Origin of the sequence: Flavobacterium sp. 123 (genome assembly GCF_003634825.1) — a bacterium.
In the GTDB taxonomy this organism is placed as follows: Bacteria; Bacteroidota; Bacteroidia; order Flavobacteriales; family Flavobacteriaceae; genus Flavobacterium.
The window spans coordinates 2,351,003-2,581,688 of sequence record NZ_RBXD01000001.1; the positions used below are offsets into that span (position 1 = coordinate 2,351,003).

The window sequence follows — 230,686 nt, forward strand, 5'->3', positions numbered from 1 at the left end:
AACTTGGGTTTTTGTTATAAATAATCCAAATCCTTTTGCATCTGGATTTCCATGGAATGTTTTTCTAAGACCAAATAATTTAGACGCATTATTTTTCATATCCATTCCTAAACCATTGTCAGTTATTTTTAGAAAAATACTGCCGTTTTTAAGATAAGTTTTAATATTAATAATTAATTGACGTTCGGGTGAGCGGTATTTAATAGAGTTGCTCACTAAGTTGTGCAAATAACTAAGTAAATATTTTTTTGGATAAATAATTCTGGGAGCCTCTTCAAAATCACTTATGATTTCAATATTATGATTTACTATATCTAGATTTAAAATTTCTAAAACTTTAGACAAACAATCGTTAAAAGACACATCTTCTTTTGCTATTTCAGTATCTTGTCTTACCTGAAGCGATTCAACAAGCTCGTTGAATGTTTCATTCAGAATATTCACAGGTTTACTTAGTTTACTAGCTAATATTTTTTGTTCTTCAAAGGTTTCACACTCTTCAATCATAGAAGTAAGCAATAAAAGATTGCTAAGCGGTGCTCTTAAATTATGAGAAACTATGAAACAAAAGTCTTCTAATTGTTGCGTTCGTCCTTTTAAATCAATTTCTTGTTTTTTTTGTTTTGTAATATCAAAACGAATAGCAACATATTGATATGGTTTACCATTCTCGTTGAGATACGGGACAATAGTAGTTGACACCCAATAATAAGTATTGTCTTTTGCTCTGTTTTTGATGTCACCTCGCCATACTTTTCCCTGGCTAATGGTTTTCCATAAATCTTTGAAAAAATCAGTATCATGGTATTTAGAATTTATGATACGGTGATTTTGTCCAATTAATTCTTCTTTAGAATATTTTGAAATCTCGCAAAACTTGTCGTTTACATAAATAATATCACCTTTAGTGTCTGTTATAGCGACTATAGCAGATTGATCTAAAGCTATTTTTTGCTGTTCTAAATCAGAAAAAACACTTTCAAGATATTTAAATAGTTCTAATTTATTGGGCTCTTGTTTTAACATATAACATCTGTTTTAGGGGGATATTAACTATAGTTTATGTAAAAAAGGCATGATTTTTTTAGGAATCTTCTACGTAAAGATACTTTTAATTATTTATAAAAGATGAATTTGAAAAGTTAAAATAAATGGTATCTGTCTGTTTTTTAAAGTTTTAATTATTAAAAAACGCAAAACAGGAGATTGTTATTTCAATACTAAGTATAAAAGGTTACATAATTTAATTTGGAAAAATGTATTTCTATAAAAAAACCGATTCGCTTTTACAAATCGGTTTTAAAGTTTGTTTTTGGGTGATTTTTATTCAAATAAGCCTTCAATGCTCAAATAACGTTCACCAGTATCGTAGCAAAACGTAAGTACTTTAGCATTTTCGGGTATTTCAGCTAGTTTTTTTGCAACAGCCGCTAAGGATGCACCAGAAGATATTCCTAACAATATTCCTTCTTCTTTAGCAGCTCTTTGCGTATAAGAAAAAGCTTCGTCTTTACTCACTTGAATAGCTCCATCTAGAATATCAGTATGTAAGTTGGTTGGAATAAATCCAGCTCCAATTCCTTGAATAGGGTGGGGAGAAGGGGAGCCTCCACTGATTACAGGAGAAGCTTCGGGCTCAACAGCAAAGACTTTTAAATTAGGATAATGTGCTTTTAGTATTTCAGCACAACCTGTAATATGTCCTCCAGTTCCGACGCCTGTTATCAAATAATCTAAACCATCAGGGAATGCTTTTATAATTTCCTGCGCAGTAGTTGTTTTGTGTATTTCAATATTAGCTGGATTTTCAAATTGTAATGGAGACCATGCATTAGGAATTTCTGTAGCTAATTCTTGTGCTTTTTCGAGGGCACCTTTCATGCCTTTTTCACGAGGAGTAAGTACAAATTCAGCTCCATAAATGCTCATTAATCGTCTTCTTTCAACAGACATTGATTCTGGCATAACAAGAATTAATCGGTATCCTTTTACGGCAGCAACCATTGCAAGACCAATTCCTGTGTTTCCAGAAGTTGCCTCTATAATAGTACTGTCTTTTTTTAATAAACCTTTTTGTTCCGCATCTTCAATCATTGATAGCGCAATTCTATCTTTGATACTTGCTCCAGGATTTGTTCGTTCTAACTTAACCCAAACTTGATGTTTTGCACCAAAGAGTTTGTTGATTTTTACATGAGGCGTATTGCCAATAGTTTCTAGTATAGTATTGTATAGCATTAGATTGAGTTTTAAATTGATAGTAAATATAACTCACAATTAGCAATATGCAAAACCAACACTTGTTAATAATTCCACATTTTTTAATTTTTAGGATAAAAAAATCCGATTAGTTCTACACCAATCGGATTTTTGTTTTTTATATAGCCTATTGGCTAATGCTTTTGTCTACTTATTACAAGTGAATTACTTCTCCGTAAGCATCCGCTACAGCTTCCATAACCGCTTCACTCATTGTTGGGTGAGGGTGGATTGATTTTAGGATTTCATGTCCAGTAGTTTCTAGTTTACGCGCTACAACTGCTTCAGCAATCATATCAGTAACACCAGCACCAATCATGTGACATCCTAACCATTCACCATATTTAGCATCAAAAATTACTTTTACAAAACCATCAGGAGTTCCTGCAGCTTTTGCTTTTCCTGAAGCTGAGAAAGGGAATTTACCAATTTTTAATTCGTATCCTTTTTCTTTAGCTTGTTTCTCAGTTAAACCTACAGATGCAATTTCTGGTGTAGCATACGTACAACCAGGTACATTTCCGTAATCAATAGGTTCTACATGAAGACCAGCAATTTTTTCTACACAGTTGATTCCTTCGGCAGAAGCTACGTGAGCTAATGCTTGACCAGGAGTAACATCTCCAATAGCGTAATATCCAGGAATATTAGTTGCATTGTAAGCGTTAACTAATATTTTATCTCTGTCAGTAGCAATTCCCACTTCTTCTAAACCAATATTTTCGATATTAGTTTTAATACCCACTGCCGAAAGTAAAATATCAGCTTCAAGAACTTCTTCTCCTTTTGCTGTTTTAACAAATGCTTTTACACCAGCACCAGTTGTATCAATTTTTTCTACAGAAGAATTAGTCATGATTTTAATACCTGCTTTTTTCAAAGAACGCTCAAATTGTTTTGAGATATCCTCGTCTTCAACAGGAACTACATTTGGCATAAATTCTACAATAGTAACATCAGTTCCCATTGCGTTATAAAAATGAGCAAACTCAACTCCAATAGCTCCAGAACCTACAATAATCATAGATTTAGGTTGTGTAGGCATAGTCATAGCTTGACGATATCCTATTACTTTTACACCATCTTGAGGTAAGTTAGGCAACTCACGGGAACGAGCTCCAGTAGCTATGATGATATGATCCGCACTATATTCAGTAACTTTTCCTGCTTTATCAGTAACGTCTAATTTTTTACCTGGTTTGATTTTACCAAAACCGTCAATGACATCAATTTTATTTTTTTTCATTAAGAATTGAACTCCTTTGCTCATTCCTTCTGCAACACCTCTACTACGATTTACTACCGCAGAAAAGTCTTTATCAAATTCAGAAACAGTCAATCCGTAATCAGAAGCGTGTTTTAGATAATCAAAAACTTGGGCTGATTTTAGTAATGCTTTCGTTGGGATACATCCCCAGTTCAAACAAACTCCACCTAAATTTTCTTTTTCGATTACGGCTACTTTAAACCCTAATTGCGAGGCTCTGATAGCAGTAACATATCCTCCAGGACCACTTCCTAAAACTATAATATCGTATTTCATTGGTATATGATTTTTTACTAAATTAATTGATTTTGCGAATTTAATGATTTATTCTGTTTTGAGAAAGTTTCAAAAGGAATAAAGTAATAAACTAACAAATTTTCGATAATCCCTTATTATTTTAAAAACAGAGATTGGTTTGTGAGTCGTTTATAATTTAATTTGCAACCGAAAATTGAGAATCATATAGGTTTTTATAATACCCAGTTTCTCTATTGATAAGTTCTTGATGTGTTCCTTGTTCTACAATTAAACCTTTGTCCATTACTACAATTTTATCTGCATTGACAATTGTTGCTAAACGATGCGCAATAACAATCGATGTTCTCCCTTCTGTAATAGTTTCGGTAGCACGCTGAATCAGTTCTTCAGAATAGGTGTCTATAGAAGAGGTTGCTTCATCTAGAATCAAAATACTTGGATTGCTAACAAACGCACGTAAAAAAGCAATCAATTGGCGCTGTCCGGATGACAACATAACACCACGCTCTTTTACATCAAAATCATAATTGTCGGGTAAACTCATAATAAAATCATGAACGCCAATTTTTTTGGCTGCAGCCAAAACTTGTTCCCTTGAAATTTCAGGATTATTTAAAGTAATATTATTGAAAATTGTATCTGCAAAAAGGAATACATCTTGCAGAACTACCGCAATTTGTCTGCGCAATGAACTCAAGGTATAATTTTCAATATTATGATTGTCAATATAAATAGAACCGCTATTAATTTCATAAAAACGATTCAGTAAATTGATAATTGTTGATTTTCCTGCTCCTGTAGAACCTACAATAGCAACGGTTTGACCAGCTGCAACTTCTAAATCAATTCCTTTAATCACTTCTTCATCTGGAATGTAGCTAAAACGAACCTCTTTGAAGGTTATGTCTCCTTCAAAAATTGGCGCCTCTACCATTCCAGTATCTTGAATTTGGTCTTGAGTATCTAAAATTTCAAAAACACGATTTGCCGCAATCATTCCTAGCTGCATCTCATTAAATTTATCTGCAATTTGGCGTAACGGATTAAACAACATTCCTATAAACATCGTGTAAGCTGTCAATTCTCCCAAAGTAGTAAAAGAGCTTCCACCTATAATTTCAAAACCACCATAAACCACCACAAGTCCTAATGTGATAGAAGATATAATATCAGCAATTGGAAAGAAAATGGAGTTGTAAAGAATCGTTTTTATCCAAGCTTTTTTATGTTTATCATTAATATCTTTGAATTTTTCGTACTCAATTCTTTCACGGTTAAATAGCTGAACAATCTTCATTCCCGTAACGCGTTCTTGAACGAAGGAATTCATATTAGCAATTTGAGTTCTTACTTCCTCAAAAGCAATTTGCATTTTCTTTTGAAACAATCTAGTGAAATATATTAAAATAGGCATTGCAAACACTACGATTAGCGACAATTTCCAATTCATCCAAAACATAATTCCCATACAAACCACCATTTTCATCAAGTCACTGATAATCATAAATAAACCCTGACTAAAAATACGTGCTATGGATTCAATATCCGAAACAGAGCGGGTGACAAGCTGACCTACTGGAACCAAATCAAAATATTTCATTCGGAAGCTCAACAAATGCTTGAATAATTTTTTTCGAATATCTTTTACAATATCTTGTCCAAGCCAGTTTGCCCAATACACAAAGTAAAATTGAGAAAAAACTTCACACAAAAGAACAATTCCCATAGCAGTCACATACAATAAAAGCCCCTGCTGATCATGCGGTTTTATGTAACTATCAACAGTTTGCTTTAGTAAATAAGGACGCAAAGCCGCAAAAACTGATAAGGAAATGGCAAAAGCAATCACGCCTCTAAAACGCAATTGATAAGGTTTAGTATATTGAAGAATTCTTTTGAATAATCGGGTATCGAATGCTTTTGCTTTCATTTTTTTTTTGGAGCTATTTCCTGCTATCCGTTTCAATCTTATTTATTTGCCAAAAAAAGCAAATAAATAAGGATTTCCACTTCTATCAGGGCTATTTCGTTATATAATTGTATTCTATTTCAGTTAAATATAAACCATGTGCCGGAACTGAAAAACCAGCATTGTTTCTGTTTTTGCTTTCTATAATTTCATTAAAATCAGCTAATGTGATTTTGTGTAATCCTACATTAACTAAAGTTCCTACTATGGCACGAACCATATTTCGTAAAAACCGATTCGCCGAAATAGTAAAAATCAAGCTGTTATTTTCGCGTTTCCAATACGCCTCAAAAATAGTGCAATCAAAAGTATTTACATCCGTATTTACTTTCGAAAAACATTGAAAATTAGTATGGTTAAATAATAATTTTGCAGCTTGATTCATCAAATCAAGATCGAGATCCTGATGGAAATACCAACTCAAATCTTGTAAAAAAACATCTTTGAAAGTGTTGATACGATATTCGTAAGTTCTTTTTAAAGCATCAAAACGAGTATGTGCGTCATCATGAACTGGAATAATTGAAAATACAGCAATGTCTTTTGGTAAATAGGAATTGAGTTTATGTACTAAATTTTGACAGTCAAAAGACGAATCAAAATCAAAATGAGCATACATTTCCTTAGCATGAACTCCCGTATCTGTTCGGCCAGCTCCTGTAAGAATGATTTCTGTATTTAATAATACCGAAAACGCTTTACTCATAGTTTCTTGCACAGATGAAGCATTAGGTTGGTATTGCCAGCCATGATAATGAGTTCCGTTGTATGCTAATTTTATAAAGTACCTCAAGGTTTATTTGTCGCAAAGTTTCAAGGCTACAAATGTACAAAGTTTTTATGTGGCGCAAAGGTTAAAAGTTTAGCTAGAGCTTGGTTTTATTTCAATAATTCAAAACTTTATTCGGCAACTTTGTACCTTTACAGCTTTGTACCTTAAAAAAATGAAAAAAATCCTTCTGCTTTCTGATACACACAGTCATATTGATGACACTATTTTGAAATATGTTGCTCAGGCAGATGAGGTTTGGCATGCAGGCGATATAGGCGATTTAGTGGTAACGGATACAATCAAAAAATACAAACCTTTACGAGCTGTTTATGGTAATATTGATGATGCAAAAGCCCGAATAGAATTTCCTTTAAATAATCGTTTCATGTGTGAAGGAGTAGACGTTTTGATTACACATATTGGTGGATATCCAGGTAAATATAATCCCCAAATTAAAGCTGAAATAATTGCAAATCCTCCTAAGCTGTTTATTTGTGGGCATTCACATATTCTAAAAGTAATGTACGATAAGAAGTACAATCTTTTGCACATGAATCCGGGTGCAGCTGGTAAAAGTGGTTTCCATCAGGTGCGAACCATGCTGCGTTTTGTAATTGATGGAGATAAAATTAAAGATTTAGAAATCATTGAAATCGAAAAGAAAGCTTAAATTATTTTTTGTGAAATAAGGACTTCAAAATTAATTCTAGTTCCACTACCTACCACAGAGTGAATTGAAAAATTTCCTTTCATCGCATCCACTCTTGCTTTAATTTGATTAAGTCCAAATCCTTCTATGATATCAAATTTATTAGTGTCAAAACCTTTTCCGTTGTCACGAACTTGGATTTGCAAAAAGTTATTATTCTCCTTAATAGTTAAATTTGCTACTGATGCATTACTATGCTTCATGACATTGTTAAGGAGTTCTGTAATGATGAAATAAATTTTCATTTCAAATTCTTCTTGGTAGCGTTTCTTTTTAGATATTGGACTTTTATATTGGAAACTAATAATGGAATTTGAATTTTTTTCGCATAAGTCCTTTAGTGCATAAAACAAACCAAATCGCACTAAAAGAGAAGGTAATAGTTCATGAGATAAATCACGAACTTTGTCATGAGCTTCTCCTAAAATAGCTATTGTTTTTGAAATTTCTTCACTTTGCGTTTTGTTCTTCATTGTATGTACATTCAAATGCAACCCTGCCGAGGATAATAATGCACTGATGTTATCATGTAAGAAAGCCGCAATTTTTTTTCGTTCCATTTCCTGTCCAGTAATGGAAGCATTTATTACATTTTGTTGAATTTTACTTCGGATGCTGTTGATTCGGTTTTTCTGTGCCAGTTTTGTATTCTGAAAGAAAAAGTAAAAAAGAACTATACCAACAATGAATAGTGAGAATATCACAATAACAATTTTTTTATTTAGAGATTGCTCTCTTAATAGAATATCTTCTTTGGTCTTATATTCAGATTCTATTTTTTCAATTTCTCTTTTATATTCATCGATTTCAAGATTTATTCCTGCAACTGTTGCTTTTTTTAGCCTTTCTTCATCGTTGAGTTCGGTTGTTATTTTGTTATAAAGCGCTAAGTTTTCATATGCTTTTTTATAGTCACCAGTTTTTAATAAAAATTTAGAATACTCCTGATAAGAATAGGATAAGTCTGATTTTTCACTCCCTTTTTTTCCTAAGAGTATAGCATTTTTGAAAAAAATATCCGCTTTTTCAGCATTGTTTATAGAACTATAATACATGCCGTTGAGCATATTGAGCGCTACAACAGTTGATTCGTCTCCGTGTTTTTTATGAAAACGATTAATATAATCTAAGTAAGGGTAGCCTTCCTTGAAACGGCCAATATCAAAATAGGCCCATGCTATGTTCAATTTAGTAAAAAGAATTTGTTCTAAATTCTTAATCGTTTTACTGTAGGCTAATGATTTTTTATAATAATAAATTCCTTTTTGATATTGTTTTTTATCAAAACAATAAATGTTTCCAAGATTGTTGTAAAGCCAGTTTTTAAGTTCGTTATTACTTGTTTTATTCGCATAAAGTAGTCCTTTGTTGTAGTAATAAAAAGCTTTGTCATTTTCTGACAATTCATCAAAATTTGCACCTATGGTATTGTAGGAATAAGCTATAAGATCATTGTCTTTTAGCATGATAGCAGCACGTAGAGCAAGTCTTGATTTTATTAAAGATTTTTCTAAGTTACCTGTTTTTAGAAGCTTTTTAGCTTCCATTACTTCTTTAGTAAGTTCTTTTTTTGAAGGGATTGTTTCGAGAGGAAAACTATAGGCGTTTATAGTGTTAAAAAACAGTATTAATGCTATAATAAGAAGTCTGACTTTAGGCATAAAAAATCTTTGTCTGTTAGATTTAGGATTTTATAATATTGTTTTTGATAGCATACTTAACTAAACTTATTGTGTTTTTTAAATTTAGTTTTTTCATAATATTTTTACGATGCGTTTCAACGGTATTAGTACTGATAAAAAGTTTTTCGCTAATTTCTTTTCCACTGAATTCTAATGAAATTAGTGTTATAACCTCAATCTCTCTACCTGATAAAATTGAATTTTCTACAGTTTCGTATTTATTTAGTTTTGGATTGTCTTTTACGGCAGTGTCAAATATTTTTTCTCGAACTGATTTACAAAAATAATCTTCCCCATTTAAAACAGCATATATTGCTTCTACTATATTATCACCAGCGCATTTCTTTGTCAAATAGCCATTAGAACCTAATTTCATGACTTCTTTTATCAGTTTTAATTCGTCATAACTTGATAACACAATGACCTTGCAAGGGAATCCTTTTTGTTTAAATTCTTTCAAGACTTCAATACCGTCTTTTTTGGGCATACTGATGTCAATAATTAGAATATCAGTTTCATTAGCAATTACTTCTTCAAAAAGGTTGTTGCCATCCAATGAAAAACCTACTACTTCAAAATCAGGAACGGTATTCAAAAGAAATCGCATACCATCAATTAGTACTTGGTGATCATCTGCTAAGTGTATTCTGATTTTTTTTGACATTCGGGGGTCTTATTTCTTCAAAATTATAAAAATAAAGCTATAGGAATCATCTTATGATGTTTTTATTTTCGGTAACAATGAAAATTTATTTTATTCCCACAAAAAAACCCGAATAATTACATTCGGGTTCTCTTCGCACTAATAAACTAAGTTTATAGGTTTATCTCAATCTGTCCACAGATTTTACAAGATCTTCATCCTTCTTGATGGCCTTATTAGCTAAAACTAATAATACGATAGCCAAGATAGGTAGAAACATCCCAATACCTTTCTCAGAAACAAAAACGGTTTCTCCAGATAAATTTAGCGAACGATATACAAATAATCCTAATAAAATTAAATTTAATATGATATTCAATCTGCCAATAACAAATTGATTTTGTCTTTTTTTAAAAGAAACAATACTCAATAAAGTAAGTGTTGTGCTTAAGCCTAACATTACTACATAAATTTGATCTTGCATGAAGAAAAAATCTTTACCATTATTCATTGTCCATAAAGGGAAAACAAAGGGCAAAATTCCAGTAACTACGAATGCAAGTATTAAATATATGGTTTGAATTCTTTGTATCATGATTCATAAATGTTTTACAAAAATATATTTTCTTTTTAATAAATACTATTGTATGATTAAATTTTATTCGTATTATTGCATAACAATACCGTAAGCACTTCATACTGCGGTCAATTCAGAACGAAAAAGTTACCACACTATCTTTTACATTATTTCCCAACTAATTAAATTCATAGAACATTCATGTTTGATATTTCTGCATTAAAAGAAATGAAGCTATCTGAGCTTCAAGAAATTGCTAAATCGTCCAAAACAATAAAATTCAACGGTGTTAAAAAAGAGACATTAATTAGTCAAATTTTAGAACATCAAGCTGCTTCAAGTGTTGTTTCTTCGCCAGATAAAAATGAGTCGAATAATGTTGAAGGAGAAAAACCCAAAAGAGCTCGAATAGTTCCTGCTAAAAAAAATATTATCCAAAAGTCTGCAACACCTCTTTTTTCAGAAAATGAACTTCAGGCAACTGAAGATATTCCTGCAGAAACAGCTCCAGTAATGGAAGCAACAGATGTTCCTGTAGCTGATGCTCCAGAGAAAAAAGTAGGGAAGGTTATAAAATTCAATAAATCTGCTTACGAAAAGAAAATTGCTTTGCAAAAAGACAAAGAAGCAGCTAAAGAAATTAAAAACGAAAACGAAGCAACTCCAGTTGCTGCAGATGTTGTGTCTTCAGAAAATCAAACTGTTGGTGCTCCCATAAAAAAGGTTAATCCAAACCAATTAAATAAACAGAACCAAAATCAAAATCCAAATCCAAATCAAAACACTAACGGCAATCAAAATCCAAACTATAAAAACAAAAAAAACAATTTCAGCCATTCTGATTTTGAATTTGATGGAATTATAGAAAGCGAAGGCGTTTTAGAAATGATGCCGGACGGATATGGTTTTTTGCGTTCTTCAGATTATAACTACTTGGCTTCGCCAGATGATATTTATTTATCAACATCTCAAATCAGATTATTTGGTTTAAAAACTGGAGATACCGTAAAAGGAGTGGTTCGTCCTCCAAAAGAAGGAGAGAAGTTTTTTCCTTTAGTTCGTGTTTTAAAAATAAATGGCCATGATCCGCAAGTAGTTCGTGATCGTGTGTCTTTTGAACATTTGACACCAGTTTTTCCTTCTGAAAAATTTAAATTGGCTGAAAAGCAAAGTACTATTTCAACAAGAATCATTGACTTGTTTTCTCCAATTGGAAAAGGACAACGTGGTATGATTGTGGCACAACCAAAAACGGGTAAAACCATGTTGTTGAAGGATATTGCTAATGCAATTGCTGCGAATCATCCTGAAGTTTATTTGATTGTTTTATTAATAGATGAAAGACCTGAAGAGGTTACTGACATGCAACGTAGTGTTCGGGGTGAGGTAATAGCTTCAACTTTTGATAGAGAACCACAAGAGCATGTTAAAATTGCTAATATCGTACTTGAAAAAGCAAAACGATTAGTAGAATGTGGGCATGATGTAGTAATTCTTTTGGATTCGATCACACGTTTGGCTAGAGCTTATAATACAGTGCAGCCTGCATCAGGAAAAGTATTAAGTGGAGGTGTAGATGCTAATGCATTGCAAAAACCAAAACGTTTCTTTGGTGCTGCCAGAAATGTAGAAAATGGAGGTTCTTTGAGTATTATTGCAACAGCTCTTACTGAAACAGGTTCTAAAATGGATGAGGTTATTTTTGAAGAATTCAAAGGAACTGGAAACATGGAATTACAATTGGATAGAAAAATTGCTAACAAGCGTATTTTTCCTGCAATTGACTTAACTTCTTCAAGTACAAGACGTGATGATTTATTATTAGATCAACAGACTTTGCAACGTATGTGGATTATGAGAAAATACCTTTCTGATATGAACCCAGTTGAAGCAATGGATTTCATAAATGATCGTTTCAAGAAAACTAAAAATAACGAAGAGTTTTTAATCTCTATGAATGATTAATAATTTAGTTTAAGGTTTAAAGTTAGAAAATAGTAAACCAAAAAAATATTCCTATAAAAAAAGTCCTCGATATTCGAGGACTTTTTTTATAGGAATAAATCTTAACTTATTCTATTACTTCTTTTCGTTCTAACAATGCCATATAAAACCCATCAAAACCTGACTCAGAAGCCAGTATTTTTTGGTCTTTTATAAAGTTGAATTGTTTTCCGATATCTGTTTTTAAGAATTTTTCAACTTGTTCTTGGTTTTCAGATGGTAAAACGGAGCAAGTAGCGTAAACTAATTTCCCTCCAGGTTTTACAATTTTAGAATAACTTTCTAAAACTTCCGCTTGAACTTTACGGATGTTATCTATAAACTCAGGTTGTAATTTCCACTTAGCATCAGGGTTTCTTTTTAGAACTCCTAAACCGCTACATGGAGCGTCAATCAAAACTCTGTCAGCTCTTTCGTGAAGTTTTTTGATTACTTTGGTGCTGTCTATAATGCGGTATTCAATATTGAAAGCGCCATCTCTTTTAGCTCTTAATTTTAATTGCTTCAATTTACTTTCGTATAAATCCATCGCAATTAATTGCCCTTTGTTTTCCATCAATGCGGCAATGTGCAATGTTTTTCCTCCTGCTCCTGCACAAGTATCAACTACTCGCATTCCTGGTTTTACATCAAGAAAAGCAGCTACTAATTGGGAGTTTGCATCCTGAACTTCAAAAAAACCTTGTTTGAAAGCATCTGTCAAGAAAACATTAGCTCTTTCTTTTAGTACTAAAGCATCAGGCTGATTCGTTAAATAATCTGTCTCAATGTTTAAGTCCATTAAGATGGCTCTTAGTTTTTCTTTAGTTGTTTTTAGTGTATTTACTCTCAGAATCACTTTAGCAGGTTGGTTTTGAGCCGCAATTTCTGTAGCCCAAACTTTCTCTCCTAATTCTTTAACTCCTAACTCATCCATCCAGTCTGGAATAGATTCTTTTAAAGCTCTTACTTTTGAAAGCTCGTCAAAGCGTCCTTTTATTTTTCGTTCTGGTGTTCCTTCTAATTGTCTCCAATCTGGAATTGGGTAGCCTCTTAAAACTGCCCATACAGAGAACATTCTCCAAAGATTATCTCTGTCAAAAGGTTCTTTTACTTCTGCAATTTCTGCATATAATCTTTTCCAACGTACAATTTCGTAGATTGTTTCTGCAACAAATTTTCTATCGGAACTTCCCCAGCGTTTGTCTTTTTTTAAAGATCGTGCAACCACTTTGTCTGCGTATTCACCTTCGTTAAAAATGGCGTTTAAAGCATCGATGGTAGTATAAACTAAATTTCTATGTAATCTCATTTTAAATAATTGAGGTGCAAAGGTACTATTAATTGATTTGAAAGTTAAATTTTAAATAATGAATGTTGATTTTATATTTTATGCAAAAAAAAAACACTACTCAAAAGCAGTGTTTTTATATTCATTTATTGGGTTATTTTATTTAACTCTAGTCAAACCTATGTTTTGAGGAGCATGTAAGACCATTGGGAATTTCTCTATTTTCACAGAACTACTATCTAAACCAAAGGCTCTTTCTTCAGATAAACTTAGTTTTTTGATGAAGAAATAAGAATTCATGATTATTTTTTCATGCCACAATAAGTCACTATCATTGGATAAGAATTTTTCAGACAAAACAAATTTGAAATCTCCAATAATATTATTTTTATTCAATGATTCGTATCGGCTGGTAATATCTACTTCGCCTTTTTGTACCATATCTTTAATTACTTCTTTGAACATCAAGTTTATTTTTGTAGGTTCTCTAAAGCCTAAATTGAAGTCTACTCGATACAAATCATCTTTTACGATTTCAGTAACTTTATATTCTGTTTTGTAAGGTTCTGTTAATATGTTTACGTGAACAAACCAATAGATATCAGCTCTTTTAGGTCTTTTTTGTAAAATAGAATACATTACTTTTTCTTCTATTTCATCAACTCTTCCGGCATTAGTCATGTATACTAAATGTGTAGCGTATTTTGGAATTGATAGATCTGCACTTAACTCCACAAGTACTTTTTTGTAATCTTCAATTTTAACGATTTTAGTATAACTCTTGTTGATTTTTTTAGCTAGATACCATATCGTCATAACAGACATTAACATTGAAGCAATGAAAAGTGTTACGTAACCGCCTTCAGCAAACTTTGTAATATTTGCGGCAAGAAAGCTAAATTCAATTAGTAGATAAATAGTAATAAGAGGCATGAAAAAGTAGAGTTTTACTCTTTTCATTATTAAATAATAATTGAGTAGAATGGTTGTCATAATCATACATAATATAATTGCTAAACCATAGGCATGCTCCATATTACTTGATTCTTCAAAGTGTAAAACGATACCAACACAACCAAAAAATAAGAGCCAATTGATAGATGGTATGTATAATTGTCCTTTTAATTCAGTAGGATATTTGATTTTGACTTTTGGCCAAAAATTCAATCGCATCGCCTCATTTATTAATGTAAATGATCCACTAATTAATGCTTGAGAAGCTATTACTGCGGCAAGAGTTGCAATCACAATTCCTATTGGTTGAAACCAATCGGCCATTATTAGATAGAATGGATTTCCGTTTTTCCCTCCAAGAGTTAGTAGCGATTCCCCTTCATGATGAATTAAATAAGCTGCTTGCCCAAAATAGTTCAGAACTAAAGCTGTTTTTACAAAAATCCAACTAATTCTGATGTTTTTTCGTCCGCAATGTCCCATGTCTGAATATAATGCTTCAGCTCCTGTGGTACATAAAAATACAAAACCTAGCACGAAAAAACCATCTGGATGAATGGATAATAAATGATAAGCGTAGTAAGGATTAATTGCTTTGAAAACTTCAGGATGTTGCGTAATTTGTAATACTCCTAAAATAGCCAACATACTGAACCAAATTAACATTATAGGTGCGAAAAACTTACCTACTAGTTTGGTTCCAAATTGTTGTATTGTAAAAAGTATAAATAGAATTCCTATTACGATTGGAATGGTATTTATTTCAGGTGAAAATGTTCTAATTCCCTCAACTGCAGAAGATACTGAAATGGGAGGAGTAATAATACCATCCGCGAGCAAGGCACTTCCTCCTATAATTGCGGGGACGATTAGCCATTGTATTTTTGTTTTTTTGACTAAAGCATATAGGGCGAAAATACCACCTTCACCATGGTTGTCAGCACTTAAGGTAATCAGTACATATTTGATGGTTGTTTGAAGGGTAAGTGTCCAAAATACAGCTGAGACTCCGCCTAAAACTATATCTGCATTAATTATATGTTCGCCAAGTATGGCTTTCATTACATATAGTGGTGAAGTTCCGATATCACCGTAAATTATTCCTAATGAAACTAATAAACCACCTAATGTTAACTTACTATGGAGGTCTTTGTGCGATGCGCTCATGAAAAATTTTTAAAAAACTTTTCAAAGTTAATCTTTTAAAGGATATTACAATGTAATATGAAAAAAAAGATAAAAAAAACACGGGTTATTTGTCCGTGTTTTTTATTTAAACATTATTTAAAAATTTAAGACCTTCTGTCGTTACTTCTAGAAGAATTACTACTTCTTTGTGATTCAGATCTTTGTGGTGCTGCTTCTCTAGAAGAATTCCCTCTATTTTGAGAATAATCTCTTTGTGGTGCTGCTTCTCTAGAAGAATTTCCTGTGTTTTGAGAATAATCTCTTTGTGGAGCAGTTTCTCTAGAAGAATTCCCTCTATTTTGAGAATAATCTCTTTGTGGTGCTGCTTCTCTAGAAGAATTTCCTCTATTTTGAGAATAATCTCTTTGCGGTGCTGCTTCTCTAGAAGAATTTCCTCTATTTTGAGAATAATCTCTTTGTGGCGCTCCTTCTCTAGAAGAATTTCCTCTGTTTTGAGAATAATCTCTTTGTGGCATTACTTCTCTAGAAGAGTTTCCTCTGTTTTGAGAATAACCTCTTTGCGTCTCCGTTCTTCCATTATAATAATTAGATGTATTTCTTGTTCCTCTTCTTTGGTCTAATTCATAACGGTTAGCAACACTTGAGTTTCTTCTCGAAAAAGAATAATTCGGATACTGTCTTTCGTATCCATTTGAGCGTCTTGAACTGTATAAATCCATAGCTCTGTTACTTCTTCTATAATTCACATAATTGTAAGAGTTGTTTATGTTCAAACAAAGGCTAATGTTGTTTCTGTATCTAAAAACTGGGTATGGATTCCAAGCGTAATAATAGTTCGGATAATAATTCCATGACCAAGACGAATAATAAGGGCGGTAGTTAGACAACCAAAATGATGCATAAATGTACGGAGTTGTATAATAAACGGGTTCGTATATGTAATTACGGCCGTACATATAAACGTCACCTACAACCTGAACATGAACTCGGTTATAATTATCTTTTTCGACATCTATTGTTGCAATATCTTGATAAACATCGCGATCCAAAACGGCTTGAATAATAATTACGTGCGTACGTCCATCTACGGTTTCGATAACACGTAAATAATCAACTTCATTGTCATTATTCAAATCTAAATTAGAAATTTGAATTTTAGGGTCATTTAATCTTCTTTCAAAATCCTGAAGATTTCTTGAATCTCCAAAAATTGAAGCAACTGCTCTTAAATCTAAATTATCACTAATTTCAGAATTTGTTGCGTTAACAGTTGTTCTATCTTGTGCTTGTATTTGTATTGCAAAAATAGAGGCCAGTGCGGTAAATAAAAGTAGTTTCGTTTTCATGGCAAATGTATTTAATGTTGTTATTGTCAACATTCCAATTACTGTGCCAATAAATAAATACAACTATTTAGGTTTATTTATTTAATTGTAAATTAGCTCCTAAATAATTCTAATAAAATGAATAGATTTTTTTTAATAAGTATATTTTTTTTGATTTTATTGTCTTGTAAAACAATTAATTATGATATTTCAGGTAAAAACGAAAAAGTTTTTACTTCTGTCAAAATTGACACTTTATTTCAAGATAAAATTAGTATAAGAGCACTTGTTTTTGATGCTAATAAAGTTTGGTATGCAGCTGATAAATCCAGGTTTGGTTTTTTTGATTTGGATAAAAATCAAAAAAAAGAGCAACATATTATGAAGGATAGTTTAAAATTAGAATTTAGAAGTATTGCTAAAACATCACAGGCTGTTTTTATTTTGAGTGTTTCTAATCCAGCATTGCTATATCGTGTTTCTAAAGATAATTTAGAGCCTAAATTAGTATACCAAGAAAATCATGAAAAGGTTTTTTATGATAGTATGCAATTTTGGAATGATAAAGAAGGAATTGCTATTGGAGATCCAATTGATGATACTAGTTTTTGTATAATTTTGACTTGTGACGGAGGGAATTCTTGGCAAAAAATACCGACATCAAACTTGCCAAAATTAACCGAGGGCGAATCTGCTTTTGCTGCCAGTAACACTAATATAGTTATAAAAGGAAATAATACTTGGATTGTTTCTGGAGGCAAAAAATCGAGGGTTCTTTATTCCGGAAATAAAGGGATTACCTGGTCTATATATGAAACACCTATTTCTCAAGGAGAAAAAATGACGGGAATTTTTACAGCGGATTTTTATGATGCTAAAACAGGATTTATAGCTGGGGGTAATTATGAAATTCCAAATCAAAATTTTGATAATAAAGCTAAGACTGTTGATGGAGGTAAAAGTTGGAATCTAATTGCGCAGAATCAGGGATTTGGATATGCTTCCTGTGTGCAATATGTACCTAATAGTAATGGAAAAGGCATAGTAGTTGTAGGTGCTCAAGGATTATTTTATTCATCTGATGGAGGAGTTTCTTGGAAACAATTAGCAACTGATTCGAGTCTTTTTACCTTCAGGTTTATAAATGATACAACCGCAATTGCCTCCGGTAAAAACAAAATGATTCGAATACATTTTAAATAATTAAAAACCCCTAAACAATATTTTTCATATCATTTAGGGGCTTTTGCTTTTATAAAAAAGGGGATAAATTATCTTCTGTTGCCTTTGTCTCTGTATTGTTGTAATAGTTTTCGATTAAAATCTTCTTCTGATTTTCGTAGTTTAATAATTTTTGTTGCAGGAAGAATTCCTTTTAAGGTTGTGATGAATTTTTTTCGTAACATATATAATTCATCTTCATTGCTTTCCATTTGGTTTAAGAATGAGTTGGCTTCTTTTTCTGACATTTTATCCATAGTATTATCGTCCATTCTTCCCATGAAAGCTTTCATTTTCAAATGTCTCAATTCAAATTGTTTGTCGTCAAAAGCATTGTAAACAGGCCAAAATTTCTCAGACTCACTAGATGTTAGTTCAAGTTCTGTGGTAAGAAAAGCTACTTTTAATGCCTTAATTTGTTCTTTTTTCTCTTTCATTTTTTCGCCTTGAGCGTAAAAACTAAAAGAAATGAATAGCAGTAGAATGGGTAATATTTTATTAAGTTTCATTGTTAAGTTGTTTAGTATTTAATTTCAATTATAGTGTTTAAATGCAACAGTTTTTATTCTGTCATAAGAACTTCCATATCTGAATTTGTTGTTAATATATCTTCAATAGCAGTATCTTCTAAAGTGACATTTGTTTTTATTTGATCAATATCTTCAGGTTCTAATTCACTTACTAAATCATATTGTGTTACATTAGATTGATAGGATATGTAGTTTTCTAAAGTAGCTTCATCTAGTTCTTTTGAAGTTGATGATAATGTTGTGTATATAGGAATCATTAATCCTAAAATCAAAATAGCAGCTATTGAAAAAAGGAATTTTTTTCTTTTTTGGAATAGCGAAATCACCTTCGGTTCTTTTTCAGGTAATTGTTGCATCATTTTCGCTGAAAAATTCTCAAAGTAATTTTCTGGCGTTTTAAATCCAGAAGTTATTTTAGGCTCGTTTTCTAATTTAAATGTTTTCATAACTATTCGTTAGACTTATTTTTAGCAAAAAGGTTTAAGCACTTGTAACAAAGGTTTCTATTTTTTTTACGGCATGATGATAAGATGCTTTCAAGGCACCAACCGAAGTTCCTAAAATTCCTGAAATTTCTTCATATTTTAATTCTTCAAAATATTTCATTTTAAATACTAACTGTTGTTTTTCAGGTAATTTAGCTATTGCTTTTTGTAATTTTAATTGAATTTCATTTCCATCAAAAAAAACATCAGCTTTTAAATTATCGATAGTTTTGTTTTGTAAAGCTTCTGTCGAAATTCCATTCATCTTTGCTTTTTGACTTAAAAAAGTTAATGCTTCATTAGTCGCAATTCGGTACATCCAAGAAAAAAGTTTACTGTCTCCTTTGAAGTTTTTTAAATACTGAAATATTTTTATAAATGTATTTTGCAAAACATCATCCGAATCATCGTGGTTCAGCACAATATTGCGGATATGATTGTATAAAGGTTTTTGATAGGTTGACAAGAGTTTTTGAAACGCCTCATTTTGCGTTTTAGGATTCAATAACTCAAGTATAAATTCCTGTTCTTCTTGCAAAGCTTATATTTATGTAATTAGAATGGAATTTTTGAAATTGGTTTAATTGTAATGAAAAAAAACTAAAACTCTGATGGAATTTCTTCTTCAATCTTTGGTGTAGCAACTTTGGTTTCATCGACTAATGACTTAGTGTAAGATGGTTTTGGTCTTGTAGGGAAGTAAATTTCAGTAACCCATTTAGAAGGGTTTTTAACTTCTGTTTTGCCAATAGTATAAACTTCAAGATGTGAAAATTTTGAATCGGTAGCTATACGGTTGGCATTAAGATATTGTGTTGTTTTATCTAAGGCTTTTTTTGTATGAGAATAATCTCCCGTCAATGTTGTTTTAATAGCTTCAAATGATTCTAATTTTCCAGATAAAATATCACTTCCTTCGCTAGTATGAATTTGTTGTTTGATAGGAACACAAAAAGATAATTTAGTTAATCCTTTTTCTAAATCATAGGTATGGTATATTACAAATGGTTTTCCATTCAATTCGATGTTATTTTGAGTGCAAAACTCGATAATTTTAGGGAAAATAATTTTAGTATTTTTAGTTACATCCGATATTTTGCTGGTAAAAATTTGTTTTAAATAATAGGTTTCTAGTTTTCGGACTAAACCATTTACTTTTATGGCATAGGTGTTAATTTCATAATCTAATTTTTTATCTAAATTGGTTAGGCTTTTTTCACATATGCGACCAATAATTTTTTCGGCACCACCATTAATTGCGGAATAAATTTTCATAGTAAAACTCATTTTTCCTGAGATTTTCCAAGTTACTTTAGTCCCGCCAATAGTATCTTTAAATTTCCAAAAGGCTTCAGAAGCGGTACCATCATAATCCATTTTTTGGGCAATACTATCGTTTTCTTTAACAAATATAGTTTGCATGTCTCCACTTTCTTCTTTTCCTTCCCAAGAATAGGAGCCGCCTTTTCCAATTGTTTTTTGCGGATAAACCATCTTCATCTCAGGATCTTCAACTATCCAAGAACTGAAATCTTCCCAATTTCTATAATCATTCACATAATTAAATGCAGCAGCTCTAGGAGAATTTATAACCAAGCTTCTTTCAATATTAAATTCTCCTTTTTGTGTGGCCACAAAAACTGAAAGGGCAACAAGGCTAAGTAGCATTAAAAGAAATAGGTATTTTAAAATTCTCATAACAGATAATTTAATTTGTTTTGTAAAGTTAGAAATTTTTTTTCTAAGCGAGTCAGTATTAAAAAAATTAAAATAATTCCTGTGTTTTTGAATTACTCTAAAAATTTTGGTTTTTTACCTTTAGAGAATTAAAGAAAAATACATTAAAAATAAAAAATGCCCACTATTATTGTGGGCATTTTTTATTTTTAAAAAAAAGGAATTAGCGTTTGAAAAAAATCTTGATCAAAAATAGAAGACCAATAAAAATACCGAATCCAATTAGAATTTTGTAATTTCCTTTGTAAAATAGTTTGTGCAAAGCAGCATCTTTTCGATAAGCAAAAATCATTGCAATAACAAAAGCAATAAAAAAACAGGCTGCAAACAGTAATTGTCCTTGACTAAACATAGTTTAAAATATTTGCTGCAAATTTAGTCAATCTTTCAAGAATAGTTACTAATTTTCCAGCTCATTTAATCAAATAAAAATATGCAAAAACAAATTAATGCCGTTAAGGAATTTCACGCCGCATTTAGAATCGGTCATAGTGAAACCCCAAAAGCCGATTTGGGAGAAAGTAAAAATACACTTCGGTATCATTTGATGAAAGAAGAAAACGAAGAATATCTTGAAGCCGTTCAGAATAATGATTTGGTTGAAATTGCCGATGCATTGGGGGATATGATGTATATTCTTTGTGGAACTATAATTGAACACGGATTGCAGCATAAAATTGAAGAAGTTTTTGATGAAATTCAACGAAGTAATATGAGCAAGTTAGGAGAAGATGGAAATCCAATTTATCGTGAAGACGGTAAAGTAATGAAAGGTCCAAACTATTTTAAGCCAGACTTTTCTAAAATTTTAGGTACTAAATAAGGCACTTAAAATGCCGCTCAAACAAGACATAAAAAAATCGGTTTTCATTGAAAACCGATTTTTTTTATAAAACTAAAACTTATATTTATACTTTAACAGTCCAACCAAAAGTATCTTCAGCAAGTTTGTTTTGAATATTTGTTAATTTGTCTTTTAATTCAAGTGCAACTGAATTTTCAATTTTTGGCAATTCATAATAAACATCTTTATATGAAAATCCAGAAATAGGACTTACAACTGCAGCCGTTCCAGCTCCAAAAATTTCTTTTAAACTACCGTTTTTAGAAGCTTCAACTAATTCAGATACTGTAACAGAACGAACTTCAACATTTATACCTTCGCTTTTTGCTAAATCAATTAGTGTTTTTCTAGTTACACCATCAAGGATTCTTTCACTAACTGGGGCAGTTAATAAAGTGTTATTTATTCTGAAGAAAACATTCATTGTTCCTGCTTCTTCAAGTTTTGTATGCGTTGCATCATCTGTCCAAATTACTTGTTGGAAACCTTCTTTATTAGCTAGGTTAGTCGGGTAAAACTGTCCAGCGTAGTTTCCTGCAGCTTTAGCAGCTCCAATTCCTCCATTAGCAGCTCTACTGAAATGTTCTGCAATAAGTACTTTTACTTCTCCTGAATAATAAGATTTTACAGGAGATAAAATGATCATAAATTTATATTCATCAGATGGATTTGCAATTACTCCAGTTCCGGTAGCAATCATAAATGGTCTGATATACATAGAATTTCCTTTTCCTTTTTTAACCCATTCTTGATCTAATTTCAACAATTCATTTAAACCATTCATGAAAATTTCTTCAGGAACTTCAGGCATCGCTAATCTAGCTGCAGAGCTGTTAAAACGTTTGTAGTTTTCATCAGGTCTAAAAAGCCAAATGTCATTATTGTCATCTTTATATGCTTTCATTCCTTCAAAAATAGCTTGGCCATAATGAAAAACTCTTGTAGATGGATCAACAAGAAATGGTGCATAGGGTTTAATTACCGGTTTTTGCCATTCTCCATTTTTAAAATCACATTCGAATAAATGGTCTGTAAAAACGGAACCAAATGATAATTTGTCAAAATCTACTTCATTTATTTTTGTAGTAGCTGCTTTTATAATCTCAATTTTGTTTGTTTGAGTTGCACTCATGATAATGAATTGTTTTTATGATATTTATAGTAATAAGCCTTAGCTTAAAACATTGATTTGAAATTTTCGAAAATTATAATGATTGCAAAATTAAATAAAAATCAACAAAAACCTTGCTAAAACCACATTAATTAATGCGTTTAACTGTGATTTATTTATATTTTAAAAAAACTAAAAAAATACAGTCAAATTATATGAAAAATATAAAAAATATAGATTATTTAGAACGAAACGTTTTAGTTTTGACTAATTTTGGTCTTATTAAGTGCTTATTTAAATAAAGTTTAACTCGAATAACAATTTTGGAAAGAGAAATAATTCAAACACTAGATGGGTCTACAACCATTCATCTTAAGGAATGGGACGAGTGTTATCATTCTAAGCACGGCGCTATTCAAGAAGCGCAACACGTTTTTATAAAAAATGGTCTTGCTTTATTCGAAAATAAATCTGTTTCTATTCTAGAAATTGGATTTGGAACAGGCTTAAATGCTTTTATTACTTTTTTAGAGTCAAAAAAATTACAGCAGTCTATTGATTATGTTGGAGTAGAAGCTTATCCAGTCTCTGCAGACGAAGTACTTTCTATGAATTATGTTGCGGAATTGAATGCGGAAACGGAAACTGCAATTTTCAAAAAAATGCATGAAAGTAATTGGGACGAGCAAGTAAAATTGAGCGAAAATTTTGTACTGACAAAACGGAAACAATTTTTTGATGCAATTGATGATATAGAAAAATTTGACCTTATTTATTTTGATGCTTTTGGGTATAGAGTGCAACCAGAATTGTGGAGTACGGCTATTTTTCAAAAAATGCATAATGCCTTAAAACCGCAAGGAAAGTTAGTTACCTATGCTGCTCGTGGAGTAGTAAAGCGCAGTATGATTGAGGTTGGGTTCACAGTCGAAAAACTTGCTGGCCCTCCAGGGAAAAGAGAAATGTTCCGAGCAAGCAAACTTTAATTTTTTTTTTGATATAAAATAAAAAACTTAAATCTACGTTAAAGAAATAGGTTTTACTTGTAAATAATGTATTTTTACAACACGTTAAAATGAAAATCTAACCCCCAAAATCTTAATTAATTATGTCAAAAATCATGTTTGATTACACAAAATCGATTTTAGAAAGAGTAAGTTTTGACCCTATACTTTTTTGCAAAGAATTAGAAAAGGCCATCAAAACATTGTTGCCATATGAAATGGAACAATTACGAGAATGGTTGTTAAATTTCACTTTCGAAAAGCCGGAACTAAAACAATGTCTGATTATAGTTAACCAATAAAAAAAGGAACCAGTAAATGGTTCCTTTTTTTATTTCTTCTGAATTGGACTTATGATTTCTACATTTTGAAAAACGATTGCTCCTTTTATAACGCCAGCAATTGTTGTTCTTAATGCGTCAATGATATGGATTTTTAATTCGCTTTTAGGGAAAATCAAACTAACTTCTCTAGCGGGTTTAGGTTCCTTAAAATGACGAAGTTTCAGCTTGTCAGATTCTTTCAAATCTAAGGTATGAAGGTAGGGTAGTAGTGTAGTGCCTAAACCTTCATCAGCTAGTTTTATTAATGTTTCAAAACTACCACTTTCTATTTGGAAGTGATTGATTTCGTTTCGAGGATTGTTTTTACATAAATTTATAATCCCATCTCTAAAGCAATGTCCGTCTTGAAGTAACAGTATTTCATCTAGATTTAAATCCGACACTTCAATTTCTTCTTTCTGAAAAGTATGGTGGCTTTCTGGGATATAAGCTACAAAAGGTTCAAAATACAAAACAATTTCTTTGATTTTTTCTTCCATTAATGGTGTTGCTGCAATTGCCGCATCAAGATGTCCATTATTCAGTTTTGTAATAATTTCTTCAGTATTCAACTCTTCAATAATGAGTTTTACTTTTGGATATTTTTTTATGAAATTATTCAAAAACATAGGAAGTAATGTAGGCATAATGGTAGGAATAATTCCTAATCGGAATTCACCACCTATAAACCCTTTTTGTTGTTCTACAATGTCTTGAATACGATCTGCTTCATTTACAATATTCTTAGCTTGATTGACAATTTTTTGACCAATATCTGTTAGTTGTATTGGTTTTTTTGTTCTGTCAAATATTTGGATACTTAATTCTTCTTCTATTTTTTGAATTTGCATACTCAATGTAGGTTGCGTAACAAAGCATTTATCAGCAGCAAGAGTGAAATTTTTATGTTCGGCTACGGCCAAAACATATTTTAGTTGGGTAATTGTCATGTTTATAGTAATTTCTGATGCAAATATAAAAACAATCAATTTAATTTATAGTTTCTTTCTTCGTTTTCTTACTAAATTTGATTAAAATTTAAAGTCATGAAAACAAATCTAATAGGATTACCTGTAAAAGAATCAGAATTAATTGTGGTAGAATTGAATGTTTTACTATCTAATTTTCAAGTCTATTATCAAAATTTAAGAGGAATTCATTGGAACATTAGAGGCAAACGTTTCTTTGATTTGCATGTTAAATTTGAACAGTTATACAATGATTCACAACTGAAGATAGATATGATAGCTGAGCGTGTACTTACACTTGGCGGAAGACCCTTACATACTTTTGAAGATTATATTAAGTTCAATCAATTGACGGTAGGTAAGAATGTTTCCAATGACGAAAAAGCAATTCATTTGATTGTAGATTCATTATCCAAGTTGTTGAAAATAGAAAGAGAAATTTTAGAAAAAGCATCTGAAATAAATGATGAAGGTACGAATACGATGATTAGTGATTTTGTTTCGGAACAAGAAAAAACCATTTGGATGATGTGTGCCTGGTTAGAAGAAGAATTGTAACAATCGTATTAAAATACGTTAGAAATACGTTAAAATGTAAGTTGGATTTTTTGGAATAGATATAAATCAAATAATTTAGTTTTACATTTGAAAAAAATAAAACCCAGTATTGTATGAGTAGTGATTTTTATAAAAAAATATTAGATAATAATAAAAAATGGGTTGAAACATCTTTGGCTCTTGATCCTAATTATTTTCAAGATTTAGCCAAAAAACAAACGCCCCCTTTATTATGGATTGGTTGTTCGGATAGTAGAGTTCCGGCAAATGAAATTGTTGGTGCAAAACCAGGTGATGTTTTTGTGCATAGAAATATTGCTAACATGGTCGTGCATTCAGATATGAATATGCTAAGCGTTTTAGACTATGCTGTTAATGTTTTGAAGGTTAAACATGTTATTGTTTGTGGACATTATGGTTGTGGTGGTGTACAAGCCGCTATGAATAATCAATCAATAGGAATTATTGATAACTGGATTCGCCATATTAAAGATGTTTATCGTTTGCATCAATCCTACTTAGATTCTATTAAAGATGAGACAGAGCGGTTTAATGCTTTTGTAGAGGTAAATGTAAAAGAACAAGTATTTGATTTAGCCAAAACATCAATAGTACAGTCAGCTTGGAAAAACGGGCAGGATTTAACTTTGCACGGTTGGGCTTACGGTTTGAACTCTGGATTCGTTACGGATTTAGATGTAAACATAAGTTCAGATGTTGATTTAGATGAAGTTTATCAATTAAAATTTTAATTGAAAATTAATAAAAACAAAAAAACTGCTCTTGAGCAGTTTTTTTGTTTTTATATTAATCCTCTTTTTCAAGGTTTTCATTAAATGCGGATGGTAGTAATGTAGGGATGAATTTAATTAATATCGGTAATAATAAACTTCCTCCAGGAAGCAAAAAAATAGTTAAAGAAGGAATCGTTTTGCAAATATCTAATAATTGTTTTTTTACTTTCTTCTTTTCTTTCTCATCTAAATCTCTTCTGGTTGAATAAGCAAGTAAGAGCATCAATTCTTTACTTTGAACAATTTCTTTAACTAATCTGTTTTTGTTTCGGGAAACAAGCGTTACCACACTTTGAGTGGTTTGATCGTAAAAATGTTTTACAGGATTAGAATAGTTAAAATAAGGAATATCTTTTTTATGTTCTATGATGAAATCGTTTGTGTTTTTGATACTTTGGTTTACAAAGCTATCTGAAATTCCAATTGTTTCGGCTAATTTATGTAAAAAATAAGCCTCGTTATTTTCAATTACACCATCACTCCACAAAGCCATTCCTGCTATATCAATCAAATATTTTTTTTCAAGTTCATTTGTAAAATAATCCAATTGTAGGCTTTCTAAATTTTGAACGGAGTCTTTTGAAAATTTACTGTAGCGTATAGAAGCTTCAAAAAGTTTGATTAGTAAATCATCATACTGCGTTTTATTCGATTTTATTTTTAGTGCTAATGTGACAATATTTACAATAGTTTCCTCAATTTTTTTTAGGTATTTTTCAGGAATAGCTCCGTGTATTATATATTGACGAAAGGCAAGAACATCCATAAATAATAACGCATTTGTTACTAAATGCGAAAAGTTTTTACTGATGATACTGTCATTTGTTTGAACTCGTTCGTCAATGATTTTTTCTAAAGTCAGTGAAGGATTGTTTTTAGGAAGTATTTTTTTGAATAAGTTGAAACCTTCTGGATGCATTTGATTATAAAATGCCACAGTTTCAGAAATAAAATTTTCAGTATTGGTTTCTTTTTTTGTTAAAGCATAAACTCCAAATAATGTATTGAGCAGTGCTACTTTAGAAATTTCTTCTTTAAACCAGCCTTTTGTATTGATTGGTTTTTCAATTTCAAATGAAATTATATGACCATATATAAAACCGGTGTTTCTTACTTTGTCATAGAAAGAATCGGTAGTTTCATTTATCGCTTGTTCAGAAAACTTTTGTTTATAAAAAAATTTATCTATCCAGCCGGATGTTGATGGGTTAATCATTGCTTTGATTTGAAAGTACAAAGCTATGTTTTTTTGTGGTTTTCATATTAATTTAAAATTAAAAAAAAACCATCTCGCTTTTATTGTGAGATGGTTTTTCCTAAGAAAATAATTTCTATTTAATTATAGCAGAACAAGCTACTCTTGCGCCTGAATTTCCAGATGGTTGAGTAGTAAAATCATCAGCACCTTGATGAACAATTAATCCTTTTCCAAGAATATCTTTTGAGGCATCACCACATCCTATGCACCATTCATCTGTTGTTAGCGTTATAGTTCCATTCCCTTTTTCATCTGCTGTGAAGTTTCCTATATCGCCTTTGTGATATTCTCCAACTCCCCATTTTCCATGATTTTTAAAAGTTGGATTCCAATGTCCACCAGCCGAACTTCCATCTGCGGCTGTACAGTCTGATTTTTCATGAATATGGATAGCGTGAATACCTGGTTTTAAACCAGCTAATTTAGCAACAAAAGTTACTTTTCCTTTTTTCTCTACAAAAGTTGCGGTTCCAGAAACAGTGCTATTACTTTTTGATTCAAAAGCAATATTTAATTCTTTAGTGTCAGCTGATTTTGTATTCGTTTTGCATCCAATAATAATAGCAAAAACGACAGCGGTAGTGAGGATTATTTTTTTCATAAATATGTTTGGATTGATTATTTGTATAAAATTACATATAAATAAAATGTGTTTATTTAAAGTTGTCTTAAATCTTCATTCAAATTGAATTAAAAACCGCATCTATTCCTGATGAACAGATGCGGTCTTTTAAATTTTCATTAGGATTTCCCTTAATTTTAGAAGCAATATTCGTTTTCGGCTACTAATTTAGAAGTTATAATTTCTCTTAGCGCTACGATGTTTGGCATATTCGTATATTTAGTAAAACGACGTAATCCCATTAACATCATGCGTTGTTCATCACCTTCGGCAAATGAGATAATGCTTTCTTTTCCTTTTTGAGTTACTATATCAACAGCTTTGTATAAGTATAATTTCGCCATAGCAATTTGCTCTTGTACTTTAGCTTCGCCTTCTTTTTTAGCTAATTTTTCTGTTCTCAAAAGGGTTGATTCAGCCATGTAAATTTCAATCAAAATATCTGAAGCAGCCATTAGTAATTGTTGATGTGCATCTAAATCAGGACCGTATTTTTGAACAGCGCCACCAGCAACCATAAGAAATGCTTTTTTCAATTTACCAACCATTTCTTTTTCTTCTGCAAATAATTCTGAATAATCTGGAGTATCAAATGAAGGAATTCCCATTAATTCTTCTTGAACTTTTGAAGCTGGTCCTAATAAGTCAACATGACCTTTCATTGCTTTTTTGATTAGCATACCAACAGAAAGCATTCTGTTAATTTCATTAGTTCCTTCATAAATACGAGCAATTCTTGCGTCCCTCCAAGCACTTTCCATCGGAGTATCTTCTGAAAATCCCATACCTCCAAAAATCTGAATCCCTTCATCAGCACAATTTTGAACATCTTCAGAGACTGCTACTTTCAAAATGGAGCATTCGATAGCATATTCTTCAACTCCTTTTAATTCTGCTTCCTGATGTGTTGCGCCTTCTGCTTCTCTAATTGCAATTCGATCTTCAATATCTTTTGCAGCTCTGTATGAAGCACTTTCGCCAGCATAACAACTAGTTGCCATTTCGGCTAGTTTATATCGAATAGCACCAAACTGAGCGATTGGAGTATTAAATTGCATTCTTTCATTTGCATATTTTATTCCGCCAGTAGTTACTCTACGTTGAGCGTCAAGGCAAGCAGCTGCTAACTTGATACGTCCTACGTTCAGAGCATTCATGGCTATTTTGAAACCATTTCCTCTTTCAGAAAGCATGTTTTCAACAGGAATTTTTGTTTCATTGAAGAAAACTTGACGTGTTGAAGAGGCACGAATACCCAATTTATGCTCTTCTTCTCCCATTGAAATTCCATTGTCTGTAGTATTTTCTAGAATGAAACCAGTAATATTTTTATCATCACCAATACGAGCAAAAACAATAAACAACGAACAAAAACCTGCATTCGAAATCCACATTTTCTGACCTGTAATTTTGTAATGTGTTCCATCGTCTGATAAAACAGCTTTTGTCTTTCCTGAATTGGCATCAGATCCCGCACCTGGCTCTGTCAAGCAATAAGCACCAAACCATTCCCCTGAAGCTAATTTAGGTACGTATTTTTGTTTTTGTTCTTCTGTTCCATACAATGTGATTGGCATAGTTCCAATTCCAGTATGTGCTCCAAAAGCAGTTGAGAAAGAACCGGTTGCCCCCGAAATATAATCGCAAACAAGCATTGTTGAAACAAATCCCATTCCTAATCCACCATAAGCTTCAGGAACTGCCACTCCAAGAAGTCCAAGTTCCCCTGCTTTACGCATACTTTCCTCCGTAAAAGCGTAGTCTTTGTTTTCAAAACGATTTTTGTTTGGCCAAATTTCTTTGTCCACAAACTCTTTTACAGAGTCACGCATCATTAATTGCTCATCAGAAAAATCTTCTGGGGTGAAGATATCTTCGCATTTTGTTTCTTTTACAAGGAATTGACCTCCTCTAGTTTTGTCGCTCATGACTTTGTTATTTTAAATTTTGAATTATAAATTTTAAATTATTTTGTATTGTCTTCCTGTGAAGTTTTAATAATTTTTGTTATTATATTTAATATGTGTTCAATTTCAATCAAATAATTTGACATTGAAATTGTTGTCAGGTTGGATTTGTCTAATAAACGCAACCAATATTTTGTTTCTCTGGCTTCTTTTGAGGCAATTGACATTTTATTAATGAAATCTTTTCTTGATTGTGCAGCAATTGCTTCTTCAATATTAGCTCCAATACTTGTTGCAGATCTTAGTATTTGTTTTGAAATAATGAATTCATTTTCTTTTTTTAGCTGAGTAAAAAGATTCACTATTGATAATGCAAAATCAAAAGTTTTTATAGCAATTATATTTTCTTTTACACTCATCTAAAATTTAAAATTTATCATTTAAAATAAGTCTATAACAACTCGTATATCCCCGCTGAACCTTGCCCAGTTCCCACACACATACTTACAATTCCATATTTACTTCCTCTTCTTTTCATTTCATCAAATAATTGTACAGAAAGTTTAGCACCAGTACAACCCAGCGGATGGCCTAAAGCAATTGCTCCACCATTGACATTAATGATATCAGGATTTAGATTTAATTCGCGTGTAACGGCTAATGCTTGTGATGCAAATGCTTCATTTAATTCGATTAAATCAATATCATTCAAAGTTAAACCTGCTTGTTTTAAGGCTTTTGGAATTGCTTTTACCGGTCCAATTCCCATAATTCGTGGTTCTACTCCAGCCGAAGCAAAGTTTACCAAACGAGCAATAGGAGTGAGGTTCAATTCTTTGACCATTTCTTCACTCATAATTAAAACAAATGCGGCACCATCACTCATTTGAGAAGAATTTCCTGCTGTAACACTTCCGTCAGCAGCAAAAACAGGTCTTAAACCAGCTAATGCTTCTACAGATGTTCCTGCTCTTGGACCTTCATCTTTATTTACGATATAAGATTTGGATTCTTTCTTACCGTTTTCATTAATAAATGTTTGTTCAATTGTGATTGGAACAATTTGTTTGTCAAATTTACCTTCGGCTTGTGCTTTCAGGGCTTTCATATGTGAGTTGTAAGCAAATTCATCTTGATCTGCTCTTGAGATGTTGTATTGTTTGGCAACGGCCTCAGCTGTTAGCCCCATTCCCCAATAGTAATCCTCGTTACCTGCTTTTGCAACCGCATAATCAGGAGTAGGTTTGTATCCACCCATCGGAATAAAGCTCATGCTTTCAGCACCACCTGCAATGATACAATCAGCCATTCCAGATTGGATTTTAGCGGTTGCCATCCCAATTGTTTCTAATCCTGAAGCGCAATATCTATTTACAGTAACACCCGGCACATCTTCAATTTTTAATCCCATTAAGGAAATTAATCGTCCTATGTTTAACCCTTGTTCGGCTTCTGGCATCGCATTTCCAACCATGACATCGTCAATACGCTTTTTGTCAAAATCAGGCAATTCATTCATCATAAACGCAATGGTTTCTGCTGCTAATTCATCAGGACGTTTAAATCTGAACACCCCTTTTGGGGCTTTCCCCACGGCGGTTCTGTATGCTTTAACTATATAGGCTGTTTTCATGACTATTATTTTGAATTTTGAATTATAAATTTTAAATGAAGCTCATTCATACTTTATAATTCATAATTTATAATTAAAAATTAATTTCTTAACGGTTTCCCTTTGGTTAACATATATTGAATGCGTTCCAATGTTTTCCTTTCTGTGCAAAGAGATAAAAAAGCTTCGCGTTCAATGTCTAGTAAATATTGTTCCGATACTAATGTTGGTTCAGATAAATCGCCACCAGCCATAACATAAGCCAGTTTATTGGCTATTTTTTTGTCGTGTTCTGAGATGTATTTCCCAGCCTGCATTTGGTCGGTTCCTACTAAGAACATTCCTAAAGCTTGTTTCCCTAAAACTTTCACATCATTTCTGCGAATTGGTTGTGTGTAACCTGCTTCTGCCATTAATAAAGCGTGTTTTTTAGCTTCGGCAATTTGGCGGTCTTTATTAACAACAACTATATCTTTTCCGTGTTGTAGAATTCCTAAGTCAAAAGCTTCATGCGCTGATGTAGAAACTTTTGCCATAGCTACGGTTAAGAAATATTCTTGTAAAACATTTAATTCGACATCATTTTTTCGGAATAAATCGGATGCTCTCAACGTCATTTCTTTTGATCCTCCACCACCTGGAATTACACCAACTCCAAATTCGACTAATCCAATATAGGACTCGGCTGCTGCAACTACTTTGTCTGCATGTAAACTCATTTCGCAACCACCTCCTAATGTCATTCCGTGCGGAGCAACGATTACTGGAATTCCAGAATAACGTACGCGCATCATGGTATCTTGGAACATTTTGATAGCCATATTTAATTCGTCATATTCTTGTTCAACAGCCATCATAAATATCATTCCGATGTTTGCTCCAACAGAGAAATTAGCTCCTTGATTCCCTATTACTAAACCTTGATGTTCTTTTTCGGCTAAATCAATGGCTTTGTTGATGGCTTGCAAAACATCACCACCAATGGTATTCATTTTAGATTGGAATTCTAAATTCAAAATTCCGTCTCCTAAATCTTGAATAATAGCACCACTATTTCCCCATACTTTTTTAGTTTCACGAATGTTGTTCAGAATAATAAACGCATCTTGTCCGGGAACTTTGGTTTGCGATTTTGTTGGGATATTGTAGAAAAAAGTGGCTCCTTCTTTAACAGAATAAAAACTAGAACTTCCTGAAGCTAACATATCATTCACCCAAGCGGCAGGCTCAAGACCTTCGGCTTTCATAATTTCAATTCCTTTTGCGACACCAATTGCATCCCAAATTTCGAATGGGCCATTTTCCCAGCCGAAACCTGCCTTCATCGCATCATCAATTTTGTATAATTCATCCGAAATTTCAGGTACTCTATTAGAAACATAGGCAAACATTCCGGCAAAGCTTTTTCTGTAAAATTCACCAGCTTTATCCGTTCCTTTTACTAAAACCTTAAAACGATTAATAGGTTTGTCAATGGTTTTTGTTAATTCTAAAGTAGCAAACGAAGCTTTTTTGGCAGGACGATATTCTAAAGTGTTCAAATCCAAAGACAAGATATCCTTATCTACTTTTTTATAAAAGCCTTGACCAGTTTTGCTTCCTAACCATTTATTTTCCATCATTTTTGTGATGAAATCAGGTAGTTTGAATAGCTCGTGAGCTTCGTCATTTGGACAGTTTTCGTAGATTCCGTTCGCAACATGCACTAAAGTGTCTAATCCAACAACATCAACGGTTCTGAAAGTTGCTGATTTTGGTCTTCCAATAACTGGCCCAGTCAGCTTATCTACTTCTTCAATGGTTAATCCCATTTCTTTGACCAAATGAAACAAACTTTGGATTCCAAAAATTCCAATTCTATTCCCGATAAATGCAGGAGTATCTTTTGCCACTACCGAAGTTTTACCTAAGAATTTGGAACCATAATCAGTAAGGAAATCTAGAACTTCAATTGCAGTTTGTGGTCCAGGAATGATTTCAAATAATTTCAAATAGCGTGCAGGATTAAAAAAGTGTGTCCCACAAAAATGTTTTTGAAAATCTTCAGATCTTCCTTCACTCATAAAATGAATTGGAATTCCTGAGGTGTTTGAAGTAACCAAAGTACCTGGTTTTCTGAATTTTTCTATTTGTTCAAAAACTGTTTTTTTAATATCTAAACGCTCCACAACAACTTCAATAATCCAGTCGACAGCGGCAATTTTAGCCATATCATCCGTAGTATTTCCTGTTGTTATCCTATTAGCAAACTTTTGATTGTAGATAGGTGAAGGCTTTGATTTCAATGAATTGGCTAAATGCTCATTCACTAATCGGTTTCTAACAATTTTGCTTTCTAAGGTCAATCCTTTTTTTATTTCAGCTTCAGTAAGCTCTCTAGGGGCAATATCCAAGAGTAATACTTCAACTCCAATATTAGCAAAATGGCACGCAATTCCAGAACCCATGATTCCGGATCCGATTATTGCAACTTTTTTAACTGTGCGTTTCATTTTCTGATTGATTAAATATATTTTTGTCTTGAATTAATTCATTGATGATTTCAGCTACTTCAATAAAATGCTGAAGTTTCTCATCTGTTATATGTTGTTTGACAGTTTCATTGAATTTTAAAACAGTGTTCTTTGATAATTCTCTTTTTTCTTTACCAAATTCCGTAAGGTATATAAGCACACCTCGACCATCAAAAGGATTTTTCTTTCGTAATATTAATCCTTTTTCTTCCATCGATTTTAAAGTTCTCGTAAGGCTGGTTGCTTCCATTCCCATTTTTGGTCCTAATGAAGTTGAAGGTGTTCCTTTTTCCTTATCCATGCTTAATAACGCAAACCCTGTCGCCATGGTTGCTCCGTATTTAGCGGCTTCTTCGTTATACATTCTTGAGACTGCTTGCCAAGTTGCTCTCAATATGTAATCAATTGTTTTATCTTTCATAATTAACTATATCGATTTCAAATATAATAAAAAAATACTATGCATGCATAATATTTTTTTGATTTTTAAGTAAATAAGTAAAAAAAAACTCTTCTGCTTAAGAAGAGCTTTCTGAGGAGGTTTATATTCTTTATTTTATTTTCCCACTGACTAATGCTATGGTAGAGCCAACTATTGCAGACATTACAACTGTTATTGCAGTGTCTAAAGCCATTAATTGGATGTTGAGTTCATCCATTGTTTTCATTGAATTTGCAAAAAAAGAAAAATATAAAGCTATAAATAATCCAATGATTGCACCCGAGCTTAGACCTGTTTTCCAATTTGAAATGTGTGCCCATTTTATAAAAATATAAGACAATAAAAATCCGAAAGTCATGCATCCTAGAAAGATAAGCAACATGTTTTCGGTGCCATTTGAAGGAAATGAATCTTTAAATAGGATTCCGTAAAATAACCACCCTAAAATAAATTCAATAAATCCTCCTGCAATTCCTGAAATCACAAAGTTTTTTACATTCATAATTTTATATTTTATTGGTTAACGAAATAAAAGTATAAAAAATAAATGTAAGACGCTGTTTTTTAGGCGTTTAATTTTTTTCAAGTAAATCAATTATTTTTTATTGAAAGTACCATTATCAACATCTTTTAAAAAGGTAATCAATCCTTTAAAATAGGTTTTCTGATCATCATATTGTGAAAGATGGCTTCCGTTTGGACAGAATAAGAATCGTCCGTTTTGCACTTCGTTAGCAATCCATTTCATGTGCTCTGGATCCATAGTGTCGTATTTTGAACCGATGCTAAGTGTTGGAACTGATAATGTTTTCAATCTAGCTTTTACATCCCAATTTTTTAGAGAAGCATTTCCTGTAATACCAAATTCGCTATGCCCTTGCATGAACACATATACACTAGGATTTATGTGTTTGAAACATCTATTTATTGATTCTGGCCATTCTTCAAGAGGTTTTCTAAGAATGTGTTCCGTATAATAATATTTAAAAAGTAGTTCGCTGTATTTTGGATTATCAAAATCATTATTTTTCTCAATATCCTGAAGTTGTTTTAAAATTTTTGGATTCATTTGTGGTCCAAGAACTTTTTGAGCATAGGCATTGTATTCAGGAATACTGGCCATCATATTTGAAATTATCAAGCCTTTTAAATTCTTTTGGTATTTCAATGCATATTCCATGGCAAGAATTCCTCCCCAGGATTGTCCTAGCAAATAAAAATTTGAACGATCACAACCTAAAGCGATTCGAACTTGTTCCACTTCCTCAACAAAACGTTCATTAGTCCACAAACTATTGTCATTAGGCTGGTCACTGTAATAGGAACCTAGTTGATCGTAATAGATGTATTCAATACTTTCATTAGGCAAATATCCATCGAAACATTCGTAAAGTTCGTGTGTAAGTCCTGGTCCACCATGAAGTAATAAAACTTTAATTTTAGGGTTATTCCCAACTGTTTTTGTCCAAACTTTAAAGGTTCCTTTTGGAGTTTTTATAGGAATCATTTTGATACCCCCAGTAAATTGATCATCACGTTTTGAAAAGTCTAAATACCCTTCTTTTACAGTATTATTATTTGATTTTTCTTGACAATTAGAAAATAATAAAAGGGCTACTATTGCGAAAATTAAAGTATTTAGTTTCATATCGTTTTTTTAGATGCTAGCTATAAATTTTATGGAATAAATCAATGTATTTTTCCATTATAATTTTTCGTCTAAGTTTAAGAGTAGGGGTTAGCTGTCCACCTTCAATAGACCAAATATCAGGAGTTAATTCAAAGCGTTTTATTTTTTCCCAGTTACCAAATTTATCATTTAGTTTATCGACTTCTTCCTGAATACGCTCAATTACTTTTGCATTTGAAACGATTTCCTCATTAGTTGTTCCAATTTCTATTGAATGAATTTTTGCCCATTCTTTGATAAATTCAAAACTTGGTTGAATAAAAGCGGCAGGCATTTTTTGGCCATCACCAATAACCATGATTTGTTCAATAAAACGAGATTGTTTCATGGTGTTTTCTATTAACTGAGGTGCAATATATTTTCCACCAGAGGTTTTGAACATTTCTTTTTTACGATCGGTAATTTTAAGAAAACCTTCTGCATCAATTTCGCCGATGTCCCCAGTATGGAAATAACCATTTTCAAGAACATCGTTGGTCAGTTTTTCATCTTTGAAATAGCCCATCATTACATTTGGACCTTTGCACAAAATTTCTCCGTCTTCGGCTATTTTTACTTCTACACCAGCAATAACTTTTCCGACAGTGCCAACTTTAAATCCTTTATTTCTCATGTCATTTACTGAAATCACTGGAGAAGTCTCGGTTAAACCGTATCCTTCCATTACGGGTATTTCAGCTGCAGCAAATATGCGAGCCAGTCGAGTTTGTAAGGCAGCACTTCCTGAAACCATTAAATCTAAATTGCCACCTAAACCTTCTTTCCATTTGCTGAAAATAAGTTTTCGGGCAATTTTAAGTTGGAATTCGTACCAAAAACCATTCGCGCCATAAGGTTCATATCGTAATCCTAAATCAATAGCCCAAAAGAAAAGTTTCTTTTTGATGCCAGTCAATTCACTTCCTTTGGAGTAGATTTTGTCATATACTTTCTCAAGAAGTCTTGGTACAGCAGTAATTACCGTTGGTTTTACTTCTTTTATATTATCACTTATTTTATCAATAGATTCTCCAAAATAAACCGAAACACCATAATATTGATATAAATACAATATCATTCTTTCGAAAATATGACAAATAGGAAGAAAACTCAGAGCACGACTTTTTCCTGCTTCAAAAGGAATACGTGACGCACTATTAATCACATTTGAAACAATATTACGATGCGAAAGCATTACGCCTTTTGGTTTCCCAGTTGTACCAGATGTATATATAATTGTTGCTAAATCTTCTGAATGCACCTTGTTTTTGCGTTCTTCAACTAAATGCTGATTACTTTCATCTTCTCCTAACTGTAGCAACTCATTCCAGTTTTTGCAACCTTGAATTTCGTTGAAGGAATAAACCTCTTTTAGATTAGGAACTTTATATCGAATTAGATTTACTTTTCGAAGTACTTCCTCATCAGAAACAAAGCAATAAATTGAACCAGAATGATTTAGAATATATTCATAATCATCTTCAGAAATTGTTGGGTAAATAGGAACCGTTTGAGCGCCAGTTTGCAACGCACCAATATCCATAATATTCCATTCGGTTCTATTATTAGTAGAAATGATGGCAATTTTATCGTCTTTTTCAATTCCCATTCGCAATAGCGCTCTTGACACAGCATTAGCTTTGGCTATATATTCCTCAGTTGATGTTTTAACCCAAACGTCATTTTGCTTTGTAACCAAAGCATCAGGAATTGAGACATATTTTTCCTGTTGATAATAAGGGAAATCAAAAAGGCGAGTGATATTTGTCATTGTGAAAGGTTGAATTTTATCGCAAATTAAATAAAAATTAATAATATTTTTTCTTTTTGAGAAATTAAATCAAAAAATAGAATCCTTATAATTCGAAATTTACGAAATCGTTTTCTTGAAATGTTTTTTGTAACCTATATTTTAATGAAAAAGCGCACTCAAATAGAGTGCGCTTTTATAATATTTGGATTTATTTTGCTTAGTGTTTGTCAATCCATTTTTTGGCATTTACAAAGGCTTCATGCCAAGGAGAAACTTCATCATTTCTATCTTTTGGATAATGTGCCCAGTTCCATTGGAATGTAGAACGCTCAATATGTGGCATCATAACTAAATGGCGACCTGTTTTATCGCATAGCATTGCAGTGTTATAATCAGAACCATTAGGGTTTGCAGGATATCCTTCATACCCATATTTAGATACAATGTTGTAGTTTTCTTCCGCCATTGGTAAGTTAAATTTACCTTCACCATGCGAAACCCAAACGCCTAATGTACTTCCTGCTAATGAAGATAACATTACAGATTTGTTTTCTTGAATGGTTACTGAAGTAAAAATACTTTCGTGTTTATGACTATCATTATGAAGCATTTTACCATGCACCTCATGCTCAGGATTAATCAATTCTAATTCCATGAATAATTGACATCCATTACAAATTCCAACAGATAAAGTATCTTCTCTTTTGAAGAAATTATCTAAAGCAGTTTTTGCTTTTTGGTTGTATAAAAATGCTCCAGCCCAACCTTTGGCTGAACCTAAAACATCTGAATTTGAGAATCCACCAACCGCTCCAATAAATTGAATGTCCTCTAATGTTTCGCGTCCTGAAATCAAATCAGTCATGTGAACATCTTTTACATCAAATCCTGCTAAGTACATTGCATTAGCCATTTCACGCTCAGAATTACTTCCTTTTTCACGAATAATAGCGGCTTTTGGTCTCTCGACTTCGCTCGAGATGACAGGAGCTTTTCCTGTAAAATGCGTTGGAAAAGTATAGTTTAAAACTTGGTTTTTATAGTTGTCGAAACGCGCTTTAGCGGTTCCGTTTTTAGCTTGTTTTTGATCTAACAAGAAAGAAGTTTTAAACCAGATATCTCTGTATTTGGCAATGTCTAATTGGCAAGGGCCAAAGTTCAAAGTAGCTTCGGTAGTAACTGATCCTAATTTGTAGAAAGTAACACCGTTTTGTTTCAATTTGTTTTCAACAATGCTATCCTCTTTCGCTTGGAAAACAACCGCAATATTTTCTGCAAAAAGATATTTGATAATGTCTTTTTCTTCAAATCCCGAAGCTTCGGGAGAGAAATCTATTTTAGCACCCAAATTTATATCTGCAAAACACATTTCTAATAAAGTTGTGATTAAACCACCACTTCCTATGTCATGTCCTGCAAGGATATTGTTTTCTAAAATTAATTCTTGAATGGTATTGAAGGCTTTTTTGAAGAAAGCAGCATCTTTAATAGTTGGCGTTTCATTTCCAATAGTATTCAGAATTTGTGCAAACGAAGAACCACCTAATTTAAAGTCGTCTTGTGACAAATTGATATAATAAATAGAACCACCATCTCTTTGTAAAACAGGTTCAACTACTTTTCGAATATCTGTACAGTTTCCGCCAGCAGAAATAATAACCGTTCCCGGAGCAATTACTTCGTCGTTAGGATATTTTTGTTTCATCGAAAGCGAATCTTTTCCTGTTGGGATATTGATTCCTAATTCGATAGCAAAGTCTGAACAACCTTCAACAGCAGCGTATAAACGAGCGTCTTCACCTTCGTTTTTACAAGCCCACATCCAGTTTGCTGATAATGAAATACCTTTCAATCCGTCTTTTATTGGAGCCCAAACAATGTTTGATAATGATTCGGCAATAGCATTTCTGCTTCCTGCAACTGGATCAATCAAAGCTGATATAGGAGCGTGCCCAATAGAAGTTGCAATACCTTCTTTACCTAAATAATCTAAGGCCATCACACCACAATTGTTCAATGGTAATTGCAATGGTCCAGCACATTGTTGTTTAGCAACTTTTCCGCCTACACAACGGTCCACTTTATTGGTTAACCAGTCTTTACAAGCTACAGCTTCTAATTGTAATACTTGCTCTAAGTAAGTCGAAATATTTTTTATGCTATATTCTAAACCACCATAATTGTAATTGATGGTCGTGTCAGTCATTATTGTTTTTGGTGAACTTCCAAAGAAATCTTCCAAGGCGTAATCCATTGGTTTTAATCCAGTAGATTTTGATTCGAAAGTAAAACGATGATCGCCAGTTACATCACCAACTTGGTACATTGGAGCACGTTCTCTATCCGCAATTCGTTGTAAAACGTCGATATCTTTTTTACCAATAACTAATCCCATTCTTTCTTGTGATTCGTTACCGATGATTTCTTTTGCTGAAAGCGTAGGATCGCCCACAGGTAGTTTGTCTAAATCAATTAAACCTCCTGTTTCTTCTACTAATTCCGAAAGACAATTTAGGTGTCCGCCTGCACCATGATCGTGAATAGAAACAATAGGATTGTTATCACTTTCTACTAAACCACGAATAGCATTAGCAGCACGTTTTTGCATTTCTGGGTTTGAACGTTGAACAGCGTTTAATTCAATTCCTGAACCAAAAGCTCCTGTGTCTGCTGATGAAACTGCAGCGCCGCCCATTCCAATTCTATAATTTTCACCACCTAGAATTACGATTTTATCGCCTTCTTGTGGTTTATGTTTGATGGCTTGATCTAATTTTCCGTAACCAATTCCACCCGCTTGCATGATTACTTTATCATAACCAATTTTGCGATTGTTTTCTTCGTGTTCAAAAGTAAGAAGAGAACCGGTAATCAAAGGTTGTCCAAATTTGTTTCCAAAATCAGAAGCTCCGTTTGAAGCCTTGATTAAAATATCCATCGGAGTTTGATACAACCATTTTCTTTCTTCCATTCCTTTTTCCCAAGGTTTGTCATCCGGAGCGGAGTCGAAGGACAAACGAGAATATGAAGTCATGTAAACTGCTGTTCCTGCTAAAGGCAATGAACCTTGTCCTCCTGCTAAACGGTCGCGAATTTCTCCTCCAGATCCTGTTGCAGCACCATTGAATGGCTCTACTGTTGTTGGGAAATTGTGTGTTTCTGCTTTTAATGAAATAACAGAATCAAATTCTTTTATTTCGTAAAAATCTGGTTTGTCTGCTGTTTTAGGAGCAAATTGTTGCACTTTAGGCCCTTTTACAAAAGCCACATTGTCTTTGTAAGCAGATACAATATCGTTAGGGTTTTCTTGCGAAGTTTTCTTTATTAATTTAAATAATGAAGTTTCTTTTTCTTCTCCATCAATCACAAAAGTTCCGTTGAAAATTTTGTGACGGCAGTGTTCTGAATTGGCTTGTGAAAAAGCAAAAATTTCAGAATCGGTTAATTTTCTACCTAATTTAGTAGCTAAATCATCTAAATATTTTACTTCTTCAGGACTTAATGACAATCCTTCGGTTTTATTATATGCAGCGATATCGTCAATATTCAAGATAGGTTCTGGTTGAATATTGATGGTGAAAATAGCTTGATTTAATTCACTGTATTTTTGATAAAGCATCGGATCAAAATCAGAAGCATCCCAGTCAACTCTATGGAATTCTTCGATACGAATGATTCCTGAAATCCCCATATTTTGGGTAATTTCCACCGCATTGGTACTCCATGGCGTAATCATTGTGGCGCGAGGACCAACAAAAAAATCCGTTAATACGGATTTTTCAATTTTATTTGAATTGGCAAAAAGCCAGTTAAGTTTTGAAATGTCTTGAGCCGAAATTTCTCCCGAAACTTCGGGATTATTTGTTTGAACTGCAAAAACAGTTTTGCTTTGGTTTTCAAAGAAATGAATCATTGTTATTTGGTTTGTTGTATTGCGATGCAAATTTAGTTTAAATAAATAGTTCGAGCAAGAATCGAAAGCAAAGACTTTTAAAAATTATTTCACAAAAGTTTTACTTTGATAGGCGCCCAAATCTGGAGGCAAAGATCTGGTATTTCCTAAAATGTCCAAAGGGATTAAATAGTCTGAATTTCCTTTTGCGAAAGCGGCAGAAGTATCGTCAATATTTAATTTATTAGCATTAATGTTTTGGAAACCAGGGTTTTTGTTTAAAATTATATTTTTGTAATGTGTAGCATCAGTTTCAAATTGATAATCTGAATTTGAACTGGATGAGTTAGAAGCTACATCAAATTTCAGTAAACAATTATTGAATTTGTAGTTAAATTGTGCGTCTGATTTTTTGTTCAAAACCATTTCGTTAGCATAAGAACCGTGAATAATACAGTTATTAAAAGTGGCCTCCGTTAAATTTTTAGCTTCGGGATTGGCTCCCAACATGAAGTTGCTGAGGGAAAGTGCTACCTGTGATGCGCTATTCCAATTGTTATTAAAAGTACAATGGGTAAAATTATAATTTCCACCATAGATGCAAGCTAAACTCGCTTTTCCGGCTTTATTGATTGCTAGGTTTTCTCCATTTATCAGCGCATTTTGGGCTAATATTCCATAATTAGTACAATTGTAAACTTGTGTGTTTTTTATGTTTACGATTGTCCCATCATTGTTTTCAATAAATAAACCAATAGTAGCATTTTTAATCGTAAGGTGGTTTATGCTGTTATTCGTACTTCCTTCAGTAAGCCAAATAGTTCCCCATTGTCCTGGAGCATCCGAAAAATCAGGTTCTAGTCGATCTCCTTCAAATACCACTTCGTTTTCCATTTTATCAGTCAAAGAAGTAGTTCCATTTACTTTTAAAGAAGCCGCATTGTCTACAATTATCCCAGAATCACTATGAAAATAAACTTTTGAACCAGCATCAAAAACGGCAGTTTTTCCTGAAGGAACTGCTGCGTAACCGTAAATAACATAAGGTTTTTTATTTGTAAAATGTAGTTCATTGCCGTTTATAGGATCATTTTCGTCTAAGTAAAATCCTTTAATTTCTTTTTCATCGATTGGAAGCGTTTCAGTAGTTCCGTCTTCAAATTGTTTTGGATAAAGAAAAACAGCATCTTGTATAAGTGTAACCAGTTCTACTTTTTGAAGATTCTCGCCACTATCAAACTCGATTTGGTCTGTATATAAAAAATCAGTTGGATTTGCATCGGATATACCTGCGGTAGTTTCAATAAAAATATATAAACTGTCCTTGGCTAAAAGCGTTACATCATTAAATATTTTTCCGTCTGTGCCTTGTCTTCCGTCAACGGTTATTCTATATTTTGAACTTAATCCTTTTCCTAGTTTTATAGTTGGGATATTGATGTCTTTTTTGCTACGATTATAGATTTTTAGATTATAAGTACTAGAGCTAATAGTTGTGAAAACAGTATCTAGATAAATTGTGTCTTTTGAAAACACTAAATCTCCTGTGCTTGGAAATGTTTCAAAATCAGATCGGCAAGAACCCAAAATGAGAAGTATTCCAATAAAAAAAAGTAAAGTTATGGATCGCATTTAGGTGTATTTTTGGTAAAAATAAGGAAAATCTCATTTGGTTAAGAATTGATTTTGAAAATTGAATTAGAATAACATTTGTATTTCCTGTTTTGTAACTTATCTTTTATTTAATTTTACACTTTCAAAGTAAAAAATATGACATTCGACAAAGAAAAAATCCTTAAATATTGCAATAAGGTTTCTGAAAACACTTTAATGCGAACCTTAAATATCGAATATGTAGATGCGGGCGAAGATTTTTTAGTAGCAACAATGCCTGTAAATCCATCTGTACATCAGCCTATGGGATTATTACATGGCGGAGCTTCTGTAGCTTTAGCGGAAAGTGTTGGTAGTGCTGCATCAATGTTGTATGTAAATCATGAACACAGCGAGGTTCGAGGGATAGAAATTGCAGCAAACCATTTGAAAGCAAAACGCGACGGAATTGTTACGGCAACCGCTAAAATAATTCATAAAGGCAAAAGTATTCATCTCTGGGAAATCCGAATTACAGATGAAAACGGTAGTTTAATTTCGCTTTGTAAACTTACAAATATGGTTTTACCTAAAAGAAAATCGGAAGATAAATAATGAAACAACTTTTAGATAAAGTCAAAAATCAATTTGCAGAAAGTCTTCCTTTTGTAGTGTATTGCAAACCTAATTCGGATACAATTACGGGTTTGTTTCAGTTGGATGCAAATTTATATTCTGTAGAAAATTTTAACGAAAAAGGATTTGTATTTGCCTCTTTTGATGGAAATCAAATTTGTTTAATTCCAGAAAAGCATTCCGAAAAAGTATCTTTTGGGTTTGATAAAAAGGACATTTTTTTTTCTGAAGAAGAATTTAATGCTCCTGATGAAACTGCCAAAAACAAATTTGAAACTTTAGTTTCAGAAGGAATTCAAGCCATAAAAAATGAGCAATTCAAGAAAGTAGTTTTATCAAGAAAAGAAGTAGTTAATCTATCAGATTTTGATTTGGGAACCGTTTTTGAAAAATTAGTTCAACTGTATCCAACAACTTTCGTATACTGTTTTTTTCATCCAAAGTTAGGGATGTGGATGGGAGCAACACCAGAACAATTAGTACAATCCCAAAATAAAAATATCAAAACTATAGCTTTAGCTGGAACTAAAAAAAGTACTGGTGCAGAAGTAGTTATATGGGGAAATAAAGAAGTGATAGAACAGCAATTTGTTACAGATTATATTGTAAAAAAATTAGAAAATGTTGCTGATGAAGTTTTTGTATCTAAACCATACAGCATTCAGGCAGGAAGTATTTGGCATATAAAAACAGATATTTCGGGAGTTTTAAATTCAGATTCAAACCTACAACAAGTAGTTTGTTTATTGCATCCAACTCCTGCGGTTTGTGGTTTTCCAAAAGAAAATTCTAAAGCTTTTATTTTGAAAAACGAAAAATACAATAGGAGTTTTTATACGGGATATTTAGGCGAATTGAATAGTGTTTTAGAAACCAATTCAGACTGTTCAGATTTGTTTGTAAATTTGCGTTGTATGCAAATTGAATTTGGAGAAGGACAAGTTGCAAAAGCACATTTGTATATGGGATGCGGAATTACAAAAGATAGTATTCCTGAAAAAGAATGGGAGGAAAGTGTCAATAAATCGATGACGATGAAAAAGGCTTTGTAGTCATAAATAACAAAAATTGAAATACATGAAATTAGATATATTAGCTTTTGGAGCACATCCAGATGATGTTGAATTAGGTTGCGCAGGAACTATTTTAAAAGAGATTTCTTTAGGAAAAAAAGTAGGGGTAGTAGACTTGACTAGAGGAGAATTAGGAACTAGAGGTTCTGCTGAAATTAGAGATCGAGAAGCAGATGCAGCTGGAAAAATTTTAGGGCTTTCAGTTCGAGAGAATTTGAGTTTTAGAGATAGTTTTTTTGTAAATGATGAAAAACATCAATTAGAAATCATAAAAATGATTCGTAAGTATCAACCTGAAATTGTTTTATGTAATGCTATTGATGACCGTCATATTGATCATGAAAAAGGCAGTAAATTAGTTTCGGATGCTTGTTTTTTATCTGGATTAAGGAAAATAGAAACTAGTGTTGATGGAAAAAACCAATCTGCTTGGAGACCAAAAGTGGTGTACCATTATATTCAATGGAAAAATATTGAACCTGATTTTGTCGTTGATATAACGGGGTTTACAGAAAAGAAAATAGAAGCTATTTTAGCCTATAGGTCACAATTTTATGATGCAAATTCGAATGAGCCAGAATCACCTATAACGAGTAAAAACTTCTTAGAAAGTTTAAATTATCGTGCGCAGGATTTAGGAAGACTTATTGGCACAGAATATGGAGAAGGTTTTACAGCAGAAAGATATTTGGCAGTCAATAGTTTAGGAGATTTGATATAATTTTGCTATATTTTTTTTAAAAAAATCTTTGCAGAAGTAAACAATTGTTCTATATTTGCAACCGCTAAGCAAATGGTGGTTGTAGCTCAGCTGGTTAGAGCATCGGTTTGTGGTACCGAGGGTCGCCGGTTCGAACCCGGTCATCCACCCAAAAGGCAAAAGCCTCGAAGAAATTCGAGGCTTTTTTTGTGGGCTGAACTAAACAAAAAAAGAGCCTTGAAATTTCAAGGCTCTTTTTTATAAATTTCAAATTAAGTTTATTTTTTATCGACAACAGGTCGTTCTAATCTGTTGGCTAGCTCCCAGGCTGTTGCAAAAGCAAATTGAGCTCTTTTAGCTAAGGCATCGTATTCAATTTTATCGGCGCTATCCGTTGCTTTATGATAATCAGCGTGAACACCATTGAAAAGGAAAACAGAAGGAATGCCATTTTTCGCAAAATTGTAATGGTCTGAACGCTCATAAAATCGGTTTGGATCTTTCGGATCATTGTATTTATAATCTAAATCTAGATGCGTGTATTTAGCGTTTGCTATGGTACAAATATTGTCTAAATCAGTTGACAACCGATTCGCACCAATCACATAGACATAATTATTACTTGCTGCATGCGCTTCATCTCGACGTCCAATCATATCAATATTGATGTCAGTAATAGTATTTGCAATTGGAAATAAAGGATTTTCAGAATAGAATCTAGAACCGTGCAATCCGTGTTCTTCACCAGTTACGTGAAGAAAAAGAATGGAGCGTTTAGGACCGTGACCTTCTTTTTTGGCTATTTCAAATGCTTGGGCAATTTCTAATAAGGCAACTGTACCAGAACCATCATCATCAGCACCATTATAAACTTCATTATCTTTTGTTCCTACGTGATCGTAATGTGCCGAAATAACAAGTATTTCGTTTGGTTTTTCCGAACCTTCAATGAAGGCCCAAATGTTCTCTGAATCACCTAATTTTTCTCCGTATTTTTTGTTTAAATAAGAAGCAGGAATTGGCTGATAATAAGTTGTAGCTCCTTTTGGAAAAGGAATATTATTTTTTTTGTACTGATTGATTAGATAAACGCCAGCTTTCTTTTGACCAACAGAACCCGTTTCGCGGCCTTCCATGGAATCTGCGGCAACAATATATAGGTGTGTTTTTAAATCTTCAGCAGTAATCGTGTTTAGGTATTTTAAAGGACTTACAGTTTCGGTATAGTTCTTTTGTGAAGAACAACTGATGTTTAGGATTACGAGTATGCTTAATAGTGCAATTTTTTTCATTTGAAAATTTTATAGAATGGATTTATTTTTTCAAGACTTCGTTTAGGAAAAGTTTCATGTGTTCGAATGAACGTTTAGCAGCTTTTTCATTGTAGGCAGCTCCTTTTGAATTATCATTTCCGGCATCAGGATCAGTAAAAGAGTGTACGGAGTTAGCGTAATAAATCATTTCCCAATCAGCTTTTGTGTCTCTCATTTCTTGTTGAAAAGCACTTACTTCTTCTTTTGAAACAAACGGATCATCTGCTCCATGACACGCTAGAATTTTAGCTGTAATAGGCTCCACTGGTCTAGAGGAATCCTTAGCTAATCCTCCATGAAAAGAAACTACTCCTTTTACATTTAGATGCGCTCTGGCTGCTTCAATTGCTCCAGTTCCTCCAAAACAAAAACCAATCACAGCAATATTATCTGGATTAGCACCTGATTGTATTAATTGCTCTAATGCAAGAGAGATTCTTTTATGATATTCGGCTATATTTTGTTTGTAATGTCCCGCATTTTTGCCTGCTTCGGCAGCATCTTTAGGGTAATTCCCTTCACCATAAATGTCAGCTACAAAAGCATAATAGCCTAATTTAGACAGTTTTTCTGCGGTGTTTTTGGCATGGGTGTCAATTCCTTTCCAAGCGGGAAGAACTAAAATACCAGGTTTTTCAGTAGATTTTTTATTTGGACTGATAGATAAGCCATTTAAAATTTGGCTTCCATCTTTGTATTGAACTGGTTTTAATTGTCCAAAAGACTGATTTGTAAACAATACAAATCCTAAAAGGAGGTATATAATATTTTTCATAAAATTCTATTTTTCTAACAAATATCTGAAATAAAATGGTTTTATCTATAAAATGTTAGAAAATAGAAATAATTATAACGTTACGTTTCGTTTAAAAGCACATCCCAATTCAATTAGTGAGTTTGTTTTTTCTATGCCAGGAATGTTATCAATTTTTTCATAAAGGACACGTCTCATGTGTTCATGGTCTTTGGCGATTATTTTTACATATAGCGTGTAGGAACCCGTAATATAGTAGCATTCCGTTATTTCGGGGATCTTTTTTAGTTCTTCGATGATACGGTTTGAATCCTGATCTTTTTTTAGAGAGATACCCGTAAAAGCGCCCCAATCATATCCGATTTTTTTTTCGTTTATAATAGGTTTGATTCCTGTTAGAATTCCTTGTTCGGTTAATTTATTGATACGTTGATGAACCATCGTATTTGATATCTTTAAATTAGTTGCAATAGCTGAGAATGCCATTCTACCATCTTTTTCTAATTCTTTTATTATATTTATGTCAAATTCGTCCAATCCTTCCATTTTATTTGATTTTTAAAGTTAAAATCACTTTTTTTAAGGATAAAAGTAACTGTTTTTCACTTATACTAATATAACTCAAAAAAACAAATTTGTTAAATTTTTAAAAATGACTTTTTTAAAGTCTTTTTAAGGCTTAATTTTTTTTAAATTAATATTTATTAAGTCAAAAATATAATTTTATTAGCATATAAAAATATTTTTATTATTTTTGTTTTAAATAAATAGAAAACATGGCACATACAAATCAAACCCTTTCTTCAAAATCAGAAGCATTAGTAGCTAAAGAAAATAAATATGGAGCACATAATTACCATCCGTTGCCAGTGGTTCTGGAGCGCGGAGAAGGAGTGTATGTTTGGGATGTTGACGGAAAAAAATATTATGATTTTTTATCGGCATATTCTGCTGTAAATCAAGGACATTGCCATCCTAAAATTGTTGGAGCAATGGTGAAACAAGCACAAACATTGACTTTGACGTCACGTGCTTTTTTTAACGATCAATTAGGACCTTACGAAGAATATGTCACTAAGTATTTTGGTTTCGATAAGGTTTTACCTATGAACACTGGTGCTGAAGCGGTAGAAACTGCTTTGAAATTATGTAGAAAATGGGCTTATGAAGTAAAAGGAATTCCAGAGAATGAGGCACAAATTATTGTTTGTGAAAACAATTTCCACGGAAGAACAACTACAATTATTTCGTTTTCCAATGATGAAACGGCTCGCAAAAACTTCGGACCATTTACAAACGGATTTATAAAAATACCATACGATGACGTAGAAGCTTTGGCTTCTGTTTTAAAATCATCTAAAAATATTGCAGGATTTTTAGTAGAACCTATTCAAGGGGAAGCTGGAGTTTATGTTCCAACCGAAGGATATTTGGCAAAAGCCAAAGCACTTTGTGCAGCGCATAATGTATTATTTATTGCTGATGAAGTTCAAACCGGAATTGCCAGAACCGGAAGATTATTGGCGACTTGTGGAAATTGTACTTGTGAAAATGGTTGCGAAAATAAACCTGAGGTTAAAGCGGATATTCTTATTTTAGGGAAAGCGCTTTCAGGTGGTGTTTTTCCAGTTTCGGCAGTTTTAGCTAATGATGCTATTATGAATGTTATCAAACCAGGACAACACGGTTCTACTTTTGGCGGAAATCCTATTGCTGCAGCTGTTGCAATAGCTGCTTTGGAAGTGATAAAAGAGGAGAAATTAGCCCAAAATGCAGAACGTTTAGGTGGTGTTTTGAGAAATGGTCTTAATGAAATTGCTTCTAGAAATTCATTGATAACTTTAGTTCGTGGTAAAGGTTTGCTCAATGCAATTGTAATCAATTGTGAGGAAGATTCTGATTTAGCTTGGGATATTTGTTTAAAATTCAGAGATTATGGATTGTTGGCAAAACCTACTCATGGTAACAAAATCAGATTAGCGCCACCATTAGTTATTACAGAAACTCAAATACAAGAATGCTTAAGTATTATTGAAAAAGCATTGAACGAATTTGTATAACCTAGGTTTTGTTCTTTTGTTGATCTAAACTATAATTTTTTAAATATATTTAAAATCCCAAAGTCATAAGTGATTTTGGGATTTTTATGTATTTAATGGTGTTTTATTGTTTTTTTAGGAATAGTAGTGTCTATTAATTTCTATTAATTGAATTTGTTTAAAATTAACACTATTTATTGTTTTTGCAATTATATAATTACTTACATTTGTAATAAGTATTTATACTTAGTTTTATTAAGTATGAAATTAAAAAGAGTTGATAATCATTAATACAGAAAAAATGATGCGTACAAATAAACCAAAGTTGACAATAGTTGGAGCAGGTCCTGGTGATGTTGAATTGATTACTTTGAAAGCAATCAAAGCTCTAGAAAGTGCAGATGTAGTCTTGTATGATGCTTTAGTAAATGAAGACTTATTGCAATATGCTAAACAAGCACAAATTATATTTGTAGGAAAGCGTTTTGGCTGTCATGCTTACAGTCAAGATCAGATTAATGATTTGATTGTTAGTATGGCTAAGCGTTATGGGCATGTAGTTCGATTGAAAGGTGGCGATCCATTTGTATTTGGTAGAGGAAGTGAAGAAATTGAATTTGCACAAAAATTTGATTTGGAAACCGCAATCGTTCCGGGTATTTCATCTGCTTTGGGTGTGCCCGCTTCAAATGGGATAAGTTTAACGCAGCGTAGAGTTGCCGAGAGTTTTTGGGTAATTACAGGAACTACCTCAGATCATAAATTATCAAAAGACGTAGCATTAGCTTCGCAATCATCTGCAACAGTGGTTATTTTGATGGGAATGAATAAACTGGATGAAATTATTTCGATTTATCAAAACAATAGAACGGATGATTTACCTGTTGCTATCATACAAAACGGAACCAAAAACACCCAGAAAAAAGCAATTGGTACCATTAGTTCCATTTCGGAAATGGTAAAAGAGCAACAACTTTCTTCCCCTGCGATAATAATAATTGGCGAAGTGGTTCGCAATGCTCCCCAATTAACTGCTTATATTAAAGAGGAATATTCTGAAGAGGAGTTTGTTTTTCAGAATTTAGATTTAATAGGATAATTTTAAAAAATAGCTTTTGGCTTAAGCCAAAACATAAAAAAGCCGGATTATATAATCCGGCTTTTTTATTTCCATAATCAGAAAGATAAAACGCTTATTGCAATTCTACCATAACATTATATTTATTAGTACTCAAAATGGTTTCAATCGCTCCAAAAGTTGCTATACTCTTTTGATATTCTCGTTCTTTTTTTAGAGAAATTTGTTTCAAGCCGTTTTGAAATCGGCTAACTTCTTTTAGGTTCGTAAGAATTAATCCTGGAACAGCAGCATTTTTACCCTCTTTGTCTTTAGAAACCATTGTAAAATAAGAAGAGTTACAATGTTTAACCACTCCTGTTTGAATGTTTTCTGCTTCTACACGAATTCCTACAATCATTGAGCTGTTCCCAACATAATTTACGCTTGCTTTCATCGTTACGAGTTCACCAACTTCAATAGGTTTTAAAAAATTTACAGTATCAACCGAAGCAGTTACGCAATAATTTCCTGAAAATTTTGACGCACAAGCAAAAGCAATTTGGTCAAGCAATGACAAGATATAACCTCCGTGTATTTTACCACTAAAGTTGGTGTGTGAAGGCAACATTAGTTCAGATATAGTTACGTAAGAAGAACTTACGGTTTTGAATCCGGTATTCATAGGCTTAATTATTTTGTTTTTCTCCAGTTAATGCAATAAAATTTATTTTTGGGGATTCGCATAAAGAACAGCAATATGTTTCCGGTAAATCTTTGAATAAAACCCCTTTTTCAATTCCTTGAATAACATCTCCATACTCAGAATTATATAGTGTTAGACATTCTGGACATTGATGAACTTCTTGTATTGTTTTTTCTTTTTTTGCCGCATTTGAACTTATTTCAACAGTTGAATCACCAAGGCCTTCAAAATATTTACGGCTTAATTCAATTAATATATTTGGTAATTCAAGTTTGTCAACATCTTGCGTGTGAACAATATATTCTTTAGTATTTGGATCAAAATTTTTGGCATACAAAACATTATAGGTGTCTCGTATTTTAATAGATTCCAAATCTTTTGGAGACTCATTTTTTTCAACAACTATAGAAGTGAAATAATGTCCCTCCCGATTGTACTCTGATAAACCAAAAGTGAGTCCATAAGTACTGATGTCAAATTGATCTAATGTTCGAACTAGAAAGGTTTTTAGATTCAACGCCCATTCCATAGCTACTGGTAAATGCCAGTTCAGTTCTAATAGTGAGTGTCTTACATTAATTCCTTTTTTGCCTAAGAATTTTTCCCAGTCTAATTTTCGATCTTTAGGAATTCCTTTAACGATGAATGATTTCCATGGAGTAATACAAATTTTTCCAATTTTGCAATCAAAGCATAAATCGCACATTTCCTTTAGAAAATCCAAATCATATTGATTGTTTCTCCAATATAATCCTAACCAATATTGATCAATTCCTAATTTATTCATTCCTTCATAATATGGAAAAGGGTAGAAGGGAATGTGCAATGGTTTGTCAATCGTGCGATTATTACTGTCTAAAGCATCGCTAACTAATTGAAAAATCATATCAACAGAATCAGGTTCTTCCTCTAATATTTTTTCGATAGCATAATATACTTCGGCAATATTCCAACTGTAAATTAATACCGGATACATTTCCATTTTGTCCCATTTTGGCAAACGGATATACAAAAACCAATAATCCTCGTGATGCGAAGCTATAAAATTGATATGCCCAGTAAACAAAGGAACTAATTGTTGTTTAGGATCAGTAATATTTACTTTTAACTTTGGTTGTTCCTTGAATTGTTCTAGAATATACAGGAATTTATTTCCGGTAAGCCAAGGAGTATTTCTAAAGATATCAGTTGAAACATAAGAAGATACAATGTTATTTCCACTTTTTTCATTTGGATAAATGAAATGATGTTTACCAATTTTTTCTTTGTCGTTAGACGAAAAACCTTTTGGTAAGATAATATCTTGTCTAGAACCGAAAGAGATGGAGTTAAATCCTTGTTCCAATCCCATATTCGCAATTTCCCGAAGTTCACCCGGTGAAATAACGCCTCCTTTTACTATTAATCGTGTTAATTCCATATGTGTTTTAGTGTTCAGTATTCAGTAATTAGTGTTCAGTTACGAACTGTAAACGAACCATAATCGCTAACACTATTATTTAATTTTAGCTAAAATTTCTTTTACTTCGGTTTTGCAGCTTCCACAGCCTAAACCTGCGCCAGTTGACTTACACAACTCGGTAAAATTTGTAACACCGCCTTTGATGGCTTCTTCAATGTTTCCGCTTCCTACTTGACTGCAAGAACAGACCAGTTTTCCTAAAACAGGTTTTGCGTTTGAACTTCCTCTAAGCAGTGTATTTCTTTTGTCAGACAATTCAATTTTGCTTTCAATCATTGTTTTGAATTCGGCAAATTCGTTTTTGTCACCCATCAAAATGGCGCCAACTAATAAGTCGTTTTTGACGATACATTTTTTGTAATATCTTTTACCTAAATCCGAAAATACAATTTCTTCATACGAATCATCATTTTCAGGAACTTCAATTTCGCCAATACTACATAGATTGATGTCTTCAAGTTTTAAAATGTTCATCAAAACAGAACCTTTGTAAAAACTGCTGATATCGCCCGCCATAAAGTTAGCTAAGACATCTGCTTGTTCTTCGGCAGCAGAAGTAATTCCAAATAATTTGTTGTTAAATTCCGCAATTTCTCCAATTGCATAGATGTTCGGATTAGAGGTTTGTAAGTACTGATTGACCTTTACACCTCGTCCGCAAGCAATTCCAGATTCTTTGGCAATTTCTATATTTGGAATGGTACCAATGGTATAAACAATTGCGTTAGCGGTTATAATTCGACCACTTTTCAATGCAATTTCAATTTCATTATCATTTTCAGTTTCGAATACAGTGCTGACTTCGTTATCAAAATAGATTTGGATATCACGAAGTTGAACTTCTTCGGCTAATAATTTACTTGAAATTCGGTCCAATTGACGTTCCATTAATCGGGAGGCCCTTTGGATAATAGTAATCTTTACTTTTTTATGTTTTAAGGCTGCGGCCAATTCTAATCCTAATAATCCACCACCTACAATAACAACATGTTGTTCTTCGGGGGCTAAATTAGTATTGTCCAAATATTTTTTTAATCGGTCTGCATCGTCTTTCTTTCTAATGGTAAAACGTCCTGGCAAATGAAGTTGTGCATTTTCTGGAACAAAAGGTCTGCTTCCTGTTGCTAATATTAAGGAATCAAAATGATGTGATTTCCCTTGACTGTCTATAATTATATTTTCTTTCGTATTGACAGTATCAATTGAAACACCAGATTTCATTGTGATGTTCAACTTACTTAAAGAATCTTCTTTAATTTTTAAAAGTTGCTCCCAAGAAAGTTCCGCCGTTACATATTCAGGTAATAAAACACGGTTGTAAAATGGATTTTCTTCATTCGAAAAAACAATAATTTCATCTGTTGTATTGATTTCTCTATAATTTTGAATAAATCGGAAAGCAGCTGCACCAGCACCTACAACAGCAATTTTTTCAAAAGGTTTTACGTATTTTTCTACTGCAACCGTGGTGTATTTAAAATCAGGCTCTTTTGATACCGGATCCACTATTGTATTAGTTAAATTATTGGTTCTGTTCAAATCGTTTTCCAATTGTTTCCCCCAATGCATTGGTAAGAAAACAACACCTTCCCGAATCGTATCTGAAACTTTTGCTTTTACCCGAACGGTTCCGTTTTTGCTAGTAACCACAACAATATCTCCATTTTCAATAGAGGCTTTGTAGGCATCAATCGGATTTATTTCGAGCATTGGACTTGGGATATGCGTCATCAATCGGGACACTTTTCCTGTTTTAGTCATCGTATGCCATTGGTCTCTGATGCGTCCCGTTGTTAAAATAAAAGGGAAATCTGAACTTGGTCCTTCGGAAGTATTTTCAATAGCTGTTGGGATATTAAAAATTGCTTTTTGCGAAGGCGTATAGAATTTTTTATCGGCAAATAAACGCGGTGTTCCAGGATGTCCGTAATCAGGAACAGGCCATTGAAAAGTACCTTCGTTTTTTAGTCGGTTATAATTTAAAAAGGAAATATCAATATTAGTTCCTTTGGTCATCATACAATGCTCTTTGTAAATGTCCTCGGTTGTGTTAAAATTGAAACCACTAAAGTTCATTTTCTGAGCAAAACGAGTTAGAATTTCCACATCCGATAGCGCTTCACCAGGAGGATTGATGCCTTTTGGTAAATAAGATATACGTCTTTCAGAATTAGTCATGGTTCCTTCTTTCTCTAACCAACCCGCAGCAGGCAATAATAAATCGGCAAATTTTGAAGTATCGGCATTGTGTGAAATGTCTTGAACTACAACGAATTTTGCTTTTGCCAATGCTTTTTCAACTCTTCGAGAATCAGGTAAACTTACCATTGGATTGGTGCAAATAATCCAAATGGCTTTCATTTTTCCAGATTCTAATGCCTCAAACATTTCTGTGGCAGTTAATCCTGGTTTTTCGGAAACTTCATCAACTCCCCAAAAATCAGCTACTTCTTTGCGATGTACAGGGTTATTTAGTTCCTTATGAACGGCTAATAAATTTGCCATTCCACCAACTTCGCGTCCGCCCATAGCATTAGGTTGTCCTGTTAAAGAAAATGGGCCAGAACCAGGTTTTCCAACATGACCTGTAAGTAATGAAAGGTTAAGTAAGGCGGTATTTTTATCAACTCCAATGGCGCTTTGGTTTAATCCCATAGCCCAAAGCGAAATAAATCCTTTTGCTTTTCCAATAATATCAGCAGCTAATTTGATGTCATTAACGGATATTCCACAAAGTTTTGACGCTTTTTCTAGCGAACTGGATAAAACTAAATCTTTATATGATTTGAAATTTTCAGTATTGTTTTTTATAAAATCAGTGTCAGCATATCCTTTTTCAATAAGTCTTTTGGCTAAAGCATGATATAAAACAATATCTGTCCCTGGAATAATTTGCAAATGTAAATCGGCTGCTAAAGCTGAATCTGTTTTTCGAGGATCGACAACGATGATTTTTACTTTAGGGTTTTTCTCTTTGTGTTGTTCTAATCGTCTAAAAAGAATAGGGTGACACCAAGCAGGATTTGCTCCCGTAATCAAAAAAGTATCAGCAAGTTCAATATCATCATAAGCAATTGGAACAGAATCCTCACCAAATGTTTTTTTGTAACCTGCCACCGCAGAACTCATACACAAGCGTGAGTTGGTATCGATATTGTTAGTTTTTAAAAATCCTTTTACTAACTTATTTACTAAATAATATTCTTCAGTCAGACATTGTCCTGAAATATAAAAACCAACGCTATCAGGACCATGTTTTTTTATAATAGACGAGAAAACGGCAGCGGCACGGTCTAATCCAGCATCCCAACTAACACGTTCCATAGGATGAGATTTGCTCCATCTCATTTCAGGATATAGAATTCTATCAGAAATGTCATTGACAACATAATGAAGATTCATTCCTTTTGAGCAAAGCATTCCTTTATTTACAGGATGGTTTTTGTCACCAGTTACAGAGATTCCATTTTTAGGATCATTGGTTGCTATGATTCCGCATCCTACTCCACAATAGGAACACGTAGTTTTGATTTCTGAATTTTGCATTATCGTATTTCTTTATTAATAATGAAAGCTTACTTGCTGGCTAACTAACGAAAGTGTAAAAATAAGTATTTTTACGTATAAATACGTATAAAACTAATTTTATTTTATATTTTTGTTGAAAATAATTTTGGATACCAAATCATTTCGGGAATAATTTCAAATTTTATTCATTTCATCGACATGATTCAATCCCGAAGCGTCGGGACATAAATAATTAATGATAGATAATAGCGATACCATATTGCTTTGCCCATTCGGTTCTTTTAAAAAACAAATACTGACTTCATATGAAAGGAGAATTAGCCAACTGTACCAGCTGTTTAAATGAAAATTGTTTCATTAAAAGGCATATTCATTTAGAACAAATGAAGAATTATATTGATAAAAAGCGCAGTTTTGTTTGTAAAAAAACACAACAATTTATCATTGAAGGAGCCCCAATTCAGGGTTTGTATTTTATATATAAAGGAAAAGTAAAAACGGTAAAAACTGGTATTCATGGACGAGAACAAATTGTTCGGTTGACTAAAGAAGGGGATACGGTTGGTTTCAGAGGATTTGGAACTAGTAAGCGCTATTTGATTGGAGCTTATGCGCTGGAAGACACCGTTTTGTGTAATTTTAGTAATGAAGATATGTTAGAAATTCTTCATACAATTCCGGAGTTTACCTTTGATTTAATGTTGTTTTATGCTGAAGAATTGAATAAAAGTGAAAATAACATTCGGAAAATTGCACAAATGAATGTGCGTGAAAGAGTGATTGATACCTTATTGTATATCCATAGAAAATTTGGACAGGTCAATGGCGTAATTGAGCTTGATTTGACCAGAAAAGAAATTGCCGATTTCGCCGGAACTACTGATGAACAGGTGATTCGTGTGGTTTCAAGTTTAAAAAAAGAATTACTTATTAAAACTGTTGGTAAGAAAATAGGAATATTAAATGCCGACAAATTAAAATCAGAAATCAAAGAACATAAATAGTTTTCTTCAAATTTTTTCTTCTCACTTTTCACTTCTCACTTTTTTATACGTATTTTTTACTACTTGTTTTTAAACTCTAATGGCTTGCTATGACTGGTTTAGTTTTAATTTTCTGCCAAAAAGCAGAAACAAAACCATTTTAATAACGCAAATTTTGGTATTAAAAAGTTGTTTTCGTCTGTTTTTAGTATAGTAACTAAGTATTAGTACTTACGTAAATTTGCTTCATACTAATTAAAACATATGATTATGCAAAACATTAAAACCACTTTACTAAATATTCAAGGATCTAAAAAAGGCGGTATTTCAGCTGTAAACCTTTCAAAATCTTTTTTACTAGGAATTGCTTTAACGCTATTATCTCAAAACGAAGCAAAAGCACAATTAACAGCTACAGGACAAATTAGAGAAAGAACTGAGCTTAGAGTAGGACAAGGAACTTTACAAAAAGAAGGTGATAAAGCAGGATTATTCACTTCACAAAGAGCACGATTAAATATAGGATTTACAGGATATCGATTTAAGATATATACGTCTTTACAAGATGTGCGTGTTTGGGGTCAAGATGCTTCGTCTATCAATAGAACAACTACAGAAGCTAATAATGGAATCTTATTTCATGAAGCTTGGGCAGAGGTAATGTTGAATGATACAACAAGCAAAATTCAGAATTTGTCTTTAAAAGTAGGACGTCAAGAAATCTCTTATGATGATCAAAAAGTTTTGGGAGGTTTAGACTGGTTGCAACAAGGAAGAAGACATGATGCAATTGTTTTCAAATATGCTAACAAAGGTTGGATTGCTGATGTAGGAGCTGCATTTAATCAAAATAAAGAATTGAATACAGGTACCGTTTATAACGGAGTGAATTCAGCTTATAGCGCAGGGACAAACGGAATTGGGACTATGTATAAATCCTTTCAATATGCGTATTTAGGTAAAAAATTCTTCTTTGGTGATGTGTCATTTTTATTTTTCAAAGATGATTTTAATAAATATACTAATGTAACTTCAGGATCACCTGCTGTAACAACAAAGGTTTATGGAGAAGGAGTTTGGAGTCGTAATACAACCGGTTTTTACTTTAATTCTAATATAACTAGAAAATTAAATCTGACAGGAAGTGCTTATCACCAAGGAGGTCACGATAAAGATGGTCGTTCATTGCGTGCTAATTTGGCTTCAATTACATCAACATTCCAAATAGGAAGAAAATTATTTGTAGGACCTGGGATTGATTATTTATCAGGAACTGACGGAACAAAAGCAGTTACTGCAACTTCACAAAGCAATCTTTTTGACCCATTATACGGTACGCCACATAAATTCTGGGGAAGTATGGATTACTTCTATGCTGCAAGTGGTTTTGGAAAACAAGGATTGCTAAACTATTTCTTCAAAATGAAATATAATGCAAAAGACAACTTGACTTTCTTATTAGACATTCATGGTTTTGAAGCTGCAAATACTTTATCTAATGGTGCTGGAGGAAAATTAGATTCTTATTTAGGAACCGAATTAGACTTGTTAGTAAAATATAATTTAACAAAAATGATCAATATCGAGGCGGGTTATTCTATCATGAAAGCTAAGAATTCAATGGCATCAGCAGCGGTTAAAAATATTGCAACTCCTGATTTAAGTCCACAATTTGCTTATGTGATGTTAAATATCAAACCTAACTTTTTAGCTAAAAAATAATTATCATTAAATTTTAAATCTATTCAAAATGAAAACTATAAAAAAACAAATAGCAAAGCGTTTAACATCATCGGTATTGGTTTTGTTAGTCGTATTGAGTTCTGCTTTTACAACAATAACTGCCCAAAACGATCCTGTTCGATTAGGATTTATTCCACTAACGGATTGTTCACCAATAGTTATGGCAAAAGAATTAGGACTGTTCAAAAAATATGGTGTTGAGGTTGTGGTTACTAAAGAATCCTCTTGGGCAAATGTTCGTGATAAAATCTTAACAGGCGAATTAGACGGAGCACATTGTTTGTATTCTATGCCATTCTCAGTATACACAGGAGTAGGCGGAAAGGCAGGTTCTGAAATGAAAATTGCCATGATGCTAAATGTAAATGGGCAAGCAATTACACTTTCTAATGATTTTTGTGGAAAAGTAGGCTTTAAACAAATGAACAAAGTAACTCCAGTTGTTGCAGCTAAATTGAAAGCCGAAAAAGAAGTAACTTTTGCAATGACTTTCCCCGGAGGAACACACGATTTATGGTTGCGTAACTGGATGTCAATTGCTGGTTTGAACCAAAAAGCAGTGAAAATCATCACGATTCCACCTCCACAAATGGTTGCTAATATGAAAGTAGGGAATATGGATGGATTCTGTGTAGGAGAGCCTTGGGGTGGTGTTGCTGTAAAGCAAGGTATTGGATTTACACAAGTGGCTTCACAAGATATTTGGAAAGATCATCCTGAAAAAGCGTTAGTGGTAAACAAAGATTTTAGTACAAAACGTAGAGAAGATCTTAAAAAAGTAATGAAAGCGGTAATGGAAGCTTGTATCTGGCTAGATAATCCTGGTAATCGTAAAAAAGCTGCTGCAATCATTGGAAGAGCTCCTTACGTAAATGCTCCTGCTGATGTTATTGAAAACAGATTAATGGGTAATTATGATTTAGGTTGCAACCAAGGAACTCAAGTTTACTCTAAAGATTACATGTTGTTTTACAAAGGAGGAACGGTAAATTATCCACGTAAATCATACGGAATCTGGGCAATGGCGCAATTTGTACGTTTCGGATATTTAAAAGAAGCTCCAAATTATAATGCAATAGCTGATAAATTGATTTTACAAGATTTATACGAAGAAGTTGCTAAAAGCATGAAAATTAAAATTCCTAATGATGATATGAAACCGTTTTCTCTAACTATGGATAAGACCGTTTTTGACCCTTCAAATCCTGCTGCATACTTAAAAGTTGTTAAGAGATAAAAATCAAATTACTAATTAAATACAACGTACCATGTCTGATAAAAACACATTAACAATTGATGTATTAAATTCATCCATCAATGTTTCTACAGAAAGCAATAATAGAGTAGAAGAGAACCAAAAATTAAAATTAGTACTTAATACAGTACTTGCAAAATCAAAATCGGTTTTATTAGCAACTGTTGGATTGCTGTTTTTCGGAGGATTTTGGAGTTTATTAAGCGCTTATACTCAAAATGCTTTGCCAACTCCAACAGCTACAATGACCGTTTTGAAAGAAATGCTAAGTGATCCATTTTATGATTACGGACCGAATGATAAAGGAATCGGATTGCAATTATTCAGTTCAATTAAGACTGTTCTTTCAGGATTTTTACTAGGTTCTTTAATTGCAATTCCTATTGGAATTTTGATAGGGGCAAGTACTATTTGCAAACAAATTTTTTATCCAATCGTTCAATTGCTAAAACCAGTTTCACCTTTAGCATGGTTCCCAATAGGTTTGGTTGTTTTTAAAGATACTGGAATGGCAACTATATTTATAGTATTCATAACTTCATTGTGGTCTACGCTGATTAATACTTCTTTTGGAGTAGCATCTATCCCACAAGATCATAAAAATGTTGCTAAAGCGTTTGGTTTTTCTAAAATGCGTTACCTGACAAAAATCTTAATTCCTTATAGTTTACCACATATTATAACTGGTTTACGTTTGAGTATCAGCGTGGCATGGTTGGTAATTGTTGCTGGCGAAATGCTATCAGGTGGAGCAGGAATCGGATTCTTTGTTTGGGACAGTTGGAATGCTTTAAGTCTTGAAAAAGTTATTTCAGCCATTATCATCATTGGAATCGTTGGATTACTTTTTGACAGAATCTTCACTTTTATCGAAAACAAAGTAGCTTACAAAGCTTAATAATATAAAAAATTACGACTATGAGTTATTTAGAAATAAAAAATTTAGAAATTTCGTTCCCAACACCAAAAGGGAAGTATACTGCAGTAAGAGATATTAATCTTTCTATCAACAAAGGGGAAATTATCTCCATTATTGGTCATTCGGGTTGTGGAAAATCAACCATTATGAATGCTATTGCCGGAATGTTAACGCCATCAGGAGGAACAGTTGAATTAGGCGGAAAAACTATAAAAGGACCAGGTCCAGATAGAGGAATTGTTTTTCAAAATTACTCCCTTTTGCCTTGGATGTCAGTTCATGAAAATATTTTTCAAGCAGTTGATTCTGTTATGGATTGTTCGAAGAAAGAAAAGCACGAAATCGTAGATTACAACCTTAAAATGGTTAATTTACTTTCGCACAGAGATAAATTACCGGGACAATTATCAGGAGGAATGAAACAAAGAGTAGCTATTGCAAGAGCTTTTGCAATTAATCCTGGAGTGTTATTGTTAGATGAGCCTTTTGGTGCTTTGGATGCTTTTACAAAAAGTTCGATGCAATTAGAAGTATTGAAATTATGGAATCTTAATAACAGAGATAAAACCATTATAATGATTACCCACGATATAGAAGAAGCTTTGTTTTTATCGGATAGAATTGTGGTTTTAAATGATGGTCCAGCTTCCACTATTAGAGAAGTTGTTGCCGTTCATTTGCCAAGACCAAGAAATAAAATTGAGATTGTAAAAATGCCAGAATATATTGAGTTAAGAGATAAATTATTACACCTTTTAACGGATAAATTCTCAATTGAAGATATGGGAATGGTTTATAAAAGTTAGTTTTATTTGATTTGTTTATGGATAAAACCCTGTAATGGTAATACATTACAGGGTTTTTTACTAATATGTTTGTATTAAAACTTCAGTAGGAATTTTTAGACTTGTATGTATTTGTCGAATCATTTCTAATGATAATTTTCTTTTTCTGTTGAGGATTTCGCTTGCCCGACTTTTAAATCCAATAATTTTAGCCAAATCATTTTGTGTATACCCCAATTGTTCCATTCTGAATTTGATTGCTTCAATTGGATCAGGTAAGTCAATAGGGAAATGTTCATTTTCATATTGGTCAATCAACATTCCTAAAAGTTCTAATTCATCGCTTTCCTCAGTTCCTTTTTTAGCATCAAAAATTACTTCAAGTCTTTTCAATGCTTGATTGTAATCGTTTTCTGTTTTTATAAGATTGATATTCATAGTTTTATATGCTGCTTGCGTTAATTTTGTCATATTCTGAATGAGTTCCAATAAACCGAATCCAAACCATTTCGTGTTCGTAGTTTATTTTAACTATTAATCTGTAATTATTTCCTTTGACATTAAAAACAACTCGATTTTCATTCAGAATACTTGCACTTGGGTATTCTATTTTTATTTCATTTGGATTTTTCCATTCTGCTCTACAGGTTTCTCGAAACCAAGATTTTAATTGTTGTTCACAATCAGAATGAATTTCCCAAAAGTCTCGTAATGTCTTTTTTGCAATTACTCTCAAATTTTATTTTTTACAAAGATATGATTATTTTTCCCAATACGGGAACTTTTGTTTTGTCTATTTTAAAACCAAGATTTTGATTTTACTTTAACAAAGTCCGGTGGAAATCAAAAAATATTTAAATCCAGTTTTAATACCAATGATTTTTTGATAGATTGGGTTCTGCGTATGTTATTATGTTATTCTCTTCCAGTTCTAATAGTCTTTCCCGTATTGGATTATAATCCAAAGCAGCTGGAATTTCCATTACAAAATAATCAGCATTGAATTTTTCTGATTCACAACCTAGAGCATTAAATAGATCTCGTAAATCATTTATAATAAAAGATTTATCATTGAGAATAACTTGAATTGTTGAGTTTCCAGAATGTATAATTGTTTCTTTGTAAACAAGCATGTTTTCGCTTTCGTCAAATGCTGCAAGAACAATATCCCCACAAGAAACTGACGCGTAAAAAGGAATGTTGTCTAGTTTATATAAGCCTTCTTCGGAGTTAATAACGGTTGCCCATAAAGTTTCAACTGTTGATTCGTTTAAAACAGTACTGAAAAACCTAAAAAGTATTTTTACTGAGCTGTCTTTTTCTTCCATTATTGATGCGTAAAATAAGTATATTAATTCCTGCTGTTTCTTTTATTTCAAAATCAAATATACATTTTATATCAAAACAAGAACCGCAAATTCATAGTTTAAAAACGATGAATTTGCGGTTCTTTTATCTTCTACACAAGACGTAATACGACAGCGAAAAGTATTACGTCTGTAAGAAGAAAACTTTCTAGAAGGAGTTGAAAGTTTTGGGATTCTTTTTAAAGCTGGATTCGTTTTAAAAAGTATAATTTATTTTTTACGTTCCATTTCTCTGGAAAGCGAAGGCTGTTTTTCATTCATGATTTTGGTAACGGTAACATGCATCCAAATCAAACAAATAGCGGAGAATATCAGAATAAATATCCATGAACTTGACCAGATTCCTGTACAAGTCAGTAAATAACTGAAGATGATAGGACCGAAGAATCCTCCTAATCCACCAATCATTCCAACCATCCCACCTACAACACCAACTTCTGTCGGGAAATATTCTGGGATATGTTTGTATACTGCCGCTTTACCAATTCCCCAAGAAATACCAATCAATATTACTAACACTAAATATACCCACATATTAGCATCAAAACGAATATGAGTTATTCCTTTGGCTAATAATTCTTTTTTCTTAACCTCTTGATCTTGTTTTACAACAACTTCTTGCCAAGAATTACGTGTTGGGAAGATTGAGTTTTCTTGCGGTTTTTCTGTTTTTTGAAGTATTGGAAAATTGACATCTCCTATTTTTACAGCAGCATCTGAGACCATGCTAATTGTTCCTTTTTTGGTAGCCAAAACTCCAGGACCAGTTGTGGTTATATCCATTTTTGGTACCATTAATAAAGCACTTAAGATTACAGACGATCCTAATACCCAATACATTACTTTTCGAGCGCCAAATTTATCAGATAAATACCCGCCAAATGCACGAATAACACCAGAAGGTAAGCTAAACATAGTAGCAAATAATCCACCCATAACTAAGCTGGTTTGGTATACGTTCATGAAGTTAGGTAATAACCATTGTGAATACGCAACAAAACAACCAAAAACTAAGAAGTAATAGGCTCCAAAACGCCAAACACGTACACTTTTTAAAGATTGTAACATTTGCGTAACTGTTTTGGTTTGATTTTCAATCTTTTTATTTTTTGCAAAAACCAAGAAAAATAAACCAATAACAACTAAAGCTGTAGCGTAAATTACGGGTAATAATTTCCAACCATTTTGTGGATCATCTATCGAAAAATGATTCAATAGGGAAGGAGCTAAGAATGTAGTAATTGCAGCACCTGCATTTCCCATCCCGAAGATTCCCAATGCTCTACCTTGCCATTCTTTTGGATACCAAATTGAAGTATAACCAATACCAACGGCAAAGCTTGTTCCTACCATACCAAATAAAAAGCTGAGTAAAGCAAACATGAAAAAGCTATCAGCTAATGGAAGCAGAAACAGGGGTATAGAGCAAAGGAGTAATAATAATGAAAATACGTATTTACCACCAAATTTATCCGTTAATATCCCGATAGGAAGACGCATAACAGAACCGGTTAAAATTGGAATTCCAAGTAGCCATCCTACTTGAACAACACTCCAATGAAAAATTCCATTGTCTACTAAAAAAGTTACTAAAACACCATTTAATGTCCAACATGCAAAACATACCGTGAATGCAAGTGTATTTAAAAACAAAATTTTATGGGATTGCGATAAAGAGTTTGAATTTTTCATAGTACTTATTTTTTTACAAATATAAGTATATTTACTTATTTAATACGTATAAATACGTATTAGTACTTATTTTTGTCAATTTAAAGATTTTTGTAAAAAAATATTTTTAAATCAACATAATCAAATCTGTTTACTGTGAAATCATCAAGAAAAGCCTTTTTTTAGATTGTAATAAATGTTTGTCAACTATAAAAAAAATCAAAAAAAGGCAGTTAATAAAAAAACCATTCTCTTTTGAGAATGGTTTTGTATGTATAAAGGAATAAGATTCTAAATTATAGTAATGAATATTCGGTTGCTTTATTAGAAAGTTCCATTAGATTTTTGACTTTTAACTTTTTCATCAAATTGAAACGGTGAACTTCGGCAGTTCGTTTGCTAATTTCTAAAGCTTCGGCAATTTCTTTGTTGCCTTTGCCAGATAATAAAAGTTTAAGGATTTCTTTTTCTCTTTTGGTAATCATTAATTCTTCGTCCAACGATTGCTTAGTTTCCATTACAGCTGCTGGATTGCTTAGTTGGCCAATTAATATGGACGAAATATCACCACTAAAATATTTTCCACCATTTGCTACAGTATGAACCGCTTTGAGGAATTCTTCTTTAGTAGATCCTTTTAGCAAATAGCCGTCTGCACCAGCTTTTATTGATTTTAATACGTATTCTTCTGATTCGTGCATAGAAAGCATAACAATTTTTACCAAATTGTTTTCGCTTCTTAGTTTCTCAACGACTTCAATACCGGTTAAATTTGGCATACGAATGTCTAAAATTAGCAAGTCTGGTTGCACTGTTTTAACCATACTAAGGGCTTCTAAACCATCAGTAGCTTCACCAACAACTTCTATATTAGCTTCGTTTTCTAATAATGATTTGATACCATCTCTTACAAATACATGATCATCAGCCAGAACCACTCGAATAGTATTACTCATAAGTTACTTAATTTTAAATCGGTTTATTACGTATATTCATCTAAAATAAGAGCTAATATACGTATTTTTCAATAACAATTGCAAGGGTGATACCAAAAATCAATTGTAATGATAATTGAAATTGCTATTGAAATTTTTTTTAAATTGGAATATTAAAAGTAATACGCGTTCCTTCATCAGGAATAGAATTGATAAAAACACGTCCGTTAACATATTGAATTCTCTCCTTCATGAAGAGTAGTCCCATTCCGGATTCACTGTTTCTTTTTTTCTCCGCTTCGTTAATGTCAAATCCTTTTCCGTTATCATCTATTGTTATACTCAAGATGTTATTGCTGTGCGAAAGTTGCACAATGATATGGGTGGAATCAGCGTATTTTATGGCATTATTGATCGCTTCTTGTGTCAAACGGTAGATGTTGATTTCAATTAAAGAATCCAGTCGTTTGTCAAAATTTGTTTTATTATAGAACAGAATATTTTTGCCTGTTAATTTTGATAATTCTTGGGTAAGTTTAGCTAATGAAGAAACTATTCCGTGATCGCTCAACTCTGGTGGCATCAAGTTAAAGGTGGCTGTACGAACTCCTTTTATGATATCTAAAGCCAGTTTTTTGAGGTATTCGATTTTCTGTTCTGCTTTTTCTTTGTCGTCCAGGTTGATACTTTCTAAGCTAAATTTTAGGCCAGTAAGCATTTGTCCAATACCATCGTGAATCTCTCTTGCAATTCTGTTTTGTTCGTTTTCTTGATTCTCAACAATTTTACTAGAAATAATTTTCTGCTGATTGATTTTATCTGTAACGTTCTCTGTGTTTAAACGTTCTACTTCTTTTTCTGCATTTTTACGTTCCGTAATATCAAAGCAGATAATTAACAATTCAGATTCATCTTTTTTTATGGTTACTGGAATCATTGATAAGTCTAGCCAAAGTGATTCACCATTTCGATTAGTAATATTGATTTCTCCTTGCCATCCGCTTTTTTGTTTCTGAGAAATAATTCGATCAATTACCAGTTGCTCTTTTTCTATTGGTGTTAAAACCTGTGAAAAAGTTTTGTCCGAAAGAAATGGATTGTATTGTAATAGTTTTGAGAATTTTTCTCCAATATGAATCAGCGAATTGTCCGGAGCAACACGACAATAGAGTAGGGTATTCTCCATGGCATAATTGAGAGATTTCAGTTCTTTTACAGAGTTTTCTTTTATTTCGCTGATGATTTCAGTGTCATGAGCTAGTTTTAAAGCCTTCTTTTCTGAAAGTAAAAGTTTGAATATAAGTTTCTCGATTTTCTTGTTTGTTGGTTTGAATATAAAGAGGAATTCTAAGAGTAAAACAAACAAGGTAAATAGTAAAATAGCGTATTCTGTTTTGCTTTGTAAGGTTACTTTTTTGAGTGCTTCATTATCGTATTCGCCAACAATTTGATTCATTTTAGCCAAAAAAACAGCTTCGTTTTCAAGAATTGTTTCTACGAGTTTTTTATTCTCAGCATCATTGATATTTGCCTTTTTGTTGGCTAAAAATTGGTTTGAAGCTTTTATTATAGTATCAAAATTTGGTTTGATTGCTATAAATAATTGGTTGAGTTTAGCACTTTTTTTCTTTGGAAAACCAAGACTATCATTTCCGTTTTCTAAGGCATAATGATTGTATTTCCAAAGATTTATGGTTTCATTGATGCGAATTATTTCTTCTTTGCTTTTGGTGGTATCCGATACAAAATTCAGAATCAAAATTTCTTTTGTCAATTTCTGGCTTAACATTCTTTGTTTTCCAGAAATATTGATAATTCGAGAATCACTTAGTTGCGCACTAAGATTGTATTGGATCAAAAGTTGGCTCAATAGCACCGTAATTCCAATCGTCAATAAGGCGAATAAATATAATCGTCTTAAATTTTTGAATGAAATAGTATCAACCGATGCTAGGGCTTTTTTTTTCATAGAGTAATTGAATTACAATCCAAGAGACTCTTTTATCAATTGAAGATTTTCAGCACTGAAATTAATTTTTAATGCTTCTTCATGTCCTTTATCAGACATTTTATTCCAAGTTTTCAGAATAATATTTTTTAGTTTTTCAGTGTCGTGTTTGTGTACAAATGGATCTAAATAATATTCTAGAAAAACGAGGCAAATCACATCTTCTAAAAGTTGTGTTTCAGCATCTTTTTTGAGTAATTTTTTTTCTATAAGAAAAGAAACACGTGCAATGAATTCCTCTGAATAACCTGCTTTTTCTAAAATTTCGGCTGTGAGTTTAGCGTGAAATTTTTTTAAATCTTCTCTCCATTTCAAATACCCTACGCGATCCATTGGATAAGATTCTCGTGGCATTTTCCATCTGCAAATGTGCTGTGCTTTGGCGGCAATTTGAACAGCTTCGGAAGCTTCTGGATAAAAATCCATTAACCTCTGATACATTCTGTTAGAATATAATAATTCCTTTGGATGCGAAACAGATTGGTATGTTTCACTATTTGGATCCTGTGCATTTTCTGCATCTATCCAAGCACTTGCTTTTTGAAATGGAGTAGTAGTCATCTGAAATGTTAAAAATCAAAGATACGTATTTATTCCAAAAAGCCAACGAATACTTCACCATCCACAACTTTTACAGGATAAGTAGCAATAGAATAATCTTCTCCGTTAAGGTTTGAACCGTCTGTAAGTGAAAAGGTTTTTTTGTGCATTGGGCATGCAATTTTTGGAATTTCATCAGCAGAACCAATCATTCCTCTTGAAAGCACCATTTCCATTTTATGAGGACAAACATTTTGGCAAGCGTACCATTCGTTTCTGCGAGAGAAATTGATAACTGCAATTTGCTTGTTTTTATATTTGATGCATCCTCCACCTTCAGTAGGGAAATCAGTAGTTTTTCCGGCTTTGAACCAAACTTTCACTTCGTTCAATTGAACTGTTTCGTATTGATTTAGAATATCTTGCATACTATTTGTTTTTAAATTTCCACAACTCCAACAGGTATAAATAATGTCTGCGAAAGATCAAAATCGGTCTGTTGAAGTTGATGGAATAATTTTTAATTTTTTAGATTACCAAAGTCTAGGCATTTTTTGATCTCTCATTGGCACAAATTCAATGTTGTCATCTCTGTCATCAGAATTCACAAAATGGCTAAAACGTTTTAGCATTTCAGGATCTTCAACAACTTGAGTCCATTCGCATTCGTAAGTATCAACTAAACCTTGCATTTCTTTATCCAATGCCTCAGCAATACCTAAACTGTCCTCGATTACTACTTGTTTCAAGTAATCCAATCCACCTTCTAATTTTTCTAACCAAGTAGAAGTACGTACTAATGGTCCTGCTGTGCGGATGTAAAACATTAGGAAACGGTCTAAGTATTTCAAACAAGTCTCTTTATCTACTTGCTCTGCAAACAGCACTGCATGTTTAGGATTTGCTCCTCCATTACCACTGATGTATAAATTCCAGCCTCCTTCAACAGCAATAACTCCAAAATCTTTTCCTCTTGCTTCGGCACATTCTCTGATGCAACCAGAAACGCCTCCTTTAATTTTATGTGGAGAACGCAATCCTTTGTATCTGTTTTCTAATTCAATGGCAAAAGAAGTACTATCGTCCATTCCGTAGCGACACCAAGTGTTTCCTACGCAGCTTTTTACGGTACGCAGTGATTTACCATAAGCGTGACCACTTTCAAAACCATTGTCGATTAGTATTTTCCAAATTTCTGGTAAGTCATTTAATTCAGCACCGAATAAATCAATACGTTGTCCACCAGTTATTTTAGTATATAGATTGTATTTTAAAGCAACTTCTCCCAAAACGATTAATTTCTCAGCAGAAATTTCTCCACCTGCAACCCTTGGAACAACCGAATAAGTTCCGTTACGTTGAATATTTGCTAAGAATCTGTCATTTGAATCTTGAGCTGTTATGTGTTTGTTAGCCGTATCATTATAAATACTAGAGAAAATAGAAGATACTAATGGTTTACAGATTTCGCATCCATCTCCTTTTCCAACAGTTCCTAATACTTCGTTATGATTGGTAAACTTGTTTATTTTTATAATGTCGTAAAGTTCTTGTCGGTTGTAAGCAAAATGCTCACAAATCACATCTTTAACTTCTTTACCTAATGATTTTTGAGTTTCTTTAACCAAATCAACTACCATTGGTTTACAACCTCCACAACCTGTTGTCGCTTTAGTTGTCTTAACCACATCTGAAAAAGTTTCACAACCACCCTCCGTAATAGAACAGCAGATACTTCCTTTAGTCACGTTTTCACAAGAACAAATCACGGCTGTATCGGGCAAATCCATAGCACTTCCCATTGTAGCGCTTTCTCCACCTCTTGAACCCAAAATCAAATCTTCTGGGTTTTTAGGCAATTTCATAGCATTGCTATAAATTTGGAATAACGAATTGTAATCACTTGAATCTCCAACTAAAATACCTCCCAATAATGTTTTTCCGTCTTTGGTAACATTGATTCTTTTGTAAATTCCGTTGAATTTGTTTTCATAAACAATAGCGGTCACTTCCTCATTTTCTATGAAAGGATCACCAAAACTCGCAACTTCAACACCAATTAATTTCAATTGTGTAGACATATCGATGGTTTCTCTCATCGTTTTTTCACCACCAAGAATATGCTCAGCAGCAACATCGGCCATCTCATATCCTGGAGCAACAAGACCGTAAATCATATGGTTATAAAGTGCAACTTCACCAATAGCATAGATGTTTGGATCTGAAGTTTGCATTTTATTATTTACTACAATTCCTCCACGAACACCTACTTCAAGCCCTGAAACTCTTCCTAGTTCATCACGAGGTTTAATCCCAGCAGAAACAACCAACATATCTACTTTAAGCAAATTATCACCTTCAAACATCATTCCTGTAATGGCATGTTCTCCTGCAATGTATTGCGTAGATTTATTAAGATGAATACCTATATTTAGCTCCTCTATTTTAGATTGCAGCATATCACTCGCCCCTTTATCTAACTGTCTTGGCATCAATCGAGGTGCAAATTCCACAACATGAGGATTTAATCCTAAATCACGTACGGCTTTGGCAGCCTCAAGTCCTAACAATCCTCCTCCAAGGACAGCAGCTTCAGTAGCGCCTTTTTGTTTTATTTTTTTGGCGTAAGCCATAATAGCATCAAGGTCTTCAATAGTTCTATATACAAAAACACCTTCTTTGTCAACACCTTCAATTGGTGGAACAAAAGCAGCTGAACCCGTAGCTAAAACTAAGTAGTCATACTCATGTGTTTTTTCTAGATGGGTATGAACTGTTTTATGTTCTCTATTAATATCTGTAATTAATTCGGAAGTATTAAGAATAATATTGTTTTCTTCATACCAATTTGAAGTTGACATGGATAAGTCGTCAGCGCTCTTCCCTGCAAAGTATTCACTTAAGTGAACACGGTCGTAAGCGCGTCTTGGTTCTTCTCCAAATACGGTTATTTGATACTTCTCTTGTCCTGATTTTGCGATGAATTTTTCACAAAATTTGTACCCTACCATGCCGTTTCCGACTACTATTACTTTAATCATAACTCATTAATTAAGTATTACTACGCAAATGTAAGTATAAATACTTAATTAAATACTTAATTTTTTATTTTTTTTAAACTTAATTTTAAGTAAATACCTGTTTTGTTATCTAAGTATATGAGTTGAGATGTTGCTAATAAACGCTAATTTTCTAGTTTATAGCCTGTTTTATTGGGGTTGATTAAAAATGTGCATAAAAAAATCCCAATTACTTTTTTGTAATTGGGATTATGTTAGAGGGAGAAGAATTTACAACAAATAAAGAAAATACTTAATAATCAGAATAATCCGTTGGATATAAAAACGTAATATCAATATGAGAAATATTGTTTTTATATTTTTCCATAGCAATAAGTCCTTTCCATTCCGGTGAATCTACAAAAGCTTTCCAGTGTGAATCCCGACTTTCTTGATTGTCAAAAGTTGTCAGATACATTAGGTTGGGCATTTTGGCTCCAGATAATACTTCACCGTAAAAAACAGCATTAAAAGCTAAACGATTAAATAATATAATTTCACCACCAGCATTAAACATATCTACTTTGTTTCTATAAATTGCTTCGGTAGCAGATTCATAACTACGTAATTCATAGACTCTATTTTCTCTAGGACTATTTAATGATGGCGTTTTTAGCAAAGGATGATCTGTAAATGCTTGTAATAAAATGGATTCGATACGCACATAGGGTGCTTCTTTGTAAGAGGCATTAATGTAATCTGCTCCAGTAGTTGCATATATTTTGTCTTTGGCAAGGTTTTCATCAAGACTGACAAATTGTTTCATAGACGAAAATGGAATCAGGACGATTATTTTTTTTAAAGAATCAGTCACTCTAGGTTTGAAGACACCAATATTTTTTATTCCAATTCTTTTCAAGGCAGGTAAATATGCTTCTTTAAGAAATTTTTCGGTGGTTTCTACTTGTTTACTTGATTGTAAGATGTAGGTTTTGATTTGGTAGAATTCTCGTGATTTTGTAGCTGTTTTTCCAAAACTGGAAAGGGTACAAAAAATAGCAATTAGAAAAAATAATTTTGATAATTTCATTTTTGGATGTTTTGGTTGGTACTTAATTTTTGATACTTAATGGACTACTTTCTGAAATAGAAAAATAGATGGCATTTTATATCGGCTTATAAAAGTATGAAAAAAACATTCCTTTTTTTTATTAAAGAAATAGAATCTTTAATTGAAGTATTTGTAACCATAGATATATTATTTATCTTATTAATAATTAAAAGTGTTTTTGATTATTGTAGAATATTAGTGTTTATAGTTTTGTAAAGGGGGTAGTGTATTGCAAATATTTTTTTGTTTGTAGTTTTCTAAAATTTTCTTAATACGGTCATATAAATTTGTTTTATCGAACTAATCTCAAAAGCAAACCATTGTATTTCATACCATTTGCCATCTGGTAATATAATATTGGTTGTAATCACTTCAGTTCCAGAAGTTGTCCAAGCAACAAGATTATCCCCATCAACTTCTAAAAAACTATTGCTACTTAAAGTTACACTGACAACCTGCTCATTTTGATTAGAAGTAGTTGCAAAAGTTTGATATGTAATTTTTTTAGAGTTTGCAGAAATATTTAAAATTCTCGGGCTGTAATAATTATTATCTGCTTTTCTTAAATCAATTCTAATAGTGCCATCCAGTTCAATTAATCCAGAAGCAGATAATATTGTGTTATTTGCAACAGAATTTGCCATTGTTCTAAGGATACTTACTCTCTGGCCAACATTTAAATTATAATTTTGATTATAAGATATGTAGCTTGTGCCATTCCATATCCATACAGAACCATCAAGTCCATAATAAATGTTTTGTTGATTTTGGATTAAAGATACAGTATGCGTAACAACAGGCAATTCATCGTCAAAAATTGTAGCGGTATTGGGATCATTAGTATCACAAAACACATTTTTTGAATATGAATTTGCTGTATTTGAGGATAATGCAATCCATTGGTTTAATATAGAATTGAAAACATATAAACCTACACTCGTTACGTTAATAGTTTGTCCTGCTGGTGAACTGCTGGCTTGTGTTGCATATGTAATCGCACCATTTTGGTCAGAAGTATACGTTTTTGCTTGTAATTGATCTCCAGTTAATCTTGGAGGGATAATTCCATCCATAACAGTTATGGTTGAAGGTTGTCCTACTACATCTAATGTTGCTTTTGGATCCACGGTATTAATACCTGTTTGAGCATTTAATTGCAATACCGTATAAAAAAACAAAATAAAGAAAATGGATTTCATAACTGGGGGATTTTAGTAAACAATAAATTGTTTGTTAATGTGCTTTTCTACTTTTTTAATAATGCTTTAGTCAAAATCAATTTAGTTACAGCGATATACTAAAATTTGATTGTTAACACTATTGAATAGAGAGTATTAAACAAATGTATATATAATATTTTTATTACAAATCATCAAATTGGTTTTTATTTTTATCACTCTTTTTGTATGTGATTTAGGTCTATTGGGTTTATTTTGCTGCTGTTTTTGGAATATGAGAGTGATTCTATTTTTTAATTTTGCTTAATAGCTTTTGTAATTTCATTTATGTGTAATGAAACCTATTAATAATCTATTCTTATCAAAATTAATTTCTTAAAATTTTAGGTTTAAAAAACACAATTCTACAAAATCAGAGTTGGTAGAAATATCGTTATCTTTTTAGAGAAAAGTGGCCTCTGTATTCTTTCCCATTTTCTCTAGTGACAATAAACCAATAATCACTAGATGGAAGTTCATATCCATTGTGTTTTCCATCCCAAGAAGCTGAGTTCTCTAATGTTTTTAACAATTTACCATAACGATCAAAAATAGTCACTTTTAATTTTGGCTCAACATAAGAAAATTTAATTTCCCAAGTATCATTATATCCATCACCATTTGGAGTAAAAAACTTTGGATACATCAACAAAAAAACATCATCTTGAGTAATTCCGCAGCCATTTTTATCACGAACATAGATGGTGTATGAGCCACTCTTTAATCCATAAAAAACATTGTTTGCTTGATAGTTAATTCCGTCAATTGAAAATTCATAATCTCCAGTACCAATTGTGTTTACTGAGATTACATTGTTATTGTCAGTCCAATCTTCTGAGTCAATACTTGTTATTGTTGCAGTATTAGATAAAACGACACTGAAGTTTTTTGTAGTTGAACAGCTTGTATTACCATAGATTTTAGTTACGGTTACGGAATAATTTCCAGATTGCGAAATTGTAATTGTTTGTGAAGTTGATCCTAATGACCAGCTATAACTATCAAAACCAGAACCTGCATCAATGGTAATGCTATTATTTTTACAAATGGGAACAATGTCTGATATAGAGATAATAGGCTTGCTTACCAAAGTTAAATTTAACATTACAATTTGATGGCAACCATTATTTGAATTAATCCTAACAAAAATAATATGATTTCCAGTTGTTAAATTATAGTTTGCAGGCGTTGCTATTGCATCAGCATTTGTTTGATTAGTAGCCCCTAATAATGAAAAATAATATTCGAAAGTACAATTTGATACATTTGAAATTAAGTTAGTTTCATAGTTTGTTAGAGTAATGATTTCTAAACCATCATTTAAATCATCACAAATTGTTTCAGAATAATCATTTGCGTTTAAAGTGTTTATTAGAGTTGCCGTAATTGCTATACGATTTAAACTTTCACAGTTATTTATAGTTTGAGAAACATAATAAGTTGTTCCATTAATAAGAAGTGTAGTATTTGGTATTGCTATTGTACTTGAGTTTGAATTGTACCAATTCAAATTGGTTCCATTTACAACAATATCACTTAGAGTAGGATTTTGAGTTGAACAAAATGTTTGAGTTGCAGTTCCTGTTGGTGCAGGTGTATTTTGGACGTGTATTAATATAGGAATTCTTAGGCTTTCACAATTATTTGTAGTTTGAGAGGCATAATAGGTTTGCCCATCTAATAAACTCGTTGCATTTGAAAGTAAATTTCCGGAAGAAGTAGCATCATACCATTTTATATTTTGGCCAATTATGCTAATAGAACTTATTGTTGCGTTTTGTTGCACGCAAAAAGTTTGTGGAGAGATTAAAGTAGGCACGCTAACAGCATTAACAATCACATTAATTAATGTTCTATTACTTTCACAACCATTTACCGTTTGAGAGGCGTAATAGTTAGTATTGTTTTGCAAAACTGTATTTATAGGTAAACAATTTGTGTCCGTTATTGAAGAGTACCATTTTATATTTTGTCCTATTGCAATTAAATTTGAAACAGTAGCAATTTCGCTTTCGCAAAAGGTTTGATTTGTAGCAATTGGAGAATTTGGAGATTGATTTATAGTTACTGTCACCCCTAATCTTTGACTTTCTGGGCAATTTCCAGATTGATTTGCTGCATAATAGATTTGTCCATTTACTAATGGTGTTGTGTTACTCAATTGATTTGTGGAAGTTACAGAATCATACCATTTTATAGACGATGAATTAGGTAAAAGAGTTGATATTGTAGCATTTTGTGAAGAACAGAAAGATTGTACTGTATTTCCTATTGGAACCGAAGTATCACATTGTCCCAATTTGACTATAAAACCAGTATAACCAAAATTAAGCATGTTGTAAATAGCTGTAGGACTTGGATCAAAATCAAACAAGCTATTGAATGATGCAGCTATATAAATGGCATTATTCGGATCAGAAGCGACCCTTAAAGCACCGTTATAGATGTGTTTAAAGTTCAAATACTCACCGTTATGATTTAATAAAATTAATAAGCCTCCCAGCATGCCATCATATGTGTCTGGGATTTCAGTTGTTGTATTATTTGTGTCTTTTACAAAAGTTTGACCACTAGTTTCTAATACTAATTGAATTTCACCGAGACTATTAAAACTAATTGATTTAACATCCTGTCGCTCACCACCGTAAATAGAAGTACCCCAGATAAAATCTCTATTTGTACTAATTTTAATAAGAGAACCTTCTGACCCAAAAGTAGCGGGTAAAGTAGCGGTTTGATTATTAAAATTAATCGAAAAAGGACCTACATACTGTGTAGTAAAATAGATGTTATTGTCTTGGTCTACTTTAATTGATTTGTCTTCATTACTTATTCCAGCACCCACAGTATTACTTAATTGTTGGTACCAAATAGCCTGGCCATTACTATTTAATTTAGCTAAAAAATCACAATATAAGTTAGCAGTATACAAGGTACCTGAAAATGTCATACTGTGTTCGAAATTTCCTTTTAGAATAATGTTATTATTATTGTCACAAGCTAATGAATGTGGGAAAACATTATCGCCTAGAATCAATTTTTCCCAAATAAAGGTATTATTCGAGTCAACTTTTATTATAAAAATTTTATTATTTAATGAACTAGAAGTCCCGACATTTCCAATAGTTAAAATATTATTATTCATGTCAGTAGTTGATTCCTTAGGATAATAACTCGGATAAAAATTGCCGCTCAAAAAATTTCCATTAGGGTCTAATTTAATAACAAACCCACCATTGCCACCAGTAGGATTGTTTTTTAGAAATGTTTTAATAGGATCAGGATCTAAATCTATTTGATAGCCATAAGCTAATCCAGTAACAATAATATTCTGATTCTTGTCTAGTACTACAGATAATCCATGTCCTGCAATTTGTTTTGCCCATTGAAAGTTTTTATTAGAATCTAATTTCAAAAGATAACCATCACCATGTAACGAAGTATCATCTAAAAAATAGGAACTAGTTAGGCTTGGATCTAAATCAGCACCGTTATTGAAAAAGCCAGTAGAGAAAATATTACCGGTATCGTCACAGACGATAGATCTGCAGTCAGAATAACCATCAATTTTTGATGCCCATTGAAAATCTTGTCCAAACAAACTAATTTGAGAAAAAAACAAATAAAAGAAAAAAATAAATTTGTATTTCATGGAAAAAATGAAAGTTATATTTTAAAGTGCTACACAATTTTTGTTATTACACCTAATTAAAGGTTTGTACCCAGATGCAGTTGCTACAATTTGATTACGGAGTATTCCTGTAGGGCAGGAGCGAAGTTAAGAGAAAAACAGTTTGTTATAACAAGAAAAATCTTCAGAAGTATGAAGTTGTTTTTAAGGTAGGGTAATTATTATACTTATATCTTCAAAAGTTCATTTTCCAATCTATCAAAATTCTCTTCATTTTTTGGCACTGCAAACTTTTTAATTTTTTCACATTCTGATACCGTTTTGAAAATCATTCGAAATGAAATTTTTGTTTTTGTATCATTGAGTTTTTCAAAACCAACTTCCATGTCAAACAAAGGTTGAGAAATTCTTGTCCAAGTAATTAATTGAAGCGGTTGAACGGTTTTGAATACAGATGAGTTTTCATAATTGCCATTTTCAGGGCCATGCATAGTAAGAATCCATTTCCCATCAGGCTTTAGATCAAACTCATGAATTGTATTTGTAAAACCTTCTGGACCCCACCAATTCTTCAAATGTGATGGATTTGCAAAGGCTTGATATACTTTTTCTACAGGATAATTTAGAACACGTGAACTAAAAATTTCACAGTCAGAATTTGCACTCATAATTTCAATATTAGTTTTTTTTAATGCCAATTAGCAGTAGTCTTTCTAATAACAATCATTTTCTTAAAATTTTATCCATAGACTTGCCTTTAGCTAATTCATCCACTAGCTTATCCATATACCGCACCTTTTGTATGAGTACATCTTCAATTTCTTCTACGCGATACCCACAAATTACACCCGTAATTTTCGAAACATTAGGATTTATTTGTGGTGCTTGATCAAAAAACGTTTCAAAATCATTTTTCTTGTCAACTTGTTCCTGTAGTGTTTGCTGATTGTAACCGGTTAACCAAAAAATAATAGTGTCAACTTCTTCTTTTGTGCGTCCTTTTCTTTCTACTTTTTTAATATATAATGGATAAACAGTAGAAAAAGGCATTTTATATACTCTTGTATGGTTCATTTTTCAAATTGTTTTTCTGAATTAGAATTGACCTTTATATTTTGGGTCAAAATCTATCATCCATTCAATTCCGTATTTGTCTCTAAACATACCAAAATAGGAACCCCAAGGACTATCAGCAATTGGCATTTCTATTGTTCCGCCTTCTGAAAGACCGTTGAATAATTTATCTGCTTCTTCTTTGCTTTCTGCACTTATTGAAATCTTGCTTCTGTTTTCGTTTTCATTTGTTCGTCCCATACTTTCCGGAACGTCATTAGCCATCAAGATATTTTTGCCAATAGGCAAAGCAATGTGCATAATTTTATTTGCCTCATTTTCTGCTACTGGAAATTCAGCACTTGCTAAATCTTTGAACCGCATAATGTTTACAAACTCTCCGCCAAATATTGATTTGTAAAAAGTAAACGCTTCTTCTGCATTACCATTAAAGTTAATGTGAGGATTGATTTGTGCCATTTTGTTTAATTATTATAAAAATTAATTCCGACTATATGTTGGGTTATTTTGCTGGAAATTTAGTAAGGTCCATATAAAAGACTTCCCAAGTGTGTCCATCAAAATCTTCAATAGTTCGTTGTATCATAAAACCGTAATCTCTGGTTTCGTTTGGTTCAATTCCTCCAGATTTTAGTCCGTTAGCCAAAATCTCATTTACTTCTTCAACACTGTCTACAGACAATGAAAAAATACCTGCTAACTTTGATTTTGTATCCGCAATAGGCTTGGTTGCAAAGCTTGCAAACTTTTCGTGTGTCAGAATCATCAGAAAAATAGTTTCACTCCAAACCATACATTTGCCTGAGTCGTCTGAAAATTGGGGATTGTTTGAAAACCCTAATGCAGTGTAAAAGTCCATTGATTTTTGAACGTCTTTCACTGCTAAATTGATAAATATTTGCTTCGCCATTTTATTACTTTTATAGATTTACGTTTCTCCACTGGAACTCTCCGCAGAATAGTCCTAGCGTTTTTTTACTAATCAGTTCTAAAGATAAACAAAATTTTAATTTAGTACTTTCCTGCTAAGAAAAACCAACTTTCCTCCCGATACTTCGGGAAAGCCTATTTTTCCAATCCGTTGTAGTAGCTTTTAGGCGTTCATTTTTTAAAGATTCACTTTTTTCAATTCCATTTGAATAGTGTCTTTGTATAAAATCATTTTCCACTGCATTGATTTGTCTTTAAATTTTGAAATCTGAACCGGTATTGTATCAGGTTTATTTCTGTTTTTTTCGAAGGATATAACTTTGAAATTTTGATTTTTATCATCATCGTATTGATACTTCATAAGTAATGAAGTACTATCCAAATAGATGTGTGGATTTGGACAAAAATACATTTTTCCTCTTTCTTCTATATATAATGTTTTCCAAGCTAAAGTATCTTTTTGCCATTCATTTTCAAGAATTACTCTTCCATTGCGGGTCATCGATTCGACTTTCCATTTACCGAAATATTTCTGTGATTTCCGTACATCATAACTATAATAGAATACAAATAGAAATGGAATTAAGATGCACAAAAAACGTATTGATTTGCGCAATGTTGTATTTCCAACAGTAGGTAATGTGCTTTTATAACGCCTAAAAAAATCAATTATTTCCTCTTTTCTTTCTAAGGATAAATAGGATAGTCCTATTACCATAATTATTGATGTGAAAGTAGTAAGTGGGCCAATTCCATAAAATAGATTAATCAATAGAATATTGATTTGAACAGGTAAAAGAGTTAGTACTCCCAACAAAGTGGTGCGTCTAAATAATAAAAGAATACTGCCTATTATTTGAAATAAACCAATAATGACTGTTAAATAATAGGAATGTCCATAATATTTCCATGTCAGTTCTTGACCAGTTAATGTATTAACTAATGCATCTTCAATATGATAGGAATAGGCAAAATTGACATCAAATAGTTTTTCAAAACCAAATGTAGAAATATAAAAAGCAAGCCAATATCGCAAAATAGTAGTAAGCCAGATATAATACTTTTGAGAATCAATTAAATTGTTTTTTTCTTTATAATGCCAATAAAATGATAATCCAATTGAAAAAATAATTCCAGTAATCAAAGAGGACATTCCAATTGGAATTATGTATTGATTCAGTTTATAAGGAAAAAGAGGTAAAATAATATGGAGTACCGAGTCGATTCCACCCACAATAGATAAAAAACTTAAAGTGAATTTTAAAATCCATTTTGTTTTATTCTGTGTTTCATTTGAACTCATAGGCTAATTTTAATTAATTTTTTCATAATAACTTTTGGAATAGCCACTAAGGTTTTACCATTTGGCATAGTAGTGGCAAGTTAAAGAAAAATGTAGAGAAAAATTGTGAAAGCCTGTGTTATTTCGGACTACTAATCCCTAACGTCCCGCTGCTTTGAGATGGCTGGAAGTTCGTAACCGCTCAATTTTCGGCTTAACGAAAACTTGATGCGAAACGGTAATTCCACTAAACTCCAGCTAGCTCAAAACAGCTGTTATGCCCAGTTATTGTTGTTATTTAGTTGGTCTTGAAGTCGCTGTCGGTTTAACTTTATCTTCAAGAATTTCAATTACACTTTTCTTCAAGTCATCATATTTTAAGTTGTCGTTAAAGCCAATGTTGAATGTTGAATGTGTATCGCCTTTTGTTCGGCAGAGTAAATATTTTGACCCGCCTTGTTCTACAGAAATTGGAGAAAACTCGGTTTGGATTCTATATTCAATGTTGTCCTCCTGATTTACAACATAGAACAAATGTTTATTGTAAATGTCTTTTGAACCTTCTTCGTATCTTTCATATACTTGAATTAGCTTGTCATTCCATTTGAATTGGTCGAAGCAAAACATATCTTTTAAATTGTCTTTAAGTAGCCCATTTCTGTAAGCATCATATAGTTTGACTTTATATGGTTTTGCTTTATCATACTCTTTTCTATGATAATAGATTTGGATGAGTTTTGCATATGAATGATAATCCGATGGGTCTAATTGCAATAGCTCAACAAAGGCAGGTTCAGCTTTCTCATAATTACCTTTTAAAGATTCAAGTAGTCCGATATTGAACAAAGCGTTTATATATGAATTAGATTTGTTGTCTATTTTGGATTTGGCTATATAAAAGGCTTCTAATGCTTTGTCGTTATTTTTTTGGTCAGAATAGATTTGAGCGACAAATGAATATGGTCTGTCTTGGCAATTCTTTTGTTCAGTTGCTTTTTTGTAAGCTTCAAGAGCTAAGTCTAATTTTTCTAAATGATAGTAAGAGTCACCAAGTCCGCTGTAAAATCCGGCATCGTCCGATTTTAAATCAATAGCTAATTGGAAAGATTTTACAGCTTCATCATACTTCTGCATATAGTTCAAAGTCGAAGCCTTTATGTATAGTGGAGCAGGGTCTTTTGAATCTTTTTCGATTGAAAGGTTCATAAATTTAAGACAATTGTTATCGTCTTCTTTCATATAGTAAGCTTGTCCAATATAATATAATGATTTGGCTGTGTAATTATTCGATTTAGAAGCGTGTTGTTCTATGATTTGGTCAAACTGTTTATTGTCGGATAAAGTTTTTAAATTTTCCGTTGTTTGGTCTTGAGCAAAAATTGTCAAGCTATAAATAGTCAAAATCAGTGATGATATAATATTCTTAACTTTCATTCGGTACTTTTTTTTATAATTGGGCATAACGTTCCGCCGCTTCTCGTCAGTTGCGAAGTTCGGAACTTTATATTTTCTGTTAAAGATAAAAATTCTTGCGAAACGTGAACGTTAACTTACCACAAAATTCGCAATTGCGAGAAACGGCTGTTGTGTGTAGTGCTTTTATGAAATCCATCCTTTTCTATACACTTTAGTTATTTTTCCATTTTCAAAAAAGAAAATAAATGCAATTCCACTTGAGCCTTCTTTTCCAACGCGATTTGTTGTAATGTTGATTACCAAGCTATCTTTATCTAGTTTTGAAAGTTTTGCGTTCGGTTTCCTTCTCTTTTTTAAACAATCCAATCTTAATTCCGAAATTTGGTATTCAATTTCAGCGAGTTTTTTATAAATCGGATAAGTTTTTGTTTTGTCATATTCAAAAAGTTTTTCCTTTTCAATTCCCAATTCATATGCAACATATTCAGTTGAAAAATAGAATTCGTAAAGAGAACCGTTTTCAATTGTTGAATCAAATCTAAAATTTTTAACGCCTAGATCTTTGTCATTTTTTAAATAATTTACTGCTGAATCAATTTGACCGCACAATTCTGCATCAGAGTTATATTTCGAATTCTGTCCGTAAATTATGGTTGTAAAGAATAAAATTAAAATGATATTTCTCATTTAAGCAGTTTTAGCATTACACACAACGTTTCGCGGCTTCATGAAGTGGCGATTAACCAAGACCAAGCCTTAACAAACATAAACAAAACTTTTAATTAAAAACCTTTCCAATTTCTGATAAATCCCGAGCCTCGCCATTTCTTGAAACCGCTGTTAGTGGCTGTTTTTATTTTTTCCACTTTCTGTTTTTCCATTTTCAGTTTTTTCTAAGTTGTCTAATTCTGGAGTTGCAATAATTCTTGATAAAAAATGAATTGTTCCAGTTGTTTTAAATTTTTTGGTTGCCCAAATTAGTCCAATAATAAATCCAATAACCGATATAGTAATTCCCAGTATCATCCCATTTTGGTTTGGGAAATAGTAATAAATTCCAAGACTAAAACCAATTCCAAGTAGAGTAGGCGACAATACAATTTGAATCCAACCTACAATTTCAGTTATTATTTCAAAAATTTTATGCATTTCAATTATTTTAATTTAGTAAACTTTCAATTAACATAATCAAAAGCATAATTCCGATTACAATTACTGCACCTTTTAGATAAATTTTCTGAATTTTCTTTTGATCACGATAATCAGAAGTTTGAATTGTTTCAGTGTTTGCTATTATTTCATTTTCGATAAAAATTTTGTCTATTTTAATTCTGTCATCATTTTTTATGAAGTATCTAATTCCACTTTCAAACATTGGTTGATTTTCAATATCGCAATAATATTCAATACTCTGCTTTTCGAGTTCGCTTTCAAAGATTATTTTGTCTTTCGGCAAAACATATATTTTTACGTTATTCTCGAACAATATTTTTGGTGTGTTTACTTTCATTTTTGCGCCATTTTAGGCAAAATAGCCACTAACGTTTCGCGGCTTCATGAAGTGGCGATTAACCAAGACCAAGCCTTAACAAACATAAACAAAACTTTTAATTAAAAACCTTTCCAATTTCTGATAAATCCCGAGCCTCGCCATTTCTTGAAACCGCTGTTAGTGGCTGTTTTTATTTTTTCCACTTTCTGTTTTTCCATTTTCAGTTTTTTCTAAGTTGTCTAATTCTGGAGTTGCAATAATTCTTGATAAAAAATGAATTGTTCCAGTTGTTTTAAATTTTTTGGTTGCCCAAATTAGTCCAATAATAAATCCAATAACCGATATAGTAATTCCCAGTATCATCCCATTTTGGTTTGGGAAATAGTAATAAATTCCAAGACTAAAACCAATTCCAAGTAGAGTAGGCGACAATACAATTTGAATCCAACCTACAATTTCAGTTATTATTTCAAAAATTTTATGCATTTCAATTATTTTAATTTAGTAAACTTTCAATTAACATAATCAAAAGCATAATTCCGATTACAATTACTGCACCTTTTAGATAAATTTTCTGAATTTTCTTTTGATCACGATAATCAGAAGTTTGAATTGTTTCAGTGTTTGCTATTATTTCATTTTCGATAAAAATTTTGTCTATTTTAATTCTGTCATCATTTTTTATGAAGTATCTAATTCCACTTTCAAACATTGGTTGATTTTCAATATCGCAATAATATTCAATACTCTGCTTTTCGAGTTCGCTTTCAAAGATTATTTTGTCTTTCGGCAAAACATATATTTTTACGTTATTCTCGAACAATATTTTTGGTGTGTTTACTTTCATTTTTGCGCCATTTTAGGCAAAATAGCCACTAACGTCCCCGCGCTACAAGCAGTTTGGGACTAAATTATGCCCATTCTTCGGATTTGCCAAATCTTCCAAATACAAACCAATTTTTCCATTAAGCCTAATCCCCAAATTGCTTGTAGCGTGTGTTAGGCGTTGTATTTATATTCATCCGATTGCCTCTAATAAATAGAATAATGAAGCCAACGCTAGACATATTATTATAATCCAGTTTCTGACAATTCCAATATGTGTGTCCGGTTTATAAAATCCTTCTGCTTTTTCTTTCCTAACGTTAACCCACCATTTATTAAATTTATAATATGCAAATGAAAGAATAGCCAATAGTATGCTATATAATAAAGATTTATAGTTCATGATGCTTTAATTACTTCTCAATTTGTCTGTTATAGTTTCATTTTTCATCCTCGTCCGTAATTTACTATTGCTCCATTTCTTCCAGTAGGCTTTTAAAAGGTTGCTGTTATTTTGGAAGATTGTTTATTATATATATATCGTTTTCTATTTTAATTTTTGTCTGCTTACAGCGTATATAACGCCTAACTTGTATATATGTATGATAGTATCATACAAAGCCACCTAAATTTGGGTAGATATATATGACAGACGTCATACTTTATTTCAACTCAAATATATAAATAATTCTTTACAAATCATCAAACGGACTCTTTATTTGTTGAATACTTTTCGTACTTACGTGAGTGTAAATTTCGGTAGTTTTGCTACTGCTATGTCCTAATAATTCTTGTATATATCGCAAATCGGTTCCGTTTTCTAGTAAATGTGTAGCATAACTGTGGCGTAACCAATGTAGAGTTACAGGTTTTGTGTTTCCAACTTTTTGAAGAGCTTGTTTTAAAACACTTTGTAAACTTTGTTCTGAATAGTGTTCTCCTATATTTTGCCCTTCAAAGAGCCAAGTTTTAGGTTTGCTTATTACGTAATATTCTCGAAGCATTTCTAATATTTTTGGAGACAAAGGAGCAATTCTATCTTTTTTTCCTTTGGCTTGTCGAATAATTACGATTCCTCTTTTTGAATCAATATCAGCTGGTTTTAAATTTAAAAGCTCGCTTCGGCGCAAACCACAACTATAAATTAAGGATAACATTGTTTTGTGTTTGATGTTGCTATGAGCATTTAAAATTAATTTTATTTCCTCTTTACTCAAAACGTTGGGCAATAGTTTAGCTCGTTTGGGACGGTGTATTTTATCTACCATCATCTTAGTTTCCTGAATGGTTTGAAAAAATAGTTTAATTGCATTTACAATTTGGTTCTGATACGAAGCCGAAAGATTGTTTTTCAAAATGTACTCGTTGTTGTAAACAATCACATCTTCATTGGTGATTTCGGCAATGGGTTTTTCTCTATAGAAAACCAGGAAGGATTTCAAGGCTTCAGTATAGGTAGTTATTGTGCTTTCGCTATACCGTTTGGAACGCAGCCATTGCTTGAATTTCTTAATTTGTTCAATGCCTTCTGCCGATGGAATAATATGTGATAAAGGTGGGATTTTAAACCGAATCCGATTTTGTTCTGTATCTGGAATGTGCCAAGCTGCTAGGGATTGACTCCAGCGTGCGCCTTCAATTTGTTTGATTCGGGTAATTAATTCGGTATTTTTTTCGAAATAAACGGCAATTCGTTTTTCTTTTTTGTGGCTGATGGTTTTGGCTTTCCAGTACATAGGTTTATGTTGAAGGAACTAAAGGTATTGTTTTTTTGTAAAACAGTGTTTTGTTGCTTTGGTTATTTTGCAAACGGTTTCCCTATCCCTGATGGATCAATTGCTCTCGCAATTGCCTCTATTGGCGGGGTTCGCCACTAGAGATAGAGTGTACAGCAGGATTAGCTTCAAGATTGTTAGATTATCCTTGCTTGTAATGACAATTAAAATGTCAGTTTGTCAGCTAATTTTACGACAATTTTAACAAATACTGACAATTTATGGACTGCCATTGCATTGGCACAAAGATTGACTATTGCAACTCGAGCCGTTAAAATAAGTATACAATAAAATTAAATATATTAAAAATGGGTAAAATAATCGGAATTGATTTAGGTACGACCAACTCTTGTGTTTCTGTAATGGAAGGTAATGAAGCAGTTGTTATTCCTAATGCAGAAGGAAAAAGAACAACGCCATCTATCATCGCTTTTGTTGAAGGTGGAGAAATTAAAGTGGGAGATCCTGCTAAAAGACAAGCAGTAACAAATCCTACCAAAACGATTGCTTCTATTAAACGTTTTATGGGTCATTCTTTTGCTGAAATCACTGAAGAAGCAAAAAGAGTACCTTATTCAGTAGTAAAAGGGGACAACAATACACCACGTGTGGATATTGATGGTCGTTTATATACTGCACAAGAATTGTCAGCTATGACGCTTCAAAAAATGAAAAAAACAGCGGAAGACTATTTAGGTCAAACTGTTACTGAAGCGGTTATTACTGTTCCTGCTTACTTTAACGATGCACAACGTCAAGCTACTAAAGAAGCTGGTGAAATTGCAGGTCTTAAAGTAATGCGTATTATCAACGAACCTACAGCTGCTGCTTTAGCTTACGGTTTAGATAAAAAAGGTAAAGATCAAAAAATCGCTGTTTACGATTTAGGTGGTGGTACTTTTGATATCTCTGTTCTTGAATTAGGTGACGGAGTTTTTGAAGTATTGTCTACTAATGGTGATACGCACTTAGGTGGTGATGATTTTGACCAAACTATTATTGACTGGTTAGCTGACGAATTCAAAACGGAAGAAGGTATTGATTTACGTTTGGACCCAATGTCATTACAACGTATTAAAGAAGCTGCAGAGAAAGCTAAAATTGAATTGTCATCTTCTGCTGAAACTGAAATCAACTTACCTTACGTAACTGCTACAGCTTCAGGACCAAAACACTTAGTTAAAAAATTAACTAGAGCTAAATTTGAACAATTATCTGATTCATTAGTAAAACGTTCAATGGCACCAGTTGCTAAAGCGCTTAAAGATGCAGGTTTATCTACATCTGATATTGACGAAGTTATCCTTGTAGGAGGTTCTACTCGTATGCCAAGAATTGCTGACGAAGTTGAAAAATTCTTTGGTAAAAAAGCGTCTAAAGGAGTTAACCCTGATGAGGTTGTTGCTATTGGAGCAGCTATTCAAGGTGGAGTTTTATCTGGAGATGTAAAAGATGTATTGTTACTTGACGTTACACCATTATCTTTAGGTATCGAAACTATGGGTGGAGTTATGACTACATTAATTGAGTCTAACACAACTATCCCAACAAAAAAATCGCAAGTATTCTCTACTGCTGCTGATTCTCAACCATCTGTTGAAATCCACGTATTGCAAGGAGCTAGAGCAATGGCTGCAGATAATAAAACTATCGGTCGTTTCCATTTAGATGGTATTCCACCAGCACCAAGAGGTGTTCCACAAATTGAAGTAACTTTTGATATTGATGCTAATGGTATCATCAAAGTTTCTGCAACGGATAAAGGAACTGGTAAATCTCATGATATTCGTATCGAAGCTTCTTCTGGATTAACAGCTGAAGAAATCGAAAGAATGAAAAAAGATGCAGAAGCAAATGCTGATTCTGATAAAATTGCAAGAGAAAGAGCTGAAAAATTGAACGAAGCTGACGGAATGATCTTCCAAACTGAGTCTCAATTGAAAGAACTTGGAAGCAAATTATCTGATGAAAACAAAGTTGCTGTTGAATATGCATTGACTGAATTGAGAATGGCACACCAATCTCAAGATATTCCTGCAATTCAAACTGCTCTTGACAACATTAACGCAGCTTGGAAAAAAGCTACTGAAGCAATGTATGCTCAAGGAGAACAAGGTCAAGCTGACGCACAACCACAAGGTGATGCTGCTCAAGGAGACAATGTTGAAGATGTTGAGTTTGAAGAAGTAAAATAATTTTTACTACATCATAAAGTAAAAAACCGAGCTAGTAATAGCTCGGTTTTTTTTATTTCTAAAAACAGCTATTTTATCTGCTAAACATGATTTATCTCATAAAAGAGCTTATTATTTCTGCCTATTTTTGCGGTATTGTAAGTAATAAAGCAAAGCGGTAATTTTTATTTTTCGAGAAATCAAAAGCAACTAAGAACAGTTTTTTTGAAAAAGATTTTCGTAATATTACTACATAAATCAATCGGAATGAGAAAAATTAAATACAGAAAAGGAAGAAAACTGCAACCTTATAGTTTAGAATATACAGGGATTCATAAGGACAAAGAGTCAGAAATGCAGCTGTTTGTGTATGATAGTTTTGAGGTCACAGAATATGAGGATTTTAAGGTTTTTGATTTAGATAAATTAGTAATTCCTCAAAAAACAAATTGGCTGAACATTCATGGATTGAACAATCTTGCTTTAATACAGGCTATTGGCGGACATTTTGATATTGATAATTTCATGCTAGCCGATATTTTGAATACAACCAGAAGAACCAAATTAGAAGAATCGCATGACAGTTTGTTCTTTAATATCAAATCACTTTTGCCAACCGAGCATTCGGATAATATCAGTGTGGAACAAATTAGTTTTTTGATGAAAGACGGTGTTTTAATCTCTTTTCAAGAAAAACGTTCTGATTTTTTCACACACATCAGGGAACGTATCCGAACGCATTCAGGGATTGTGAGATCTAAAAAAGCAGATTATTTGCTGTACATCCTTTTGGATGCAATTATGGAAAATTTTTACATCACCATAGAAAACGAGGAAGACAAAGTGGAGGAGTTAATCAACCTTTCCAAGCGAAGTACAGATCCTATAATTTTAGAAAAAATTGAAAAACATAGGGATAATTTTAATTTTTTGAAACGTTCTATAATTCCTCTTAGGGATTCTTTGTACGATATAAAAAGTATCAAAGATGATAATGTGTTTAATATAATGGAAGCGGATAATTTTAGTTTTTTTGCTCGTTTACACCAAAAAAGTTTGGAGCTATTAGAACAAATAGATTCGGATATGGGTTCGTTAGAAAGTGCATCTAATTTCTTTTTTTCGGCACAAACACATAAGATGAATGAAATCATGAAAACCTTGACTATCGTTTCGGCACTATTTATTCCGCTTACATTTATTGTAGGGGTTTATGGGATGAATTTTGAAAACATGCCGGAACTCAAATATCAAAATGGCTATTATGCGATAGTAGCAATTATGGTATTAATCAGTATAGGAATGGTTGTTTATTTTAAAAAACGACGTTGGTTTTAATTTTTAGAAAAAAGAATAAATAGTAAAGAATAATTAAATAAATCAAACATGAATAAGGCCATTTACATAGCTACAAGTGAGCAAAACTGTGGTAAATCCATTATTAGTTTGGGATTGATGAGTTTGTTGATTGGTAAAACCGCCAAAGTAGGGTATTTTAGACCTATTATCGAAGATTTTGAAGAAGGCGGACTAGACAATCATATTGAGACAATTCTTTCTCATTTTGGCTTGGATATCGAATTTGAAGAGGCATACGCTATAACCAAAAGTAAGTTAATCAAGAAAAAGAATAAAGGGAAAATCGGGGAAGTAATTGATTTGATTATTGAAAAATACAAACGATTAGAAGAACGATTCGATTTTGTTTTGGTTGAAGGAACTAGCTTCATGGGTGAAGGAACTGCAATCGAGTTAGATATCAATGTTTTGATTGCAAAAAATTTAGGAATTCCAACCATCATCGTAGGGTCAGGAGTAGGTAAAACTTTAGAGGAATTAATAGATAGCTTGTACCTTGTTTACGATTCTTTCAAAATGAAAGAGGTCGAAGTATTAGCCGTTATTGCTAATAAAGTAAGACCTGAAAATGTTGATTTGGTTACTGAAGGCCTACAAAAAAACCTTCCAAAAGGAGTTTTGATAAATTCAATCCCGGTTATATCTAGCCTAAACAATCCTACTGTTCAGGAAATTGTAAATGAATTAAATGCCAATGTTTTATTTGGCTCGGCCTATTTAAATAATCAAACTAGCAATTTTAGCGTTGGTGCGATGCAATTGTGTAATTATTTAGTACATCTGAAAGAAAGTAGCTTAGTGATAACTCCTGGTGATAGAGCCGATATTATTTTAGGCGCTTTGCAAGCGAATGAATCAGTGAACTATCCTAGTATTGCGGGAATTATTTTGACAGGTAATATTCTGCCTGAAAAGAGTATTTTGAAGCTGATAGAAGGACTTTCTCCTATTGTGCCTATTATTGCTGTTGAAGAAGGAACGTATTATATTACCAATAAAATAGGATCTATCAAATCTAAAATTTATGCTAATAACAAACAAAAAATCGCAACTTCTATAAATACGTTCGAAAAGTATGTGGATTTAGATACGCTTGCGCAAAAACTAATTACGTTTGAAGCAGAAGGAATGACACCAAAAATGTTTCAGTATAACTTAGTAAAAAGAGCTAAAAAACACCGCAAACATATTGTGCTTCCAGAAGGAAATGATGAACGAATTATTATTGCAGCTTCGCGATTATTAGCAATGGATGTGGTTGATATTTCAATTATTGGAAACAAAAAACAAATTGAAAATAAAGTCGCTGAGCTGGGATTAGATTTCGATTTCTCAAAAGTAGATATTATCAATCCAATTGAATCTAAATGCTACGATGATTATGTAAATACCTACTACGAATTGCGAAAAGCTAAAAATGTTTCTATGGCTATGGCCAAAGATTTAATGGAAGATGTTTCGTATTTTGGAACGATGATGGTGTATAAAGGGCATGCTGACGGAATGGTTTCGGGAGCGGCTCATACTACACAACATACTATTTTGCCCGCATTGCAATTCATTAAAACAAAACCAAATTGCTCCGTTGTTTCGTCTATCTTTTTTATGTGTTTAGAAGATCGTGTTTCTATTTTTGGAGATTGTGCAATCAATCCGAATCCAACGGCAGAACAATTAGCAGAAATTGCGATTTCATCCGCTGATTCTAGTTTAGCTTTTGGAATTGAACCAAAAGTAGCCATGCTTTCCTATTCATCAGGTTCATCAGGAAAAGGGGATGAGGTTGATAAAGTTAGATTAGCTACCGAAATTGTAAGACAAAAACGCCCTGATTTAAAAATAGAAGGCCCTATTCAATATGATGCAGCTGTAGATTTAGAGGTAGGACAAAGCAAAATGCCAAATTCTGAGGTAGCGGGTCACGCCAGTGTATTGATTTTCCCTGATTTAAATACAGGAAACAATACTTATAAAGCAGTACAAAGGGAAACTGGCGCTTTAGCAATTGGACCAATGTTGCAAGGATTAAATAAACCAGTAAATGATTTGAGTCGTGGTTGTACCGTTGATGATATTATAAATACAGTTGTAATTACTGCCATTCAAGCGCAAGGATTGTAACTTTTAATTTAAAGATTGAACTATTAATGATTTAAAAATTAATCTTTTAATAGTTCATTTTTTTAATCTTTTAATAAAATTTAAATGAAAATAGTAATAATAAATTCAGGGAGTTCTTCTATAAAATACCAATTAATCGATATGCCTTCAAGTGCGGTTATTTGTAGCGGAATGATTGATAGAATTGGTTTAGAATCTTCTAATTTAAGTTATGTAACCGATGCTGTAAAAGTAGAGGAGAACTTGCCTATAGCGAATCATAAAATAGGATTGGAGAAAATTGCTCAGCTATTGATGGATGATAAAGTTGGAGTGATAAAAAGTACTTCAGAAATTGAAGCTGTTGGACATAGAGTAGTGCATGGAGGAAGTAGTTTTTCTAATACGGTTATCATTAATGATGAGGTTAATGAAAAAATAAAACAACTTTTTGACTTAGCGCCTTTGCATAATCCTGCTAATTTAGAAGGAATAATTGTGGCATCAGCAATTTTTGATACGGCTAAACAAGTAGCTGTTTTTGATACTGCTTTTCATCAAACAATTCCTGTTGTAGCTCATAAATACGCATTGCCTAATTATCTTTTGACTGAAAATAAAATTCGTGTATATGGTTTTCATGGAACAAGTCATAAATATGTTTCAGAAAAAGCGATTCACTATTTGAAAGAAAAAACAACCGCTAAAGCTTCAAAAATAATCACCATACATTTAGGAAATGGATGCAGTATGACTGCTATAAAAGACGGTAAAAGTATTGACCATACGTTGGGATTTGGCCCTATGAACGGATTGATTATGGGAACCCGAAGCGGAGATGTGGACCAATCGGTGATATTCTATTTAGTTAATACCTTAGGATATTCTATTGATGCAGTGAGTACAATGTTGAATAAACAAAGCGGAATGCTTGGACTTACGGGCTACAGTGATTTGAGAGATATTGAAGCTAATGCTGCACAAGGAAATGCCGAATGTCAGTTAGCATTAGATATGAATGCGTATCGAATCAAGAAATTTATCGGCTCCTATTCAGCAGTTCTAAATGGACTTGATGCTATTGTTTTTACTGCTGGTATCGGTGAAAATTCTTCTTATATCAGAAAATTGGTTTGTACTGATATGGATTATTTTGGACTTGACTTAGACGATGCTAAAAATGAAGTTCGTTCAAAAGAAATTAGAGAAATTAATACTTCAGATTCAAAAACAAAAATATTGGTTATTCCTACCAATGAAGAAATAGAAATTGCAAACCAAGTATATGATTTGTTATTGAGTTAAAAGAAAATTTTATATTGAAAGAAAGCTTCTGTATTCAGAGGCTTTTTTTATACTTTTTATTGAATAAATGTATTTATATTTGAGCATAAATCTTCGCGTTTTGAAAACTAAATTACTACACATACTTTTTTTTATTTTAACAACTGTTCAACTATCTGCCCAAGAGTTGCTTCCTTTTGTTGAGAACTACAGTAAATCAGATTATCAAGGGGACAACCAAATTTGGAGTGTAACACAAGGCAATGATAATGCGATGTATTTTGCTAATAATTATTATTTGTTACGCTACGATGGCGTAAAATGGGAGAAAAATACCTTACCAAACAAAACCATTATCCGGTCTATAATGGTAGATGGCGACAAGATTTATTCGGGCTCTTACAAGGAATTTGGTTACTGGACTAGAAAAGATGGAAAGATGAGTTATGTTTCCATTTCTAAAGGGAAGAAGATTTTTGATGAAAATAACAATGAGGAAATCTGGAAAATATTCAAATTCCAAAACAAAATTTACTTTCAATCGTTTAACAGCCTTTTTCTTTTTGACGGAAAAACAATTAAAGAAAAAAAGTTTCCTTTTCTAGCTTCTTATTGCTTTGTTGTTGACGATCAACTTTTGATTGCTTCCGTTGAAAAAGGAGTTTATAAAATAAATCATGGTCAAATCGAAAAAATAAATGGCTGGGACGTACTAGAAAACAATGTGATTCATTCCATTCAAAAATACCAAAATAGAACCTATTTTTTTACTAAAAAAAATGGAGTTTATATATATGAAAATGGAGTAATGAGTTCCTGGAAAAATCCTTTGAACGATATTTTAAAGGCGGCAAATATAAATATTGCTCAGTTTATAAGGAACAATAAACTAATAATTGGAACCGCTAATAAAGGAGTTTATGTTTATGATTTGAACACAAATTCTTATAAAAACATCAATCGAAATAATGTATTGATGAACAACTCTATTTTGAGTATTGGTCAAGATAAGGAAAATGATTTATGGTTAGGATTGGACAATGGGATTGCGCATATTGAAGTTAATTCACCGATTTCTATTTTTTATGATAGCTCAGGAATTTTAGGCTCCGTATATTCTGTAGCAAGTACGCCAAAAGGGTATTTAATGGCATCCAATCATGGCGTTTTTAAATATGAAAACAAACAACTTTCCTTAGTTTCAAATTCACAAGGGCAGGCCTGGAATATTAACAAAATAAATAGTAAATATATTATTGGTCATAATGAAGGAACCTTTATTTATGAAGATGGGTTGTTCTATAAATTGAGTACTGTAAATGGGGGCTGGAATATGATAAAAAGTAGCATCAATAGCTCTTATTTACAAGCAACTTACAGTGGTGTTATTATTTATAATGATGTGACTAATTTAACCAAACATATTGTTGTTAAAGGACTTTTGAAACCTATAAAATATTTAGCTCAAAACAGAAAAAATGAAATATGGGCAGCTGATAATAACAGAGGCTTGTATCGAATTTTATATAATGACGCCTATGAAACTACCAAAGTTGAAAATGTTAGTCAACGCAGTAATATAAAAAATGATTTTGGGGTAAAAATATTTGAATTCCGAAATGAAATTCTTTTTTTGATTCATAATTCTTGGTATACTTATAATTCCATCACTAGCCAATTAGAAGAGAATGAATTGTTTAATACAAATTTCAAGAATGTTTCAGATATTGTTGCTATAGATGAAAATCATTTCATGGTGCTTCAAGATGGACTTTTATATCATATTTATGCCGATGGTAATAAATTTATTAGAACTATAATTCAAGAAAAATATTATAAAGGAAAAATTATTAATGATAACTTGAAAGTATTCAAAAATAAAGACAATTACCTTTTGAATCTAGATGATGGTTTTATTTCGTTACAATTAAAATATAAAAACAAACCCAAAACAAGCATTAAAATTGAAGCCTTCAATGAAGATGTTTTAGTAGCGAATAAATCAAAAATCAAGCATAATTCAGAGCTTCAAGTACATATTATATCGGGTATTTACGGAGCTACAAAACCTGATTTATATTATAAAATAAATGGAACAAAAGAATTTACACCGGTAAAAGAAGGGTTGATTGTTTTGAATAACCTTAGTAGTGGGTCTCATGATATTACTGTGTTTAATCATGATGGTTTACATTATAATAAAATTGCAAACTTTGAATTTATTGTTGCAAAACCATGGTATTTCTCATTTTGGATGATTCTTTTGTATTTTGTTATAATAGGAGGGATCTTATACATTTATTACAAATGGAATAAGATGCGATACATTCAAAAACTAGCATTAAGAGAAGAAGAATTAAAACATCAGAAGAAAATCTTGGAGATGGAGTTAAAAGCTGAAAATGAACTCACTAGCCAAGAATATGAAAAGCATATTTTAGAACTAGAACTACAATCAAAATCATCTGAAGTAGCAGGAAAGTCACTTTCTATTGCCAAGCAAAGTGAGATGATTGAAAATATTCAAGGTATTCTTGATACCGAAACGGATTTTAATAAACTGAAAAGCGAAATTAAAAAGGCTATAAAAATAAACGCGGTTAACAAGCACGAATGGGAAACTTTTGAAACCAATTTGAATCAAATACACAATGAATTTATTGTGAACCTTTCCAAAAAATATCCAAATCTTACTTCAAAGGATATTAAGCTTTGTATTTACCTAAAAATGAATCTTTCTTCTAAAGAAATAGCACCAATGATGAACATTTCTTTTAGAGGAGTTGAGCTACACCGCTATCGTTTAAGAAAAAAATTGAACCTTGTTCAAGAAGAGAATCTTTCTAAGTTTTTATTAACGATATAAAAACTATTATTTTTTTGACGATAATGTATTTTTTGCAATATTTAATTGCAGAATCACAACACATCATCACTACATCATTGCTAAGTGATGCATTACCTCATCACCTCTCTCAAGGCCTTTAAAACATTGCTTTTTCAACGATTTTATTTTTTTTGATGTATTTGTGTAGTAGTGCAAACATAGTTACTACAACGTTGTATTTATCTAATTTAGCTCAACTAACTTAAACGTTTAATAACAAACCTATGAGAAATTTTATTTTTAGCTTTTTAGCACTCATTCTACTTCCAGCATATATGTCTGGTCAAGTAATTAAAGGAAAGGTATTAGATCAGAACGGAATTGGGATTCCGGGAGCATTTATTGTTGCATCCGATTCTAAGACAACTGCTGATACCGATTTTGATGGAAATTTTAATATCAATGCCAAAGCTGGCGAAGTATTAAAAATTAGTATGGTCGGTTTTGATGCTTTATCCATTAAAGCAACTTCTGAACCAATGACCATAAAATTAAAAGAATCCAAAGACACTGAATTGAAAGAGATTGTTGTCATTGGTTATGGAACCAGAAAGAAAATTGATAATACCACTGCGATTACCTCATTAAAAGCAGAAGAAATATCAAAAACCAAAGTGTTGAATGCTTCTCAAGCTATTCAAGGTAAAGCTGCGGGTGTTCAAGTAATATCTTCTGATTTGCCAGGAAGTACTCCTTCGGTAGTTATTAGAGGTTTAGGTACTGCATTAGGAGGAAGAACTCCTTTATTTATTGTAGACGGAATGCCTACAGAAAATATTAATAACATTAACACCAACGATATTACCTCTTATGAGATTTTGAAAGATGCCTCTTCATTAGCTATTTATGGAACAAGAGCTGCTAATGGGGTAATTATTATTACTACCAAAAAAGGTAAAGGGGATAAGGTTTCTGTAGAGTTTGAAAGCTTCGCAGGGATGAGAGAGCCTTTGAAAAAAGTAAAAATGGCAGGAAGTAATAAGTATTCTTATTATTCAAATATGGCTTTACAGTCTACTACATTTTCACAAGATCAGCCTACTAATACGGATTGGTTTGATGCAATTACTAGAACAGGTAGCTACAAACAAAATAACGTTTCGGTTTCTGGATCAACGGAAAACATTAAATACTTCTTCAGTTTAGGTAATTACGAAGAAAAAGGAATCTTGAATGGTTTAGATTATAGCCGTACTACTTTTAGAAATAATAATGAATATAAAATTTCTAAAAAACTGACTTTAAACCAAAATTTTAGTTTTGGTTCTACTAAATCAACCCCAAAACCTTTAGATGCTTTTACAGCAGCTTATAAACAATCTCCTATTGTTCCTGTTCGTTTTCCGAATGGTCAATATGGTGTGTCATTTGTAGGTGACGATGGTTTTGCTGGTACAACAGGTTCTTCTTTTAACAATGTTGGGAATCCAGTAGCGCAATTAGACTTTTTTAATGAACAACAAAAAAGTATTATGTTGCAAGGTGGTTTGAAATTAGATTATGAAATCATAAAATCATTAAAATTCACTTCACAGTTTAACGGGGAATATTATTCTTGGAAAAACTACAATTTTGAAGACACTAAAAATATTTGGTTAGCAGCAGACCCTAGCCGAGTAGCTTCAGCATATTCTCCTACGGCTAATGTTAATTTATTGACTAAAGGTAGAGAGCAATATTTTAATTGGAACTTATCAAATTATTTCACATACAATAAAGTTTTTGCTGATATTCATGATGTTGAGTTGACTGCAGGTATTGAAACTTCAGTGAAAGGATCAAGAGAAAAATTAACTATTGCTAGAAAAAATGTAAATGCAGATGCAAATTACTGGTCTTTATCAGGCGTTAATTATGTGGGAACAGTAACTAATTATAACGATGAAGTTTTCAATCAAAATAAATTGGCATCTTACTTTGGTCGTTTCCAATACAAATTGATGGACAGATACTTATTGACTGGAACCATCAGACGAGATGGATCATCTAACTTTGGTAAAGATTATCGTTGGGGAACTTTTCCAGCTTTTGGTTTAGGATGGATTATCTCCAAAGAAGAATTTATGGCTAATGTAAAAGGAATCGACTTGTTGAAATTAAGAGGAGGTTGGGGTAAACTAGGAAATCAAAACGTACCACTTAACAGTCAAGCTTACTCTTCAGGATTGAGTAGTTATTTAGGAGGTTCAATTCTATATGAAGGAACAACAATTAATTCTCAGGTTGACCCAAGTTTATCATGGGAAATCACAGAAGAATCTTCAGTTGGTTTAGATTTTGAATTATTAAACAAAAGATTGAAAGGATCATTTGATGTATATGATAAATCAACTACAAATGTTATTTTGAATACAAAACCCTACTTAACTTCTGGAATTAGTAATTCATCTCCTGCACATGTTGGAGAAGTATCAAATAAAGGATATGAAGTTGCTTTGCGTTGGGATGATAAAATAACTGATAATTTGACTTACTGGGTTGGAGGAAATTATTCTAACAACAAAAACAAACTTACAGGATTAAAAGACGCAACTCTTGCTCCAATTAATGGTGGTGGTTTAGGTAATGGTCAATGGACTAAATTATTAGATAATTCATCTATTGGACAACCATTGGGTAGTTTTTATATGTATGAGTATGCTGGTTTTGATGCTACAAATGGTAAAATGTTGTACTTTGATTCAACTGGCTCAAAAGTTGCTCAAGATGTTTTAGCAGATAAAGACAAAAAATATGTTGGGTCTATTTTGCCAACTTCTACTTATGGAGTTAGTTTAGGATTAAACTATAAAAACTTTGATTTCTCTGTTGACGGATACGGTACTCAAGGTGCAAAAGTATACAATGGTAAAAAAGCACAACGTTTTACTGGAGAAAATATTGAAGAATCATTAGCAACAAATTTTTGGACAGTTAACAATACAACTGCTTCAGTTGCTGCACCATTTAACCAAGTTCCGGTTGCTTCTACTTTCTATTTAGAATCAGGTGATTTCTTTAGAGTTAACAATATTACTTTAGGATATAAACTGCCTTTAAAAGGAGAGTTTATCAATTCTTGTAGAATATATGTGAATGCAATTAATCCATTTATTACTCAAAAATTCTCTGGTTTTTCTCCAGAATTAAATGGTAATGGTGATCCTTATGGAACTCAAGGTATCGAGTTGGATGCTTATCCTACTTTAAGATCGTTCGTTATAGGTGCTAATTTAAAATTTTAATAAAATGAAAAAGATATATATATCAATGTTTGTTCTATCCGCATACTTTGTTTCTGGATGTTCAAACGACTATTTAGATGTAGATCAAACGGAATCTATCTCTACAAAAGATATAGCATTATTCAACAATGATGAAGGTGCAGCCACTTTTGTAACAGCAATCTATAGTCATTTTTTGGATTGGAATATGACTTCGTTTTCTTGGATAGGTTTATCAAGTATTGCTTCTGATGATGCTGATAAAGGTTCTTCTCCTGGAGATACAGGTTCAGATAAAGATGTAATGGATGCTTTGACTTATAATCCTTCAAGCCCTTCTACAAGCGAAGTTTTTGCTGGAAATTACGAAGGGATTAATAGATGTAATCAAGCATTAAACATTATTCCTCAATTAGATCAAGCAGATCCTGCTTTGAGAACAAGATTGTTAGGAGAAGCTAAATTTTTGAGAGCTTTTATGTATTTTACTTTGGTAAAAACATATGGCGGAGTGCCAATAGTAGATCATTTGCCAAACCCATCTTCTGAAGAAGATAGAGTGATGCAATTGACTCGTAAATCAGCTGCTGAAGTATATGCTTTCATCGAAGCAGATTTGAATGATGCTATTGCGGCATTACCAAACAAAGCTACTTATGCTGCTTCTGAAAAAGGAAGAGCTTCAAAAGGTGCAGCTTACGCATTGTTAGCAAAAGTTAATTTATACCAAGAAAAATGGCAGAAAGTTATTGATAACTGTAATTTGGTTTCAGGATATTCAATTGTTTCGGATTATGCTTCTATGTTTAAATTAGAAGGTGAAAATGACGCAGAATCTATTTTTGAAATTCAAGGAACTGGTTCAACTCCTGCTAAAGGAATTTCAGGATATTCAGCTACACAAGGTGCTCGTGGTGCTGGTGGATGGGGATGGGGTTTCAATACACCTTCTCAAAGTTTAGTGAATGCATATGAGTCAGGAGATGTTCGAAAAAATGCTACAATTATTTTTGCAGGAACTACTTTATATGATGGTCGTGTTGTACCACTAACCGTTGAAAATCCAAGATACAATTACAAAGCGTATTCTTCAGCTTATACTGATGCATGGGAAACAGATGTAAATATCAAATATTTGAGATATGCAGAAGTATTGCTTATGAAAGCGGAAGCATTAAACGAATTAGGACAAACTTCAGATGCAATTCCTTTGTTGAACCAAATCAGAACAAGAGCTGGATTAGCAAATACTACTGCTGCATCTCAAGCGGATGTTAGAACTGCTATTTGGAAAGAAAGAAGAGTTGAAATGGCAATGGAACACGATAGATTCTTTGACTTAGTTAGAACAGGTCAAGCAGAAGCTGCTTTTGCTATTGATGGAAAAACATTTGTTACTGGTAAACATGAATTATTTCCTTTACCACAAGCATTCATCACACAATCAAAAGGATTGTCAGCTCAAAATCCTGGTTATTAATTCTAAAAAATAGTAAAAATGAAAAAAAATAAATATATTTTCTTATTTGCTTCTGTTCTAGTATCACAATTTTTTGTGAGCTGTAACGAGGATAGTATAGATAAAGTAAACAGCCCTATTCCTTATGAGGCGATAGGAGGTTATGATACTTCAGATGATATTGCTGCTTCTAATTTGATTTCAAAATTGAGTTTTGAAGACAATATTATAGATTCAAAAAATGGAATAAGTGGAGGAGTAGGTACGGATGTTTCTTATGATACTGGAATAAAAGGGAAAGCCTATAAAGGGTCTACAAGTTCTTTTATAGCTTATGGTACAGTAGCAAGTTCTTTGGTTGATATAAAAAGCATAACCGTTTCTATGTGGATAAAAACTGATCCACATACAGGAGGCGCTCAATCTTTATTTATGTTACCAAAAACATCTGATTTTTGGGGTAATATATTCTCTTTGATTGAAGGTACAGGACCAGCACAAACAATGTTACTTAAAAATCATTTGCAAAAAGATGTAACACCAAGTATTGCTTGGTCTGGACAATGGTTAGTTCATGATGGTGCTAATGTTTTGACAAATATGTTTGGAACATGGAAACATTTAGTTTGGACTTATAATGGGGCTAGTTCTACTTATAGCGTTTACATCGATGGAACAAAACTAGATTTGCCAGCATCAATGTCAAAAAGATATGCTAGTGATCCTCTTGATGGAGGTGTGGGTTATGGTGAACTTGCAAACTCTGATGTCTCTAAATTTGTTATAGGAGGATACCAACAACATTTGGGCGCACCTTGGGGAGCTCCAGATGGTTGGATGCTAAATTATACAGGTTTGATGGATGAATTCAGAATTTATAATGCGGCACTTACTGATAATGAGGTAAAATCATTATACCTATTAGAAAAAGACAACAGATAGAAGTTTTAACACACCCGGTTTATCTAAAACTGGGTGTGTATTTTTTAGTTATTAATACTATTATTTTATACAAATGAAAAGGCACATATATGTAATACTTTTTTTGAATATTTTCTATTCATGCTCTTCGTCATCGCCCGAGGGTAAGGGTGGAGGTACTCCATTGCCTAAGACTCCAACAACTCCTACGGTTATTTTAACTGATACAGAAGCTTTAGATCAAGTTCAAAAAGATGCTATTAAATATTTTTGGGATTATGCTGAAACGAATTCAAAATTAGCTCGTGAAAGATATCTTACGGATGATCCTAATTTTGAAGCTAATATTGTTACAACTGGAGGCTCAGGGTTTGGATTAATGTCTATTATAGTTGGTGTTGATCGTGGTTTTGTTAATAGAAGTGAAGCGGTTTCTAGACTTACTACAGCTTTAACTTTTCTTGAAAATGCAGATCGTTTTCATGGAGCCTGGTCGCACTGGATTAATGGTTCAACAGGTCATGTAATTCCATTTGGTACTAAAGATAATGGAGGGGATATTGTTGAGACTGCTTTTTTATGCCAAGGATTATTGAGTATAAGAGAATATTTTAAGAATGGAACTACTGCTGAACAAGCTTTAGCAACTCAAGCTGATAATTTATGGAAAGGCGTAGAGTGGGACTGGTATACTAAGGGCGAAAATGCCATGTATTGGCATTGGTCACCAAGTTACGGTTGGGAAATGAATTTTAAATTAGAAGGATATAATGAATGCTTAATTACCTATGTTTTAGGAGCAGCTTCGCCAACGCATCCTATTCCTGCAGCTGCATATCATGAAGCTTGGGCACGAAATGGAGCGATTGTTAATGGCGGTTCACAATATGGTTTGCCAGTAGTGTTAAACTATAATGGCGCTACAGGTAATGTAGGACCAATGTTTTGGTCTCATTATTCTTATTTAGGTTTGGATCCTACGAACTTGACAGATCAATATGCAAATTATTGGACATTGACACAAAATCATGCTAAAATCATGAATAAATATTGTGTTGCTAATCCACACCAATGGAAAGATTATTCTGAAAAATGTTGGGGATTAACAGCTAGTTATTCTCGTAATAATGATGGCTCAACAGGATATTCAGCGCATCAGCCAAATAATGATTTAGGCGTGATTTCACCTACTGCAGCATTATCTTCTTTTCCTTATACACCAACTGAATCCATGAAATTTCTACATTATTTATACGACGAAAAGAAATCTTCTTATGTTGGCGTTGCAGGTCCTTATGATGCTTTTTCTGCTCATTATAATTGGGTAACCCCACGATATTTAGCCATTGATCAAGGAACAATTGCACCTATGATTGAAAATTATCGTACAGGATTATTATGGAAATTATTTATGAATGCACCTGAAGTAAAAGCAGGTTTATTAAAATTAAATTTTCATTCCGGAAAATATAATTTTTAAAATAAAGAGAAATTAGGAGTGAAACTTTTTTAAGGATTAGAATCACAAGTATATAGCAACCAATGAATTTATGATTGGATGTTTAAACAAATAAAAAAAATAATGAAAGCGAAGCTAATTATACTATTGCTGGGATTTTCGCTTTTTGGTTACAGCCAAAAAAAAGAAACCAAAAAATCAGTTACAATAAAACCAAAAACGGAATTTGTAACTGAATTAATTTCTAAAATGACATTAGAAGAAAAAATTGGACAATTGAATTTGCCTACTTCGGGAGATATAACTACTGGAGCTGCAAATAGTTCTAATGTGGCCAAAAATATTGAAGAAGGTAAAGTAGGAGGTTTATTTAATATTAAATCTGTTCAAAAAATCCGTGAAGTACAAAAAATTGCAGTCGAAAAAAGTCGATTGAAAATTCCATTGCTTTTTGGAATGGATGTCATTCATGGGTATGAAACTACGTTTCCTATTCCACTTGGATTATCTTGTACTTGGGATATGAAATTGATAGAAAGAAGCGCGCAAATTGCTGCTCAGGAGGCTAGTGCTGACGGAATCAACTGGACTTTTTCACCGATGGTTGATGTTTCTCGTGATCCGCGTTGGGGTAGAGTTTCTGAAGGTTCAGGTGAAGATCCTTTTTTAGGAAGCCAAATTGCAAAAGCAATGGTGCATGGGTATCAACAAGATGATTTGTCAAAAAACAATACTATTTTATCTTGTGTAAAACATTTTGCACTTTATGGAGCACCAGAGGCGGGTCGTGATTACAACACGGTTGATATGAGCAGAATAAAAATGTACAATGATTATTTTCCACCATATAAAGCAGCTGTTGGCGCTGGAGTTGGATCAGTTATGGCTTCTTTCAATGAAATTGACGGAATTCCTGCTACTGGAAATAAGTGGTTAATGACTGATGTGTTGAGAAAACAATGGGGTTTTAAAGGTTTTGTGGTTACTGATTTTACAGGAATTCCTGAAATGATAGAACACGGAATGGGTGATTTGCAAACCGTTTCGGCATTAGCTTTAAATGCTGGAGTAGAAATGGATATGGTAGGCGAAGGTTTCCTTACCACCTTAAAGAAATCATTGGCTGAAAATAAAGTAAGCATGGAGCAAATTGATAATGCGGTTCGACTTATTTTGAATGCCAAATATGATTTGGGATTGTTTCAAGATCCCTATAAATATTGTGATGAAAAAAGAGCTAAAACGGAGATTTTTACGAACAGTAATCGAAGCGAAGCCAGAAAAATTGCAGCACAATCTTTGGTTTTACTTAAAAATCAAAACCAAGTTCTTCCTTTAAAAAAATCAGGAACTATAGCCATAATCGGACCATTGGCTGATGCCAAAGAAAACATGGCAGGTACATGGAGCGTTGCTACAAATATGGAACGATCCGTTTCGTTAGTAGCTGGAATTAAAGAGGTTGTTGGTAATACAACAAAGGTGCTTTACGCCAAAGGAAGTAATCTGGATTACGATGCAGCTTTCGAGGAGAAAGCAACTATGTTTGGGAAAACTTTACATCGCGACAACAGAACGACTCAAGAATTATTGGCGGAAGCCTTAAAAATTGCAAGTCAATCTGATGTTATTGTTGCAGCTATTGGGGAATCAGCAGAAATGAGTGGAGAAAGCAGTAGCCGAACAAACTTAGAAATTCCTCAAGCTCAAAAAGACTTATTACAACAATTATTGAAAACAGGAAAACCAGTTGTTTTGGTACTTTTTACAGGAAGACCATTAGTTTTAGTTCAGGAAGACGAAACGGTTCCCGCTATTTTGAATACATGGTTTGCTGGAAGTGAAGCTGGAACTGCTATTGCTGACGTCTTATTTGGGAATGAAAATCCTTCTGGAAAATTGAGCGCAACTTTTCCTAGAAGTGTTGGACAAGTGCCTATTTATTACAACCAAAAAAATACAGGAAGACCTCTTTTAAATAAAGAAGGAAAGTTTGAAAAATTCAGATCTAATTATATAGACCTTAGAAATGAACCTTTATACCCTTTTGGTTACGGATTAAGTTATACCACTTTTGATTACTCAAATCTTCATATTTCATCAGATAAAATGAATTTCAATGATAAAATAACCGTTAGTGTAGATGTTACTAATACTGGAAATTATGATGGTAAAGAAGTGGTGCAATTATACATCAGAGATTTAGTTGGGTCTGTTACTAGACCAATTAAAGAATTAAAAGGATTTCAAAAAATTGCTCTTAAAAAAGGAGAGAAAAAAACAGTGAGTTTTCAAATTACTGTTGAAGAATTAAAATTTTATAATTCTGATTTAGAATTTATTGCTGAGCCTGGAGTGTTTCAAGCTTTTGTTGGAACGGATTCTAGCACAGACAAAAAAGTTAGTTTTGAGTTAAGTAAATAAGTGTTTTGGTTTGTTTATTTAGTAGTTACCCTTCGGTATTAATATCGAAGGGTTTTTTTAACAAAAAACAAGTATTTGTGAAGATTGGTACTTCAAAAAAATGTGGATTTTAACTATATTCGCAATTCAAAAAATCAAACCAAATGAAACATTTATTTTCCCTTTTATTTCTTTTTACCCTAAGTGTATTGAGCGCTCAAAGTGTTCAATCTCCGTCTGGTAAAATTACTGTAAACTTTAAACTAGGTAGTAACGGACAACCTGTTTATGCTGTAAATTATAAAAACAAAGCAGTCGTTTTAGAAAGTGCTTTAGGAATAAAACTAAAGGAAAAACCAGCTTTAGATGCCAATTTTGAAATTTTGGATTCAAAAACAGCTACTTTCAATGAATCTTGGAAACCTGTTTTGGGTGAACAAGCTTCAATCGTGAATCATTACAACGAACTTACAATTGGACTTGTTAGTAAAGAATCTAAAGTAAAAATGAATATTATTTTTAGAGTTTTTGATGAAGGAGTTGCCTTTAGATACGATTTTCCACGACAAGCAGAACTGAATTATTTTATTATTTCTGACGAATCAACTCAATTTAACTTAACAGAAAATAACAAAGTTTTCTGGCTTCCAGGAGATTTTGATAGTAATGAATATGAGTACAATGAAACGAAGCTTTCAGAAATAGATAATTCTAAAATAAATATGAATAACGGAATTGGAGTAAAATCAATTCCAGGACGTTATATGGTTCAAACTCCTTTGATGATGAAATCACCATCTGGTTTATACCTTAATATTTTTGAAGCGGCTGTCGTGAATTACCCTGTAATGCATTTAAAAGCGGATGTAACAAATTTCAAATTAAAAGCGGAATTAGTACCTAATGCTATTGGTGACAAAGCCTATTTGCAAGCTCCTTGCGTTTCTCCATGGAGAACTATCATGATAAGTGATGATGCTAGGGATATTGTAGGTTCCCGAATGATTTTAAACTTAAATGATCCATCAAAAATTGAAGATACATCTTGGATTAAACCAATGAAATATGTGGGGATCTGGTGGGAAATGCACGTTGGTAAATCGACTTGGGATTACGCGGGATCACAAAACGCAACTAATTTTGGGACAAAATTAGAATCATCAGGAAGACATGGAGCCACTACAGAAAACACCAAACGTTATATTGATTTTGCTGCAAAAAATGGCTTTGACGGAGTATTAGTTGAAGGATGGAATGTAGGTTGGGAAGACTGGTCAGGAAATTGGAAAGAAGAAGTTTTTGATTTTACAACTCCATATCCTGATTTTGATTTGGCTGCAATTTCGGCTTACGCCAAAGCAAAAAATGTAAAAATGATTATGCATCATGAAACATCTGGTTCTGTTGGTAATTATGAAAGACATCTAGATCGTGCTTTAGATTTAATGAAAAAATACGATTACCCAGCTGCCAAAACAGGTTATGTAGGTAAAATTATTCCTCGTGGCGAATTTCATGATGGGCAAACTATGGTGAATCACTTTAATTTTGTTGCCAGACGATTTGCAGATTACAAATTAATGTTGAATTCTCATGAATCATCTAGACCAACAGGATACAGTAGAACCTATCCAAACTATGTTGCTGCAGAAGCTGCTCGTGGAACAGAATTTAATGCTTGGAGTATAGGAAACCCACCTATGCATGAAACCATTTTACCTTTTACAAGATTGCTTGGTGGCCCAATGGATTATACCCCTGGAATATTTGAAATTAAAATGAGTTATTATGACAAAAATAAAACAGAGCAGGTTCATACCACTTTGGCGAAGCAATTAGCATTATATGTAACTATGTATTCGCCTATTCAAATGGCTGCTGATTTATTAGAAAATTACGAAAAATACCCAGATGCCTTTCAATTTATTAAAGACGTTGCGGTAGATTGGGATGATACTAAAATCTTGCAAGCGGAACCAGGAGATTATTTGACTATTACTAGAAAAGCCAAAGGGAAACAATCTTGGTTTCTAGGTGCTATTACAGATGAGAACGCCAGAAAATCAGAGATTAAATTAGACTTCTTAACTAAAGGACAAAAATATAAAGCCGTTATTTATGAAGATGCAAAAGATGCCGATTGGCAAAAAAATCCTATTGCTTATACAATAAGAACGGTAGTTGTTACAAACAAATCAAAAATCAATTTGAATTTAGCAGCAGGAGGAGGAACAGCAATCAGCTTCGAACCGATTAAATAAAAACACATTAGTGAACAAAAATAAAAAATTCAAATAAAAATTTAATATAAAACTACAAGTTTAGGCTTGTAGTTTTTTTTTTGTATGATTTCCATCTCCTAATAGAATTGATACTGTTTTTAGACTTTCTGTTCGGTCTGCAATCAATTTTATAATACTAATGAAAGGAATAAACAAAATCATTCCAGCAGCTCCCCATAAAATACCACCAATGGTTATCATAATAATAATTACTAAAGTGTTAATTTTTAATCGGTTGCCTACTGCAAAAGGAAATATTACATAAGCTTCTAATATTTGTACTATTGAAAAAACTACAATTACTCCTATTGGGTACCAAATCGAGTTGAATGTTATCCAAGAAACGGCTATAGGCAAAAGGGAAGATATAATAATTCCGACATAAGGAATGAAAGTTAAGATAGAAGCGATAAATCCAAAAAGAAAGGGATGAGGCACACCAACAATTGCAAGTCCTATACTGTTTAAAAGTCCTACAATCAAATAAACCACTAACATTCCTTTGATGAAATCATAGTAAGCATGGATAGTTTCTATCAAAATTTCGTGAATAGTTTCTTTCTTATCAGCTGGAAAAATTTGGTACAAAGTATTCGCTAATAATCTTCTATGATAAAGTATAAGTGCTGAAAAAACAGGGATTATTAACAAAAAAAATACGGATTCAGAGAAGGAATAGGCGGCATTTTTTAGAATTGATAGTGTTTGTGATCCAGAATTATTAATGGAATTTTTAAGATAATCTAATTGTTTCTCAGTACTTATGCCAAATTGATCTGCAAGGAATGCACTTAACTGATTTACGGTTTCTATGAGTTTCATTCTAAAAGGTTCCCACTCATTCGAAAATGCCGTTATTTGGAGGATTAACAAATAAATTAAGATTGCAAAGAAAAGAGTTACAAAAAACAGCGCAATTGAAAGTGATACACTTTGGCTAATTCCTTTTTCTTCCATCCATTTACAAATAGGATAAAGTATAAAACTAATGAGTAGCGAAAAACTAAGCGGTATAAAAAGCGTTTTGCCAAAATATAGAATTACAGAAATCAAAACAATATACTGAAGAATTTCAATAGCGGATGCACTGTTTGAATTTGGCGAAATTGGTGTTTTTGTTTTCATAAGAGTTTTAATTTGCAACAATTATATTTCTCTTTTTTATCCTTATTTTAAGGATTGTATTCAAACTAAACGGTGTTTTTAATTTTTGAAAGATATAATAAATTCAGCTCCTTCATTTATTTTGCTTTTCACGGTAATCGTTCCTCCTAAACTTGTAATATGATTATACACTAAATATAATCCAATTCCTTTACTGTCCGTGTGGTCATGAAATTTTTGTTGAAGTCCGAAAATCTTATCTTTTACCACATCCATATCAAAACCTAATCCAGTATCAGAAACAATTAATTGAGTGATTCCATTTGTTATTTTGGAATAAATAGATATCGTAGTTGGCGAATCTGGTTTTGCGTATTTTATCGAATTAGTGATTAGATTTAGAAATATACTTTCCAGATATACCTTATTAAACTTAATTGTTTCGGCTTCTGAAAAATCAACATTTACAATTGCTTTTGAGTTTTGTATCAATGAGCTAATAGATCGAAGGACTATATCTAAAGAGTTTCTTAGGTCTAAAATTTCAATATTTGAATTTTCATTTTCTTTCTGTGTCAGCGTTTCAATCGAATCGTTTAAGGTTTGTTTTAAGCTTTCACTCGTAGCTTTAAGCATACTTATTAATTCTAATGTTTCGGTGTCATTGATTTTTGATATATCCAAAAGACTGAAAATTGCTAATAAATTATTCACTGGCGATCTCAAATCGTGTGAATTTGTATAGGTGATTTGCTTGAGGTCTTTGTTGTTTTTAGTTAAATTAGTGAGAAGTAAATTTCGTTCTTCTTCTAATTTTTTTTTATGAGTTATATTTTTTGCTATTGCAAAAACCAATTCGTCATTTTCTATAGGCATGGAGGTCCAAGACAACCATACGATTTCACCACTCTTGGTTAAATATCTATTTTCAAAATTTAAAAGAGGATTGTTTCTTAAAAGATCATCTCGGTGGTCAGCTGTAATTTTTTTATCTTCATGATAAATGAAATCGTGTATTGGCTTTGATAATAACTCTTCAGTCGAATATTCTAATAGTTTTGAAACAGAGGGGTTTATCCTTTTAAAATATCCGTCAAATCCAGCTATACAGAATAAATCTGCTGATAATTCGAAAAAATTCTCGAATTTGTAATCGCTACTTATAGTATGATTTGAGTTTTTTGTCATTATTCAATAGTAGTAATTTGAACCTTTTTATTTTACCTTTTAACGATAAACTTCCTTGTATACTAAATTAAGAATAAATTACCACAAAAAGGATTTTTATAGTAAAATTTAGGGAATTATACTCAATTAAAAATAGAAGCATCAAATACATCCTTTTAAGAAAGTACTTAATGCTTCTCAACAGTATATTTAGATCTTGAAAATTCCTCCAAAAGCTATAATTCTTTGTAAAAAGAAGAAATCTTGAGCTGCTTTATCTTCATTACTTATTGTAGTACGAATATCTTGCATATTAATATATCCTCCTTTTATTTCAGCTTGGACATAGAAGTACTTATATAAAGTAATATTTAATCCTGTCTTTAAGGAGGTGCCATATCCCGAAACATGAAAGTCGTCATGCCGCTCGTTACCTAGTAGTTTGGTATTGGTTTTTGGATACAAAACTCCAAATCCGAAACCTTCGGTTAAATTGACTTGAATTTTATCCGTATTTGCTATTTTGAAAAGAGGAGAAATATCATCAAATCTTGAAATTTCAGTATTGATGTAATTCAAACCATCCGTATGCTCGTAGGTCAAAAAAGTTTCATCACTAAAATCCACAGGAGTATTGGTGTAAATTCCATTATAATCAGATCCATTATAGATTAATGGTAAATTTATAGTTCCTGTTACATTAGCTGTTTGATTTTGGGTCATCACATATTTCATGTGATCTACACCAATAGTTATACTGTAATGATCATTGACAAAATACCCCAATCTAAAATTAGTTTGAGGTATTGTCATCTTAACAGGATTTATATAATCAATATGCCAACCTTTTGGCTTATCATGTGCGGTTATATTATCAATAGTAAAATTATAGTCTTTACCACGAAATGTCACATCAGATGTAGAGTAGGTTTCTCTATTTCCTCCCCAAGAGAAAAATAATTTTCCTTTATTATGTTCGGTATATTTTGGATTCATTGGGGGCTGTGAAAATCCGGTATTCGTAAAAAATATAATTAATATAATATAGTTTAAAAAAATATATTTCAATTAATTGTAAGGTATTAAGTTTTTAAAATGCGTTTATTGTTTTTCTGATTGCTACTAATCGAGTCATTAATGATTCAAAATAATCTAAATGTAGCATATTAGCTCCATCACTTTTAGCATTAGCTGGATCAAAATGAGTTTCTATGAAAATTCCGTCAACACCTACTGCTATACCAGCTTTAGCAATGGTTTCAATCATATCTGGTCTACCACCAGTTACACCAGCAGTTTGATTTGGTTGTTGTAAAGAATGTGTTACATCTAAAACAGTAGTTGCATATTGTTGCATAGTTGGAATTCCTCTAAAATCAACAATCATATCTTGGTATCCAAACATAGTTCCACGATCTGTTACCATTACATTTTGATTGTTGCAATCCAATACTTTTTGCACAGCATGTTTCATGCTTTCTGGACTCATAAATTGTCCTTTTTTCAAGTTTACAACTTTTCCAGTATTGGCAGCAGCCACAACTAAATCAGTTTGACGAACTAAGAAAGCTGGGATTTGTAATACATCAACATATTGCGCAGCCATATCAGCATCTTCATTAGTATGAATATCAGTAACGGTAGGAACTCCAAAAGTTTCTGAAACTTTTCGTAAAATTTTCAATGCTTTTTCATCTCCAATTCCAGAAAAACTATCAATTCTAGAGCGATTAGCTTTTTTGAAAGATCCTTTGAATACATAAGGAATTTCTAATTTATCTGTGATGCCAACTAGCTTTTCTGCAATTCTCATTGCCATTTCTTCACCTTCAATAGCGCAAGGTCCAGCAAGTAGAAAGAAATTACCACTATCGGTATGTTTAATTTGTGGAATATGTTGTATGTTCATATAAGGAGTTTTTTGAATGTGCAAAGGTAGTTAGGAAATAGGAATTTAGATTTATGATTCAAAAATATTTTTTAGTTTAAAAGAAATTTGCTCCTATTTTTTCGCCAATTAAAGCTATAAATGTTTTGTAATACAGACTTTAAATTGTCTATAAAAAACAAACCCCAACAATACTGTTGGGGTTTGTTCATATATTTTAAAATTAAATTAGAATTTTAAAGAAACTTCTAATTCAAATTCGTCAGCAATTGCTTTGTCACCTAGGTTGTCAAAGAAGCTTCCTGAACCATATTTAATATCGTATTTTGTTCTGTTTACATTAAATTTAGTTGTAGCAGAATTTGCTGTTGTAGCTAAATCAAAAGTAATAGGGTTAGTTTGTCCTTTGATAGTTAAATCACCAGTAACTGTGTAAAGATTAGCTGATTTTGCAACTACTTTTTTGAAAACTAAAGTTGAAGTAGGGAATTTTTCAGTTCCAAAGAAATCTTCTGATTTCAAGTGACCATTTAATTTACCTAACCATTCACCTTGAAGATCTGTAGAAGTCAATGAGTTCATGTCAACAGTGAAAACTCCACCTGCTAATTTTTTTCCTTTGAAAACTAATTTTCCATCTTTTAAGTTTACTGTTCCGTTGTGTTGTCCCGTTACTTTTTTACCTACCCAGTTGATAGTACTTTTTGCAGCGTCTACTTTTTTAGTTTGAGCTGTTACTGATAAAGTAGATAAAACTACTACTAATGCCAATGCAATCGATTTGAAATTTTTCATGTGTTTAAATTTGATTTTAATTAATAATTATAGTGTAATAAATAATTCTTCGTTTGATTTTCTAACTTTTTTATAATACTGAGTTGCGTCCTCATCGTGTCTGTATCCAATAGTTGCTAACAAACTTGCGTTTAAACCTAATTTATCTAGGCCTAAGATTTCATTTACTTTAGCAGGTACAAAACCTTCCATTGGTGTAACGTCAATTTTCAATTCAGCTGCAGCATTCAATAAATTTCCTAAAGCTAAATACGTTTGTTTTGAAGTCCAGATGTTTCTTGTTTCTTCTGGTAATCCTGTAATATTTGATTTCATATAATCAACATATCCTTGAAGGCTTTCCAAAGGAATTCCTCTTGTTTCACTCATGTTTTTAGAGAAGTTGTTTATTCCTTCTTCTCCAAAATTAAGTTCATTTGCAAAAATGATTAAATGAGAAGCATCTACAACTTGAGTTTGTCCATAAGCAGCAGATTGTAATTGTGCTCTTAATTCAGGATTCTCAACGATGATAACTTTGTAAGGTTGTAATCCGTAAGATGATGAACTTAAACGAATGGCTTCTTTCAAAGTGTTTAAATCCTCGGTTGTTATTTTTTTTGCAGCATCAAATTTCTTTGTTGCATATCTCCAGTTTTGATGATCTAAGAAAGTATTCATAATTGTATTTGTTGTTTTATTTTTATTGGTTTCTGTATTTTTCTAATAATTGACTTAGTAATTCTATTTCGTCGGCATTCAAATTTTTCGAAAAAGAAGCTTCATGAGCGCTTACTTTTGGATCTAATTCCTTCAAAACATCTAATCCTTTTTGCGTAATCATGACTTCTATTTTACGTCTATTTTCAGGGCAAACTTTACGAGTCACTAGTTCTTTTAATAATAATTTATCGACTAATCTAGTGGTATTACTTGTTTTAGCTAACATTCGTTCTTGTATCACGCACATGTTAGCAGGATTGCCTTTTTGACCTCTTAAAATACGTAGAACATTATATTGTTCGCCAGATATATCATAAGGTTTCAATATTTCATTAAAATTTTCTGTAATTACATTTTGTGTGTACAAAATGTTTAGGATAATCTTTTTAGAATTATCCATCGGTACAGTAGATTTTAAAACGTCCTCAATTTTCATGCCTTTATTAATCTTATTTGTTGGTACAAATGTAACACATTTTATATTTGTATATACAAATGTTTAGTTATTTTTTTGTTAAATTTATTTTAGTAATAATAATTACGAAATTAATTTAGTTTTAAATATTTGTAAATCAATTATTTGCGAATTATTTAAACATAAAAAAGCCGAAATATTTATTTCGGCTTTTTTATGTTGTTGAATTTTTTTTAATTTTTTACTCCTAATTTTTCTAATATAGTATCCATTAAACACCATTTAGTAATAGAAGATTGTAACAAATTAGCGCCTACAAAAACAGTAAACCACAACCAATTTTGGTTAACATAAATGGATAATAGCAAACTAATCAGTACAAAACTTCCTGCAATGCCTCTTACAATTCTATTTTTCATGTTTATAAATTTTTAAATTAATTAGATTTTTCGATGTTCAAAACTGCTAGATGAATATGAGATAGTGTTTCTTGTTTTTCATTAAAGGAAGAAACCAAATCAAATAATAGGTCTACATTTTCTTTTTTTACAAAAGCATAAAAGAGGATGGATTCCGTTTCGTTTATCTCACTAGCAAACCAGTTACTTTCTATAGCTTCTTCAGAAATATCTTTATAGCCCGTTACTTCTTTATAACTAAAAGATTTTACTTCGGCTCGTTTCAACATTCCTTTAATCTCTTTTTCAAATGCCGAAATGGCGGTTATGATAAGTAGTTTCATATTTGTTTTTTTGTTTAAACTTAGAATCATTTTTTATTTTTCCCATTTCTTTCTTTCTGTAATGTAGTAAATCAATGGTACTACAATCAGAGTTAAAACAGTTGATGCAATTGCTCCAAAAACTAATGAAATTGCTAATCCTTGAAAAATTGGATCAAACAAAATGATAGAGGCTCCAATAACAACTGCTCCAGTAGTCAACAGAATAGGAGTAGTTCGAACTGCTCCAGCTTCAATAATGGCTTGTTTTAATGGAACGCCATCATTCAGTCGGATTTCGATAAAGTCAATCAGCAACACCGAATTTCGCACCATTACACCCGCCAAAGCAATCATACCAATAAAAGAGGTTGCTGTGAAATATGCATTCAACAACCAGTGTCCTAATACAATCCCAATTAATGAAAGCGGAATAGCAAGCATCATCACCATTGGTGTTTTGAAGTTTTGGAACCAGCCTACAATCAACATATAAATGATAACAATAACCACCATAAAAGCAACACCTAAATCACGGAAAACTTCCAAAGTAATTTGCCATTCACCATCCCATTTCACCGTAAAATCGCTTTCATCTGTAGGTTGTTCCATGTATAATTCATTGACTTTGTATCCTTTTGGCAGTTTTATTTTAGCTAATTTTTCATTCATTCCTAAAATGGCATACACCGGACTTTCTAATGCTCCAGCCATATCAGCGGTTACATAAACTACTCGTTTTTGGTCTTTTCTATAAATGGTTTTTTGTAAAGTATCACGAACTACTTTTACCAAATCACTCACCGGAATCATATTGCCTTGGCTTCCCTTGATTTTTAGGTTTTGAATGTCTTGTAAACTCGTTTTGTCTTTGTCGTCAAGCGAAAGAACGATACCTACATTATCATTCGAATTTTCATCATACAAATTCGAAACCGGATATTCTTTCAATAAATACGTCAAATTTCCAACGACTTGTTGTGGTGCTATACCGTTCAACATGGCTTTCTCTTTGTCTATTTCCAGTTTGTATTCCGTTTGATTGTCTTCAACCATCCAATCGATGTCCACAATATCCGTAGTGTTTTTCAGAATTGTTTTTACCTGATTGGCTACTTTTATTTGGTCTTCATAATTTGGGCCATAAATCTCAGCAACCAAAGTTGATAGAACTGGAGGTCCTGGTGGTACTTCAATCAATTTTACATTTGCGCCATGTTTTTTTGCAATTTTCTGAATTTCAGCTCGCATAGCTTTAGCGATATCATGACTTTGTAAATCACGCTCTTCTTTATGTAATAAATTCACTTGAATATCCGCCATGTTGCTTCCGCCACGCATATCATAATGGCGAACTAATCCGTTGAATGTAATAGGAGCAGAGGTGCCAATATAATTTTGGTAATTCACCACTTCTGGTTTGGTTGATAAGTATTGTGCAATTTCTTTAGTAACTGCCGAAGTTCGTTCCAGAGTTGTTCCTTCTGGCATATCAATTACCACTTGAAATTCATTTTTGTTATCAAAAGGCAGCATTTTTACCACTACCGATTTGGTAAAAAACATTAGCACAGAACCTAATAATAACACCACGGTAACCGCAAGAAGAACTCTTCTTTTTATGCTGCTTTCTAAAAATGGGCGTTCCAGTTTGCTGTATATTTTATAAATACTGCTGGTTTCCATTCCTTCCGCTTCTTTGTGTTCTTGCTCTTCTTTTTCCTGCAACAAATGATACCCCAAATAAGGTGTTACCGTCAAAGCTACAAACAGAGATAAAATCATCGCAATTGAAGCACCAATAGGCATCGGACTCATATAAGGTCCCATCATTCCGGACACGAAAGCCATAGGTAAAATCGCTGCAATTACTGTAAAAGTTGCTAAAATTGTTGGATTTCCGACTTCGTTAATGGCATAAATCGCTGCTTGTTTGAACGGCAGTCGCTTCATTTTGAAATGTCGGTGCATGTTTTCGGCAATAATAATACTATCGTCTACTACAATTCCTACCACAAAAACTAAGGCAAAAAGCGTAATTCTATTTAAAGTATATCCCAATAAATAATAAGCAAATAAGGTCAATGCAAAGGTTAAAGGAACGGAAAAGAATACCACTAATCCACCGCGCCATCCCATAGCTAGCATTACTAAAACGGTAACAGCAATAATGGCAATTCCTAAGTGGAGCAACAATTCGCCTACTTTGTCCGATGCAGTTTCACCATAATTTCGGGTTACTTCTACATGAACATCATCGGTTATAATTGAGTGTTTTAAATGCGCTACTTTTTCCAAAATCTTTTCGGAAATTTTCATCGCATCGGCACCTTTTACTTTTCCAATAGAAATGGTTACAGCTGGATATTCTGATTTTGCCGTTTTGAATTTTTCATTGGCTTTGCCGTATCCAAAAGACACATAACTTCTAGCAGTTGAAGGTCCATCTTGTACCGTTGCCACTTGTTTTAGATACACGGGCATGTTTTTATTTACACCCACAACCAAGTTTCCTACATCTTCCGCATTCGATAAAAACTGTCCAGTAGTAACCAGATATTCTTGGTCATTTTGTACAAAACTCCCTGATTGAGAACTTCCGTTATTGGCCTGAATCATTTGCATAATACCCAATGCATCTACACCATTTTCGGCCATTTTATCTTTGTCCAAAATGACTTTCAGTTCCCGATTGCTACCACCAATTTCTTTGGTGATGGCAACATCTTTTACTTTTTCAATTTCCGAAGTCACTTCTTCGGCAATTTGGCGCAACTGAAAATCATCTTGTTTTTCGCTCCAAAGTGTAATTCCTAACATAGGGACATCATCAATCGAACGTGTTTTTACCAACGGTTTGTAAACGCCCTGCGGAAACATATCTTCGTGTTTTGCTAATTCGTCATACAATTTTACGTAAGAACGCTCCACATCCTGACCTACATAAAACTGTACTATCAGCATGGCTTGGCCATTCATCGCCATGGTATGAACATGTTCTACACCTTTTATGTTCGAAATAATTTTCTCTAATGGCTTGGCCACACGACTCTCCACTTCTGTTGGGCTCGCACCAGGATAACCTACTAGAACGTCAGCCATTGGCACATTAATTTGCGGTTCTTCTTCCCTTGGAATCAAAAACGAACTGTACACACCAATAATCATCAAAGCCACCATCAACAAAATCGTCAATTTCGAATTGATGAAAAAATGGGCTATTTTACCTGAAATACCTTCTTGCATGATTTTTTATTTAAAGTTTAAAGTTTAAGGTTTAAAGTTTAAGGTTTAAAGTTGTTTCGCAACCTAACCTAAAAACTGTGACTGTTTACTGAATACTAACTTTAGCTCCGTTATACAATTTACCTTCAGCCGAAACAATATATTGTTCGTTTGCAGTTAAACCAGATAATACTTCTACTTGATTGCCAAAGTTTTTCCCTGTGCGCAACCATCTTAGTATGGCAATATTTCCTTCTCCAATGGTGTAAATACCAGTTAATTGTCCTTGTTGTATCAAAGCTGTTTGAGGAACTAGAATTCGATCCGTTTGAATGGTTTCTGTTTTATTTTCAATAGGAAATTGAACGTTCACAAACATTCCTGATAATACGGATGAATCGGTTTTGTCTAAGTTTATTTTAACCAAATATTGTCCGCCTGTATTTTTTGCAGATAAACTCACCTCGTTTACTTTTCCCGTAAGGGTTTCGTTCGACGATTTAACCAAAACTTTCACTGCCATTCCTTTTTTAATAGCAGCAATATCATTTTCCGAAACCATCGCGGTAACTTGTAATCTTGATGCGCCTTCAACACTCACTAAAGGCATTCCAGGATTAGCCATATCGCCTTCTTTTACAAAAGTATTCGTCACTGTTCCTGAAAATGGAGCCGTAATATTCGAGTAAGAGAATTGAGCAATCACTTCGTTTCGCATTTGTTTGGCACCTTCTAAACCAGCTTTTGCCATTTCGTAACGTGCGGTCATATCATCCAATTCTTTTTGGGAAGCACTTTGCTGCTTGAATAAATTCACAAAACGATCGTAGTCTTTTTTTGCATTATTGAACCCTGCTGTTACTTGAAGAATACTGGCATCTACTTGCGCTTTTTTAGCTTGTAAATCAGTATTGTTGATACTGACCAATAATTGTCCAGCGCCAACTTTTTGACCTACTTGTACGTGAATTTTAGTTACATAACCCATCATTCTGGTACTTAGATTGGCGGAGTTTTCGGCTTCAATTTTACCACTGGCTGTTATAAATTGCCCGTTGTTGTTTTCAGACGCACCACTAACTTTTACCGCGATAGCAGGTTCTTTAGTTAGAGATTCTTTCTTCTCACCATTACAAGAAGAAAGCAGTAAAACGAATAGTGGAGTGATTATAGCTGATTTGAATAAGTTGTTCTTCATTGTATATTTTTTATAATTGATTTTAAAATTGAAATTGATTTTTTCTATTGCCATTGAAATTGAACTGTTTATTTTGTCAAAAACTGTAAGTATTCCTGTGTGAAATTGTATTCAAAAACAGCTTGTAAGAATTCCAATTCTTTTTGTGACATTTGGGTTTCTGATAACAATAAATCAGTTGTTTTTTCGAGTCCTTGTGTGAATCGGTTGCTACGGATTCTGTAGGCTTCCTGTGATTGTTCAAGCGCCAGTTTGCTTAGGCTCACTTTGTTCTCCGCATCGTTCAACTGACGATTTGCTTTGTTCAAATCCAATTGGCTTTGTGCTTTGTATTGTTGGTTTTCTATTTCTGATTTCTGAAAATCGGCTTTGGCTTTTTCCATTTTACCAATGGATTTATACCCATCAAAAACAGACCATGATAATTGTGCACCTATTAAATACCCTTTGGCTTTAGTGCCTAAAAAAGTATCATCATACAATTCATAACTTCCAAAAGCATTCAATCTTGGTAAGAAATTCATTTTGCTAGATTGTAACATTTTTGCGTAAGCTTCGGATGATTTATCCATTGCTTGAATGTCTTTTCTATTGGCTGGAAGTGTAGTATTGATCGTTTCAATAACAATGCTGTTTTCTAAAGCTTCGATAGGTTTGTAGACTTTATTTGTTGTGTCTTCATTAAGTAAGAAACCTAAATAATCTGAAGCGTTTTGCACATTACTTTTGGCATATTGCAGCTGGTTCTTGATTTCATTTACACGAACTTGTACGGACAATAAATCGGTTTTTTGAAGAATACCTTGTTTGAAATAATTTTCAATCAGTTTTAAATTGGCTGCAGCCGTTGTATTTGCTTTTTCTAAAACTGCAACAGCTTTATAGCCTAATTGCAATTGCATGAAAGCTTTATTTACTTCAAGTTCCAGATATTCTTTGGTGCGCTCCGTTTGCAGTTGAAAGGCTTCCATTTTCGATTTAGCCGCTTGTCTTCCGTACAATCCATCGACATTAATCAGAGGTTGTAAAATTTCAATTTTGGTTGCAAAGTTTTGTGTTTTAGCAGGATTGTTTAACAAGGCAGGATTAAAATCGGATTGGGTTAAAATTTCCTGATTTAATTTAGATCCAAAAGCCATTAACGGATTTGTAGTACTAATTGCGGTATGTGAGGCAGTAACACTTGGCAAAAACAAAGCGTTTGATTGTCTGTAATCCGCTTGAGCCGATTTAAAATTCTGATTAGCTATTTTGATTTGTAAGTTCTTTTCAGAAGCTTTTATCCAAATGTCTTTTTTAGAAATAGCTAAAGTATCTTGGCTAAAACTTAGGACAGAAACAGAAAGAGTTCCAATGAGTAATAGAATATTTATTTTCTTCATAATCGTTTTTGTAAATTGATGTGGCAAAGATAAATTCTGAAAAACGCAGAATCAGTAACAAAAGTCACACTGTGTTGATATACTTGATTTTGGTGCAATTAGCATTAGTTTTTTTATTATATTTATACTATAATTATAAAATACTTGTAATTAATTTCAATTTATCAGTATTATGGAAAAGGGGAAGCCTACATACGAAGAATTAGTTAAAAAAATAAAAGAACAGCGCTTAGATATAGAAAGACTAACAAAAGAAGACGAGTTTTTAACTAAGTTTAAATTTTTTGTTGAGGAATCTAATGATTTAGTTTGTGTTGTAGGAACAGATGCTTTTTTTAAAGAAATTAATCCCGCTTTTTTACAAGTTTTAGGTTATTCTAAAGCCGAATTACTCCATCATTCTTTGGTTAATCTTTTGCATCCAGATGACTTGGAGAGGTCTTTGAAAGAGATAGAAAGTCTGGCTAAGGGGAATCCTGCAATTAATTTTGAGAATAGATTTTTAAAAAAAGTAGGCGGCTATGTAACGATTCAGTGGACTGCTAGCAGCATATCGTGTGATAGTATTTATGCAATAGGACGTGATGTTTCCGAAATTAGAAAAGCCCAAGAAGAATTAATCAGAAGTCAAAATTTATTAAATTTTGCCCAAAAAAAAGCCCAAATAGGTACATGGGAATTAAATCTAGAAACGAATGAATTAATTTGGTCAGATGAATTGTATACTATTTTTGAAGTTGAAAAAGAGGGAAATAAAAACTTGTTTCAAGAGTATTTAAATCATTTTTCAAAACAAGATATAGACAAATTTCAAAAAAAAATTGATCAACTAATTCTAGATAAAAAGCCTTTTGAAATTGCCCAAACTGAGGTTGTTTTCAAAAATAAAATAAAATGGGTTAGTGAAATGGTGTTCCCTTTATTTGATGATAATGGGAAATTATATGCTTTAAGAGGAAATACTCAGGATATTAGTTTAAGGAAAGTTGCTGAAGATGCTATTAAAGCTAAAGAACAAGCGGAAATTAATGCTAAGTTAAAGCTTGTTGAAGAAGAAAGTAATGCGAAATTCAAAAATTACATCGAAAATGCTCCTGATGGAATTTTTATTTTAGATGAAAAAGGAAAGTATTTAGAAATAAATCAAGCTTCGGCTGATTTTACGGGCTATTCCAAAGAAGAGCTTCTTCAAATGAAATTTGGAGATTTGTCACTGCCAGATTTCAAAGAAAAAGCAGCGGAACAATTTAAAATTCTTTTAGAAAAAGGAAGTCTAAAAGGGGAAACAAAATCCGTTCGTAAAAACGGAGAAATTCGCTGGAGATCTTACAGTATTCTTAAAGTTTCGGAAAACAGATATTTAGGTTTTGATAGGGATATAACCGATAAAAAAATAATTGAAGCTAAGATTATTCAAGATGAAAAGCGTTTTCGTGCCATGTTAGAAAATAATGAGGCTATTATCTCTTTGATTGATGAAAACATGAATACCGTTTTCAGAAGTACTTCTGCTGAACGCCTTACTGGTTGGTCTCATGATGAGTTTGAAAAAATTTCCACTAAAGAATATCTTCATCCCGATGATCTAGAAGTTGTACAAGAAGTATTTCAAAGGGCCATTGAAAATCCCGGGAAACCATTTCCAATTTCATTTAAAGTAAGACATAAAAAAGGGCATTACGTTTGGTTAGAAGGTATTATAAATAATATGTTGTATGATCCAGAAATTCATGGTATAATTGCTAATCTACGGGATGTAACGGAAAGAAAAAAAGCAGAAAAAATACTTGAAAATGAGCGAGATAAATTTGTTAAAATTGCAAAAACGTCTCCAGGTTTAATTTATTCGATGCGTCAAAACAAAGACGGTTCATTGTCTTATCCCTATGCTAGCGATGCTATTGAGGATATTTATGGTTTTACTTATTCAGAAATTGAAAACGATAGCAATAAAATATTTTCATTAATTCATCCTGATGATATTGAAAATGTGATGAAAAGCATTTTTGAAACCAAATCCAAATTAATTCCATTAAGAGGAACCTATCGTTATCTCCATCCTAAAAAAGGATTAGTTTGGCATGAAATCAATTCTTTACCTGAACTTGAACCAGAAGGGACTGTAATTTGTCATGGAATTATTACGGATGTTACCGAAAGAATTGTAGCTGAACAAAAAATTATTAAAGCCAACCGACTTTATTTATTCATCAGTCAGATAAACCAAATGATTGTTCGCACCACAGATGAGCAAACTCTTTTCAAAGAGGCTTGTGATATCGCTGTCCATTTAGGAAAGTTTAGAATGGCTTGGATTGGCTTGATAGATAATGAAACGAAGGAAGTGATTCCTGTCTCGATTTCGGGAGAAGATAGAGGTTATTTGTCAACAATAAAAAGAATTACAGTAGATAATAAACCCGAAGGGCAAGGACCTACAGGAACTGCTTTGCGCGAAGGAAAATATATAATTTGTAATGATATTGAAAATGACCCTCAAATGTTGCCTTGGCGTAATGAAGCGTTAAAAAGAGGGTATTTTTCGTCGATGTCATTGCCTATTAAAAAATTTGGAAATGTGATTGGAGCCTTTACTTTTTATGCTAGTGAAAAAAACTTTTTTGATTCCGAGGAAATTGCATTATTAGAAGAAGCCACAGGTGATGTTGCCTATGCGCTTGAAAATTTAGATAAAGAAGTGCTACGAAAAAAAGCAGAAGTTTCGGTTTTAGAAAGTGAGCATAGATATCAAACGCTTACCGAAGTTTCACCCGTTGGGATTTTCCGTACGGATGCTTCTGGAAGCACAACTTATGTGAATCAACGTTGGTGTGAAATAGCAGGAATATCCTATGAGGACGCTATGGGTAATGGTTGGATTAGAGCGGTACATGTTGAAGATAGTGCTAGATTATTTGAAGGATGGATGGATTCGATGTCAAAAAAACAAACATCAGAATCTGAATATCGATTTGTTAGACCAGATGGATCAATTGCCTGGGTTATAGGTCAAGCAATTCCAGAATTTAATGCTGATAATCAAATTATAGGTTACATAGGAACAACAACGGATATTACGGACCGTAAGCTTGCGGAGTTAAACTCACATAAAGTACATCAAAAAATGGAAGCTATTTTAGAAGCTATTCCAGATTTACTTTTTGAGGTTGGAATTGACGGCCGAATTTATAACTATCATACCAGACGAGATGATTTATTAGCAATACCAGCGGAATTATTTCTTGGAAAAAAATTCTCTGAAGTATTGCCTCAAGATGTTGATGAATCATGTATGTCTGCTATTAAAGAAGCAGCTGAAAAAGGATTTTCTACAGGGAAACAATATTCAATTGAGCTACCAACTGGGGAACATTGGTTCGAACTTTCAGTAGCTCCTATGCAAGATAATGAAGATTATAAGTCTCATTTTATTATTCTTTCTAGAGATATTACTGTAACTAAAAAAGCAGATTTTGCACTTCAAAAAAGTGAAGAAAGATACCGTGGTTTGTTATATAATCTAAACGCAGGTATTGTTGTTCATGATCCAGATTCCTCAATTATCTTTAGTAATCAAGAGGCTGACGAATTACTTGGTTTAATTAAAGATAAAGTAACGGGTAAAACACACATTAATTTAGATCGTGTTTTGTTAATGGAGAATGGTTTAATCATGGCTCCTGAGAGGTTTCCTTTAAATATCATTTTGAACACTAAACAACCAATTCAAAATTATGTAGTAGGAGTTAAAAGAGCAAAAAGGGAAACAATGTGGGTTTTGACAAATGGTTTTCCTGTCATTGATGAAAAAGGAGATATAGCTGAAATACTGATTAGCTTTTTTGATATTACAGAGCGTAAATTGATTGAAATGGAACTCATTAAATCGAAAGAACTCGCTGAATCTGCGAATAAAGCTAAAACAGATTTTCTGGCTAATATGAGCCATGAAATCAGAACACCATTGAATGGAATTATTGGTTTTACGCATTTATTAATGAAATCTGATTTAGGTGAAAACCAATTGGAATACATGACAACGGTTAATGAATCCGCCGCTTTATTGATGCACATTGTTAATGATGTTTTGGATTTTTCTAAAATAGAATCTGGAAAATTAGAATTAAATCTTGAAGAAATTAATTTGTTTAAATTGACACATCAGGTTGTTGATTTATTCAAGCTTCAGGCGAATAAGAAAAATTTAAATTTTGTTTTTCAAATGGATAAAGATATTCCGCATTACATTATTGCGGATTCCGTACGATTAAAACAAATTCTAGTTAATTTATTAAGTAATGCGGTTAAGTTTACAAGTTTTGGAGAAATACGTTTAGAACTGAATCAAGTAGATCCGTCAGATGATAAATGGACTACCATTAAGTTCTCTGTTAAAGATACGGGTATCGGTATCAAGGAAGCAAACAACGAAAAAATATTTAATTCGTTTGTTCAAGAAGACAATTCTACAAGTAGAAAATTTGGCGGAACAGGATTAGGATTGGCAATTTCAAATCAGCTTTTAAAACTAATGAATAGTAAGCTGCAATTAATAAGTCATTACGGTGATGGAAGTAATTTTTTCTTTACTATAAAATTTAAAAAAGCAAACCATCAGAATAGCGATGATGCCATATTAGCAAATATAATTCCATATGATTTAATTACAGAAAATATAAAAAATAAAAAGGTTTTAATAGTTGAAGATAATAAAATCAATATGCTGCTCACTAAGAAATTAATAACCACTTTAATTTCTAATTGTACTATAATTGAAGCCAAAGATGGTAATGAAGCTATTGAAGAATATAAAAAAGATAAACCAGATATTATTTTGATGGATATTCAGATGCCAAATAAAAACGGATTTGAGGCTACTAACGAAATTAGAAAATTTAGAAACGCCAAAAAAGTTCCTATAATCGCTGTTACTGCAGGAATAATGTCAGGCGATAAAGAGAAATGTATTGAATCAGGAATGAATGACTATTTATCAAAACCAATATTACAATCTGATTTAGATAAAATACTACATAAATGGCTTGATTAAAATTATTGTTTTTTGAAAGACAGTATTATTTAAAAAACATTTTTCTTGCAATTAACCTTTATTATTTTGGTGTAAAGAGGCTAAATATGGTAAATTATTATAATAAACCTATTTTTTTAGAATACTACATAATTATTTAACTTAAATATTAAAAAGAATGATGATAAATAGTATGAAAATGCGAATGCTTTAATTTTTAAATAAAAAATTATTTGTAATTTTAATAATTATTTCGACATAAAAAGCTGATTTTCAAATTATAAGTTGTTTTTTCATTTTGTCCCCCCTTGAATGAAAAAAATAATTGATTGTTTTATTTTTTAGTAATTTTTCTAATTTTTACTATTTAAAAGTATTTGTTAGAAATAGAAAATAGTACTAATACTATAAAACGTCAATTTTCATTCATTATATTGGTTGAATTTTGACGTTTTTATAGTATTTTGTTTTTAAAATATACTCATATAAAAGCCTCCGGATATGAAAAAGATAGACAATGCATTAAATAAAAATGGGATTGTTCTTGAAAAAGAAAATAAACTTCAGCATCAAAAATTAAAATCAGTTTCAAATTTTGATGAATCTGATAAGCTAAAACTTATTCAAGAATTAGAAGAACATCAAATGGAACTTGAAAAAGCTAATGCAGAACTTTTAATTGCTAGAAACCTTGCCCAAGCAGCTAGTTTAGCTAAATCAAATTTTTTGGCTAATATGAGCCACGAAATTCGTACTCCCCTAAATGGAATTATTGGCTTTACGGATTTATTGATGAAAACAAACTTAGATGCCGATCAATTAGAGTATATGAGTATCGTCAATGAATCTGCAGTTACATTGATGGAAATAATCAATGATATTTTAGATTTTTCAAAAATTGAAGCTGGTAAATTAGAATTAAATATTGAAGAAATTGATATTTATGATCTAGTTCATAGAGTTATAAATCTTTTTAAATACCAAGCAGATACTAAAAATATTAAGTTGATTTTAAGCATTGATTCTAACGTACCGCAATTCATATATGCAGATGCTGTACGATTGAAACAAATTATTGTCAACTTGATTGGAAACTCATTGAAATTTACCCAAAAGGGTGAAATCAGATTGGATATTAATCAGGTTTTTTCAAGTAAAAATAGGACAACTTTATATTTTTCGGTAAAAGACACAGGAATTGGTATTAAAAAATCAAATCAAGAAAAAATATTTCAATCTTTTATTCAAGAGGAAGCAACCACAACCCGAAAATACGGAGGAACAGGTTTAGGGCTAGCTATTTCCAATCAATTGTTAGGACTAATGAAAAGTAAATTACACCTCATTAGTGAATATGGGCACGGAAGCGATTTTAATTTTTCAGTTGTTTTTAGAAAATCCCATTTAAAAAGAACTACAGAAGTTTTAAATCCAAATCAAGTTGTAAATAAGGAAGACTTGACAAAAAACTTTAATCACGCTATTGTATTAATTGTTGAAGACAATAGGATTAATATGCTTTTGGCAAAAAAATTAATTAAAAAAATATTGCCAGATTCTATAATTTTTGAAGCTAGTGATGGCAAAGAAGCTATTGAACAATTTAAAAAAGAAAATCCAGATGTTATTTTAATGGACATACAAATGCCTAAAAAAAATGGGTATGAAGCCACTGCCGAAATTAGAAAGTTAAAAAATTCTGGAAATATTCCTATAATTGCTTTGACCGCAGGAACTATGTCTGAAGATAAAGAGAAATGCTTTAAATCAGGGATGAATGACTATTTATCAAAACCAATTAATCAATATGATTTAGAAAAAGTCTTACGACAATGGGTGGGCAATAGAGCTTGATTCAAACAGTCTATTGTTTTGTTTTCTCTAGATACCACCATTTCGGTTTGTAAACTTCTTTTTTTAAACCAAATTTTTTGATGCTGTGTTTTTTAATGTGCTCCACTAATTCGTCAACAGAATCAGTAATAAATAAAAGTTTCATATCCTCTGGACTAATGCTTTCATTTTCTACCATTATCTTTATATGATGATATAATTCTTGATGATAAGTTTTATCAAAAACAACTAAAGGGAATCCGCTGATTATTTTTGTTTGAATTAAAGTAAGTGCCTCAAAAAATTCGTCTAGTGTGCCAATTCCTCCCGGCATTACGATAAAAGCATACGAATATTTTACGAGAATTACTTTTCGAACAAAGAAATAAGGGATGTAAATCCATCTATGAAGATAAGGATTTGGTTTTTGTTCTAATGGCAAAACAATATTGCAGCCTACAGAATACCCACCATTTTCATAAGCACCTTTATTAGCGGCTTCCATAATTCCAGGACCTCCTCCCGTCATTACTGTAAAACCTAATTTTGCCATTTCACCACCTATTTTTTCAGCATTTTTATAATGTATTGTTTCTGGTCCAAATCGGGCAGAGCCAAAAACGGTTACGCAAGGGCCTATAAAATGCATTTTGCGGAAAGCCTTAATGAAGTTGTATTGAACTTTGAATGTAAAAATCAAGTTCTTAAGTCGAGTCAGCGGTTCTCTTACAAACAAAGACTCCGATTTTGAAAGTCTATATTGAGGTATATTCTTCATAACAGTTATAAAGTTAACTAACTTTTTTATAACTCCAAACAGCTAGGCCATTTAAAATAAAGGCATAAAGAGCAATTATATAAAATTGTAATGCTATATCCGAAAAAGTGGCTCCTTTCAACATTACCATTCGAATAATCTCTACAAAATAACGAATCGGATTAAATAAGGTAATATTTTGCGCCCATTGTGGCATACTTTCTATAGGGGTGAATAATCCGCTCATTAAGATAAAAATAACCATAAAAAACCAGGCAATGAACATCGCTTGTTGCTGGGTTTCGGTATGATTAGAGATGAATAAACCAATGCCTAAAATAACTAATAAATAAATGGATGTAAACAAATATATTAATCCGATATTACCTAAAATAGGAACGTTGAAAACGAGTTTAGCAATAGTTAGTCCTACTGTCAAAATCACTAAACCTAGTACCCAAAAAGGGAATAATTTTCCAATAATGAATTGGTGTTTTTTGATAGGTGTAACATTAATCTGTTCTAAAGTTCCTATTTCTTTTTCTCGAACAATATTCATTGAAGATAAAAAAAGCGTAATCATAGTAACTAAAAGCACTAATATTCCTGGCACCATAAAGGTTTTATAATTTAAGGTGTTGTTGTACCAAAAAGAAGGTATAGTAATTATGTTTTCAGGTTGCGTTATAGCTCCATCGGAATAACGTATTAGTTTTGATTGTATGTTTTGATTGAATGAAGTTATTATTTGAGTTAGATATACATTTTCAATTCCAGCCGAAGCACCGTCAATAGCATTAATACTTACCGAAAGAAAAGCTGTTTTCTCTTTGATGAGGTTCTGTTCAAAATGGTTTGGGATTTCTAAAATCACATCTACTTTTCCTTTTTGCATTTCTTGGTTAGCGGCAATTTTTGAATCAAATTTCTTGATTATTTTAAAATAACTTGAAGCTTCGAATTTACTTATTAATTCGCGGGAAGCTGAAGAGTGATCATTGTCAATATATGAAAATTGAATATTTTTGACTTCAAAACTAGCCGCATTGGATAAAATTAATAATTGCATCAAAGGCATGACAAATATGATAGGAAGCATCCCTTTATTTCTAAAGATTTGTCTGAATTCCTTTTGTATGATGAATAGTATTGTTTTCATTTTTTATTGCTTTTTCACTATTTTCTATTCTAATCTAATTTTATATTTCTTGATGCTTAATGCAATAAAAAAAACAGTCATTCCCATTAAAATCAGTGTTTCCTTCCAAATCACACTAATTGAAGCTCCTTTGAGTAAGATTGCTTTTATAATAATGATAAACCATTTTGCAGGGATGACATTACTAATGATTTGCAAGGGTAAAGGCATACTTGAAATGGGAAAAATAAATCCGGATAAAATAATAACGGGTAGCATTAATCCCATTAGCGAAATCATCATGGCAGTTTGTTGAGAATTTGAAATAGTCGAAATTAATATTCCTAATGAAAGTGCTGAAATGATAAAGAGAATACTCTCAAAAGCTAATAGAAATAAGCTTCCTTCAATAGGCATTTTAAATACAAAAAAACCTAAGAAAACAATTATTGAAGCATTAATTATAGACAGAAAGATGTATGGAAATACTTTTCCAATGACAACTTGAAAAGGTTTTAATGGAGAAACTAATAAAACTTCCATAGTACCAAGTTCTTTTTCTCGTGTGATTGATATGGAGGTCATCATAGCCGAAACGAGCATCAAAATGATAGTCATTACGCCAGGTACAAAAGTAAAAACACTTTTTAATTCCGGATTGTAATACAATTGTGTTTGCGTTTGAATTTGGTAGACTTGAGGATTGTCTGCGTTAATTTCTTGGGTATAATTTTGCAAAATAGAATTGATGTAATTAGTAATTGTATTGGCAATATTCGGATCTGTAGCGTCTGTTATTACTTGAATTTTAGCAAGTTTTTTGCCTTGCAAGTTTTTTATAAAGTGATTTTCAAAAACAAGTACAGCCTTAACTTTTCCTTTTTTGAATACATTCTCAATTTGATTTTCATTAGTAATTTCTTGTTCTATTTTGAAATACGTTGAAGCATTTAATTTTAGAATTATTTTTTGTGTTTCATAATCTTTGGACTGATCCAAAATGGCAATTTTCACATTATTAATTTCATTAGTTATGGCAAAACCAAATAACATGATTTGAACCACTGGCATTCCAAAAAGAATGAACATGGTACGCTTATCACGAAAAATGTGATAAAATTCTTTGGTTACAAAACCGATAAATCTTTTCATTTTGACTTTGGTTTATCTATATAATATTATTCAATATTTCGGGCTAATTTTAAAAAGACATCATTCATGGAAGCAGCGTTATATTGTTTTTTTAAGTTTTTTGGAGAATCTAATGCTTCAATTTTTCCTTCAACCATAATAGAAACACGATCACAATATTCTGCCTCATCCATATAATGTGTAGTCACAAAAATGGTAGTTCCCTTATTGGCTTGGGCATAAATCATTTCCCAGAATTGTCTTCGGGTTATGGGGTCAACGCCTCCTGTAGGTTCATCCAGAAATACAATTTTAGGTTCGTGCAAGAGCGCTACTGAAAACGAAAGTTTTTGTTTCCATCCAAGGGGTAATGCACTAACTAATTTGTCCGCAACTTCTTCAAGTTCTAATTCGGATATTAAATTGGCCGTTTTTTCTTTAATCTGAGCTCTGCTTAATCCATATATTCCGCCAAAAAAAGTAATGTTTTCTTTGATAGTCAAATCATCATACATAGAGAATTTTTGACTCATGTAACCAATGCTTTTCTTTACCATTTCAGCCTGTTTTTTAACATCAAAACCAGCTATTGAGGCTTCTCCTGAACTTGGTTTTGAAATACCAATTAGCATTTTCATAGCAGTTGTTTTTCCTGCTCCATTTGCACCTAGAAAACCAAAAATTTCGCCTTTATATACATCAAATGAAATGGAGTTGACTGCGGTAAAGCTGCCAAATGTTTTACTGAGATTGTTTACGGATATGATTTTTTCTGGATTCAATATTTAGTGTTTTATTGCTGTCAAATCCATAAAGATATCTTCAATTGTTGGATTTGAAATATGAATTTCTATTTCTTTGTGCTGTTTGTTTTGGAGATAATTAAGTAATTCTGAGCCCTTAAAAACATCATTTTTATCTATATAATGTATGGATTCTCCAAAAGCAAAAACGCTATACTGACTTGGAAATTCCTTTAAATCTTTTAGGAGTTGATAGCTGTCTTTCGCTCGAACATCAAAAATAATTTTATCATATTCCTTGATGCTGTTCTCTGGCGTGTCAATTTTTAAGATTTCACCTTTTTGTATCAAAGCAATTCGATCACATAAAGCGGCTTCATCCATATAAGGTGTTGAAACTAGGATGGTGATGCCCTTTTTTTGCAATCGTTTGAGCATTTCCCAAAATTCTTTTCTGGAAACAGGGTCAACGCCAGTGGTGGGTTCGTCTAAAAATAGCACTTTTGGTTTGTGTATTAATGCACAACAGAGCGCTAATTTTTGTTTCATTCCTCCCGAAAGTGCTCCAGCTCTTCTTTTTTTGAAAGGCTCTATTTGAACATAAATATCTTTGATTAAATCGTAATTTTCTTGAATTGTTGTGCCGAAAATTGTAGCAAAAAAAGATAAGTTTTCTTCTACAGTTAAATCTTGATACAAGGAGAATTTTCCGGGCATATAACCCACACAATTTCTAATGGATTTATAGTCTTGAATCACATCAAAACCAGCTACTGTAGCGCTGCCTTGATTAGCTTTAAGTAATGTTGTTAGTATTCTAAAAATAGTTGTTTTGCCAGCACCATCGGGACCAATTAGCCCAAATAATTCTCCTTCTTTTACTTCAAAAGTAATTCCTTCAACAGCTTTTATGTTGTTATAGGATTTGGATATGTTTTGAACTTTAATACTCATTTTATATTTATTTAATCCACATTTCGGCTGGCATTCCTATTTTTAAACTACCATCATTTTTTACTTTAATTTTGACAGCATAAACAAGATTGGCTCTTTCTTCTTTAGTTTGAATTATTTTTGGAGTAAATTCTGCAGAGGAGGCAATCCATGAAATTGTTCCTGGGTAGGATTTCATTTTATCTTTAGCATCAATTTTAACAGTCACATTTTGTCCTACTTTTATTTGAGCTAATTGAGTTTCACTGATATAAACGCGCAAATTCATTTCGGAAATATCTGCAATTTTATACAATGGTTTTCCAAAAGAAGTTACTTCATTTGGTTCCGTATATTTGGCTAAAACGGTTCCTTTTATTGGGTTTTCAATTTTACTTTTTTTAATTTGATCGTTAATTTTTTCAATCTGAACATGAATTGATTTGATGTCGTTTATGATAGGAGCATCTTGTGTTTTAACACTTTTTATCTGTTCATTTAGTACGTTTACTTTGCCTATAATTTCATCGACCTGACGTTTTGTAGCCGCATTTTCGGCAAACATATTTTGAATTCTCTTTTGCTCAATCAATGTTGTTTTAAGTTGCTCTTTTAATACATTGATTTGGGATAATACATTTTTAGATTTTGAATTAATGCTTGCTTTAGAGGCGATTAATTGTTGTTTGTTGAAATAGAGTTGTGTGGTATCAACTAAACCAACTACAGTATTTGATTCTAGAATATCTCCTTCTTCTAATTTTAAATAGTTTATTTTTCCATTGGCTTCCGCCGAAATAGTTACTTCTGTTGCTTCAAAATTTCCGTATCCATCTGCTTTGTCATTATTTTTGGAACAAGAAATTAAGCTGATTAGGATTAATAATGTATAGGTTGTTTTCATAGTTTTACTTCGATTAAACATTTAAATTGTTTTAGTTTCCGTTGCTTATTTGATAATTTGCTTTAGCTAAGACCAATTGTATTTCATGAACTTTTTGATTGATTTTTGCTTCATATAAATTAGTCAATTCCACTAGATATTCCGAAGCGGTGATGACTCCATTTCGTAATTGTGAATCGGATGATTTTTCTATTGATTCTCGTAAAGTAATTATTTCTGAATCTGCAGCAATAATGGCTTCCGCCTTTTTTATTTCGTTTTTTATTTCTTGCAATTGCAAGTTATTATTTAACAAAAAGGTTTCTTTTTCTGTAGCTACAATTTCTTTTGAAATAGAAAGTGCTTGTTTTTCATTTTTGGATTTATTCCAGTCAAATACATTCCAATTTGCTTTTAATCCTAACATATAGAAAGTTTGAAAGGAGTTGTCTAACATATTTAATCCGGGATTTCCATAACCAGCTTGACCAAACGCATTTATTTTAGGGAGGTTGTTTTTTGAAATTACTTCTTTTGAAACTTCTATTTGCTGGTTTTGTAAATCGAATAATTTTAGTTCCGGACGATTTATTTCTTTATCAAAAGTGTTTGAAATGATAGGTTTCACTATAATCATATTTTCATCTAAGGAACTGAAAATTAATGTAGATAAATTGCTTAAAAGCTTCTTTTTATCAAACTGAATTTCAGTTAATTGTTGTTGTATTTTTAAGTTTTCGGCTTCAAGTATTTTCTCAGAAGCAGGAAGAATAGCGCCAAATTTAACGCCTGTTTTTACTTCTCTAATTTTTGAAAGCAATTGTTCTTGCTTGGATATTAAAATTGATTTTCGTTCTTGTAGTAACAAAAGGGAAAAGTATAATTGATTAATTTTTGATTTTATTTGATATAAATTAACTTGAACTTGTTGTTGTTGCGTTTGGGTTTGTGCTTGTTTTAGTTTTGTATTACTAGCAATTACTCCTCCATTATATAAAAGTTGATTGATGTCTACTGTTGCTCGATATTGATCTTTATTTAGTGGAGTCACATTAGGCATAACAATTGGTAATCCTGTCACATCAGATTGATAAGTTGCTTGTGCATTCAAATCAATTCTTGGAAGTTTTCCTTTGTTTAGTGCTTCAATTTCGGAACCTGTTTTTTGTTGTAACAATTCTGTTTGTTTAGCCAAAGGATAATTTTTATTCGCTAATACATAACAATCCTCTAAAGTGATTTTTTGCTGTGAAATGGAAAGTTGTGTAGCTAATAGAATGAATAGTAGACTTAATTGTTTCATTTTTTTATGGAATTAATAATTTGTTCAGCAATACTCATTTTTCTAATTTCCATCATTTGATTGAATTCATCATCTGAAATTTGTAGAATTCCTTTTACCATCATTTGAGCAGCAAAAGGGAATACGGTCATCGAAAAAATATCTAATAATAATTGTTTAGGTTGAATTGGTTTTATGATTCCATCTGCTATTTCTTTTTCAATTTGAAGAATCATATGGGTAGGGTTTGGTCTGTTTGTGTTAGTTAAAAATTTCAGTACAAACTCTGGATTGTTATTCATTTCTTGGATTACAAATTGAGGTAGAAAAGGGTGTTCAATTACAAATGAAATATAGCTATCCGTAAATTTTTTTATTTTATTGAAAACAGTTTCTTCTGAATTGAAAATTAAATTAATCTGTGGCGCTAATTGACCGAAAGCTTTTATAAATACAGCCTCAAACAGGGATTGTTTGTTTTTGAAACAATAATGAAGCATCGCTTTATTAATTCCAGCTTCATCTGCTATTTCTTGCATTCTTGCTCCAGCAAATCCTTTTTTTTGAAATACAATTCGAGCAGCGTTAAATATTTTTTCTTCAGTTGTCATTGTGATTTAACTATTAGGTTTAACCGTTTGGTTAACAAAGATAATTAAAAAAAGTATTTCAAATCGAAATACTTTTAAAATAGTTAGTTTGAGCTTTTTATTTCCAGTTTAGTTGCAAAGCAAAACTAGTTTTATCCTCTTTTGTTATGCTAAAAATAGTGTTGTCTTCATTTATATTTTCGTGAATGGATACCTTGTCTTTTAGAGATAATTCTTTTAGAAAATTCATTTCAAAACTTTCTATTTGTTGGTTTAGAATTAATTTTTCATCAACTAAATCTAAGCACCATTCGAAATATTTTACATTATTAGCGTGATTGACAATATCTAAATCAGATAAACAAACGGTTCTCTCAAAAAGCATTTCTTTTTCATGAGTAATATTAATTTTTGAAAATGTTTCCACAGTAGCTTTTGTATCGGGATACAATTCAAAATGTTCATAGGGAAGAGCTAATGTTTCTGGTCTTCGTTTTTCAGTATTGAAAACAGCCCAAAATGTTTCGGAACCTACAATCTTTTTGCCATTTACATACATTTCTAAGGCACGAACGGAACGCGAATTTTCTAATGAATTAATCCAGGTTTTTACGGTAACGGTATCTCGCCATTTAGGTAAATCGATGATTTCAACCCGCATTCTACTCAACACCCACGCCTGATTAAATTCTTGCATATCCGAAAAACTGATACCTCCAATTTCAGAATGTGCAGCTGCAGTTAATTGTAATAAATTACATAATTCAGTGTATTTTAAATAGCCATTAGGTGCGCATTGCGTAAAATTTATTTCCCAATCTTTGCTTAGAATGGAAGTGAAGTCTGGTGAAATTGGCATATATAATTATGAATTATGAATTATGAATTATGAATTGTTTTTGTGATATATTCTATAATTTTAGTTCTATCTTCTAGATAATCAAACCATTTAGTATTCTCAGTTCTTTTGAACCAAGTCAGTTGACGTTTTGAAAATCGGCGTGTGTTTTTTTTGATTTCTTCGATAGCAAAAGCAAGACTGAAATCTCCATCAAAATGACTAAATAATTCGCGATATCCTACAGTTTGTAAGGCATTTAAATCTTTGTTTGGATATAATTTTTTAGCTTCTTCAATCAGCCCTTCTTTGACCATAATATCAACCCGTTGATTGATTCGGTCATAAATAACGCTTCTTTCGGCTTCTAATCCAATGATGATAGGAGTGAAGTTTCGGTTGTTTTTCTTTTGATTTAAAAAAGAAGAATAGGGTTTTCCAGTTCCAATACAAACTTCTACAAAGCGCATCATTCGTTGCGGGTTTTGAAGGGTTTGTGGATTTTCTGTTTTTATTTTTTCAAAATAATCAGGATCCAAAGTTTGAAGTTGTTGTTGTAAATAACCGATACCTAATTTTTCATAATTTGAATTCACATTCAATCGTACCGAAGAATCAATATCTGGAAACTCATCGAAACCTTTTAAAATTGCATCGACATACAAGCCAGAACCACCTACCAGAATTACATAATCATTATTTTGATACAATTCATTAAGTTTGGCAATAGCTTCTTTTTCGAAATCACCAACAGAATAATCCTCATGAATCGATTTGTTTTGAATGAAATGATGTGTTGCCGAAGCTAATTCTTCTGGACTTGGAACAGCAGTTCCTATTGTCATTTCTTTAAAAAATTGCCGACTATCACACGAAATAATGGCGCATTTGAAATGTTGTGCTAAAGTGATACTTAGAGCCGTTTTTCCAATTGCAGTAGGACCTATAATAGTGATTAAGTATTTCATTTAGTTAAATATATTAAAACGAAATCACTTTTAATGTTTTGCTTTTTCGGATGTAACTTTGAATAATAGTCTTAACATCACGGTTGTTTTGCATAGGAATAATGATGTTTTTTAGAATTTCGATATTACTGATTTGATAGTTCAAATCATAAAAAGCATAACCTTTATAAATACCATTTTCTATTAAAACCGCGGAACGTTCATTGATTGTTCTTCCTCTGTCAACAAGAATAAGGTTTTGATTCTCGAAACTATTCTTATCGATAAACTCTTGAACTCTCAGATTGTATTCCGCTGTAGGAACTTTGCCAATGCAAGCCCCATCGCATTCTTTTATTTTATATTGAAAACAGTCTTTTTTAGTTTGATACAATCCTGTCAATTTTTGGCATAAATGGTGACTTGCAGTAATTCGGAATAAAGCATTTTTGCCTTCTTGCAATGTAGCAAATGAAGTAATTTCTTTTTTCCGACCGTCTGCTTTTTGCAGGCTTAAATTCAAATAGCCATTTTCATCTTTTTCAACATATAAAGCCCATTGAAAAATACTTTTTCGTTGCGCTCTATTGAGTATGGGTTTATTGATTTTTATCTCTTCGCTTTCTTTCAAAAGTGCAATTAATTCGCTTCCGGTTTCTTCGTAGGTTACAGCAAAAACTCCAGCTTGAATTTTTTTACATTTGGTTGAATTCCCAGTGAAATGCTGATTAATTCGCTTTTTTATATTTCGGCTTTTGCCAATATAAATTAGATTTCCTTTTTCATTATGAACATAATAGATTCCTGTTTTAGAAGGTAAATGCTCAACAATATCCAATAATTTTGGAGAAATTCCTTTTTCGATTTCGAGCTTAATAAAGTCCTTAATAATTTCTTTGGATAAGTCTTTTTCCAGAAGCATTTTGAACAGCTTCGTAGTAGCCATAGCGTCGCCACTAGCTCTATGTCTGTCCGCCATTGGGATTCCTAAAGCACGAACTAATTTTCCTAAACTATAAGAAGGTTGTTCTGGAATTAATTTTTTAGAAAGTTCTACAGTACAAATTGTTTTAGCTTGAAAATCATAGCCTAATCTTCTGAATTCAGTTCGTAAAATTCTGTAATCAAAAGAAGCATTATGTGCTACTATTACGCAATCATTTGTCATTTCGATAATGCGTTTTGCTACTTCAAAAAACTTAGGAGCAGAACGTAACATAGCATTATTTATGCCAGTCAGTTTTACTACAAACGGCTGAATGGGAATTTCAGGATTAACTAAACTAATGAACTGATCCACAACTTCATGACCATCAAATTTGTAGATGGCGATTTCAGTGATTCCTTCTTCGTTAAATTGTCCTCCAGTGGTTTCTATGTCAAGTATTGCGTACATTTTTAATGTCAATGTCAATTTCAAAAATCAATGAGAATAGTAATTTTAAATTTAAACGTTAATTTTTATAAATTGAAAATTGGAATTGCCATTGAAATTGTTATTGAATTATTTTTTATTATTTATCATTTTTGAAGCGATTGCTATAAGCTCTTCAACTTCTGTTAATAGCCACTTTCGTTCTTCTAAATCTCCTGCTTTTATGTAATCAAGAACTTTTAAAGAATTTCTTGATTCTTTCAGTTCCTTAACAGAAAGGGAGACTTTAAAAATAAAATCCTTGCTTGTAATCGTTCCTTGAGCTTCTCCATAATTTAAAGAAGAACTACCTGAAGATCTAATTAGTTGATTTTTATAATATTCAATTTCATATGACTTTTCTAATTTTCTAACAAAGAAAATACATTCGCCAGCAAATCGAACTAATCTATCTTCAAAATTGTAAATTTTATCAAAGTTAGGCTCATTAACTTCCATTTTTTTTAATTTTTTATTGAAATTGAAATTGCCATTGAAATTTATCGTCCTCCAAAGATACTACTTCCTATTCTAACCATCGTGCTACCACAATCAATAGCCAGTTTATAATCACCTGACATTCCCATAGAAATAGTGTTCAGTTGTAAGTTTGCAGTTTGCTTGGATTTCAAATTATCAAAGATAGCTTTCAAATGGGTAAATTCTTTCTTGATTTGGTTTTGGTTATCCGTAAAAGTTGCCATTCCCATTAATCCAACAATTCGAATGTTTTTCATTTTCTGAAATGATTCAGAAGCTAGAATTTCATTTAATTCTTCTTCGTCAAGTCCAAATTTACTTTCTTCTTCTGCAATATATATTTGAAGCAAACAATCTATAATTCTATTGTTTTTGAGCGCTTGTTTATTGATTTCTTCTAATAATTTAAGGCTGTCTATTCCGTGAATTAAACTCACGAAAGGCGCCATAAATTTGACTTTATTCGACTGCACGTGACCAATCATGTGCCATTGAATGTCTTTTGGCATCGCTTCCCATTTCTCTGCCATTTCCTGGATTTTATTTTCACCAAAAATGCGTTGACCCGCATCGTAAGCTTCCATCAAATCGGAAATAGGTTTGGTTTTTGAAACCGCTACCAGAGTTACATGTTCAGCTAATGTGGATTTTATTTTTAAGAGGTTTTGTGCTATTGACATATTAAATAAATTGTTTAGCAATCTTTTCTGCTTTTTTACTTTCGCTATAATCGTAGAAACCTTCACCAGATTTTACACCCATTTTACCTGCGCGAACCATATTTACTAATAGTGGACAAGGCGCATATTTTGGGTTTTTGAATCCGTCATACATTACGTTTAGAATCGCCAAACAAACGTCTAATCCAATAAAATCAGCTAGTTGCAATGGTCCCATCGGATGTACCATTCCGAGTTTCATCACGGTGTCAATTTCATAAACACCAGCTACTTTATTGTATAGTGTTTCGATGGCTTCGTTGATCATAGGCATCAAAATTCTATTAGCTACAAAACCAGGATAATCGTTAACTTCAACAGGCGTTTTACCTAATTTTTCGGATAAATTCATGATGATTTTCGTCACTTCATCGCTAGTATTGTATCCGCGAATGATTTCGACTAATTTCATAATTGGCACTGGATTCATAAAGTGCATTCCAATCACTCGCTCTGGATGCGCTACAACAGCACCAATTTGTGTAATGGAAATAGAAGAAGTATTCGTTGCTAAAATAGTATTGTGAGAACAAGCTTCGTTTAATTGCTTGAAAATATTCAGTTTTAACGCTACGTTTTCGGTTGCTGCTTCAACCACTAAATCAACACCTACAACACCATCTTTGATGTCAGTATAGGTTATAATATTTGTAATTGTTTTTACAACATCTTCTTGAGTGATAGTTCCTCTGGCTAACATTCGATCTAAATTGGCTGCAATAGTAGCCATTCCTTTATCTAGTGACTTTTCTGAAACATCAATTAATTTTACGGTGAAACCACTTTGGGCAAATGTATGAGCAATTCCGTTACCCATTGTTCCAGCTCCGATTACGGCGATTGTTTTCATTTGTGTTTTGTTTAAAGTTAAAAAAGTTTAAAGTTTAAAGTTCTCTAGCGCAACTTTAAACCTTAAACTTTGAATCAAATTTCCAGTTTTATTTTTTAAAACAATCGATAATTTGATAGGCTACTCTCAAAGCATCAGTTGCTTGTTCTAAAGTAACAACTGGAGTTGTGTTGTTATTAATAGCATCTGCAAATGATTCTAATTCATCCAGAATAGCATTGTTTTGTTCTACATTAGGGTTTGAAAAGTAGATTTGCTTTTTGACACCTTCAGCGTTTTGTAAAATCATATCGAAATCTCCAGGTACTTCCGGAGCATCTTTCATTTTTACGACTTCACATTTCTTTTCTAGAAAATCAACAGAGATATAGGCATCTTTTTGAAAAAATCTTGATTTACGCATGTTTTTCATCGAAATTCTGCTTGCAGTTAAATTTGCTACACAGCCATTTTCAAATTCAATTCGGGCATTAGCAATATCAGGAGTTTCACTGATAACAGAAACACCGCTGGCATTGATATTTTTTACCTTAGATTTTACTACGCTCAAAATGGCATCAATATCATGAATCATTAAATCAAGAACCACAGGAACATCAGTTCCACGAGGATTGAATTCAGCTAAACGATGTGCTTCAATAAACATAGGATTTTCAATCATGTTTTTAGTAGCAATGAAAGCAGGATTGAATCGTTCTACATGACCAACTTGTCCTTTTATATTATATTCTTTTGATAAAGCGATAATTTCTTCGGCTTCTTCAACAGTTGTTGAAATGGGTTTTTCAATAAATACGTGTTTTCCGGATTTGATTGAAACTTTCGCACATTTGTAATGCGAAAGGGTAGGAGTTACGATATCTATAACGTCAACAGCGTGAATTAATTTGGCGATGGTATCAAATTGTTTGTATCCAAACTCAGCAGCAATTTTAGCTCCATTTTCTTGATTTTCATCATAAAAACCAACTAATTCATATTTTTCAGATTGTTGCAATAAGCGCAAATGTATTTTACCTAGATGCCCTGCACCTAATACTCCAATTTTCAGCATAATGATGTAATTTCTACAAAAATAGCAATTAATTGATTAAAAAATTATTGATATGGAACAATTATTTAATCAATTTTAATTTTAAAATTCAATATCTGAAATTAGAAATTGTTTTCTATTTTTACCAAAATAAAACTCCAAATTTTGAAAGACACAGCAAAACATCAAGGCCTTCGGAATCAATTAGTAAGCACTTTGCAACAAAAAGGAATTACCGACAAGGCTGTTTTGGAAGCGATAAAAAAAATCCCGAGGCATTTATTTTTGAATTCTAGTTTTGAAGATTATGCATATCAGGACAAAGCTTTCCCTATTGGCGCTGGTCAAACTATATCTCAGCCTTATACTGTTGCTTTTCAGTCTCAATTATTAGAAGTAAAGAAAGAGGATAAAATTTTAGAAATAGGAACAGGTTCTGGTTATCAAACAGCTGTTTTGTGCGCTATGGGAGCCAAAGTATATAGTGTGGAACGTCAAAATGAATTGTTCAAAAAAACTAATGTTTTGTTTCCAAAATTAGGAATTCGTCCGAAGCATCTTTCTTTTGGTGATGGTTATAAAGGATTGCCTAGTTATGCTCCTTTTGATAGTATTATTGTTACTGCTGGTGCGCCAATTATACCGCAACCATTAATGGCACAATTGAAAATAGGAGGAAGGTTAGTAATTCCTTTAGGGGAAGATGTTCAAGTAATGACTTTATTAATTCGGAAAAATGAAACACAATTTGAAAAACATGAGTTTGGAGAGTTTCGTTTTGTACCTTTATTAGAAGATAAAAATTAAAGTAAAACCCGCTAACTAGCGGGTTTTTTATTGGCCAATAATACTGATATAACGTTCTAAACTTTCTTTCTCCATTTGAGCAATAAAAAGAATAAAATCTTCCTTATTGTTTTTAGTTTGAGCAGTTTCAAGTGCTTGGTAGTATTGCATTCTACTTTCATAATCACCTTTTATGTTGGCAATTATATAACCATGTTGCAACAAAATTAAGTTCATAACTAAACGAGAAGTTCTGCCGTTTCCATCTATAAATGGATGAATGGTGACTAAACGCTCATGCATTTCAGCAGCCAAAACAATTGGATGTAGATTGTTTTTATTGGTTTCAAACCAAATGAAAAAATCTTCCATTTCTTTGGCAACTAGAAACGGTTGCGGAGGCATATGGCTACTTCCTTGAATCATCACTTGGACTTTTCTATAACGACCAGCATCTTCTGGATGAATTCCTCTTAGAATAAGATTGTGAATTGAAAGTACTTCTCGTTCATTGATCAGAGTGTTTTTTTGCATCAATTCTTTGACGTAAGCAATTGCTTCTTGATGATTAATTACTTCAAGATGCTCGCGCATACTTTTGCCTGATATCGTCAAGCCTTCATTGATAACCAAATCAGTCTCCCGAAGTGTCATAGTGTTTCCTTCGATACGGTTACTTTCAAAAGTATATTCTAATTCTAATGCCTGAGCAATACGATAACTATCAAAGGCTCTGAATGAATCTAACTTGGTTTTTAAGATATCAATTTCATCTAGAATTTTTTGTAATGTAGTTGATAGGCTTTTCTTTGCGGCTTTACTTTGGTATCTTATTTCATCTTCTGCAACCTGTAATGCTTTTAGTGCAAATTCATCTTGACCTATTTCATAAAGAATTTTTTCTTTAAGCCAAGCTACCATTATTGTCTCTAAATCTATTTCAAGTAAGGTCGCAAGTTTTAGAACTTGATCTCTCGTAGGTTTTCTTGAGCCGCTTTCAAATTTACTGATTAAAGCTTGGTCAATTCCTGATCGTTGTGCCACTTCTCTAGTTTTGAGTCCTTTTAGTTCTCTTGCATTTTTGAGTAGTGTTTTCATTGTTTTTAAAAATTTAAATTGTCATGACAAATTTAGTCAATTTTTTAATAAAAAAATATTTTTGTCTTATTAATTTAAAATGATTTTTTTATACGGTCTAAATCACGTTTAGTATCTTGCTCTTTTAGAGATTCACGCTTGTCATAGGTTTTCTTCCCTTTACAAAGACCAATTTGTAGTTTGGCCATTCCTTTTTCATTTGTAAATAATTTTAAAGGAATAATGGTAAGACCTTTTGCTTGAACACTTCGGGCTAAACTTTTTAATTCTCTTTTGTTCAATAAGAGTTTTCTTTCGCTTCTGGATTTATGGTTAAATTGATTACCAAAAGCATATTCTTCAATATAAGTATTGATAGCAAAAAGTTCATTGTTATTAAATTCACAAAAACTTTCTGTTATATTGGCTTTACCAAGTCTAATTGACTTTATTTCAGTTCCTGCTAAAACAATTCCCGCCGTAAAAGTTTCAATTATTTCATAATCGAAACGGGCTCTTTTATTCTGTATGTTGACTGTTTTTAGCATAGGAGGACAAAAGTATAACAAAAAAAAAATTTCTAAAGTAAATAAGTCCGAATTAACTGAAATTAATTTTGAAACATGATTTATATCAGCTTTTAAAACAAGTGTTGCATATAATTTTGTCGGAATAATTCTAAATCTATAAAATATGAAAAAAGTAATTTTTGCCTTTTTTGCGGTGTCTTTTATGACTTTGAATGCTCAAACTAAAGAAGAGAATACTACAAAAGATTTTAAAAAATGGCAGGCACGTTTAAGAGGAGTTGCTGTAATTCCTTATGAAAGTGCTAAAATTGGAATAATTGGTGGTGATGTTGCCATTTCTAATACGGTTATTCCAGAATTAGATTTCACTTATTTTTTTACAGAACACTTTGCCGCAGAACTGATTTTAGGAACTTCAAAACACGATGTAAACACAGTTGGTTCTGATATTTCAGCAATAGGTGGGCCTACTAATTTTAATGTTGATTTAGGGAATGTTTGGTTATTACCTCCAACATTAACAGCTCAGTATCATTTTACACCGTTTTCAGAAAAAATATTTAAACCATATGTAGGAGCAGGTTTGAATTATACTATTTTTTATAATGCAGATCAAGGTGGAGTTGTGAAAAATGTTTCATACAAAAACAATGTTGGATATGCTTTTCAAGTAGGATTTGATTTAATGTTATGTGATAAATTTTTTATTAATCTTGATGCCAAAAAACTATTCTTAAAAACAGATGTTACTGTTGACGCCTCTAATTTAGCTACAGGATTAAGTATTCCTGCTGATGTTACAATAAACCCTTTAGTTTTAGGAATGGGAATAGGGATGAAATTCTAAAAAATATTTTTATACAAATTAAAAAAGTCATTATTGTGAGATAGTGGCTTTTTTTATGCTTCAACTAGTTTTAAATTATTGGCGCTCCAAATTTATTATATGTGATTCAGTATCTTTGTTGAATGGAAAACAAAGCATCAAAAGATCTTTTGCATGGAATTACTCTCCAGAAAATAGTAGAAGAATTAGTAGAATTTTATGGTTTTGATACCTTAGGAGAGCTCATTAAAATTAAATGTTTTAATGAAAACCCAAGTGTGAAATCGAGTTTGACTTTTCTAAGAAAGACAGATTGGGCCCGAAAAAAAGTAGAACAATTGTATGTTAAGACACTTCCAAAGTTTAATAAAAGTGTTTAATTTAAACGATAGGTAACCATAACTCCTCCTCTGTAGGGTAGCCATTCGCCACTTTTATTGTAATGTTTCGCTGTTTCGTAACGTTCTCCAGTACTTAGATAATAGCCTTTGTAAAACCCTTGTTGGTTTCCAGCTCCAAGAAAGCAGTCTAAACCAAATTTATCGTTTATTTTAGTTTGGTATCCAATGGTTGCGCCTATTACATATCCAAAACCTTTTTCATATTTGTCTGTATTTAAATAATTCCATTTCTGAAAATTAAATTTTGTTGCTCCAATGTGTGCTCCAACATAAAAACCATTATTTTTTTCATGAAAATGGTATCTATATTCAGGGATAAAAACATAAAATTGAGCAGGTTTACCTTTTAATGACTTCCATGGAGAAGCTAAAATATCAAATTGAAATGTTGATTTCTTGCCTATACTTGTTTCAATACCAATATTTGGAATTGTTAGTAGAGTAGTTAAAGCATTTACTTTTATATAAGTCTGGCTTTGGGAATGAATAGAAAAGAAGAGAACAATAACAATAAATATTTTTTTCATGGTGTGAATTTGTGGTGCAAATATAAAGATAATAGATAGCGATAAATTATTTTTTTATATTATATCAGCTATTTTGTTAGTGTTTGTTCAAAATAGAATAAATGACTGTATCTAAAAAACGGCCTTCATAAAATTGATTTTCTTTTAAATGTGCTTCTTTAATAAATCCATTTTTTTCTAAAACTTTGGCTGATGCATAATTTTCAGGAGCAATAATTGCCTCAATGGAATGTAATTTCATTATTTTGAATCCGTATTGAACTACTTCTTTAACAGCTTCTGATATAATTCCTTTTCCGTTGAATTCAGGGAGTAACATATAACCTATTTCAGCACGATAGTCTTCTGGTTTCATTCTGTAATGACCAATGACACCAATAAGTTTAGGATTGCCTTTAATAGTAATTGCCCAATTTATAGCTTCATTATTTTCTATTTTACCTTCCATCATTGCAATATGTTCTAATGCATCTTCCGTAGTTTTTACTAAAGGTCTAGGGATGTATTTCATTGTATCTGGATTCGATCGCAAGGCAAAAATCTCATTTACATCAGTATTCTCAACACGTCTTAAAATTAGACGTTCTGTTTCAAGAATTGGAAAAGGGGAGAAATTGATTGTCAACATAAAAGTATATTAAAGAATTTCGATACTAAATTTTGAATTGAAAATTTTGTTTGAATCTAAAATTTGAATGCCTTCTTTTTCAAATAAATTTCCGAAATTTTCATTGGTATCCGAATAGCCAAACCAAGGTTCAATACATATAAAAGGAGCATTCATTTTGGTCCAAATTCCTAAACTTGGAAAATCTTCAAAATTTACTTTCAAAAGTGGCTTTTCATTTTTTAAAATAGTCAACGTATTAGATTGTAGCGTTTTAAAAATTAAAGCATCGTTTTTGAACAATTCATACGTTAGTGAAATTTGTTTATTATGCACTTCTAAGGTCTTGGTTTTATTTGAAATCAAGTCGTTTTCTAAAAGGTAATATTCTAGAGGTTCTTCTTTTTCGAATGTCATCGAGTAGTTTTCAAAATTTCCAGGCAAAGCAAAAGCAGGATGAGCTCCAATAGAAAAAGGCATTTTTGATTTACCAGTATTGATTACTTTATATTCAATGTCTAAACTTGAATTTTGAAGCGTATACATAAGATGTAACTCAAATTCAAAAGGGTATTTTTTTAAAGTTTCGGCCGAAGATTTTATACAGAAAGTAGCACTATTTTCTTTTTTGTCAATCAATTCGAATGTCATATCTCTAGCAAAACCGTGTCTAGAAAGATTATATTCTTTTTCTTCATATGAAAAGGAATTGTTTTTTAAGGTACCAACAATTGGAAATAAAATAGGAGAATGCTTCCCCCAGAAATCCGGATTACCTTCCCAAATGTATTCTGTAGTATTATTGTTTTTTAAGGAAATCAATTCGGCTCCAAAAGGATTTATTTCTGCTGTTAGAGTTGCGTTTTGTATTGTAGTTGTCAAAATTTCTCTGATTAGTTAAAAAAATGAATTTAGACAGTAAATATATTTTATAAATTTTAATAATGATTAGAATTAATTCGATTTTATTTTCATAAAATTCTGTCAAAATTTGTCTAAGTAGTTTAAAATTCTCTTTTTTTTCATTTATTTGTGATATAAATAACAAGAAATGAAAAATATTCGCTTCAAAGTCATTGTAAACTTGGCTTTATTATTCGGAATCACGTCTGTTTGGGCGCAAGATATTCCTTCAAATACGATAACAAAATCGGTATCAAAGTATGATTATCACGATGCATTTGCACCGTTTTTTTATACTAAGAATGGAACAAGTACACGTTCGGCAAGTGGACAACCAGGTCCAGGATATTGGCAAAACAGAGCGGACTATCAATTGACAGCAAAACTTGACGAGAAAAACAATGAAATAACAGGAACTGAAATTCTTTCGTACACCAATAATAGTCCAGACAAAATGGATTTTATTTGGATGAATTTAGATCAAAATTTATTTAAATCTGATTCTCGTGGAAATGCTGTTGTTCCTTTGGCAGGAAGTAGAAATGGTGCACAAGGTCAAATTTTTGACGGAGGTCATAAAATTAAATCAGTTAAAGTGATTTCAATCAGCAATGGGAAATCTACAGAGACTGAGGCTAAATATAACATTAGCGATACTCGTATGCAGGTTTTTCTTCCTAAAGGATTAAATGCTAAAGGAGGAATTATAAAACTTAAGATTGATTTTTCATTTATAGCTCCATTTGAAGGTTCTGATAGAATGGGTGTTTTAGAGACTAAAAATGGTAAAATTTTCACCATTGCACAGTGGTATCCACGTATGTGTGTGTATGATGATGTAAGAGGTTGGAATACAAACCCTTATTTAGGAGCGTCTGAGTTTTATTTGGAATATGGTGATTTAGATGTTACTATTACCGCGCCTTCAAATCATATTGTAGTTTGTTCAGGTGAATTGTTAAACCCAACAGCAGTATATTCAGCAGAAGAACAAAAACGTTTAGCTCAGGCAAAACAAAGTGATAAAACAGTTGTAATTCGCTCTGCTTCGGAGGTTGAAACTACATCAAAATTAGTTTCAAGCGCTACTAAAACATGGCATTATAAAGTTACAAATGCTCGAGATATTTCTTGGTCTTCCTCTGCAGCGTTTATTTTGGATGGAGCAAAAATTAATTTACCAAGTGGGAAAAAAGCATTAGCACTTTCTGTTTACCCAGTTGAAAGTGATGGCGATAATGCTTGGGGACGTTCTACAGAATATACTAAGACATCTATCGAAAATTATTCAAAAAGATGGTTTGAATATCCTTATCCAGTAGCTACGAATGTTGCAGGAAACGAAGGAGGGATGGAATATCCAGGAATTGTTTTTTGTGGATGGGAATCTAAAGGAGAAGATTTATGGGGAGTTACAGATCATGAGTTTGGTCACATTTGGTTTCCAATGATTGTTGGATCTAACGAACGTTATTTTGGCTGGATGGATGAAGGGTTTAATACTTTTATCAACTCATTAAGTGCTTTAGATTTTAATAATGGGGAATACAAACCAAAACCTACAGATTTGCACGAGGAAGCAGAAGATTATACGAATCCAAAAAATGAACCTATTTTAAGTTCTCCAGATAATATGAAAGAAGCTAATATTGGTCTTTTATGTTATTCAAAACCTAGTGCAGGATTGGTTATTTTGCGTGAGCAAGTTTTAGGACCAGAACGGTTTGATTTAGCTTTACGTACTTATGTGGAGCGTTGGGCATACAAACATCCTACACCAGATGATTTTTTCAGAACTATTGAAAATGTTGCAGGAGAAGATTTAGGTTGGTTTTGGAGAGGATGGTTCCAATACAATTGGCGATTAGATCAAGGTGTAAACTCAATAAAGTATGTTAAAAATGATCCGAAACGTGGTGTTGTTATTTCGATTGAAAATTTTGAAAAAATGGCAATGCCTGTTGTTTTAGATATAAAAACTAAAAGCGGAAAAGTTACTCGTGTGAAATTACCTGTTGAAGTATGGCAGCGAAATGTAGATTGGTCGTTTAAACATGATTCTACTGAAGAAATTGAAAGCGTAACTATTGACCCTGACCATGTTTTTCCGGATAATAATGAGGCTAATAATGTATGGTCTTCAGCTACTGGTTTAGTTGAAAAAGATGTGATTTTAGATAGCTATTTGGGAAAATTTTCTAATAAAAATGCTCCAATTAAAATTACTATTACAGAAAAAAATAGTGTTTTGAATGTGTTAATAACAGATTATCCAAGTTTTACAGTAGAACAAATTGCAAAAGATGTTTTTGAATCTAAAAGAGCTGGATTGAAATTTGAATTTAACGAAAGCAAAACAGGTTTTGATTTGATATTAAGCGACAAACAAAAAATTCCTTTTACAAAAGAATAGTTTAGGATTAGTTACATAAAAAAAACACCAGTATTTAGCTGGTGTTTTTTTTTTATCTTAAAATTCTATTCAGGAATTTGTTGACTCAAACAATGTAATGTTCCAAATCCCCATATGAAATCAACGGCACTAATTCCTATGATTTCTCTTTCAGGAAAACATTCGGCAAGTATGTTTAGTGCAATTCGATCATTACTGTCATTGAAAGTAGGAACTAAAACACATTTATTTAAAATTAGAAAGTTAGCATAACTAGCCGGTAAGCGTAGGTCATCAAAATCCAAGCGTTTTGGCATTGGTAGTTGAACTATTTTTGGTGATTTCCCATTTTCTAATTTGGCATTCTGCAAGCGTTTCAAATTGTCTTGCAAAGGAGCATAATTAGTATCATTTGGGTCAGATTCTACAATGGTAACAATTGTATCTTCATTTACAAATCGGCATAAATCATCAATATGTCCATGTGTATCATCACCTTCAATTCCGTCACCTAACCAAATTACATTTGTAATTCCAAGATATTCCTTGAAAACAGCTTCGTAATCGGCTTTAGTAAAATTAGGATTTCTAACTTGAATCGTTGGGTGCATCAAGCATTCTTCAGATGTTAATAAGGTTCCACATCCGTTTGAATCAATAGCGCCACCTTCTACAATTACAGGTTTTCCTTTGTAGATAACCTGAGTTAATGGAATTTTTAGAAAACTAGATACTTTTTCTGGAATGTGTTTATCAAGTTGGATGTTTTTATATTTTGCCCAACCATTAAAATTGAAATTTAAAGCTTCTCTTTTACCTCCATTTTTCACAATAATTGGACCTGAATCACGCATCCAGCTTCGGTTTGTTTTATGAATAACAAATGAAACTTTTGTTAATTCAACATGCGCTGTTTCAAGCATTTCAGTAACCTTTAGTTGTTGGTTTTTATCTGCAACAACAAGAATTACTTGCTCAAAAGTGGCAACTTTTTTGATAAACTCAACAAAAGCCCATTGAATCGCTTCATATTTTCCTGGCCAATCTTTATCATTATGTGGAAAACAAAGTAAAATGCCTTGTTGTTTTTCCCATTCAGCAGGAAATCTTCTATTGGAAGTATTCATAAGTTAGTCGATTGCTCTTTTTGTAATATCACCAAATGCATCAATTCTTCGATCTCTAAAAAACGGCCAATTTTGGCGTACATTTTCCTGTAAATCTAAGTCTACTTCGGCAATTAAAATTTCTTCTTTATCATGAGATGCCTGAGCCAAAATTTCGCCTTGTGGCCCTGCAATAAACGAAGAACCCCAAAATTGAATTCCAGCAGTATCGGGTAAATAGTGTTCTAAACCGATTCTGTTTGCAGCTGCAACATATACACCATTAGCAACAGCATGTCCTTTCATAACATTCATCCAAGCACCGTGTTGATTTTCGCCATATTGCTCTTTTTCTAAAGGATGCCAGCCAATTGCTGTTGGGTAAAATAAAACATCAGCTCCTTGTAATGCAGTTAATCTAGCTGCTTCAGGATACCATTGATCCCAGCAAATTAGAGTTCCTATTTTTCCTTTTTTAGTTGGGAAAGCTTTAAATCCTAAATCACCAGGAGTGAAATAGAATTTTTCATAAAAATGAGGATCATCTGGAATGTGCATTTTGCGATACAACCCAGCTTCTGATCCATCAGTATCAATTATATAGGCACTATTGTGGTAAATTCCTGCCATTCTTTTTTCGAAAAAAGGAACAATGATTACCACACCTAGTTCTTTTGCCAAAGCACTAAAAGCAATAAATGAAGTACTATATAAAGGTTCAGCTAATGCAAAATTAGCAACGTCTTCACTTTGACAAAAATAATGGCTGCTGTATAATTCTGGCAGCGAAATTACTTCGGCACCTTGTTTAGCGGCGTCACGAACCCAGGTTAAACATTTTTTAAGGTTGTTTTCGGCAACATCATTCAAATTCAATTGAATAACCGCTATTTTGTATTTTTTGTTTGGCATGACTAAAAAATTAGATTGCAAAAATAGGTATTTTTTACAAAGAGTAGAAGGAATACGAAATGAAAAAACGCTTCGTTTTTTCGTGCTATTTTTTTGTACACGGTTTGACAAGTTCCTATTTTCAATCTTCGTACCTTTGCGGCTTTAGAAATGAAGATAAAATGATTGAAATAGGAAAATACAATACGCTTACAATATTACGCGATACAAAAGTTGGTTTGTTTTTAGGAGACCCTGAAAAAGATCCTGAAGGAATACATGACATTTTGTTGCCTAACAAATATGTTCCAAACGAATTTGAAATAGGTGAAGAAATTATTGTTTTTGTATACTTGGATCATGAAGAAAGACCTATAGCCACAACTTTAGAACCTTATATTTTGTTAAATGAATTCGCGCTTTTGAGAGTGAATTATGTTAATCAAGTAGGAGCTTTTATGGATTGGGGAATGGAAAAAGATATTTTGGTTCCCTTTAAGGAACAAGCTCGTCCGATGGAGAAAGGAAAACGCTACTTAGTGTACCTTTATATGGATGAAAAAACGAATCGTTTAGTTGCTTCAAGTAAAACTAATCAGTTTTTGAGTAATGATAATTTGACAGTTGAAAAAGGAGAAGAGGTTGATTTGATTGTATCGCATATTACAGAGATAGGAATTAATGTGATTATCAATGAGCAACATAAAGGCTTGTTATATAAGGATGAAGTTTATGATGACGGTATACGCACAGGAGACCGAATGCGTGGATATATAAAAAATATAAGACCTGATAATAAAATAGATGTTTCATTACAAATTCAAGGTTATCAAAGTATTGAACCTAATGCTGAGAAAATACTTGATGAGTTGAGAGCTAGTCGTGGATTTCTTCGTTTGACTGACAATTCACATCCTGAAGATATTAAAACGGTCTTGAAAATGAGTAAAAAGACCTTCAAAAAAGCAATCGGTGCTTTGTATCGGGAAAAGTTAATTGAGATAAAGGAAGACGGAATTTACTTGGTTAAAGAATAAAACAAAAAGACTAATCGTGATTTTCAGGCTTTATTGAATGTTGAAAAATTAAATTCGGATAAAAAAAAAGAAAGACTAATCGAAATCGGTTAGTCTTTCTTAATTTATTTCTGTTTTGAATCGTTTTTATTCGAAACAGAAACAAAGTAAATTTACGTCCATATCCAGAAGTGATTGCAATTGCTTTTTAGAGCTGTTGCTACTTTTTAGCCTCATTATTGCATTGGCTTAAGCCAAATTACCTCTTTGATGGCTTGTCTTTTAAATGCTTGAACAGATACTTTTTGATCAAAAAATAAAAATTCACATTAAAGCCTTCGATTGTATGGTATTTATATAGAATGATAACTTGATTTATAATTGACATTTCGTTCCGTTAATGCGATATCTATTCTAAGTTGAATCGTAGGAGTTACTATTTCTTTTTTTTCATTGAGATAAATGTTTTTTGCATTTGCTCTAAATTGATGATTTCAGAATTAGTTTGATAATTTAAAACCACAAAAACAGGAGCGACAATTTTTTGAATTTTACTCAAAAGTTTCATTTTTTAGGTTAATAAATCAGTGAAAGGTTTTCGCTAAGTTGATACTAATATCTTTTAGCATGTATTAAAAGTAATAAATATTTTGATTGGGAAATGTTAATGTTATTTATTTTTTTATCAACAAAATATTTAGAGATAGGATTAAAATGAGGTTTCTTTAGGTTTAGGATAAATAGATAGGGTAAAGTGTAAAAAATGATTTATTTTTACGCTGAAATAATTTAAAATAGATTGAAATGGATTGGATAACCGTCAGAGAATTTGAAGATATAACCTATAAAAAATGTAATGGTGTAGCTAGAATAGCATTTAACAGACCAAATGTGCGTAATGCTTTTCGACCAAAAACGACATCTGAACTGTATCAAGCGTTTTATGATGCTCAAGAAGATACTTCTATTGGTGTAGTTTTGCTTTCTGCTGAAGGTCCTTCTACTAAAGATGGAGTATATTCTTTTTGTAGCGGAGGTGATCAAAATGCTCGTGGACATCAAGGTTATGTTGGTGATGATGGGCAACACCGTTTAAATATTTTAGAAGTACAACGATTAATACGATTTATGCCTAAAGTGGTTATTGCTGTAGTTCCAGGATGGGCAGTAGGAGGAGGGCATAGTTTGCATGTGGTTTGTGATATGACTTTGGCAAGTAAAGAACATGCTATTTTTAAACAAACGGATGCTGATGTAACTAGTTTTGATGGTGGATATGGCTCTGCTTATTTGGCTAAAATGGTAGGTCAGAAAAAAGCACGTGAAATCTTTTTCTTAGGGCGTAATTATTCTGCTCAAGAAGCAATGGACATGGGAATGGTGAATGCTGTAATTCCTCATGACGAATTAGAAGATACTGCTTATGAATGGGCGCAAGAAATTTTGGCAAAATCACCAACTTCTATTAAGATGTTGAAATTTGCTATGAATTTAACGGATGACGGTATGGTAGGGCAACAAGTTTTTGCGGGAGAAGCAACTCGACTTGCCTATATGACTGAAGAAGCTAAAGAAGGAAGAAATGCTTTTCTTGAAAAGAGAAAACCAAATTTTGAAAAAAAATGGTTGCCATAAAAATGGGTTAAAATTATTGTGTATTAAACCTTAAATTTTAAATAAAAAACAATGAAACATTGGATTGAAGCAGCACGATTGAGAACATTACCTTTATCTGTTTCTGGAATTATAGTGGGAAGTATGTATGCATTAGCACACCCAACTGATACGGTATTAACTCCAACTGAGGTTTTTAATTGGCGCCTTTTTGGATTTGCTATTCTGACTACTTTAGGATTACAAATTCTATCGAATTTTGCTAATGATTATGGAGATGGTATGAAAGGAACTGATAATGAAGATCGAGTTGGTCCAAAACGCGCGATTCAAAGCGGTGTGATTTCTCCTCAAGCTATGAAACGTGCTATAATCATCACTTCTGGACTGACACTATTTTCGGCTGTTATATTAATTTATTATGCGTTTAGAGGAACTAATTTAGTTTATTCTGTGTTTTATCTAGTTTTAGGGATTTTAGCTATAGCATCTGCTATTCGATACACAGTTGGTAATTCGGCCTATGGATATAAAGGGTTTGGTGATGTGTTTGTTTTTGTATTTTTTGGATTAGTAAGTACATTAGGCGTTAATTTTTTATATTCTAAACAATTGGATTTAATATTGTTTTTGCCAGCCACTGCAATTGGGTTCTTGAGCGTAGCAGTCTTAAATCTAAATAATATGCGTGATGAAGCATCAGATAAGAAATCAGGAAAGAACACTCTTGTAGTAAAAATGGGAGCAGCTAATGCAAAGAAATATCATTATTTTCTGATTGTTGGCGCAATGATTTTAATCTTGGTCTTTGCTATTTTAAGTGATTTTCACTTTGATCAATACTTGTTTTTGATTGCTTACATTCCTTTAAGTAAACATTTGATAAATGTATATAAAAATCAGAACCCTAAGTTATTAGATCCTGAATTAAAAAAAGTAGCATTGAGTACTTTTGCACTTTCAGTTTTATTGGCTTTGTGTATGATTTTCTTTTTTTCAGATTTATTTGTGAATAATTATTAGAAAGTTCCAATTGCAATATCAACTTTAAAATGTAAAAAAATGAAAATAAGATTTTATGGTCACGCGTCTTTAGGAATTGAAATGAGCGGAAAACATATCTTAGTTGATCCGTACATTTCGGCAAATCCATTAGCAGCTCATATTGATATAAATACATTACAAGCTGATTTTATTTTGTTGACTCATGCACATGGAGATCATATTCTTGATGTAGAAACCATAGCTCAACGTACTAATGCGGTTATTGTTTCTAACGCTGAAATAGCAGGATATTATGCTAACAAAGGTTTTCAGTCTCACCCAATGAATCATGGTGGAAGTTGGAAATTTAATTTTGGGAAAGTAAAGTATGTAAGTGCAATTCATTCTAGTTCGTTTCCTGATGGGACTTACGGCGGAAATCCTGGAGGTTTTGTAATCGAAGGAGAGCATAAAAACATCTACATTTCAGGAGATACAGCACTTACGATGGATATGAAACTCATTCCAATGCGTACTAAATTAGATTTAGCTATTTTTCCAATTGGAGACAATTTCACCATGGATGTTGATGATGCTATAATAGCTTCGGATTTTGTAGAATGTGATAAAATACTTGGAATTCATTACGATACTTTTGGTTATATTAAAATCAATCATGAAGAAGCTATTCGTAAATTCTTTAATAAAGGCAAAGATTTAATGTTGCTAGAAATAGGAAGTTCGATAGAATTATAATTTGATGTTTTTTCTGCTGTTTATTACTAAACTTTTGTTGGTGTAAACAAATTTGTTAATTGATTAAAATGAATTTAAAAAATATATATTTAGTATTCTTATTGCTTCTTTCTTTTCAGTCGATTTTTTCGCAAAAAGACGGTTATTGGGATAAAGAGCGGGCTACTACCAAAGAAATTATAGTATCTGCTAGAGATCGAATAGTTGTAAAAACAGATGATTTACCAACTGGAACCACCGAAGTAGTTTTTAGGATTACACTTTTGGATGAAAATCAGCAAATGGCAGGAAGTTTGGTTTCGGTATTAAAATCCATTCCAGATCCTACAGGAATAAGTCAAGGTTCAGCAGGAGCTGTTTTTATAGTTTCTAAAATTTCGGGGGAAGATAAATGTAAATATGCTGTTTTTTCAAAAGGGGAATTAGCTACAGCGTATAAAAATACAGGAAAAACAGATGATGCTTGCCTGGTTCAAGATACGCCGGTAAGCAAAGATGCTAAGCGACTTTCAGTAGATAAAACAAGCTGTTTTAAATTGAATTCAAATGCAATTTGGTTTGGTTTTGAAAGTAAAAACTGGATTATGAATCAAAAAATTATTTTGGAAGTTGTTCCTTGGGTTGATAATAAAGCGAGGAAGGGCTGGACAATAGAAAACAGAAAAGCAATAATTGAGCAATGTAAAACATCAAATTTAGCACAAAAAATGACTAATTCTGATGATTTTTGTGTTTGTATTCTTGACAAAATTCAAGAGAAATATTCTTATTTTGAATTCCAAAAACTATTATCGATAGAACGTTCTAAAGCGTTCAAGGATTTTGGAGCAAGTTGTTTTGGCGAAACAAGCGTTTCTAATGCTACGTATTCAGGTTTGCGCAAGGAAGCTTTCAATTTTGCTAAACAAGGAAAGTATGGGCAGGTAATTACTAAATTGACAACAATAATCAATGATGGCAAGGCTAATGCGTTAGATTTTAACCTTATTGGAACTAGTTATCTTTTGACTAAGCAATATGGTAAAGCTATTAAATTTTTGAATGAAGGGGAGAAGTTGGATGATGCAGAGTTGTTGATAAAGCTCAATTTGGCGCACGCCTATTTATTGAATGATAATTATAAATCGGCTAAATTAATTTATAAAAAATACCAATTTCAAAACGTAACAGATACTTTGAGTTGGGTTAAAAAAACAAAACAAGATTTTGAAAATTTCAAGAAAGTAGGGATTCAAAATGATAATTTTGAAAAGGTTTTGAAATTAATCGAAAAATAAATCTTCATAAATTAGTAGTAAGGCTAAAACTCAAAACACTATCTTGAAAGCAATATATCATAAATACATTCTCAATTTCAAACGCCCTTCTGGAACTTCTCGCGGCATTATGACCGAAAAAGAAACTTGGTTTATCATCATAGAAAATGAAGGAAAAAAAGGGATAGGCGAGTGTGGAATTTTGCGAGGATTAAGCATAGACGACAGACCAGATTATGAAGCTAAATTAGAATGGGTTTGCGCTAATATTCATCATGGGAAAGATTGGCTTTGGGAGGCTTTGATCGAATTTCCTTCTATACAGTTTGGGGTTGAAATGGCATTTCAATCTTTGGATAGCGAGGAGCCTTTTTTACTCTTTCCTTCAGACTTTACAAAAGGGTTGAAATCAATTGTTATAAACGGCTTAGTTTGGATGGGAGAAGAGGCTTTTATGAAGCAGCAAATTGAAGAAAAATTGGCAGATGGTTTTTCGTGTATAAAACTTAAAATAGGTGCTATAGATTTTGACAAAGAACTTCAATTATTGCGATTTATAAGAGAACATTTTAGTCCAGAACAAGTTGAAATTAGGGTTGATGCTAACGGTGCTTTTAGTAAAGAATTAGCTTTAGATAAAATAATTCAACTATCTGAATTTAAATTACATAGTATAGAGCAACCGATACAAAAAAACAGCACTGACAGTATGTCAGAACTGTGTAAAATAACCCCTTTGCCAATTGCTTTAGACGAAGAGTTAATAGGAGTGTTTACACTAGCAGATAAAGAACAATTATTACAAAAAATCAAGCCTCAATATATTATTTTAAAGCCTAGTTTTATAGGTGGATTTCGAGGTGCACAAGACTGGATTACTTTAGCAGAAAAGTATAATATTGGGTGGTGGATTACCTCTGCTTTAGAGAGTAATATTGGCTTAAATGCGATTGCACAATGGACTTTTTTACAACACAATTCCATGCCTCAAGGATTGGGAACTGGTGCACTTTATACTAATAATTTTGATTGTCCTCTTGTAGTTCAAAAAGGGCAATTGTGGTATATGGATAAATTGGATTGGAAGTTTGAAATTGATAGTTTTCAATCACAAAATAGATAGTTTTTATTCTTCTATAAATCTGTATTTTTTTGTTAAAGAGTAATTCAAGTAAGCGGTTATTAAATTTTATTGTTTAACTTTAGAGTGGTATAATATTGAAAATTCTAGATTAGAATAAACTATTTAATTTTACAATTATCAAAAAGAAAATCAAATTAGTAAAACAGAATGTTCACGAAAGACTTCATCGTGAACCTTCTTATGTCCCTTCTCAACTGAGAGTTTTACCAAACATTGTTATAAACTTAATTTGTTTCTTTATTTCATTTTTTGTGGTTTTTACTTTATTGTATCTAATTATCAATTATCTCATTCAGAAATTTTATCACTTAGAATAAAGAAATCTCTTTATTAGTGTACCAACAATCTGTTCAAGCATAATAAAAAAACGATTCATAATTGCCATTAGAAGTTCGTACTTCTGTTAGGCAATAAGAAGTGTTGCAATATTGAAAATATGATATGCTTGAATATTTGAATAATCAATTATCTTTGCCCAATATTTTGAAAGAAATAGCCATTACTTTATGATGAATTTTGACAAACAAAAAACATTAAGAAGTAAAAACTCTAATGAGAAAGACAATTTTAATATCAAATTATTCTTTTTTTATAAAAACTAGAAATAGTAAATATATAAATCGAATATTTTTTACTTTTTGAAATAATAAAATGAATCTTAACATACCTGATAGTTTAGAAAAAAGTGCTGTTTTTGAGCAAATTTCAGCAGCATTGGAAATAGAAAATTTCACTGTTATACAGCAAGATGAAACTCGTCCTTGGGGAGGCTTTTTTGTTATAGATGAAAATCAAGCTGCAGCTTTTGCAAGTAAATTTTTTCCACATCTTGAAATGGATGCAATCAGAATTACAAATAAGTTAAGCCCAAAAATTTTAGTGGTAGCACCTAATAAACGTTTATCATGGCAATTTCATTATCGTAGAGCAGAAATCTGGAAGATACTTTCGGGTGTTGTTGGAGTTAAAACGAGTTCAACAGACGAGGAAGGAGAAATTCAAAAACTTTCGCCAGGTACTTTTATCCAAATGAACAAAGGTGAACGTCATCGCTTAATAGGATTGGATTCATGGGGAATAGTAGCGGAAATTTGGCAACATACAGATCCTGAGAATCCATCTGATGAAGGTGATATAGTTCGTTTGCAAGATGATTTTGGCAGATAAACTGCGTATTAATCCAATATTTTAGTACTCAAGAAGAGTAATAAATAATTAATAAGGTTTAACTTTTTTAAATAAAAGTTGAACCTTTTTTTTATTTCATATAGTATGATAAATTCTAGAATTTTAAATATTTATAATAATTTTCTGTAGAATTAATTCTACTAAAAAACATTCAATATTCTACAAATGATTGATATTGTTGGAGTTAATTTTGGGAGGTGATATTTTGCTAAAGCTTGATAGCTTTTTGAATTGTTCTTAAATAAATTGAAAATTATCCCATTGGTTTTATTGATTGTGAATTAACAATGATTATAACCTAATTTAAAAAATAATATGAAATTAAATTTCGCCAAAGTTGAGAGTCATTTTAAAAAGAGTGATTTTTATGAGAAGCTATTAGAAGAAATTAAAGATATAGTTTTCGCATTTGTTATTTCAAATAACAATAATTACGATGTGCTTTTAGTAAATGAAGCAATCTTTGAAATGTTTGAATTGCCTTCTAAAGAAATTTCTCAAGACATTGCGAAATGTATTTATGATAGAGTATTTATTGAAGATAAAGATTTAGTCCAGCAATCTTTTCTAGTAGCTAGATTAAATATAAAAAAATGGGAAGTTGAATTTAGAGTTTTATTACCCAAAAAAGGATTACGCTGGGTTAAGATTTCTTCAAAAACAGAGTTGCAAGCAGATGGTAAAGTTGTTTTTTATGGTACAATACTAGATATAACGGATCTAAAATTTGAAAAGTATAAACTCGAATTTTCAGATGATCGATTTCGATTTGCTTTAGAAGCTTCAAATGCTGGAGTTTGGGATTGGGATTTGAGAACAAATAAGGTTTTTTATTCATCAGAATCTTTGAAAATACTTGAACAGGATTCTGCGGATATTTTTGATAACCCGGAACGTTGGGATAACATTGTTCATCCAGAAGATTTAGAGAAATATTATTCAACTATACATGAACATTTTGATAATAAAACACCATTTTATGAGAATATTCATAGGGTGCTTACTTCAACTGGAAAATACAAATGGATTATGGATCGAGGAAAAGTTATCGAACGTGATGCTGATGGAAAACCATTACGAGTTTTGGGAATCCATACGGATATATCTTTTCAAAAAGAAAAAGAATTGGATTTGTTGCGAATGATAAAGTTATATAGTGCTCAAAATAGTAGATTGTTAAATTTCTCTCATATTGTTTCTCATAATTTGAACTCACACGCAGGGAACATTAAATTGCTTTTGGATATTATAGACTTGGAAAATGATATTTTTAAAAAGAACGAAACATTGACGCATGTCCGAACAGTGTCAAATGATTTAAACAACACAATTCTACATTTATCTAAAATTATTTCAATTCAAAATAACTTAGATATTATAGTTGAGCCGTTGAAATTAAGTACATTTTTAAAAAACAATAGTAATACAATTAATGCTTATAGAAAAGAAAATAAAATTACTATTATTAATAATGTTCCTGATGATGCAATTATAAATTTTAACGCCGCTTATCTTGAAAGTGTTTTATTAAATTTTAGTACGAATGCTATAAAATATGCTCATCCAGATAGATCTCCAATTATTGAATTTAATTTTTTTATTGAAAATGGTAAAAAAATATTGACTGTAACCGATAATGGCTTAGGGATAGATTTAGATAAATACGGGCATTTATTATTTGGAATGTATAAAACGTTTCATAATAATGAAAATGCTCAAGGAATAGGTCTTTATATTACAAAAATACAAATTGAGGCAATGAAAGGAGAAATAAGCATAAAAAGTAAAGTAGGAGTAGGAACTTCGTTTAAAATCATTTTTAGCAATTAACTCTTATAATCCTATCATTTAATTTAAATAAGAAACAGTATAACAATTGATTTTAGAATGGAAAAATTTATAATTAGCAAAAAAAATGGAGAGTTTCGATTTGATTTTGTAGACGAAAGTGGAGACATAGTTCTTAAAAGTGGCAGTTATACCAGAAAAACAATGTGCATCAATGGAATTGAATCCATTAAGCGTAATTCACAAGATAATTCAAAGTTCAAAAGCAAAAGGTCCATTAATAATGAATCTTATTTTAATCTAAAATCATTTAACGGAAAAATTATCGGTGCTAGTGTTATGTATAAAGATAAAATCTCACGGGATTTAGCAATAGAATTTGTAAAAAAGAATGCTATTGGAGCAGGTATAGATGATCAGTCTAAAAGAATTTTAAAAGCAGAAAGCTATTTGTAGTTTTTATAACTTTAAATTCATAATGTTTTATGTAGAACAAGTTCTAAAAATTTTACGTCAATGTTTTACAAATTATTGTAGAAAAGGACGCTATTTTTACAATCGTGTTCTTATTTTAAATATTTAAAAAAAAATAATTTTTTAGTATAGCTTGTGAAAATTTATATATTTGTTTTTTGTGTAGTCAAAATTGAATAATTTTTACTGTTATTTAAAAGTTTTTCCCAAATCTCTTTTAAATTTTATTATTATTAACTTGTTATAAGAGTTAATAGTCGTTAATATTCTAAAATAACCTATTATTTTTTGTTATTTATTTAACAAGAAGTTTTTTTGTGATAAAGATATTTTAGTTTAAAATTTTATACTTCATAATTCTTTTTCAACCAATAACTTAAATTTTGAGTTGGGATTTTCTAATTCTTTATTTTATTAAAAAACAATAATTGTGATTAGAAAATATTTTACCTCCCCATCCTTTGTTATGCTGAAATTTGAGCATAGAAAAGCAATTCATTATATTTTATTGACTTGTGTAATATTTATACAAATTTTAGTAGTTGTGATTTGGTATAATGAAACCAAAAATGAGTCAAAACTGTCAAAATCACTTAGTGATATATCTTCAGCTAATAAGATAGCCTATTATACAAATAAAGTAAATAGTTCCTTTATTGATTCTCAAGAATATTTTAATCTTTACATCAATTATAAAGATGAAGTTTCATTAAAGAAATATGCTTCGTCATTATATGAAATGAAACAGTTTATCGATAGTCTTAAAGTTGTGTCTAATAATAATGAGACTTTTAAAAACATTTTAACTGAAAAAAATAGCGTACAATCAAATATTTTTACTTTAGAATCAGTAATAGATTCTATCATTAATAAACAGATTCAACCTAATGAAAATGATTTTGTAAAAAACTTTAAATTCAGAAAATTTGAGTTCAAGAAAATTTTAGATAGTATTAAAGTTAAATCTGACATGAAGATTGACAGCGTATCTAAAAAAGGATTGTTTTCTAGATTAGGAAATGCAATAGCGGGAAAATCTGATGTACAAAAAGAAAGGTTAAATGTAACTATTACCATGAAGTATAAAGATAAAGTTACATCTGGTAGTATAGAAGACCAAATTGCTGGAATATTTTTGATGACAAATAAATATTATGAAAATGAATTTAGTAATTTAAAGAAAAATTTTATTGACTTAAGAAATGAAGATTTAAAGCTATTAAAACTCAATGATAAAATATTTAAGCTAAGTCAAAATCTACTACCTAAATATAGTAGTGATGCTAATATGCTTCAGAAGAGTAGTCAGAAAAATTTCCAAGATCAATTTAGATTCAACAAATCAGTTCGAAGTTATGTTATAATAGCATTAATAATTTTAATGTTTATCATTTCAATTATACTTTTTAGTTTTACTCATATAGCATTCGAGTATGAAAAGAAATTAACTAATGCGCAAAATTTAATACGTCAAAGTTTAAATTTTAAAAATAGAATTATGGGAATGATAAGTCATGAAATTCGTTCTCCTTTAAGTATTATTTCTATTTATAGTGAAAAAGTAAGTGCATCTGTTAAAGACGTCGGAATAAAAGAAACTTTTAAATCGATTCAATTTACAACAAATTCACTACTTCTTTTAGCGAATCAAATCTTAGAATATTCAAAAGACGAAAAAAAATTACTTGAATTAAAATGTAAAAACTTTAATTTGAATACAGAAATTATTCAAATTGTTTCTTCTATGGCTTCATTGTTAGAGACAAAAGGCAATAAGATAGAATTAAAGACTAATTTAAATTCAGATTGTGAAGTCTATTCTGATGCGGCAAAAATCCATCAGCTTTTTTACAATATAATAGGTAATGCTAATAAATTTACAAAAAACGGATTAGTATCAATTATAGTTGATATTGAGAAAATTTCAGATTATGAATTAAATTTAAAAGTTGAGATTCAAGATAATGGAGCTGGTATTTCAGAAAATGATTTAAAAAATGTATTTGAATCTTATTTTCAAGGTACAGTTTCTGAAAAAGTGAATGATTTGGGAGTAGGATTAGGATTGAATCTTTGTAAAGAAATAGTTGAATTATTTAATGGTGAAATTAAAATTGAAAGTAAGGAAGGCATAGGGACAAAGGTCAGTTTTAATCTGATTTTGAACGAAATATAAATATAGGAAATAATAAATATAGTTTAAATTTTCTAAAATTATATTGGTTTTAAACATTATTTGTCGAGTTAGAAAAATTGTAAACAAGACAAATTTAAATTTATTAAATAAGATGAAATCATCAAATAGTTATAGTTTTTTAGTAGCCGATGACCATGGAGTTGTGAGGCAAGGTGCTTCTTTGGTCATTAGTGACTTATTTTTAAATGCAACAATTTATCAGTCAGGGACTTTTAAAGAGACGTTTAAAGTCCTTAAAGAAAATAAGATAGATTTATTGATTTTAGACATCAATTTCCCGGATGGTAATAGTTTAAATATTATTTCAGAAGTTAAAATTTTGCAACCAGATATTAAAATCTTGATGTTTACAGCATATGATGAAGAAATTTATGCGATGAGGTTTTTAAAGGCAGGAGCATCTGGTTATTTGAATAAAGTATGCAGTGAAGACGAAATGAAACTTGCAATTAATACTATGATTTTATCAGGAAAATATATTACTCAAAATGTTAAAGATAGAATTTTAGATTCCTATATGTCAAAAAAACCAAGCAATCCATTAGAACAGCTATCTAATAGAGAAGTGGAAATTGCAAGATTATTGATTAAAGGATATGGTAATCTTGAAATTTCAGATTTGTTGCATATCAAAAAAACTACGGTTAGCACTTTTAAAAATAGAGTTTTTGAAAAGCTTGGTATTGATAATTTAGCAGCTTTAATTAAAATTTTCGAATTGTACTTTGATACAACAGATTAGTTAAATGTTTATTGTAATTTCTATTTTTTATCCATATTTTTAATAACAATTCTTGTAAAACAAAACAAGAAAATTCTTTCAAAAATATATATTAAAAACAACACTTTTTTTAATATATATACAAATATTTTTTTGTTTTGCACAAACTCTCAATTGATTTTTAGATTTAATTAATTTAATGACGACATGCCTTTTTGTATATGTTGCTCTTGTTGAATTGTTTGTAATTTATTTTTTTAAAATTAAATTTTCTTTCTTCTTATCTCAGTTTAAATATTAGTAATAACGGATGACGTTTTTTTTGTAGAAATAATTCTACAAAACAACGTCATTTGTTCTACAATACGCTGGTTTTCTTGTGTTTATATTTGCTTCTGTATAAAAGGATAAGGTCTTGTATGGCTTTTTATAAGGTTTACAAAATCTAAAATTTTAAGAATACAAGCTTATTGTATTTTATAATATGAAATTTTTTAAAAAATTATTATGAAAAATTATTACTTAATACTTCTTTTTTTAGGAGTTGGTTTTTGTAGTTATGGGCAAGTTGGAGTTGGAACGTCATTACCTAACACATCATCTGAACTTGATGTGGTTTCAGAAAATAAGGGTGTTTTAATACCAAGAGTTCCATTACTAAGCACAATAGATGCTACAACAATTATTAATGGAAATGTAAATAGTTTGTTAGTATTTAATACCCAAACTATAGCAGACATAATACCTGGTTATTATTATTGGTATATCAATAAATGGTATCGATTAGGATCTTCAGTCTCAGAAATAGTCACAACATTAGTTGATAATGGGAATGGGACTATTACTTATACAAATGAAAATGGTACTCCTGTAACTATTAATTTGCCACATGGAGTTGATGGAAAAGGAATCACTAGTACGGTTGACAATGGAGATGGAACTTTTACGATTACCTATACGGATGGCACGACTTTCACAACTTCAGATTTAACAGGAGTCACCGGAGCACAAGGTACTGCCGGAACCAATGGAACCAATGGAGTTGATGGAAAAGGAATCACTAGTACGGTAGATAATGGAGATGGAACTTTTACGATTACCTATACGGATGGCACGACTTTCACGACTTCAGATTTAACAGGAGCCACTGGAGCACAAGGTACTGCCGGAACTAATGGGACAAATGGAACCAATGGAACCAATGGAGTTGATGGAAAAGGAATCACTAGTACGGTAGATAATGGAGATGGAACTTTTACGATTACTTATACGGATGGCACGACTTTCACAACTTCAGATTTAACAGGAGCCACTGGAGCACAAGGTACTGCGGGAACTAACGGAACAAATGGAACCAACGGAACCAATGGAGTTGATGGAAAAGGAATCACTAGTACGGTTGACAATGGGGACGGAACTTTTACGATTACCTATACGGATGGCACGACTTTCACGACTTCAGATTTAACAGGAGCAACTGGAGCACAAGGTACCGCAGGAACAAATGGGACAAATGGAACCAACGGAGTTGATGGAAAAGGAATCACCAGTACGGTAGATAATGGAAATGGAACTTTTACAATTACTTATACAGATGGCACGACTTTCACAACTTCAGATTTAACAGGAGCAACTGGAGCACAAGGTACTGCCGGAACTAACGGGACAAATGGAACCAACGGAACCAACGGAACCAACGGAGTTGATGGAAAAGGAATCACTAGTACGGTAGATAATGGAGATGGAACTTTTACGATTACTTATACGGATGGCACGACTTTCACGACTTCAGATTTAACAGGAGCCACTGGAGCACAAGGTACTGCCGGAACTAATGGGACAAATGGAACCAATGGAACCAATGGAGTTGATGGAAAAGGAATCACTAGTACGGTAGATAATGGAGATGGAACTTTTACGATTACTTATACGGATGGCACGACTTTCACAACTTCAGATTTAACAGGAGCCACTGGAGCACAAGGTACTGCGGGAACTAACGGAACAAATGGAACCAACGGAACCAATGGAGTTGATGGAAAAGGAATCACTAGTACGGTTGACAATGGGGACGGAACTTTTACGATTACCTATACGGATGGCACGACTTTCACGACTTCAGATTTAACAGGAGCAACTGGAGCACAAGGTACCGCAGGAACAAATGGGACAAATGGAACCAACGGAGTTGATGGAAAAGGAATCACCAGTACGGTAGATAATGGAAATGGAACTTTTACAATTACTTATACAGATGGCACGACTTTCACAACTTCAGATTTAACAGGAGCAACTGGAGCACAAGGTACTGCCGGAACTAACGGGACAAATGGAACCAACGGAACCAACGGAACCAACGGAGTTGATGGAAAAGGAATCACTAGTACGGTAGATAATGGAGATGGAACTTTTACGATTACTTATACGGATGGCACGACTTTCACAACTTCAGATTTAACAGGAGCCACCGGAGCACAAGGTACTGCCGGAACTAATGGGACAAATGGAACCAATGGAACCAATGGAGTTGATGGAAAAGGAATCACTAGTACGGTTGACAATGGGGACGGAACTTTTACGATTACCTATACGGATGGCACGACTTTCACGACTTCAGATTTAACAGGAGCCACTGGAGCACAAGGTACTGCCGGAACTAATGGAACCAATGGAGTTGATGGAAAAGGAATCACTAGTACGGTAGATAATGGAGATGGAACTTTTACGATTACCTATACGGATGGCACGACTTTCACGACTTCAGATTTAACAGGAGCCACTGGAGCACAAGGTACTGCGGGAACTAACGGAACAAATGGAACCAACGGAACCAATGGAGTTGATGGAAAAGGAATCACTAGTACGGTTGACAATGGGGACGGAACTTTTACGATTACCTATACGGATGGCACGACTTTCACGACTTCAGATTTAACAGGAGCAACTGGAGCACAAGGTACCGCAGGAACAAATGGGACAAATGGAACCAACGGAGTTGATGGAAAAGGAATCACCAGTACGGTATATAATGGAAATGGAACTTTTACAATTACTTATACAGATGGCACGACTTTCACAACTTCAGATTTAACAGGAGCAACTGGAGCACAAGGTACTGCGGGAACAAATGGAACGAACGGAAAAGGAATTACCGGTACTGTAGATAATGGGGATGGAACTTTCACGATTACGTATACGGATGGCACAACTTTCACGACTTCAGATTTAACAGGAGCAACAGGTGCGCAAGGTATTCAGGGATTAACTGGAGCTGATGGAGCAGTTGGAGCAACAGGTGCGCAAGGTATTCAGGGATTAACTGGAGCCGACGGAGCAGTTGGAGCAACAGGTTCACAAGGTATTCAAGGATTAACAGGAGCTGACGGAGCAGTTGGAGCAACAGGCGCACAAGGTATTCAAGGATTAACAGGAGCTGACGGAGCAGTTGGAGCAACAGGCGCACAAGGAGTTCAAGGTTTAAAAGGAGATACTGGAGCAGATGGAGCAACAGGTCCACAAGGTATTCAAGGTTTAACTGGAGCTGACGGAGCAGTTGGAGCGACAGGTGCGCAAGGCATTCAAGGATTAACTGGAGCTGACGGAGCAGTTGGAGAAACAGGCGCACAAGGAATTCAAGGTTTAACTGGAGCTGACGGAGTAGTTGGAGCAACAGGTGCACAAGGAATTCAAGGTTTAACTGGAGCAGTTGGAGCAACAGGTTCACAAGGTATTCAAGGTTTAACTGGAGCTGACGGAGCAGTTGGAGCAACAGGTTCACAAGGAATTCAAGGTTTAAAAGGAGATACTGGAGCAACAGGTGCACAAGGTATTCAGGGATTTACTGGAGCTGACGGAGCAGTTGGAGTAACAGGCGCACAAGGAATTCAAGGTTTAACTGGAGCAGTTGGAGCAACAGGTGCACAAGGTATTCAGGGATTAACTGGAGCTGACGGAGCAGTTGGAGCAACAGGATCACAAGGTATTCAGGGATTGACTGGAGCTGACGGAGCAGTTGGAGCGACAGGTCCACAAGGTATTCAGGGATTAACTGGAGCAGTTGGAGCAACAGGCGCACAAGGAATTCAAGGTTTAACTGGAGCAGTTGGAGCAACAGGTGCACAAGGTATTCAGGGATTAACTGGAGCTGACGGAGCAGTTGGAGCAACAGGTCCACAAGGTATTCAAGGTTTAACTGGAGCTGACGGAGTAGTTGGAGCGACAGGTCCACAAGGTATTCAGGGATTGACTGGAGCTGACGGAGCAGTTGGAGCAACAGGTGCACAAGGTATTCAGGGATTAACTGGAGCTGACGGAGCAGTTGGAGCAACAGGTGCACAAGGTATTCAAGGTTTAACTGGAGCTGACGGTGCAGTTGGAGCAACAGGTGCACAAGGTATTCAGGGATTTACTGGAGCTGACGGAGCAGTTGGAGCAACAGGCGCACAAGGAATTCAAGGTTTAAAAGGAGATACTGGAGCAGATGGAGCAACAGGTGCGCAAGGTATTCAGGGATTAACTGGAGCTGACGGAGCAGTTGGAGCGACAGGTCCACAAGGTATTCAGGGATTAACAGGAGCTGACGGAGCAGTTGGAGCAACAGGTCCACAAGGTATTCAAGGTTTAACTGGAGCTGACGGAGCAGTTGGAGCAACAGGTGCACAAGGAATTCAGGGATTAACTGGAGCTGACGGTGCAGTTGGAGCAACAGGTGCACAAGGTATTCAGGGATTTACTGGAGCTGACGGAGCAGTTGGAGCAACAGGCGCACAAGGAATTCAAGGTTTAAAAGGAGATACTGGAGCAGATGGAGCAACAGGTGCGCAAGGTATTCAGGGATTAACTGGAGCTGACGGAGCAGTTGGAGCGACAGGTCCACAAGGTATTCAGGGATTAACAGGAGCTGACGGAGCAGTTGGAGCAACAGGTCCACAAGGTATTCAAGGTTTAACTGGAGCTGACGGAGCAGTTGGAGCAACAGGTGCACAAGGAATTCAGGGATTAACTGGAGCTGACGGAGCAGTTGGAGCAACAGGCGCACAAGGTATTCAGGGATTAACTGGAGCTGACGGAGCAGTTGGAGTAACAGGCGCACAAGGAATTCAAGGTTTAAAAGGAGATACTGGAGCAGTTGGAGCAGCAGGCGCACAAGGTATTCAAGGATTAACTGGAGCTGACGGAGCAACAGGTTCAGCAGGAACAAATGGAACTAACGGTGTTGATGGAGCGGTAGGACCACAGGGTCCAATAGGATTGACTGGTGCAACAGGTCCAGCTGGAGCAAATGGTGTTGGAGGTGTAACTACTGCAGGAACAAACATATCGATGACAGGTTCTGGAACAGTAGCTAGTCCTTATATTGTAAATGCTATCATACCAGCTACTACTCATACATTATCTAATCCAGTAAATACAATTACCTCAGTTGTAAATGGGGTTAGTGTTACTGCACCAGCAGTAAATACTGTTTCTAATACTTTTACTTCGGCAACTAGTTTGTTATCAACAACTGTTAATGGTGTTCTCGGAGGAACGGTAGATTTAACACCACTTAAAGTGGAACCATGGTTCAAACAAAGTTCAGTTGGTACTCAAGCTACTTCTAATACAGAAAATATTTATATGATGGGTAAAGTAGCTATTGGTCAAGTAGCAATGTATGGACTTCCTAGTAGCGAGAGGCTTGCTGTAAACGGTACTATCAGAACAGCAAGTAGTGTTTATGCGGATTATGTATTTGAGGATTATTTTACTGGATCATCCAAAATAAAAGAAGATTATAAATTCAAATCTCTAAGCGAAGTAGAAAGTTATATTAAAGTGAATAATCACTTACCTGGTGTAACTTCAATTAAAGATTTAGTAAAAACAAAAGAAGGTTATTCTTTTAATTTAACAGATCTATCAGTACAATCTTTAGAAAAATTAGAAGAATTATACTTGCATGTAATTGAGCAACAAAAACAGTTAGATGAAAAAAATAAAGAATTGGAAATTCTTAAAAACAATGCTAAAGTTACGAATGAAAGGTTAGAGAGATTAGAGAAGTTATTAATAGAAAAATAAAAACAAATTAAGGTTTAGAAAACCTGATTGATTTAAATGTTTAGCAGCATAAATATTTTTAATTATATAATTTAAGATACAATGATTAATAAAATTTCATTTATTATACTATTTCTAATTGTTTTTATTTCAGGATATTCTCAGAATGAGAAAACAGGTATTGGAACGGTAAATCCACAACAAGCGCTACATGTTGCGGGAACCTCTACATCAGTAGATATAGGGACTACAGGAGTTAAGTTAGTTAATCCAACTATTAGAGTAGAAGGTCTAAACAGTACAAATAATACGGCTCATTTAGCAGCTGATGGGGCAAGCTCATTGAAAAGAGTTTATGCCAATCAGAGTGGAGATTTACTTTTAATAAATGGTACTTTGGAACAGCCTAATATTGCTCAGCAATTTGGAGATGCTATTCCTACAAATGAGCTTATAGGAACAGGAGGAGGGACATTTCAAAATACGGTTTTAAAATCGCAAACGTTTACATTAACGCAGGAATCAGTGGTTTATTTTTCGGCATCATTTGCCGCTCTGCTACGCGAAACGGTACCTGGTTCTCCAGTTACTATAAATGACGGTCGAGCTAAATTATACGGAGCTTATTATCAATTTTCTGCAGCTCCTGCTGGGGTTTCCACAACGGCAACTTTTGGGAATAATAAACAAACATATGCTAATGTAAGTACTGGTGTTGCAGGTGATTTTTTTCTTTCTCCCCGTGCAGAACTAGTCCTTCCTGCAGGTACTTATACAGTAAATCTTTATGGTGAATTGTTCTCAAGTGCGGCAGGGAATCGATTTAGAGTTCAATTTGCAGGTACGACAACGGCTGAGAATTTTTTAATCAATGCTTCACCAACTAAATACTAGTAATAGATTTAAAAATAAAAACAATGAGAATCAAACTTTTTTTCCTGCTGTTTAATTTAGTTTATATTGTTAATATATATGGGCAAACAGGTATAAATACAGTTAGCACTACACCTCAGCAAGCTTTACATGTAAATGGAACTTCTGTTTCCAGCCAAATTGGAACTTCGGGTGTTTATTTGGTAAAACCTACTATTCGCATTGAAGGGCTCAACAACACTAATAATGCTGTTGCTTCAGGTTCTACATCACTTGTTCAGCATGTATCTGCCACACAGGATGGGGACTTTATATTAAGCAATGACTATGTTGCTCCTTTAGTCACAACTAAACTAGGGACAGATGAAATAACCACAGCAGTAACAATAAATGTTACGACATCAAGTCTTATTATCGGAGTTTTAAAAACATATAGCTTTACGCTAAACCAACCCTCAGCGGTTCATTTTTTAGCATCAGTTAGTGTCTCGGTTTATGATGGTTCTGGAGTTGTAATAACAGATAATATGGATAGACTTTACCGTTCTTATTTTAATTTTACAGCGGCACCTACTGGTGTTACTATTAGTTCTCCATTTGGCCATAACGGCTATAGTTACACAAATGGCAGTACAACAGGAGCAGTAGGTGATATGTTTCTACAGCCAGAAGCTTATTTGATATTGCCAAAAGGTAGTTATACTGTTCAGCTTATTGGGGCAGTTGTTACTGGAACAGCTTTGAATGGTAGTTTTTTTCCTCTTCGTGCTATTTTTGGGCAAGCAGGCTCAGATATGGTTAGTATTATAGCAACAGCATTATAAAAATAATTCCATGAAAAAAACAATAGGATTAATAACATCGCTGATGGCTTGTTTTGTGAGTTTTTCACAGACTGCTCAAACAGGTATAAATACATTGCTTCCTCAGCAAGAGTTACATATTGCTGGGACACCATCAACTACTACGGCAATTGGCACCACAGGTAAAAATGTGGTTACGCCTACCATCAGGCTTGAGGGTTTAAACCAAACTAATAACACGGCTCATCCTGTTTCACCAGCTATCTCAACTTTACCAATTTATGCAACAGTTGATGGTAATTTAGTTTTAGGAACAAGAACAAAAGTAATAACGCAAACCTTGCCAGGTCAAGATGCTATAACAGCAACTGCTTATATCGGCGTAACAGGTACCGCCGATGTGGTAACTACCTTGAAAACAATAACTTTTACTATAGATAGGATCTCTCTAGTTTACCTGAATGCTAATGTTTCGATGTCTTATATTGGTACCATATCAACTCCATCATTTGCTTTTATTGATGGAAAGGCTAGGCGAATGGGAATTCAATTTATGTTTACTGCAGCTCCTGTTGCAAGTGGTGTACCAACGGCTGTTGCCTTTGCAGAAAATTCAAATTCATACACAAACGGAGTAGATGGTTCCACAATTATGACTGGGTTTTTCTATTATAATTTAGGAAAAGCAATTAAGCTTACAGCGGGTACTTATACATTGAATATTTCAGGCATTGCATCTGCTAATGGAAATTCTTTTCAACTTGGTTATGGCGCAACTGCTACTGATGCTGTGAATATTGTTGCGATAGCTCTATAAGTTTGGGCAGTTTTTAATTTATAGGTTGATTTTAATCATGTCATTTTGATGATGGTTTTACGGATGTAGTCATTATAATAGTAAGGAATAGTAGGCTTTATTCAGTTACAGTAGCTGTCAAACAAATTAATAAAACTAAAATGAAATATTTTGAATATAAAAGGTGTTTTTGATTTTTGCTTAATTGTATGAGTATAATTAATTCAAGAACTATATTTCTTATTTCATGTTTTTGTTTGCTTAATTATTGATTTTTAATAGAATGAATTCTTTTTTTGTTCTTCTAGTTTTAACCTTATGTGATCAATGTTGTAATTTTTTTGTAGAAATAATTCTACATCAACGTGTTTTTTGTTCTACAAGTTATTGATTTTCTTGTATTTACCTTTGATTAAATATAAAATAATTGTCTTTTGAGGCTTTTTTTGTATGTAAATACAATTTGAAATTTTATGAATGCAAGCTAATAGTATTTCATAAAAAGAATTTCTAAAAAAAAATATTATGAAAAATTATTACTTAACGCTTCTTTTTTTAGGAGTTGTTTATTGTGGTTATGGACAAGTAGGAATAGGAACTACTTTGCCTAACACATCATCTGAACTTGATGTAGTGTCAGAAAATAAAGGTATTTTAATACCAAGGGTTTCATTAACAAGTACTATAGATTCAATAACTATTACTAATGGTAATGTAAATAGTTTATTGGTATTTAATACACAAACTATTGCTGATATCACACCAGGGTATTATTACTGGTACATCAATAAGTGGTATCGAATAGGAACTACACTTGCAGAAACTATTACAACATTAATTGATAATGGAGACGGGACAATAACTTATACAAATGAAAGTGGTACTCCTGTGACTATTAATTTGCCAGTTGGTCCTCAAGGTCTAATAGGATTAACAGGTCCAGCGGGAGCAACAGGAGCGCAAGGAATAGCAGGAACAAATGGTACAAACGGAAAATCTGTAACAGGTTCAACTTACGATTCAACAACTGGTATAGTTACCTTTACTTATTCTGATGGTACAACTTCTACAACCTCTGACTTAAGAGGAGCAACTGGAGCAGCAGGGACAAACGGAACAAATGGTACAAATGGAAAATCTGTAACAGGTTCAACTTACGATTCGACAACTGGTATAGTTACCTTTACTTATTCTGATGGTACAACTTCTACAACCTCTGACTTAAGAGGAGCAACTGGAGTAGCAGGGACAAACGGAACAAATGGTACAAACGGAAAATCTGTAACAGGTTCAACTTACGACTCAACAACTGGTATAGTTACCTTTACTTATTCCGATGGTACAACTTCTACAACCTCTGACTTAAGAGGGGCAACTGGAGCAGCAGGGACAAACGGAACAAACGGAAAATCTGTAACAGGTTCAACTTACGATTCAACAACTGGTATAGTTACCTTTACTTATTCCGATGGTACAACTTCTACAACCTCTGACCTAAGAGGAGCAACTGGAGCAGCAGGGACAAACGGAACAAATGGTACAAATGGAGTTGATGGTGCAGTTGGTTCACAAGGTCCAATAGGGTTAACAGGTCCAGCAGGAGCAAATGGTATTGATGGAATAAACGGAACTAATGGAGTTGATGGTGCAGTTGGTCCACAAGGTCCAATTGGCTTAACTGGTTCTGCAGGAGCAAATGGTGCCGATGGAGTTGGAGGTGTTACAACAGCAGGTACAAATGTTACTATAACTGGTGTAGGAACCGTGGCAAGTCCTTATATAGTAAATGCAAGCTCACCAACCCAAACTAATACAACACTTGCATTAGATACAACAACAAATATACTTACTTATACTAATGAAAATAGTGATAATCCTACTATAGACTTATCTACTTTAAAAATTGAACCTTGGCTAGTACAAACTACAACAGACCAAGCTACTTTAAATACACAAAATATTTATCAAATGGGTACGGTAGCCATTGGCAAAAATGAAGTTTTAGCTGATGTAGCTTTAGATGTTCAAGGTGCTATACGTGTGGGTTCAAACCATATAGGTTTAGTAGGAGCTAATAGTGCTGCTTTTGGAGATAATGTTAGTGTTTATGCTAGAAATTCTATGGGTATTGGTAATCAGAATAAAATTTTTAGTGACAATGCTTTAATTGTTGGCCGTAACAATCTAATAGGAGTAAACGGAAATTCTAATGCTATTTTTGGTTCAAATAATAAGGAATATAATGCAGGAGGAGTCTGGTCTAACAACACCATTTTTGGTGATAATAACACCATGACAGGCGAAGAAGGAGGCCCAACCTTACGTAACAATACCGTTTTCGGAGAGAAAAATATCATCACATCAATAGGATCTGGTGCACGTATAAACAACAATACACTTTTTGGTAACAACAACTGGTCAGGTATTTCATCAAGTAATTCAACCATTTTTGGCGAATACAATATTTCTGACAGTTATAATCAGTTCATTATTGGTAAGGCAAATAGAAATATCTATGGTTCTATATTTGAAATTGGTATAGGTACTGACGCATCAAATCGTGCGAATGCCCTTACGGTAATTCCAAATGGTAATGTAGGTATTGCTAATGAAGCAGTTAATCCTACTGAAAAATTAGATATTGGTTCTGGTAATGTTCGTGTGCGTGATATCAATACAAACACAGGTGCTTCAACGGATAATATAGTAGTTGCTGATGCAACGGGTGTGTTAAAAACGGTTCCTGCTTCTAAATTTAGTAAAATTGATTACAGTTATGTTGAACAAGAAACAGGTAGAAAATGGGTTGATGGAACTCCTGCTTTTGAAATTACAGGGCATTTTAATACAACAGCTGATTTTACGACAATAAATGTGCACGACCTCGTTCCTAATTTTGTAACTACTGATCACGTTATGTTGTTAGAGGTGCGTTTAATTTCAGTAGGTTTTCCTGGTACTTGGAACGGAACATCAGTTGATATTGAAGCAGTGTCTAAAATTTCTACACATGTACAAAGTTTTAGTGCTACAACAGGTATTATGACCTTTGGTACTCCAGGTTCACTTGCTGTAAATCATCCTGCAGGAGAATATTACATCATTATTGAATATGTGAAAACATATCCTACAGCTAACGCTAGAATGTCAGGGAGAGCTAAATAAAAGCTAAAATTATATAGCCAATTTTAAAATAAATAAAAATGAAAAATCGTACAAAAATATTCTATATAAGTAGTTTTCTTTTCTTAGGGATGCAAATGCAAGCACAGGTTAAAGTAGGGGATAATCTAACGGCAATAAATCCTAATGCAGCACTAGAAATAGAAAGTACTACCAAAGGATTAATCATGCCACGTATAGCATTAACAGCTACTACGGATTTTGCACCAATGTCAGCTCATATACAAGGAATGTCTGTATATAATACAGCAACAGCTGGCGATGTAACACCAGGGTATTATTATAATGATGGTACAAAATGGGTTCGACTTATAGATATTATTGCAAAAGAACCTTGGCAAGTAGAAAGTACAACAAATCAAGCTACTACAAACACTCAAAACATTTATCAAATGGGTAATATTGGGATTAAAACAAATGCTCCCAATTCAGCCTTAACGGTAAATGGTTCGGCTAATAACTTATTAGCTTATGATGCAGGTACAGACACAACAATAGATTATTCAAAAAGTAATTTAGCTTATACTACTGCAAGTGCAGGTAATATTTTCGATTTACAAAATATAAAAGATGGCGGGACTTATACGCTAGCAGTACAAGGAAGTGTTTCTGGAACGGCTAATTTTACTTCAGCTGGATTTACAGTTCATTTACCTGTAGATAACGGACCATCGGTAGTAACGGGAGGAAAACACTCTATATATACAATCCTAGTATTGGGAACACATGTTTATATGTCTTGGATAACTGGATTGTAATTAATTGTAGTTTAAAGAAAAATATAATGAAAAAAATAATATTCAGTTTCTTAATTATTATGCTTGCTAGTTTCAGTTTGCATGCTCAAATTCCAGGAACTCCATTTTTCTGGCAACAACAAAAAAAAGTGGATAAATCATCTGATCCACAGGTAGATCCATTCGTGTTGCCTATACTTCCTACATTAAATTGCAGTAGTCCAGCAGTAGTGTGGAGCGATAATTTTGTTGTGAAAATTAGTAATGCAGGAGCATTTCCTACTTCAGGACCTATTACAATAAAAATTACAAATCCTAATTTCACTATTCCAAACAATCCTTATTTAAAATTAACATGGGATTCTGCTGCTACATCCGTAACGTCTTCAACACTAGGTCAGACCTATACAGTAGATAATGGAAACTGGATAGCAACTATTTTAACTAATGGAGATATAGATTTAGAGTATAATGGAGCACCCTTAGCTCCTAATCAAGATATTTATTTAGGGCTGGGTGTTTATTATGATCAAAGTGCAAATACCTTTTGTGGTACAGAATGCGGGATTTCTACTATGGGATTAGGTGTGTCTATTATGGAAGGATCCGGCGGTGAGGTTAATTTTAGTAATAATACACAAGTTGTTTTAGGTAGTGTATTTTGTAATGCATAGTTTAAAGGAAATTTTAAATAATGAACAATCTAAGTCTCCGCTTTTTTTAAAAAAATATAAAAACATGAAAAAAATAACTAAAAACAAATCACTATTTACACTATTGCTCATATCGTACATTGGTGTAGCTCAAACAGTTAATGTAGGTGACTTATATATTAGTCCTGGCACAATTATGTCTACAGTAGGAGCAATGGATAATAAGAGTACGGGTAACCTTTTCAACGATGGTGATTTTTATGTCTATAGTCATTATAACAATGACGGTCTTGTAAGTTTTTCTTCGGGTTCTACTACAGGTATTACTCGTATGAGAGGAATGTTTGGTTACCAAGACATATCGGGTACTATACCGATGGAATGGTATAATGGAGAGTTTTATAATACTAAAATACAACCCGCTTTTCACTTATCTAATGAAGTAAGTATCTCTGGAACTTCAGATTTTCAGCAAGGGATTATAGATGATGACAATTATGGGGGACTTTTGGTTTTTCAAAATGAAGCGGAACATATAAATGTAGATAATGATAGTCATGTTGATGGTAAAGTGAAAAAAAATGGAAATGTGCCTTTTATTTACCCAATCGGAGACAAAAATCTATATCGTTTTGCAGGAATTTCAGCACCAGAGCAGTTGTTAAGTAGTTTTACTGGTAAATATTTCTATGATAATTCTAATTCTTTATATCCACATATTAGTAAATCAAGCTCAATAGGTATTATAAATGATCAAGAATATTGGACTTTAGATAAAACAGCAGGTACATCAGATGTAATTCTTACTTTGAGTTGGGACGAATCGACAACAACACCTGCTAATATAATTGTTTCACCACAGAGCGATATACGCATAGTTCGCTGGGACGCTGCCAAAAACCTTTGGGTGGATGAAGGAGGAATAGTTGATAGTTTGAATAAAACTGTAACTACCCCAATAAATGTTTCAGGATATAATGTTTTTACAACAGCTAGAATTGATGACAGCGTGATATTACCATGTAGTACTTTGTCGGTTTATAATGCTATATCAATGAATAATGATGGTATAAATGATTATTTTAAAATAGACGGATTGACAGAATGTTCAGCTGATAATACAGTAGAAATATACAACCGTTGGGGAGTAAAAGTATTTGAGACTAATAATTATGGTTCTAACGGAAATGTGTTCAAAGGATATTCTGAGGGAAGGACTACAATTTCAAAAGGGCAATTACTTCCTGTAGGAACCTACTTTTATATTTTAAATATCAAATATAAAACAGCAACTAATCTTACTCAAACGGTAAAAAAATCAGGGTATTTATATCTTAATAATTAATCAATATCTAAACGGAACTATTTCATTGAACTGATTTTTATTATTACTAAATAATGATATCTATAAAATTAATTCCAAAAATATTTTTTTTGACCAGTAAATTTAAAATCACATGAAAAAAATAATAGTAGTATTTGCTTTTCTCTGTTTGAGCTTAATTAGTTATGCACAACAAGACTCGCAGTTTACACAATATATGTATAACACGATTAATGTAAATCCAGCATATGCTGGGTCTAGAGAGTCTATGAATATTTTTGCTTTGCATCGTACACAATGGGTTGGTTTAGATGGAGCTCCTGTAACGAATACGGCATCAATCAATACTCCAATTAACGGTAGCAATGTAGGATTAGGGGTTTCTATAGTGAATGATAAAATAGGACCATCGGATGAAAATAATATAGCTGTAGATTTTTCCTATACCATTCACACATCAGACACTTATAAATTGTCTTTTGGATTAAAAGCAACTGCTAATCTTTTGAATATTGATTTTACGAAGTTGAATAAAGACGATATGAATGATTATAATTTTGACACAAATATTGATAATAAGTTTTCTCCGAATATAGGTGTTGGATTTTATTTACATTCTGATAACACCTATATCGGAATATCTGCCCCTAATTTATTGGAAACAAAACATTTTGACCGATATGCAGGCACAGGCTCAAATAGTCATATAGCAAGCGAAAAAATTCATTATTATTTAATCGCAGGTCATGTATTTGATTTGAGTTCAGAAGTTAAATTCAAACCATCAATACTTACTAAGGTAGTTCAAGGAGCTCCATTGCAACTGGATATATCAGGAAACTTCTTGATAAACGAGAAGTTTGTAGCTGGATTAGCTTATAGATGGAGTGCAGCTGTAAGTGCAATGGTTGGTTTTCAAGCCACAGACTCTTGGTTTATTGGATATGGATATGATTTAGAAACAACAAGACTAGCAAATTACAATTCAGGTTCCCACGAGATATTTTTACGTTATGAATTGTTTAAAAAATACGATAAAATTATATCCCCAAGATTCTTTTAACACGACACACTATGAAAATTAATACTTTATTTTACACTGTTTTTTTTAGCTTAATAATATTACAAGGTTTTGCTCAAAGAGCCAAAGTAGCTTCAGCAGATAAGCAATACGACCAGTATGCTTATGTTGATGCAATAGCCACATATGAGCGAGTTGCCGAGAAAGGGTATAAGGATGAAAAAATGTTTCAAAAGTTAGGAAATGCTTACTATTTTAATGCAGAGTTGTATAAAGCTGTAAAATGGTATGATGAACTTTTTATAATGAATAAAGACCAAGAGTCGGAATATTATTATAGATATTCACAATGTTTAAAATCCGTTGGAGATTATGCAAAAGCAGATAAAATGCTTGAAGAATTTAATAAAAAATCGGGTAATGATAAAAGAGCAAAACTCTATATGAGTCATAAAAACTATCTAGAGGAAATTAAAGCTAATTCTGGTAGATATAATATAGAAAATGCAGGCATTAACTCTGAGTTTTCGGATTATGGGAGCTCATTTTCAGGAAATAAGTTAGTTTTTACTTCAGCAAGGGATACAGGCGGAATTTCTAAAAAAGTATTCAAATGGACTAATCAATCTTTTACCAATTTATATAGTTCAGATGTAAAACAGAATGGAGTATTAGGCGAACCAACGCTATTTAGTAAAAATATAAATTCAAAATTTCATGAATCTACCCCAGTTTTTACAAAAGATGGTACAACCATGTATTTTACTAGAAATAATTATTTAGATGGTAAAAAAGGAAAAGATAGTAAAAGAATAGTTTTATTGAAGATATATAAAGCTACAAAAAGAAATAATAAATGGGTTAATGTTATTGCATTACCATTTAATAGTGATGAATTTAGTGTTGCTCATCCAGCATTAAGTCCAGATGAAAAAACCTTATATTTCGCTTCAGATATGCCAGGAACATTAGGGCAATCAGACTTATTTAAAGTCTCAATTAATTTAGATGGAAGTTATGGTAGACCTGAGAATTTAGGAGCAACAATAAATACAGAAGGAAAAGAGACTTTTCCATTTATTACAGATGACAATAATGAATTATATTTTTCTAGTGATGGTAGACCAGGCCTTGGAGGACTAGATATTTTTGTTGCTAAAGTAGAAAAAGATAATCTTTTTAAAGAAATACATAATGTAGGGTCTCCAGTAAATGGTCCTCAAGATGATTTTGCTTTTTTGATTGACAATAAAAGCAAAAATGGTTTTTTTACTTCAAATAGGGATGGAGGATTAGGATATGACGATATTTATAAATTTACAGAAACTAAAAAACTTACTTGTGAACAAGTTTTAGCGGGAATAATAACTGATCAAGAAACAGCTTTAGTACTACCAGAGTCCAAGGTCAGTCTATTTGATGAAAAGTTTCAAATCATCAAAGAATATATATCGGATGATAAAGGTTACTATACTTTTGAAGTTGACTGTGGAAGAACCTATTATGTAAGAGTTGAAAAGCGAGAATATCTAACAAAAGAAGTCCCCGTAATAATAGAAAAAATTACAGGAAAAACGGATTTATCTTTGGCTTTGGAAAAACGTACAAAACCTATTCAGATTGGGACTGATTTAGCAAAAACACTTAATATTCCTATTATTTATTTTGATTTAGACAAATCATTTATTAGAAAAGATGCCGCTTTTGAGTTAGAAAAAGTAGTCGCTGTAATGAAGCAAAACCCCAATATGTATATTGATGTACGTTCGCATACGGATAGTCGTCAAACGCAACAATATAACAAAGAACTATCAGAAAAAAGAGCAAAATCTACTATAGCATGGATGATTAAACAAGGCATTGAATCTTCACGATTAACAGGAAAAGGTTATGGAGAAACTCAATTAATAAATAAATGTGCTGACGGAATTTCCTGTACAGAACAAGAGCATCAAGCAAATAGACGTAGTGAATTTATTATTATATCAATGTAAACTGGTGATAGGATCATATTAATTTTAATTTATAAACTTATGAAATCATTTAATAATAATTATAGTTTTTTAATTGCAGACCATCATGCGGTTGTTAGGCTTGGTATTGCTGAGATGATGAAAGAGTCTTTAAGATCTATAACAATATATGAGTCAGATACAATAGTTGATACTTTCAAAATTTTGAAAGAGACCAGAATAGATTTTATGATTTTAGGTGTCAATTTTCCAGAAACTGACGGTGTTATTAGTGTTGTAAATATTAAAAAAATACAACCAGGAATTAAAATTTTAATATTTAGTGATTACAATAAAGATATTTATGAAAAGCGATACTTAAATGCTGGTGCATCTTTATATATTAATAAAATAAGTGGAGAAAAAGAAATAAAGTTAATGCTAAAGAACATTATTGTAGCAGGGCAAAATTAACAGTAATATTTGAAAAAATTCTTGTAAAAAAATACCAAAGAAGTTATTTGATAATTATAGTATGCTAGCGTTTTTGTAGTAATGATTCTATACAATAATATGAAATATTCTACAAATTGTTTATTTCATTGCAAATATCTTTGTATGTGGGATTATTTGAATCTTAATATTTTTTTTCTTTTCAGGTAGCTCTTATATGTTTTTAGTTTTAAGGAATTAAAAATTATAAGTTAGATTTGGTAGAGTTTAGCTACCTGATTTAGAAAAAAATGAAGCTGATGTCAAAATATATATATTCCTCATAAACAGTTAGTAAGGTGATTATATCGTAATTGTTGTTAGAAATAAAATATACTTAATCATAATAATTTTTTCTAAATAAAATGTAATGGAGGTATTGAATAAAATGAAGAAAGGATTGGTTTATGACAATCAAAAATATTTTTCTAGGTTTTTGAAATATGAATTCGAACAAGAATTTGATTTTAATGTTTGTAGAAATTTTGATTATTTTGATCAAAAATTAAATGACTATTCTGTAATAATATTTGTAATCTATTCAGAAGATGAAATATTTGATTTCATTAGTGTATACAAAAAGGGAATCCCAGTAATTGTTTGTTCTTTCAACAAAATAATATTAGAAAAATTGAAAAAAATGGAAGATATTTCGGTTTTAGATACTTCAAGTTTAAGATCTGAATTAATAATTGAATTGCGTAATTTTTTCAATTTTTCAATACCTCAATATGTTCAGAAATAGAAAACATCTACATCATCTATTCCACATATAATATGTTGATATTTTTATAAAATTCATTGTAAATAAAAGCAATAAAAGCAAAAGTCCAAGACTAGAAATCTTGAGCTTTTGCTTTTTTGTTTTCTATTTATTTCAAAGTTGAAATTGTCTAGTGTTCTGATTTACAATTGTCTATTTCAGTATTGTCTTTCTTTATTTTATGTAAATAATATTTTACGAATATTCTTTTTTCAAGATCAATTTTTACAAAACATTTGATTTGTCCTGTTTTTGATTTAAAAGAACAATTTTTCATCTTGAATAATTTTAATATTTGCATATCAATATAAAAAATAACTAATAATTGCATTTTATATAATTTAAATTAATATTTATTATAAATGTGTTAATTATAGTCTAAATGTATTGTATAATAATTATAGTGTTAAAGTTGCAAATTTTTATATGGAGAAATTTGTAAAAAACGGGCTTAACCATATTTTGGTCTGTAATATCTAACTAAACAACAACCATTAAATTTTAACTAAAAAACCAAAAATTATGCAAAAAATAAATATTCATCATTTAATTGATAATGCAAAATTCAATAGATTTCATAGGATGGTATTATTCTGGAGTGCATTAATAATCATCTTTGATGGTTATGATTTAGTAATCTACGGTGTAGTCTTGCCTTTACTAATGGAAAAATGGAATTTAACTCCTCTTGAGGCAGGGACTTTAGGTAGTTATGCCCTTTTTGGGATGATGTTTGGAGCACTTATATTTGGAACACTTTCTGATAAAATTGGTAGAAAAAAAGCCATCATTATTTGTATTTTCTTATTTAGCGGATTTACTTTTGTAACTGGTTTTGCAGAAACACCATTGCAATTTGGAATTCTTCGCTTTCTTGCAGGTCTAGGAATTGGAGGGGTTATGCCTAATGTGGTCGCTTTAATGACGGAATATTCACCGAAAAAAATCAGAAGTACATTGGTAACAATTATGTTTAGTGGCTATTCTGTTGGAGGGATGCTTTCAGCAGGTCTGGGAATTGTATTGATTCCTAATTTTGGATGGCAATCTGTATTTTATGTTGGATTAGTACCTATTCTTTTAGTGCCCTTGATTATTAAATTTCTACCCGATTCGGTTGGATTTCTAGTAAAACAAGGTAGAATGGAGGAATCTGTAATCATACTTTCTAAGATTGACCCAACTTATATTCCTCAGAAAGGAGATGATTTAGAGATAGGTGGAGAAAAAATTAAAGGAGCTAGTGTTGCAAAATTATTTAAGCACAAACGTGCAGCGAGTACCATTATGTTTTGGATAGCTTTTTTCTGCTGTCTTCTGATGGTATACGGATTGAATTCTTGGTTGCCAAAATTAATGAATAAAGCGGGTTACGAATTAGGATCCAGTCTTACCTTCTTATTAGTACTCAATTTTGGAGCCATATTAGGAGCAGTTGGAGGCGGATGGCTAGGAGATAAATTCAACTTAAAAACTGTTTTGATTTCGTTTTTTGCTGTAGCTGCAATCTCTTTGAGTTTACTTGGTTTCAAAAATTCTACACTTGTTCTGTATATTTTGATAGCTATAGCAGGAGCAACAACCATTGGAACTCAAATATTATGTTATGCTTATGTAGCGCAATATTATCCAATAAATATTCGCTCTTCGGGAATTGGTTGGGCTTCAGGAATTGGTCGTATAGGTGCAATATTAGGACCAGTTTTGGGAGGAACATTGATGAGTTTAGAGATGCCTTTCGAGTATAATTTTGTTGCTTTTGCAGTTCCAGGAGCTATTGGAGCTTTAGCTGTTTGTTTTATTAGTGTAAAACATAGCCATGACAAAAAAACAGAATTAGAAAAATTACAGTTGGCAAAATTGCAAGCTATTGTTGCTGAAGAGTAAGCTATTAAAAAATCAATAAATCTTCAATAATTATAGATTTATAAAAAATAAAAAGTAAAGATGAATTTAAAAAATAGAATTGTGCTAAGTTGTTTATTACTCACAGCGGGTCTTGCATTTGCACAAGAAACTACTAAAGAAAAAGAGGGTCTTAATACTATTAAACCTGATAAAAAAGAGACTTTGTTTGATATTAAGTTTTCGGGTTTTATTAGACATGAAGCCGCTTTCGATTCGCGCCAAACTGTTGATGCAAGAGAAGGGAATCTATTGTTTTGGGGAAAAGATGTGAATTTAGATAAAAATGGGGCAGATATAAATAGCGCTTCAAAATTTCAAATGTTGTCTATTATTTCGAGAGTAGGTGTCAAAATAACTACTCCTGATGTTTTGAATGCAAAAGTTTCAGGTATTTTAGAAGGCGACTTTTTTGGAACTACTGAGGCAAATGCTTTTCGACTTAGACACGCTTATATCACATTAGACTGGAAAAATACTCAGTTAGGATTTGGTCAGTATTGGCATCCACTTACAAATGTTGATATGTTGCCAGGAGTCATTAACTTTAGTGGCGGCGCGCCTTATATGCCTTTCAATAGAAATCCTCAGATACGTTTGACGCAAAAATTGACAGATAAATTTAATCTTATTATTGCGGCCGTTTCACAAAGGGACTTGACATCGAATACGGCTCCATATATCAATAATTCATTTCCCGCAGGTCATATTCAGCTAAACTACAAAACTAAAAATGTTCTTTTGGGATTTGCTGGGCATTTCGAGCAAATTCGTCCTACTTTATCGGTTGGATCAGGTGCAAATCTTCTTGTTTCTGATGAAAGAATTAGTAGTAATACGTTTATGGCTTACGGACGTTTTGATACACCAAAGGTTCTTATTAAAGCAGAAGCTACTTTAGCACAAAATGGATCTTCATTTGCTATGCTTGGTGGTTATGTGGGTTATACACCAATAACTCCAGGTGTTGATCAATATTCTACGATAAATACACAGTCGTATTGGATTGATTTAACAGGAAAAACAAAAAAAATAGTTCCAGGTTTTTTTGCAGGATTTAGCCAAAATGATGGAGTTAAGAATCTCTTTTCAGGAGTTGCAAAAGCCTACGGTTTAGCAAATACAATAGGAGGAATTGCAGCATCAGGTAACACAACTCCAAGAACCATCAATTATATTTATAGATTGGCACCTAGAGTAGATGTTCCATTAAAAAACTTAAAATTTAGTTTGGAAACTGAGTATTCTCTTGCGCAATGGGGAAATGCAAATGCGGATGCAAAAGCATACTTGAATGAAAGTTTAGTGGCAAATTGGAGAATTCTATTTGCTACTACTTTAAGATTTTAATTTTTTTATTGGGTTTAGTTATTGAAAAATAACTAAACCCATTTTTTTGTAACTATCAAGGAAATTATGAAAGTTGTGATGTTATTGTAACCGACTTTCTAAATTGAATACTACTAGTTCGTCATTAAAAAAGTGCATTAGATTTAGTTTGTATTATTAAGGTATTATCTTTTCATTATAAAATATCACAAATGTTTTTCATTTTAGTTGAAAATACTAAAATACACTAAATCGATTTCGTTCTGTTTGTACTATCTTTGAAAGTTCCAAAAATATTTGAATTGCTACATGAGAAGTAAATTGTTTTTTAAGGGGATTTATGGGGATAACTCTATCGATATGGTAAGGGATATCATTCATATTACCCCAATGGAAACTACTGGTAAACGCCATGAATGGTATATTAAACCGCATGCTCATAGTGATCTTTTTCAAATTTTTGTTATCGAAAGTGGTTCTGTTGAACTATTACTTAATGACCAAAGCCAAATTGTAGATAGTGTTTCTTTTTTTTCCATTCCTAAAAATATCAGTCATGGTTTACGTATGCATCCTGATATGAGAGGTTGGGTGATTTCATTGTATGATAAGTCGCTGGAAAACATGTTAAAATTAGATTCAGATATTATCAATAAAATGGACGAAATTCATATTTCAAAACTGTCTGAAGATGATAAATTAATAGGTGATACTTTTCTTACAATCCATAAATGTATAGACGAATATTATTCTGATTTGCCAGGAAAACAACATGCCTTGCAATATCTAGTAGGAATGATGTTATTGCGTTTGTATCGGGTTTCAGTAACTTCATCGGCTGTCAATGTTTCGGACAATAAGAACAAAATTTACTACAGACGTTTTGTTCAGTTAATAAAGGAAATGAAATCTTTTAAAGTTGGTGTCGAAGAATATGCTACTCGTTTAAACATTTCTAGTGGACATCTCAATAGAATTTGTAAAGATGTTTCTGGCTTATCGCCAAAAGATGTTGTAATTAATTTTTTTATTGACGAAGCCAAAATTTACCTCCGTAATTTCGAAATGTCTATTGCAGAAATCTCATATGAATTAGATATTGAGGATCCAGCATATTTTACCCGCTTATTTAAAAAAAGAACCGAACTCACTCCTAAAGAGTTCAGAAGCCAATTAGGCAGAAAGTAATTCTATTTTATTCTAAAATGTAGCATTCGTTATAATTATGCGATTATTACAATTTTTGTTTTTATCCAATTTCTTAAAAAAAGAATCAAACTTTATTTTTTTAACCTACTGTATTAGTTTTCAATTATTTTTGAAACTATAACAAAGATGATTTATCAGTTTGTTTTTTTTCTATTTGTTTGATTTGTCTCATTAATAGCAAATTAATCCAATTTTTGACCCTGTCTTTAGCTATAAATTTGTCACAATCAAACAGTAAGTGAGTGCTCAGTTTTTTATGAGTGAGTACTCACTACTTGAGAGAAAAATAAATTTATACGCGAAGAAATGAATTATCCTATTATTGAAAAAATTGAGGCCATTCTGATTGATTTGCCAACAATTCGTCCGCATCATCTTTCGATGACGGTGATGAAAAAACAAACTATGGTCATCATACGTCTTTTTTGTAGTGATGGAATAGAAGGTATTGGAGAAGCAACCACCATCGGAGGACTGAGTTATGGCGAAGAATCGCCGGAAAGTATGAAACTCAATATCGACACTTATTTTTCGCCTTTATTAGTAGGACAAGATGCGACGAATATTCACAAAGCCATGTTTTGGATTGAGAAAAATATTCAAGGCAATCAAATTGCAAAATCAGGAATAGAAACTGCATTATTGGATGCACACGGAAAACGATTAGGAGTTTCTATAGCCACATTATTAGGAGGAGCTATAACAGATACTTTACCTGTTTTATGGACTTTAGCGAGTGGTAATACTCAGAAAGATATTGACGAAGCGGAACATTTATTGGCTATTGGAAGACACAATATTTTCAAATTAAAAATTGGCTGGCAAGCTCCTGAAATTGCCATTGCGCATGTTGCGGCTATCAAAAAGGCTTTGGGAAATCGTGCCAAAGTAACGGTTGACGTAAATCAGGCTTGGGATGAAAGTACTGCTAAACAAAGTATTGCTAAACTACAAGAGGCTGGGATTGACTTAATTGAACAACCTATAGTTAAAGAAAATTTTGATGGATTGGCTCGTTTGACAAAAATGTTTAAAGTACCTATCATGGCTGATGAAGCTTTGAATGACATAACCGATGCTTACAAATTAGCCAAAATTAGAGCAGCAGATGTTTTTGCTTTGAAAATTGGAAAATCAGGAGGTTTACATAATGTTTTGAAAGTGGCCACCATTGCGGAAGCTGCCGATATCAGTTTGTATGGAGGGACTTTATTAGAAGGTACAATTGGATCAGTGGCTTCGGCTCATGCTTTTAGTACCTTAAAGACAATGTCTTGGGGAACAGAACTTTTCGGTCCATTATTACTTACGGATGATATTGTAAAAACATCCATCGAATTTTCAAATGCATCGATGAAAATCCCACAAGGACCAGGTTTAGGTTTAGAATTAGATTTAGATAAACTCAATAAATACAAACGTAAATAAATAAAGATATGTTATTCCACGTAGAAATGACCGTTAAAATTCCTCATGATTTAGATGTGAATTTAGTAAACGAATTAAAAGCAAAAGAAAAAGCAATGGCTCAAGATCTTCAACGCAGCGGAAAATGGGTAGACTTATGGAGAATTGTAGGAAAGTTTTCGAACATCAGCATTTTCAAAGTCGAAAGTCCAGCAGAATTACACGACATCTTGAGCAATTTACCACTTTTCCCTTTTATGGAAATCGAAGTGAAATCCTTATGCAAACACTATTCTTCTATTAAAGAAGGGGAATTGTAAGCCTTTTAAACAACCAAAAAAAACGATAAAACTTAATCTTAAAAAATTAAAATTATGACTAGAGCACAAATTGATACTTTACTACAAAAAATAGAAAGTACAGAACAAGTAGGTGGTGGAAATGACAGAATTAAAGCAATTGTGAACAGAATCAATCGTGATTTGTTTTATGCAATAGAAGATTTAGATATTCAACCAGAAGAAATATGGAAAGCTGTAAACTTCCTTACACAAGCAGGGGTTAACGGAGAATATGGTTTAATCGCTGCAGGAATGGGAATTGAGCATTTTTTAGACTTACGTATGGACGAAGAGGAAGAAAGAGCGGGAATTTCAGGAGGTACGCCAAGAACAATTGAAGGACCACTTTATGTAGCTGGAGCACCAAAATCTGTTGGTTTCGCCCGTTTGGATGATGGAACTGAAGTAGAAGAAGGGAAAGTTTTCTTTATGCAAGGACAAGTTGTAGATGGAAATAATAACCCAATTCCTGGAGCTATTGTAGAGGTTTGGCATGCTAACTTAAAAGGGAATTATTCTTATTTTGACCAAACTCAATCTGATTTTAACTTGCGTAGAACTATTGAAACTGATGAAAATGGGAACTACCAATTCCGCAGTATTCTTCCTTCTGGATATGCGTGTCCTCCAGGAGGTTCAACGGATGTATTGTTAACATCAATCGGTCGTCATGGAAATCGTCCGTCTCATGTTCATTTCTTTGTTTCTGCTCCAGGCTTCAGAAAACTGACTACTCAAATTAATTTTGAAGGCGATCCATACTTATGGGATGATTTTGCTTTTGCTACTCGACCAGGTTTAGTTCCTGATCAAGTTGATATTACTGATGCTGAAAAAATCAAAGAGAAAGGTTTAACTAAGCCTTATTCCTCAATCGATTTCGGATTCACTTTACACAGTGAAATAGAAGGATTACATGATGCCGAAGTAGAACGATTAAGAGCTGAATCTGTAGTATAATTATAACTGAGACGGTCTGTTACCTTCCTTTTTAGAAACTTTTTGGACTTGTAGAATCCCCGTGAGAATAAAAAATCGAATCGATTAATTGCTATTCTCATGGTGGTTTTACACCAAAAAAAGCAATCTCATAAAGAACTTATTCTAACTACTAAACAACACAACAATGGATAAATTAAATAAAGAATATGTTGATAGCCTACTGGAAAAGAATGTAGCAGAAGGTCTCTATCGTCATAACAGAGAATCATTTACTAATCCGGAACTTTTCGAATTAGAAATGAAATATATTTTCGAAAGTAATTGGGTGTATTTGGCGCATGAAAGTCAAATAACAGAAACAAATGATTATTTCACCACACATATTGGAAGACAACCCATATTTATAGCACGAAATAAAGAGGGTGAGTTGAATGCTTTTATCAATGCTTGCAGCCACAGAGGAGCACAGCTTTGTCGTTATAAAAAAGGAAATAAATCAACCTACACTTGTCCTTTTCATGGCTGGACTTTTAATAATTCGGGAAAATTATTAAAAGTAAAAGATGTAAAAGGAGCTGGATATCCAGAACAATTCAATACGGAAGGGTCGCATGATTTGAAAAAAGTAGCACGATTTGAATCGTACAAAGGATTTTTATTTGGCAGCTTAAATCCAGATTCGTCATCATTAGAAGATTATTTGGGTGAAACCAAAAAGATTATTGATCAAATGGTCGATCAAGCGGAATTTGGATTAGAAGTAGTAAAAGGAAGTTCAACGTATACTTATGATGCCAACTGGAAAATGCAGATGGAAAACGGTGCAGACGGATATCACGTAAGTTCGGTACACTGGAATTATGTTGCAACAATGGGAAACCGAAAGGAAGAGGGGACAAAAGCGGTTGACCCTAACGGATGGTCAAAAAGTATAGGTGGTGTTTATGGGTTTGATAACGGTCACATTTTACTTTGGACTAAAATGCTGAATCCAGAAGTGCGACCACTTTACAGCCAATTAGACAGATTGAATTCGGAATTGGGAGAAGAAAGAACCAATTTTATTGTAAACGAAACGCGCAACTTGGCAATTTATCCTAATGTGTATTTGATGGATCAATTTTCGACACAAATTCGTGTATGTCGTCCTATTTCAGTGGATAAAACCGAAGTGACGATTTACTGTATTGCACCCAAAAATGAAGCTACCGAATCCCGCGCATTACGTCTTCGCCAATACGAAGATTTTTTCAACGTGACTGGTATGGGAACTCCTGATGATTTAGAAGAATTCAGGTCGTGTCAAGAAAGTTATTTGGCGAAAGCAATGCCTTGGAATGATGTGAGTCGTGGTGCGGAACATTGGATTTACGGACCTGACGAACATGCAACGGCTATGGGAATAAACCCAAAATTAAGTGGAATCAGAACCGAAGATGAAGGATTGTTCTTGATGCAACACCATTATTGGTCAGATACCTTGAAAGCGGGTTTGGAAAAAGAGGAATTGATTAACCAAGAAAATAATTTGTAAGATGACAAATTTCGAAAAAATACAAGCTTTTGTGTATCAAGAAGCAAGACATTTAGATGATAAACAATGGGATGAATGGCTTCAATTGTATGATGAAAACGTACAATTCTGGATGCCATCTTGGGATGATGAAGATAATTTGACAACAAATTTCGAAACTGAAATCTCATTAATTTATTATCCAAACAGAAATGGATTGGAAGATCGTGTTTTTAGAATTAGAACCGAACGTTCCAGTGCAACTTTGCCAGATACCAGAACCAATCATGTGATTTCAAATATTGAAATTCTGGAGGAAAATGAAACCGAAGTGCAACTACGTTTTAACTGGAACACCTTCAGTTTTCGATACAATACCTTGGATCAGTTTTTTGGAGTTTCTTTTTATACTTTAAAAAAAACTACCGATTCATTTTTAATTTCTAATAAAAAAGTCATCCTGAAAAACGATTATATCCGTCAGGTTCTTGACATCTATCATATTTAATACAGACAGTAATGGCAAAAATAGCATTAAACTTTGAGGACGGAATTACCCGATTTATGGATAGTTTGCCCAACGAAACCGTAGCAGAAACTGCTTATCGTGTGGGAATAAATATTCCGTTGGATTGTGCCGATGGCGCATGTGGTACTTGTAAATGTAAAATGAGATCAGGTAACTTCGACGCAGGAGATTATATCGAAGAAGCTTTGTCAGATGAAGAAGCTGCAGCAGGTTTTGCCCTTGCTTGTCAAGCAAGACCTCAATCGGATTTGGTTGTGGATATTTTGGCTAGTTCAATAGCTTGCAAAGTGAAATCTTCAGCAATAGCTACAGAAATTACAGCATTAAACCGACTATCTTCAGAAATCTATCAATTAAAATTGCAAGCTTCAGATGATAGTTCATTTGAATTTCTTCCGGGGCAATATGTAAATATTGAAGTACCAGGAACTTCGTATACCAGATCGTATTCGTACAGTTCACAACCCGGAACTAATGAAGCGGAATTTTTAATCAAATTGGTGCCAGGAGGATTAATGAGTACGTATTTGAAAGATCAGGCAGCCGTTGGCGGAAGCTTAAATATAGTAACACCTATTGGTAGTTTTTATCTGAGAGAAGTCCAACGCGAATTGATTTTTATTGCTGGAGGTACAGGAATTGCGCCTTTTATGTCAATGCTAGAAAAACTAAAAGCAGATAAAAACACTACTCCAATTCACTTGTTTTACGGAGCAACGACATCAGAAAACGTGGTAGAACTGGAACGATTGAAAGCCTTTAGCGAAATAATGCCTTTGAAAATATTTACATGTACCTCTGACGAACAAGCTGAAGGTCACGATAAAGGATTCGTCACTCAATGGATTAATAAAGAAATTCTTGGTGAAACAACCTATGATATCTATATCTGTGGACCAAATATGATGGTGGAAGCGGTAAAAAATACGCTTGACAAAGAAGCAATCAATCATGTTAATTTCTACATGGAGAAATTTGTTCCAACGGGACAAGAAAGTGTTAAAGTATAATTTAGTAAAGGATAAAAATGATTCATCCCAATAGATTTTTAGGAAAAGTGGTACTTGTTACAGGAGCTGCTCAAGGAATAGGAAAAACAGTTGCTTTACAACTTTTGAACGAAGGTGCTTCGGTAGTATTAATTGACCGTTCTCCGATAGTAAATGAAATAGTTTTGCAATTGGTTGAAGACCAAAAAAACAAAGCACTTCCTGTTGTGGCTGATTTAGAACAATTTCAAGGTTTCCAATCAGTTGTAGCGCAAGGAATCGAAAAATTTGGAAGAATTGATATTTTGATTAACAATGTGGGAGGAACCATTTGGATGAAACCTTTTGCAACTTATGAAGAAGATCAGATTGAAAAAGAAATTCGCCGCTCTCTTTTTCCGACACTTTGGGGATGCCGTGCTGTACTTCCGGCGATGTTAGAACAAAAAGGAGGTGTGATAGTAAATGTTTCTTCAGTGGCTACTCGAGGAATCAATAGAGTTCCTTATGCTGCCGCAAAAGGAGGAGTCAACGCACTTACTGCAGCTATGGCTTTTGAATACGCAGAACAAAATATTAGAGTGAATGCTGTTGCACCTGGTGGAACCGAAGCTCCGGAACGTTTGATTCCACGTAATGAAACACCAGATTCTCCGCAAGAAAAAATGTGGAAACAAGAAGTTGTTGGCCAAACTGTTTCGTCAAGTTTAATGAAACGCTACGGAACTATTGAAGAACAAACCTCGGCCATACTTTTTCTAGCTTCAGATGAAGCTTCTTATATCACAGGAATTACAATCCCAGTTGCTGGGGGCGATTTAGGGTAACCAAAAAACAATAAAATGTCAGAAATAAAAACACATACTACCCAATTGAATTATGTATTTGATGATTTTAAGAAAGAACAAACTATTGTTTTTTCTAATTCATTAGGAACGGATTTAAGCATGTGGGATAAGCAAGTAGGATTGTTGGGGCTAGAATATAATATTCTTCGTTACGACACTCGTGGCCACGGAAAAAGTGAGGTTCTTACTGGCGAATATACTATCGAAATGATGGGAAAAGATGTTCTAGAATTACTCGATTTTCTAAAAATTGATAAAGTACATTTTTGTGGATTATCTATTGGTGGATTAACTGGACAATGGTTGGGGATTCACGCACCGCAACGGTTGAACAAATTAATACTTTCTAATACTGCTGCAAAAATTGGAAACACAGAAGCTTGGAATACTCGAATCGAAACCGTTTTGCAAAATGGTTTGAAGAGCATTGTTTCAGGAACACAAGAACGTTGGTTTACACCAGAATTTGTTGCCGAAAATAGAGCAGAAGTTGATACCGTTTTAACCAAGTTTACACAAACACCACTAGAAGGATATGTTGCTTCTTGCGCTGCTGTTCGAGATGCGGATTTTACAGACGAAATTTATAAAATTTCAGTACCAACTTTAATTATTTCTGGAACCGAAGATGCCGTAACTACAGCGAATGATGCTAAGTTTTTTAAAGAAAGAGTTCCAAATCTTACCTTGTTTACTGTAGAAGCGGCTCATATTTCGAATATTGAAAAAGCAGATGATTTTACCAAATTACTGATTGAATTTATTAAAAATTAAAAAAATATAAAATGAAAATAGTTCCACAAATAACCACCGAACAAGCTGCAGCTATGGTCAAAGATGGCGATACTTTATTGCAAGGCGGTTTTGGTATGACGGGAAACCCAGTACATTTAATGGATGCTTTATCAAAAACACAAACCAAAGACCTTACTTTTATTGGTAACAATGTAGGTGAAGCGGGAATTGGTGGAGGGCGTTTGTTACGAAATGGACAGTTAAAAAAAATGATTGGTTCTTTTTTTACCAGTAATCCAGAGGCGGTAAAAGCAGCGCAGGATAGAATAGTTGAATATGATTTAATTCCACAAGGAACTTTGGCGGAAGCCTTAAGAGCCGGAGGTGCAGGAATAGGTGGGTTTTATACACCAACTGCAGCTGGAACACCAATTGCAGAAGGGAAAGAAACCAAAATTATTGATGGTATCGAACAGGTTTTTGTAAAAGGAATTCGTGGAAACATTGCTTTTGTCAGAGCTTGGAAAGCAGATACAGCTGGGAATTTAATCTATCGAATGACCGAACAAAATTTCAATCGTGCTATGGCAACTGCCGCTGATTTAGTTGTTGCTGAAGTAGAAGAGATTGTTCCAGAAGGAACTTTAGATCCCAACTATATTCATACACCAGGATGTTATATTGATTATTTGGTGCAAGCTACACTTACTTTGGAAGACTTAGGTTCATCAGCCTCAGTGAGTAAAGGCAAAAAAGTTAGCGAAGACCGTATGAATATGGCAAAACGCGCTTTGCAGGAATTAAAAAAAGGGGATGTGGTCAATCTAGGAATTGGAATTCCAACTTTGGTAGCGGATTTAATTACACCTAATCATGGAGTTATTTTACATACAGAAAACGGGATGTTAGGCGTTGGTCCAGAACCATTAGATGGAGGTGGAGCAATGAATTATCCTGTTAATGCGGGAAAAATTCCAGTTACCGCTTTAGCAGGAAGTAGTTATTTTGACAGCGCTGATTCTTTTGCTATGATACGTGGTAAACATGTTGATATTGCAGTAATGGGTGGTTTAGAAGTTGATGAGCACGCTAATCTTGCCAATTGGGCAGTTCCGGGACAACCTTTATTGGGTGTTGGAGGAGCGATGGATTTAGCTTCGGGAGCCAATACACTAATCATCACAATGAATCACAACAATAGAGATGGAAGTTCTAAAATTGTACCCACATGTACCTTGCCTTTAACGGCTTTGGGTTCTGTTGATATGGTGATTACGGAATTAGCGGTATTCAAATATATTGATGGTAAATTGACTTTAATAGAGTTAATGCCGGGGGCTACTTTAGAAGAAGTTCGTGAAAAAACAGAAGCTTCGTTTGTAGAACAATTGTCTTAATTTAATAAAATAAAAAAATGAGTACAGAAGCTTATATAATTGATGGAATCAGAACACCAATAGGAAGTTTTGGAGGAACATTATCTGCTATTAGAGCGGATGATTTAGCCGCTATTGTCATCAAAGAATTGGTAGAAAGAAATCCAACTATTCCAACTGATGCTATTGATGATGTTATTTTAGGATGTCACAATCAAGCAGGTGAAGATAATCGCAATGTAGCTCGTATGGCGTCTTTATTAGCAGGATTGCCAGTAACTGTTCCAGGAGAAACAGTAAATCGTTTATGCGCCTCCGGAATGTCAGCGATAATCAATGCATCAAGAGCCATAAAATCGGGAGATGGTGATGTTTTTATTGCTGGTGGAGTAGAGCATATGACGCATGGTCCGTTAGTGATTTCAAAATCATCAAAAGCGTATGGAACTGATGCTAAAATGGAAGATTCTAGTTTTGGATGGCGTTTTGTAAACCCAAAAATGAAAGAAATGTATGGGGTAGATCCTATGGGTATTACAGCAGAAAATTTGGTTGATTTATATAATATCAGCCGAGAGGATCAAGATTTGTTTTCTTATAATTCACAAATGAAAGCGGCTAGAGCTCAAGAAAATAAAGTTTTGGCACAAGAAATTATTCCGGTTCGTATTCCGCAACGCAAAGGGGAAGCAATTCTTTTTTCTGAAGATGAGTTTATTAGAGAAAGTACTACTGTTGCAACATTAGCTAAATTAAAACCAGCTTTTAAAGCAGACGGAACGGTAACAGCAGGAAATGCATCTGGATTAAATGATGGAGCAGCAGTTACTTTTGTTGCTTCAGGGAATGCTGTAAAAAAATACAATTTAAAACCATTGGCCCGAATAGTTAGTTCAGCCGTGGTTGGTGTTGAACCGCGCATTATGGGCATTGGTCCTGTTACTGCTACCCAAAACGCTTTGGCGAAAGCCGGATTAACATTGGCAGATATTGATATTATTGAATTGAACGAAGCTTTTGCAGCACAAGGTTTAGCTTGTATAAGAGCACTAGGACTTGAAGATGATGATCCTAGAATTAACGTAAACGGAGGAGCTATTGCATTAGGTCATCCGTTAGGAATGTCAGGAACGAGAATTGTCCATTCAGCAGCCTTATCATTAAAACGTCTTGGTAAAAAATATGCATTAGCAACTATGTGTATTGGTGTTGGACAGGGATATGCTGTAATTATAGAAAGCGTTTAAAAAAATTAAATGCTCACTATCTAAAGAATTTCCAGATGAGCAAAAAAAAGGACATCCTTAAAGCTGCTCTCCAACTGTTTACAGAAAACGGAGAACGAGCTACTTCTACAAAATCAATTGCTTCTGAAGCAGAAACATCAGAGGCATTGATTTTTCGACATTTTGGTACAAAAGAAAAATTATTGGAGGAAATTATTAAGAATGGCTACCAAGAGTCAACTAAACTAATTTCGCAGTTTTTGCATGAAGAAAACGGATTGGAATATATTTTAAAGATTGTTGAGGTTCCTAGAATTTTGGTTCATGCGCATCCTAATTTTTGGAAAATGCAACACAAAATCATAGCGTTAAATTTGCTTTCGCAAAAGCACCATGATTTTTTTATGAAACCATGTTATGATAGATTAAAGATTGCTTTCTCAGAATTGAATTATGAAAATCCAGCTTTAGAAGCTAAATTATTGCTTATTTATATTGATGGAATGTGGAAACATTTTGCTTCCCGGCAATTAGATTCAAAAACGGAAACAGCGCTAACTGCATTAGTACAGCAAAAATACAGGGCTCATAATTAAGATAAAATACTCTTTCAGTGTTGTACAAATTTTAAAAATAAAAAAACCATAAACACTTTATTATAAAGAATTTATGGCTTTTTTAGTGGAGTCGCCGAGAATCGAACTCGGGTCCAAACAAGCAACTAAAAGGCTTTCTACACGTTTATTTCCTGATTAGATTTTCGATAATGTGCTTGGCCAGAAACAGCCACACAATACTTATCTTCTTAATTTCGAAATCCACCCGAAGCTTATGGAAATCTAGGTTTATTTTTACGGTTCCCCTGTATTGACCGCCACAAACCAAGGCTTTCAAGGAGAATCCAGCTTTCCTATCTGATAGGAACGTGGCGTAATCGTACTATAATTCGGATTATGCAGCTAAAGCGTAGTTATTTTCGCCGTGTAAAAGTGTAAGATCTTATATTTACGAGCAAGGTCTTAATGCTCGACGTGCTTACTTCTCAATTCGACTTGCTGTCAAAACCAGTCGACCCCATTTTGTTTTCAATTATCAAAAACTATTCCAAAATTGAGTTTGCAAAACTAATCCTTTTTATCAGAATACTGCTATTTAAAGCATGAAAATTACAAATCAATTAGGAGTTGTTTTTCTTACTCATCATCCGTTTCGAAAGGATAATCACCAAATATTTTTGACAATTTACGTACATTATACGTTTGTTTTGTGAACTTATTGGATAAGGCAATTATAGTGACATTTTCTTTTTGTAAAGTAATATAAGCTGACGTATTGCCATGCCACCAACCATTATGAAAATAAAAATTCTGACCAGTTTTCCAATTTATCATACGAATTCCTAGTCCATAATTTTTCTTGCCTTCTCGTTCGTTACTGTATCCTTTATATACTTGAGCTAATAAAGCGGGTTCTAAAAATTCTCCTCCATTTCTAGAACGGTCAAGTTTTAATAAATCTCTAGGGGTTGAATAGATATTTTTATCTCCATAAACAGCGTCCAGATAGTCTTTGCCAATTTCTACTCGATTTGCTTTGTAGGAAGGGACAATTTTTGCTTTGTCTTTTTCATAATCAAAAACAAAAGTGTTTTTCATTCCTAAAGGTTTAAAGATGATTTGATTCATGGCTTCTTTATAAGGAAGTTTTGTAACTTTCTCAATTACTAAAGCTAACATTGCATAATTAGTATTACAATAAGCAAATCTGGTGTTTGTTTTTGATTCTAATCCAATATTTTTAGTCGCCATTATGGTTAGAATATCTTGATTAGTCAAGATATTGTGTCTGTCCCAAATGTTTTTATCTCGATCTGTAAAATAGGCATAATTTCGCATTCCACTTCTGTGATTGAGTAGCATTCTTATGGTAACATCTGGATATGGAAATTCCTTTAAAATACTATTTACTTTCTGATCTAATTTAAGCCTGTTTGCATTTATTAATTTTAAAACAGCTGTGGCAGTTACTACTTTACTGACCGAAGCAATATGTAATGGAGTTGTACTTGTGATTGAGTCTTTCTTGCTAAAATTGGAATACCCTACATATTTTTCATAGATGATTTGACCGTTTTTTGCAACAAGAAAACTACCGTTAGCGGAATTTCCTGGCCAATTTTTTTTGTAAAAAGAATCTATTTTTTCTTTTGTTGTGCGTATGTATTCTGCAGATAATTTAGGTTCTTCATTCGTTAAAGGTTTCATTTTAGGTAAAATATGCTTCGGAAGTTCCGTATCTTTTAATTCAACCTCTTTTTTCTCTTTTGTACAAGAACCCAGAGCCAATGTAAGGAAGAGTATTTGTAGTATATTTGCTTTTTTTATAAAATTCATTTCTGTTTTGCTATAAACGCAAATATATATAATCATTCTATTTTGAAAAGGTTTTTTTTCAAAATTGTATTACGTACTTGTAGATTTTATTCTACGTTTTTTATATAGTATTGGTCGTCAGCAATTAATGTTTTTTTATATTCAAAAATAAATTTTTTTAAATCAAATTAACTTAAAAATGTTATATTTGTAACAAATAAGAGTATTTAAGTTATATTAAAATATATAAAATGAAATTCGGAATCCTAAAAGAAAGAAAAAATCCACCAGATAGAAGGGTTGTTTTTTCGCCAGATGCTTTGGCTAGATTAAAACAACAGTATCATAATGCTTCTGTAAAAGTAGAAAGTTCGGATATTCGTGTTTTTTCTGATTTGCAGTATAAAAGTTTGGGCATAGAAGTTACAAATGATATTTCAGATTGTGATGTATTGTTTGGTGTTAAAGAAGTGCCAATAGCAGATTTGATTCCTAATAAGACTTATTTTTTCTTTTCGCATACTATAAAAAAGCAACCCCATAATAAGAAATTGTTGCAAGCAATTCTAGATAAAAACATTGATTTGTATGATCATGAAACTATTGTAGACAATCATAATCGGAGGTTGATTGGTTTTGGAAAATATGCTGGTCTTGTAGGTACTTATAATGCTATCAGGGCTTTTGGGATAAAATTCGAATTATTTAAACTTCCAAAAGCAGAGACACTTTCGGGAAAAGAGGCTTTAATCGCTCAATTAAAAAGAATTGTATTGCCTCCATTGAAATTTGTTATAACAGGAACTGGAAAAGTGGGTAATGGAGCAAAAGAGATACTTGATGCGATCAAAATAAAAGAAGTGTCAGTTGAGAATTATTTAACTAAAAATTATGCGCAACCCGTTTATACGCAGATTGATGTTCTAGAATACAATAAACGTAAAGATGGTAAGGTATTAGATTTTGTAGATTTCTTTAAAAATCCACAAGAATATGTTTCAGATTTTGAACGTTTTACTAAGGTTTCCGATATTTACATAACGGGTCATTTTTATGATAATGCAGCTCCAAAAATTTTGACACAAGAAATGCTTAATGCTAAAGATTGTAAAATAAAAGTAGTCGCTGATATTTCTTGTGATGTTAATGGTCCTATTGCATGTACATTACGTTCTTCAACTATTGCTGAGCCACTTTATGGTTATTTGCCTAGCGAAAATAAAGAAGTTGATGTCTTTCATCCTGCGGCAATAGTGGTCATGGCGGTAGATAATTTGCCATGTGAATTACCAAAAGATGCAAGTGAAGGTTTTGGCGAAATGTTTATGGAACATGTAATTCCTGCTTTTTTTAATGGGGATAAAGATGGTATTTTACAAAGAGCAAAAATCACCGAAAAAGGAAAATTGACTCCGAAATTCAGTTACTTACAAGATTATGTTGATGAAAAATAATCTAAGTTGATTTAAAATATAAAACTCGCAAAGGAAATTTGCGAGTTTTTAGTTTAACGCTATTATTTACGGCAATTTCAAACCATATTTTCTGGTTTTATCCAAGCGTCAAATTCTTCTGGAGTTACATATCCTAAACGTACCGCTTCTTCTTTAAGTGTTGTTCCGTTTTTATGTGCATTTTGAGCTATTTCAGCAGATTTATAATAACCAATTTTTGTATTTAAAGCTGTTACAAGCATTAATGAATTATCCACTAATTCTTTAATTCGTTTGTAATTAGGTTGAATACCTTTAGCACAGTGTTCATCAAATGAGCGACAGGCATCTGCTAATAATTGTGCTGATTGAAGAAAATTAGCTGCAATTAATGGTTTGAAAACATTCAATTCATAATGACCTTGCATTCCACCTATTGAAATAGCGACATCGTTGCCCATGACTTGTGCACAAACCATCGTTAGCGCTTCACTTTGCGTTGGATTTACTTTTCCTGGCATGATGGAGGAACCCGGCTCGTTCTCAGGAATAAAGATTTCTCCAATTCCAGATCTGGGGCCAGAAGCTAACATTCTAATATCATTTGCAATTTTGTATAATGATACAGCTATTTGTTTTAAAGCACCATGCGACTCAACTAAGGCGTCATGTGCTGCTAATGCTTCAAATTTATTTTCAGCAGTTATAAAAGGATGTTCTGTAAATTCAGCTATGTATTGGGCTACTTTTACATCATAACCTTCAGGGCAATTTAGACCCGTTCCTACAGCAGTGCCGCCTAGAGCAATTTCGGATAAGTGTGCTAATGTATTTTTGATGGCTTTTATGCCAAAGGTAAGTTGCGCAGCATAACCTGAAATTTCTTGTCCTAAAGTAAGCGGTGTAGCATCCATTAAATGGGTTCTACCTATTTTTACAATTTTTTTAAATTCATCAGATTTAGCTAATAAAGTATCTCTTAAATTTTCAATATTAGGAATTGTAAGCTCCACAATAGTTTTGTAACAAGCAATATGCATTGCAGTAGGGAAGGTGTCATTAGACGATTGCGATTTATTTACATCGTCATTAGCTTTTATAAATGCTTCGTCAATTCCTATTTTTAATCCTTTAAGCACTTGAGCTCTATTAGCAATTACCTCATTGACATTCATATTGCTTTGAGTTCCAGAACCGGTTTGCCAAATAACAAGAGGGAATTGATCGTTTAGTGAACCTTCTAAAATTTCATCACAAACTTTAGCAATCAAATCTCTTTTTTCGAAAGACAAAACACCTAAATCACAATTGGTGTAAGCTGCTGCTTTTTTTAAATAAGCAAAACCTTGAATAATTGTTAAAGGCATCGAAGCAGAAGGTCCAATTTTGAAATTGTTTCTGGAACGTTCTGTTTGTGCTCCCCAATATTTATCATAAGGAACTTGAACTTCGCCTATTGTATCTTTTTCTATTCTGAATTTCATTTTGTTAAATTAAAATAGTACCCAAATTAGCCCCAATGTATATTCGTATAAAATTTCAAGATTGCTCAGAAATAATACATTAAAAGTACGCATTATTATTCTTTATAAAAATTGATTTGTAGTTTTTGCAATTTTTATTGCTAAGCAAAAATAATAAACTTACATTTGTGCTTATATTCAAAAATTCCGGAAGATATGTTTGATTTCTCACAGTATTTAGGCTTTTTACTTTTCTTAACCGTTTTAACTATAGGTTTTTGGTTAATGTTTTTCTTAGTTGGTTTCGTATCTTATTGGGTAGGTGGAGCAACTTGGGAAGCATACAAAGAAAAGAAAGCAAAGAAAAAGCAAGAACAATCACTTTAGTTTGATTGTTTTCATAAAAAAAGACCCGTTTTCACGAGTCTTTTTTTTTATCCTTGAAATTCCATATCACCGCCGCCTTCATTCATATTTTTCTTAGGCTGTTTTTCTCTTTCAACTTTCTGTTTGTTGAATCGATACGTAAATGACAATGTAAACTGTCTTTCTCTCCATTGCATTTCAGCATGAGAATTTAGTACTCCAGGAAGATAGGTCTCCATGATTCTTTTTCTAGAGTTAAACACGTCACTGATATTAAATGCAACTGTACCTTTGTCTTTCAAAACATCTTTACTAAAAGCTAAGTTTGCACTAAAGTTTCCTAATACTTTACCTTGAGCGTTTGTTTGAGGCGCATTATAAGTAGCATTAGTTTGCCAGTCAATCTTATATGGCAAAGTTATTTTAGACGTTACACGAGTAAACCAAGATGTGGCAGTGTTATCAAAATTTTGAGTAATCTCAACATCATTAAAATTAGTATAAACAAAATCACCTTGTGTTTTAGTTTGGAAAAAATTAAAGTTTCCATTTAATTTCCACCATTTGTATGGAGAATAGTTTAAGGTAAATTCAAAACCAGTTCTATATTCTGTAGCAACATTAATAGGCGAAGTTATAATTATAGGTGTTCCATTTACAAAATCACCAGATTCTCTTCTTGCCATTTGAAAAACATCAGTAGTTTTATTGGCATACAAGGAAGTATTAAAAGTTAATTTATCCCATCTTTTGATAAAACCAAAATCAATTGCATCTGTGAAAGCAGGATCTAAATCAGGGTTTCCAATGAATATATTGATGTTACTAGATAAGTTGCTAAATGGATTTAACATTCTACCTCTAGGTCTTTGGATTCTTCTACTATAACTTATAGAAGCGCTACTTTTGTCTGAAAGCTCATAAGTAAAAAAGGCACTTGGGAAAAAATTATTGTATTTTTTAGTGTTAAAATCATTCGTTGACAATTGATTTACTTCAATTTTTGAATCTTCCCAACGTAATCCTAGAAGAACAGATATTTTATTGGCTTTGAAGCCATATTGAGTATACAATGAATTTATATTTTCTTTATACTCTAAAGTATTGGTGAAATTATAGTTAATTATCCCGTCATTTTCCACTTGATAATCCGTTAGTAATTTGGTAAAATCACCACGATAACCCGCTTCAAATTGGCTTCCTTTTCCCAAAGGCAAAACATAATCAGTCTGTATTAAGTTTCTGTTTTGAGTTTGATGGTTAAGGGTTTTGTCTAATTTTATAATATCCGAATTGTTAGCTGAATCAGTAACTAAAGCATTAGTATTGTCATCATTTGTTGAAAATGATCCATCTATAGTAAGTTTATGTCCCTCTTTTTTGAAATTTTTTGTGAAGTTGGTTGTAAATTCTACATTTTCACTTTTATTGTCTTCTACATTAATACGATTTCGAGTGTAATCATACACATAATCAGCATCATAATATTTTTGGAAGATATTATCAGTATCATCACCATTATTTTTTCTATAATTGATGGTATTGGTCCAAGAAGTAGATTTGTCTAAAAACAATTCAATACCAAAATTTCCATTGTATCCATTACCAAGACGTTTGTTTTTTCTAGGTTCAATTACATAACCTTTAGTCGTATTGTCTGAATTCAGGTATTCCGTTTCGTTAATCATGTTTCCAGGACTACTTCTATAATTGAAGCCTTGATTGGTAAACAAGTTGAAATTTTTAGATTTGAAGTTTACGGTTCCACTTAATCCGTTATTTTTCGGATATCCTGTAGAGGCTATAAATGTTCCATTTAAACCTAAATTTTTTCCTTTTTTCAAAACAATATTTAATAATCCGCCGCCACCTTCAGCATCATATCTTGCTGATGGGTTTGTAATAACTTCTACTTTATCTATTGCGTCTGCAGGGATTAGTCTTAATGCATCATTAATATTTATTGCATTTGACGGTTTTCCATCAATAAGAATCTTTACATTTTCATTTCCTCGAAGGCTGACATTTCCTTCAACATCAACAGAAACAGAAGGAATATTGTCTAAAACATCGCTTACTGTTCCTCCTTTTACCATTAAATCACTACCAACATTGTATATTTTTTTGTCTAATTTTATGTCAACAGTTGTTTTTTCAGCTCTAACTACAACTTCATTTAATTGTGAAGCATCTTCTTCTAAACCAATTGATCCTAAATTAGTGTTTTCTTGAATACTTTTTTGTTTGATTTGTGTTGATTTGAAAGAAATAAATTCGATTGTAATGTCATATATACCAGGTAATACTGCAATGTCAAATTCTCCTTTGACATTAGTTATTCCGCCAGCAATTTCCTTCGGATTACTTGTGTTTTTGAATGTTATGGTTGCATATTCAAGCGGTTGTTTGCTTATTTTTTCAATTACTTTACCTGTAATTTTAAATTTGTTTCTAGCTAAAGGTCCTTGTTGCGCATAATTGGTTAGGCTTGTAAAAAGGAGCACAAGGATTAAAATGAATTGCATTTTTTTCATTATCGAAAATTTTTGGTTATGTTAGTAAGACTATTCAAACAGTTTTTGGTTTAAGAACTAAATCATAAAAAAATGTTAATTAAATGAATTCGGAAACCTCATCAATTACCCTTCCTATAATTGCTTTTTCACCTTTAATTACAATTGGTCGTTCAATAAGAATTGGATTGTCGACCATGGCTTGAATAATTTCATCATCTGTTAATGATTTGTCTTTGTAATTATCAATCCAAATTTTTTCTTTGACTCTGACAAGATTAATGGGTTTACAATTTAGTTTTTTAATAATAGAAGCTAATTCTTGAAAGCTAAGCGTTTCTTCTAAATATTTAATAACTTCGAATTCTTGCCCAGTCTCTACTATAAAAGCTAAGCAGTTTCTTGATTTCCCACAGCGTGGATTATGATATATTTGTATCATGATGTTTTTTTTGCGAAGTAAATCAAATTCAAATAATAAACGGTATTTTAGTAGTAACAAAATGTACTTTCAAAATTAATTAAGAATTCAATCAAAAAAATTATGTTTATTGAACAAGGAATAAACCCCGAGAATAAGTTTTGGAAATATATTTTAGGATCGTTATTAATTATTTTCACCTCTTTTATAGGTCAAATCCCATTGATATTGGGGATTTTATATAAAACGTATACTAGTAAAAAAGCGTATCCAAAGAATAATGATGAAGTGATGCGTTTTTTAGAACCTAATTTGACTTTGTTTTTATTAATGATTTCTTTTGTTTTTACTCTTGCAGGAATTTATTTTGTAGTTCGGTATTTACACAATCAAACAATGCTTTCGGTCACTACATCAAGAAATAAAATCGATTGGAATAGAGTGTTTTTTTCTTTTTCAATCTGGGGTGCTTTTACAATAGTTAGTACTTTTTTATTTTATTGGTATAATCCAGATGATTTTGTAATTAATTTCAAACCCATTCCTTTTGCTATTTTGGTCGTTATAGGAACGTTTTTAATTCCGATACAAACAACTACTGAAGAATATGTTTTTAGAGGATATTTGATGCAAGGTTTTGCTAATCTTTCTAAAAATAAATGGTTTCCATTGCTTATGACATCTGTTATTTTTGGAGCTATGCATCTTTCAAATCCAGAAGTTATCAAAATGGGAAACATAATTTTATTATATTATATAGGAACAGGCTTTTTTCTTGGAATCATCACTTTGATGGATGAAGGAATGGAATTAGCGCTAGGTTTTCATGCCGCTAATAATTTAGTTAGCGCAATATTAGTTACTTCTGATTGGTCTGCATTTCAAACCCATTCTTTTTTTAAGGATGTTTCAAATCCTTCGGCTTCTTTGGATGTTTTATTGCCAGTTTTTATTATTTTCCCTATCTTGCTCAAAATTTTTTCGAGCAAATATCATTGGAATAATTGGAAAGAAAAACTCACAGGTAAAATAAAATATTAGTTGATAATAATATAATAAAAAACGAAAATGAATAACCCAACTTATCACAACGTTCACAACAAATTCAAATTAAATGGCTATCATTTAACAAAAGAAGATCTAATTAGAGTTGCCTATTCTTTTATTAAAGAAGGAGACTATTTTGAAAAACCATTAGGTGTTTTTATCTTGGATTGGTTTGATGATAGATCGTATTTAGAAATAAACACTTCAGGATCTACAGGAACTCCTAAAATTATTCAAGTGGAGAAACAAGCTATGGTGAATTCTGCTTTAGCTACGGGTGATTTCTTTGGTTTAGAGCCAGGTAAGAAAATATTACATTGTTTACCAACTAATTATGTAGCCGGTAAAATGATGTTTGTAAGAGCATTTATTTTAGGATTAGAAATGGAGTTTGTGGCTCCAAGTTCAAATCCATTAGAAGGAATTGATGAAACATTTGATTTCTGTGGAATGGTTCCTTTACAAGCAAAAAATTCTTTAAAAGATCTTCACAAGATTAAAAAATTAATTATTGGTGGAGTAAAAGTGCATAAATCTTTAGAGCAAGAATTAGTAAAATTGCCTATCGAGATTTATGAAACATATGGTATGACGGAAACAATTACCCATATTGCTGCTAAAAAAATTGGCGAAGAAGCTTTTACAGTTTTGCCTAATGTAACTGTTTCTGTTGACGAAAGACACTGTTTAGTTATTGATGCAAAAAACATAAGTGAAGAAAAAATTGTCACTAACGATATCGTAAAAATAATTTCTGATACTCAATTTGTATGGGTTGGCCGATATGATAATGTTATTAATAGTGGTGGTATCAAATTAATACCTGAACAAATTGAAGAAAAATTATCTACTTTAATTCCAAGAAGATATTTTGTTTTTGGAGAATCAGACGCTACACTAGGTGAGAAATTAGTTCTTTATATTGAAGGAGAACCAATTAAAATTGATGAATCTGTTTTTGATGTTTTGGATAAATACGAAAGACCTAAAGAAGTTAAATTTATTCCAAGTTTCAAACAAACTGCTACGGGTAAAATTATCAGAAGCGAAAGTTTAGATTCAATAAAAGCTTAATTTTTAAAATTGTATAAATAAAAAAGAGATGATTCGTCATCTCTTTTTTATTTTAGGTTATTCTTGCATTTTAAAATAGTAATCTGCTGAATTTTTTCCACTTCCGTAAAAAAGGAAAAACAGACAAACTCCCAAGGTAAGGAAAGCAAGTAAAATACTTTGAGAATGCATATTACCTATTAAGTTTACGGTTATTGCACCTAATAAAATAGGCAATTGTGCGATTATTGCCCATCTAGTTAATAAACCAAATACAATCATTATACCGCCTACCATATGTGCTGGAGCAATATAGTGTACTAGGAACATACCGCCACCCATTGTGTCTATTGGAGATATTAGATCTTGAAGATATTGGACATTTGTAATAAAAGAAATGCCTTTTACGAATAAAAAAACACCAAGTGCTATTCGTAATAAATCTACCGGAAAATAAGTATGCGCATTGGCCCACTTATTTAGTCTTTTTACATTATTCATACTGTTGTTGTTTTATAAAATTAATATTAAGTTAGATTTCAAATTATATTTTAGGAACTAGAAATTGAAAACGCTATTTATTAAATAAAGCTTAATTTATAAAATGGTAATTTAGTTTTAGACCAAGAGTGTTTTCTGCATGACCTCTTGCCAAAAATTGATTAAGATCCATTGATAAACCTAGGTTTTTCTTTTTTGAACCAATATCAAAATGTCTTCCAAAATACAAACCAGAGCAGATTCCAAATTGTTGATTTCGGGCATATTCAGATACAAATCCAAGACCTATTTTGCTATCTTCATCGGATAATGCATAACCAACACCTGTTTCAATTCCCCAATACCACCAGGTGTTTAGATTGTATTGTAGGTTGGGTTTAATAGAAAATACACTAAAGTTACTGTGTAATGCCCTTTCTTCTAATGTACTTTCTGGAGTTAGTATTCGGCTGTTTTTTTTAATAAATCTATAATCATAATCTGCTTTTATGCCTAATTCATATTTTGAAGAAATTGCTTTCCATGTTCTTAGGTTGATACCAATACCAAGTCTATGGCTTCGATACATCATAATATGAACCGGTAATGATAAATTTATCCCTGTCTCTAAATGAATCAATTTCTCTTTTTTTGATGATAGATTGTTTTCTGATATTGTTTGTGCGCTTATGACAGAGGTGACAAACAATAATATGCTCGAAAATAGAGTTGCTATCTTGTTCATTTTTTCTAACAATTAAATAATTCAAATAATTCTGAATACTTTTTTATGGAATGAAAAAAATGATAGTGTTTTAATGTATAGTTGACAATAAAACACTAGTAAAGATACAAATAACTATAAATCAAAACGATAAAGAACATTAAAATATTGTTTGTCTAGTTTTGATTGTATAAAAGTTATGTAGTAAAAAAATTAGACTTGGATGACGCCTAAATTAAATTTTTTTTCAATGGGTGCGTGGTTTGCAGCTTCAATACCCATTGAAATCCAAGTTCTAGTTTCCAAAGGGTCGATAATAGCGTCAGTCCATAATCGAGAAGCAGCATAATATGGAGAAACTTGTTCGTCATAACGCGCTTTAATTTTAGCAAATAATTCATTTTCTTTGGTTTCGTCTACCAATTCTCCTTTTGCTTTTAATGACGAAGCTTCGATTTGTGCTAATACTTTGGCAGCTTGAGTGCCACCCATAACGGCAAGCTCTGCACTTGGCCAAGCAAAGATTAGTCTTGGATCATATGCTTTTCCACACATTGCATAATTTCCAGCTCCGTATGAATTCCCAACAATAACTGTAAATTTAGGCACAACAGAATTTGATACCGCATTTACCATTTTTGCGCCGTCTTTAATAATTCCACCGTGTTCTGATTTTGATCCTACCATAAAACCAGTTACATCTTGGATGAATAGTAGAGGGATTTTCTTTTGGTTACAATTTGCAATAAATCGTGTGGCTTTATCAGCGCTATCCGAATAAATTACTCCACCAAATTGCATTTCACCAGTTTTAGTTTTAACTACTTTTCGTTGATTAGCAACAATACCTACAGCCCAGCCATCAATTCTAGCATAGCCGGTAATTATGGTTTGTCCGTAGCCATCTTTGTAGGCTTCAAACTCAGAATTATCAACTAATCTATTGATAATTTCCATCATATCGTATTGTTCGTTGCGGGCTTTGGGTAATAGTCCGTATATTTCTTTTTCGTCTAATGCTGGTTTTTCAGATGGAATACGATTAAAACCTGCTTTGTCAAAATCACCTATTTTGTCAACTATATTTTTAATTTTATCCAAAGCATCTTTATCGTCTTTTGCTTTGTAATCCGTAACACCTGAAATTTCACAATGAGTAGTTGCGCCACCTAAAGTTTCGTTATCAATATTTTCACCAATTGCCGCTTTTACTAAATAACTTCCGGCTAAGAAAATACTCCCCGTTTTATCTACAATTAGCGCTTCATCGCTCATAATAGGAAGATAAGCACCACCAGCAACACAGCTTCCCATAACGGCAGAAATTTGGGTAATTCCCATACTGCTCATCAAAGCATTGTTTCTGAATATGCGTCCAAAATGTTCCTTATCTGGAAAAATTTCATCTTGCAATGGTAAATAAACGCCCGCACTATCTACTAAATAAATAATGGGTAATTTGTTTTCCATAGCAATTTCTTGGGCACGTAGATTTTTTTTGGCAGTAATTGGAAACCAAGCTCCAGCTTTTACTGTAGCATCATTAGCAACAACAATACATTGCTTTCCTTTTATATATCCTATTTTGACAACAACTCCTCCCGAAGGGCAACCCCCGTGTTCTTTGTACATTCCTTCTCCCACAAATGCGCCAATTTCTATACTTTTTGCTTTGGCGTCAAGTAAATAATCAATCCGTTCTCTGGCTGTCATTTTACCTTCAGCATGTAATTTTTCAATGCGTTTTTCACCACCACCTAATTTAACAATAGTAAATTTTTGACGCAAAGAGGCTAGTAAAAGTTTATTGTGGTCTTCGTTTTTATTGAAGTTCAAATCCATAGAAAAGGTAGTTTTACAAAAAAAAAATGATTGCTAAAATACAAAAAGAAACAGTAATTATTTGCTGTTTCTTTTTGAGATTTGGTAAAAATTATAGTGTAACTTTTTTAGAATCATTAACTAATCTTTTTAGAATAGCCCATTGTTTTAAGGCATCACGAGCTTCAACTGCGGGATAACCTAAAACGGTTTTGCCTGCTGGTACATCGCAGGTAACACCTGAACCAGCACCTACTGTAGCGCCATCACCAATAGTTGCATGGTCTTTTATGGATGCGCTTCCGCCAATAATAACTCCATTTCCTAATGTTACTGAACCAGCAACACCACTATGTCCAGCCATGATGCAAAAACGGCCTAATTTACTATTATGTCCTATTTGAACTAAATTGTCAATTTTACAACCATCACCTAAAACGGTAGAACTAAATTTGCCTCTATCTACACAAGAATTAGCTCCAATTTCTACTCCGTTACCAAGAATTACATTTCCAATTTGTGGAATTTTAGCCAAACCTCTTTCTGGGCAAGGACGGAATCCAAAACCATCAGCTCCAATTGTTGCATTAGGGTGTAAAATACAATTACTACCTATATGACAACGTTCACGAACCACAGCTCCAGACCAAATAATAGTGTTTTTTCCAATTGTGCATTCATCCAGAATGGTTGCGTTAGGGTATATAGTTACGTTTTCTCCAAGAATTACGTTTGGACCAATGTAAGAACCAGCACCAATTCGGGTTCCGTTTCCTAAACTTGCGGTTTGATGAACTACTGCAGTTGGGTGAATATCAACATCAAACAATGGGGTAGGTGGCGCAAAAAGTTCTAATACTTGTGACATTGCTAAATCAGCATTATATACTTTTATAAACGCTCTATTTTCTCCTGGTTCAATTGAAATGTCTTGATTTACAATAGCCGCACATGCTTTTGAAGCTTCCCATAATTTCTCATATTTTTTATTTCCAATAAACGAAATTTCGGTTGTTTTAGCTGCTTCCAATTGTTCTGGCGCAGTAATAAGATGAGTAGTTTGTCCAACGATTTCACCTTTCAGGATTTCGTTTATTTCTTGGATTGAGTAGGATTTCATTGCTTTTCAGGATTTGATTCGTTGCGGTATTTTTATCAAATAAAATCATTTAGCATTGAAATACCAAATATATTTTTTGAGGCATCTAAGTGTAGTAAATATATAGCTGTTAAAATGCCCTCTAAACAGTGTTTTTAAAACCATTTTAGAGGGCATTTTTATATTTTTTGAAAGTGAAACTACTCTTCTTCGCGTTGTCCCATCATCATCAGATAGGCTTTTAGGAATTCATCAATTTCTCCGTTCATAACACCGTCAACATTACTAGTTTCATAGCCTGTACGAACATCTTTGACTAACTTATAGGGCTGCATCACATAATTCCTGATTTGGGAACCCCATTCAATTTTCATTTTCCCCGCTTCGATATCAGCACGTTGTGCCTGTTTCTTTTTTAACTCAATTTCGTACAATTGAGAGCGTAACATCTGCATGGCACGTTGTCTGTTATCTTGTTGGGAACGTGTTTCGGAACATTGTATTTGAATTCCGGTTGGTTTATGAAACAATTGTACTTTGGTTTCAACCTTATTTACGTTTTGCCCACCAGCACCACTAGATCGCGAAGTTGTAATTTCGATATCAGCTGGATTAATCTCAATTTCGATGCTGTCATCTACAAGAGGATATACGTAAACTGAGGCAAAGGAAGTATGTCTTTTAGCATTGCTGTCGAATGGCGAAATACGAACTAATCGGTGAACGCCATTTTCTCCTTTTAAATAACCAAAGGAATAATCCCCTTCAAATTCTAAAGTTACTGTTTTTATACCAGCAGCTTCTCCTTTCTGGAAATTCAGTTCCTTGATTTTATATCCGTATTTTTCACCCCACATCATGTACATGCGCATGAGCATTTCTGCCCAATCACAGCTTTCAGTTCCACCTGCTCCAGATGTGATTTGGACAACAGCACTCAGTGTGTCGCCTTCGTCCGAAAGCATATTCTTGAATTCGATAGCTTCAATATGTGCTTGTGTAATATGATATTGCTCGTCTAATTCTTCTACAGAAAGTTCTCCTTCTTTATAAAAATCATACGCTAATTGTAACTCATCAGTCATTTCGACTGCTTTGTTATAATCTTCGATCCATTTTTTCTTATTTCTAAGATTTTTTACAATGATTTCGGCTTCTTTGGCGTTATTCCAAAAGTCGGGAGCAAATGTCTTTTCTTCTTCGTTGGCAATTTCAATTAATTTGGCATCAACGTCAAAGATACCTCCTCAACGCACCAAGGCGCTCCACAATACCTTTTATTTGTTCGGTAGTTGTCATAAATTATGTAATTTTGTGGCACAAAAATAAGATATAGTTTTTAGAATATGGAAATAAATTTAGTTAGCGATACAATTACTAAACCATCCTACGAGATGTTGCAATATATGTTTAATGCCAAAGTTGGTGACGATGTATATAAGCAAGATCCTACAGTTATTGAGCTTGAAGCTAAAGTTGCAGAAATGTTTGGTATGGAGGCAGGACTATTTTTTCCATCAGGAACTATGGCAAATCAAACGGCAATAAAATTACATACACAACCAGGCGAACAATTGATAGCGGATAAATATGCTCATGTTTATCATTATGAAGGAGGTGGTGTTTCGTTTAATAGTGGTGTTTCTTGTTGTTTGTTAAATGGACATCGAGGAATGATTAGCGCGGAACAAGTTGCTGGCGCTATTAACGATCCTGAATTTTATCACAGTCCTTTGACTAGCTTAGTTTGCGTTGAAAACACTACGAATAAAGGAGGAGGCGCTTGTTATGAATTAGAAGATTTACAACGAATTAAAAAAGTTTGTGATGCTAATAATTTGAAATTCCATATGGATGGTGCTCGAATTTGGAATGCCTTGGTCACTAAAAAACAAGATCCAAAAGAATTTGGGAAATTATTTGATACTATTTCTGTTTGTTTATCTAAAGGATTGGGAGCGCCTATAGGTTCTGTTTTAATAGCGGATAAAGCGACTATTCACAGAGCATTACGAATCCGAAAAATACTAGGAGGAGGAATGCGTCAAGTTGGATATTTAGCTGCTGCAGGAATTTATGCTTTACATAATAATATTGAACGATTAGCAGAAGATCATCGAAGAGCTAAAGAATTAGCTGCTGTGTTGAGTAGTACGAGTTGGGTTGCATCAGTTGAACCTGTAGAAACCAATATTTTGATATTTTCGTTAGTTCCTACTATTAGTGATACCCTTTTGATTGAAAAACTAAAACAAAAAAATATTTCAATAAGTTCAATGGGATTTGGAAAACTCCGAATAGTTACCCATTTAGACTACAGAGAGGTGATGCATACCTATGTTCTTGAAACCTTAGAAAAATTGGTTTTTTAGAAAAAAAAGGTTTAAAGTTTCTTCGAGCAAGAACTTTAAACCTTAAACATTTTATTTAAACAAATTATCCATTCCTGGAATCATTGGCATATCCATTTTAGCAACAGCATCTAATTCCGCTTGATTTACATTCGATGCTTTTTCGATTGCTTTATTCAAAGTTACAATCAAATAATCTTCTAATTGGTCTTTGTCTTCTAATAAAGAATCATCGATCGTGATGCTTTTTATTTTTCTATTGGCAGTTAGCGTTACTTTTAATAAACCATCATTGCTTTGTTCATCGATTAGTACCGTATCCAAGCGTTTTTTTGTATCTTCTATTTTTTGCTGGGTTTCTCTAAGTTTACCCATCATTCCCATTAAATCCATTTTTTGTCTTTTTTATTATTCAATTGCAAAATTACTACATTGCTAACTCATTTCAATAAAAAATTAATCAGAAATAGTCGGCTCCTAAGTTCTCTTTGTGTTATTTTTGCATGGATACATAATTAATATTTACGCACCAACAATGTCAAAAGATATAGTAGCTCCGATTGCTAAAGTAATTCCTAAGAAACTAAAAAAGCACAATGATATCAGAATTGATAATTATTTTTGGTTGAATGAAAGAGAGAACCCAGAAGTCATTGATTATTTGAATCAGGAAAATGCCTATTACAAATCTAAAACGGAGCATACAAAAGATTTTCAGCAGCAATTGTTTGAGGAAATGAAGTCTAGAATCAAAGAAGATGATGAATCGGTGCCTTATTTCTACAATGGCTATTATTACATAACCCGTTTTGAGAAAGGACAGGATTATCCTATTTATTCTAGAAAAAAAGAATCTCTTTCTGCCAATGAAGAAATTTTATTCAATTGCAATGATTTGGCTAAAGGACATGCTTATTTTAAATTGGGAGGATTAAGTATTAGTCCCGATAACAAATATGCCTCTTTTGGAGTAGACATTGTAGGAAGACGAATTTATACCATTCAAATTAAAAATCTTGAAACAGGTGAAATTCTTTCGGATAAAATTGAAAATGTAACAGGAGGATCAGTTTGGGCAAATGATAATAAGACTATTTTTTATACCACGCAGGATAAAATAACCTTGCGTTCAGACAAAGTTTTTAAGCATAAATTAGAAACTAATGCTTCAGATGATGTTCTCGTTTATCATGAAGAAGATGACACATTCAATCTTTATATAAGCAAAGAAAAGTCAAGAAAATATATTGTTATTGGATGCGGAAGTACTTTAACTTCTGAATATAGAATATTAAATTCAGATACTCCAGATGGAGAATTTATTGTTTTTCAACCAAGAGTTCGAGGCTTAGAATATAGTATTTCGCATTTTGGAGATTCCTTTTATGTGCTAACTAATAAAGACAAGGCGACCAATTTTAAATTAATGAAAACGCCTGAAAATGCAACTGAGAAAAAAAACTGGAAAGACTTAATTCCGCACAGAAAAGAAGTTTTACTGGAAGATATTGAAATTTTCAAAGATTTTCTAGTTGTAGAAGAGCGTTCCAATGGTTTGAATCACATACGAATTATGCCTTGGAGTGGAGAAGGAGAGTATTATTTGCCTTTTGACAGTGAAACCTATAATGCCTATACAACTACAAATGTTGATTTTGATACTGATATTCTTCGTTATAGCTATCAATCACTAGCAACACCATCTTCGGTTATTGATTTTAATATGAAAACCAAAGAGAAAGAAATCAAAAAAGAACAAGAAGTTTTAGGAGGTAAATTTGATAAAAACAATTATATTGAAGAACGTGTTTGGGCGACAGCAACTGATGGTGCCAAAGTTCCAATTTCGATGGTTTACAGAAAAGAATTAAAAAAAGATGGCACAAATCCATTATTGCTTTATGCGTATGGATCATATGGGCATACAATGGAAACCTATTTTTCATCCACCCGTTTGTCAATTTTAGACAGAGGTTTTATTTTTGCGATAGCGCATATTCGAGGAGGAGAAGATTTAGGGAGACAGTGGTATGAAGATGGTAAATTATTAAAAAAGAAAAATACTTTCACCGACTTTATAGATTGTTCTAAATATTTAATACAAGAAAAATTTACTTCTCCAGCGCATTTATATGCAGAAGGTGGTTCAGCAGGAGGATTGCTGATGGGTGCGGTAGTAAATATGGCTCCTGAATTATACAACGGGGTTATAGCTCAAGTTCCTTTTGTGGATGTTGTTACAACTATGCTTGATGATACGATTCCGCTTACTACTGGCGAATATGATGAATGGGGTAATCCAAATAATAAAAAATATTATGAATATATGTTATCGTATTCCCCATATGATAATGTAAAAGAGCAACAATATCCCAATATGTATGTTTCAACAGGGCTTCATGACTCACAAGTACAGTACTGGGAACCAGCAAAATGGGTAGCTAAATTAAGGACTTTGAAAGACGATAATACAGTTTTGTATTTAAATACTAATATGGATGCGGGTCACGGAGGTGCTTCGGGGAGATTTGAAGCAATTAAAGAATTAGCGGAAGAATATAGTTTTTTGTTAGATTTAGAAAAAATTAAAAACTAATTAGATTTTTTTTGTTAAATTTGCTCCGTATTGAGGTTAAATTAAAAGCGATCTCGATTAACTATTTTTTTATGAAAGAAGAAATAAATGCTTATAATAATGTTTTAGAATTAATAGGTAACACACCACTTATTAAACTAAATAAAGTCACCGAAGAGTTAGAAGGTAATTTCTACGCAAAGGTAGAAGCTTTTAATCCGGGACATTCTTCAAAAGATAGAATAGCATTATACATAATCGAAGAAGCTGAAAAGAAAGGGATCTTAACACCAGGCGATACCATAATTGAGACTACATCTGGAAATACTGGATTTAGTTTAGCAATGGTAAGTATCATTAAAGGATACAGCTGTATTTTGGCAGTGAGTTCAAAATCTTCTAAAGATAAAATCGATATGCTACGTAGTTTAGGCGCAAAAGTTTATGTGTGCCCTGCACATGTATCTGCCGATGACGAACGTTCGTATTATAGTGTTGCTAAAAGATTGCATGAAGAAACTAAAGGTTCGGTTTATATTAATCAGTATTTCAATCAATTAAACATTGATGCTCATTATTTAACTACAGGTCCAGAAATTTGGAAACAAACTAATGGTAAATTAACCCACCTTATTGCATGTAGTGGAACTGGAGGAACAATTTCAGGAACTGCAAAATTTTTAAAAGAACAAAATCCAAACATAAGAATATTAGGAGTAGACGCTTTTGGTTCTGTATTGAAAAAATACCATGAAACTAAAGAGTTTGATAATGGTGAAATTTATCCATACCGAATAGAAGGTTTAGGTAAAAACTTAATTCCATCAGCAACCGACTTTGATATTATTGATAAGTTCATGAAAGTTACTGATGAAGAAAGTGCTCATTCAACTAGAGAATTAGCTAAAAAAGAAGGGCTTTTTGTAGGATATACTTCAGGAGCAGTTCTTCAAGCTATAAAACAATATGCAGAAGAAGGAGAATTTGATGCAAACAGTAATGTAATTGCAATTTTTCCAGATCATGGTTCACGTTATATGAGTAAAGTATTTAGTGATGATTGGATGAATGAACAAGGTTTCTTTGATAGCATCAATGAAGAAGAAGCTCAAAAAATAGAATTTGTAAAATAAAATTACACTAACATAAGTAAATAAAAAAGTCCCGAATTTTCGGGACTTTTTTATTTTTGAGAAGGAATATTTTTTAGTTTTCTTCCATAGTATGATATACGTTCATTACGTCATCATCTTCTTCAATTTTTTCTATTAATTTTTCTACATCAGCGATTTGAGCTTCAGTAAGTGCTTTTGTGATTTGAGGAATTCTTTCAAAACCTGAAGAAAGGATTTCTAAATTTCTGTTTTCTAATTCTTTTTGAATAGTTCCAAAACTTCCAAAAGGAGCATAGATTAAAATTCCATCTTCGTCTTCAAAAACTTCTTCAGCACCAAAATCAATTAATTCTAATTCTAGTTCCTCAGGATCGATTCCTGCAGCTGGTATTCTGAAATTACAAGTATGGTCAAACATAAATTCTACAGAACCTTGTGTTCCCATAGTTCCGTTGCATTTATTGAAATAACTACGAATGTTAGCAACAGTTCTGTTATTATTATCTGTAGCAGTTTCAATTAACAATGCAATTCCGTGCGGTGCATAGCCTTCAAATAAAACTTCTTTATAATTAGCCGTATCTTTATCAGTAGCTTTTTTAATAGCACGTTCTACATTTTCTTTGGGCATGTTGGCCGCTTTCGCATTTTGTATAACTGCTCTTAATCTTGAATTGGCATCAGGATTTGGTCCACCTTCTTTTACTGCCATTACAATATCTTTACCAATTCTGGTAAAGGCTTTAGCCATTGCTGACCAACGTTTCATTTTTCTTCCTTTTCTGAACTCAAACGCTCTTCCCATTTCTATTTCTTATTTTGAACTGCAAAAATACAGTTATTAGTCATTTTAACAAAATCAATTTATATTCTTTTCAAAAAAATCAGCTGTTTTTTTTGTTTTACTTTAAGGTATTAAAATCTTCAATTATAGCTGTAGCTTCATTTAGGTAATGATTTGATTTCAAAGTTTCTATTTTAAATTTATTCAAAGTTTCTTCAAGCGGGTGAAGTGATAAAATGTAATTATTTATAGTAGTATTATAAATAGTTAAATTAAGGTTTTTCTTGTCAAATGTGTTGATCTCTTCCCATACTTTATTTCTATTGTTTTGTTCTTCAAAAACAGCATCTATAGTTATAGGAATCGTTGCTTTTTCCTGATTAAATAACAAATCAACTTTTTTATTTAGTGTTTTAATAGCATTAAAATAGGAGTCAGAATTAACTCTATCTTGACTATTTTTAATTACCATTTTAAGGATATTATTCTTCCAAAAAGGTCTTACTTTTTGAATGGTATTGATACTGTCATTTTTAAAAGCGGTTGGATAATTGTTTTCTTTTGGGAATATATCTTCATACATTTCAGGTAGTTTTACATCGGGAATTACACCTAAACCTTGATGACTTTTTCCATTTATTCTGTAAAACTTATTGATAGTAACTTTTACAAAATTTTGATTGTCATTTTCCTCCAAAGGAAGAATGGTTTGCATCGTTGCCTTTCCTAATGAACTACTCCCTATAAGTACTGCACGTTTGTGATCTTGAAGAATTGTGGCAAAAAATTCACTTGCTGATGCCGAATTACTATTGATTAAAAGTACTATCGGTCCTTTGAAAATCATTCCTTTATAAAAGTCATTAATCACAGATTGTGCTTTGGTTTTATCGACAACTACCGAAATAGCGCCATAGTCAACAAACATGCTGGCTAGTTTTACAGCTTCTTCCATGGAGCCACCGCCATTGTCAGTTAAGTCGATTACTAAACCTTTAATGTTGTCTTTTTGTAATTTCATTAATTCTGTTGCAACATCTTCAGCACAACCTTTTCCTGTATTTCCTTCTATATCGGCATAAAAACTTGGGATTTTTATGTAGCCAATGTTGTCATTTTTTTTGACAATAAAACTGTAAACCGTATTCTCTTCGTCTTTTAAAATTTGTTTTTCAATCAGAACTTCGAAACTTTTACCAGAATTCCGTTTAAGAGTAAGTATGATTTTTTTATTTGTATCGGATAGAATCATATTAGAAATAGATTCTAAAGAAGCGCAGGATACAACTAAGGTTTCGCTTTTATTGGAAATAGAAATAATTTGATCTCCTTTTTTAATTTTTCCAGTTTGAAAAGCGGGTCCGTTAGGGTCAATTTCGTCAACAATTATTTCATTCTTTTCGTTTAGACTTACCAGTAATCCCATCGATAAATGCTCTTTTGACAATGAGGATACAAAAGTTGACTTATCATCATTACTAAAATAAGCCGTATGAGGATCAAAATAGTTGCAAAAATGATTGTACAGACTCTCTTCAAAACTGCTTTTGGCATTCAAAACGGTGTTTATTCGACAAAGCTCATCTTGAATAATGGTACTCTTTGTTTTTAATTCTAAAGTATTGAAATATGATTTTAAAGAGTCTAAATTTTTACTAATTCCTGTTATCTCATTAAGAATTTCATAGCGTAATTTTTTGCTCAAAACTTTTTCTACTTCATCATCTAATAAGTAAACAGGAAAAGCTTTTTTGTATAACCGAATAGTGTCTTTATATTGATAATCAATAGCTTCTTTGTTTATTTTTTCTAAAATGAGTTTATTGCGCAGAAGGCTTTTTTGTAGAACAGACTTGATTTCAGTTAGAAAAGAACAATCTTTTACAAGAATTAAATTGTCAATATTGAGACGGTATTTTTTAGAAAGTAAATCGTAATCCGATTTTAGAAAAAGATTTCGAGCAGGATCAAGCTCATCTATAAAGGCATCAAAAATATAAACCGATAGACTGTCATCTATCGGTTTTGGGCTGATGTGTTCGCGCTGAATAAGCACATTTATTTTAGAAAGTATTTCACAGGTTTTCGTGCTATTTTGACTAAATAGAGATACAGTTGTCAACAAAAGCAACACTAAAAATACCTTCATTGTTTTTTTATTTCTTATAAAAAGGAAGTTTCACTACTTTGGCTGGAACATCGTTTTTACGAATTCTAATATAGATATCACTATCTACCGCACTATGCTCTGTAGTTACGTAACCTAAACCAATACCTTTATTCATCGATGGTGACATAGTCCCCGAAGTTACAATTCCGATTGCATTTCCTGAGGCGTCTACAATTTCATAATCATGTCTTGGTACAGCACGTTCTTGCATTTCAAAACCAACTAATTTTTTAGAAACTCCTGCTTCTTTTTGCTTTTTAAGATTCTCAGAATTGGTAAATTCCTTAGTAAATTTAGTAATCCAACCTAAGCCAGCTTCTAGAGGAGAAGTAGTGTCATTAATGTCATTTCCGTACAAACAAAATCCCATTTCTAAACGTAACGTATCACGAGCAGCAAGACCTATTGGTTTGATGTTATAAGCAGCTCCAGCTTTAAAGACAGCATTCCAGATATGTTCTACATCTGAATTTTTACAGTAAATTTCGAATCCTCCAGAACCTGTATATCCTGTAGCTGAAATGATTACGTCTTGAATTCCTGCAAAATCACCTACTTCAAAATGGTAATAAGCAATAGCCGATAAATCTAATGAAGATAATGATTGCATAGCTTCAACTGCTTTTGGACCTTGAATGGCTAATAAGGAATAGTCATCTGAAAGATTCTTCATTTCAACTCCTAAATCGTTATGCGCTGAAATCCATCCCCAATCTTTTTCAATATTTGAAGCATTTACTACTAACAAATATTCTTCTTCACCCATTTTATAAACAATTAAATCATCTACAATTCCACCGTCATTATTAGGAAGACAAGAATATTGTGCTCTACCAATGGTTAATGTTGAAGCATCATTTGAAGTTGTTTTCTGAATTAGAGCTAACGCATTTGGCCCAGTCAATAAAAATTCTCCCATATGTGATACATCAAACACACCTACGGCAGTACGTACGATTTCGTGTTCAGCATTTACGCCTTCATATAAAATAGGCATATTGTATCCGGCAAAAGGAAGCATTTTCGCTCCCAAACTCTCATGAATGTGCGTTAGTGCAGTATTTTTCATTGTATATTTTTATGTGAATTTATGCGGCTAATTTATTGCTTTTTTATGGAGTGACAATGCTTATAAATACCGAAATATATTTTATTTAAAACTGCTTTTTTAAATTTAAGCCCTCCCTTTTAAATCAGGATTATTTCTTCTTTTGTTTCAAATTTCTATTGTATTTAAATATAGAAGAAGGCTGATTTTTTTTTGTGTAAAAATCTCTTCAACGAAATATTTATTAGAGATTAAGTTCATTTTCATTTGAAAAATTAGTAACTTAGTGTGTTCTAAATCAGTCATATAAATGAATGTGGTATGAAAAATAAAAACACCCAAAAGAAAGTGAATAATAAAGATGAAAATAAAATTCCAGATTCACTTTTATATCCGCCAAATGAAGATATTTACAGTCAATTCCATAAAGAAATGGAAATTGACCCAGAAGATATTTCCAAAAAGAAAGCTCCAGTCGAAATTAACAACATCAGAGAATTGAATCAAAAAGATTTTGACGAAGATGTTTCAGGTGAAGATTTGGATATTCCTGGATCAGAATTGGATGATGAATTAGAAAACTCAGGAAATGAAGATGAAGAAAATAATCATTATAGTATAGGAGGCGATAATCATAGCAATCTAGAGGAGAATACTGGAGATAAAAATTAAAATTATTTCAATCTTAAATCTTGATTTAAAACCTATTCATTTTTTCTTAAATTATAATTTCCACCTAATTGTAAAGAATTATGGATTTAAGTAAATACAATCAAATGCGTCATTTTAATGCTACAGCAGAACCTCAAGGAAATATAAAAAAAGCTAAAGGCGAATTGATTTTTGTTGTGCAAAAACACGCAGCTTCGCATTTGCATTATGATTTCCGATTAGAAATAGGAGGGGTGTTGAAAAGTTGGGCTATTCCCAAAGGACCTTCTATGAATCCTGAAAAAAAAAGATTAGCTATTCTGGTGGAAGATCATCCGTATGATTATAAGGATTTTGAAGGAACAATCCCTGAAGGAAATTATGGTGCTGGAACCGTTATTGTTTGGGATCAAGGCACATATACTTCGATTAATAATAGAAATGATGTAACATCCCAATTAGAATCTGATTTCGCCAAGGGACATCTTAGTATTATTTTGAAAGGAAAAAAACTTAAAGGAGAATTTGACTTATTGAAGTTTAAAACTAAAGAAGAATCAAGCTGGCTTTTAATCAAACAAAAAGATCAATATGCAACCGAGGATGATATTTTAAAAAGTACAAAGTCAGTTATTTCGAATCTGACTTTAGAAGAAATGGCACAGCAGGTTAATGAAAAAATAAAGCGATAAGAATTTCCAGCCCAATTAATATAATTACAATCCATTCTAAGCGAGAACTTTCTCTGACATTAAGAACATCAGTAAACAGTGTAAGGTTGTCTTCTACAATTTGTAAGCGATAGTCTAAGTCTTTAAAACGGGTGTTGATATCAAAATTTCCTTTGAGTTGGCGATTAATAAGATTAAGTTCCTCGTTGTCCCAAACCATATTCGGGTCATCAAGAATGTATAAATTATCAATAATACTATTTTTCACATTCAGTACTTTACCTATATATTTTAATAAATTAGTTTTGGAAATACTTAATTTACCACGGTGTTCTAATTCTAAAATGTAATGTTTAGAGGATGAAATAAGTTCGTCTGTAAGTACTTCATAATGCTCCAAGGCAACTGATTGACCTACATTCAGCATTACAATTCGCATAAGTGGCGCATCGATTGTATGCACTGAAATAGAAGCATTTTTGACAATTGCTTTAGTTGTATCTTGATTGGATTCAATTTTATATTCTTCAGAAAAATCTAAAGAAACTAGATTAGAAGCGTAATTTTTTAAAAAGTTGATAAACGCTGTTTTTGCTTCTAGATCATAATTTGCAAAAACAACTACGCCATAATCAAAAACGTATAAATACCTATTTGTTTCTGTAAAAGCATAAAATATTTCTGAAGTTGAACCTGAAAAAGCTTCAACTTGAAACTCAGCTCGAAATTTTCGAATATTGAAAAACTCAGCAATCTGAACGGCTTCTATTTGAATTTCCATATTGAATAATTTTATATAAAATTAGGAAATTTTAGTTTTGAAAAAATAAAACTATATCTGATTTAATAAAACTGTAGCATTTTTGCTTTTTCTATTTTAGTAATTTGAATAGTGCTTTCATTTTGTTCGCGATTAAAGTAAAAAAAATGGGAAGTACTGATTTCAGTATCTTCCCAAATTTATGCGGAGAAAGAGGGATTCGAACCCCCGGACCTGTTACAGTCAACAGTTTTCAAGACTGCCGCATTCGACCGCTCTGCCATTTCTCCAGTATGTCGCTTTCATTATCTGATTGCGAGTGCAAATATAAGAACCTTTTTTGGTTATGCAAATCTATTTTTATAAAAAAAGCATCAATTTAATGGACTATTTTTTAAATGTTTCATTTTCTTTGCTTTAGGATAAACTTATTTTTGCTAAAAATGAAATAAATTATTTTAATACTTTACGTATTCCATTATTTCTAAACCATATCCAATCATTCCAACACGTTTAGTGCCTTCCGTATTAGATACTAATCTGATTTTTGAAATATCAATATCGTGTAATATTTGAGCACCAATTCCAAAATCTTTATTGTCAATAACAATTTTGGGAGCTTTCATTTCTCCTTCGCTTTGTAATGCTTTAAGTTCTGTTATACGATTAAGCAAATTAACGGACTGCATATCTTGGTTAATGAAAATAATAGCTCCTTTTCCTTCTTCATTGATAACCTTGAACATATCATCTAATTGTTGTTCCGCATTATTAGTTAAGGTACCTAATAAATCGTTATTAACTTGAGAAGAGTGAATTCTTGTCAAAATAGATTCTCCTAAATTCCAATTCCCTTTTGTTAAGGCAATATGTATTTGTTTATTGGTTGTTTGTTGGTAAGCACGTAATCTGAAAGTTCCAAAACGAGTTTCGATATCAAAATCTTCTTTCTTAACAATTAAGCTATCGTGTTGCATTCTGTAAGCTACTAACGCTTCAATTGAAACTAATTTCAAATCAAATTTCTTTGCCACTTTTACTAACTGTGGTAAGCGTGCCATTGATCCGTCTTCATTCATTATTTCTACAATCACACCTGCTGATTTAAATCCTGCTAATCGAGCAAAATCTATTGCGGCTTCTGTATGACCAGTTCTTCTTAATACGCCTCCTTGCTTTGCGATAAGAGGGAATATATGTCCAGGTCGAGCTAAATCGTGCGGTTTTGTTTTAGAATCAACAAATGACAAAATAGTTTTTGCTCTATCTGCTGCTGATATTCCTGTTGTAACTCCATTACCACGTAAATCTACCGAAACGGTAAAAGCAGTTTCCATTGGGTCCGTATTATTACTAACCATTACATGTAATCCTAGTTCTTTGCAACGACTTTCGGTTAATGGTGCACAAATTAATCCGCGGCCATGAGTTGCCATGAAATTAATCATTTCTGGGGTTACTTTTTCGGCTGCAGCCAAAAAATCGCCTTCGTTTTCACGATCTTCATCATCAACAACAATAATAATTTTTCCTTGTCGAATGTCTTCGATAGCTTCTTCAATAGTGTTCAGATGTATTTTGTTTGTAACCATTTAGGGTTTAATTTTGGGATGGAAATATTTTTTTAAATGCTTTTTGAAAGGGTGCTAATATAACATCCATGTTGATTAATCCGATATCATTTGTAGCTCTATAAGTTAACAATATGGCGAGTGGAGTTAGAATAAAAGAGGACATCCAAGCACCCATAAATGGCGATAAACCTCCTTCTTGTGAAATTCTCTTACCAAATGTATTTATAAAGTGAAATGATATAAAAATTAAAACTGCAAATACAATTGGTAATCCAAGTCCTCCTTTGCGGATGATGGCTCCTAATGGTGCTCCAATGAAAAACATTAAAAAGCAGGCAAAAGCAATGACAAATTTATCGTATAAAGCAGATAAATGTTTGTTGATGTTTTTCTGTTTATTAGTTAATTCTGTCTTTGATGCATCAATTGAAAAAATGGTGCTAGATAGGTTACTACTAGCAATTTTTAGTATTTCTGATTTTTTAGGATTATCAAATAAAGATAAAATGTTTTTTTGAAAAGGTTTTGTTTCTTTTTTCAGTTTAATTTTGGGACTCTTTGGAATGCCAACTCTTTGGCTGATATTTTCAGAGAACGAAATAATATCTGTTTTTAGATTTTTGTTAAGGGAATCTAAAGTGTAGTTTAATTCGCTAGCAGTAAGCATGGTATTTGTATTGCTAACACTTTCATCGCTGATATCAACTTTGTTTAATTCGGATAAATCAATATTAATAATGTCTTTCTTAAAAGAACTTTTTACAAAAGGCATTTTGTCACGGTCTTCATATTTTTTCGGAATAACATCTTCGTAGTAGTTTCCATCTTTTAGCACTAATTGCAAAATACTAGATTCTTTACTACTTATTAATTCACCATTTTTAGCCTTAATAACTTTTTTACTTCCATCACCATTATTTGATTTTATATGTATGGTAATTCCAGTTAAAATGTTTCCGTTTTCACCGGATTTTTTATTCACTTTTATGTTATATAATCCCACATCACTAAACTGCCCTTCGGCTATAGCCAATGCTGGTTTTGCTTGTGCGATATTTTTTCTGAAATTGACAAATTTATATTCTGCCAAAGGGATGATGTTATTTGCAAAAAAGAAAGCGACTATACTTAACAATGCTATAAAAAGCACTAAGGTTCTCATGGCTCTTTGCAATGATATTCCAGCAGATTTCATTGCGGCAAATTCATAATTTTCAGATAAATCACCAAAAGTCATTATCGATGCTAATAGTACAGATAATGGGAGTACTAATGGAATTATTCGAGGCATCGAAAACATTAAAAATTTAAATACCATTGGTAAATCTAAATCTTTACCTGCTAATTCAGCTATAAATAACCAAACGGTTTGAAGTATGAATATAAAAAAAAGAATTACAAATACAGTAGTAAATGTAATCAGGAATGTTTTAAGAATGTATTTGTCTAGAATTTTCACCTACGGATTAATCTAATTTGTTGATGTAGTAATTTGGATATTTACTTTCGACAAAGGTAAATTGATTTTTTGACAAAGGTTGATTGGTTTTAAAAGAATTAACCGTTAAGGTAGTTTTTGTTCCTTTTTTTCCCATTTCAATCAAATTGTAGATATGTTTGGTTTGGACATCAATACCTAATAGAACTTCTTTTCTTTGGTCTCTTGAACTTAATGGTACTAATTTTACATATTGTATTTTTCTACCTTTAACATCCTGAACAATATCCATTGAATATTTGTATCCAGAATTAAAAAAAGTTAGCATTTTTGATGGTGTTACTGCGTTATCATCTTTTTCATTAACTGTAGATATGGTAACTTCTTCGTCTTCAGGAACTATAGTGTATGTTTTTTTTCCGTCAAAAATCTTAGTAACTCCCATGAAATTCAATACATATTGATTTCCTTTAAGCGTAACGTTTCCTTTGCTATCTTGATTGATGTTCTCTTTGGCATTGTTCAAAGAGTATTTGAAATCAATTACAATAGAGTTGTAACTTTTAACTTTAGCGGATACTTGATCTAAAAGTTCTTTTGCTTTTTTATCTTGTGCTTGAACAGTCAAGTTTAAAAGTACTAAAGCAGCTAGTAGTAGAAATTTTTTCACGAATGAGCTTGAATTATTGTTCTTGGATTGATTGGGCTGATTTGGAACCATCAATTTTTGAATCTTAGATTTCATGGTATTAGTTGTTTTGTTCATTGTTAAAGAATTGATCTAGAGAAGCCATGTCTGAAATGTTCACACTACGAGCTTTACTTCCTTCAAAAGGACCTACAATTCCTGCAGCTTCTAATTGATCAATCAATCTTCCAGCTCTGTTGTAGCCCAATTTTAGTTTTCTTTGTAACAATGAAGCTGATCCTTGTTGTGCATTCACAATAATCTCAGCAGCTTCTCTAAACAAAGTGTCTCTGTCAGAAATATCCATATCAAGATTAATGCCACTTTCCTCTCCAATGAACTCTGGAAGTAAATAAGCTGTTGCGTATGCTTTTTGGGATCCTATAAATTCGGTAATTTTTTCTACTTCTGGAGTGTCAACAAAGGCACATTGTACACGAACCATATCGTTTCCATTTGTATAGAGCATATCACCACGTCCAATTAATTGATCTGCTCCTTGAGCATCCAAAATAGTACGAGAGTCAATTTTTGATGTTACTCTAAAGGCAATTCTTGCAGGGAAATTAGCTTTAATTAAACCTGTAATTACATTTACAGAAGGTCTTTGTGTTGCTATAATTAAGTGAATTCCAATGGCTCTGGCTAATTGCGCTAAACGTGCTATAGGAACTTCAACTTCTTTTCCAGCAGTCATAATTAAATCAGCAAACTCATCTACCACCAAAACGATGTAGGGTAAAAAGCGATGTCCATTTTCAGGATTTAATTTTCGAGACTTGAATTTATCATTATATTCCTTGATATTTCGAACCATAGCGTCTTTAAGCAATGAATATCGATTATCCATTTCTACACAAAGCGAATTTAATGTATTGACTACTTTTGCATTATCAGTTATTATGGCATCATCTAAGTCTGGTAATTTGGCTAAGTAATGTCTTTCGATTTTATTGAATAGCGTTAGTTCTACTTTTTTAGGGTCAACCAAAACAAATTTTACTTCAGCAGGATGTTTTTTGTATAAAAGAGATGTTAATACCGCATTTAAACCAACAGATTTTCCTTGTCCTGTAGCTCCTGCCATCAATAAATGGGGCATTTTAGCTAGATCCACAACAAATGTTTCATTCGAAATAGTTTTACCCAATGCAATTGGTAATTCCATTTCAGCTTCTTGAAATTTAGCAGAGCCAATAACACTTTTCATAGAAACCATTGTTGGATTCTTGTTAGGAACTTCAATTCCTATTGTTCCTTTTCCAGGAATAGGAGCAATAATACGGATTCCTAATGCCGAAAGTGATAAAGCAATATCATCTTCTAAACTTTTGATTTTTGAAATTCTGATTCCAGCTTCAGGTACAATTTCATATAAAGTTACTGATGGACCAACAGTTGCTTTAATTTGAGCAATTTCAATTTTATAATTGCGAAGGGTGTCAACAATCTTGTTTTTGTTTTCCTCTAATTCTTCTTGATTAATAGTAATTCCACCTGTTGAATATTCTTTTAATAAATCAATTGTAGGGAATTTATAATTGGATAAATCCAAAGTTGGATCGAATAATCCAAAATCAGCCACTAATCGAGAAGCCAAATTTTCTTCAATAATATCTTCTTCTGGAGCTTTTTCAATCACAAAAGCGTCATCATTTGTTGGAATTACTTCAGGTGCTTTTGGAGTAATTGGTAAGGCAATTGATTTTAAAACAGGATCTAAATTGATGTCTGACGAATTACTTATTGTAGGTTTTAAAGCCTCTTTGTTAATTTCGAATTGAGAACCAGTTGTTTTTATGTGGATAGTATCAAGTTCTTCATCTTCCGCTTCTGGAACCGCAAATTCTTCTAGATTATAGCTATTGTCAACTGTTTTGAAAGGATTTGAAGTAATATCCGTTTTAATTTCTTTTTTTGTGTTTTCAAAAAAAGATTGAATTTTTTCGGGTGAAAGTTTAATTTTAAAAATCAGATAGATAATTAAACCAAAAATCAGTACTAATAAAGTTCCAGTTTTACCAATATAATCTTGTAAAAACAGGTTTAGTTCATAACCAATTGTTCCTCCTAACTCTGGTAGTGAAGTGGCAAAAAAACCAAATAGAACTGATACGATAATGATAACGAACAAATCCCAAAACCAAATGTTTTTTAATTTTCTCAAAGAAAGTCCAAGAAGCATATATATTCCCGTCAGAAAAAATAAACGAACAAATATAAATGAGGCAAGTCCAAAACCTTTATAAACGATTAAATCAGCTAAAAA

Annotated in this window: 193 protein-coding genes, 2 tRNA genes and 1 other RNA gene (2 of these 196 cut by a window edge); 82 read left to right on the forward strand and 114 right to left on the reverse strand. The window is 32.5% G+C overall.

All coding sequences use genetic code 11. From position 1 onward, the window contains the following. The 5 genes from C8C88_RS10395 to truA all read right to left on the reverse strand — a co-directional run. Positions 1–1,026 carry the 5' portion of a PAS domain-containing sensor histidine kinase gene (locus tag C8C88_RS10395; RefSeq protein ID WP_121338056.1) on the reverse strand. Its footprint begins 81 nt before the window's first position, so 1,026 of the gene's 1,107 nt are visible here — the first part of the coding sequence; its start codon is at positions 1,024–1,026; its stop codon lies beyond the left edge, outside the window. Between the two features lie 297 nt (positions 1,027–1,323). Continuing rightward, a complete protein-coding gene (gene cysK / locus C8C88_RS10400; protein ID WP_121338057.1) occupies positions 1,324–2,238 on the reverse strand; it encodes a cysteine synthase A in 915 nt (304 codons plus the stop codon). Positions 2,239–2,413: 175 nt separating this feature from the next. Next, entirely contained in the window at positions 2,414–3,802 is a 1,389-nt protein-coding gene (gene lpdA / locus C8C88_RS10405) for a dihydrolipoyl dehydrogenase (protein WP_121338058.1), read from the reverse strand. A 157-nt stretch (positions 3,803–3,959) separates the two neighbouring features. Then, positions 3,960–5,714 (reverse strand): ABC transporter ATP-binding protein, encoded by a 1,755-nt coding sequence (locus tag C8C88_RS10410; protein WP_121338645.1) that lies wholly within the window; start codon positions 5,712–5,714, stop codon positions 3,960–3,962. Positions 5,715–5,805: 91 nt separating this feature from the next. Next, entirely contained in the window at positions 5,806–6,546 is a 741-nt protein-coding gene (gene truA / locus C8C88_RS10415; RefSeq protein WP_121338059.1) for a tRNA pseudouridine(38-40) synthase TruA, read from the reverse strand. Positions 6,547–6,697: 151 nt separating this feature from the next. Between truA and C8C88_RS10420 the strand changes: the two genes are divergently transcribed. Further along, positions 6,698–7,195, forward strand: coding sequence for a metallophosphoesterase (locus tag C8C88_RS10420; protein ID WP_121338060.1), 498 nt, complete (start codon positions 6,698–6,700; stop codon positions 7,193–7,195). On the opposite strand, the gene C8C88_RS10425 is transcribed toward C8C88_RS10420, so the two are convergent. From C8C88_RS10425 to C8C88_RS10435, 3 genes are all read right to left on the reverse strand, one after another. After that, a complete protein-coding gene (locus C8C88_RS10425; RefSeq protein ID WP_121338061.1) occupies positions 7,192–8,895 on the reverse strand; it encodes an ATP-binding protein in 1,704 nt (567 codons plus the stop codon). The two genes, C8C88_RS10420 and C8C88_RS10425, sit on opposite strands and share 4 nt — an antisense overlap. Before the next feature lie 22 nt (positions 8,896–8,917). Continuing rightward, positions 8,918–9,580, reverse strand: a complete 663-nt coding sequence (locus C8C88_RS10430; RefSeq protein WP_121338062.1) for a response regulator transcription factor — start codon at positions 9,578–9,580, stop codon at positions 8,918–8,920. Between the two features lie 160 nt (positions 9,581–9,740). Further along, positions 9,741–10,154 carry a DUF4293 family protein gene (locus C8C88_RS10435; RefSeq protein WP_121338063.1) on the reverse strand — a complete coding sequence of 138 codons (414 nt, stop codon included), beginning with the start codon at positions 10,152–10,154 and terminating at the stop codon, positions 9,741–9,743. Between the two features lie 183 nt (positions 10,155–10,337). Here C8C88_RS10435 and rho point away from each other — a divergent pair, with 183 nt between their 5' ends. Continuing rightward, positions 10,338–12,101 carry a transcription termination factor Rho gene (gene rho / locus C8C88_RS10440; RefSeq protein ID WP_121338064.1) on the forward strand — a complete coding sequence of 588 codons (1,764 nt, stop codon included), beginning with the start codon at positions 10,338–10,340 and terminating at the stop codon, positions 12,099–12,101. A 106-nt stretch (positions 12,102–12,207) separates the two neighbouring features. On the opposite strand, the gene C8C88_RS10445 is transcribed toward rho, so the two are convergent. From C8C88_RS10445 to C8C88_RS10455, 3 genes are all read right to left on the reverse strand, one after another. Beyond that, a complete protein-coding gene (locus C8C88_RS10445; RefSeq protein ID WP_121338065.1) occupies positions 12,208–13,431 on the reverse strand; it encodes an RsmB/NOP family class I SAM-dependent RNA methyltransferase in 1,224 nt (407 codons plus the stop codon). Between the two features lie 138 nt (positions 13,432–13,569). Further along, positions 13,570–15,531 (reverse strand): KUP/HAK/KT family potassium transporter, encoded by a 1,962-nt coding sequence (locus tag C8C88_RS10450; protein WP_121338066.1) that lies wholly within the window; start codon positions 15,529–15,531, stop codon positions 13,570–13,572. 125 nt (positions 15,532–15,656) lie between these two features. Next, the gene (locus tag C8C88_RS10455) at positions 15,657–16,859 is read right to left on the reverse strand and encodes a hypothetical protein (protein ID WP_121338646.1); all 1,203 of its coding nucleotides are present in this window, start codon (positions 16,857–16,859) and stop codon (positions 15,657–15,659) included. A gap of 117 nt (positions 16,860–16,976) precedes the next feature. Here C8C88_RS10455 and C8C88_RS10460 point away from each other — a divergent pair, with 117 nt between their 5' ends. Further along, complete coding sequence (locus C8C88_RS10460; RefSeq protein WP_121338067.1) at positions 16,977–18,041, forward strand: oxidoreductase; 1,065 nt, start codon at positions 16,977–16,979, stop codon at positions 18,039–18,041. Between the two features lie 68 nt (positions 18,042–18,109). Here C8C88_RS10460 and C8C88_RS10465 read toward each other — a convergent pair whose 3' ends face one another. The 4 genes from C8C88_RS10465 to C8C88_RS10480 form a co-directional block, all read right to left on the reverse strand. Next, positions 18,110–18,568, reverse strand: a complete 459-nt coding sequence (locus C8C88_RS10465; RefSeq protein WP_121338068.1) for a sensor of ECF-type sigma factor — start codon at positions 18,566–18,568, stop codon at positions 18,110–18,112. 53 nt (positions 18,569–18,621) lie between these two features. Further along, positions 18,622–19,035 (reverse strand): hypothetical protein, encoded by a 414-nt coding sequence (locus tag C8C88_RS10470; RefSeq protein WP_121338069.1) that lies wholly within the window; start codon positions 19,033–19,035, stop codon positions 18,622–18,624. A gap of 34 nt (positions 19,036–19,069) precedes the next feature. Then, positions 19,070–19,612: an RNA polymerase sigma factor gene (locus tag C8C88_RS10475; protein ID WP_121338070.1), complete on the reverse strand. Its 543-nt coding sequence runs from the start codon at positions 19,610–19,612 to the stop codon at positions 19,070–19,072. 62 nt (positions 19,613–19,674) lie between these two features. Continuing rightward, the gene (locus C8C88_RS10480; protein WP_121338071.1) at positions 19,675–20,772 is read right to left on the reverse strand and encodes an SRPBCC family protein; all 1,098 of its coding nucleotides are present in this window, start codon (positions 20,770–20,772) and stop codon (positions 19,675–19,677) included. A gap of 472 nt (positions 20,773–21,244) precedes the next feature. On the opposite strand from C8C88_RS10480, the gene C8C88_RS10490 reads away from it, so the two are divergent. Next, a complete protein-coding gene (locus C8C88_RS10490) occupies positions 21,245–21,634 on the forward strand; it encodes a nucleoside triphosphate pyrophosphohydrolase family protein (RefSeq protein WP_121338073.1) in 390 nt (129 codons plus the stop codon). Between the two features lie 85 nt (positions 21,635–21,719). Here C8C88_RS10490 and C8C88_RS10495 read toward each other — a convergent pair whose 3' ends face one another. After that, positions 21,720–22,787 (reverse strand): branched-chain amino acid aminotransferase, encoded by a 1,068-nt coding sequence (locus C8C88_RS10495; RefSeq protein ID WP_121338074.1) that lies wholly within the window; start codon positions 22,785–22,787, stop codon positions 21,720–21,722. Between the two features lie 302 nt (positions 22,788–23,089). On the opposite strand from C8C88_RS10495, the gene mnmD reads away from it, so the two are divergent. Together mnmD and C8C88_RS10505 are read left to right on the forward strand one after the other, a co-directional pair. Next, the gene (mnmD, locus tag C8C88_RS10500; protein ID WP_121338075.1) at positions 23,090–23,752 is read left to right on the forward strand and encodes a tRNA (5-methylaminomethyl-2-thiouridine)(34)-methyltransferase MnmD; all 663 of its coding nucleotides are present in this window, start codon (positions 23,090–23,092) and stop codon (positions 23,750–23,752) included. Positions 23,753–23,874: 122 nt separating this feature from the next. Next, on the forward strand, positions 23,875–24,072 hold the full coding sequence (locus C8C88_RS10505; protein ID WP_121338076.1) for a hypothetical protein: 198 nt from the start codon (positions 23,875–23,877) through the stop codon (positions 24,070–24,072). A gap of 29 nt (positions 24,073–24,101) precedes the next feature. Here C8C88_RS10505 and C8C88_RS10510 read toward each other — a convergent pair whose 3' ends face one another. Beyond that, positions 24,102–25,043, reverse strand: a complete 942-nt coding sequence (locus tag C8C88_RS10510) for a LysR substrate-binding domain-containing protein (protein ID WP_121338077.1) — start codon at positions 25,041–25,043, stop codon at positions 24,102–24,104. A 96-nt stretch (positions 25,044–25,139) separates the two neighbouring features. On the opposite strand from C8C88_RS10510, the gene C8C88_RS10515 reads away from it, so the two are divergent. Further along, positions 25,140–25,619: a Dps family protein gene (locus tag C8C88_RS10515; RefSeq protein ID WP_121338078.1), complete on the forward strand. Its 480-nt coding sequence runs from the start codon at positions 25,140–25,142 to the stop codon at positions 25,617–25,619. 113 nt (positions 25,620–25,732) lie between these two features. Beyond that, positions 25,733–26,371, forward strand: coding sequence for a carbonate dehydratase (can, locus tag C8C88_RS10520; RefSeq protein WP_121338079.1), 639 nt, complete (start codon positions 25,733–25,735; stop codon positions 26,369–26,371). Positions 26,372–26,426: 55 nt separating this feature from the next. Here the strand turns inward: can and C8C88_RS10525 are convergent, their stop codons facing one another. The 12 genes from C8C88_RS10525 to C8C88_RS10580 form a co-directional block, all read right to left on the reverse strand. Beyond that, the gene (locus C8C88_RS10525) at positions 26,427–27,629 is read right to left on the reverse strand and encodes an LETM1-related biofilm-associated protein (protein ID WP_121338080.1); all 1,203 of its coding nucleotides are present in this window, start codon (positions 27,627–27,629) and stop codon (positions 26,427–26,429) included. Between the two features lie 115 nt (positions 27,630–27,744). Then, positions 27,745–28,272, reverse strand: a complete 528-nt coding sequence (locus C8C88_RS10530) for a superoxide dismutase family protein (protein WP_121338081.1) — start codon at positions 28,270–28,272, stop codon at positions 27,745–27,747. 158 nt (positions 28,273–28,430) lie between these two features. After that, positions 28,431–30,221, reverse strand: a complete 1,791-nt coding sequence (locus tag C8C88_RS10535; RefSeq protein WP_121338082.1) for an acyl-CoA dehydrogenase family protein — start codon at positions 30,219–30,221, stop codon at positions 28,431–28,433. A 38-nt stretch (positions 30,222–30,259) separates the two neighbouring features. Next, positions 30,260–30,619, reverse strand: coding sequence for a four helix bundle protein (locus C8C88_RS10540; protein WP_121338083.1), 360 nt, complete (start codon positions 30,617–30,619; stop codon positions 30,260–30,262). A 32-nt stretch (positions 30,620–30,651) separates the two neighbouring features. Further along, a complete protein-coding gene (locus C8C88_RS10545; RefSeq protein ID WP_121338084.1) occupies positions 30,652–31,833 on the reverse strand; it encodes an acetyl-CoA C-acyltransferase in 1,182 nt (393 codons plus the stop codon). An 80-nt stretch (positions 31,834–31,913) separates the two neighbouring features. Beyond that, positions 31,914–34,304 (reverse strand): 3-hydroxyacyl-CoA dehydrogenase/enoyl-CoA hydratase family protein, encoded by a 2,391-nt coding sequence (locus tag C8C88_RS10550; protein ID WP_121338085.1) that lies wholly within the window; start codon positions 34,302–34,304, stop codon positions 31,914–31,916. Further along, entirely contained in the window at positions 34,288–34,746 is a 459-nt protein-coding gene (locus C8C88_RS10555) for a MarR family winged helix-turn-helix transcriptional regulator (RefSeq protein WP_121338086.1), read from the reverse strand. Before C8C88_RS10555 ends, C8C88_RS10550 begins: the two co-directional genes overlap by 17 nt. Before the next feature lie 130 nt (positions 34,747–34,876). Next, on the reverse strand, positions 34,877–35,269 hold the full coding sequence (locus tag C8C88_RS10560) for a hypothetical protein (protein WP_121338087.1): 393 nt from the start codon (positions 35,267–35,269) through the stop codon (positions 34,877–34,879). A 93-nt stretch (positions 35,270–35,362) separates the two neighbouring features. After that, on the reverse strand, positions 35,363–36,415 hold the full coding sequence (locus C8C88_RS10565; protein WP_121338088.1) for a proline iminopeptidase-family hydrolase: 1,053 nt from the start codon (positions 36,413–36,415) through the stop codon (positions 35,363–35,365). Positions 36,416–36,431: 16 nt separating this feature from the next. Beyond that, positions 36,432–38,207 carry a long-chain fatty acid--CoA ligase gene (locus C8C88_RS10570; RefSeq protein WP_121338089.1) on the reverse strand — a complete coding sequence of 592 codons (1,776 nt, stop codon included), beginning with the start codon at positions 38,205–38,207 and terminating at the stop codon, positions 36,432–36,434. A 199-nt stretch (positions 38,208–38,406) separates the two neighbouring features. Further along, positions 38,407–42,102, reverse strand: a complete 3,696-nt coding sequence (purL, locus tag C8C88_RS10575; RefSeq protein WP_121338090.1) for a phosphoribosylformylglycinamidine synthase — start codon at positions 42,100–42,102, stop codon at positions 38,407–38,409. Between the two features lie 84 nt (positions 42,103–42,186). Then, on the reverse strand, positions 42,187–43,713 hold the full coding sequence (locus C8C88_RS10580) for a hypothetical protein (RefSeq protein ID WP_121338091.1): 1,527 nt from the start codon (positions 43,711–43,713) through the stop codon (positions 42,187–42,189). A 138-nt stretch (positions 43,714–43,851) separates the two neighbouring features. Here C8C88_RS10580 and C8C88_RS10585 point away from each other — a divergent pair, with 138 nt between their 5' ends. The 4 genes from C8C88_RS10585 to C8C88_RS10600 all read left to right on the forward strand — a co-directional run bounded on the left by C8C88_RS10585 (position 43,852) and on the right by C8C88_RS10600 (position 46,253). Next, positions 43,852–44,289 (forward strand): PaaI family thioesterase, encoded by a 438-nt coding sequence (locus C8C88_RS10585; protein WP_121338092.1) that lies wholly within the window; start codon positions 43,852–43,854, stop codon positions 44,287–44,289. Continuing rightward, a complete protein-coding gene (locus C8C88_RS10590; RefSeq protein ID WP_121338093.1) occupies positions 44,289–45,362 on the forward strand; it encodes an isochorismate synthase in 1,074 nt (357 codons plus the stop codon). Before C8C88_RS10585 ends, C8C88_RS10590 begins: the two co-directional genes overlap by 1 nt. A gap of 25 nt (positions 45,363–45,387) precedes the next feature. Continuing rightward, a complete protein-coding gene (bshB1, locus tag C8C88_RS10595) occupies positions 45,388–46,104 on the forward strand; it encodes a bacillithiol biosynthesis deacetylase BshB1 (protein WP_121338094.1) in 717 nt (238 codons plus the stop codon). Positions 46,105–46,179: 75 nt separating this feature from the next. Continuing rightward, positions 46,180–46,253, forward strand: a tRNA-His gene (locus C8C88_RS10600). Between the two features lie 108 nt (positions 46,254–46,361). Here C8C88_RS10600 and C8C88_RS10605 read toward each other — a convergent pair. From C8C88_RS10605 to C8C88_RS10615, 3 genes are all read right to left on the reverse strand, one after another. Further along, the gene (locus C8C88_RS10605; RefSeq protein ID WP_121338095.1) at positions 46,362–47,375 is read right to left on the reverse strand and encodes a M28 family peptidase; all 1,014 of its coding nucleotides are present in this window, start codon (positions 47,373–47,375) and stop codon (positions 46,362–46,364) included. 22 nt (positions 47,376–47,397) lie between these two features. Further along, entirely contained in the window at positions 47,398–48,171 is a 774-nt protein-coding gene (locus C8C88_RS10610; protein ID WP_121338096.1) for a dienelactone hydrolase family protein, read from the reverse strand. A gap of 72 nt (positions 48,172–48,243) precedes the next feature. Continuing rightward, positions 48,244–48,696, reverse strand: a complete 453-nt coding sequence (locus C8C88_RS10615; RefSeq protein WP_121338097.1) for an Lrp/AsnC family transcriptional regulator — start codon at positions 48,694–48,696, stop codon at positions 48,244–48,246. Between the two features lie 230 nt (positions 48,697–48,926). On the opposite strand from C8C88_RS10615, the gene rocD reads away from it, so the two are divergent. Then, on the forward strand, positions 48,927–50,210 hold the full coding sequence (gene rocD, locus C8C88_RS10620; protein WP_121338098.1) for an ornithine--oxo-acid transaminase: 1,284 nt from the start codon (positions 48,927–48,929) through the stop codon (positions 50,208–50,210). Positions 50,211–50,493: 283 nt separating this feature from the next. After that, positions 50,494–51,288 carry a uroporphyrinogen-III C-methyltransferase gene (cobA, locus tag C8C88_RS10625; RefSeq protein WP_121338647.1) on the forward strand — a complete coding sequence of 265 codons (795 nt, stop codon included), beginning with the start codon at positions 50,494–50,496 and terminating at the stop codon, positions 51,286–51,288. Positions 51,289–51,382: 94 nt separating this feature from the next. Here the strand turns inward: cobA and C8C88_RS10630 are convergent, their stop codons facing one another. From C8C88_RS10630 to C8C88_RS10640, 3 genes are all read right to left on the reverse strand, one after another. After that, a complete protein-coding gene (locus C8C88_RS10630; protein WP_121338099.1) occupies positions 51,383–51,931 on the reverse strand; it encodes an acyl-CoA thioesterase in 549 nt (182 codons plus the stop codon). A 4-nt stretch (positions 51,932–51,935) separates the two neighbouring features. After that, complete coding sequence (locus C8C88_RS10635) at positions 51,936–53,372, reverse strand: rubredoxin (RefSeq protein WP_121338100.1); 1,437 nt, start codon at positions 53,370–53,372, stop codon at positions 51,936–51,938. A gap of 75 nt (positions 53,373–53,447) precedes the next feature. Next, positions 53,448–56,960 carry a nitrate reductase gene (locus tag C8C88_RS10640; protein WP_121338101.1) on the reverse strand — a complete coding sequence of 1,171 codons (3,513 nt, stop codon included), beginning with the start codon at positions 56,958–56,960 and terminating at the stop codon, positions 53,448–53,450. 287 nt (positions 56,961–57,247) lie between these two features. On the opposite strand from C8C88_RS10640, the gene C8C88_RS10645 reads away from it, so the two are divergent. The 5 genes from C8C88_RS10645 to C8C88_RS10665 all read left to right on the forward strand — a co-directional run bounded on the left by C8C88_RS10645 (position 57,248) and on the right by C8C88_RS10665 (position 62,648). Beyond that, complete coding sequence (locus C8C88_RS10645) at positions 57,248–57,946, forward strand: Crp/Fnr family transcriptional regulator (RefSeq protein ID WP_121338102.1); 699 nt, start codon at positions 57,248–57,250, stop codon at positions 57,944–57,946. A gap of 249 nt (positions 57,947–58,195) precedes the next feature. Continuing rightward, positions 58,196–59,647: an alginate export family protein gene (locus tag C8C88_RS10650; protein WP_121338103.1), complete on the forward strand. Its 1,452-nt coding sequence runs from the start codon at positions 58,196–58,198 to the stop codon at positions 59,645–59,647. Positions 59,648–59,675: 28 nt separating this feature from the next. After that, positions 59,676–60,905, forward strand: a complete 1,230-nt coding sequence (locus C8C88_RS10655) for a CmpA/NrtA family ABC transporter substrate-binding protein (protein ID WP_121338104.1) — start codon at positions 59,676–59,678, stop codon at positions 60,903–60,905. A gap of 31 nt (positions 60,906–60,936) precedes the next feature. Continuing rightward, a complete protein-coding gene (gene ntrB / locus C8C88_RS10660; RefSeq protein WP_121338105.1) occupies positions 60,937–61,821 on the forward strand; it encodes a nitrate ABC transporter permease in 885 nt (294 codons plus the stop codon). Between the two features lie 20 nt (positions 61,822–61,841). Further along, complete coding sequence (locus C8C88_RS10665; RefSeq protein ID WP_121338106.1) at positions 61,842–62,648, forward strand: ABC transporter ATP-binding protein; 807 nt, start codon at positions 61,842–61,844, stop codon at positions 62,646–62,648. A gap of 60 nt (positions 62,649–62,708) precedes the next feature. On the opposite strand, the gene C8C88_RS10670 is transcribed toward C8C88_RS10665, so the two are convergent. The 24 genes from C8C88_RS10670 to xerA all read right to left on the reverse strand — a co-directional run bounded on the left by C8C88_RS10670 (position 62,709) and on the right by xerA (position 86,861). After that, positions 62,709–63,065 carry a type II toxin-antitoxin system HigA family antitoxin gene (locus C8C88_RS10670; protein ID WP_121338648.1) on the reverse strand — a complete coding sequence of 119 codons (357 nt, stop codon included), beginning with the start codon at positions 63,063–63,065 and terminating at the stop codon, positions 62,709–62,711. A gap of 4 nt (positions 63,066–63,069) precedes the next feature. Next, positions 63,070–63,363: a type II toxin-antitoxin system HigB family toxin gene (locus C8C88_RS10675; RefSeq protein WP_121338107.1), complete on the reverse strand. Its 294-nt coding sequence runs from the start codon at positions 63,361–63,363 to the stop codon at positions 63,070–63,072. Positions 63,364–63,493: 130 nt separating this feature from the next. Next, positions 63,494–63,955 carry a DUF4265 domain-containing protein gene (locus tag C8C88_RS10680; protein WP_121338108.1) on the reverse strand — a complete coding sequence of 154 codons (462 nt, stop codon included), beginning with the start codon at positions 63,953–63,955 and terminating at the stop codon, positions 63,494–63,496. A gap of 249 nt (positions 63,956–64,204) precedes the next feature. After that, positions 64,205–65,686, reverse strand: a complete 1,482-nt coding sequence (locus C8C88_RS10685; RefSeq protein WP_121338109.1) for a nitrate/nitrite transporter — start codon at positions 65,684–65,686, stop codon at positions 64,205–64,207. A gap of 275 nt (positions 65,687–65,961) precedes the next feature. Further along, complete coding sequence (locus C8C88_RS10690) at positions 65,962–66,621, reverse strand: response regulator transcription factor (protein ID WP_121338110.1); 660 nt, start codon at positions 66,619–66,621, stop codon at positions 65,962–65,964. Positions 66,622–66,760: 139 nt separating this feature from the next. Further along, positions 66,761–68,569, reverse strand: a complete 1,809-nt coding sequence (locus C8C88_RS10695) for an ATP-binding protein (RefSeq protein WP_121338111.1) — start codon at positions 68,567–68,569, stop codon at positions 66,761–66,763. Positions 68,570–68,581: 12 nt separating this feature from the next. Next, complete coding sequence (locus C8C88_RS10700) at positions 68,582–69,169, reverse strand: DUF4202 domain-containing protein (protein WP_121338112.1); 588 nt, start codon at positions 69,167–69,169, stop codon at positions 68,582–68,584. A gap of 29 nt (positions 69,170–69,198) precedes the next feature. Further along, positions 69,199–69,576, reverse strand: a complete 378-nt coding sequence (gene nirD / locus C8C88_RS10705; RefSeq protein ID WP_121338113.1) for a nitrite reductase small subunit NirD — start codon at positions 69,574–69,576, stop codon at positions 69,199–69,201. A 105-nt stretch (positions 69,577–69,681) separates the two neighbouring features. Continuing rightward, on the reverse strand, positions 69,682–72,189 hold the full coding sequence (gene nirB / locus C8C88_RS10710) for a nitrite reductase large subunit NirB (protein WP_121338114.1): 2,508 nt from the start codon (positions 72,187–72,189) through the stop codon (positions 69,682–69,684). A 271-nt stretch (positions 72,190–72,460) separates the two neighbouring features. Further along, positions 72,461–73,237: an NIPSNAP family protein gene (locus C8C88_RS10715; RefSeq protein ID WP_121338115.1), complete on the reverse strand. Its 777-nt coding sequence runs from the start codon at positions 73,235–73,237 to the stop codon at positions 72,461–72,463. Positions 73,238–73,515: 278 nt separating this feature from the next. Then, a complete protein-coding gene (locus C8C88_RS10720; protein ID WP_121338116.1) occupies positions 73,516–74,457 on the reverse strand; it encodes a hypothetical protein in 942 nt (313 codons plus the stop codon). A 412-nt stretch (positions 74,458–74,869) separates the two neighbouring features. After that, positions 74,870–78,127 (reverse strand): T9SS type B sorting domain-containing protein, encoded by a 3,258-nt coding sequence (locus tag C8C88_RS10725; RefSeq protein ID WP_121338117.1) that lies wholly within the window; start codon positions 78,125–78,127, stop codon positions 74,870–74,872. 206 nt (positions 78,128–78,333) lie between these two features. Next, positions 78,334–78,774 (reverse strand): SRPBCC family protein, encoded by a 441-nt coding sequence (locus C8C88_RS10730; protein WP_121338649.1) that lies wholly within the window; start codon positions 78,772–78,774, stop codon positions 78,334–78,336. 55 nt (positions 78,775–78,829) lie between these two features. Further along, on the reverse strand, positions 78,830–79,180 hold the full coding sequence (locus tag C8C88_RS10735) for a DUF2200 domain-containing protein (protein WP_121338118.1): 351 nt from the start codon (positions 79,178–79,180) through the stop codon (positions 78,830–78,832). A 21-nt stretch (positions 79,181–79,201) separates the two neighbouring features. Then, positions 79,202–79,639, reverse strand: a complete 438-nt coding sequence (locus C8C88_RS10740; RefSeq protein WP_121338119.1) for a VOC family protein — start codon at positions 79,637–79,639, stop codon at positions 79,202–79,204. Positions 79,640–79,682: 43 nt separating this feature from the next. After that, the gene (locus C8C88_RS10745) at positions 79,683–80,090 is read right to left on the reverse strand and encodes a VOC family protein (protein ID WP_121338120.1); all 408 of its coding nucleotides are present in this window, start codon (positions 80,088–80,090) and stop codon (positions 79,683–79,685) included. 198 nt (positions 80,091–80,288) lie between these two features. Beyond that, entirely contained in the window at positions 80,289–81,413 is a 1,125-nt protein-coding gene (locus C8C88_RS10750) for a hypothetical protein (protein ID WP_121338121.1), read from the reverse strand. Between the two features lie 273 nt (positions 81,414–81,686). Beyond that, positions 81,687–82,826, reverse strand: a complete 1,140-nt coding sequence (locus tag C8C88_RS10755) for a tetratricopeptide repeat protein (RefSeq protein ID WP_158588993.1) — start codon at positions 82,824–82,826, stop codon at positions 81,687–81,689. Between the two features lie 165 nt (positions 82,827–82,991). Next, positions 82,992–83,495 carry a hypothetical protein gene (locus C8C88_RS10760; protein WP_121338123.1) on the reverse strand — a complete coding sequence of 168 codons (504 nt, stop codon included), beginning with the start codon at positions 83,493–83,495 and terminating at the stop codon, positions 82,992–82,994. A 153-nt stretch (positions 83,496–83,648) separates the two neighbouring features. Continuing rightward, on the reverse strand, positions 83,649–83,957 hold the full coding sequence (locus tag C8C88_RS10765; RefSeq protein ID WP_121338124.1) for a hypothetical protein: 309 nt from the start codon (positions 83,955–83,957) through the stop codon (positions 83,649–83,651). Positions 83,958–83,967: 10 nt separating this feature from the next. Continuing rightward, positions 83,968–84,318 (reverse strand): hypothetical protein, encoded by a 351-nt coding sequence (locus C8C88_RS10770; protein ID WP_121338125.1) that lies wholly within the window; start codon positions 84,316–84,318, stop codon positions 83,968–83,970. 159 nt (positions 84,319–84,477) lie between these two features. Next, positions 84,478–84,786: a hypothetical protein gene (locus C8C88_RS10775; RefSeq protein WP_121338124.1), complete on the reverse strand. Its 309-nt coding sequence runs from the start codon at positions 84,784–84,786 to the stop codon at positions 84,478–84,480. A 10-nt stretch (positions 84,787–84,796) separates the two neighbouring features. Next, positions 84,797–85,147, reverse strand: a complete 351-nt coding sequence (locus C8C88_RS10780; protein ID WP_121338125.1) for a hypothetical protein — start codon at positions 85,145–85,147, stop codon at positions 84,797–84,799. Positions 85,148–85,817: 670 nt separating this feature from the next. Beyond that, positions 85,818–86,861 (reverse strand): site-specific tyrosine recombinase/integron integrase, encoded by a 1,044-nt coding sequence (gene xerA, locus C8C88_RS10790; RefSeq protein ID WP_121338127.1) that lies wholly within the window; start codon positions 86,859–86,861, stop codon positions 85,818–85,820. Positions 86,862–87,208: 347 nt separating this feature from the next. Between xerA and dnaK the strand changes: the two genes are divergently transcribed. The 11 genes from dnaK to C8C88_RS10845 all read left to right on the forward strand — a co-directional run bounded on the left by dnaK (position 87,209) and on the right by C8C88_RS10845 (position 108,410). Further along, entirely contained in the window at positions 87,209–89,095 is a 1,887-nt protein-coding gene (gene dnaK, locus C8C88_RS10795) for a molecular chaperone DnaK (RefSeq protein WP_121338128.1), read from the forward strand. A gap of 246 nt (positions 89,096–89,341) precedes the next feature. After that, positions 89,342–90,412 carry a magnesium/cobalt transporter CorA gene (corA, locus tag C8C88_RS10800; protein ID WP_121338129.1) on the forward strand — a complete coding sequence of 357 codons (1,071 nt, stop codon included), beginning with the start codon at positions 89,342–89,344 and terminating at the stop codon, positions 90,410–90,412. Positions 90,413–90,460: 48 nt separating this feature from the next. Continuing rightward, positions 90,461–92,554 (forward strand): phosphate acetyltransferase, encoded by a 2,094-nt coding sequence (gene pta, locus C8C88_RS10805; RefSeq protein WP_121338130.1) that lies wholly within the window; start codon positions 90,461–90,463, stop codon positions 92,552–92,554. An 84-nt stretch (positions 92,555–92,638) separates the two neighbouring features. Further along, the gene (locus C8C88_RS10810; protein ID WP_121338131.1) at positions 92,639–93,838 is read left to right on the forward strand and encodes an acetate/propionate family kinase; all 1,200 of its coding nucleotides are present in this window, start codon (positions 92,639–92,641) and stop codon (positions 93,836–93,838) included. A gap of 100 nt (positions 93,839–93,938) precedes the next feature. After that, positions 93,939–96,683, forward strand: coding sequence for a histidine kinase (locus tag C8C88_RS10815; RefSeq protein WP_199711407.1), 2,745 nt, complete (start codon positions 93,939–93,941; stop codon positions 96,681–96,683). A gap of 245 nt (positions 96,684–96,928) precedes the next feature. Next, positions 96,929–99,928 (forward strand): SusC/RagA family TonB-linked outer membrane protein, encoded by a 3,000-nt coding sequence (locus tag C8C88_RS10820; RefSeq protein ID WP_121338133.1) that lies wholly within the window; start codon positions 96,929–96,931, stop codon positions 99,926–99,928. Positions 99,929–99,932: 4 nt separating this feature from the next. Then, positions 99,933–101,387, forward strand: a complete 1,455-nt coding sequence (locus C8C88_RS10825) for a RagB/SusD family nutrient uptake outer membrane protein (RefSeq protein WP_121338134.1) — start codon at positions 99,933–99,935, stop codon at positions 101,385–101,387. Positions 101,388–101,405: 18 nt separating this feature from the next. Further along, positions 101,406–102,308 (forward strand): LamG domain-containing protein, encoded by a 903-nt coding sequence (locus C8C88_RS10830; RefSeq protein ID WP_121338135.1) that lies wholly within the window; start codon positions 101,406–101,408, stop codon positions 102,306–102,308. Between the two features lie 73 nt (positions 102,309–102,381). Then, positions 102,382–103,767, forward strand: a complete 1,386-nt coding sequence (locus C8C88_RS10835; protein WP_121338136.1) for a glucoamylase family protein — start codon at positions 102,382–102,384, stop codon at positions 103,765–103,767. A 102-nt stretch (positions 103,768–103,869) separates the two neighbouring features. Next, positions 103,870–106,170, forward strand: a complete 2,301-nt coding sequence (gene bglX / locus C8C88_RS10840) for a beta-glucosidase BglX (protein ID WP_121338650.1) — start codon at positions 103,870–103,872, stop codon at positions 106,168–106,170. 143 nt (positions 106,171–106,313) lie between these two features. After that, positions 106,314–108,410: a glycoside hydrolase family 97 protein gene (locus C8C88_RS10845; protein ID WP_121338137.1), complete on the forward strand. Its 2,097-nt coding sequence runs from the start codon at positions 106,314–106,316 to the stop codon at positions 108,408–108,410. A 60-nt stretch (positions 108,411–108,470) separates the two neighbouring features. Here C8C88_RS10845 and C8C88_RS10850 read toward each other — a convergent pair whose 3' ends face one another. The 12 genes from C8C88_RS10850 to C8C88_RS10905 all read right to left on the reverse strand — a co-directional run bounded on the left by C8C88_RS10850 (position 108,471) and on the right by C8C88_RS10905 (position 121,028). After that, positions 108,471–109,556, reverse strand: a complete 1,086-nt coding sequence (locus tag C8C88_RS10850; protein ID WP_121338138.1) for an AI-2E family transporter — start codon at positions 109,554–109,556, stop codon at positions 108,471–108,473. 78 nt (positions 109,557–109,634) lie between these two features. Further along, the gene (locus C8C88_RS10855) at positions 109,635–110,723 is read right to left on the reverse strand and encodes a PAS domain-containing sensor histidine kinase (RefSeq protein WP_121338139.1); all 1,089 of its coding nucleotides are present in this window, start codon (positions 110,721–110,723) and stop codon (positions 109,635–109,637) included. Between the two features lie 189 nt (positions 110,724–110,912). Further along, a complete protein-coding gene (locus tag C8C88_RS10860; protein ID WP_233549332.1) occupies positions 110,913–111,698 on the reverse strand; it encodes a hypothetical protein in 786 nt (261 codons plus the stop codon). 94 nt (positions 111,699–111,792) lie between these two features. After that, complete coding sequence (gene kdsA / locus C8C88_RS10865; RefSeq protein ID WP_121338141.1) at positions 111,793–112,611, reverse strand: 3-deoxy-8-phosphooctulonate synthase; 819 nt, start codon at positions 112,609–112,611, stop codon at positions 111,793–111,795. Between the two features lie 207 nt (positions 112,612–112,818). Beyond that, entirely contained in the window at positions 112,819–113,385 is a 567-nt protein-coding gene (locus tag C8C88_RS10870; RefSeq protein WP_121338142.1) for a YceI family protein, read from the reverse strand. Positions 113,386–113,412: 27 nt separating this feature from the next. Then, a complete protein-coding gene (locus C8C88_RS10875; RefSeq protein WP_121338143.1) occupies positions 113,413–114,045 on the reverse strand; it encodes an NAD(P)H-dependent oxidoreductase in 633 nt (210 codons plus the stop codon). A gap of 22 nt (positions 114,046–114,067) precedes the next feature. After that, complete coding sequence (locus C8C88_RS10880; RefSeq protein ID WP_121338144.1) at positions 114,068–114,523, reverse strand: MarR family winged helix-turn-helix transcriptional regulator; 456 nt, start codon at positions 114,521–114,523, stop codon at positions 114,068–114,070. A gap of 212 nt (positions 114,524–114,735) precedes the next feature. Continuing rightward, positions 114,736–114,921 (reverse strand): DUF2892 domain-containing protein, encoded by a 186-nt coding sequence (locus C8C88_RS10885; RefSeq protein WP_121338145.1) that lies wholly within the window; start codon positions 114,919–114,921, stop codon positions 114,736–114,738. Positions 114,922–114,938: 17 nt separating this feature from the next. Next, positions 114,939–115,244, reverse strand: a complete 306-nt coding sequence (locus C8C88_RS10890) for a hypothetical protein (RefSeq protein WP_121338651.1) — start codon at positions 115,242–115,244, stop codon at positions 114,939–114,941. 33 nt (positions 115,245–115,277) lie between these two features. Beyond that, positions 115,278–118,469, reverse strand: coding sequence for an efflux RND transporter permease subunit (locus C8C88_RS10895; protein ID WP_121338146.1), 3,192 nt, complete (start codon positions 118,467–118,469; stop codon positions 115,278–115,280). A gap of 85 nt (positions 118,470–118,554) precedes the next feature. Then, entirely contained in the window at positions 118,555–119,646 is a 1,092-nt protein-coding gene (locus tag C8C88_RS10900; RefSeq protein WP_121338652.1) for an efflux RND transporter periplasmic adaptor subunit, read from the reverse strand. 68 nt (positions 119,647–119,714) lie between these two features. Beyond that, a complete protein-coding gene (locus C8C88_RS10905) occupies positions 119,715–121,028 on the reverse strand; it encodes a TolC family protein (RefSeq protein WP_121338147.1) in 1,314 nt (437 codons plus the stop codon). 172 nt (positions 121,029–121,200) lie between these two features. On the opposite strand from C8C88_RS10905, the gene C8C88_RS10910 reads away from it, so the two are divergent. Both C8C88_RS10910 and C8C88_RS10915 read left to right on the forward strand, forming a co-directional pair. Next, on the forward strand, positions 121,201–126,078 hold the full coding sequence (locus C8C88_RS10910; RefSeq protein ID WP_121338148.1) for a PAS domain S-box protein: 4,878 nt from the start codon (positions 121,201–121,203) through the stop codon (positions 126,076–126,078). Positions 126,079–126,558: 480 nt separating this feature from the next. Next, positions 126,559–127,911, forward strand: coding sequence for a response regulator (locus C8C88_RS10915; RefSeq protein WP_121338149.1), 1,353 nt, complete (start codon positions 126,559–126,561; stop codon positions 127,909–127,911). Positions 127,912–127,921: 10 nt separating this feature from the next. On the opposite strand, the gene C8C88_RS10920 is transcribed toward C8C88_RS10915, so the two are convergent. The 15 genes from C8C88_RS10920 to C8C88_RS10990 form a co-directional block, all read right to left on the reverse strand. Beyond that, positions 127,922–128,668 (reverse strand): TIGR00730 family Rossman fold protein, encoded by a 747-nt coding sequence (locus C8C88_RS10920; protein WP_121338150.1) that lies wholly within the window; start codon positions 128,666–128,668, stop codon positions 127,922–127,924. A 13-nt stretch (positions 128,669–128,681) separates the two neighbouring features. After that, complete coding sequence (locus C8C88_RS10925) at positions 128,682–129,806, reverse strand: ABC transporter permease (RefSeq protein ID WP_121338151.1); 1,125 nt, start codon at positions 129,804–129,806, stop codon at positions 128,682–128,684. Positions 129,807–129,830: 24 nt separating this feature from the next. Beyond that, positions 129,831–130,937 carry an ABC transporter permease gene (locus C8C88_RS10930; protein WP_121338152.1) on the reverse strand — a complete coding sequence of 369 codons (1,107 nt, stop codon included), beginning with the start codon at positions 130,935–130,937 and terminating at the stop codon, positions 129,831–129,833. A 26-nt stretch (positions 130,938–130,963) separates the two neighbouring features. Beyond that, positions 130,964–131,698: an ABC transporter ATP-binding protein gene (locus C8C88_RS10935; protein ID WP_121338153.1), complete on the reverse strand. Its 735-nt coding sequence runs from the start codon at positions 131,696–131,698 to the stop codon at positions 130,964–130,966. A gap of 3 nt (positions 131,699–131,701) precedes the next feature. Then, the gene (locus C8C88_RS10940) at positions 131,702–132,613 is read right to left on the reverse strand and encodes an ABC transporter ATP-binding protein (protein ID WP_121338154.1); all 912 of its coding nucleotides are present in this window, start codon (positions 132,611–132,613) and stop codon (positions 131,702–131,704) included. 7 nt (positions 132,614–132,620) lie between these two features. Further along, entirely contained in the window at positions 132,621–133,496 is an 876-nt protein-coding gene (locus tag C8C88_RS10945; protein WP_121338155.1) for an HlyD family secretion protein, read from the reverse strand. 31 nt (positions 133,497–133,527) lie between these two features. Continuing rightward, the gene (locus C8C88_RS10950) at positions 133,528–134,778 is read right to left on the reverse strand and encodes a TolC family protein (protein WP_121338156.1); all 1,251 of its coding nucleotides are present in this window, start codon (positions 134,776–134,778) and stop codon (positions 133,528–133,530) included. Continuing rightward, positions 134,775–135,368 carry a TetR/AcrR family transcriptional regulator gene (locus C8C88_RS10955; protein ID WP_121338157.1) on the reverse strand — a complete coding sequence of 198 codons (594 nt, stop codon included), beginning with the start codon at positions 135,366–135,368 and terminating at the stop codon, positions 134,775–134,777. The genes C8C88_RS10950 and C8C88_RS10955 overlap by 4 nt, the downstream gene beginning before the upstream one ends. Before the next feature lie 97 nt (positions 135,369–135,465). Beyond that, a complete protein-coding gene (locus C8C88_RS10960; RefSeq protein ID WP_121338158.1) occupies positions 135,466–136,206 on the reverse strand; it encodes an acyl-[acyl-carrier-protein] thioesterase in 741 nt (246 codons plus the stop codon). 20 nt (positions 136,207–136,226) lie between these two features. Then, positions 136,227–137,153 carry a tRNA (adenosine(37)-N6)-dimethylallyltransferase MiaA gene (miaA, locus tag C8C88_RS10965; RefSeq protein WP_121338159.1) on the reverse strand — a complete coding sequence of 309 codons (927 nt, stop codon included), beginning with the start codon at positions 137,151–137,153 and terminating at the stop codon, positions 136,227–136,229. Positions 137,154–137,166: 13 nt separating this feature from the next. Continuing rightward, the gene (locus C8C88_RS10970; protein ID WP_121338160.1) at positions 137,167–138,528 is read right to left on the reverse strand and encodes an exonuclease domain-containing protein; all 1,362 of its coding nucleotides are present in this window, start codon (positions 138,526–138,528) and stop codon (positions 137,167–137,169) included. Positions 138,529–138,636: 108 nt separating this feature from the next. Continuing rightward, a complete protein-coding gene (locus C8C88_RS10975; RefSeq protein WP_121338161.1) occupies positions 138,637–139,005 on the reverse strand; it encodes a four helix bundle protein in 369 nt (122 codons plus the stop codon). Between the two features lie 41 nt (positions 139,006–139,046). After that, entirely contained in the window at positions 139,047–139,706 is a 660-nt protein-coding gene (locus tag C8C88_RS10980) for a YggS family pyridoxal phosphate-dependent enzyme (RefSeq protein WP_121338162.1), read from the reverse strand. A gap of 1 nt (position 139,707) precedes the next feature. After that, positions 139,708–140,595, reverse strand: a complete 888-nt coding sequence (locus C8C88_RS10985) for a 3-hydroxyacyl-CoA dehydrogenase family protein (protein WP_121338163.1) — start codon at positions 140,593–140,595, stop codon at positions 139,708–139,710. 88 nt (positions 140,596–140,683) lie between these two features. Continuing rightward, on the reverse strand, positions 140,684–141,649 hold the full coding sequence (locus C8C88_RS10990; RefSeq protein WP_121338164.1) for a Gfo/Idh/MocA family protein: 966 nt from the start codon (positions 141,647–141,649) through the stop codon (positions 140,684–140,686). Positions 141,650–141,793: 144 nt separating this feature from the next. Between C8C88_RS10990 and C8C88_RS10995 the strand changes: the two genes are divergently transcribed. Then, positions 141,794–142,435 carry a protein-L-isoaspartate(D-aspartate) O-methyltransferase gene (locus tag C8C88_RS10995; protein ID WP_121338653.1) on the forward strand — a complete coding sequence of 214 codons (642 nt, stop codon included), beginning with the start codon at positions 141,794–141,796 and terminating at the stop codon, positions 142,433–142,435. A 27-nt stretch (positions 142,436–142,462) separates the two neighbouring features. Here the strand turns inward: C8C88_RS10995 and C8C88_RS11000 are convergent, their stop codons facing one another. Together C8C88_RS11000 and smpB are read right to left on the reverse strand one after the other, a co-directional pair. Beyond that, on the reverse strand, positions 142,463–143,512 hold the full coding sequence (locus C8C88_RS11000) for a Fic family protein (RefSeq protein ID WP_121338165.1): 1,050 nt from the start codon (positions 143,510–143,512) through the stop codon (positions 142,463–142,465). A gap of 74 nt (positions 143,513–143,586) precedes the next feature. Next, on the reverse strand, positions 143,587–144,039 hold the full coding sequence (gene smpB / locus C8C88_RS11005; RefSeq protein WP_121338166.1) for an SsrA-binding protein SmpB: 453 nt from the start codon (positions 144,037–144,039) through the stop codon (positions 143,587–143,589). Positions 144,040–144,184: 145 nt separating this feature from the next. Between smpB and C8C88_RS11010 the strand changes: the two genes are divergently transcribed. Together C8C88_RS11010 and C8C88_RS11015 are read left to right on the forward strand one after the other, a co-directional pair. After that, positions 144,185–144,868, forward strand: coding sequence for an OmpW family protein (locus tag C8C88_RS11010; protein ID WP_121338167.1), 684 nt, complete (start codon positions 144,185–144,187; stop codon positions 144,866–144,868). A 122-nt stretch (positions 144,869–144,990) separates the two neighbouring features. Continuing rightward, a complete protein-coding gene (locus C8C88_RS11015) occupies positions 144,991–145,227 on the forward strand; it encodes a VF530 family DNA-binding protein (protein WP_121338168.1) in 237 nt (78 codons plus the stop codon). On the opposite strand, the gene C8C88_RS11020 is transcribed toward C8C88_RS11015, so the two are convergent. The 3 genes from C8C88_RS11020 to C8C88_RS11030 all read right to left on the reverse strand — a co-directional run bounded on the left by C8C88_RS11020 (position 145,224) and on the right by C8C88_RS11030 (position 147,264). Further along, on the reverse strand, positions 145,224–145,775 hold the full coding sequence (locus C8C88_RS11020) for a DUF3575 domain-containing protein (RefSeq protein ID WP_121338169.1): 552 nt from the start codon (positions 145,773–145,775) through the stop codon (positions 145,224–145,226). The two genes, C8C88_RS11015 and C8C88_RS11020, sit on opposite strands and share 4 nt — an antisense overlap. Positions 145,776–145,851: 76 nt before the next feature. Next, the gene (locus C8C88_RS11025) at positions 145,852–146,403 is read right to left on the reverse strand and encodes a GNAT family N-acetyltransferase (protein ID WP_121338170.1); all 552 of its coding nucleotides are present in this window, start codon (positions 146,401–146,403) and stop codon (positions 145,852–145,854) included. Positions 146,404–146,412: 9 nt separating this feature from the next. Then, positions 146,413–147,264, reverse strand: a complete 852-nt coding sequence (locus C8C88_RS11030; RefSeq protein WP_121338171.1) for an aldose 1-epimerase family protein — start codon at positions 147,262–147,264, stop codon at positions 146,413–146,415. Between the two features lie 169 nt (positions 147,265–147,433). On the opposite strand from C8C88_RS11030, the gene C8C88_RS11035 reads away from it, so the two are divergent. Further along, positions 147,434–149,698 carry a M1 family metallopeptidase gene (locus C8C88_RS11035; protein WP_121338172.1) on the forward strand — a complete coding sequence of 755 codons (2,265 nt, stop codon included), beginning with the start codon at positions 147,434–147,436 and terminating at the stop codon, positions 149,696–149,698. A gap of 65 nt (positions 149,699–149,763) precedes the next feature. On the opposite strand, the gene C8C88_RS11040 is transcribed toward C8C88_RS11035, so the two are convergent. Then, on the reverse strand, positions 149,764–150,804 hold the full coding sequence (locus tag C8C88_RS11040) for an agmatine/peptidylarginine deiminase (protein ID WP_121338173.1): 1,041 nt from the start codon (positions 150,802–150,804) through the stop codon (positions 149,764–149,766). Positions 150,805–150,807: 3 nt separating this feature from the next. Then, positions 150,808–151,695 carry a carbon-nitrogen hydrolase gene (locus tag C8C88_RS11045; protein ID WP_121338174.1) on the reverse strand — a complete coding sequence of 296 codons (888 nt, stop codon included), beginning with the start codon at positions 151,693–151,695 and terminating at the stop codon, positions 150,808–150,810. Positions 151,696–151,856: 161 nt separating this feature from the next. Between C8C88_RS11045 and C8C88_RS11050 the strand changes: the two genes are divergently transcribed. Further along, positions 151,857–152,711 (forward strand): S1 RNA-binding domain-containing protein, encoded by an 855-nt coding sequence (locus C8C88_RS11050; protein ID WP_121338175.1) that lies wholly within the window; start codon positions 151,857–151,859, stop codon positions 152,709–152,711. A 415-nt stretch (positions 152,712–153,126) separates the two neighbouring features. Here C8C88_RS11050 and C8C88_RS13015 read toward each other — a convergent pair whose 3' ends face one another. Beyond that, the gene (locus C8C88_RS13015; protein ID WP_255415857.1) at positions 153,127–153,249 is read right to left on the reverse strand and encodes a hypothetical protein; all 123 of its coding nucleotides are present in this window, start codon (positions 153,247–153,249) and stop codon (positions 153,127–153,129) included. A 245-nt stretch (positions 153,250–153,494) separates the two neighbouring features. Here C8C88_RS13015 and C8C88_RS11055 point away from each other — a divergent pair, with 245 nt between their 5' ends. The 36 genes from C8C88_RS11055 to C8C88_RS11235 all read left to right on the forward strand — a co-directional run bounded on the left by C8C88_RS11055 (position 153,495) and on the right by C8C88_RS11235 (position 198,396). Then, positions 153,495–154,325, forward strand: coding sequence for a 1,4-dihydroxy-2-naphthoyl-CoA synthase (locus C8C88_RS11055; protein ID WP_121338176.1), 831 nt, complete (start codon positions 153,495–153,497; stop codon positions 154,323–154,325). 51 nt (positions 154,326–154,376) lie between these two features. Beyond that, on the forward strand, positions 154,377–155,327 hold the full coding sequence (menA, locus tag C8C88_RS11060) for a 1,4-dihydroxy-2-naphthoate octaprenyltransferase (RefSeq protein WP_121338177.1): 951 nt from the start codon (positions 154,377–154,379) through the stop codon (positions 155,325–155,327). Positions 155,328–155,366: 39 nt separating this feature from the next. Beyond that, the gene (locus C8C88_RS11065) at positions 155,367–156,044 is read left to right on the forward strand and encodes a metal-dependent hydrolase (RefSeq protein WP_121338178.1); all 678 of its coding nucleotides are present in this window, start codon (positions 155,367–155,369) and stop codon (positions 156,042–156,044) included. Positions 156,045–156,112: 68 nt separating this feature from the next. Continuing rightward, on the forward strand, positions 156,113–157,321 hold the full coding sequence (locus C8C88_RS11070) for a M48 family metallopeptidase (RefSeq protein WP_121338179.1): 1,209 nt from the start codon (positions 156,113–156,115) through the stop codon (positions 157,319–157,321). 43 nt (positions 157,322–157,364) lie between these two features. Further along, positions 157,365–158,423, forward strand: a complete 1,059-nt coding sequence (locus C8C88_RS11075) for an o-succinylbenzoate synthase (RefSeq protein ID WP_121338180.1) — start codon at positions 157,365–157,367, stop codon at positions 158,421–158,423. A gap of 672 nt (positions 158,424–159,095) precedes the next feature. After that, on the forward strand, positions 159,096–159,611 hold the full coding sequence (locus C8C88_RS11080; RefSeq protein WP_121338181.1) for a phosphoheptose isomerase: 516 nt from the start codon (positions 159,096–159,098) through the stop codon (positions 159,609–159,611). Positions 159,612–159,947: 336 nt separating this feature from the next. After that, entirely contained in the window at positions 159,948–161,462 is a 1,515-nt protein-coding gene (locus tag C8C88_RS11085; protein WP_121338182.1) for a PAS domain-containing protein, read from the forward strand. Positions 161,463–161,519: 57 nt separating this feature from the next. Next, a complete protein-coding gene (locus tag C8C88_RS11090; RefSeq protein ID WP_121338183.1) occupies positions 161,520–161,876 on the forward strand; it encodes a YegP family protein in 357 nt (118 codons plus the stop codon). Between the two features lie 448 nt (positions 161,877–162,324). Continuing rightward, positions 162,325–164,070 carry a HAMP domain-containing sensor histidine kinase gene (locus C8C88_RS11095; protein WP_147403451.1) on the forward strand — a complete coding sequence of 582 codons (1,746 nt, stop codon included), beginning with the start codon at positions 162,325–162,327 and terminating at the stop codon, positions 164,068–164,070. 112 nt (positions 164,071–164,182) lie between these two features. After that, on the forward strand, positions 164,183–164,833 hold the full coding sequence (locus C8C88_RS11100; RefSeq protein ID WP_121338185.1) for a response regulator transcription factor: 651 nt from the start codon (positions 164,183–164,185) through the stop codon (positions 164,831–164,833). A 486-nt stretch (positions 164,834–165,319) separates the two neighbouring features. After that, complete coding sequence (locus tag C8C88_RS12945; protein WP_121338186.1) at positions 165,320–170,875, forward strand: S-layer family protein; 5,556 nt, start codon at positions 165,320–165,322, stop codon at positions 170,873–170,875. A gap of 81 nt (positions 170,876–170,956) precedes the next feature. Beyond that, on the forward strand, positions 170,957–171,748 hold the full coding sequence (locus C8C88_RS11110) for a hypothetical protein (RefSeq protein WP_121338187.1): 792 nt from the start codon (positions 170,957–170,959) through the stop codon (positions 171,746–171,748). A 23-nt stretch (positions 171,749–171,771) separates the two neighbouring features. Further along, positions 171,772–172,551, forward strand: coding sequence for a hypothetical protein (locus C8C88_RS11115; protein WP_121338188.1), 780 nt, complete (start codon positions 171,772–171,774; stop codon positions 172,549–172,551). Positions 172,552–172,561: 10 nt separating this feature from the next. Next, positions 172,562–173,347 (forward strand): hypothetical protein, encoded by a 786-nt coding sequence (locus C8C88_RS11120; protein WP_121338189.1) that lies wholly within the window; start codon positions 172,562–172,564, stop codon positions 173,345–173,347. Positions 173,348–173,851: 504 nt separating this feature from the next. Further along, positions 173,852–176,491 carry an S-layer family protein gene (locus C8C88_RS11125; protein WP_121338190.1) on the forward strand — a complete coding sequence of 880 codons (2,640 nt, stop codon included), beginning with the start codon at positions 173,852–173,854 and terminating at the stop codon, positions 176,489–176,491. Positions 176,492–176,529: 38 nt separating this feature from the next. Beyond that, complete coding sequence (locus tag C8C88_RS11130) at positions 176,530–177,267, forward strand: hypothetical protein (RefSeq protein ID WP_121338191.1); 738 nt, start codon at positions 176,530–176,532, stop codon at positions 177,265–177,267. A gap of 26 nt (positions 177,268–177,293) precedes the next feature. Beyond that, positions 177,294–177,920, forward strand: coding sequence for a hypothetical protein (locus tag C8C88_RS11135; protein WP_121338192.1), 627 nt, complete (start codon positions 177,294–177,296; stop codon positions 177,918–177,920). Positions 177,921–177,984: 64 nt separating this feature from the next. Further along, complete coding sequence (locus C8C88_RS11140; protein WP_158588994.1) at positions 177,985–179,244, forward strand: gliding motility-associated C-terminal domain-containing protein; 1,260 nt, start codon at positions 177,985–177,987, stop codon at positions 179,242–179,244. Between the two features lie 112 nt (positions 179,245–179,356). Further along, on the forward strand, positions 179,357–180,286 hold the full coding sequence (locus C8C88_RS11145) for a type IX secretion system membrane protein PorP/SprF (RefSeq protein ID WP_121338194.1): 930 nt from the start codon (positions 179,357–179,359) through the stop codon (positions 180,284–180,286). 11 nt (positions 180,287–180,297) lie between these two features. Beyond that, positions 180,298–182,238, forward strand: a complete 1,941-nt coding sequence (locus C8C88_RS11150) for an OmpA family protein (RefSeq protein ID WP_121338195.1) — start codon at positions 180,298–180,300, stop codon at positions 182,236–182,238. A gap of 39 nt (positions 182,239–182,277) precedes the next feature. Next, positions 182,278–182,670, forward strand: coding sequence for a response regulator transcription factor (locus tag C8C88_RS11155; RefSeq protein ID WP_121338196.1), 393 nt, complete (start codon positions 182,278–182,280; stop codon positions 182,668–182,670). Positions 182,671–183,058: 388 nt separating this feature from the next. Continuing rightward, entirely contained in the window at positions 183,059–183,433 is a 375-nt protein-coding gene (locus C8C88_RS11160; RefSeq protein WP_121338197.1) for a hypothetical protein, read from the forward strand. A 540-nt stretch (positions 183,434–183,973) separates the two neighbouring features. After that, positions 183,974–185,338, forward strand: a complete 1,365-nt coding sequence (locus C8C88_RS11170; RefSeq protein WP_121338199.1) for an aromatic acid/H+ symport family MFS transporter — start codon at positions 183,974–183,976, stop codon at positions 185,336–185,338. A gap of 60 nt (positions 185,339–185,398) precedes the next feature. Further along, a complete protein-coding gene (locus C8C88_RS11175; protein WP_121338200.1) occupies positions 185,399–186,706 on the forward strand; it encodes a hypothetical protein in 1,308 nt (435 codons plus the stop codon). Positions 186,707–186,994: 288 nt separating this feature from the next. Then, on the forward strand, positions 186,995–187,873 hold the full coding sequence (locus C8C88_RS11180) for an AraC family transcriptional regulator (protein WP_121338201.1): 879 nt from the start codon (positions 186,995–186,997) through the stop codon (positions 187,871–187,873). Between the two features lie 327 nt (positions 187,874–188,200). Beyond that, a complete protein-coding gene (locus C8C88_RS11185) occupies positions 188,201–189,322 on the forward strand; it encodes a muconate/chloromuconate family cycloisomerase (protein WP_121338202.1) in 1,122 nt (373 codons plus the stop codon). A gap of 8 nt (positions 189,323–189,330) precedes the next feature. Then, positions 189,331–189,621 (forward strand): muconolactone Delta-isomerase, encoded by a 291-nt coding sequence (gene catC, locus C8C88_RS11190; protein ID WP_121338203.1) that lies wholly within the window; start codon positions 189,331–189,333, stop codon positions 189,619–189,621. 54 nt (positions 189,622–189,675) lie between these two features. Then, the gene (catA, locus tag C8C88_RS11195) at positions 189,676–190,602 is read left to right on the forward strand and encodes a catechol 1,2-dioxygenase (RefSeq protein WP_121338204.1); all 927 of its coding nucleotides are present in this window, start codon (positions 189,676–189,678) and stop codon (positions 190,600–190,602) included. 166 nt (positions 190,603–190,768) lie between these two features. Further along, the gene (locus tag C8C88_RS11200; protein ID WP_121338205.1) at positions 190,769–192,118 is read left to right on the forward strand and encodes a Rieske 2Fe-2S domain-containing protein; all 1,350 of its coding nucleotides are present in this window, start codon (positions 190,769–190,771) and stop codon (positions 192,116–192,118) included. A gap of 1 nt (position 192,119) precedes the next feature. Next, a complete protein-coding gene (gene benB, locus C8C88_RS11205) occupies positions 192,120–192,605 on the forward strand; it encodes a benzoate 1,2-dioxygenase small subunit (protein WP_121338206.1) in 486 nt (161 codons plus the stop codon). A gap of 11 nt (positions 192,606–192,616) precedes the next feature. Continuing rightward, positions 192,617–193,636, forward strand: coding sequence for a benzoate 1,2-dioxygenase electron transfer component BenC (gene benC, locus C8C88_RS11210; RefSeq protein WP_121338207.1), 1,020 nt, complete (start codon positions 192,617–192,619; stop codon positions 193,634–193,636). A 17-nt stretch (positions 193,637–193,653) separates the two neighbouring features. Further along, positions 193,654–194,442, forward strand: coding sequence for a benzoate diol dehydrogenase BenD (gene benD / locus C8C88_RS11215; RefSeq protein WP_121338208.1), 789 nt, complete (start codon positions 193,654–193,656; stop codon positions 194,440–194,442). A 15-nt stretch (positions 194,443–194,457) separates the two neighbouring features. Next, positions 194,458–195,237, forward strand: coding sequence for a 3-oxoadipate enol-lactonase (pcaD, locus tag C8C88_RS11220; protein ID WP_121338209.1), 780 nt, complete (start codon positions 194,458–194,460; stop codon positions 195,235–195,237). Between the two features lie 11 nt (positions 195,238–195,248). Then, the gene (locus C8C88_RS11225; protein ID WP_121338210.1) at positions 195,249–196,595 is read left to right on the forward strand and encodes a 3-oxoacid CoA-transferase; all 1,347 of its coding nucleotides are present in this window, start codon (positions 195,249–195,251) and stop codon (positions 196,593–196,595) included. Between the two features lie 17 nt (positions 196,596–196,612). Then, positions 196,613–197,821 (forward strand): 3-oxoadipyl-CoA thiolase, encoded by a 1,209-nt coding sequence (gene pcaF / locus C8C88_RS11230; RefSeq protein ID WP_121338211.1) that lies wholly within the window; start codon positions 196,613–196,615, stop codon positions 197,819–197,821. 35 nt (positions 197,822–197,856) lie between these two features. Beyond that, on the forward strand, positions 197,857–198,396 hold the full coding sequence (locus tag C8C88_RS11235; protein ID WP_121338212.1) for a TetR/AcrR family transcriptional regulator: 540 nt from the start codon (positions 197,857–197,859) through the stop codon (positions 198,394–198,396). Positions 198,397–198,479: 83 nt separating this feature from the next. Here the strand turns inward: C8C88_RS11235 and ssrA are convergent. Further along, positions 198,480–198,876, reverse strand: a transfer-messenger RNA (tmRNA) gene (ssrA, locus tag C8C88_RS11240). A 117-nt stretch (positions 198,877–198,993) separates the two neighbouring features. Further along, positions 198,994–200,193 carry a serine hydrolase gene (locus tag C8C88_RS11245; RefSeq protein WP_121338213.1) on the reverse strand — a complete coding sequence of 400 codons (1,200 nt, stop codon included), beginning with the start codon at positions 200,191–200,193 and terminating at the stop codon, positions 198,994–198,996. A gap of 230 nt (positions 200,194–200,423) precedes the next feature. Here C8C88_RS11245 and C8C88_RS11250 point away from each other — a divergent pair, with 230 nt between their 5' ends. Beyond that, complete coding sequence (locus C8C88_RS11250) at positions 200,424–201,626, forward strand: NAD(P)-dependent oxidoreductase (RefSeq protein ID WP_121338214.1); 1,203 nt, start codon at positions 200,424–200,426, stop codon at positions 201,624–201,626. A gap of 77 nt (positions 201,627–201,703) precedes the next feature. Here C8C88_RS11250 and fumC read toward each other — a convergent pair whose 3' ends face one another. Beyond that, complete coding sequence (gene fumC / locus C8C88_RS11255; protein ID WP_121338215.1) at positions 201,704–203,089, reverse strand: class II fumarate hydratase; 1,386 nt, start codon at positions 203,087–203,089, stop codon at positions 201,704–201,706. Between the two features lie 195 nt (positions 203,090–203,284). On the opposite strand from fumC, the gene C8C88_RS12950 reads away from it, so the two are divergent. After that, positions 203,285–203,455 carry a hypothetical protein gene (locus tag C8C88_RS12950; RefSeq protein ID WP_199711408.1) on the forward strand — a complete coding sequence of 57 codons (171 nt, stop codon included), beginning with the start codon at positions 203,285–203,287 and terminating at the stop codon, positions 203,453–203,455. Between the two features lie 47 nt (positions 203,456–203,502). Here the strand turns inward: C8C88_RS12950 and C8C88_RS11260 are convergent, their stop codons facing one another. Further along, positions 203,503–205,968 (reverse strand): outer membrane beta-barrel family protein, encoded by a 2,466-nt coding sequence (locus tag C8C88_RS11260; RefSeq protein WP_121338216.1) that lies wholly within the window; start codon positions 205,966–205,968, stop codon positions 203,503–203,505. A 79-nt stretch (positions 205,969–206,047) separates the two neighbouring features. Continuing rightward, positions 206,048–206,389: an arsenate reductase (glutaredoxin) gene (arsC, locus tag C8C88_RS11265; protein ID WP_121338217.1), complete on the reverse strand. Its 342-nt coding sequence runs from the start codon at positions 206,387–206,389 to the stop codon at positions 206,048–206,050. 102 nt (positions 206,390–206,491) lie between these two features. Between arsC and C8C88_RS11270 the strand changes: the two genes are divergently transcribed. Then, positions 206,492–207,409 carry a CPBP family intramembrane glutamic endopeptidase gene (locus C8C88_RS11270; protein ID WP_121338218.1) on the forward strand — a complete coding sequence of 306 codons (918 nt, stop codon included), beginning with the start codon at positions 206,492–206,494 and terminating at the stop codon, positions 207,407–207,409. A gap of 27 nt (positions 207,410–207,436) precedes the next feature. Further along, positions 207,437–208,489, forward strand: a complete 1,053-nt coding sequence (locus tag C8C88_RS11275; RefSeq protein ID WP_121338219.1) for an AMP-binding protein — start codon at positions 207,437–207,439, stop codon at positions 208,487–208,489. Between the two features lie 57 nt (positions 208,490–208,546). On the opposite strand, the gene C8C88_RS11280 is transcribed toward C8C88_RS11275, so the two are convergent. The 5 genes from C8C88_RS11280 to prfB all read right to left on the reverse strand — a co-directional run bounded on the left by C8C88_RS11280 (position 208,547) and on the right by prfB (position 213,891). Continuing rightward, a complete protein-coding gene (locus C8C88_RS11280) occupies positions 208,547–208,969 on the reverse strand; it encodes a DoxX family protein (RefSeq protein WP_121338220.1) in 423 nt (140 codons plus the stop codon). A gap of 91 nt (positions 208,970–209,060) precedes the next feature. Further along, complete coding sequence (locus tag C8C88_RS11285; protein ID WP_121338221.1) at positions 209,061–209,693, reverse strand: hypothetical protein; 633 nt, start codon at positions 209,691–209,693, stop codon at positions 209,061–209,063. 192 nt (positions 209,694–209,885) lie between these two features. Further along, complete coding sequence (locus C8C88_RS11290; protein ID WP_121338222.1) at positions 209,886–211,514, reverse strand: acyl-CoA carboxylase subunit beta; 1,629 nt, start codon at positions 211,512–211,514, stop codon at positions 209,886–209,888. Between the two features lie 91 nt (positions 211,515–211,605). Next, positions 211,606–212,613, reverse strand: coding sequence for a UDP-3-O-(3-hydroxymyristoyl)glucosamine N-acyltransferase (gene lpxD, locus C8C88_RS11295; RefSeq protein ID WP_121338223.1), 1,008 nt, complete (start codon positions 212,611–212,613; stop codon positions 211,606–211,608). A gap of 179 nt (positions 212,614–212,792) precedes the next feature. Beyond that, positions 212,793–213,891, reverse strand: a protein-coding gene (gene prfB, locus C8C88_RS11300) for a peptide chain release factor 2 (RefSeq protein WP_121338224.1) whose coding sequence is annotated in 2 segments (ribosomal slippage) — positions 212,793–213,827 and positions 213,829–213,891 — 1,098 coding nt in all. Because the reading frame shifts where the segments join, the coding sequence is not laid out codon by codon here. Positions 213,892–213,938: 47 nt separating this feature from the next. Between prfB and C8C88_RS11305 the strand changes: the two genes are divergently transcribed. Continuing rightward, on the forward strand, positions 213,939–214,964 hold the full coding sequence (locus C8C88_RS11305; protein ID WP_121338225.1) for a low specificity L-threonine aldolase: 1,026 nt from the start codon (positions 213,939–213,941) through the stop codon (positions 214,962–214,964). A gap of 51 nt (positions 214,965–215,015) precedes the next feature. On the opposite strand, the gene C8C88_RS11310 is transcribed toward C8C88_RS11305, so the two are convergent. After that, positions 215,016–215,336, reverse strand: a complete 321-nt coding sequence (locus tag C8C88_RS11310; protein WP_121338226.1) for a YbaB/EbfC family nucleoid-associated protein — start codon at positions 215,334–215,336, stop codon at positions 215,016–215,018. Between the two features lie 142 nt (positions 215,337–215,478). On the opposite strand from C8C88_RS11310, the gene C8C88_RS11315 reads away from it, so the two are divergent. Together C8C88_RS11315 and C8C88_RS11320 are read left to right on the forward strand one after the other, a co-directional pair. Continuing rightward, the gene (locus C8C88_RS11315; RefSeq protein ID WP_121338227.1) at positions 215,479–217,539 is read left to right on the forward strand and encodes a S9 family peptidase; all 2,061 of its coding nucleotides are present in this window, start codon (positions 215,479–215,481) and stop codon (positions 217,537–217,539) included. A 71-nt stretch (positions 217,540–217,610) separates the two neighbouring features. Beyond that, a complete protein-coding gene (locus C8C88_RS11320; protein ID WP_121338228.1) occupies positions 217,611–218,651 on the forward strand; it encodes a PLP-dependent cysteine synthase family protein in 1,041 nt (346 codons plus the stop codon). A 73-nt stretch (positions 218,652–218,724) separates the two neighbouring features. Here C8C88_RS11320 and C8C88_RS11325 read toward each other — a convergent pair whose 3' ends face one another. The 3 genes from C8C88_RS11325 to gcvT all read right to left on the reverse strand — a co-directional run bounded on the left by C8C88_RS11325 (position 218,725) and on the right by gcvT (position 222,656). Further along, complete coding sequence (locus C8C88_RS11325) at positions 218,725–219,438, reverse strand: YebC/PmpR family DNA-binding transcriptional regulator (RefSeq protein WP_121338229.1); 714 nt, start codon at positions 219,436–219,438, stop codon at positions 218,725–218,727. Positions 219,439–219,535: 97 nt separating this feature from the next. Beyond that, positions 219,536–221,566 carry a S41 family peptidase gene (locus tag C8C88_RS11330; RefSeq protein ID WP_121338230.1) on the reverse strand — a complete coding sequence of 677 codons (2,031 nt, stop codon included), beginning with the start codon at positions 221,564–221,566 and terminating at the stop codon, positions 219,536–219,538. A 7-nt stretch (positions 221,567–221,573) separates the two neighbouring features. Continuing rightward, complete coding sequence (gcvT, locus tag C8C88_RS11335; RefSeq protein ID WP_121338231.1) at positions 221,574–222,656, reverse strand: glycine cleavage system aminomethyltransferase GcvT; 1,083 nt, start codon at positions 222,654–222,656, stop codon at positions 221,574–221,576. Positions 222,657–222,956: 300 nt separating this feature from the next. Here gcvT and C8C88_RS11340 point away from each other — a divergent pair, with 300 nt between their 5' ends. Together C8C88_RS11340 and C8C88_RS11345 are read left to right on the forward strand one after the other, a co-directional pair. Then, on the forward strand, positions 222,957–223,307 hold the full coding sequence (locus C8C88_RS11340; protein ID WP_121338232.1) for a hypothetical protein: 351 nt from the start codon (positions 222,957–222,959) through the stop codon (positions 223,305–223,307). 80 nt (positions 223,308–223,387) lie between these two features. Beyond that, positions 223,388–223,978, forward strand: a complete 591-nt coding sequence (locus tag C8C88_RS11345) for a DNA polymerase ligase N-terminal domain-containing protein (RefSeq protein WP_121338233.1) — start codon at positions 223,388–223,390, stop codon at positions 223,976–223,978. Here C8C88_RS11345 and C8C88_RS11350 read toward each other — a convergent pair. The 6 genes from C8C88_RS11350 to C8C88_RS11375 all read right to left on the reverse strand — a co-directional run. Next, on the reverse strand, positions 223,956–224,738 hold the full coding sequence (locus C8C88_RS11350) for an RMD1 family protein (protein WP_121338234.1): 783 nt from the start codon (positions 224,736–224,738) through the stop codon (positions 223,956–223,958). The two genes, C8C88_RS11345 and C8C88_RS11350, sit on opposite strands and share 23 nt — an antisense overlap. 184 nt (positions 224,739–224,922) lie before the next feature. Then, positions 224,923–225,007: transfer RNA gene (locus C8C88_RS11355), tRNA-Ser, on the reverse strand. A 168-nt stretch (positions 225,008–225,175) separates the two neighbouring features. Beyond that, the gene (gene ribB, locus C8C88_RS11360) at positions 225,176–226,309 is read right to left on the reverse strand and encodes a 3,4-dihydroxy-2-butanone-4-phosphate synthase (protein ID WP_121338235.1); all 1,134 of its coding nucleotides are present in this window, start codon (positions 226,307–226,309) and stop codon (positions 225,176–225,178) included. Between the two features lie 7 nt (positions 226,310–226,316). After that, positions 226,317–227,750, reverse strand: coding sequence for an LptF/LptG family permease (locus tag C8C88_RS11365; RefSeq protein ID WP_121338236.1), 1,434 nt, complete (start codon positions 227,748–227,750; stop codon positions 226,317–226,319). A 7-nt stretch (positions 227,751–227,757) separates the two neighbouring features. After that, positions 227,758–228,399, reverse strand: coding sequence for an outer membrane lipoprotein carrier protein LolA (locus C8C88_RS11370; RefSeq protein ID WP_304466119.1), 642 nt, complete (start codon positions 228,397–228,399; stop codon positions 227,758–227,760). Between the two features lie 79 nt (positions 228,400–228,478). After that, positions 228,479–230,686: the 3' portion of a DNA translocase FtsK gene (locus tag C8C88_RS11375; protein ID WP_121338238.1), read on the reverse strand. The gene runs 246 nt beyond the window's last position; 2,208 of the gene's 2,454 nt are visible here — the last part of the coding sequence; the start codon falls outside the window, past its right edge — the gene reads right to left on this strand; its stop codon occupies positions 228,479–228,481.

Excerpts from the sequence above, each read along its gene's own strand:
- C8C88_RS10585 (WP_121338092.1), top strand. The coding sequence starts at position 43,852 with ATGACATTCGACAAAGAAAAAATCCTTAAATATTGCAATAAGGTTTCT.
- catA (WP_121338204.1), top strand. The coding sequence starts at position 189,676 with ATGACTAGAGCACAAATTGATACTTTACTACAAAAAATAGAAAGTACA.
- C8C88_RS10435 (WP_121338063.1), bottom strand. The coding sequence starts at position 10,154 with ATGATACAAAGAATTCAAACCATATATTTAATACTTGCATTCGTAGTT.
- C8C88_RS10915 (WP_121338149.1), top strand. The coding sequence starts at position 126,559 with ATGAAAAAGATAGACAATGCATTAAATAAAAATGGGATTGTTCTTGAA.
- C8C88_RS10845 (WP_121338137.1), top strand. The coding sequence starts at position 106,314 with ATGAAACATTTATTTTCCCTTTTATTTCTTTTTACCCTAAGTGTATTG.
- C8C88_RS11170 (WP_121338199.1), top strand. The coding sequence starts at position 183,974 with ATGCAAAAAATAAATATTCATCATTTAATTGATAATGCAAAATTCAAT.
- cysK (WP_121338057.1), bottom strand. The coding sequence starts at position 2,238 with ATGCTATACAATACTATACTAGAAACTATTGGCAATACGCCTCATGTA.
- C8C88_RS10850 (WP_121338138.1), bottom strand. The coding sequence starts at position 109,556 with ATGAAAACAAAAACACCAATTTCGCCAAATTCAAACAGTGCATCCGCT.
- C8C88_RS10645 (WP_121338102.1), top strand. The coding sequence starts at position 57,248 with ATGAAAGGAGAATTAGCCAACTGTACCAGCTGTTTAAATGAAAATTGT.
- C8C88_RS10730 (WP_121338649.1), bottom strand. The coding sequence starts at position 78,774 with ATGAGTGCAAATTCTGACTGTGAAATTTTTAGTTCACGTGTTCTAAAT.
- C8C88_RS11330 (WP_121338230.1), bottom strand. The coding sequence starts at position 221,566 with ATGAAGGTATTTTTAGTGTTGCTTTTGTTGACAACTGTATCTCTATTT.
- C8C88_RS11000 (WP_121338165.1), bottom strand. The coding sequence starts at position 143,512 with ATGAAAACACTACTCAAAAATGCAAGAGAACTAAAAGGACTCAAAACT.
- miaA (WP_121338159.1), bottom strand. The coding sequence starts at position 137,153 with ATGAAATACTTAATCACTATTATAGGTCCTACTGCAATTGGAAAAACG.
- C8C88_RS10470 (WP_121338069.1), bottom strand. The coding sequence starts at position 19,035 with ATGAAAACATTTAAATTAGAAAACGAGCCTAAAATAACTTCTGGATTT.
- C8C88_RS10515 (WP_121338078.1), top strand. The coding sequence starts at position 25,140 with ATGAAAACAAATCTAATAGGATTACCTGTAAAAGAATCAGAATTAATT.
- C8C88_RS11020 (WP_121338169.1), bottom strand. The coding sequence starts at position 145,775 with ATGAAAAAAATATTTATTGTTATTGTTCTCTTCTTTTCTATTCATTCC.
- C8C88_RS10855 (WP_121338139.1), bottom strand. The coding sequence starts at position 110,723 with ATGACAAAAAACTCAAATCATACTATAAGTAGCGATTACAAATTCGAG.
- C8C88_RS10740 (WP_121338119.1), bottom strand. The coding sequence starts at position 79,639 with ATGGCACAAATCAATCCTCACATTAACTTTAATGGTAATGCAGAAGAA.
- C8C88_RS11100 (WP_121338185.1), top strand. The coding sequence starts at position 164,183 with ATGAAATCATCAAATAGTTATAGTTTTTTAGTAGCCGATGACCATGGA.
- C8C88_RS11025 (WP_121338170.1), bottom strand. The coding sequence starts at position 146,403 with ATGTTGACAATCAATTTCTCCCCTTTTCCAATTCTTGAAACAGAACGT.
- C8C88_RS10725 (WP_121338117.1), bottom strand. The coding sequence starts at position 78,127 with ATGAAATACAAATTTATTTTTTTCTTTTATTTGTTTTTTTCTCAAATT.
- C8C88_RS10960 (WP_121338158.1), bottom strand. The coding sequence starts at position 136,206 with ATGCCAATTTCACCAGACTTCACTTCCATTCTAAGCAAAGATTGGGAA.
- C8C88_RS11145 (WP_121338194.1), top strand. The coding sequence starts at position 179,357 with ATGAAAAAAATAATAGTAGTATTTGCTTTTCTCTGTTTGAGCTTAATT.
- C8C88_RS10720 (WP_121338116.1), bottom strand. The coding sequence starts at position 74,457 with ATGAAATCCATTTTCTTTATTTTGTTTTTTTATACGGTATTGCAATTA.
- C8C88_RS11080 (WP_121338181.1), top strand. The coding sequence starts at position 159,096 with ATGAATCTTAACATACCTGATAGTTTAGAAAAAAGTGCTGTTTTTGAG.
- C8C88_RS10690 (WP_121338110.1), bottom strand. The coding sequence starts at position 66,621 with ATGAGTAATACTATTCGAGTGGTTCTGGCTGATGATCATGTATTTGTA.
- C8C88_RS10835 (WP_121338136.1), top strand. The coding sequence starts at position 102,382 with ATGAAAAGGCACATATATGTAATACTTTTTTTGAATATTTTCTATTCA.
- C8C88_RS10715 (WP_121338115.1), bottom strand. The coding sequence starts at position 73,237 with ATGAAATTATCAAAATTATTTTTTCTAATTGCTATTTTTTGTACCCTT.
- ribB (WP_121338235.1), bottom strand. The coding sequence starts at position 226,309 with ATGGTTACAAACAAAATACATCTGAACACTATTGAAGAAGCTATCGAA.
- pcaF (WP_121338211.1), top strand. The coding sequence starts at position 196,613 with ATGAGTACAGAAGCTTATATAATTGATGGAATCAGAACACCAATAGGA.
- C8C88_RS11280 (WP_121338220.1), bottom strand. The coding sequence starts at position 208,969 with ATGAATAATGTAAAAAGACTAAATAAGTGGGCCAATGCGCATACTTAT.
- C8C88_RS10555 (WP_121338086.1), bottom strand. The coding sequence starts at position 34,746 with ATGAAAGATAAAACAATTGATTACATATTGAGAGCAACTTGGCAAGCA.
- C8C88_RS10530 (WP_121338081.1), bottom strand. The coding sequence starts at position 28,272 with ATGAAAAAAATAATCCTCACTACCGCTGTCGTTTTTGCTATTATTATT.
- C8C88_RS11315 (WP_121338227.1), top strand. The coding sequence starts at position 215,479 with ATGTCAAAAGATATAGTAGCTCCGATTGCTAAAGTAATTCCTAAGAAA.
- rho (WP_121338064.1), top strand. The coding sequence starts at position 10,338 with ATGTTTGATATTTCTGCATTAAAAGAAATGAAGCTATCTGAGCTTCAA.
- C8C88_RS11115 (WP_121338188.1), top strand. The coding sequence starts at position 171,772 with ATGAGAATCAAACTTTTTTTCCTGCTGTTTAATTTAGTTTATATTGTT.
- C8C88_RS10910 (WP_121338148.1), top strand. The coding sequence starts at position 121,201 with ATGGAAAAGGGGAAGCCTACATACGAAGAATTAGTTAAAAAAATAAAA.
- C8C88_RS10670 (WP_121338648.1), bottom strand. The coding sequence starts at position 63,065 with ATGAATATCAATCTTATAAAAACAGAAAACGATTACAATCAAGCATTG.
- C8C88_RS10465 (WP_121338068.1), bottom strand. The coding sequence starts at position 18,568 with ATGAAACTTAATAAAATATTACCCATTCTACTGCTATTCATTTCTTTT.
- C8C88_RS11270 (WP_121338218.1), top strand. The coding sequence starts at position 206,492 with ATGTTTATTGAACAAGGAATAAACCCCGAGAATAAGTTTTGGAAATAT.
- C8C88_RS10860 (WP_233549332.1), bottom strand. The coding sequence starts at position 111,698 with ATGAATCCAAAATATACCGAACATAATAAAGGAAAATTATTTTTCTCT.
- C8C88_RS10890 (WP_121338651.1), bottom strand. The coding sequence starts at position 115,244 with ATGAAACTACTTATCATAACCGCCATTTCGGCATTTGAAAAAGAGATT.
- C8C88_RS10640 (WP_121338101.1), bottom strand. The coding sequence starts at position 56,960 with ATGCAAAATTCAGAAATCAAAACTACGTGTTCCTATTGTGGAGTAGGA.
- C8C88_RS11050 (WP_121338175.1), top strand. The coding sequence starts at position 151,857 with ATGATTGAAATAGGAAAATACAATACGCTTACAATATTACGCGATACA.
- C8C88_RS10775 (WP_121338124.1), bottom strand. The coding sequence starts at position 84,786 with ATGCATAAAATTTTTGAAATAATAACTGAAATTGTAGGTTGGATTCAA.
- C8C88_RS11175 (WP_121338200.1), top strand. The coding sequence starts at position 185,399 with ATGAATTTAAAAAATAGAATTGTGCTAAGTTGTTTATTACTCACAGCG.
- nirB (WP_121338114.1), bottom strand. The coding sequence starts at position 72,189 with ATGATTAAAGTAATAGTAGTCGGAAACGGCATGGTAGGGTACAAATTT.
- purL (WP_121338090.1), bottom strand. The coding sequence starts at position 42,102 with ATGATTCATTTCTTTGAAAACCAAAGCAAAACTGTTTTTGCAGTTCAA.
- C8C88_RS10930 (WP_121338152.1), bottom strand. The coding sequence starts at position 130,937 with ATGAAAAGATTTATCGGTTTTGTAACCAAAGAATTTTATCACATTTTT.
- C8C88_RS10760 (WP_121338123.1), bottom strand. The coding sequence starts at position 83,495 with ATGAGAAATATCATTTTAATTTTATTCTTTACAACCATAATTTACGGA.
- lpxD (WP_121338223.1), bottom strand. The coding sequence starts at position 212,613 with ATGAAATCCTACTCAATCCAAGAAATAAACGAAATCCTGAAAGGTGAA.
- C8C88_RS10425 (WP_121338061.1), bottom strand. The coding sequence starts at position 8,895 with ATGCCTAAAGTCAGACTTCTTATTATAGCATTAATACTGTTTTTTAAC.
- C8C88_RS10650 (WP_121338103.1), top strand. The coding sequence starts at position 58,196 with ATGCAAAACATTAAAACCACTTTACTAAATATTCAAGGATCTAAAAAA.
- C8C88_RS10560 (WP_121338087.1), bottom strand. The coding sequence starts at position 35,269 with ATGAATGTAAAAAACTTTGTGATTTCAGGAATTGCAGGAGGATTTATT.
- C8C88_RS10540 (WP_121338083.1), bottom strand. The coding sequence starts at position 30,619 with ATGAGTGTAAAAGAAAATATAATTGCTATAAAAACTTTTGATTTTGCA.
- C8C88_RS10980 (WP_121338162.1), bottom strand. The coding sequence starts at position 139,706 with ATGTCAATAGCACAAAACCTCTTAAAAATAAAATCCACATTAGCTGAA.
- C8C88_RS10590 (WP_121338093.1), top strand. The coding sequence starts at position 44,289 with ATGAAACAACTTTTAGATAAAGTCAAAAATCAATTTGCAGAAAGTCTT.
- C8C88_RS11155 (WP_121338196.1), top strand. The coding sequence starts at position 182,278 with ATGAAATCATTTAATAATAATTATAGTTTTTTAATTGCAGACCATCAT.
- C8C88_RS10480 (WP_121338071.1), bottom strand. The coding sequence starts at position 20,772 with ATGAGAATTTTAAAATACCTATTTCTTTTAATGCTACTTAGCCTTGTT.
- C8C88_RS11015 (WP_121338168.1), top strand. The coding sequence starts at position 144,991 with ATGGAAAACAAAGCATCAAAAGATCTTTTGCATGGAATTACTCTCCAG.
- C8C88_RS10820 (WP_121338133.1), top strand. The coding sequence starts at position 96,929 with ATGAGAAATTTTATTTTTAGCTTTTTAGCACTCATTCTACTTCCAGCA.
- gcvT (WP_121338231.1), bottom strand. The coding sequence starts at position 222,656 with ATGAAAAATACTGCACTAACGCACATTCATGAGAGTTTGGGAGCGAAA.
- C8C88_RS10695 (WP_121338111.1), bottom strand. The coding sequence starts at position 68,569 with ATGAAAAAAAAAGCCCTAGCATCGGTTGATACTATTTCATTCAAAAAT.
- C8C88_RS10950 (WP_121338156.1), bottom strand. The coding sequence starts at position 134,778 with ATGAAACAATTAAGTCTACTATTCATTCTATTAGCTACACAACTTTCC.
- C8C88_RS12945 (WP_121338186.1), top strand. The coding sequence starts at position 165,320 with ATGAAAAATTATTACTTAATACTTCTTTTTTTAGGAGTTGGTTTTTGT.
- lpdA (WP_121338058.1), bottom strand. The coding sequence starts at position 3,802 with ATGAAATACGATATTATAGTTTTAGGAAGTGGTCCTGGAGGATATGTT.
- C8C88_RS10430 (WP_121338062.1), bottom strand. The coding sequence starts at position 9,580 with ATGTCAAAAAAAATCAGAATACACTTAGCAGATGATCACCAAGTACTA.
- kdsA (WP_121338141.1), bottom strand. The coding sequence starts at position 112,611 with ATGAACATACAACATATTCCACAAATTAAACATACCGATAGTGGTAAT.
- C8C88_RS10655 (WP_121338104.1), top strand. The coding sequence starts at position 59,676 with ATGAAAACTATAAAAAAACAAATAGCAAAGCGTTTAACATCATCGGTA.
- C8C88_RS10900 (WP_121338652.1), bottom strand. The coding sequence starts at position 119,646 with ATGAAGAACAACTTATTCAAATCAGCTATAATCACTCCACTATTCGTT.
- benC (WP_121338207.1), top strand. The coding sequence starts at position 192,617 with ATGGCAAAAATAGCATTAAACTTTGAGGACGGAATTACCCGATTTATG.
- C8C88_RS11140 (WP_158588994.1), top strand. The coding sequence starts at position 177,985 with ATGAAAAAAATAACTAAAAACAAATCACTATTTACACTATTGCTCATA.
- C8C88_RS10810 (WP_121338131.1), top strand. The coding sequence starts at position 92,639 with ATGAAAATAGTAATAATAAATTCAGGGAGTTCTTCTATAAAATACCAA.
- C8C88_RS11245 (WP_121338213.1), bottom strand. The coding sequence starts at position 200,193 with ATGAATTTTATAAAAAAAGCAAATATACTACAAATACTCTTCCTTACA.
- C8C88_RS11250 (WP_121338214.1), top strand. The coding sequence starts at position 200,424 with ATGAAATTCGGAATCCTAAAAGAAAGAAAAAATCCACCAGATAGAAGG.
- pta (WP_121338130.1), top strand. The coding sequence starts at position 90,461 with ATGAATAAGGCCATTTACATAGCTACAAGTGAGCAAAACTGTGGTAAA.
- C8C88_RS10550 (WP_121338085.1), bottom strand. The coding sequence starts at position 34,304 with ATGAAACGCACAGTTAAAAAAGTTGCAATAATCGGATCCGGAATCATG.
- C8C88_RS10495 (WP_121338074.1), bottom strand. The coding sequence starts at position 22,787 with ATGAGTGCAACTCAAACAAACAAAATTGAGATTATAAAAGCAGCTACT.
- C8C88_RS11045 (WP_121338174.1), bottom strand. The coding sequence starts at position 151,695 with ATGCCAAACAAAAAATACAAAATAGCGGTTATTCAATTGAATTTGAAT.
- menA (WP_121338177.1), top strand. The coding sequence starts at position 154,377 with ATGAAACATTGGATTGAAGCAGCACGATTGAGAACATTACCTTTATCT.
- can (WP_121338079.1), top strand. The coding sequence starts at position 25,733 with ATGAGTAGTGATTTTTATAAAAAAATATTAGATAATAATAAAAAATGG.
- C8C88_RS10920 (WP_121338150.1), bottom strand. The coding sequence starts at position 128,668 with ATGAAGAATATACCTCAATATAGACTTTCAAAATCGGAGTCTTTGTTT.
- C8C88_RS11070 (WP_121338179.1), top strand. The coding sequence starts at position 156,113 with ATGAATTTAAAAAATATATATTTAGTATTCTTATTGCTTCTTTCTTTT.
- rocD (WP_121338098.1), top strand. The coding sequence starts at position 48,927 with ATGGCACATACAAATCAAACCCTTTCTTCAAAATCAGAAGCATTAGTA.
- C8C88_RS10735 (WP_121338118.1), bottom strand. The coding sequence starts at position 79,180 with ATGAACCATACAAGAGTATATAAAATGCCTTTTTCTACTGTTTATCCA.
- C8C88_RS10665 (WP_121338106.1), top strand. The coding sequence starts at position 61,842 with ATGAGTTATTTAGAAATAAAAAATTTAGAAATTTCGTTCCCAACACCA.
- C8C88_RS10745 (WP_121338120.1), bottom strand. The coding sequence starts at position 80,090 with ATGGCGAAGCAAATATTTATCAATTTAGCAGTGAAAGACGTTCAAAAA.
- fumC (WP_121338215.1), bottom strand. The coding sequence starts at position 203,089 with ATGAAATTCAGAATAGAAAAAGATACAATAGGCGAAGTTCAAGTTCCT.
- C8C88_RS10830 (WP_121338135.1), top strand. The coding sequence starts at position 101,406 with ATGAAAAAAAATAAATATATTTTCTTATTTGCTTCTGTTCTAGTATCA.
- C8C88_RS11065 (WP_121338178.1), top strand. The coding sequence starts at position 155,367 with ATGAAAATAAGATTTTATGGTCACGCGTCTTTAGGAATTGAAATGAGC.
- C8C88_RS11290 (WP_121338222.1), bottom strand. The coding sequence starts at position 211,514 with ATGGATTTGAACTTCAATAAAAACGAAGACCACAATAAACTTTTACTA.
- C8C88_RS10580 (WP_121338091.1), bottom strand. The coding sequence starts at position 43,713 with ATGCGATCCATAACTTTACTTTTTTTTATTGGAATACTTCTCATTTTG.
- C8C88_RS10750 (WP_121338121.1), bottom strand. The coding sequence starts at position 81,413 with ATGAGTTCAAATGAAACACAGAATAAAACAAAATGGATTTTAAAATTC.
- C8C88_RS10460 (WP_121338067.1), top strand. The coding sequence starts at position 16,977 with ATGAATAGATTTTTTTTAATAAGTATATTTTTTTTGATTTTATTGTCT.
- cobA (WP_121338647.1), top strand. The coding sequence starts at position 50,494 with ATGCGTACAAATAAACCAAAGTTGACAATAGTTGGAGCAGGTCCTGGT.
- C8C88_RS10990 (WP_121338164.1), bottom strand. The coding sequence starts at position 141,649 with ATGCTGAAAATTGGAGTATTAGGTGCAGGGCATCTAGGTAAAATACAT.
- C8C88_RS11305 (WP_121338225.1), top strand. The coding sequence starts at position 213,939 with ATGGAAATAAATTTAGTTAGCGATACAATTACTAAACCATCCTACGAG.
- C8C88_RS11010 (WP_121338167.1), top strand. The coding sequence starts at position 144,185 with ATGAAAAAAGTAATTTTTGCCTTTTTTGCGGTGTCTTTTATGACTTTG.
- C8C88_RS10870 (WP_121338142.1), bottom strand. The coding sequence starts at position 113,385 with ATGAAAAATTTCAAATCGATTGCATTGGCATTAGTAGTAGTTTTATCT.
- ntrB (WP_121338105.1), top strand. The coding sequence starts at position 60,937 with ATGTCTGATAAAAACACATTAACAATTGATGTATTAAATTCATCCATC.
- C8C88_RS11035 (WP_121338172.1), top strand. The coding sequence starts at position 147,434 with ATGAAAAATATTCGCTTCAAAGTCATTGTAAACTTGGCTTTATTATTC.
- C8C88_RS11090 (WP_121338183.1), top strand. The coding sequence starts at position 161,520 with ATGGAAAAATTTATAATTAGCAAAAAAAATGGAGAGTTTCGATTTGAT.
- C8C88_RS10880 (WP_121338144.1), bottom strand. The coding sequence starts at position 114,523 with ATGAAAATTGAGGACGTTTTAAAATCTACTGTACCGATGGATAATTCT.
- C8C88_RS10630 (WP_121338099.1), bottom strand. The coding sequence starts at position 51,931 with ATGAATACCGGATTCAAAACCGTAAGTTCTTCTTACGTAACTATATCT.
- C8C88_RS10955 (WP_121338157.1), bottom strand. The coding sequence starts at position 135,368 with ATGACAACTGAAGAAAAAATATTTAACGCTGCTCGAATTGTATTTCAA.
- C8C88_RS10570 (WP_121338089.1), bottom strand. The coding sequence starts at position 38,207 with ATGACAAATATCACTCGCCTTTTTGATTTCCCTTATTATCAACAGGAA.
- dnaK (WP_121338128.1), top strand. The coding sequence starts at position 87,209 with ATGGGTAAAATAATCGGAATTGATTTAGGTACGACCAACTCTTGTGTT.
- C8C88_RS11180 (WP_121338201.1), top strand. The coding sequence starts at position 186,995 with ATGAGAAGTAAATTGTTTTTTAAGGGGATTTATGGGGATAACTCTATC.
- C8C88_RS10975 (WP_121338161.1), bottom strand. The coding sequence starts at position 139,005 with ATGGAAGTTAATGAGCCTAACTTTGATAAAATTTACAATTTTGAAGAT.
- C8C88_RS10925 (WP_121338151.1), bottom strand. The coding sequence starts at position 129,806 with ATGAAAACAATACTATTCATCATACAAAAGGAATTCAGACAAATCTTT.
- C8C88_RS10770 (WP_121338125.1), bottom strand. The coding sequence starts at position 84,318 with ATGAAAGTAAACACACCAAAAATATTGTTCGAGAATAACGTAAAAATA.
- C8C88_RS10895 (WP_121338146.1), bottom strand. The coding sequence starts at position 118,469 with ATGCAAGAAGGTATTTCAGGTAAAATAGCCCATTTTTTCATCAATTCG.
- C8C88_RS11085 (WP_121338182.1), top strand. The coding sequence starts at position 159,948 with ATGAAATTAAATTTCGCCAAAGTTGAGAGTCATTTTAAAAAGAGTGAT.
- C8C88_RS10510 (WP_121338077.1), bottom strand. The coding sequence starts at position 25,043 with ATGACAATTACCCAACTAAAATATGTTTTGGCCGTAGCCGAACATAAA.
- C8C88_RS10755 (WP_158588993.1), bottom strand. The coding sequence starts at position 82,826 with ATGAAAGTTAAGAATATTATATCATCACTGATTTTGACTATTTATAGC.
- C8C88_RS11275 (WP_121338219.1), top strand. The coding sequence starts at position 207,437 with ATGAATAACCCAACTTATCACAACGTTCACAACAAATTCAAATTAAAT.
- C8C88_RS11130 (WP_121338191.1), top strand. The coding sequence starts at position 176,530 with ATGAAAAATCGTACAAAAATATTCTATATAAGTAGTTTTCTTTTCTTA.
- C8C88_RS10445 (WP_121338065.1), bottom strand. The coding sequence starts at position 13,431 with ATGAGATTACATAGAAATTTAGTTTATACTACCATCGATGCTTTAAAC.
- bshB1 (WP_121338094.1), top strand. The coding sequence starts at position 45,388 with ATGAAATTAGATATATTAGCTTTTGGAGCACATCCAGATGATGTTGAA.
- C8C88_RS12950 (WP_199711408.1), top strand. The coding sequence starts at position 203,285 with ATGTTTGATTTCTCACAGTATTTAGGCTTTTTACTTTTCTTAACCGTT.
- C8C88_RS11135 (WP_121338192.1), top strand. The coding sequence starts at position 177,294 with ATGAAAAAAATAATATTCAGTTTCTTAATTATTATGCTTGCTAGTTTC.
- C8C88_RS10615 (WP_121338097.1), bottom strand. The coding sequence starts at position 48,696 with ATGGAAGGATTGGACGAATTTGACATAAATATAATAAAAGAATTAGAA.
- C8C88_RS11185 (WP_121338202.1), top strand. The coding sequence starts at position 188,201 with ATGAATTATCCTATTATTGAAAAAATTGAGGCCATTCTGATTGATTTG.
- C8C88_RS11260 (WP_121338216.1), bottom strand. The coding sequence starts at position 205,968 with ATGAAAAAAATGCAATTCATTTTAATCCTTGTGCTCCTTTTTACAAGC.
- C8C88_RS10680 (WP_121338108.1), bottom strand. The coding sequence starts at position 63,955 with ATGGAAGAAAAAGACAGCTCAGTAAAAATACTTTTTAGGTTTTTCAGT.
- C8C88_RS11350 (WP_121338234.1), bottom strand. The coding sequence starts at position 224,738 with ATGGAAATTCAAATAGAAGCCGTTCAGATTGCTGAGTTTTTCAATATT.
- C8C88_RS10970 (WP_121338160.1), bottom strand. The coding sequence starts at position 138,528 with ATGTACGCAATACTTGACATAGAAACCACTGGAGGACAATTTAACGAA.
- C8C88_RS10525 (WP_121338080.1), bottom strand. The coding sequence starts at position 27,629 with ATGATTAACCCATCAACATCCGGCTGGATAGATAAATTTTTTTATAAA.
- C8C88_RS10420 (WP_121338060.1), top strand. The coding sequence starts at position 6,698 with ATGAAAAAAATCCTTCTGCTTTCTGATACACACAGTCATATTGATGAC.
- C8C88_RS11120 (WP_121338189.1), top strand. The coding sequence starts at position 172,562 with ATGAAAAAAACAATAGGATTAATAACATCGCTGATGGCTTGTTTTGTG.
- C8C88_RS10825 (WP_121338134.1), top strand. The coding sequence starts at position 99,933 with ATGAAAAAGATATATATATCAATGTTTGTTCTATCCGCATACTTTGTT.
- C8C88_RS11225 (WP_121338210.1), top strand. The coding sequence starts at position 195,249 with ATGAAAATAGTTCCACAAATAACCACCGAACAAGCTGCAGCTATGGTC.
- benB (WP_121338206.1), top strand. The coding sequence starts at position 192,120 with ATGACAAATTTCGAAAAAATACAAGCTTTTGTGTATCAAGAAGCAAGA.
- C8C88_RS10985 (WP_121338163.1), bottom strand. The coding sequence starts at position 140,595 with ATGAAAACAATCGCCGTAATCGGAGCTGGAACAATGGGTAACGGAATT.
- smpB (WP_121338166.1), bottom strand. The coding sequence starts at position 144,039 with ATGCTAAAAACAGTCAACATACAGAATAAAAGAGCCCGTTTCGATTAT.
- C8C88_RS10940 (WP_121338154.1), bottom strand. The coding sequence starts at position 132,613 with ATGAGTATTAAAGTTCAAAACATATCCAAATCCTATAACAACATAAAA.
- C8C88_RS11235 (WP_121338212.1), top strand. The coding sequence starts at position 197,857 with ATGAGCAAAAAAAAGGACATCCTTAAAGCTGCTCTCCAACTGTTTACA.
- C8C88_RS10455 (WP_121338646.1), bottom strand. The coding sequence starts at position 16,859 with ATGAAAACGAAACTACTTTTATTTACCGCACTGGCCTCTATTTTTGCA.
- C8C88_RS11110 (WP_121338187.1), top strand. The coding sequence starts at position 170,957 with ATGATTAATAAAATTTCATTTATTATACTATTTCTAATTGTTTTTATT.
- xerA (WP_121338127.1), bottom strand. The coding sequence starts at position 86,861 with ATGTACTGGAAAGCCAAAACCATCAGCCACAAAAAAGAAAAACGAATT.
- benD (WP_121338208.1), top strand. The coding sequence starts at position 193,654 with ATGATTCATCCCAATAGATTTTTAGGAAAAGTGGTACTTGTTACAGGA.
- C8C88_RS10945 (WP_121338155.1), bottom strand. The coding sequence starts at position 133,496 with ATGAAAACAACCTATACATTATTAATCCTAATCAGCTTAATTTCTTGT.
- C8C88_RS10490 (WP_121338073.1), top strand. The coding sequence starts at position 21,245 with ATGCAAAAACAAATTAATGCCGTTAAGGAATTTCACGCCGCATTTAGA.
- nirD (WP_121338113.1), bottom strand. The coding sequence starts at position 69,576 with ATGCAAGATATTCTAAATCAATACGAAACAGTTCAATTGAACGAAGTG.
- C8C88_RS10610 (WP_121338096.1), bottom strand. The coding sequence starts at position 48,171 with ATGAAAAATATTATATACCTCCTTTTAGGATTTGTATTGTTTACAAAT.
- C8C88_RS10700 (WP_121338112.1), bottom strand. The coding sequence starts at position 69,169 with ATGACTACTACTCCATTTCAAAAAGCAAGTGCTTGGATAGATGCAGAA.
- C8C88_RS10505 (WP_121338076.1), top strand. The coding sequence starts at position 23,875 with ATGTCAAAAATCATGTTTGATTACACAAAATCGATTTTAGAAAGAGTA.
- C8C88_RS11345 (WP_121338233.1), top strand. The coding sequence starts at position 223,388 with ATGGATTTAAGTAAATACAATCAAATGCGTCATTTTAATGCTACAGCA.
- C8C88_RS11200 (WP_121338205.1), top strand. The coding sequence starts at position 190,769 with ATGGATAAATTAAATAAAGAATATGTTGATAGCCTACTGGAAAAGAAT.
- C8C88_RS10905 (WP_121338147.1), bottom strand. The coding sequence starts at position 121,028 with ATGAAGAAAATAAATATTCTATTACTCATTGGAACTCTTTCTGTTTCT.
- C8C88_RS10685 (WP_121338109.1), bottom strand. The coding sequence starts at position 65,686 with ATGAAAAATTCAAACTCTTTATCGCAATCCCATAAAATTTTGTTTTTA.
- C8C88_RS11320 (WP_121338228.1), top strand. The coding sequence starts at position 217,611 with ATGAAAGAAGAAATAAATGCTTATAATAATGTTTTAGAATTAATAGGT.
- C8C88_RS11325 (WP_121338229.1), bottom strand. The coding sequence starts at position 219,438 with ATGGGAAGAGCGTTTGAGTTCAGAAAAGGAAGAAAAATGAAACGTTGG.
- C8C88_RS10410 (WP_121338645.1), bottom strand. The coding sequence starts at position 5,714 with ATGAAAGCAAAAGCATTCGATACCCGATTATTCAAAAGAATTCTTCAA.
- catC (WP_121338203.1), top strand. The coding sequence starts at position 189,331 with ATGTTATTCCACGTAGAAATGACCGTTAAAATTCCTCATGATTTAGAT.
- C8C88_RS11040 (WP_121338173.1), bottom strand. The coding sequence starts at position 150,804 with ATGAATACTTCCAATAGAAGATTTCCTGCTGAATGGGAAAAACAACAA.
- pcaD (WP_121338209.1), top strand. The coding sequence starts at position 194,458 with ATGTCAGAAATAAAAACACATACTACCCAATTGAATTATGTATTTGAT.
- corA (WP_121338129.1), top strand. The coding sequence starts at position 89,342 with ATGAGAAAAATTAAATACAGAAAAGGAAGAAAACTGCAACCTTATAGT.
- C8C88_RS10545 (WP_121338084.1), bottom strand. The coding sequence starts at position 31,833 with ATGAAAACAGCCTATATAGTTAAAGCATACAGAACCGCCGTGGGGAAA.
- C8C88_RS10565 (WP_121338088.1), bottom strand. The coding sequence starts at position 36,415 with ATGAAACTAAATACTTTAATTTTCGCAATAGTAGCCCTTTTATTATTT.
- bglX (WP_121338650.1), top strand. The coding sequence starts at position 103,870 with ATGAAAGCGAAGCTAATTATACTATTGCTGGGATTTTCGCTTTTTGGT.
- C8C88_RS10765 (WP_121338124.1), bottom strand. The coding sequence starts at position 83,957 with ATGCATAAAATTTTTGAAATAATAACTGAAATTGTAGGTTGGATTCAA.
- C8C88_RS10635 (WP_121338100.1), bottom strand. The coding sequence starts at position 53,372 with ATGGAATTAACACGATTAATAGTAAAAGGAGGCGTTATTTCACCGGGT.
- arsC (WP_121338217.1), bottom strand. The coding sequence starts at position 206,389 with ATGATACAAATATATCATAATCCACGCTGTGGGAAATCAAGAAACTGC.
- C8C88_RS11285 (WP_121338221.1), bottom strand. The coding sequence starts at position 209,693 with ATGAACAAGATAGCAACTCTATTTTCGAGCATATTATTGTTTGTCACC.
- C8C88_RS10885 (WP_121338145.1), bottom strand. The coding sequence starts at position 114,921 with ATGAAAAATAGAATTGTAAGAGGCATTGCAGGAAGTTTTGTACTGATT.
- C8C88_RS11055 (WP_121338176.1), top strand. The coding sequence starts at position 153,495 with ATGGATTGGATAACCGTCAGAGAATTTGAAGATATAACCTATAAAAAA.
- C8C88_RS10780 (WP_121338125.1), bottom strand. The coding sequence starts at position 85,147 with ATGAAAGTAAACACACCAAAAATATTGTTCGAGAATAACGTAAAAATA.
- C8C88_RS11340 (WP_121338232.1), top strand. The coding sequence starts at position 222,957 with ATGAAAAATAAAAACACCCAAAAGAAAGTGAATAATAAAGATGAAAAT.
- C8C88_RS11150 (WP_121338195.1), top strand. The coding sequence starts at position 180,298 with ATGAAAATTAATACTTTATTTTACACTGTTTTTTTTAGCTTAATAATA.
- C8C88_RS10875 (WP_121338143.1), bottom strand. The coding sequence starts at position 114,045 with ATGAATACTTTCTTAGATCATCAAAACTGGAGATATGCAACAAAGAAA.
- C8C88_RS10605 (WP_121338095.1), bottom strand. The coding sequence starts at position 47,375 with ATGAAAAAAATTGCACTATTAAGCATACTCGTAATCCTAAACATCAGT.
- C8C88_RS11310 (WP_121338226.1), bottom strand. The coding sequence starts at position 215,336 with ATGGATTTAATGGGAATGATGGGTAAACTTAGAGAAACCCAGCAAAAA.
- C8C88_RS10450 (WP_121338066.1), bottom strand. The coding sequence starts at position 15,531 with ATGAGCGCATCGCACAAAGACCTCCATAGTAAGTTAACATTAGGTGGT.
- C8C88_RS11125 (WP_121338190.1), top strand. The coding sequence starts at position 173,852 with ATGAAAAATTATTACTTAACGCTTCTTTTTTTAGGAGTTGTTTATTGT.
- C8C88_RS10535 (WP_121338082.1), bottom strand. The coding sequence starts at position 30,221 with ATGAGCGACAAAACTAGAGGAGGTCAATTCCTTGTAAAAGAAACAAAA.
- C8C88_RS11160 (WP_121338197.1), top strand. The coding sequence starts at position 183,059 with ATGGAGGTATTGAATAAAATGAAGAAAGGATTGGTTTATGACAATCAA.